We start from the raw sequence: 224,844 nt of genomic DNA, 5'->3' as shown, positions 1-224,844 counted from the left end.
TTCGATCTTGCCAAGGCGAGCGATGATGATGTCATGGCGGCATGGGCTGGACTTGGATATTACTCGCGGGCGCGCAATCTGGTGAAGTGTGCGCGGGTGGTTGCGGAACGCGGCGGTTTTCCAGAAACCGAAGCCGATCTGCTCAAGCTGCCGGGGCTGGGGGCCTACACGGCCGCTGCCATTTCCAGCATCGCCTTTGGCCACAGGGCCGTCGTGGTCGATGCCAATGTCGAACGAGTGGTCTCCCGTTTGTTCAACATTGATGAACCTCTCCCCGGTGCTCGCAAAGCCATTCGTGCGCAGGCTGAAACAATCACGCCCCAGTCTCGGGCCGGTGACTTTGCGCAGAGCATGATGGATCTGGGCTCGCAAATTTGCACCAGCAAAGTGCCCCGCTGCTTGCTGTGTCCTGTGTCGAATGTTTGTGAGGGGCGGTCAACTGGCGAGCCCGAGCGCCTACCCGTCAAACCGCCGAAGAAGGCAAAACCCGAACGCCGAGGAGCCGCTTTTTGGATCGAGCGTGAGGGATCAGTTTGGCTCGTCAAACGCCCTGGCACAGGCATGCTGGGCGGGATGCGCGGTCTGCCTGATGATGGCTGGAGCGCGCGCAGCGATGGATCGGGGGAAGCACCGCTACAAGGCGATGCAACAAGTCTGGGAGCAGTGCGGCACACTTTCACTCATGCGCATCTGACGCTGGAATTGCATGCGATTGAAGGAGCGGCCCCTCCGCAGGGTGAGGGTGAATGGTGGCCTCTCGACACGCTCGAAGAAGCGGGGCTTCCGACCCTATTCGCCAAGGCCGCGCGGCTGGCGCTGGCGCGAGATTAGATAAAGCCGCCGCCCAGCATCAGTCGCACTGCGGCGATCAGAAAGACGACGATACAGAAATTGCGACCCCCATCGCTTGATGACAGAGCGCCGAATATGATCCCGACCACGATCAAAGGCATCGCAAGCCAATTGCCCCATCCCAGAAACGGAATGGTCGCAGGGATAACGATGACGAGGCTGATCAGCCCGAAGACATAAGCGAGTAAGTTTCCCATGTGTGTTATGTGGGTACTACACTTAATTTAGTCAAGCCCCACTTCACCCAGTCTCACTTAACAACGTAATTGACGGTTCAGTTTTGCTCCCCCAAGAGATGTGCAAACGCAAGCCGTTATCATTCCGGAGAGACACCTTTGGCCTATCGCAATTTCGCAAATCCTGAACTTTCCCGCCGCTCCCTGTTTCGTGGCGGTGCCTATGCCGCCGCTGGTGCAACGCTTGCGACCTTGCCTTTTGGGCGCGAATTGCTTGCTCACAGTGTTGATGAAAGCTGGCCTAATGTCGCGGCATTGGCGAAGAAGTACATCGATGAGCGCAAAGTCGCTCAGATGTATCTCACCTTTGGTTGGGGCCAAGAGGATCATGCGCACCACGTGGGCGGGGGCACTCTGGCGTTGAACTCTGACGTAGAGGTTGATGAGAACTCGCTCTACCGCATCTATTCCATGACCAAGCCGGTGACCGGCATGGCGGCGATGATCCTGATCGACGAAGGCGTGATGGGCCTTGACCAGCCGATCCATGAGTTCTTGCCAGCATATAAAGATATGATGGTGCAGGTCGAGTATGATGGCGCGATCACCGAAGACAATCTTGAGCCGGCCAAGTCGCATATCACCGTGCGGCACCTGCTGACGCATACAGCGGGGATCGGTTATGGAATCATCCAGCAAGGGCCAATCGTCCAAGCGTATAATGAGGCAGGAATCATCGCCGGACGCGTCTCGCGCCTGCCCATTCCCGGCATCTTCCAAGGTGCACCGGTTGGTAGCCTCGAAGCCTTTGCCGATGGCTTGGCTCAGTTCCCACTGGTGCTTCAGCCGGGCACCAAATTTAGCTATTCAATGAGCCTCGATCTACTTGGCCGGGTTATCGAAGTGGCAGCGGGTCAGCCGTTTGATCAGTTCCTGAAAGAGCGCATCTTCGATCCTTGCGGCATGGACAGCACCTACTTCCAAGTGCCGTCCGCCGATGTGGGTCGACTGACAGACAATTACGGCATTTTGAACGGCAATGCGTTCCCAATCGATCCAGCGGCAACATCGATCTATCTCGATGAGGCTCCCTTCCCAACCGGAGGGGCAGGGCTGGTTTCTTCGCCCAAGGACTATGATCGCTTCCTTCGCATGCTGCTTGGCTACGGAAAGCTGGGCGAAACCCGTGTGATGAGCGATGCAGCCGTGCGCAAGGGCGTCTCGAACCTCTTCCCCGAAGGCACCGATCTTGCCGGCACCTGGATGGAAGGTCAGGGACACGGCGCTGGTGGACGTTCTGTTAACGGCACATTTGGTTGGGGCGGGGCAGCCGGCACGCTGGCAGCAGTCGACTACAATCTGGGATTGCGAGCGTGCCTGTTCACGCAATATATGCCCACCGATGCTTATCCCATTCGAGACGAGTACCTTGCCGCGCTTGAGGCTGACACAGCAGCGATGCGCGCCAAGAAGGCCGCTTAATGGCTGGATCATTGCCGATCGCCTTTTCGGGCTCGCCGCTCGACCGAGCGGACAACATTCGCGCTGACCGCGATGCGCTTGGCGCGCTGATGAATTGGAAGGCAAAATTCCTTCTGCTCGACCAGTTGATGCCGCTGCTCGATGATGCGGGGCGCCTCTCTTGGGGTACTTTGGCCGATGCACCAGAAGACGCTGAGCTGGTGTTCCTCGGGCTTGATCGCAGCGATGGTGGGGAAAAGGCGTGCTTTGCTGCTGTCCCTGCTGAAGGCGATGCTGCGCCGCGCATGGCGAACCCTCGGCTTTGGGCTCTCATGTCGAACCTCGATCCGGGGGATCTCGCGCTTTACGGCGGAGCGAGGAGCCTTATCGATTGGCACGCGCGTCACCGACATTGTGCACAGTGCGGCGCGCCCACGAAGATCGCTAAGGGCGGCTGGCAGAGAAACTGCGACAGTTGCGGGGCCCAGCATTTCCCTCGCACTGATCCTGTCACGATCATGCTCGCCGAATTTGAGGGCAAGCTCATGCTCGGACGTGGTCTTGGATGGCCCGAGGGGCGCTTTTCCGCTCTGGCGGGCTTTGTCGAGCCGGGAGAGACAATCGAAGAGGCCGTAGCACGAGAAGTCTTTGAGGAATCGGGCGTGCGGGTGCGCGATGTTGAGTATGTCGCCAGCCAGCCGTGGCCTTTCCCAAGTCAGCTGATGATCGCTTGTCATTCTTACGCCGATGACGATGCGCTGGTGATCGACGAGACCGAAATGGCCGAGATCAACTGGTACACAAGAGAAGAGGTAGCCAGCGCGCTTAAAGGCGAAGGTCCTTTCGTTGCGCCTCCACCGCATGCGATTGCGAATAATTTAATGCAATGGTGGCTGGAGAAAGAGGCATGAGTGCAGAGCGGTTGACGATCGATATCTACTCAGATGTGATGTGCCCATGGTGCGCGATTGGCTACGGGCAATTGCAGCAGGCCTTGGGGCAGCTTGAGGGCGAGGTCGAAGCCGAAATCCGTTGGCGTCCGTTCGAATTAAACCCCGACATGCCGCATGAGGGCGAAGAGCAAGAAGCGCATCTCCAGCGTAAATATGGCCGATCTGCCGAAGAAGGCGCGAAGGTGCGCGGGCAGATGAAGTCGATTGCAGAAGGAGCCGGGGTAACGCTCACTTACGAAGGTGATGAAGACCCTGCACCGCCTGCGATGATGTGGAACACCCGCGATTGTCACAAGCTTTTGGGGTTGGCTCTAGAACAGATGGGGCCTGAGGTGCAGACGCAGCTTAAGCTTGCCCTATTCAAGGCGCATTTCAATGAGCGCAAAGATCTGTCGGACTACGAGGTGCTGCTCGATATTGCGGCTAGTGTTGGCGTGCACCGCGAAGCTGCTAAAGCCGCGCTGGATGACACAGATTTAGAGGCCCGCGTTATCGCTGAAGAGCGCCAAGCCTGGGACCACAATATCTCCGGCGTGCCCGCCATGATCATCAATCAGAAATTCATGGTGCCCGGCGCGCAGGGGCCAGAGACCTATGTTAATGTGCTAAGGCGAGTGGTCGAAAAGAGCAGGGCCTGACGGGCTCTAGGCAAGGGGCGCATGAGCGAATTCAACCCGAAAACGGCGGTGATCACTGGCGGAGCCAGCGGCATCGGGCTCGGGCTTGCGCGCGGATTGGTGGCCAGCGGGCTCAAGGTGCTGATCGCGGACTTGCCCGGCGAAAAGCTCGATGCGCTGAGCGCGGAAGATTTCGCGACCCAGCCCTGCGACGTTTCTGATCTTACGCAGGTTGAGGCTCTGGCCGATACGGCTTTCTCAACCTTCGGGACTGTTGATCTTCTCTTCAACAATGCCGGTGTAAACGGGCCAAGAGGAAGGCTTTGGGAAGTCGATCCTACTGAAGCGCGTGCGCATTTCGACATCAACTATTGGGGCGTGTGGAACGGTTGCCGCGCCTTTGCACCGCGCATGATCGAACAAGGGAGCCCGAGCGCAATCTACAACACGGGAAGCGAGAACAGCTTCTTTTGCGCGGTTCCTCAGACAGCGGCGTATATCAGCGCAAAGCACAGCGTTCTCGGCCTCACAGAGAGCTTTCGCGAAGATCTGCCTGAGCACGTTCGTGCAGGCACGATCATTCCCGGCTGGGTGTTCACCGGGATAGGCTCCGAAAAGCTGATGCGCCACGGAATGCCGGTCGAAGACTATATCGACATCATCCTGCCCCAGATCATGGCGCGCCGCCGCTTTGTGGTAAGCCACGGCTACAATGAGGTTCGGATTGCGGAACGAACGGACGAGCTAAGCGCTAGTTATTCCAAACACGCCCTTCCGCCTGAGGAAGATGCGAAATACGATGTGCGCCTGACCATCGCTAAGATGATGCAGGGTTAGGCCGGATAAGAAAAACAGGGGTTTGCTATGGGGAAAAGTCTGATTGTGGTGGTGGTTGTCACTGCCGTTGCTTTGGCGTTTTCGTGGTTTGCTGGGTCGGGTAGCGTGCCGCTCTTCGGGCTCTCAGCCATGTTTGTAACGGGGCTTTGGGCGCTTGGCCTTAACTGGCTTGCCTTTATCCCATCCGCTGCCGCGCAGAGCGACAAATTCTACGATAGCGTCGGCGCGCTGACCTATCTGACAGTGACCGCGCTGGCTATCTATGCCGCGGTCCAGGCCCACGGAGGGCTCGACATTCGCTCCATGGTTGTTGCCGGCATGGTGGCGATCTGGTGCCTTCGCCTTGGCACCTTCCTTTATCGCCGTATTCATGCTGCGGGTGGGGCGGACAGCCGGTTTGAAAAGATCCGCGTGAACCCACCGCGTTTTCTTGTCGCGTGGACGCTGCAAGGGCTGTGGGTGATCCTGACGGCCTCCGCTGCAATCGCGATTATCACCGCTGATGCCCGCGCGCCGATCGGACTCTTCTTCTTTGCGGGCAGCGCGATCTGGCTGCTTGGCTTTGTGTTTGAAAGCGTGGCTGATGCACAGAAACAGGCCTATCGCAGTGACCCAGCCAACAAGGGCAAGTTCATCAATGTGGGCCTGTGGCGCTGGTGTCGCCATCCCAATTATTTTGGTGAAATCACGCTGTGGTTCGGCATTCTCGTAATTGCGGTGCCAATCTTGTCAGGCCTCTCGTGGTTAGTCGTCATCTCGCCGATCTTTGTCTTCCTCCTGCTCACACGGATCAGCGGGATCAATCTGCAAGATGCACAGGCAAAAGAGCGCTGGGGCGATGATCCTGAGTACCAGGCCTATCGCAAGGCCACACCGGCCCTGTTCCCAAAGCCGCCATCAAGGGGATAGGCCAAAGAGGTGCGCGACGATGCCTCGCACATTAGACACTTTGACAAAACAAAGCACTGCGATACACCCCTGCAAAGGGGATCGAGTTTAATCAAGGAGAGCCTTATGGCCCGCATGTCAGTTCCCTCTTTCTTCGCCGCTGCTTCTGCCTTTGCATTGCTTGCTGCCTGCAGTGGCGGAGCGGAAAACGGTGCCGAAGACTCAGCGGCAGACACGCCTGCTGAAATTGAGCAGCGTCAAGATAACTTCAAAGCGATTGGTGACAGCTTTAAGGCGATCCGCGAGCAGCTTGAAACGGATGCGCCCGACTTTGCGGTGATCACTCCGGCAGCTGCCGACATCAATGAGCGGCTGCAACGCCTGCCCGACCTCTTCCCTGACGGCACCAGCGTGGAAGCGGGATACGACACAGAAGCTCTCGCGACGATTTGGGAAGACCCGGAGGGCTTTGCAGAGGCGATTGAAAACGGTGTCGCGGCAAGCGCTGACATGATGGCAGCGGCCGCCACTGGTGATCCCGAAGCAGTTGGCGGGCAGGTTGGCAATCTGGGCCTTAATGGCTGTAAGGCCTGTCACGAAAAATATCGCGTCGATGACGAGTGATCAGGTAGAACCAAGCCTGGTCCAAGAGCCTATCGCAAAGACGCATTCGGTCAGGATCTGGGATTGGCCGGTGCGCCTAACGCATTGGTCATTCGCTCTGCTTTTGCCTGCCATGTGGGTGACTGCGGATAGCTCGCAATGGGGCTGGCACATGCGGCTTGGCCATGTGCTGTTGGCACTCATCATCTTCCGCATTTTGTGGGGGCTCATTGGCACTGATACCGCACGCTTTTCGAGCTTCGTTAAGGGGCCGGGTGCTCTCCTTAAATATTTGCGCGGAGGGTATCCGCATAAACAGCACAAGGGTCACACCCCTTTGGGCGCGTTGGCAGTGCTAGCGCTTTTGGGCCTGACGCTTGCCCAAGTGAGCATGGGCCTTTTTGCAGGCGATCCCTTTGACGGCGCGACCGGACCATTGAACTCGCTTGTGGGCGTGGGAACAGCCGATTTCCTCACCGACACGCATGAATGGTTCTATTGGGTCGTCTTCGGCATGGTCGGCCTGCACATCACCGCAGTCGGGTTATACGGGGCGTTTCAAGCACAGAACCTGATCGGGCCAATGGTTGGCGGTACGGGCGAGAAGGCACTGAGCGTTGCAGACAACTCGCCTGCGCCGTGGAGCAGGGCGCTTGGTGCGCTGGCGGTGTCGGCGGGATTGGCGTTCTGGGTGTATTTGGGGGTGCCGAGGCCAATTTAGGCCCCCATACGCCTCCTTCTAATGTTCAAACTAAAGGTCAGAGCGACGGGAAACAAAAGTGCAAATCCAATAGCGATCCATGAGTTTCTGACATAAGCTTCCCCGAGCTCATGCAGGATCGCTGGGCCGACATACGGATCATTGAACTCTGAATAGATTCCGAAGGCCAAAAGAGCCGAAAACGGAAGCGTCGCAAGGCCAAACCGGGGCCACTTGATTTCGAGTGCAAGCGCAGCAATGCAAAGAGCAGCGGGCCAAATCCAAGGATCAACCCGATGATCAACAATCAGCATTTTATCTGAAACTTCGGCCTGAGCCGGGCTCACAAGCACGAGGACTGCAAGTAAAGCCATCGGCCCAATGCAGCGCATCAAATCAACCCCAAGCGTTCAAGCTTACCCGCCAGTTTCCCCGGCAGCGCATCGCCAATATCCTCGCCCTCATCCAGGTCGCGCGGGGGATCGCCCTTCAGATAACGCCAACCTTGGTGGGCGCGTTTGGGGCGGGGCTCTACGCGAACCAGCTCTGGCTTCATTTCGATCAGCCAGCGCCCATCATCGGTTTGCGAAAAGCCGATGATTTCAGAGCGCGCAACGATGGAATGCTGGTGGATCCAATACAGCGAGCCGCCAATACACTGTTCCCATTTGGTTGGGCGGTATTTGGTTGTGAGGTAGGGCGCACGCGTGCCGCCTCGATACCAGCTTTCCAACTCGGCATAGCTTTGCGCGCCGTAAGCGATTTTCGTCAGGTGTAGGGGCATGGGACCAATTTAAGAGGTTTTCGGTCGATTGCGAGCAGCCACCCTAAGCAATCCACGATACTTTCTTGTGTTCCATCTCAGCGTTTACAACGGCGCAAGCCCGGCTGCGACTGCCAGCCCGAGGAAGGCGAAAAAACCCATCGAATCAGTAATCATGGTGACAAAGACGGATGATGCGACCGCCGGGTCTTGCCCCATACGTTCGAAACCCACTGGAACCAGCACGCCCGCCAGGCCGGAAACCGCGATATTGATAACCATGGCAAGCGCAATCACCACGCCCATTTCCGGGCCGAATAATATGCCAGCGGCAATGCCGATCAATACGGCGACCGTCCCTCCGTTGAGGAGCGCAACGCGCAATTCTCGCCAGACAATGCGCCATGTATTGGCACGGGTCAGCTGATTGGTGGCAATCGCGCGCACGGCCACTGCCATGGTTTGCGTGCCCGCGTTTCCGCCAATACTCGCGACAATCGGCATCAGCACCGCGAGCGCCACCAGCTTCTCAATTGCTGCACCAAAGAAAGCGATGATGGCCGAGGCCACCACAGCCGTCCCCAAATTGGCGACCAACCAGCGTACGCGGCTGGAATAAGCCTCCTTGATTGGCTCGTTGATGTCGCCATCGCCAGCACCAGAAAGCAAGAGCGCGTCTTCGCCTGCCTCTTCAGATATGATGTGCACGATGTCATCGACGGTGATCTGGCCCACTAAACGTCCGCTTTCGTCGGTCACGGCGGCGGAGATCAGCGCGTATTTCTGGAACATTAGTGCGACCTCTTCCTGATCAGTCGTCACCGGAATGAGCGTCTGGTCGCGCTTCATCACGTCAGTCAGCGCGATGCTGCGCGGTGTCGTCAAAATCCAGTTGAGTGCACACGTGCCGACTGGATGGTGAGAGGCATCGACCACGAAAACTTCCCAGAAATCGTGCTCCAGATCACCTTCCTCGCGTAAGTAATCAATCAGGTCACCGACCGTCATATGCTCGGGCACCGCCATAAAGTGGCGGTTCATCAGGCGCCCGGCGGTTTCCTCCGGATAGGACAGCGCGCTTTCAACCGCGGCCTGCGTTTCAGGCTCCAGTTCGGCGATGATCGCTTTTTGATCATCCTCGTCAAGGTCTTCGAGCAACTGGACCGCATCATCGGTTTCGAGCTGCTCTGTGATGGTGGCAACGTCTTCTGGCGCGAGAGCTTCCATCATGAGTTCGCGGACGTGATCGTTAAGCTCTGCGACCACTTCCGGTGTCATCAAATCGGTGATGGCAGCAGCAAATGTCTCACGGTCGCCTTCATCGATGAGTTCGACAAGGTCGGCGATGTCGGCGGGGTGAAGCGGTTCGACCAGGTCGTAGACTGCATTGGAGTCACTGCGCTCCAACGCATCGCGGACCGAACTCACAAAAGACCGCTTTAGCCGGTTTTCTTCATCGTGGCGCTCATCATCGATCCGGTCATCGGGGCGCACGACGTCTTCTGCCTCGATTGGCAGGGCTTCGTCATCAAGAGCGCGTTGATCTACCATGGGTTTGAGGGTCTAGGGTCCGCGCCTCCAAAAGCAAGCAAACCGTTGCGAGTAGTGGGTGACAGCTAGTGGGTGACAGGCGCGCGGAAGTCATTATATCACCGGCCAAACATTCAGGAGATATTGGATTATGGCCGACACACTCACTTTCACGCTCGACACTGGCGATGGCGAAGGCAAGGACGTTGTTATCAAGCTGCGTCCGGACTTGGCACCCGGCCATGTCGAGCGCATCACTGAGCTTGCCAGCGAAGGCTTTTACGATGGAGTGGTGTTCCACCGCGTGATCGACGGCTTTATGGCGCAAGGTGGAGACCCTACCGGCACCGGCATGGGTGGCAGTGAAAAGCCCGACCTCAAGGCGGAGTTCAACTCAGAGCCCCACGTCGAAGGGGTTTGTTCGATGGCGCGTTCACAAATGCCCGACAGCGCTAACTCACAATTCTTCATCTGCATTGACGATGCAGGTTTCCTCGATGGCCAATACACCGTCTGGGGCAAGGTCGAGAGTGGCATGGAGCACGTCCACGCCCTGCCCAAGGGTGAGCCACCCGCAAGCCCCGGCAAGATTGTGAAGGCGACCGTGGGTTGATCTTGGCTCTAGCGATTGAGGTAGCCAGCTTGCTCCTGATTGGAGCTTTGGGTTTTGGCCTAAGGGCTTTAGCAAGAACGATGCTGCCGGATCGGAAAGTGACCCGCTTCGTGATTGTTGCTGGTTTACCATGGATCGCTATTGCCAGCTACTTCCTCTACTGGTTTTGCGGCGAAGATTTCACTGATCCGCTGGTTTGGGCGGCAAGCGGTTTTTTGATGATCGCGGTCTTCTTGAATGCTCTTCCATATTGGGCCGGTTATCTCTTGGAGTGGGTTTGGCGTGTCCTAATTAGGAAACGCCAAGCATCCTTCTGAACGCCCCATAACCATGAAATCGCAATTCCTTTTCGGGATCTATCGGGCAAAAGACCTTCGGCAGTTAGATTGTTGTTTGCGGTGGCAAGCGTCGCGTCGTTGGTTTTGTGGAGTCCTACGGTGAGACTCGTCTCTGTGCCTCTTTGGAATGGCGACGTGATGCGGAGCGCACAAATGCGTTTTGCTGCATTGATCCTAGCTCTAGCCGTAAACCGAAGGCCGTTCGTGCTGAGCCTGTCGAGGCCCAGCTGCCTCAAAACGCGTCCTTCGACAAGCTCAGGACGAACCGGGTTGCGGGCGTGGTGGCTGAGCCTATTGCTCATCACCCTCTCGGCCTGCGCCACAATACCCGATATCTCCCAATCGCGCTCACCCTGTCGGATGGAGCCGGGTGGGTGGTGCTCCTTTGTGCGCGAGGCTGCAGTCGAAGCCTATCCGTATGCCATCGCTTCGCTGCAAGCCTATGATGGAGATAGTGATCTCTACACTGACACGGCTCCGATCCTGCAGCGCGTCAAGCGCTTGCCCATCTCAAAAGACGATATGGATAAAGGCTTTGGCTACGCCATATTTGAGCAGATCGCTCAGAATGATGTGCCTGACCAAGAAGACCCGCAAGTTGTCGCGCGTATCCTCGCCTTTCGAGGGACCGACTTCGACGGGTTCACGGACATCTTCTACGGCACACTGCGCAATGACCAGATCGACCTTGCAGTGGAGGCATTCGCTTCGGAAAGCGGGCGGTTTGATGACGATGTGCCATGGATTGTGACGGGGCATTCGCTTGGCGGGGCACTGGCAACGGAAGTCTCGATGGCCAATCCGGAAGTGCGCGCCTTTATGTTCAACACCTCGCCCTTCTACGGGGGCGATGCCATGTCGAACAATGTGCGGCGCACCGTCCTTAATGAGCGGGGGGAGATTCTGCGGCGCTTCGCCAAGTTCAAATCAGCCCCTGCGGCCGAGGTCTACACGATTAATTGCAGGCCGGGGGCAAGTTCGATCAAGAAGCACTCGATGCGGCGGCTCGCCGATTGCCTGACATGGATCGCAGCGTATGCGGATAAGGACGCTCTCCAAATAGTGAGAACTCAAGGCATTGAGCGGCCAAAAGTGGAGTGTAGGCGTGCGCAGTCCGGCCATCCGGGGGTGGGGCATCGCGAGATTACGCCTTGCGTTCACCAATCGCGACCTGACAAAGAGACTTCGCCTGACGAAGCTGACGATTGAAGCCATGATTGAACTGGCGCGTGGTTGAGGCTAAACGCGCGCGACCATGAAACCAACCACAGACCCCCGTGTGGCTCCTAACGAGAGCCCAAAGACCTACCGCGTCAAAAGCTTTGGCTGTCAGATGAACGTCTATGATGGCGAGCGTATGGGCGAGCTTCTGGACGAAAAAGGCCTGTCACCTGCACCGGAGGGCGAGGATGCGGACCTGGTTGTGCTCAACACCTGCCATATTCGTGAGAAGGCGGCAGAGAAGATTTATTCTGACATTGGCCGTCTGACCAAAGGAAAGACGCAGAAGAAAGCGCCGATGATTGCGGTGGCTGGCTGCGTCGCTCAGGCTGAGGGCGAAGAGATCATGACGCGCGCGCCCGCTGTCTCGATGGTCGTGGGACCGCAGGCCTATCACCGCCTGCCCGATATGCTGGATTCAGCGGTCGCGGGTGAGCGGGCGACCGACACCGACATGCCAGCGATTGCAAAGTTCGGTGCGCTTCCTGCGCGCAAAAGGCGCTCACCAACCGCGTTTCTTACCGTGCAAGAAGGGTGCGATAAATTCTGCACCTATTGTGTGGTGCCTTACACGCGCGGTGCAGAAATTTCCCGTCCATTCAGTGATTTGATTGACGAAGCGCGCAGGCTTATTGAAGCTGGCGCTCGCGAGATCACTCTGCTTGGCCAGAACGTCAACGCATGGGCAGGCGAAGATGATGCAGGGAGGCCAGTGGGGCTCGCGGGCCTCATCCGCGCGATTGCAAAGCTCGATGGGGTAGAGCGTCTTCGTTACACAACATCGCACCCCAATGACATGGAAGACGATTTGATCGCCGCGCATGGTGAGGTCGCAAAACTGATGCCGTATCTGCACTTGCCCGTGCAGTCCGGCAATGACCGTGTGCTGAAAGCGATGAACCGCGCGCATACGGCGGAAAGCTATTTGCGCCTTCTTGAGCGCTTTCGCGAGGCACGTCCTGACATCGCATTGTCGGGTGACTTTATCGTCGGCTTTCCCGGAGAGACCGAAGAGGAATTTCAGGACACGCTCGCCGTGATCGACGAGGTCCGTTATTCTCAAGCGTTCAGTTTCAAGTATTCACCGCGCCCCGGTACACCTGCGGCCACGATGGATAATCAGATCCCGCGCGACGTGATGGATGATCGTCTTGCGCGCCTTCAAGAACGCCTCAACCGCGATCAGCGTGCCTTTAACGACGCGCTAGTGGGCAAGACCTGTTCCATCCTAGTTGAGCGAAAGGGTAAGCTTCCCGGCCAATGGCTCGGTAAATCTCCCTGGCTCACCAGCGTGTGGTTTGAAGGTGCGGCCGAAATTGGCGACCTCATCGAAGTGGAGCTCGTCGATGCGGGCCCCAATTCGATTGCCGGGCGCATTCCTCAGACTGCCAACGCCACTTAAGGCGTTTGCTCTTTTTCCGCTTGCTCCATTTCAAAAGCGCGACCCGCGATATTGCTGTAATATCGGCGTGCCAATGAATTGCGCGACGTGTCGTAGAGCTTTGAAATCAAGGCGCGATCAAATGTCGTGAGTGCCATTGGTGGATCGTCATCACGGAAAAGAGTGAGGATCGTGTCCGCGGCAGGATTGGCATCAGCCGCAAGACCGCGCGAATTGCCGAATGTGCGCATCGAGGCATAGTCGGCCAGCTGCGTAAGGGTCTTGCCTGCGGCAGCGGTGAGTTCGAACAGTACAACAGAGCCGGTTATTTCGCTCGTTGAATTGCTTCTGAGACGAGAAGCCAATCGAACCGGATTATTTACGTTCGTCGGATCGTCTACGTCCTTTATATCAAAGGTCATCCTTCCAGCATTGCTCTGTAGTGGTGCACCATCAACATTTCGCACTTCATTGATAGTCCATGTGCGCACTGGATCGGCTTCGCTTAGGACATCTTGGCGCTGAAAGCTCAGAAGGTGGCGGAGCATGTCGTTGTCGTCGGTCAGCCACGTATCAGGAGGCCCTGCGCTCGGCGGAACAAAAATTACTGTCAGGTTGGGCTTGCAGTTCTTAGTGGGATTGCGACGATTGGCTCCCAGCGCTTCGGCATTTTCCGAGATCCGCTCTTCGATAACGCGCGTTTCGGCCTCTGGAAGACCAACAACCTGCGGACAGATTGCCTCAAAATAGGTGGCGACGGTGCGCCCGTCGCGCGGTTTGGTGATAAGATCGGTCACCATCTTACGCAGTTGAATGCGCCGTTCGGTCGGTGAAACGGGAACTTCACCTTCCACAATGATTTCGCCTTCGGAGCTTTGGTTCGAACCGATGGGCTGCGAACCGGTGTCAGAATTGGTCTGCGCGAGGGAACCCGCAGCACTGAACAGGGCAAACATCAAGGCAGGGATAAAGGTCTTCACGGCTTCTCCTTTCTCCGTCCGAGGCCATAGACCATCGTCCGAAAGAGCAACGCACCTAACTTTGCATGTCACTTACCATTGTTCGAAACTCTCGTCTATACTCACCTGTTCACCCTTGATCAGACGCCGGGCTGTCTCTCGGCTTGTCGCATAAGTAAGGTCCGCAGGCTTGCCTTGATAGGTCGCTGTCAAAAGAGACATATCGAGCTGCGTCAATCCTTCCATGGCCGTGTCTGTGCGACTGAATAACGTCAAAATTGACGGAATGGTCGTCTCACGGGATTCGAACTGCGGATCGATCAGTAAAAGTGTTGCATGGTCGCATAGTCGGCGACCTGTTTTGCTGTCATACCTTCAACAGCCCGCCTATCGAGCAAAGTAACCGACAAAATTATGTGATTGCGATACTTCGGTGGCAGCTTGCCCGAGTCGCGTGCATGCCCGCAGATATCGTATTGGGTTCGCGGTTCTGGTTTTGCATTCAGATTGATTTGACCGGTCGGCCTGCCATTAGGCCTGCGACATTCTACCAGCGACCAACCGATTGCTCCTTCACTTCGACTTGCAATGCGATTGATGACCGATTGTCTTGCACCGGCGAAGGCCCAGCGTTGGCTGTCGCGGGCCAGCATTAGTTCTGCTTCCGGATGGGCACTTTCTCATATCATACCGGCGTGCGCATTGCGAATGGGCGGTGGGTTTCCCCAGCCATAGCCACCACCTGAACTTGCCAAAGGAGCAAGGGAGCCTACCATTGCGACTCATGAAGGCCTCTCCTCGCAGCAGGCATGGCTCAAGTGCAAAGGACCTTATGGGACGCAAACCCACGAGTTCAATCGATCCGACAGTCGTTCCGGCTGCGATCAACTCTAACGAGAGTCAGGGTGCCGGCGGGCGGGCAAGGGCCGAACTTTCTTTCGAAAATCAGTCGCTGCTGGGCGCTCTCTTCGGTCAATTCGATGCCAATTTGGTGCAGGTCGAAAACCGCCTGAACGTCTATATCCACGCGCGCGGTGACAAGGTCTTGATCGAGGGAGCCGAGGATGCGGTGGCGCGTGCGCGCGAAACCCTGACGACCATGTATGACCGGCTGGCTCAGGGGCAGGATCTTGATGCGGGCGCGATTGAATCGCTTATCGCCATGTCGAACGAGCCGACTTTGGAAGGCATCATTAGCGGTGAGAAGGAAGAGCCGCCGATCATGATCCGCACGCGGCGCAAGACCATTGTGCCACGCTCTGCGACCCAGATCACCTATATGCGCAGCCTCTCGCGTGACGACATAATCTTTGCATTGGGTCCAGCTGGTACGGGAAAGACCTATCTCGCAGTTGCGCAAGCTGTCTCGCAATTGATGACCGGCAGCGTTCAGCGCCTGATCCTTTCCCGCCCAGCGGTTGAGGCGGGCGAGAAGCTTGGGTTCCTTCCTGGCGATATGAAGGACAAGGTCGATCCCTATCTGCGCCCGCTCTACGACGCGCTGTACGATTGCATGCCGCCCGAACAGGTCGAGCGGCGGATCGAGAGCGGCGAGATAGAGATTGCGCCGATTGCCTTTATGCGCGGACGCACACTTGCCGATGCTTTTGTGATCTTAGACGAGGCGCAAAACACCACGCGCGAACAGATGAAGATGTTCCTGACGCGCTTTGGCCAGAACAGCCGCATGGTAATTTGTGGAGACCCCAAACAGGTCGACATTCCGGGCGGTGACCGCATGTCCGGCCTTGCCGATGCGGTCGACAAGCTTGAGAATGTCGAGGGCTTCGGCACCATCCGCTTCAGCGCCGCCGATGTGGTTCGCCACCCCATCGTTGGCCGGATTGTCGAGGCCTATGAGGGAGTGGGCTAGGTCAGTTTTTCTGGGGCATGTCTGGATTTCGCCTCGCGACTTGGAACCCAAGGGTCTTTCATTGGGGGTGTGAGCGGACATTCCGCCGTGGATCTGTGAGCGTATGTTTCTGGTCGGATCTTTAGGTTGTAAGACGTTGCGGCAACTCGCTAAAGTTTCACCGTACGCCGGCATCTGTAAGCTCATTGATTTTGGTCTGGCTTTCCCGCGATCCAAGCCTGACTGCCGATCGGTAAGCATCTATTGCCTTCGCCTTCTGACCATTCGCCCGATAGCCATCTCCGAGCGAGTCCCAAACATTGGGATCATCAGGAAAAAGCTGAGAATTGAAACTGAAGATTTCCACGGCCCATTGTTTGTCCTCACGAAACTGCAAACTCAGGTACCCCAACCGATTGAGCACAGTTGGCGAGGAAATCTCGGACTCGTAATGTGAGCGCAATATTGATTTGAGCTTGGTGATCTCCGCGGGTGGCTGCTGTGCCATGAAATCGAATACGAGCTGATAAACATTCTCGATGATTGGCTCTGGCTGGAATGATGCGTTGAAGAGCATTTTCTCAATCGCCCACGTCCGTTCAACCTGTTGGCTTGTTGCATTGGTTGAGAAGATGATGACCGCTTTGTCGTCTGGCAACCAAAGAAACTCATGAAAAAAGGCGCCATTTCCACCATTATGGGTGATGATTTGGGTGTCGCGGTCTGACGTGAATATTGCCCAGCCATATCCATAATGGCTGTCGCCGCTTTCCTGTTCGGCGATATAGGATGTTGTCAGTTGCTTGGTAAGTTCGCTTGATAAAACTGTGTTGTTTTCAAGTGCGAGGTACCAAAGATACATGTCATTCTGTGTCGAATGGATGCCACCATTGCCCTTCAAGTTCCAGGAAACAGCGCCATCGCTTTTGAATCGCTCAATCATAGTCCCGCGATCAATGATGTTTCGTTGGTATGCGTGCGCCAGCACAAGGTCGTCCCAGTGAGGCAATGTGTAGCCTGTGCGTTTCATCCCGGCAGGCCCGAACAGATTGTGCGCAATGAAGCTTTCATAGTCCATGCCGGACTGCAATTCGATGATCCGTGCCAAGACGCTGTAACCAGCGTTTGAATAGCCGTACCTTTCGCCGGGCTCAAACATCAGGTCCCCGTTGAACAATTCACTAAAAAACTCATGCGTGGGAATGTGATCAAAATCACCATCACCTATTGAATGCGGGAGGCCCGATGAGTGTGTAAGCAGTTGATGTATCGTGATGTTCTTCTTGTTGTCCGGTAAGTCCGGGAAATAGTGACTGACCGGGTCGTCCACGCTGAGCTGCGATCGTTCGACAAGAAGCAGTATCGCTGTGGCCGTGAATTGCTTCGTAACTGAGCCGATTGAGATGACCGTATCGGGTGTAAAGGGTAACTCTTCCTCCTTATTGGCAAGGCCGTAACCCTCGTTCAGAACGACATTCCCATTCACGGACACCAGAATGGCTCCCGAGAAGCCATTATCCGCGCCTTCTGCAAGAAACTTGTCTATTCGCTCTGCTGGATTTGACTCTGAGGCTACCGATTGCGTCGTACATAGAGCGAGTGTGAATGCACTTGCGGCGCCAAACACATACCTTGCCATTACACATATGCAGGAGGGATGGCGGTTTGCGTAGGTCATGACTTCTGCCTCCCTTGTAGCGCAATGAAGAAGCAGCCCACACTTCCGAAAAGGAGCATAAAAGCCGGGATAATTAGGAACCGCAGAGGTGAGTGACTATTGGTTTCAGGGTGCGCTATGAGTTCGTAAAAACGCCTTCCTTGCGAGCTCGTTTCGACAAAACTCTCTCCGCGGTATTGGTCCAAATGAAGGTTGTCCTGATTGATCCGTGACAGCATTTCTGCATGGCGACCATCGTCCGGCGAGAGAATGGCATGATAAGCGGTCAAGGATTCATCTGGCTGGAGGAACCCTTCCGAACGGTACATATATTGCCGCTCCGCAGTATCTGGGACTATTGCACCTCCAAGAAGCGCACCACCAATCATCAGCCCGGTCAGCCCAGCAAGCATCCAGTTGCGATTGCTGTCCTGAGCTGTCTGGTTTTGATCTAGTATTGCGATGCGAACGGACCTCACTTCTTTCAGTTTCTGAAGCTCGTCGCCATCGATCAGACCGGCGACTTCACCTGCATCAAAACCATATGTGCTCTGCAGTTTGTCAAATATCTCTTCGCTTGGGTAAGATTTTCCCGTTTCGAGTTTGGAAAGGTAAGACTGCTCAATACCCACTTGCTGAGCGGCGACAGGCTGAGACCATCCTCTCCTGTCTCGTGTTTCCCTCAAATACTCGCCAAACCTCATTTCGAACCCCTCCTCAAGCAGCGCAAGTTTCATATGCGACAGCGACTAGTCTCGCGAAGTCGAGTTAAAACTTGAAGGTGAATATGCAGGAATAATTAATGATGCAGAGGAATATTTGTCCTTTTTGAGGGCTTATGGTCGCTCCGCGAGCTTACCGCACGCTTGCGTCAGATTGATCGTGCTTTCCTAATGCAGCATTGCTGTACTAATGTCGGTTCAATGGCCTCCTCAATCCTTCCTCAAAGCGATGTCGAAACGGGCTGCGAATGGGCAGATGGGTTTTTCGCTCTTGTACAGTGTCTCATGTGTCTCAAACTTTTCCCCAACGCGTTGTAATTACGAGAAACGTCGTGGAACTTGAGATCGATATCGAAGACTGGCCAGAAGGGGGCTGGGAGGCGCTGGCGAGGAGAGCGGCCGAAGCTGCGGGCAAGGTGGCTCCTGAACTTGCTAACGCGCGCCTTTTGACCAGTCTGCTTTTCACTTCAGATGCCGAAGTCCACACGCTCAACCGCGAATGGCGCCAGCGCGACAATCCAACCAATGTGCTGAGCTTTCCGATGTTAGCCCGGGACGAACTGCTCGAACTGACACCAGAAGGCCCGCCGCAAATGCTCGGTGACATTGCGCTCGCTTACGAGACCTGTACCCGCGAAGCGGACGAAAAGGGCGTCGCCTTAGAACACCATGCTGCACATCTCATTATCCATGGATTGCTGCATCTTGCCGGCTTTGATCACGTTCATTCTGACGAAGAAGCGCAGGCGATGGAGGCTTTGGAGATAACCGCTCTTGCAAAAATGGGTATTGCGGACCCATATGGTGACAGACTTTAAACGGAGGAAACGTCGTAAGGGCCATGCCCGATAGCAGTAGCGCCGCCGCGGGAGACGCGGAGAGTAGCAAGGGGTTGTGGCCCCTCATTAAGAAAATGGTTGGTGCCGGTGACGGCACGCGGTCCTTGCGTAAGCAACTCGAAGAGACAATCGACGAGCACGAAGGCGAAAATGGCGATCGCTCCGATCACAGCAGCGAAGACGGAACCGGCAATGGCGACCTTTCAACGGTCGAGCGCCAGATGCTGCGTAACCTGCTGCACTTCTCGGAGCACGATGCCGACGATGTAGCCGTCCCGCGCGGCGAAATTGTTGCGGTTGACGCAAGCCTTGGTTGGGACGAATTGGTCGCGCAATTTGCCGAACATGGCCATTCGCGCATGCCGGTCTACCGCCACACTTTGGATGATGTGATTGGCATGATTCACATCAAAGACGTGTTTGCCTATGTCGCCACCGGCAAGGCCCCGCCAAGTGATTGGACGGTGCTGATGCGTCAGCCCCTCTATGTCCCGCAAACGCGTGGTGCCTTGGATGTGCTTGCGGACATGCGCGCGCGCAGGGTGCACTTGGCTGTAGTGCTCGATGAGTTTTCGGGGACCGATGGCCTTATCACTATCGAAGACTTAGTCGAAGAAATCGTTGGTGAAATTGAGGATGAGCACGACGAAACGCCCGAGGAGCTGATCGTTCCAATTGGGCAGGGCATGTGGGATTGCGATGCCCGCGCAGAGCTTGAGGATGTCGCAAGTGCGGTCGATCCGCGTCTTGCAGAAGTTGAGGAAGCGGTAGACACATTGGGCGGTTTGGCCTTCGTTTTGGCGGAAGCCGTGCCCTCTGTGGGATCCATGCTGGAACATCCCAGCGGTTGGCGCATTGAAGTCACAGCGGGTGATGAAACCCATGTGAAACGCCTCCGGCTCCATGCTCCTGAGCCGAAGCCAACCGAAAGTGACTTGCAGTAATGTCACCCAAATATGGGTCTTCCGAAATTCGCTTCGCTTTTTTGCATCCCGCTTGCGTAGCCGCTCGTAGCTCCTTGCAAAGGAGCTGAATTCCATGCCGTCACGTCGTCTTCCCCCGCTTCGAGCGCTTGAAGCCTTTATGCGCACGGTCCGTTTGGGATCGGCGCGTGCAGCCGCGGAAGAGATTGGTTTGAGCCCTTCCGCGCTGTCGCGCAGGATCACCAATCTGGAAGAATTTGTCGGGAAAAAGCTTTTCACACGCGCGCGTCAATCGATGCAGCTCACCGATGAGGGACAGGCTTTCTACGAGGCGGTAAACCCGCATATGGAAGCGCTTGCCCGTGCGGTGGAAAGCCAGTCCGACAATATCGCTTTGCTGCGCCTGCGTTTGGGAGTTTTGCCCATGTTTGGCAGCCAACGCCTGTTTCCGCGCCTTGGCGAGCTGCGCAAGCGTCACCCACTGCTGCATATTGATATTGATACCGCCCCACATCTCGAAGACCGGGTTGGCGACACGCTTGACGCTGCGATCATTCTGTCTCGCGGGCCGGCCAGTGGTCTGCACGCAGTGAGGCTCGATCACAATCTCGTCCACGCTATCTGTTCGCGCTCCGCAGCGGGCGTGATTGGCGAAGTGATGAATGAAGAGATCTTGGGCAAGCAGACCTTCCTCATTCACAATGAACTGCCGGAGAGTTTTGTTGCCTGGAAGAAGGCCAACAATCTTGAAGACCTCGAACCGGCAGCAATTGATCACTATGATTCCGGCGCGCTGATGCTCGAGGCGGCAGCTCAAGGGCTCGGCATTGCGATTATGCACGATGACCACTTGCGGCGCGCGGCTGACAATCGCTTGACCAATTTGCCGGGGCCAGAGGTTCATAGCCCTTACAGCTATTGGTTTGTGTGCAAGCCCACCGCGCTCGAATCGCGCCCTGTCAGGCTGTTTCACGATTGGCTGGTTCGGGCTGACCTTTAGTCTGATTAATCGCGCCTGTAGCGAGGCGGCAACTCGGCCTTAACCGTGGAGGGAGTCCACGTCGTGGACGGTTCTGCCCTGGCTCGCCGAATACCGGATCGGTGGCACATCGTGCGCGAAGCTACGCAGCGGCTTTCCCAGCGCTTCACAAAGCGCCTCCTCGATCCGACGACGCGCTTCAACGCTGATAGCTTTGCGGCCGCGATAATCAGCTGGGCTAAACGGTTCGAGAAAGTGGATGTTCAAAGGGAAAGTACCCTTGCGTGAAAGGACTCGTTTGGCGTTGTTCAGCCCACCTTCTTCACCGATCCATCCGATCCATTCGGCCACTTGGCCGTAATCGATCAGCACGGGTTGCACCATAACACCAGGGGGAGGGGGCTCGAGCACAGAGAGCATGCTGGTCTTGAAGGGCAGGAGCGATTGCCCATCTGTAGTTGTGCCTTCGGGAAAAACAGTGACCGACCAATTGTCAGCCAATGCCTCTTTGAGCGCATTGATCTGGTCCGCCACGCTCATGCGTGCCTCACGCTTGACGAAGACGGTGCGGTTCATTCTCGCCAGCCAACCGACGACTGGCGCGCGATCAAGCTCTGCCTTGGCGACAAATGCAGTTCCGCAAGCGCCCGCAAGGCTCAGGATATCAAGCCACGAGACATGGTTGGCCATGTAAAAGACATCGCGCTTGAGATGCGTGCCGTGGACCTTAACCTTCGCGCCCGAAATCCTTGCAGCGAATCGGAGGAACCACATTGGAAAGGGGGAGCCGTACGCGAAGATACGGTAGAGATAGTGCAGGGGCACCATCAAAATGATCAAAGTGGCAAGCATAAGCGTACGGACGATGATTCTGAACCACCCTCGTAGCGAAATCGCGGTCGACTCGCCACGAGCAGCCGCTACGCGAACGCCCCATGCGCGCTCATCCCCGCGAGTTTGCGCAAGCGCGTCAGAAGCGGGGCTGGCGGCCGGATATTCAGTCATATCGTGGTGCTCTAGCTGTCGCGCGAAAGGCGAACGCCGTAAAGCTCCATCCGGTGATCGACCAAGCGATAGCCCAGCTTCTCAGCGATCTGCTTTTGCAAAGCTTCGATTTCCGGATCGACGAATTCCACCACTTTGCCGGTCTCAACATCGATCAGGTGATCGTGATGCGCCTCGGGCACTGGTTCATAGCGCGAGCGTCCGTCGCCGAAATCATGGCGATCAAGAATGCCCGCTTCCTCGAAGAGCCTGACGGTTCGATAGACTGTCGCGATCGAAATCTTGCTATCGATGGCGGATGCCCGCTCGTGCAAAAGCTCTACGTCGGGATGGTCCTCACTTTCTGAAAGGACCCGGGCGATAACGCGTCGTTGCTCCGTGATGCGCAGACCTTTTTCGGCGCACAACTGTTCGAGATCGATTTTCTGGCTCAAGCCAATACTTCCTTGAGTTTCTCGGTGCCGGGCAAGTCCGGCGTTGAACACGTCTTTCCTTACCGATGCTTGATCAAATGCTCAAGTTAGGTGCCTATTGAATCGTGTCCACAGATGAGTGGGAAATGGGCATTGTCTGCCCCCAAGGCGGCAGACAATGCTCCGTAGAGCGACCCGTCTTTCTAGATTAAGATGATTTGCGGCGGCCCCGCGAAGCCCCTGGCTTACGGCCGAGGCCGATTTTCTTAGCGAGATCGCGGCGTTTTTCCGCATAGTTTGGCGCCACCATCGGATAGTCCGAAGGTAGATTCCAGCGCTGACGATATTCCTCAGGGGTCATATCGTAATTTGTGCGCAGATACCGTTTCAGCATCTTCAGCTTCTTGCCGTCTTCCAGACAAACAATGTAATCCGGCTTGATCGAAGCACGGATTGACACCGCTGGTTCCGGCCTTTCTTCAACAGCTTCAGGCTCGTCCCCTAACACAGAAAGTGCACCGTAAACGTTTGTGATAAGCCCGGGTACAGCATCAACATCTACGTTGTTATTGCTGAGGTGGGCTGCCACGATATCGCTTGTGAGCGTTATCAACGTCTCTTTCATCTCTATTTCCAAGTCTTGCATGAGTTCCTCTTTTTTTGTCTCGGATTTTTCCGATTTCTCACGCATGGCTTACTCTTATTGAATTGGCAAGTAGGCGCACTTATACTTCGACAAAGATCGGGCAACCTGTCCAATAATTGGAAACGCTATTTGTTTATACGTCCCGCCCAAAAGTAATGGCGTCAACTCGCTCCCCGCTTGCAAGCCGGTAGTAGTTAGGGCGTTGGCCGATGGGCTTGAATCCAACTTTTTCATACAGATGGATCGCAGGGTTGCCTCTTCGCATTTCGAGGAAGATGCGTGTGGTTCCGACTTCTTGAGCCCGTTCGAAAAGGCTGTGCAGGAGACTTTCGCCAAGTCCCCGTCGGCGGAACTGAGGAGAAACTGCAATCAGGAGCAGTTCTTCTTCATCAGCGGCCTTGCGGGTCAGAACAAAGCCGGCAGACTCAAGCGTTCCATTGCGAGGCGAATTGTCCGGAATTGGCTCGCCCGATGCGTCGACAACAAGCCCGTTGGTGCTGGGCATCGCCAAGGCATCCGTGATTTGGCGCCGGCTCCAGGCCTCTCCATAAGCCGGATCGAAGGCCTCTTCCATCACTGCCATGATCCGAGCGACATGAGCGGAGCTAGGGGTCATGCCGGGCGCACGCGTTGGGATTGCGGCACAGCATCGGGCGCGCGACCATAAATGGGTGACAAATCTCGAGCCAGGCAGGCTTGTGGAAGAAGGTTTGCACGAGACGCATCGGGAAGAATGTCAAGCGTGATGAAGTCTGCTTCTTTGCGCATTTCGGCAAACTGACGCGCTCGATTTCCGGCAATTAGGCGGTGACAATCCCGCCGCGCTGCAGCTTCGGGTGTAAGCGAGGCGGCTGGTCCCTGTGGAGTCCCCGGAGAATCAAAGCTTTGCACAAACCACTCACCATGTCCGCCATTCACACAAATAGTGGTGGGTGCTGTGTCGGTCTTGGCATCTTTGCGCGCCATTGCGGCGATCAGAGCAAGTGTTGGATACCCGAGTACTTTGGCCCCCCAAGCAACCCCAAGCGCACGCGCAGCAGCAATGCCGATCCGCACTCCAGTAAAGCTCCCTGGACCAAGCGATGTCATGATTTGATCTGCACGCCCTTTACCGGGAAACGCCTCGATCATTGGGACAAGGCGTTCAGCATGGCCTCTGCCAAGTTCCCGGTGGTCCTGCGCGACGAGCTGGGCACCATCGAAAAGAGCGATGGAGCACGCCTCACTGGCTGTTTCTATAACGAGAGTGCGTCCGCTGCTTTGCATGCCAGCGCCCTGCCTCAGGGAATTACCATTCGCAAGTGCCGTAAAGACCTAGGCGGCGCGAACCTCTGTCACTTCGGGCACGTAGTGCTTCAAAAGGCTTTCGATCCCTTGCTTCAAGGTCATGGTGCTTGATGGGCAACCGGCACAAGCTCCTTGTAGAGTGAGATAAACAACGCCCTCCGAAAATCCGCGATAGGCGATGTCGCCTCCGTCACCGGCAACCGCAGGCCGAACCCGCGTTTCGAGAAGCTCGTGGATCGAGGCGATGACTTCGGCGTCTTCCTCACGGTCTTCGACCAACAGACCTATTTCTTCGCCAGGAACCGAAATACCATCAGCGCTGCCACCAACGAAGAGCGGTGCTTCAGAGACGAAGTGATCAAGCAAGATAGTCACCACTTCAGGCTTGAGCGCGCTCCAACTTGCCCCGGGTGCTGCGGTCACCGTCACAAAATCTGACCCGAAAAAGACATTCACCACCTCGCCAGTGTTGAAAACCGCCTCAGCAAGCGGGCTGGCTTCTGCAGCTTCAGGGGATGCAAATTCGCGCGTTCCGGCAGGCATAACCGTGCGGCCCGGAAGAAATTTGAGGCTAGAGGGGTTCGGTGTGGTTTCCGTCTCGATAAACATGTGGGCTAGATAGGAGTGATGCAGCCCGGCGGCAACCATATGCATTCTATCCCACCATTCACTGGTCCTTCATGCCTTGCATACCTATAGTGTTATTCATGAACTTCTTGATCCGGGCGAGCGCCGCCCTCTCCGTCGCCTTTGCCGCATTCGCCGTTTCTGTTCCCGCGAGCGCGCAGGACCCTCTGACACCTCCGGCCTCGTCCTATGATGTCCCCGCGCCGCAAGCTGTGCAGGGTGAGGATCAGACCCCCTGGCTCTATAAGGACAGCAACGTACCAGTCGACCGCGAATGGGTGTTCGGCGAGATGGCCAACGGCCTTCGCTATGCGGTGCGTCGCAATGGTGTGCCTCCGCGTCAGGTCTCGATCCGGGTGCGTGTGGACGCAGGTTCCTTGCACGAAACCGACGAAGAGCAGGGCTATGCTCACCTTCTTGAGCACCTGCTGTTCCGCGAGAGCCAGTATCTGGGAAAGGCTGAGGCGATTGCCGCATGGCAGCGTTTGGGCGCAACCTTTGGCGCGGATGCCAATGCGGAGACGAGCCCAACGCACACTGCTTACAAGCTCGACATTCCCGATATCGGTCCGGAGAAGCTGAACGAGAGTTTCAAGCTCCTTTCCGGCATGATCAAAGCGCCGGTTTTGAGCGATGAGAACGTCGCTACTGAGCTTCCAATTGTGTTGGCAGAAAAGCGCGAGCGGGGTGGGGCGGCGTTGCGCGTAAGCGATTTGACGCGCCGCACCTTCTTTGCGGGACAACGCCTCTCCACCCGCAACCCGATTGGCATCGATGAAACGCTGATCGCAGCCAATGGCACGAAGGTTCAAGCGTTTTATGACCGGTGGTATCGACCTGAGAAAACCGTGATCGTGGTTGCAGGTGACGCCGATCCTATGGTTCTGGCAGGGCTTGTCGAGCAATGGTTTGGCGATTGGCAGGGAACCGGTGAAGCCGGCGTTGCGCCCGATTTCGGCGACCCTGTGGCCCCGCAAGGTGCGGCCATTGCAAACGGCACGAATCTGCCCATCGGCGAGCTTGGCGTGGCGGTTGAACCCGATCTTCCGCGCAACCTCACCTATGCCATCATGCGGCCGTGGCGCCAGGTTCAGGACACGATTGTGTACAATGAAGGTTTGCTGCTCGATGCCTTAGCTCAAGCGATTATCAATCGTCGCTTAGAGGCGCGCGCCCGTGGCGGTGGCTCTTATCTCTATGCGCAGGTCAGTCAGGATGACGTTTCACGCTCAACCGATGCGACTTTCGTGGCGTTTGCTCCGTTAAGCGAGGACTGGGAAGCTGCCCTTGCTGATGTACGCGGCGTGATTGCCGATGCAATTGCCACCCCACCGACCCAAGAAGAGATCGACCGCGAGGCGGCTGAATTCGATGTGGCCTTTGTCAATTCGGTCGAACAAGAAGCCGTTCAAGCGGGACGCAACCTCGCCGACAACATAGTCAATGCGGTCGATATCCGCGAAACTGTCGCAAGCCCACAAGTGGTGCTCAATGTCTTTCGCGGCATGACTGCCCGAATGAATCCGGAACAGATTCACGCACGCACCAAAGCCCTGTTTAAAGGCGATGTGGTTCGATCAGTCTATGTCACACCTTCGATTGGCGAAGCGGATCAAGCAAAGCTGCAATTGGCGCTTGCGAGCGAAGTCACTGTGGATGACACCGCAAGACTCGCGGCGAAAAGCATCTCTTTCGATGAACTGCCTCCTATCGGCGAACCTGGGACGATCACTGAGCAAGGACCTCTGGGAATTCTTGATGTCGAGAAGGTCGAATTTGCCAATGGCGTGAAGGCGCTGTTGTGGTCGAACAATGCGGAGCCGGGTCGGGTGACAGTGAAGGTGCGTTTTGGCGCTGGCTACCGCGCATTTGATGAGAATAGTGCGGTCTACGCTGCGCTTGGCCAAGGTGCGCTGGTCGGATCGGGGCTTGGCGAGCTTGGTCAAAACGAGCTTGATCGTTTGGCGACGGGCCGGAAGTTGGGTTTCAATTTCGGGATCGACGATGCGGTGTTCACATTCACCGCTCAGACCCGATCGAGCGATGTTGAGGATCAACTGTATCTCTTCGCCGCAAAGCTTGGAGACCCACGCTGGGATGCTGATCCGGTGATCAGGGCCAAGGCGGCTTCTGAACTTGCTTACAACACTTTCTCAACCGGACCGGGACCAGTGCTCAACCGCGATTTGGAGTTCTTCACTTCCGATCAAGACCCGCGCTTTGCAACTCCCACGCCGGAGATGCTTAGCAATGTGACACCGGAGGGTTTCCGGGAGGTTTGGGAACCGCTTTTGGCCCAAGGGCCGATAGAAGTGCTGGTGTTCGGTGAGTTCGACCAAGCTGCGATCGTCGAAAAGCTGCGCCTGACGTTTGGCGCGTTGCCACCGCGGGCACCGATTGCTCCCGAAGTGGCCGAGCGTGTACCCTCTTTCCCCACTGCAGAAGCAGCGCCAACCGTGCTCACTCACCGTGGCGATGCGAACCAAGCGGCCGCCGCTGTCGTTTGGCCAAGTGGGGCTGGCATCGCCCGTATTCGCGAATCCCGTCAGGTCGAAATCCTCGTGCAAATTTTCAGCAACCGCTTACTCGAAGCTTTGCGGGAGCAGGCAGGGGCAAGCTATGCACCCCAAGCCTTTTCCGATTGGCCTTCGGACATCAATGGCGGTGGCAAGATTGTCGCCATTGCTCAGCTAGAGCCTGAGTTCGTGCCCATATTTTTTGCTGAGGCGCGGAAGATTGGTGCTGATCTTGCGGCCAATCCGCCCAGCGCGGATGAGATCAATCGCGTAACTGAGCCGCTTAGCCAAAGGGTACGCCGGGCTTCGACCGGCAATCAGTTCTGGCTCTTCAATCTCGAAGGCGCGAGTAGCGATCCCCTACGGATCGAATTCCTGCGGTCGCTCCTGGCGGATTATTCGCAAACAACGCCCGAGATCATGAAGTTCCTCGCAGGTCGCTACTTTGGAAACGCAAATCCGCTTCAGCTTGCCGTCATCCCTGAAGGGCAGGAGCTCGCCGAAGTGCCTGATGTGCAAGGTGTTCCGGTCGCGAGCATTCCCGCCGTTCGAGCAGCCCCGGCAGTTGGACGATAGGCGCATTATCGAGCATGCAGATCAGAGTACTCGCGAAATAAAGGTGTCCGCGACGACCGACACGCTTTACATATCGATCACACGCGCTTAGGCGCGCGCCCGCAACATATTGAACAGACGAATTATAGTCTCAAAAGAAACGAGTTGGATTGTGGCCCAGAACTGGCAACCGGAAAGCTGGAAGACCTTCGAAGCGCGGCATTTGCCTCATTATGAGGATGCTGGTGAATTGGCTCAGGCTGAAGCGACTTTGGCTGACTATCCACCGCTCGTCTTTGCCGGTGAAGCGCGTGCGCTGAAATCAGATCTTGCAGACGTTGCCAATGGCAATGCCTTCCTGTTGCAAGGCGGTGATTGCGCAGAGAGCTTTGCCGAGTTTCACCCCAACAACATCCGTGACACCTTCCGCGTACTGCTACAGATGGCGATTGTCATGACCTTCGGCAGCAAGTGCCCGGTGGTCAAAGTTGGGCGAATGGCAGGGCAGTTTGCCAAGCCGCGGTCTTCGCCTACCGAGACCAAGGGTGATGTGACTCTGCCAAGCTACCTTGGCGATAACATCAACGGGATTGAGTTTGACCCAGAACAGCGCCGCAATGATCCCGGTCGTATGGTGCGCGCTTATTCGCAAGCTGCCTCAACGCTCAACCTGCTGCGCGCCTTTGCGGGCGGTGGGTATGCAAACCTGCGCCAAGTTCACCAGTGGACTCTTGATTTCATGGGCCGCACGCCGTGGACCGAAAAATTTGCTGAGACCGCTGATCGGATCGGCGAAGCGCTCGACTTTATGGAAGCGTGCGGGGTTGATCCCAACACCGTCCCGCAATTGCAGGGCACGAGCTTCTACACCAGCCACGAAGGGCTCCTGCTCCCATACGAGCAAGCTCTGACTCGACGCGATTCCCTGACCGGCGATTGGTACGCGACCTCAGCACATATGCTGTGGATCGGCGACCGTACCCGCTTCCCGGGCAGCGCTCACGTCGAATTTGCACGCGGTATTCAAAACCCGCTGGGCATGAAATGCGGACCGTCGCTTGAACCTGATGCGCTGATAAAATTGCTCGACGAGCTGAACCCAGCGCATGAAGCGGGACGGATCACGCTGATTTCGCGCTATGGTCACGACAAGGTGCTTGACGGCCTGCCCAAGCTGGTTCGTGCGGTGAAGGCCGAAGGTCATACGGTGGTGTGGTCGTGCGATCCGATGCACGGCAATGTTATCAAATCGGACAGCGGCTACAAAACGCGGCCCTTTGATCGTATCCTTACAGAGGTGAAGGGCTTCTTCGATGTGCACCGTGCTGAAGGCACGCATCCGGGCGGTATCCATATTGAGATGACCGGTCAGGACGTGACCGAGTGTGTGGGCGGTGCCGTTGCTATCACTGATGATGCGCTGGGCGATCGTTATCACACGCACTGTGACCCGCGCCTCAATGCTGAGCAATCGCTTGAGCTGGCCTTCGCCTTGGCCGAGATGTTGAATACTGAGGCGAGCGTTTCACGCGCCGCCGACGCCGCTTAAGCGCGGCTAAGTATTCATCCCAACTCGCAGCATACCTGATGGGCTGTGTTGCGCGTCTCAGCTAAAGCTTCGGGGTCATGCCCGCAGCTGCCTTCTTCGCGCAAACCCGCTTGGCCCATGCGGCTGGGCTGGAGTTAGGGACTGGTTCCGCACAGGCGGGCGGTGAACTTCTTACAACATTCCTGAGCTCGGACTCGCTGCTTTGGGGATGTCTCGCCTTCGCACTAATGGCTCTCTTCACGGTGAGCAGAGTGTTTTTGCGGCGTCGCGAAGAGCGCAAAGTTAGTCGCACCATTCGCATTCAATCGCGCTCGCTGCACGACTTCCTCACTAGGGTCCGCGTCCAGAACGCCACTGGTGAACAAGGCGTATGGCACTACGACTTCACAAGCGGCGCGCAGCAATATTCGGATGACTTCAAGCGGCTGGTGAGCGGAGTGGAGGGCGAGATTCCACCATTCTTTGAGGTGGAAGCAATGCTGGAAAGAGCGGGTATCGACCTTGTTACCCTGGCGCGAGACCACGTTGAAGAAACCGAACCTTATGAAATTCTATTCTCGCTCAAGAAAGGCGATACTGAGCTGCGGCCAATGGTTCTCAAATCCTGCAATCTGCGCAATGGTGAAGGTGTGGTGCAGCGCATGGTCGCCGTGATCAGCGAAGCGCCAGATGACGCTTCCGGCGACCCTGCAAAGCGATAATCTGTCCCATTTTTGCAACTGCATGTTGTGTAATAAGCTTATGACTTCGCACAATTGCTGGCATATGGTTCGCTCTAGTTATCCAGCAAACAGCGCCCGAAAGTGTCACTTGTAATGTGATCGCGGGGGAGGACAGATGCCCACTACCAAACCCTCAATGCAGGATGCCTCCGATGGCCAAGACCTTCGCGGACGCTATTTGGCGACGCGGGCGTTAATGCAGTCCTTAATAGAGCCTCTCTCTGATGCGGATGCTACGGTTCAATCGATGGAAGATGCGAGCCCGGCCAAATGGCATCTCGCGCACACGACATGGTTTTGGGAGACCTTTCTGCTGCGGGACCATGCGAGGGGATATCGACTGTACAATGGACAGTGGCCTTTCCTGTTTAACTCTTATTACGAGGTGGAAGGTGCGCGCATCTCGCGGTTTTCGCGCGGAATGCTCGCGCGTCCCGGTCTCGACGAAGTGCTCGATTGGAGAAGAGCAGTCGACGCGGCGATGGAGCCGCTCTTGGAAGATCCAGCGTTAGGCGATTTGATCGCTCTTGGCATTGCGCATGAGCAGCAGCACATCGAATTGCTCCTGACCGATATCAAACACGCGCTGTTTCAGAATCCGCTCGGCCCGGCAATGTGGGATGAAAGACCATCAGCTCCGGTCGGTAATGCCGCCAGTCAACGAAGCTGGCACCAGCACCCAGGCGGGATCGCCCTGATCGGGCACGATGGAAACGGTTTTGCGTTTGACAATGAAGGCCCGCGACACCGTGTGATGCTCGAACCCTTCGGGCTTGCAGATCGCCTGATCACCAATGGGCAATGGGCCGAGTTTATCACCGATAGCGGGTATGAGACGCCGTCTCTGTGGCTTTCAGATGGGCTTACCTGGGTCCGCGAAAACGCGATCAACGCGCCGCTCTATTGGAAAGATGACGAGCATTTCACCCATAGTGGTTGGCAAAGCCGTGACCCGAATGCACCGGTCACTCATATCTCCTATTATGAGGCCGATGCTTTTGCGACATGGGCAGGCGCACGGCTTCCAACCGAATTCGAATGGGAAGCCATCGCGCGTGGTCAGGATTGTGAGGGCAGCGATACGGCACATGACCCGGGTGCAGGCAATCAGTTGGAAGGCGTCGGCGCGCTCTTGCCAACGGGCAACCAAGGCCTTTTTGGAGACTGCTGGCAATTCACTCGCTCTGCGTATTTGCCTTATCCGCGATTTGCGCCAGCCAAGGGCGCGGTAGGCGAATACAATGGCAAGTTCATGAGTGGGCAGTTTGTCCTCAAAGGCGCAAGCTGCGCCACAGTGCGCGGCCATTCGCGTGCCTCTTACCGCAACTTCTTTTACCCCCATCAGCGCTGGCAATTCACCGGGCTGCGACTTGCAAAGGACCTTTGAGAAAATGAACACCCAAGAAGGGCTTCAGCTGGTCGACCGGGATGAAAGCGGAGTGGACACCGCATTTCGCGAGGATGTGCTGAAGGGTTTGTCGCAAGAGCAAAAGGCGGTCCCGGCGCGCTGGCTCTATGATGATGCCGGATCGCAGTTGTTTGAGGATATTACTCAGCTTCCTGAATACTACCCCACTCGCGCTGAAACTGAGATCCTGAAAGCGCAATCGGCGAGTTTCGCCGAGCGTATTGAGCCGGGCTGCGCAGTGGTGGAGTTTGGCTCTGGCTCATCCGTAAAAACCCCACTGCTGCTCTCAGCGACTGACCCGGCGGCCTATGTGCCGCTCGATATCTCCGGGGATTTCCTGCGTGCCTCGGCACAGGATTTGGCGGGAAAGTTTCCGAATGTGCCTGTCTATCCGGTCGAGGCTGACTTTATGCGCCAGGTTGAATTGCCAAGCGCGGTGACGAACCTGCCCAAGCTTGGGTTCTTCCCCGGCTCCACTATCGGCAATATGGTCCCGCGCACAGCGGTCGACCTCCTTCGTTCGATGCGTGAGACATTGGGCGATGGCGCAAAACTCCTTATCGGCATGGACCTTATCAAGGATGAGGCAGTGCTTGAGGCTGCCTATGACGATGCAGCGGGGGTGACGGCCGAGTTCAACTATAACCTTGTACGCCGGATCAACCGCGAGCTTGAAGGTGATATCAGCCTTGAAAATCTCACTCACGAGGCGCGTTGGAACGATGAGTATGCGCGGGTAGAGATGCATTTGGTGGCGCAGGTTGATTTGCAGTTCACGGTTGCAGGCAAGCGCTTCTCCCTTGCCAAAGGAGCGAGCATTCACACCGAAAATAGTCACAAGTTCAATCGCCGCACGTCGAGCATGATGCTCCTTGCTGGCGGATGGGAACCGCAAGTGCGCTGGCTCGACAGCGATGAGCAATTCTCGCTTATTCTTGCCGAAGCAAAGCCCAACCGCAGCGCGCCTTGATTGCCATTGTCAGTTGAAACCAATTGGTCGCCTGCGCATTGAGCGGTGATGACAACAAATAACAGCGACATTCTTATCATCGGCGCCGGAATGGCGGGCCTTTCCTGCGCAAGCTTACTCACCCAGAAGGGGCTGAAAGTATGTGTACTTGATAAAGGCCGCGGGCCGGGAGGGCGGATGGCTGCGCGGCGAGCGGAGATCGCGGGTGAGACGGTCTCATTTGACCACGGCGCACAATACTTCACCGCGCGCGATGCAGGCTTTCGGCGGGTCGTTGCGTATTGGGAAGAGCAAGGGGTTGTCGCCCGCTGGCTTGCTGCAGGCGAAGACGCCTGGATCGGCGTTCCCGGGATGAACGGCCCCATTCGCGCCATGGGCTTGGAAACCGACGTACGCTGGGCGACGCGTGCGCTTGCGCTTTCGCGCTCGGAAGAAGGGTGGAACGTGAACGCTGGCGAGGAGAGCTTTACTGCCGAGCATGTTCTTGTCGCGGTTCCTGCTGAACAGGCTGCGGAATTGCTGAGCGATGTTGCACCCAAGCTTGCGATCTATCCCGCTGCTGTGCGCTCGGAACCGTGCTGGGCAGTGATGGCAGCCTTTGCGGAGAAGCTGGATATCGATGCTGTCTGTCTGCGAACACCCGAAGCCGCCATCACCTGGGCCGCGCGCAATTCGGCAAAGCCGGGAAGGACCGGAAAGGAATGCTGGGTGCTTCACGCCAGCCCTGATCGCAGCCGTGAGATTATCGACTTGTCAAAGGAAGAGGCAGGCACGGTCCTTTTAGCAGATTTCTTCGAGCAAATAGGTGTAGCTCCAAGGGAACCCATCCATATGGCCGCGCACCGGTGGCTCTTTGCCATGCCTGTGTCACTGAAGGGCGAGCCGGCCTATTTCGATGCCGAGTTGGGCATTGGGATCGCCGGGGATTATCTGCACAGCCCGCGCGTTGAGGGCGCGTTCGTGTCTGGCAGAGCTCTGGCAGAGTTAGTGCTGGCCGCACGCAGCTGACGCGCAACGAGTATCCGTTGCTACGCATGATCTGAGATGTAAGATAAAGTGGCTGGGGTGGCAGGGATCGAACCTGCGAATGCCGGTACCAAAAACCGGTGCCTTACCACTTGGCTACACCCCAGCAGGAGGGGGCGATATAGCGGGTCTTTCAAGGATGTGAAGAGGGTTTGATCGCTTATTGCAAACTTCTGGCTTCATCCAAGCGTCGGGCAGCCATATCGTGCTCCACTCTTTCCATCGTGGCATGGGTCAGGCGATAGAAGATCATGGCACCCGCCGCAGGCAAAAGTGCAAGTGCTGGCAGAATTGCAAAGGCGAAGTTGATGCCTGCAAGAGACTGTGCAGTCTGCTCCACCCCGGGATCAAAGCCAGTCAGCTCCAATGCGATCCCAGGAGCAAAAGCGCCAAGGCCCGTGCCCACCTTCACCCCAAAGATCGACGCGGAGACGGTCAGACCTGTCATCTGCTGACCTGACTTCCATTCTATATATTCGGCAATGTCTGTGAACATTGAGAAGGAAAGGACCATAAGGAACCCAAACCCGACACCGACCACGTATTGTGCCAAGGTTTGCGGCCAAACCGCATCAAGCGGCACGAACGAAAATGCAATTATGCCCAGCATCTTCATTATGCCGCCCGCGATAATCAAATGCGATTTCTCAACCCGGCGCTGGAGGCGTAAGCCGAGGATCACCCCGCTGATTTGTCCGATTGCGAGCGCGGTTAGGAACAATCCAAAGCGGTCAAGGAAGAGGAAAACCGGTGCTCCATCGTCGCCCGCAACATATTTGAAAAAGAAGCGCGCCGATGATGCGCGGCTGGCGATTGAGAGGACCCCAAAAATCGCCGCAATGACAACTGCGATCCACGCGGTGGTCCGAAGGAGTGTCGTGAGATCACGCTTAACAGCTGTGTTCGTAGTTACGGCTGGAATGCGCTCTTTGGTTGTGGCGAATGTGATAATGTAGATGACCACTGACAGCGCAGCAAACACGGCCATGGTCATCATTATGCCGCGCGCTTCGTCGTCACCGCCAAGCTCGCGGATCAGCGTAGTGGCCAGAACGCCCACCATAATTCCGGCAAAACCGGAGAAAAACATCCGATAAGCGGTCACATTGGCGCGCTGCTTGGTCGAAGGTGAGATCACGCCGAGAAGCCCGGAGTAAGGGACGTTGACACCGGTAAAGGCGAGCATGGTGAGGCCGTAGGTCACATAGGCCCAGACCAGCAGCCATCCGGGCGACATGTCAGGCGCGGCAAAGATCGCGAAGCCGGTTAGCCCAAAGGGCAGGGCGCCAAACAGAATGTAGGGGCGATATCGGCCCCACCTTGTTCGGGTGCGATCTGAGATAACGCCCATCACCGGATCAGTGATCGCATCGAAAACGCGTGAGAGCAGCAGCATTAGCGCCATAGCGGCGGGCGCGACTCCGCCCAGATCTACGAAGAAATATAGAAGGTAAGCGCCGAAGAAATTAAGGTAGAGGCCCGAGGGCAGATCCCCGATCCCATAACCCAGCTTTTCAACCAGACCGATGCGCTCGTTCTTTGGGTCTTGCGCCGCGTCGGCCAAGTCAGCTCCTCCTCATTCCACGTACGCTAATGGGCCGAAAGCAGACGAACTTCCAGCCCATTAGTCCGAATAAAGAGGGTGTTGGTCAGAATGTGAAGTCGAGATTCTTGCCTTCGAAGTCTGCTGGTGAGTGGCGCTCAAGCAGTTGCTGGTCTTCATCACCCCAAACCTTGTTCACAAGCCGCCCGCGTTGAACGCCCGGACGCTTGGCAATCTCACGCGCCCAGCGGCCGACGTTTTCGTATTCGTCGATCGAGAGGAAGGTCTTCGCGTCGTTGTAGATTGTGCCTGCAAAGAAGGGCGCTAGCCATGGGAAGTTCGCCATATCAGCGATCGAGTAATCGTCACCTGCCAGGTAGCGGGTTTTGCCGAGCTGCTGGTTGGCGACATCGAAAATCCGCTTGGTTTCCATCGCGTAGCGGTTGATCGGATATTCGTACTTCTCGGGCGCATAGGCGTAGAAGTGACCAAATCCGCCACCGATGAAGGGACCTGTGCCAACTTGCCAAAACAGCCAGGATAAGGTCTCCGCGCGTGCTGCTGGGTCGGTGGGAAGGAACTCACCAAATTTCTCGGCTAAATGCACCAGGATCGCGCCGCTTTCGAAAACGCGGACGTCGGTGTCACCGCTTGCGTCAACCAGTGCAGGGATTTTCGAGTTTGGATTGATGTCCACAAACCCACTTGTGAACTGCACGCCTTCACCAATGTTGATGGTGTAGGCGTCGTATTCTGCGCCCGCATGGCCCTTTTCGATCAGCTCTTCGAGCATAATCGTGACCTTCACCCCATTGGGTGTCGCGAGTGAGTAAAGCTGGAACGGATTGTCACCGCGCGGCAGTGCTTTCTCTTCGCGTGCGCCCGCGGTCGGGCGGTTGATGCTGGCAAAGCGCCCGCCACTTTCCGTGTCGGCGCTCCAGACTGTGGGCGGAGTATACGTTGGGTCGGCCATAAATTCGTGTTCCTTCCATGTAAGAAGAGAGGCGTTCCTCGGACCTTTCTTGCGAGGTATGACGTGGCGTTTTCGATCACTTGATGCAAGCGGGTTGGCCAATGCTTTCGCTGTCAGCCAAGAAAGCCAATCTTGGGCTTGCGCATGGACGATGCATGGAGCAAGGACTCGATAGTCCCCAGGAGGCCCATATGGCTGAAAACACGCACCCCTTTTACGACATGCACACTCACGGTCTCGTGCGTGTTGCAACCGCAACACCATGCCATCGCACAGCCGATGTGGCCTTCAATGTCGAAGGAATTTTGTCTGAGGCGAGGAAGGCCGCCGAGCAGAATGTGGATCTGGTAGTCTATCCCGAACTTTGCATTTCTTCCTATGCGATCGACGATCTGCTGCTGCAAAATGCCGTGCTGGATGCGAGCGAGGAAGCGATCGCGACTTTAGCAGAAGCAAGCGCCGAACTGTCGCCGGTGTTGGTTGTCGGAGCGCCCTTGCGTCGCAATTCCAAGCTTTACAATTGTGCGATTGTGATCGCCGGCGGTGAGGTGCTTGGTGTGATCCCCAAGTCTTATCTTCCCAACTACCGCGAATTTTATGAGAAGCGCTATTTCACCCATGGCCGCAATTGCCAGGATCTCTGGATCAATGTGAACGACGAGGAAGTGCCGTTTGGAACGGACCTCGTTTTCTCTGCATCGAACCTGCGCGGCTTCACCTTTGGCGTTGAGATCTGCGAAGACTTCTGGTCTCCCAACCCGCCGGGGACTTTGGCGGCTCTCGCCGGCGCTTTGATCCTGTGCAACCTCTCCGCTTCACCGATCACCATTGGACGCGCGGAAGATCGGCACATGCATTGCCGCTCCAGCTCGTCGCGTTCGATCTGCGCCTACGTCTATTCGGCCAGCGGTCACGGGGAGAGCACCACTGATCTCGCCTGGGATGGGCAGGGGGTGATCTATGAGATGGGTCAATTGATGGCGGAGAGTGTCCGCTTCGATCTCGATCCTGAGCTGTGCGTGGCGGATATCGATACTGACCGTATCTCCGGTGAGAGAATACGTAATCAGACTTTTTCTGACGCGGCCGAAGCGCATGACCGCCCAGAAGACTCATTCCGCCGAGTGGTGTTTGAACACGCCTATGCGGAAGGCGACATCGGGTTGCAGCGCCCGGTGCGCCGCTTCCCCTTCGTGCCCAACAACGTGAAATCGCTCGATGAAGATTGCTACGAGGCGTTCAACATCCAAGTGGATGCGCTCATGCGCAGGATCCAGGCGACGCAGGCGAAGAACCTTATCATCGGCATTTCGGGCGGGCTCGATTCCACGCATGCGCTGATTGTTGCCTGCAAAGCGTGTGACCGGCTCGGGCTGCCGCGCAGCACGGTGAGGGGGTACACAATGCCCGGCTTTGGTACGTCAGACGATACCAAGTCCAATGCGTGGAAGTTGATGGAAGCCTTCGGCATCACGGCCGAAGAGATCGACATCAAACCTGCCGCCACAAGAATGCTCGAAGATATGGGGCACCCCTTTGCGAGCGGCGAACTGCAGTATGATGTGACATTCGAGAATGTGCAGGCGGGGCTGCGTACCGATTATCTCTTCCGCCTCGCGGGGCAGCATTCGGGTTTTGTCGTGGGAACCGGTGACTTATCGGAGCTCGCGCTTGGTTGGTGCACCTATGGCGTTGGTGACCATATGAGTCACTATGGCGTCAATTCAGGCATACCCAAAACTCTAGTTCGTTACCTCATCCGCTGGACAGCCGAGACTCAGCAATTCAGCACCGAATGTGGTGAGGTGCTGATGAGCGTCTATGAGACAGTGATCTCGCCCGAATTGGTGCCAGCCGGAGTGGATGGAGCGATCCAAGACACTGAAGCGCATATCGGACCATATGAGCTTCATGACTTCTTCCTCCATCATTGCATCCGGTTTGGCCAGCGACCCGGCAAGATCGCTTTCCTTGCCTGGCATGCGTGGCGCGATGCGTCGGCGGGTGAGTGGCCAGCTGGTTTTCCCGAACATCGCAAGCGTGAGTACGACCTTGGCGAGATTGCCAAATGGCTCGAGTACTTTCTGAAACGCTTTTTTGCTTTCTCACAATTCAAGCGCAGCGCAATGCCGAATGGGCCTAAGGTCAGCTCGCAAGGTGCGCTGTCCCCACGTGGCGACTGGCGTGCGCCAAGCGATGCGGTAGCCGATGTGTGGCTTGCAGAATTGCGGGAAGCCCTGCCAGCGGGCACAATCGAGAAATAGCAAACACCGGGAAGCGAGAATGCCTCCCGGTGTCCGTGCGACCCTCAAAAAGGGGGGATGAGGATCGGCTTATCCGCGGTCGAGCGACAGGCGGCCTGGGCCAAAGGCAGCCACAAAGAACATTCCGCCAGCGATAGCCAAGTTCTTGAGAAAGGCTGTCACCTGGTTTTGATCGGCAAAGTCAGCGTGGAAAAAGACCGCTGCTGCAATGCTGAAAAGGCCGAGAGCGGTCGCTGCCGTGCGCGCTTTGAAGCCCACCGCCAACATCAGACCACCGATGATTTCGAGCGCAACGGTCGCGTAAAAGATAGGCCCTGCCAGGGGAAGGCCTGCACTCGCGATGTAGCCGATGGTTCCTTCGGCCGCGCCCAGCTTGTCCACGCCAGCGAGGACGAATAGGCTGGCAAGAAGAACCCTGCCGATCAGGGTCAGTGTGTCCTGCTTACCGGAGGCGATTGTCGAGCCCGAGTCTAGAGTTTGTGCGATCGTGTTCATGATGTCTCTCCTAGGTTGAAATGATGCGGTGTCTGTCAGGCCGCGATTTAGTCGGTTCCTGTGATTTCCGCGATTTTTGCGTGTGCAGCAGCGATCTTGGCCTCGCCATCGTCGCCCATGGTTCCGTCAGCGACAATGAGCTCAACGTCGTGGATTCCAAGGAAGCCGAGGAAGAATTTGAGCCATGGCGACATGAAGTCGAAGTCTGCGCCCACTGGTGTGCCGCCTGAGACAACGGTGATGTAGGCTTTTTTGCCTTCGAGCAGGCCTTTGGGGCCATCAGGTGTGTATTGGAAGGTCGTTCCGGCACGCGCTACCAGGTCGGCCCAGGCCTTTACGCTGGCTGGAACACCGAAATTGTAGATTGGGGAGCTGATAACGATCGTGTCGGCGGCTTGAAGTTCAGCGATCAACTTGTCGGCAATCGCAGCAAGTGCGCCTTGCTCAACCGTGCGTTCCCCAGAGTCGGTAAGACCGGCGTTGAAACGGTCCCAGCTTTGAAATGGGAGGTCATTAGCTGCGAGGTCACGGTGAATGACGCTTGCATCGTTCTTTGCCGATAGGCCATCGACAAGCGCATTACCAAGTGCGTTTGACACGCTTTCATCGCCGCGGATGCTGGCTGTGATGTGGAGGATGTTGGACATGGAAGTTCTCCTGATACTGAACGATTGAAAAAGGGGTGGGGCCGATCTTGGGGGAGAGGGGGGAGGGGATCGGCCCCGAGGGACAAGGTTAAGCGGCGTCGACGAGGACGACTTCGCTATCTTCGAGCGCGGTGACCGTCACGGTCTGTGTGCCGGTGATTGCCACGCCGTCGCGTGCTTTTGCCTCGACATGTTCGACCTGAATTCGGCCTTGGGCCGGTACGAGGTAGAGGTGCCGCGAAGCATCGGCGACATCGTAGGTCACGCTTTCACCAGCCTTGATTGTGGCACCCAAGACCCGTGCGTTGCTGCGAATGGGAAGGGCGTCATTGTCATTAGCGGTTCCGCTGGCGAGGGGCACGAAAGTTCCAGCACGATCATTCTTCGGGAATGGACGTGCTCCCCAGCTCGGCTCGCCTCCGCGCTCATCGGGAACGATCCAGATCTGGAAGATCTGAGTGTCGTTGTCTTCCAAATTATACTCAGAATGTTCAATTCCTGTGCCAGCGCTCATCACTTGGACATCACCGGATTCGGTGCGGCCTTCATTGCCTTGATTGTCGCGGTGCGTAATCGCGCCTTTACGGACGTAGGTGACGATTTCCATGTCGGAGTGAGGGTGAGTTGGGAAACCCTGGCCCGGCAGAATGGTGTCATCATTCCAGACCCGCAGAGAGCCCCAATTGACCCGGGCCGGATCGTGATAGCCGCCAAAGGAGAAGTGGTGATGGGCATCAAGCCAGCCGTGATTGGCGCTGCCAAGGCCTTCAAATGGGCGGAGTTCGATAATTGGATTGGTCATGGTCTTTGCTCCTTTTGTAAGCGTCGGCCTGAGGGTTCTGAGTGAGGCCTTTGCTTCGTTGAAAAGAGAGATAGCCATGCATCTGCCAACAGATAAGTGAGATAAAACTTGCCAAAATGTTCAAATTATTCGAACATTTTCGAATGAGGAGATTTCGATGAGATTGGGCGACCCAAGTCTGGATCACCTGCGTATATTTCTGGCCGTGGTGGAAGAGGGCAGCTTTGGCGGCGCGGCGCGGCGTATGAACCGCGCCGTCTCGGCAGTAAGCTATGGCATTGCCCAATTGGAGGCGCAGTTGGCGGTTTCCCTGTTTGAACGCGAGGGTTCGCGCAAGCCAGTGTTGACCAAAGCGGGCGAAGGATTGCTCGCCGAAGCGCGGCATGTGGCTGACGGCGTCGATCACCTTCTCGCAAAAACCCGCTCGCTTCACGCGGGACTCGAAAGCGAGGTTGGTTTGGTCATCGACGTCATGGTGCCAGGCGAAGCCACCGCGACGGTGCTCAGCCTGTTTCGGGAGCGCTACCCCACGGTTGCGCTGCGGCTAAGGGTCGAGGGGCTAGGCGCGGTGGCGACCTGTCTTATTGACGAAGGGGCGCAGCTTGCCATTGGCGGACCAATTGTAGGCTCTGATCCCACATTGGAGCGCCAGGCGATTGGCGAAGTGCAACTTATTCCCGTGGCGGCTCCTGACCATCCGCTCGCGGCTTCAAATATCGCCCCGGGGGAGAGCCGCAAACACTTACAGCTTGTTCTGTCCGATCGATCAACCCGCACGGAAGGGCGCGAGTTCTCGGTTCTTAGCCCGCTCACTTGGCGGCTAGGCGATTTAGGCGCGAAGCACTCGCTGCTTAAGCAGGGCCTTGGTTGGGGCAATATGCCACGCGAGATGGTAGCGGGAGATCTCGCGGATGGACGACTTGTAGAGTTGGATTTGCCAGAAAAGCCGGGCGATCATTACACGCTTTATGCTCTTTGGATGCGCGACTCGCGATTGGGTCCAGCCACGAGCTGGCTAATCGATACATTTAAGGAGGCGCTCAGCGCTTAATCGTTTCTGAGCCAGGCAAGTGCTTGAGCTTTGTCGTCGAACACTTTGAGATTTATTCCGTCGTTGATGCGCTTGTACTGCATGGTGGCGAGTTGAGAGTCGCTGATGATCGCTGTGCGCACGACCCCAAGACGGGCCGATTCTTGGACAACCACTCGAATGCCCTCTGCGATTTCGCGTGTCTGAGTTACAAACCCGGTCAGATCGCCCAAAACTCGCATCTTGATCCCTTCCGAATAGAACGGTTTCGCCTCGGCAAGCAGAGCGCGTGAAAAGTCGGCAAGAGTAGCCTCAGTCCACATACCAGATGCGGTGAAGTGGAATTCTTTCCTGACCAGGTCGGCAGTCATTGAGAATGATGGTGCGAGCGATTGCATGCCTTTGCAATAGGCATGGACTGGTAAAAAATCTGCTAAATCGAGCGATCTGTTGCCGGGGTAAAGACTATCGGCTCGTCGTCTGGTTGCCACGGCGTGAACTTCGGCATGATTTTGGCGAAGAGGTCAGATGTGAGGTGATTGTCGAGCCATGGGTGGATATGCGGCAGGTCCTGCGCATCAAACCAATCGCGCTTGTGGTTCGCAAATTGGCGGACGAAGGGGAATAGCGCGATATCGGCAAGGCTGCGGCTATCGCGAGCAAGTGAACCGTTCTCGCCAATCTTCGCATCCCATTTCTTGAGGATCGCGAGACCCGCAGCCTGATGGTCGACCTCGCCGAAGCTGGGCTCATCCTCATAACGGTTGGGGTATTTGTAGCGGTCAAGGTGGTGTTTGAACGGGCCATCGGCTTCGGCGATCAATTCCGTATTATCACCAGCGAGCCAATCTTCTGGATCGTTTTGATTGAGTGCCCAACGCATGATTGCGATGCTCTCTTCGACGACGGAGCCATCGCCAAATTCGAGCACCGGAACGGTTGCCTTAGGGCTGGCTTTGAGCAACTCTTGTGGCTTGCTCGCAAGCTTTACCTCGCGAAGCTCCACCGCAATCCCCGCAATCCAGAGCGCCATCCGCGCCCTCATCGCATAGGGGCAGCGGCGAAAGCTGTAGAGGATGGGAAGATCGGTCATTTCGCTTTGGCGGCTCGCTCTTTCTCAAGCTCGCGCTGACGTTGGCGTTCGGCATAGCGGGCGCGCTGCGCCTCGCTCTTTTCGTCATAGCAATAGGGGCACGAGACCCCTTCGGCGTAGTGGTCGTGCGCCATGTCTTCATCAGTGATCGGGCGGCGGCATGCACGGCACAGGTGATAATCACCTTCTTCAAGGCCGTGTTTGACCGTCACCCGCTCATCAAAGACAAAGCAGTCGCCATGCCACTTGCTTTCGGCCTCAGGCACGGTTTCGAGATATTTTAAGATGCCGCCTTTTAGGTGGTAGACATCCTCGACACCTTCACCGCGCAAGAAACTGGTCGATTTCTCGCAGCGAATACCGCCGGTGCAGAACATCGCGATCTTCTTCTTACCCTCAAGCAGTTCTTCGCGGTTGTCGCGGAACCATTTGGGAAATTCACGGAATGAAGTGGTCTCCGGGTCCACCGCTCCCTCGAACGTGCCCACGGCGACTTCATAGTCATTGCGCGTGTCGATCACGATGGTGTCGGGATCAGAAATAAGGGCGTTCCAATCCTCGGGCGCGACATAGCGGCCAACGCTCTGGCGCGGGTCAACGCCGGGCTCCCCCATGGTGACGATTTCGCGCTTGAGGCGCACTTTCATGCGCGCAAAGGGCGCTTCGGAGGCGTATGAGAATTTGACGTCGGTGCCCGCGCAGCCGGGGAGCGAGCGAATATGATCGACCACCGCGCCAATCGCATTGTCGCTTCCTGCGATGGTGCCGTTGATGCCCTCGTTTGCGAGCAAAAGCGTGCCCTTGGTCCCCGCCTCCTCGCAGATCGCCAGCAGGGGCTCGCGGATCGCCGCTGGGTCTTCAAACGGCGTGAAGCAGTAGAGGGCTGCGACGGTGTATTGACCACTCATGCCCTATTCCCGGATGACTGGCAGGCCGATGGCGCGACGCGCAGGCTAATACCTCGCCTTTCAAGCAATACTTGATCGTCCTTTCGGCACGAATTCAGAACGTGAGTAGAAATTTGAACGGTCCTTTGCGACCCATCGTTCAAACGGACATTCATCAATGGACGGGGGCCATCTTCAAATGGTCGCTCTCCAAAAGAGATTACTGTCGCATGTTCCAACTTGGGATCGGCGCTTTGGGATTCTGCAATCAGATAGAGACCTGCGCTACAAATGAGCGCAATTCCGCCCATCCAGACAATGAGACTACGGCTTCGCTGGAGTCTCTCCTGAAAAGTTGGAGCGAGCGGGTCCATCATCACTCAAACCCGCGTCACCCAGCCGTGTTGATCTTCAACGCGGCCATTTTGTACGCCCACCAGCTTCTCGCGCATTTTCTGGGCCATTTGGCCGATGCCGCCGGTGCCGATGGTGAACTCACCCGAAGCCGAGGCGACCGTGCCCACAGGCGTCACCACAGCAGCGGTCCCGCAAGCAAGCGTCTCTAGCAATTCACCGCTCTCCGCTTCCTCGCGCCATTGCGTGATGGAGTAGGGCTCTTCGCGCACCTCAAGGCCTTCCTCGCGCAGCATCGCGATGAGGCTATCGCGGGTGATGCCCGGAAGGATTGTGCCGGTTAGAGGCGGAGTGATGACGCTGCCATCGCGGCGGATGAAGAACAGGTTCATACCGCCGAGCTCTTCGACCCATTGCTTCTCGACCGCATCAAGAAAGACGACCTGATCACAGCCATGCTCGATTGCTTCCGCTTGAGGGACAAGAGAGGCTGCGTAATTGCCGCCGGTTTTTGCTGCACCTGTCCCACCAGGGGCTGCGCGCACGTAATCTTGGCTCACCCAGATTTTCACCGGGTTCACGCCGCCTTTGAAGTAATTTCCCGAAGACACGAGGATCACGACGAACTTGTATTGCTTGGCCGGTCGCACTCCGAGGAAAGCCTCGGATGCAAACATGAAGGGGCGTATGTAGAGCGAGCCACCCTCAACCGGCGGCATCCACTTGGCATCTGTCTCTACCGCAAGCTTCACCGCATCAAGGAACAGGTCCTCAGGGATTTCCGGCATTGCCATGCGGCGGGCACTGGCGTTGAAACGACGCGCATTTTCTTCAGGGCGAAAAAGGGCAAGGCCACCATCTACATGCCGGAATGCCTTCATCCCTTCGAAGATCTCCTGTGCGTAGTGCAGCACGCTTGCAGCTGGATCGAGCGGGATGGCTTCACGCGGACCGATCTGCGCCGAATGCCAGCCGCCTTTCGCTTCGTCATAGTCGACTGTGACCATGTGATCGGTGAACACAGTGCCAAAGCCGGGATCGGCAATCGCGGCTCCGCGGGCATCGTCAGACGTAGGCGCAGAGTGGGGAATGTGAGTGAATTTCATGCAACTGCCGATAATAGCGAGCGCGGATTAGGGCAAGGATATTGGGCCGGTTGGGTTGGCCGGTCCGAAGGGCCGCAAGAGCAATCTTGCGCCCCCTTCGGCTGGCTGACAAGTCAGCCGCAAAGGACAAACTTCGCAGGGGCAACTTGCCTTCCCGTCTAGCGAGGACGCGCCCGCGGATGCGGCTGGACGAGACAAACAATCTCCAATTGAAAAGGGCGCTTCCAAGCCCGTGGTTGGAAACGCCCTTTCATGGTCAGCGGCGGTAAGCGCCGCTCACGAAGCCTTACTCAGGTAATGAATTACCGAATATGCTCCGTGCGGAAACTTGCCGACCTCTCTACTGAACCATGAGACATCGGATCACCTCCTTTCGCGCTAGTAAGCCAAGACCCCTACCGATCACCGGGGGAGCCGAGAGCCGCGTGTGCCGCTGGCCTCAACAGCATTTGTGAATCACTCCAAAGGTGTTCGCAAGACTTGAAATATACTTTTCCCACGTCATACTCTTCGCCCGTTGCTCAGTAGCGCGACCAGTGAGCGCCCAGGGATTTCCGAGGGCGCTTTTTGATTCCAACCCTGAGGGGAGGGAGGCTGTGGACACCAAGTGCACAAGCCTGTGGATATTAATGTATAGAATCGGGAAAAAGTGTCGCCACTGCACTCGCTAGATGTCTTTTGCGGCGCTTTGGGCTCATCGCGGGCAGGCGGTCGCCCTTGCGCCTGCGCTGCAGCCCTTCAGCGACAATCCTCGATCACGCGTGTGATCTCTGCCCAGGCTGGCGGGTAGAGCGTGCTTTGACCAGATAATGCGATCGCAAAACGTCCGCGTGACAGTGCGATTGCATCAAGCAGCGGATCACTTGGAGAAAGATCGGCAGCAACTATGCCCACATCTGGCAGGCGCTGCGTTGCAGCGATGCGCTGACGTCTGGTTTCGGTTCCGATCAGCATCTCAACGGGTTCGGTCGACGGGTTGCCATAGCGTCCAATGCCTACCAGCCGTTCTTCCAGATCACACCTGACAATCGCAAGGGGGCGGGTGCTGGAAGCTGAAAATAGCGCAAAGGTTTCGTTTGGTTCTGCAACATATTCCCACGACCCAGGTGTCTGTGATTGCTCAATCCAGTCCGCGGACAATACGGGTGGCGGCGCTGGTGCCGGAGTTGGCATTGGCGCAGGAGATTGTACGGGCGGCGGCGGTGGTGCTGGCTGTGATACAGGCTCTGATACAGGCGCCGGTGCTGGATTGGCGATCGGTGCAGGAACGTCCGGGAGAGCCACACAAGCAGCAATCCCAAAGGACATTGCAAGTGCACCGACAGTGTAAAAGTAAGTTGCTTTCATGCCGCTTCAATGCGCGCTAACGCATTGCGCGTCTATGACTAAAGCGACAAAATCACCCAAATCTCGCGTGGATCAATTATTGGTAGAACGCGGCCTCGCTGAAAGCCGTACTCGCGCTCAGGCGCTCATCATGGCAGGCGTTGTGTTTGCGGGTGAGACCAAGGTGGCCAAAGCTGGCCAGCAGTTGGTTTCGGATGCCCCGCTTGAGGTGCGTGGGCGCGACCACCCTTGGGTGAGCCGGGGTGGGATCAAGCTCGCACACGCGATTGAGCACTTTGGTCTCGATGTGAGCGGTGCTGTGGCGATGGATATCGGCAGTTCCACCGGCGGTTTTACGGATGTGATGCTGCAGGGCGGGGCGGCGCATGTTTTTGCGGTGGATTCAGGCACCAACCAGCTCGCATGGAAACTTCGTCAGGACGAACGTGTGACGGTGCTTGAGCAAACGAGTGCGCGCATTCTCACTCGCGATCACATTACACAGGACTGCAATCTTGTAGTGTGCGACGCGAGCTTTATCGGGCTTGCCAAGGTGCTTGAGCGACCGCTCGAACTGGCGGCTGGCAAATGTCGTCTGGTCGCTCTGATCAAACCTCAATTCGAAGTGGAAAAGCACGAAGTTGGAAAAGGTGGTGTGGTGCGCGACGCGGCTCTGCACGAACGCGTTTGTGATGAATTTCGCGCGTGGTTAGAAGAGCTTGGCTGGCACATTGAAGGGGTTGTGCAAAGTCCTATCACTGGCCCGCAGGGCAATGTGGAGTTCTTGATTTCAGCGGTGCGCGGTTGACGCCTACTCTAGATCAAGTGAGCTCAGCTTGGTGTCGAGATCGATGGGAATCTGGCTTAAAACCTCGACACCGCTTTTCTTGTTGTAAGCATCTTCGCCGAACTCGGCTTCAAGTTCCGCGTGACGCATGTCGCGCTCTTTCAAGAGCACCGCAATCTCATCCCGATATAGCGCAACCATCGCGGTAACAAAGCGGTTGACGAGGTCGTCCTGGTTGGTGTGATCGACGTTAAAGTCTGGCAGGTGCTCAATCATCACGTCGGCCGGATAGAGGAACTCATTGGTCACAAACCGGTTCACCGTGAACCAGCTGCGTGGAATGCCATTTGTGTCAATCGACAGCGTGATCAGGTGGGTAACATGCGCACGGGCATCCTCGCCTTGCGGCGGCCACACTTTGGGCTCCAGTCCCTCGGGCAGCTGCGTGCGGTGAAGGAAAAGGTGAAAGTGCCCGTGCTCGTCCGTGTCGCGGCTGCCGGGTGCATGAACGTGATAATACCAGCGAGACTTGCAGAATTTGTCGCGCGCGTCGTTCTTTGGGTAGTGGGTCCAGAAGGTAGCGCCATCTTCGGGGACAACCCTCAGCATCAGTGGTTTTTGCTCCTGCGCCATCTCAGTGATTGTCTCAATCACCGTATGGGCAGCTTCAATCTGGGTCATCGGCTGTTTGGTCGCGGCTTCTGTCGTCATAGTCTGTCTTTCTAACGATCCGATTGGAAAGTTACAGCTACAATATCGCGGCATTCGTGGATTTGAGCGGCGTCAAATCCAGATGCAAAACGACCGGCGGCAACCTTCGTTGCCACCGGTCGAATTGTAACGCGTGGTTCGCGTTGCTTGAGCTTACGCAGCGGCGCAGCAAGCAGCGCCACAGCAGCCGCCTTCGCATGCAGCAGCACAGCAGCCAGCAGCACAGCAACCAGCAGCACAGCAGCCACCTTCGCATGCAGCAGCACAGCAGCCAGCAGCACAGCAGCCAGCAGCACAGCAAGCTACAGCTTCAACCGAAGTTTCGTCAGCTGCAGTATCTGCTTCTTCAGCAGGAGCTGAGCAAGCGGCAGTTGCGAGCGCAAGACCGCCAGAAACAGCGAGCATTGAAGCAAAGTTGGTCTTTTTCATCAAATGTTCCCCTCAAATGGGACGTGGGACCCCTAGGTGGTCTGTCCCAGTTGGTACCTGGAGCGCGAGGATAATTCCGGCCGCAGCGCCCCGAATCACGGCAAGAATGTGGCAACGCTAACACAATGTGGCGAAAGCGCGAACGGTCTTTCTCAAAAACGTCACAAAAGTTCGGCCAAGCGAGACACTTGCACGGCAGGTGTGCCTAGCGATTTGCACGAGAATGCGGCTCGTGTATCGCGGTCAACAACGGGAAAACAGGGCGAATCGCACAGCGACCAAGTCCTCAGGAGACGCGATGAACTTTCTGGCTTCCAAAGCGCAATTGCGGGCAAGTTTTGCACGCTGGTCGCTCTTTATGGTTCCGCTTATAGTCCTGCTCGGCTTTTTGGGTGGGCAGTTGGGCAGCCCTGACACGGTGTGGTTTCAAAGCCTTGCTAAGCCCGCGATTTTCCCGCCTCCCGCAGCGTTCGGCATCGTGTGGACCATTCTCTATGTAATGATCGGCCTGTCGGTTGCGCTGGTGGCGAGCGCATGGGGTGCGCATGGACGAGGTATCGCAATCATTGCCTTTGCGATCCATTTTGTAGGCAATCTGGCTTGGACCTTCGCCTTCTTCGGGATGCAAAATATGACAGCAGGGTTGGGCATCTTGATCTTTACGACGTTGACGCTGCTGGTGGTGCTTTGGCTATTCTGGCGGGTTCGGCGCCTCGCCGCGATTGTCCTTCTGCCGTATTTGGCATGGGTGGCATTTGCGAGCGTGCTGAATTGGCAGTTTCTCGTCGAGAATCCGAATGGCGGTGCGACTGGAGGTGAAGCGGGCGCCGTGGAACGGGTGGAGTTCTAGGCAAGCATTGGGCAAACCTCTTGCCCTTTGAGTGTAGCGTCGCCAAATGGTCCTTATGCAAAGCCAAAACCCATTGCTCGCCGATCTTGTGAAACTCGCAAACGGTGCCGCTGGCACCGTCGCTGGCATGTCGCGGGAGGCGCGAGAGAACGCGCGCGAACGTTTGCGCGAAACACTGGGCGGAATGGATTTTGTCAGCAGGGAAGAGTTTGATACGGTCAAGGCGATGGCGCAAAAGGCACGCGAGCAAGCCGATGCTCTCGAAGCCAAAGTGGCAGAACTCGAAGCGAAGCTTTCAGGGAAGTAATTCGACCGCAATTTGACATTGCGCGAAGGGGGCGATCCTCTAGTCTGCTGATCGAACCGCAGGCTAGAAAGAACTCCGATGATCCGCTCAACATTACTCGCAAGCGCAGTCGCCATTACGGCTGTTGCCGTTCCTTTGCAGGCACAAGAAACCTTTGGTGGAGCCAAGGGCGCTGACCTTTCAATCGAAGCGATGGAACCCGACGGATCGGATGTGAGCTCGGGCCGCGCAGGGGAGTATCCAGCGGACATTGCGCGCTATTTGCTCGCCAACGGACCCGGAAATGCGAACCTATCCCCTGACGGCGAGACCATCGCATTCTCGTGGGATGTCACGGGCCAGCCTGAGCTTTGGGTAATGCCAGCAAGTGGCGGCGTTCCCAAGCAAATCACTTATCAAACCGGGGTGCGTTCTCCGATCTGGACGCCCGATAGCAAGGGATTGTTTTATTCCGCCGATCGCGACGGAAATGAGCAACCAGGCTATTTCATGCTCTCCCCCGATGGCATGACTGAGACTGAGATATTGCCAGCCAAACGCGGCGACTTCCGCATCTTTGGTGGTTTTGCCCAAGACGGAAGTTACATCTACGCTTCGACCGCTCGCGGTGCCGGCGTATTTGATATCTACCGCGGGACAATGGGCGGGCAGTCCGAGATGATCATTGAGTCCGAGCTCGGACTTTCAGCGCGGTCGATCTCACCTGATGGCAAATATGCCGTCGTGACCGAGACGGTGGGTGAGGATGGCAATAATCTCTTTCTCCTCGACCTGATGACGCGCGAAATGAAAGAGATTTCCGAACCTCCGGTAGAGCGGCGTGCAAGCCACACTCTTGCAGGGTTCGAATGGCGCCCTGATTCAGACAGCTTCGGTTTTTCAACCAATGTGAACCGCGAATATGGTGCACTCGCCAGTTATTCTGTTGCGCGCGGCGAGTGGCGTACGGTTGAGGCGACCGATGCCGATATCGAGAATCTCGAAGTGTGCGGCGAGGGTCAGAGTGAGGTCGTCATCTACACGGAGAACCGCGACGGCTTTGATACTTTGCGCATCCGCACCGCAAGGGACGGGAGCGACCGCATTGTGCCACAGCTTCCGGAAGGCAACTATTCACTTGATTGTGAAGGGAGCACCGAACCCAAGCTTTTGGTTCGGGTCAATGGCTGGCAAACGCCCGGCGAGTTGTGGATGGTCGATCCGATTGCTGGCACCGGTGAAAAGATCTTCGCGGCAAACCTTGCGGGGCTTGATGCAAGCCGTCTGATCCGCCCGCAAGTTGTGCGTTACACCGCGCGCGATGGCGTGGAGTTGCAGGGTCTGCTTTACCTTCCAGTAGGTGCTGAAAAAGGGGAAAATGCGCCACCGGTCGTATTCTCGGTCCATGGTGGACCATCTGCCCAGTCTCAGGCGACTTTTGATGCGGTGGCACAGTATCACGTCGCGCGCGGGGTCGCGGTGTTTGAGCCCAATGTCCGTGGTTCTACTGGGCTTGGACGCACCTATTCGACCCTCGATGATCGGGAAAAGCGCCTCGATTCCGTGCGCGACCTTGTCGACTTGAAACAAGCGCTTGCGACCGATGGCCTGATCGATGGGGAGCGCGCAGCGGTTATGGGCGGCTCTTATGGCGGCTATGCCGTCAATGCTGTGCTGGCCGAGTATCCGGGAGAGTTTGTTGCCGGTGTCTCACTCTTCGGCGTCGCCGATTGGATCACAGCACTTGAGATTGCTTCACCGGCTTTGAAGGCCGCGGACAGGATCGAGTATGGCGACATCACTGAGCAGCGCTGGCGCGATTTCTACCAAGTCAATTCACCCATTCGCAAAGCCGACCAGATCACTGTGCCGGTGCTCTATTCGCACGGCGTGAAGGACCCACGCATCGACATTTACGAAACCGAAGTGATGGTGAAGACCTTGCGCTCCAACGGCGTAGAGGCGCCTTTCGTACGCATCCCCGATGAAGGACATGGCTGGCGCAAACTTTCCAACCAGCTGTTCTATTTCCGCAAACAGGCAGAGTTTTTGGAAGCACAGTTGGGTCTGGCCGAGCCCGAATGAACTTAAGTGCCCCGGCCATCCTTATCGCCAGCCGCCCGCATGGTGAGAATGCGAGCATCGGCAGGCTTTTGACTGAGGATCATGGCCTTGTTGCGGGCTATGTGCCGGGCGGGCGGGGCAAACGCATGGGGCCGGTGATGATTCCGGGCAATGCGGTCGCGGTCGAACTGCGCTCTAAATCGGACACACAATTGCCTTTCGCGCGGCTTGAGCTCGCCAAGAGCCGCGCGCCGTGGATGACCGAGCCGCTTCCAGCAGCAGCGATTGCCTGGGCTTGCGCGCTCACCGCGAGCACTCTGCCAGAGCGCAATCCCTATCCCTCGCTTTACACAGCGCTTGACGCTCTGCTTGAAGCGATTTGTTCGGCTCCCAGCGCGCGCGGTTGGCTCGCGGCGATGGTGGCCTATGAAGCAGTGCTGTTGCGCGAGCTTGGTTATGGCGGGGTCAAACCTGACCTAACTGCGCAACTCAGTAAACAATTCGAAGCTTTCCGTGGGCTTCACCGCCCTATTCGGGACTACCTTCTTGCAGGGTCGGATCGCGATGTTATGGCTGCGCGCACCGCTTTGGGTGAGCGGTTGAAGCGCATGATCGAATGAAGGGGTAGCTCCTATGAAGATAGCCGTTTTGCCCGGAGATGGGATTGGACCGGAGGTCACCGCTGAAGCGGTCAAAGTGCTCGAAGCGCTGGCGCTACCGGGGCTGATCCTGTTTGAAGGCGATGTGGGTGGTGTGGCTTGTAAGCGGCACGGGCATCCGCTTCCGCCTGAAACGCTGACGATGGCGCGCGAATGCGATGCGGTGCTATTCGGAGCGGTAGGTGATCCAGAATGCGATGGGCTTGAGCGGTCGCTGCGTCCTGAGCAAGCCATCCTTGGTCTGCGCAAAGAACTAGAGTTGTTTGCAAACCTGCGCCCGGCGAAGGTCTTTCCCGGTCTTGAGCATCTCTCACCGCTGAATTCTGAGATTGCCTCCCAGATCGACATGATGTTTGTGCGTGAACTAACAGGTGATGTCTATTTCGGTGAGAAGGGCACGCGCATGCGCAATGATGGCTTGCGCGAAGGATGGGATATGATGTCCTATTCCGAAAAAGAGGTGACCCGAATTGCGCAGGTCGCATTCCGCACAGCCCGCGGCGGGGCTGACAAGAACCGGGTGACGAGCGTCGACAAGGCCAATGTGCTCGAGACCAGCCAAGTCTGGCGCGATACGGTGATCGCAGCGGCGGGATCGCATCCAGATATCGAACTCAGCCACATGTATGTCGACAATGCTGCCATGCAGATCATCAGCAATCCGGGTGCTTTTGGCGTGATCCTGACCGGTAATCTCTTTGGTGACATCCTTTCCGATCTGGCAAGTGCCGCGGTAGGCTCGATCGGATTACTGGCCAGCGCCTCCATGGGAGAACGCGAGACCGAGCATGGCCTGTTTGGCCTGTATGAGCCGATCCATGGCAGTGCTCCCGACATCGCGGGCGAGGGCAAAGCCAACCCCATGGCAACAATCCTCTCCGCAGCCATGATGCTGCGCCACTCGTTCGGCCTTGAAGGGGAAGCGGCGCGGATTGAGAAGGCAGTCGCTGACGCTCTTGCCGATGGAGTTCATGGTGGAGATCTGGGTGGGGACTACGGCACTCAGGCGATTGGCGAGGCCGTGCGCGAGCGGCTGTAGATAGGTTCGGCGGCGATGCCCCTAGAGCTTGCGATCATACTCCCCACGCTCAATGAGAGTGGCAATCTGGTTCCGCTGATTGAGCGGATTGAAACGGCACTGGGAGAAGGCGGCTGGGAAGTCGTAATCGTCGATGATGATAGCGATGATGGGACTGCTGACGAAGCGCGCAAACTGGCGCTGAACGACGCGCGCGTTCGCGTGATCCAAAGGATTGGCAGGCGCGGGCTTGCGAGCGCTGCGATTGAGGGCATGTGCGCCACCGCAGCGCCTTTTGTGGCTGTAATGGACGCAGATCATCAGCATGATCCGGCGCTGCTTGCACAGATGCTCGAGGTTCTTAAAGCGGGTGAAGCGCATTTGTGTGTCGCGAGCCGTTTTTTGGAAGGCGCGAGCACGGCGGGCTGGAAAGATCCCGAGCGTGAGCGGCTGTCCGGCTTTGCCAATAAGGTAGCGCGGTGGATCACTGGCGTGCAGCTGACGGACCCGATGAGCGGCTATTTCATGCTCCCCACCGCGACCGCTCGAGCTTTGGCTCCCAAGCTGTCTGGGATTGGTTTCAAGATCCTGCTCGATCTACTGGCGACCTCTGATCGACTGTTAGAGGTTAAAGAGTTCCCCCTGTCATTTGTCGCGCGCCGCGAAGGCGCGAGCAAGCTCGATCGAGCGGTTCTGTTCGACTTTTTGGCAGGGCTCTATGACAAGACTTTAGGGCGAGTGATTCCCACGCGCTTTGCCCTTTTTGGTACTGTCGGCGCGCTCGGCGTAGTGGTTCATGTCGCGGTGCTTGCCGCGCTATACCTCGCTGTCGGGGAGGGGTTCGCATTCTCACATGCCATCGCGGTGCTTACTGCAATGAGTTTCAACTTCTGGCTCAACAACTGGCTGACTTACCGGGATCGGCGTCTCAAGGGTTGGGCGGAGTTTGTGCGCGGCTGGATCGGTTTTTGCGCGACTTGCGCGGTCGGCGCGCTGGCCAATGTGGCGGTGGCGGCATTGTTGGAGCAGCAGGGCGTGTTCTGGATCGCCGCTGCGCTGGCTGGTATCCTCGTTGGATCGGTGTGGAACTACGCGCTATCCAGCCGATTTGTTTGGGGGAGATTTTAGGCAGTCGTCATTGCGGCTGTTTTCGCGACTGGCCACTCACCGCCATCCATCGATCCAGGTCCAATTGCTGAAGCTCACCGGGTCAGCCAATGCAGCGGCGGTCAGGATCGGGAAAAACACCGCAAACAACACTCCGCTTCCTGCCAGCACGCCGTAGCTCAGTTTGGCCCATCCGGCCTCACGCAGATCGCTGAGCGATAGTGCCAAGGCTCCCAGCAAAAAAACGCTGGGGATCACATAGTGGTAATAGAATTGCACCGGCTTGGGTGCGATCAACCAAAACCCAAGGCTCACACCGTACCCCACCACCATCGCCAGCCGCGCCCAATCATTGCGGAAGAGCCCGACTACAAGGCACCACACCAGCGCTGGCAAACCCAATAGCATGGTGAGGGGATTGCCGATCAAAAGAACCCCGCGCTGCGCTCCATCGACCTCTTCGTAAAGATACCAGATGCCGCGCAGGTTGAGCGTCCATTGTTGCCAAGTGCTTTGATAGGTGTGCGGGCTCAGAACTTGGCTTTGCAGTTCAAGTATCTCTGCATGGAAGGCGACAATTCCTTGCTGGACCAGCGGCGAAGGCTGCAACTCAGTACCCAGCCAATATCCCGGTGCAAAGGTCAACGCATAGACCGCTAATGGTAGTGCCCCCAGCCAAAGGAAGGCTTCCAAAAGGCTGACCCCTGGTACCGGCGCGCCACGGCGGCTGAGCACCAAGCGTCGTCTTCCTGCTGAGAGACGCGCGGCAAGAAAGGTGAGCCCAAACACCATCGCCAGCGGCACGGCATTCCACTTGGAACCCAAGGACAAGCCGATCGCAATGCCCGTGAGCGCTAGTCGCCAGCGCCCAGTCTCTGGCTCGCGAATTGCAGCGGCGAATTGCCAGGCTGCCATGCTGAGAAAGCTCACCATGAAGATGTCGAGCATCGCAATGCGGGTATGGACGAGGAGGTGGAACCCGGTAACAAGCAGCCCGCCGAATGCAACCGTCGCGAAGCGGTCACAGCTTGCATGCCACATCGCGCGCATTGAGGCACCGATAGCCAACGTACCTGCCAAGAGTGACATGATCCGCCAACCAAGCGGATTGTCCCCGAACACGTGGATGCCGAACGCAATCAGGGTCTTTCCGAGTAGCGGATGCTCGCGGTTGCGATAAGCGGCCTCGCCACCCTCCCAGACGCTCAGCAAATCGCGCGCGGCTGGAAGGTAGTGAATTTCATCGAAGTAAGGGATGCCAGGGGTGGTTAGGCGGATACTTGCGAGAGCTGTGAACAAGGCAGACACAAGCAAGCACCAACCCCAAGGGTCGTTCGGATGCGCAGGAGCACCCGCCAAGACACCTTCCTCAGGGCTCAGATTTTCAGGGGGAAATGCCTCAACCATTGCAGCCGGAGACTTAGGGGAAGCCCCCGGCGACGGGCAAGAGGGTTGTTGGTCGTTATGCTACGGCGTGTGCCTTCGTGCTTGGGGTGTCAGCGCGCCTGGCGGTGTTCTCAAGCCAGAACAGGCGTGCGATCATCGCAAGCAGGCCGATGCTGGCGGTTGTTCCCACAAACAGCGCCCAAGGCACAACATTCATACCCACTTTTCGAGCACGCGGAAGGATGAAGAATAGCGCGATCAAAACTGACATGACCAGATCCCACCACACTTGAATTCCAGTGAGATTGGCGGAATGGTTGGTGAAGAACATCATCGCGCCTTCTTGCCAGAGCTGGACTACGGTGTAGCCGAAGAACAATCCGCAAAGACAGGCAGCCAGCAAAGGGTTGCCATTTGTGGGCTTGGCGATGAGGAGGTAAACGCCTGCAAGAGCGGTTGCGGCAAAAACGAGGAAGAACAGGATTTGCAGATAGTCCATTGATCATACTCCGTATATGTAGCGGTTGCTACATGACTCTTTATTCTAATGTAGCGAATGCTACAAGTCGAAAGTTATGCCCGAGACCAAAACTCAAATGTCCAAGGAAACGCTGCTGCCCAAGCTGGCCGCCCATGTGCTTGAACATGGGTTAGGTGGGGCAAGCCTTCGTCCTTTGGCCAAGGCGGCGCAGACAAGCGATCGGATGCTCCTTTACCATTTCGGCAACAAGGAGACGCTGATCCGCGAATTGCTCGCTTATATTGCCGGGGTCTATTCGGCCGCGCTTGATATGGCGCTTCGCGATACGCGGCCTTTGACCCGGCAGGAATGCTTCGACCGCGTTCTGGCGCAAGGCAAACAGCCGATGATGCAGCCATTTATGGTCTTATGGTGGGAGATTGTCGCAGGCTCCGCGCGTGGGCTGCCTGGTTATGCGGAAGCCGCAGAAGAGATGATCACAAAACAGCTTGATTGGCTGCAATCCCAAATGCCTGAAGACGATCCTGACCCGGCAGGAGGTGCGCGCTATTTGCTGACGCTGCTCGAAGGCACTCTGATGCTTGGCGTAATCGGTCACGCGGACACAGCGCGTGAAGGACTGCTTGCGAGCAACATGGCTGAGGACTAAGCGGCGCTTGATATGAAAAAGACCACTGGAATGGACCGCGCGGCGACGCGCAAATGGCGACCACAGACACAAGCGGTTCGTGGCGGCACCTGGCGCAGCGAGCATGGAGAGACGAGCGAGGCTTTGTTCCTTACCTCGGGCTACACCTATGATGATGCGCAGACGGTTGCGGATCGCTTTGCAGGCGACGCCGACGGCATGACCTATTCCCGCCTACAGAATCCGACTGTGTCGATGCTGGAGGAGCGGATTGCACTGATGGAAGGGGCCGAAGCGTGCCGCGCACAGGCCAGCGGCATGGCGGCGATGACGGCAGCGCTTTTGTGCCAAGTCTCGGCAGGTGATCATGTGGTGGCGGCGCGTGCAGCCTTTGGATCATGCCGTTGGCTGGTCGATCATCTGCTTCCGCGATTTGGGGTTGAAACAAGCGTCATCGACAGCGCCGACAATGCGCAATGGGAAGCGGCGATCCGGCCAAATACCAAGGTGTTTTTCTTCGAGAGTCCCGCGAATCCGACGCTCGATGTGGTGGATCTGCAATATGTGTGTGACCTCGCGAGGGCGCACGGCATCATCACCGTTGTCGACAATGCCTTTGCATCGCCGGTGCTCCAGCGCCCGATGGAATTTGGTGCGGATGTCGTCGCCTACAGCGCGACCAAACTGATGGACGGGCAGGGCAGGGTGCTGGCAGGTGCGGTCTGTGGCAGCGAGGAATGGATCAACGAGACGTTGCTCCCCTTCCAGCGCAACACCGGACCCAACATTTCGCCTTTCAACGCCTGGGTTGTGCACAAGGGTCTTGAGACGCTGTCGCTCCGCGCGCATCAGCAAAGTCTTAGCGCGGTGACCCTTGGCGCGTTTCTGGAGCCGCGCATTGTGGCGGCGGGCGGACATATGCGGCACCCGGGGCTTGCCAGCCACCCGCGCCATGAGCTGGCGATGGAGCAGATGGATGCAACCGGTCCGATCTTCGCTTTCGATGTGGGCACACGGGAGAGGGCGTTCCAAATCCTCAACGCGCTCGAATTGATCGATATCTCCAACAATATCGGTGATGCGCGCAGTTTGATGTGCCACCCGGCCAGCACCACTCACGCCAATATGAGCGAGGATGGACGCGCTGAGATGGGCGTTACCGAGGGACTTTTACGGATCAATGTGGGGCTGGAGGATATCCAGGACCTTACTGAAGATATTGATCAGGCGCTGACGAACGCTGGGGTCTAACCGTCCTCAACTTCTCTTCATGACGGCGGCGAATATTGGGTTCGTAAGCCAACACTACTCTTGCATGTCGGACAGTCATCGGGTTGGCGTGATGCAACAGTGTTATAAAACACTAAGGAAAATACTGCTTCGCTCCTGGAAAGCCGATGCGATCTAAACCAGTGTTCGGGCATTGGATGCATAAGCTGAGAACTTTCGCTTTTTGATCGATGCAGATTTTGGGGCAGCATATTTTGAAAAAAATCCACGCATTCTGATACAAATATACGTTTATTATTAGGCATAATGAGGTAATATAACCAATATATGGATGATACTTACATTGCGAAGATTGCGCAAGTTTTGAGATTATTTGCAATTTGGCGTGATGATATTTGGGGTGTTCGATGGTTATTCAGCCTATTGGTGCAGTGAAATTGTTGCCTGGTCTTGATTCTCGAGTAATGCGCCGCGAATTATTGGAGATTGATACCGGCAAGCCACTGCGGGGGATTGCGGAATTCAAGTATCTGAGCAAGCCTTTTGAGCCTTCTTGCGACTGTCAGAAGAAACCGCAGGGTACGTCTCGAAAGCTGCCAGCACACCCCAGGAGCGAGCTTCAAAACAATGAAATCAAGATATCAAGCGCGGCGCACGATCTCAATAATCAGCTGATGATTATTAGCGGATCGATTGAGTTAATTGCCGCAGGTGAGGATTGCCGGGATGAAACCGTCGAAGCGATCTTGAATGCGGTGGATCAAAGCAAGAAACTAACCCGACGTTTGCTTGCGCCGACAGATAAGATCGAGGCGACGGCAAAGACCTTGAATCTGACAGATCTGATTCCCGAATTGGCGGAACGCTTTCGTCTGATCGTTGATCAACGAACCGAGATAGAGTGGGAATCGGATGCTGAATTGTGGTCGATTAGAGTCGATGAAAGCCAATTGGTCGACGCGCTACTAAACCTTGTGGTGAATGCGCAAGATGCGATGTCGTCGGGCGGTAAGCTGTCTTTTGTCTCTCGCAACGTTGTTATGAGAGGAGCATCCGCATTGCTGCCTAAATACATTGAACCGGGAGCGTTCGTCCAACTCGATGTAGTGGACCATGGTGATGGGATTGAAGGGACGGACATCGCGAAAATCTTCGATCCTTACTTTACCACAAAGCCATTCGGCGAGGGCATCGGGCTGGGATTGTTTTCAGTCGCCAAGTTTGTTGAAGCGAGCGGCGGATTTGTCCGTGCGAATTCGCAAGTTGGAACGGGCACAACGATCAGCCTTTATCTGCCACGGACGAATTGAGGGCGCTTGATACGCTCTACCAATGCAAAGGAGTGCGAGTAACGAATTATGACAATCGCGTTCAATGTTGGCCCCGCTGTCGCTTTGGTAGACGACAACAGGCAGATCCGAACTTCGATTTGTCGCGGTCTGACCAAGCATGGGATGCGGTGCCATCCCTTTGCGTGCGGCGAGGATTTTCTTGAGGGCCTGTCATACCTGTCGTTTGATTGCGTATTGCTTGATCTGCGAATGCCGGATCTGGACGGAATGCAAACCTTGAGGCGAATTCCGTCTCAAAAGCGCTACATTCCAGTCATTTTCTTCACTTCATATGCCGATGTATCGATCGCAGTGGATGCCATGAAGTTAGGCGCGCGAGACTTTATCGAGAAGCCTGCTTCAATTGCCGAGATAGCAAAAACAATCGAAGGGTTTACCGTGTCATCGTCCGTTAGGAGCCGTAATGCAGATATGGCTGGCGGCGCGAGATCGCTGGTGAAGACCCTGTCTGCGCGGGAAAATGAGGTGATGATGCTCGTTTGCGAAGGCTTCCGCAGCAAGCAGATTGCAAATCGGCTTGCTCTGAGCCCAAGAACGATCGATGCCCACCGTTACAGCGCGATCAAAAAACTTGGCGTGAATGACCTTCCTAACATTGTCCGGATGTTCCAGCTTGCGGGTGCGATCTGATGGCAAGACCGCTGATCATTCTCGTGATTGATGACGACGATCGGATAGTCGACACGCTGGTCAAGATGATATCGTGCCTTGGCCATGAAGCTGTCTGCGTTGAAAGCACGCAAATGGAAGCCATGATACGGGCTGGTAGCAAACCCGATGTAATAATGACCGACGTGTTCATGCCTAAGGTCGAAGGTCTGAGCATCATTCGGATGGTACAAAATAGCGCGTTCAGAGACGTTCCCATCCTCGCTATGTCCGGAGGAGGGAAAACCCTGGGAGGTGAGCGAGACGTCTCGAACAGCTATTTTGCAAAGGCCGCAGTTGACTTTGGGGCTGCCAAGTTCCTGGCAAAGCCCTTTAGTCTCGGCCAATTGCGTGAAGCGATCACCGAGTGTCGAGCTCTCTTATCGGCTTGACCGCTCGAAATGGGAGTCCCTTCAACTCACCCTCCGTTTGCGGCAAACCGCTTGTGCCCGGTGTACCACCGGCTGTTGGACCATCGAGGACCGCTCACCGAACGGCGCAGCAACGGGCTCGACATCTCTCCAGCCCAAACCTCACTTGCCACATGCCCGCGATGACGCTAGGGGATGCGACCAAACCTCCGGGAGCGGAATTCGATACTTTGCACTTTTATTCGGAAGACTTGCTTCAGCGCACCCGGCTAAAAGCGACGAGACAATCGTGATAGTGACTTCTGTACGTTCGGGATCGCCACACTCACTGTTCAGACCGAAGTCGCCTTGCGGGAGAATTGCACTCGCCCGCAGGCACGCCACGCTCTCCCCAGATGCCAACGTTCCGATGGAGAATCTGATGTCGCAAACTGAAATCGCTCAAACTTTCTTTGACAAATACAATGCGCAGGACGTCCCAGCTATGGTGGCGATGTTCGAGCAGGAAGGCACGGTCGAATATGTCCCGTTCGATCTGAAAGGACCGGTTGAGGAAGTCGGTCCGGGCAGTTGGGGCGTTTTGATTGCCTCCTTTCCAGACCTGAGCAATTCTGTGCGGTCGATCCGAGAAGGAGGTCAGTTTGCCTTCGTCGATGTCGACATCTCCGGCACGCAAGAGCAGGAAGCGTTCGGGGTGCCCAGTCTCGGGAGGTCATACAAGGTGAGGCACTTTTTCATCTTCGAGATTAATCCCGAAGGAAAGATTAGACATCTCACCTGCTTTTGGGACAACGCACAATGGTATCGCCAGCTCGGCAAGACCGATCTTGATGACTGAGTTCGCGATGAAGGAGAATTGCATCGATGAGTAATAGAGTGCTGATAGTTCTGACATCGCATGATCAGCTTGGTGAGACGGGCGAGAAGACAGGATTCTGGCTGGAGGAGTTTGCGGCGCCATATTACGTGTTCAAGGATGCCGGCGCGCAAATCACACTCGCGTCGCCGCTGGGCGGGCAACCGCCGCTTGATCCCAAATCGAACGAGCCAGACTTTCAAACCGCAGCAACGCATCGGTTTGAAGCTGATGATGACGCCAAAGCCCAGCTGGCTGAAACCAAGCGCCTTTCTGAGGTCAATGCAAACGACTTTGACGCGGTTTTCTATCCGGGAGGCCACGGCCCGCTATGGGACCTGTTTGAGAATGAGAACTCGATCAAATTGGTCGAGGACTTTTGGGCACAGGACAAGGTCATAAGCGCCGTTTGCCATGCGTCGATTGCCTTTGCCAACGCGCGCGACAAAGATGGCGAGTACATTGTGAAGGGCCGCAATGTGACCGGGTTCACCAATTCCGAAGAAGATGCGGTTCAGCTTACCGATGTCGTTCCCGTCCTGGTGGAAGATACGCTCATTGCGAGGGGCGGAAAATACACGAAGAAGGGCGATTTCGAACCCTATGCAACACGGGATGGCAATCTGATTACCGGACAGAATCCAGCCTCTTCGGAGGCGGCAGCACAGTCTGTTCTGGATACACTTGGCTCAGGATAGAGCGGGTAAAGCAACGAAGCAGGCTGGTCTCAAAGATTAGGGAGCTGTCATTGCGAGAAAATGGCAGAGGTCACTCTCCCAAATGGCTTTGACGAGGAGAATCCTCGCCAGCTCGCGGTAGTCTCCGTTGAATCCCCGCCTTGTGCATTGCAGCATAAGCGACTAGGCGCTTCTTCACTCTCCAAGTGATGTCGCGCTCAATCCCGCGATATGAATTCAGGACACTTCATCCCATGACCACCACCCGCTCGTTCGCGGAAACGCTTCGCCATGACTGGTTGGCGCAACCGCGTGCAGACATCCTCGCTGGTATTGTCGTCGCACTGGCGTTGATCCCGGAGGCGATTGGTTTCGCTTTGATCGCAGGGGTCGATCCCAGCGTTGGTCTCTATGCAAGTGTTGCGATAGCGATGGTGATCGCCTTTACAGGCGGACGTCCCGGCATGATCTCGGCGGCCACGGCTGCTGTGGCGGTCGTCGTGATCCCCTTGGTGCGGGACTACGGCGTCGAATACCTGTTTGCGGCCACCATTTTGATGGGCGTTTTCCAGGGGATTGCGGCGCTCTTGCGACTCAATCTCCTGATGCAGTTCGTCTCGCGAAGTGTAATCACGGGGTTCGTCAACGCGCTCGCGATCTTGATATTCATGGCACAGGTGCCTCAACTTATGCCGGGCAATGAAGGCGTCGGACCTTGGACTTGGGCAATGGTGCTTGTTGGCCTTGCCGTCATTTACGGCTTTCCTCGCATCACCAAGGTTGTACCAAGCCCGTTGGTGGCGATTGTCTTGCTCACAGCCGCGACAATGTACTGGGGTCTACCGGTCAACAATGTCGCGGGCGAAGGCGAGCTTCCGAGCGGCCTGCCGACATTTGCATTGCCGGATGTCCCGCTCACCTGGGAGACTTTGCGGATCATCGCGCCGTATTCGGCAACCATGGCAGCTGTGGGCTTGCTTGAGAGCTTCCTCACAGCACAGATCGTCGACGACATGACCCACACCGACAGCGACAAGCAGCGTGAGGGGGCAGGGCAAGGCATCGCCAATATTGTTGCGGCATTCTTCGGCGGCATGGGTGGTTGCGCGATGATCGGACAGTCGGTCATAAACGTGGCCTCAGGCGGGCGAGGGCGCTTGTCGACCTTCACCGCTGGCGCGTTTCTGCTCTTCTTGTTGACTGTGCTCGGGCCGTATGTCGGGCAGGTGCCCATGCCTGCGCTGGTCGCGGTGATGATCATGGTGAGCATCGGAACCTTCAGCTGGAACTCAATCCCTAACCTTCGCCGCCATCCGTCAAGCAGCTCGATCGTCATGCTCGCTACTGTTGTGGTGGTGGTTTGGACCCATGATCTTGCCATGGGCGTGCTCGTTGGCGTGCTGCTCTCCGGCATTTTCTTCGCCAATAAGGTCAAAGGTCTGTTCACTGTCGAGCGTGTGCGTCGCCCTCATAGTGCGGTTTATGTCGTCACCGGTGAGATATTCTTTGCCAGCGTCGAGAAGTTTCAGGATTTGCTTGGGCCCGAAAGTCAATATGAGGACGCGGCTCACAATGTGGTGATCGATGTCTCCAAAGCGCATTTCTGGGATATTTCAGCGATTGGCGCGTTGGAAAAAGTGGTCGAGCGCATGCGGCGCAATGGTCGACACACGCGCGTGGTCGGCCTGAACGCTGCGAGCGCCGATCTGTTTGACAGATTTGCACTGGAGGATCGCACCGGGCTCGAACTGGGTCTTGCGCCTCACTAATTGAGTGAACGCAAACGCCAAGAGCCGAAACGCCGTGCTTTCGCACAGTGTCCCGGCTCCCAAGCACATCCGCCCTCATTGACAGCAACTGAAGGGCGTTTGGAACGACCAATTGTGGCCTTACAGCCTGTACCCCCATCGGCGGCACGCACGCCATTTTGCAATTGGTTTCTAAGGAAACTGGTAGAAACGGACTTAACGCGAATTTCACCACGTTGGTCAAAGCCGACGCGATGATTCTCATTTCGTCTGTGTTCCAGACTTGCCAAGTTGGCTCTCTCATGCGAGCGTTGATGCAATGAACCCCGGGAGAGAACAGTTATGGCCAACCGCGTTGAGCTTATTTTCGATTTTGTTAGCCCCAACGCCTACCTGATCTGGTGGCCATTGCGAGAGGTTGTTGCTCGAACCGGAGCTGAACTTGACGTGACGCCGGTGTTTCTGGGCGGCATGCACAAGCTCACTGGCAATGCTCCACCAATGATCCGTGACGCAGATGTGAAGGGCAAGCTCGAGTATTCGATGATCGAAATGCAGCGTTTTATCGCCAAGCACAGCCTCTCAAAATTCAAAATGCACCCCAAGTTCCCGTTCAATTCCATCACCTTGCAGCGGATGCTCTTGGCTGCTGAGCAAGACGGGCGTGCGGTTCAATTTGTCGAAGCCATGACCAGCAATATCTGGGAAGACGGCTTGGATGTTACTGATCCCGAAGCGCTCGGCGCAGCGGTTCAGGCGGCAGGCTTCGATGCAAGAGACCTGTTCGAGCGTAGCCAAACGCAAGAAGTCAAAGATGCTCTAGTGGCGAACACCGCCGATGCGGTTGAACGCGGGGCCTTTGGCATTCCGACCATGTATGTCGGACCCAAAGGCGAGAAGGGCGAGATGTTCTTTGGCAAAGAGCGTCTAGCGCAGATTGAAGAGGAATTGGCGAAGGGTTAAACCCTTTGGCCATGAGCGAATTTCCAACGCACCCAGATCATGTCACGCCCGAATGGCTGTGTGATGTGCTGGAAGGTACAAATGCGCTCGACGCGGGTGCGGTAACCTCGGTCGCTTGGCGGCCGATTGGGACTGGCCAAGTTGGTGACAGTGTTCGTTTCGAGCTGACCCACGAGAGTGGAGAAACCTCCACTCTTGCGGCCAAGTTTGCCGCTGAGGATTCGACCAGCCGTGGCACCGCCCAGATGATGCGCCTCTATGAAAAAGAGGTGCGTTTTTACAATGAAATTGCCCCTGATCTGGCCTGTCGCTTGCCACGAACTTTCGCCAGCGAGGTCGGCGAAGGTGGGGCGACTTGCCTCCTGTTGTTCGAAGATCTAGGCCCTGCGCGCGGCGGAAACCAGATTGCGGGCTGCGACATTGCGGATGCGCGGCATGCCATTCTTCAGGCCGCTTCGGTCCACGCGCCCAGCTGGCAGCGAGAAGAGCTGATCGGCAAGGACTGGCTCAAAACCCCCGAAGCGATCGCCGCGCAAATTGGAGGGATGTACGCCCACGCGCAGACCATCTTTGCTGAACGCTACGCTGATGTGCTTGAGCCCGGATATATGGATTTGTGCGAACAGTTTGCTCCTCATTTCGATGCCTTGAGCGCGCATTCAAAGCCGCCCCAATGTCTTGTTCATGGCGACTTTCGGCTCGACAATATGTTGTTTGATGTAAAGGGCGGGGCAGAGCCCATCGCCATTCTTGACTGGCAAACAGTGACCAGCGGCAAGGCGATGACGGATATCGGCTATTTCCTTGGCACCGGTATCGGAAATGATCTTCGCCGAGCACACGAGGACGAGCTTCTTGAGCTGTATCTCAGCGCCATGGCTGCACGCGGTGTGTTACTGACCCGCGATGACATCTGGGACGACTATCGGATCGGTGCGCTGAGCGGTCTTGCGACCAGTGTTTTTAGCGCTGCATTTGTCGAACGCACCGATCGAGGCGATGCTAATTTTCTGTCCATGGTACGAGGAGCTTGCGGGCTCGCGCTGGATCATGGCTCGGTTGAAGCTCTTAGGGAGGCCAGCGGCCAATGACACTTTCTCATGGTGATGACTTTCCGATCCACCAAACGCCGGACCCCATCGCCTTTGCGGGCACGGATCGCAATTTCTATGATCGCTATTTCTTCAATGGCTATGCACCCGATGGTGGCGGCTTTTTTGCGCTCGCCTTCGGCGTGTATCCGCATCTCGATGTGGCCGATGCGCATTTCAGCTTTATCCGCGACGGCAAGCAGTATTGCCTCCATGCCTCATGCGAACTTGGTATGGAGCGTATGTCGCTTGAGGTCGGCCCGATCAGCATTGAGGTGATCGAACCGCTCCAGCGCCTGCGTGTTTGCATTGCGGAGACTGATGGCATTTCAGGTGAGTTCGAATTCACAGGCCGCTCTTTTCCGATCGAAGAGCCGCGCTTTGTCCGCCGCATCGGCCCGCGAGCCTTCATGGACTACACGCGAATGACTCAGAATGGGCACTACACCGGTTGGATTTCCTGCGATGGTGTACGCGAGGAGATGGCGCAAGGCACCATGGGAACACGCGACCGCAGCTGGGGTATTCGCCCCGTAGGTGCCCGCGATATGCAGCCCAACCCGGGGCAGGAGGCGCTACAATTTTTCTGGCAATGGACGCCGATCAACCTCGAAGATGCGTCGCTCTTTTTCCACATCAACGCGGATGCGCATGGCAATGCGTGGAACACGCGGGCGGCTTTTGCGCCCGATGGCGTGGGCGCGAGCGGCATTTTCGAAGGCGGAGCGACGCTCTCCAGCGAGACTCAGGAAGGCAGCCGCTGGCCAGCTAGCGGTACGCTATCCGGGATAACCGCTCTAGGCGCACCGCAAGAGCTGAGCCTAGTCGCAATCGAACGTTTTCAAATGAAGGGCCTGGGCTACACTCATCCGGTGTGGGGGCATGGCCTTCATCACGGCCCGCTTAAGGTCGAGCGCGAGGATTTTGACTTAAGCGCTATCGACCCGGTGCAACTCGACAACCGCCATGTCCAGATGATCTGCCGCATCGAGAATACAGGCGGTACTGCCAAGGGTGTTGGTGTGTTCGAGCAGCTGATCCTTGGGCCTTACACGCCTTTGGAGATCGAGGGGATCTAGTCGCCGCCAAGTTCTTTCAAAGCTTGCCTGGCGGATTCTGCCGTTGGGTCCAAGGCCAGAGCACGTTCATAGCTTTCGATCGAAGCCTGCGTATTTCCAGCGGCGCGGTATCCTTCGCCTAGGCTATCATGAAGGTTCGCCGATTCTGGGTAGAGCTGCACTGCCCACTTGAAGATCACAACGGCATCATCAGCTTTTTCTTGCCGCAGGTACTTATATCCAAGGCGATTGAGGGTCCTCTCACGTGTATCATATTCGGATAGCTCTTCACCGAAGCTGTCAATGGCCTTCTCGAGCGCCTCCAATCCACCGGAGAAAGCAATAGGAGACAGGTATTCATCGAGCTGGCGCTTGACCTGTGGCACACCACCATTGTTCAGCATGATCATCAAATTGCGGCCCATTTCGATCACGGCGGAACCGTTGTTGGTGTTGTTCAAGACAATCACCGCATCGCGGTTTTCCTCGGATCGGATGTAGAAGCTTTGATAGCCGGGAATACTCCCTGTGTGGTGTGCAACGCTCAATGTGCGATCATTGCCAAGCGGCCATTCCTCAACGCCCCAGCCAAAACCATAAGGAAAGCCGGTTTTCTTTGTGTGCATCAACGCGCGAGCATCAGCAGAAAGGAAGCTGGGATTGTAGAGAGCGCTGTCGAACCGGAAAATATCGTGAGCGTTGGAGTAGATGCCTGCCGCGGAGAAGAAGACGCTCGCATCAACCTTTAACGGCTGGATTAGGCTCCCGTCTGGCCCTCTGGCATAGCCTTGCGCGAGGCGTGGAAGCACGGAGTCTTCCGAATACACACCGCTGTATCTCATATTGGCTGGCGCAAACAAATGCTCTTTTAGGTTGGCGGCATAGGATTGACCTGTCGCTGCTTCCACAATCAGGCCAAGCAGGATGAATCCCGCATTGTTGTACCGCCACTTCGAACCCGGTTCTTCGATGAGTTCGGGCTTGATCCATTCGGATGCAAATTGTGCCGGCTCAAATGTCAGGCGCGCGGTTGTGTGATACCACGGGTCATTGAAGTTATTTGGCACATCTTTGAGCCCGGATGTGTGGCTTAGCAATTGTGCGACTGTAACCCGGGCCGCGCCGGTGTCTGCGTAGAGTTCAGGAAGATACAGACCGAGCGTTCCGTCAAGCGACACCGCGCCTTGCTCAACCAATTTCATTACCAAAGTCGCAAGGAAGGGTTTGCTCAGTGATCCGATGCGATAGCGCGCATCGACAGTATTCTTGACCCCCCACTCGAGGTCAGCCTCACCGTAGGCCTCCTCCAAGATAACCTCGCCCTGCCGCGCTATAAGGACAGTCCCGCTGAAATCTCGCTTCTCGACATATTGCTCGACAACGGCGCGAAGCTCTTCTTGCGAAGGTTGGGCGAAGGCGGGACTGAGAAACAAGGCAGCGAGAGCCAACCCAAAGACAACGATGTGCGAGTGGAAAATCTTCAAAGTGGGCCTTTCAACTACGAGTGTAGTCGTTGGTATCTGGAGAAATATAGGCGGTCAAGTAGGTCCAGGGTTCAGCTCTTATAATCCTGATTTGCATGACAATTTCATCCTGCATGAAACTGCGCGAAAAATCGTGTGAAACAAGTAGGGCAGTTCATCGTTAGTTACCCAAAACTGGGCTCTTGCGAGCAATCATCAAATCGTTACCTTAGGGACAATATGAAAGAACTCTTCCAACACGCTGCAACCACTGACGGCATCACCGTGCGGGTCGCGGTCAATTTCTTGCCTGAACAGTCTCATCCTGAGGCGGGTAAGTGGTTTTGGGTCTATCATATCCGCATCGAAAACGGCTCGCACGAAGAGGTGAAGCTTCTCACCCGCCATTGGCGCATCACCGATGCACGTGGTATGGTGAACCATGTCGATGGAGAAGGTGTTGTAGGGGAGCAGCCGCTTCTCTCGCCGGGCGAAAGCCATGATTACGTTTCCGGCTGTCCGCTGACGACGATGCATGGCTCGATGGAAGGCTTTTACACTTTCGCAAAGCCCGATGGCGCGTCGATGGAAGTGCGCATCCCATTCTTCCCACTCGCCGCGCCTGAGACGGCTGACGGGCGTTAAGCGCCTGACTACTAAGGCTCTGGATGGGCGCGGCTTTGTGGCGCGTACGCATCTGTGATCTTGCAGTGAGCCGATTGGCGACCTAAGTCGCTTTTTGTGAAACGCACGCATCTCCCCCTAAACGCCCTGCGCGTTTACGACGCCGCCGCAAGGCATTTGTCTTTCACACGGGCAGCCGATGAGCTTGCGGTTACACCGGCAGCGGTGGGTCAGCAGATTCGTGCCCTAGAGGATCACCTTGGGGTCGTGCTTTTTCGTCGTACTTCCAAAGGCTTGGAGCTGACGCCTGAGGGTGAGGCCGGGCTAGATCCCTTACGTGAGGGTTTCTTGCAGTTCGAGGAAAGCGTCGCGGCGATGCAGGCTGGTCAATCGAGTGACCGTTATACAATTGCCGCTCCGCGCGAATTTTACGCCTCCTGGCTTGCTCCGCGGATTGCTCCGTTTCAGGCGCAGACACCGGGGGTGCAATATATCCTTGCGCCCGATGAAGCGTCCGACTTTACCGAGGCCAATCTCGACATTGCGATCCGCTTTATTGCCGGGCCGGGAGAGCTCGAAGGCGTGCAGCTCGCGCCTGCATTGCAAGTGGCTGTTGCTGCGCCCGGTGCGCGCGATGCCTGGATCGATTGGCCTGAGGCGGGTCTGCCCGAAGGTGTCAAAGCCTGCGTCAAGACGGCGAGCGCTGGTCAGGCGATGAGCTCTGCGCTGGCCGGCATGGGACGAACGGTCCTTCCGCTTGCTTTGGTTGAGCGTGCGCTGGCGGATGGACGGTTGGAAAAGCTTGACGAGCCGGTCGAAGCCAAGCGTGCATATTGGTTGGTCGCCCCGGTGCCGCAATGGCGGAGCAAGAAGGTCAAGGCGCTGGTCAAGTTCCTGACCGATGGTTGAGGTTCCCACGCTGACAACGGAGCGTTTCACCATGCGTTCGCTCAGGCGCGGGGACGAGACGGCAATGTTCCCCACCATGGCGGATGAGCAGCAGAGCTTGTATCTCACCCGCCCCAAGTTTGAGAGCGAAGAGGAGCTTTGGGGCTGGTTCGCGGCGCCCGATTGGCCGGGCCGCACATGGATCGCGATGGATGCAAGTGGGGAGGTCGCGGGCCGTTTCGTCGCAGGGCCAGGGCATGGCGGCGATGACACCCACGGTCCGGTGTTCGAGATCGGCTATATCGTGGTGATGCACCGCCAGGGAGAGGGCATCGCACGGGAATGCTCCGAAGCCCTTATCGCTCACCTCTGGACCGAGGGCGCACGCAAAATCACCGCCGAAGTCGACACTCGCAACACGCCCTCCGTCCGCCTTCTCGAAAGCCTCGGCTTCACCAGAGAGGCGCATTTCCGCGAACATGACGCGACCCATATCGGTATGTGTGATGTTTACTGGTACGGCAAATTGCGCTCTGAATAAGGCCGGAGTCGGCTTGGGTTAGGGGATCACACAAAGCCATGCTCGCGAGAATCCGGACCCAATTGTACGTGGCACGGCAGGTGTTTTACCGCACATGGCTGAGGCGTGTGTGGGGGATGACGATTGGCGAGGGCGTGCGCATCTCTCGCAAGGCCAATCTCGATTACACCCACCCCAAGGGCGTGCACATTGGCGAATACACCATCGTAACCCCCGGCGTGCACATCTTCACCCACGACTTTGTAAGACGCGTCCATGTCAGCACATATATCGGCTCCAACTGCTTTCTGGGAGCGGGCTCCATCATCCTGCCCGGAGTGACTATTGGAGACCACTGCGTGATCGCCGCAGGTAGCGTGGTCACAGCCGACGTGCCCTCGCGCAGCGTCGTCGGTGGCAACCCGGCCAAGGTGCTCAAGAGCAATATCAAGACCGGTCCCTATGGCATTATGGGCAACCTCCAGCCGCACGAATTGGCGGTGTTTGAGGATGATGCGCAAAGCTGACGCGCGTTCTAATCCTGCGCTCTAATCCCCGGATGCCGGATCAGGCTCTCGCCCTAACTCTTCCAAAACCTCACGCCGTATAGCGTCATAAACGGGATGCCCCGGCTCAAGGTTGCTGACATCGACCCATTCGGCGCGGCGATAGCTTAGGACATAGGCGAGCAGGGAGTTTGCCCGCAGGTCATAAAGCCCTTGTGCGAGCACCCGCTCAATCGCGCAGTGCTCCAGCCTTTCGACGCCCCATTGCAGGGCCTCCTCCCACGCTGCGTTGAATTCTTCGGCACCGGGACGCTGCCGCAATTTGTAGATCGCCTCCATGCTTTTGCCGATGTGTTTTGCAGCGGCGGTCACGATGCCAGTTGCGGCAAGATGCGCAATAAATTCGCGCTGAAGATCGGGCGTGATGGAGTTGCGGCGCAGTTGCTTGTGGGGGACGGGCTTGAATTGCAGCAGCGGGTCGTCCTCATCGGGCGGAGGCCCTTCATAAGCAACCGCGCTGGTCGCTTGGCGAGCAGTGGCGCGAAGGTTGATAAGGTCGGAGATGCGGCGGTCCTTTGGCGGTGAGCAAGGACTGGGGGATATTGCAGATTATTGGTGTGTAGGAAAACGGGGAGTGAGTCCTTGTTTCATGCTTGCCCATCCGGGCGAGGGTGGGCTTCGCCCGTCTTCGACTCCCTCGCTAGACGGCCTGCGCTACGCTCCGGCCCCGCTGCGGGCGGCCTTGCAGGTGGCCTACGGCCGTCTGCGCCTTTGGCTACGACTCCGCCCTCGCGGCGCCGCGCGCCGTTAGAGTGCTACTTAGTTTCCCTACCGCCTGCGGGGACTCGAAGAGGGCTTGCTTGCAAGCCAGCGGTTAGGGGTGGGTGAGGCAAACCCGGCGCGCGCGTTTAAGAACCACATCGACCTTGAGAAGGCCCACCCCGCTGCGACTAGCAAGCAAGCTTGCAAGTCTCACTGCCCCTCCCGCAAGCGGGAGGGGAGATCAGCGCTTCCCGGGAGGTTAGCGTAAGCTCGGTCGGCGTTAGCCGACCGCAAGCGCGACTGCGCGTCGCCGCTTATGCGGCGTAGCCAAGAGGCGCGGATGCGACGCGCCCGGCGCTTGAGGGCGAAAACAAACTAAGGACTGGGGGATATTGCAGATTATTGGTGTGTAGGAAAACAACCTAATCCATCGTCTCGACCTGAGAGGCATCTTGTCCGCAATTGCAGCCATAGAGATGCTAGTCCCCCGGGACATTCATCATCCACCCCTGCGCGCTGAAATGCGCGAGCACCGCCTTGGCTGGCATGCGTTGTTTTTGCGCTAATCAAGCATCTGGCGGATTGTCCCACTGCGCCATGTCCCAAGTGTGCGCGCCCTCAAGGGTCAGGAACGAAACACCTGCCCCTTTGCTGCCCGAGACCGTAAAGCCTGCTAAGCCTTGAGAATCGAAATAGAGCTGTGCACCGAACCCAGCGATAATCTCCATCTGAATGTCCATGACAAAGTTGGCGCCAACAAGAGCCTCCACAGGGCGCCAGAAGTACCCGAATGTTAGACTTGCCCCGCCTCCGATTGTCAGCCCCGCGCCTCCACCCAAGGATGCGGATGCCATCGAGTGGTTTCCGTCGGTAGAAATGAAGAGCCCTACTCCCCAAGTGATGGCACCGATGAAAGACACCGAATAGGAATTGCCGACATAAAGATAACTGCAGCCGAAATTATTGGCGCTTTCCATACCTGTGGCGATTTCCGTGTTGGTACGCACCACATGACTGAGACGGTGTTGTAAGGCTGTTGATGGCCCAGAATACCATCCCAGATCGTCTATAGAGCTGCGCAATTCGGCATCGGCTTGTGTCGCCAACGAGTGGGCAGAGCGCAAAGACGCTTTGTACTCTTCTTCGAACTCCGTTTGGTTAAAGCCTGGCGGCGCGCTCCGCTTACGCCCGTTCGGTATCCAATCGAACAGGGCAACGATATGTTCGGGCGTGGAAACTGGTCCAGATCCGCTGGCGGGCCAGGATACAAACTGGTCATCAGAAAACGCGTAGTAGGTCGCGTTTGGCGTACCAGGCTGGTCGAGCCACATGGCATCTACCTTTGCCCAACTCGCAGGTGCTTTGCCCGTAAATGGGGCAGGGGTGACAGCAGAAACACTCCAGCCACTGCCGCTCCATTCGATCGTCACAGATAAACTGCCTTGAACGAAGCAGGTTCGGCCATTTTCCAAGAAGGCGAAATCTACGCCGTTGATGCTCTGGGTAATGTCTGAAAGATTGCCTTTTTCCGCGAACTGCAGATTGGTGTCACCGCTAGGGTTAGGCGTGAAGATCACAAATTGATCGGAGAAGAAAGCAATGACGCGGCCATCGGGCAGGTCACTGATTGCGGTCATGTCTCCGAGCATATTTGGCGTGCCGGATCGCGCGAGAAGGTCGCTTACGAACCAAGGTGGCGCACCTTTAGACAATTGCGTGAGCGATGAGCACTGGAACACCAACCCACCTGCGAACACAGCAAGTGACGAAGCATCCGCAGAAGGCCACCAAGCTTGGGTGATACCCGTCATACCTTTCTTGTGCTCGTCAGAACGGCTCCATCGCAAAATCTCTGTCGTATCTCTCACGCCAATTGGTGAGCCCTTTGCGTCAACAGCGATGCTGACGAGAACGATCTCGTCCAGCGTGATCCATGAGGTGCCGTTCCAATATTGGGGGTGTCCTGCGGCGTCGAGTATCCAGACTGCACCGTTTGCGCCGATCGCAATGTCAGAGGCGGTTCCCTCCACAGTAACCCAACTGGAGCCAGGAAATGATGTGCCTTCCCTGCGCATAATGGTGTTGGAACTGGTTATGATCCAAGGGAGGCCATCTTCTCCTACAGCAATCTTTTTCGCACCGGTGATTTCGATGCCAGGAGGGACCGGCCAATCGCCGCTTCCACCCGGAAGATTCTCCCAGTAATGCGGGACCCCGTCACCACCAATTGTCCAAACATGCCCGCCTGCGCCAATTGCAATATCGGTGCCACCACCGGGCATCGTCTCCCAGCTTTCTCCCGGAATGCCGTCGCCCGTGCGGCGGAAGATCGTCCCTTCAGTATTGATGGCCCAAGCGAGACCATTTGGCTCTACAGCGATGCTGATAAGATTGACGAGACTGGTTTCGGGCGGCACCGGCCAATCGCCGCTGCCATCAGGAAGATTCTCCCAGTAATGCGGTTTTCCTTCGCCGCCGACAATCCAGATTGCGTCTTCATCATTGATCGCGATGCTTGATCCGCCACCTGGAAGTACTTTCCATTGGCCTTCGCCCGGTCCCTCAAAATTCATTATTTCTTCCCCCAAGTAATTGTCGCTTGTAATTTATAACAGCTCTGAGCATTTTTACCAACAGGCGATAGTTAGTGTGGGAAGCGCCGACTTTGCTTCTATTTAATATTTCTGGTTTTCAATAACTCGGGGCCGGGCTTGCATTTTGATTGTCGGTCTCAGCGCAATGCGTCCAATGGTATGGTGTGGAAATTGGCTAGGTGCCAGCGAACTTTCATCACTGGTGTGTGAATTGCCTTGACCCTTTGTTAGCCCCCCGCTAATGGCGCGCTCGTTCGGGTGAGGCTCGTCTCGAGTCCGCGCCCTTTACAGAGCTGAACATTGGCAGCCCAAATTACCTGAATGGGTAATGCGGCTGGCAAAGTAATCCGGGGCTTTTGGCTTTTGGGTGGAGTGTTTCAGGCTTGTGGCAAGACCATTCCCTGGCTGAAGGTTCATCCTTTGACAAGCTCAGGACGAACGGTTCTCTTGCACAGTCCTTTTTCTCTTCATCGAATTCCAACAGCGCCAATTTAGGTGAAGAGTACATATGCCAACTATCAACCAGCTGGTCCGCAAGGGCCGCACTCCGCAGAAGGCCAAGTCTAAGGTCCCTGCTATGGAGCAGAACCCGCAGAAGCGCGGCGTTTGCACACGCGTCTATACGACGACCCCTAAAAAGCCGAACTCCGCTTTGCGTAAAGTGGCCAAGGTTCGCCTCACCAACAGCCGTGAGGTCATCTCTTACATTCCGGGCGAAGGCCACAACCTGCAAGAGCACTCTGTTGTGCTGATCCGCGGTGGCCGTGTTCGCGACCTTCCCGGCGTTCGTTACCACGTCCTTCGCGGCGTTCTCGATACGCAAGGGGTCAAGGACCGCAAGCAATCCCGCTCGAAGTACGGCGCCAAGCGTCCGAAATAATTGAGGCGCTGTGACGGGCCTCTCCCTCGCCCTTCTACCATACCGGTACAATTCCGGGTGGAAGGGCGGGGGAGAGGGCCGGCGCAGCAAGGACGTTCACGGATGTGAGCGGCCACTCCAAAGGAGTTTTAAACATGTCACGTCGTCGTAGGCCCGAAAAGCGGGTTATTCTTCCCGATCCCAAGTTTGGTGATCAGGTTCTGTCGAAGTTCATGAACAACCTTATGCTCGACGGTAAGAAAGCCGTTGCAGAAGGCATTGTGTATTCGGCTCTTGATGCGGTTGAGGCGAAGGCCAAGACCGATCCGGTTCAGCTGTTCCATGATGCATTGGGCAATGTGAAGCCACAGGTTGAAGTTCGCTCACGCCGTGTGGGTGGTGCTACCTATCAGGTTCCTGTTGAGGTTCGTGATGAGCGTGCACAGGCACTTGCCATTCGTTGGTTGATTGGTGCGGCGCGTTCGCGTCCAGAGACCACCATGAGCGCACGTCTTTCAGGCGAGCTGATGGATGCAGCGAACAACCGCGGTAATGCTGTGAAGAAGCGTGAAGACACGCACCGCATGGCAGACGCCAACCGCGCATTCTCGCACTACCGCTGGTAAGATGTATGTGGACAGCTCTGGGGTCCGTCTTGGGGTTGTCACATTCGTAACTATATGGGGCGCTGACCGCATAAACGGCGGCTCCCACATTATTTAAGGAATTTGCAAATGGCCCGCGAATATCCGCTGGAGCGCTATCGCAACATCGGCATCATGGCGCACATCGATGCTGGTAAAACCACCACGACTGAGCGTATTCTGTATTACACCGGGAAATCCTACAAAATCGGCGAAGTGCACGATGGTGCAGCGACGATGGACTGGATGGAGCAGGAGCAAGAGCGTGGAATTACAATCACTTCCGCGGCTACAACCTGTTTCTGGAATCCAGAAGATCCAAGCATGGATCCAAAAGGTGATCCAAAAGCGCTGCGTCAAACGCCAGAGCACCGCATCAACATCATCGACACTCCAGGCCACGTTGATTTCACAATTGAAGTTGAGCGTTCGCTTCGCGTGCTCGACGGCGCGGTTGCATGTTTTGACGGCGTTGCTGGCGTTGAACCTCAGTCAGAAACCGTATGGCGTCAGGCGGACAAGTATAAAGTGCCAAGAATGTGCTTTATCAATAAGTTAGATCGCACAGGCGCAGACTTTAAGTACTGCGTGAACTCAATCATCGAGCGCCTTGGTGCAACTCCTGCGGTTCTCTATCTCCCAATCGGCATCGAAAGCAGTCTCACCGGTCTTGTTGACCTCGTGAACCAGCGTTCGATCACCTGGAAGAACGAAGACCTGGGCGCTGAGTACGTTTACGGCGATATCCCTGCGGATATGGCTGGCGAAGCGGCTGAATACCGTGAGAAGCTGATCGAGCTTGCTGTTGAGCAAGACGACGATGTGATGGAAGCATACCTTGAAGGTGAAGAGCCTGATGCGGCGACGCTTAAGGGTCTTATCCGTAAGGGTACGCTCAACCAAAGCTTCGTTCCTGTGCTTTGCGGTTCTGCGTTTAAGAACAAAGGCGTTCAGCCGCTGCTTGACGCGGTTGTCGACTACATGCCGAGCCCGCTCGACGTGGACGCGATTAAAGGTGTTAAGCCTGACAGCGATGAAGAAGATTCACGTGCTTCTGACGATGCAGTGCCATTCGCGGCTCTCGCATTTAAGGTCATGAACGATCCGTTCGTGGGCTCGCTTACCTTTACTCGCATCTACTCTGGTGAACTCACCAAGGGCACCGTCTTGAACTCTGTGAAGGGCAAGAAGGAAAAGATCGGCCGCATCCTCGAAATGCACTCTAATGACCGTAAGGACATTGAAGAGGCGTTTGCTGGCGATATCGTGGCATTGGCAGGTATGAAGGCGACCACCACCGGTGACACGCTTTGTGATCCAGCCAATCCGATCATTCTTGAGCGGATGGAATTCCCAGATCCCGTGATCGAACTGTCGGTTGAACCTAAGACGAAAGCTGACCAAGAGAAGATGGGTGTTGCCCTCAACCGCTTGGCTGCTGAAGATCCCTCATTCCGCGTGACGACTGACCACGAAAGCGGTCAGACTATCATCAAAGGCATGGGCGAGCTTCACCTCGACATTCTCGTCGACCGGATGAAGCGTGAGTTCAAGGTTGAAGCAAACGTTGGTGCGCCTCAGGTGGCATACCGCGAATCGCTGGGCCGTGAGATCAACGTTGACTACACTCACAAGAAGCAATCGGGTGGTACGGGTCAGTTTGCCCGCGCCAAAGCGACCTTCACACCGGGTGAGCGCGGTCAGGGCATCGTCTTTGAAGACTCCATCAAAGGCGGTAACATTCCGAAGGAATACATCCCGAGCCTCGAAAAAGGTATCCGTGAGCAAGCTGATAGCGGTTATCTCATCGGCTTCCCGATCATCGACTTCACAATCCACCTCACGGATGGTGCCTTCCACGACGTCGACTCGTCCACCGTGGCGTTTGAAATCTGCGGTAAGGGTGCAATGCGCGAAGCGGCTGAACGTGGCGGTATCAAGCTGCTTGAGCCTGTCATGAAGGTTGAAGTTGTCACTCCTGAGGACTACCTCGGCGATGTAATCGGCGATCTCAACAGCCGTCGTGGTCAAATCCAAGGCACAGACAGCCGAGGTAACGCCCAAGCTGTTGAAGCTATGGTCCCACTGGCCAACATGTTTGGTTACGTGAACGAGCTTCGCTCATTCACACAGGGCCGTGCACAATACTCCATGCAGTTCTCGCACTACGACGAAGTGCCTGCGAGCGTTGCTCAGGACGTTAAGGAGAAGCTTGCTTAAGCGAGCAACACAATCTATGGGCGGCGCCACATTGATGCGGGCGCCGCTTTCTCCCCGCTAAATTCAAATTCAGTAAGAAGGTTATAAGAGACATGGCGAAGGAAAAGTTTGAGCGTAATAAGCCGCACGTAAACGTCGGCACCATCGGTCACGTTGACCACGGTAAAACCACTCTGACCGCGGCAATCACCAAGGTTCAGGGCGCTGCTGTTGACTTCGGTAACATCGACAAGGCTCCTGAAGAGCGCGAGCGCGGCATCACCATCTCAACCGCACACGTTGAGTATGAAACTGACGCACGTCACTACGCGCACGTCGACTGCCCTGGGCACGCTGACTATGTGAAAAACATGATCACCGGTGCTGCTCAGATGGACGGCGCTATCCTCGTTGTGAACGCAGCTGACGGACCTATGCCACAAACTCGTGAGCACATCCTGCTTGCGCGTCAGGTCGGCGTTCCACAGCTTGTTGTGTACATGAACAAGGTCGATCAGGTCGATGACGAAGAAATCCTCGAGCTGGTTGAGCTCGAAGTTCGTGAACTCCTCAGCGAGTACGGCTTTGACGGCGACGATATTCCAATCGTCAAAGGTTCAGCTCTTGCTGCTCTTGAGGGTCGTGATCCTGAAATCGGCGAAAACTCGATCAAGGAACTGATGGAAGCAGTAGACACCTACATTCCACAGCCCGACCGTCCGGTTGACAAAGACTTCCTCATGCCGATCGAAGACGTGTTCTCGATTTCTGGTCGCGGTACGGTTGTTACCGGCCGTGTTGAGACCGGCGTTGTGAACGTTGGCGACGAAGTTGAAATCGTTGGCATCAAGGACACCACCAAGACGACCGTTACCGGCGTTGAAATGTTCCGTAAGCTTCTCGACAGCGGTGAAGCTGGCGATAACATCGGCGCTCTCATCCGTGGCGTTGGCCGTGAAGACGTTGAACGTGGCCAGGTTCTTTGTAAGCCTGGTTCGGTTAGCCCGCACACCGAGTTCTCTGCAGAAGTTTACGTCCTTTCGAAGGACGAGGGTGGCCGTCACACGCCATTCTTCGCGAACTATCGTCCGCAGTTCTACTTCCGCACCACCGATGTAACCGGCGAAGTGATCCTCCCAGAGGGCACCGAGATGGTTATGCCTGGCGACAACGTGACCATCGGCGTTAAGCTGATCGCACCGATCGCTATGGACGAAGGTCTCCGCTTCGCTATCCGTGAAGGTGGCCGTACCGTTGGTTCAGGCGTTGTGGCGAAGATCACCGCCTAATTCGGCGATCTATGTTAAGGAATTCGGGCCTGTCTCTCAAAAGAGAGGCAGCCCCATTCTTTTCGGGGATTTGTTTTGCGTCCTACGTTCTATGTCGACTTCAACGAGATGCTTGAGGCTGATTTGGTTCTTTTGTCAGCAACAGATTCCAAGGCCACTCGCGATGAGGTGGACACCCCGCTTCGCGAAGGCATGGAAATTTCGATCTACATGGATGACCTAGACGAACGAGGACAGCCTGATGATCTGATTGCCTCGGGCGTCGTTGAACGAAATCTCGCGAAAGGTTGGGCAGAGCATGTGAAGTGGTGTTGCCGGATTGATGGCAACGGAATTCGGAATCAATCAGACCTCTAGTAACGAGCGCTCTTCGAGCTAGAACTAGGGCGAACAAAATTCCTGTCGGTTCGGGGTTGCCAGAATCCTACTCCCCCGATATATGCGCGCCATCTCCAACGGTGACTCGTTGCCGTTGAAACGAAATTCATGGGGCCTCCCATTCCGGACCATCCAGACTTCTGATGGAGCGGGGCAGGGCGGGCCTTTTACTTTTTGGGAGCGGGTTTCCCCCGGAGCGCGTTCCTTGGCTCTTTCGCATTGGTAGTAGGTAATGGAAGCACAGAATATCCGTATTCGCCTTAAGGCGTTCGACCACCGCGTTCTCGACCAGGCAACTGGCGAAATCGCAGACACAGCTCGTCGTACCGGTGCTCTTATTCGCGGCCCCATTCCTATGCCAACGCGCATTGAGAAATTCACTGTGAACCGCGGACCGCACATCGACAAAAAGTCGCGTGAGCAGTTCGAAGTTCGCACATACAAACGTCTGCTCGATATCGTGCAGCCGAACGCCCAGACAGTTGACGCGCTGATGAAGCTCGACCTTGCTGCTGGCGTGAATGTTGAGATCAAACTCGCTTAAGAGGCGATCTCACCGCCCATCGGTAAGGCGTTAAAGTGACCGAGAATTTGGCCCTCCATTGGGCCTGCTGAAGGAAACTTCGGCAAGACATATGGATACCGCCGGTTGTTACCGGGCTGAGTCCTCCGTCTCGCCAAACCACTCCAATAGGGGAGGGGCGGCATCAGCCCAGACGGGGCTCAGATACAAAATTGGGTTGGCATGCACCTTGGGGATGGTCCTCTGGGTGCCTCTGTAAGGAGTAAAGACGATGCGCACTGGCGTGATCGCGAAAAAGGTTGGGATGACCCGCCTCTTCCAGGAGGATGGACAGCACGTACCCGTGACTGTGCTTTCGCTGGAAGATTGTCAGGTCGTTTCCCACCGCACTCAAGACACGGACGGCTATTATGCAGTTCAGCTTGGTGCAGGCGAAGCAAAACAAAAGAACGTAAACAAGCCGCAGCGCGAGCATTTCGCGAAAGCCGGCGTTGGTCTCAAAGCCCGCATGGCTGAGTTCCGCGTGGAAGGCGAAGACGGTCTCGTACCTGTCGGCGCGCTTATCAGTGCAGAGCACTTTGTGAGCGGCCAAAAGGTCGACATCACCGGGCACACCCAAGGTAAGGGTTTTGCAGGTGCGATGAAGCGCTGGGGTTTCGGCGGTCTTCGCGCAACCCACGGTGTTTCGATCTCTCACCGTTCACACGGTTCAACCGGTAACCGTCAGGATCCGGGCCGTGTGTTTAAGGGTAAGAAGATGGCTGGTCACATGGGTGACCGTCAGCGCACGCAGCAGAACCTCGAAGTGGTTCGCACCGACGCTGATCGTGGCCTTCTCTTCATCAAGGGTTCGGTCCCTGGTTCTAAGAATGGCTGGCTGCTCGTTCGTGATGCTGTGAAGCTGAAGCACTCTGACGACCTCCCGTTCCCGGGCGCTGTTGTCGAGGCGGCTGCTCCGGTTGTCGAAGAAGTCGCACCTGCTCCAGAAGCTGAGGCGCCTGTCGCCGATGCTCCTGCAGCTGACGAAAACAAGGAGGGCTAAGCCATGAAGGTGAAGGTCCAAAAAATCGACGGGAAAGCCTCGGGCGATATCGAACTCAATGATGATGTGTTCGGTGTAGAGCCCCGCGCTGACATTCTGCACCGCGTTGTCACCTGGCAGCTCGAAAATCGCCGTGGCACAGCGCGTCCAACGCGTGAGCGTTCGGATGTGGCTCGCACTGGCGCCAAGTTCGGCCGCCAAAAAGGCTCGGGCGGCGCTCGTCACGGTGACCGTGGTGCTCCGATCTTTATCGGTGGTGGTAAGGCTCACGGTGCACGCAAGCGTGACTTCAATCAGTCGCTCAACAAGAAAGTTCGCGCGCTTGGTCTGAAGATGGCTCTTTCAACCAAAGCCAAAGACGGTCTCGTTGTCGTTGACAGTCTGGCTCTGAAGGACGCCAAGACACAGGCCCTCAAGGGTCACCTCGACAAGCACGGCTTTGCTGGCAAGGTCCTCGTGATTGACGGTGAGGCAGTGGATGCTGGTTTTGCTCAGGCTGCTGGCAATCTCAAGGGTGTCAATGTGATGCCTGCCGCTGGCGCGAACGTCTACGACATTCTCAACCACGACACGCTGGTCCTGACCAAGGACGCTGTCGCTAAGCTGGAGGCGCGTTTCAATGGCTAAGAAAGACGCAATTGACGCGCGGCACTATGGCGTGATCGTTGCTCCTCACATCACTGAGAAGTCGACAATGGCTTCTGAGGCGAATGCCGTGGTGTTTAAGGTGGCGAATGACGCGACCAAGCCGCAGATCAAGGAGGCGGTGGAAGCCATCTATTCGACGAAAGTCGTATCGGTGAACACCATCCTGACCAAAGGCAAAACCAAGCGCTGGAAGGGCAAGCCCTACAAGCGTTCCGATTTCAAGAAAGCAGTGGTTCGTCTCGCCGAAGGTGAAATGATCGATATCACTGAGCAGGTCGGCTAATGGCACTTAAGAATTACAACCCAACCAGCCCGGCGCGCCGTGGTCTTATTCTGGTTGACAAAACTGGTCTCCACAAAGGTGGTCCAGTTAAGTCTCTCAGCGAAGGCAAGCGCAAGACCGGTGGCCGCAACAACAAAGGCCATGTGACATCACGCGGTATCGCTGGTGGTCACAAGCAGAAGTATCGCATCATCGACTTCAAGCGTCGCAAGTGGGATATGGCAGCAACTGTGGAGCGTATCGAATACGATCCTAACCGCACCGCCTTCATCGCGCTTCTGAAGTACGAAGACGGCACGCTCGCTTACATCATCGCTCCACAACGCCTCGCCGTTGGTGATAGCGTAATTGCTGGCGAAAAGGTCGACACTAAGCCTGGCAACGCCATGCTTCTGGGCCAAATGCCAGTTGGTACCATCTGCCACAATGTGGAGATGAAGCCAGGCAAGGGTGGTCAAATTGCTCGCTCTGCCGGTGCTTATGTCCAGATCGTTGGTCGTGACCGCGGCATGGTAATCGTTCGCCTGAACTCAGGTGAGCAGCGTTACCTTCGCAGCGATTGCATGGGCACGGTTGGCGCGGTTTCGAACCCTGACAACCAGAACCAGAACTTCGGCAAAGCTGGCCGCACCCGTTGGAAGGGCCGTCGCCCTCTCACACGTGGTGTTGCGAAGAACCCTGTTGATCACCCCCACGGTGGTGGTGAAGGCCGGACATCCGGTGGTCGTCACCCAGTGACACCATGGGGCAAGCCGACCAAGGGTGCACGCACTCGTAAGAATAAGCAGACGGACAAGATGATTATCCGTTCGCGTCACGCCAAGAAGAAGAGGTAAGACACGATGGCACGTTCCGTCTGGAAAGGTCCGTTTGTCGAGCTCAGCCTGCTGAAAAAAGCAGAAACAGCACAGGACGCTGGAAACTCGAAGCCGATCAAAACCTGGTCGCGTCGTTCGACAATTCTCCCGCAGTTCGTTGGGCTCACATTCAACGTCTATAACGGTCACAAGTTTATTCCTGTGGCCGTTTCGGAAGAAATGGTTGGTCACAAGCTCGGTGAATTTGCGCCTACGCGCAGCTTCCCCGGTCACGCGGCTGACAAGAAGGGCAAGCGATAATGGGTAAGGCAAAGTCTCCCCGGCGCGTAGCTGACAATGAGGCGCTCGCAGTAGGCACGCAAATTCGCGGGTCTGCGCAAAAGCTAAACCTCGTTGCAGAGCTCATTCGCGGCAAGAAGGTTGAGGAAGCTCTGAACATCCTCAGCTTTTCGAAGAAGGCAATGGCACGCGACGCTAGCAAAGTGCTCGCTTCGGCTGTTGCCAATGCTGAAAACAACCACGATCTCGACGTCGACGCGCTTGTCGTTGCTGAGGCTAGTGTTGGTAAATCGATCACGATGAAGCGTTTCCATACGCGCGGTCGTGGTAAGTCTACCCGCATTCTCAAGCCATTCAGCAAGCTGCGCATCGTTGTTCGCGAACAGGAAGAGGCATAAACCATGGGTCAGAAGAGTAATCCAATTGGTCTGCGTCTTCAGATCAACCGCACTTGGGATAGCCGCTGGTACGCCGAAGGGCGTGACTATGCTGGGCTTCTCAAAGAAGACATCACGATCCGTAAGTACATCATGAAGAACCTGCCTCAGGCAGCGATCTCCAAAGTTGTGATTGAGCGTCCAGCGAAGCTTTGCCGCGTTTCAATCTATGCGGCTCGTCCCGGTGTGATCATCGGCAAGAAGGGCGCAGATATCGAAAAGCTGCGCGCTAAGTTGTCCTCGATGACTTCGAGCGAAGTGAAGCTGAACATTGTTGAGATCCGCAAGCCGGAAATCGACGCTAAGCTTGTCGCTCAAGGCATTGCGGACCAGCTTATTCGTCGTGTGGCTTTCCGCCGTGCGATGAAACGTGCGATGCAATCCGCGATGCGTTTGGGTGCTGAAGGTATCAAGATCGTTTGCGGTGGCCGTCTTGGCGGTGCTGAAATCGCCCGCGTTGAGCAGTATCGCGAAGGCCGAGTACCGCTCCACACTCTGCGTGCGAACATTGACTATGCTGAAACCGAGGCGCTTACCGCCTACGGCATCATTGGCATCAAGGTTTGGGTCTTCAAAGGAGAAATTCTTGGTCATGATCCAACCGCGCAGGATCGTCTCATGATGGAAGCGCAAACTTCCGGCGTGCGTCCGGCTCGTTGAGGTAACTGAAAATGCTGCAACCAAAGAAAACCAAATACCGCAAGGCCTTCAAAGGCAAGATCAAAGGCGACGCCAAGGGCGGAACGACTTTGAACTTCGGTTCGTATGGCTTGAAGGCTTTGGAGCCTGAGCGGATCACTGCGCGTCAGATCGAAGCGGCTCGCCGTGCGATCACCCGTGCGATGAAGCGTCAAGGTCGCCTCTGGATCCGCGTATTCCCAGATGTTCCGGTTTCGAAGAAACCTGCTGAAGTTCGTCAGGGTAAGGGTAAGGGCTCAGTTGAATACTGGGCAGCCCGCGTGAAACCAGGCCGCATCATGTTCGAACTTGATGGCGTGCCAGGCCCCGTTGCTGCGCTCGCTTTCGAGCGTGCTGCGATGAAACTGCCGATCAAGACGAAGGTTGTTGCCCGTCTGGGTGACACCTCGCACCTGGGAGGTGACAAGTAATGGCTTCCACAGAAGATCTCCGCGCCAAGACCGATGATCAGCTTTCGGCTGAACTGACTGAGCTTAAGCGTGAGCAGTATAACCTGCGTTTCCAAGCGGCTACTAACCAGCTTGAGAAGCCTTCTCGCATCAAAGAAGTGCGCCGCACGATCGCTCAGATCAAAACGCTCCAAGGTGAGCGTGCAGTGGCCGCGAAAGCATAGGAGCAAAAGACAATGCCAAAGCGTATTCTTACCGGTACTGTCAGCTCTGACAAAACCGACAAGACCGTGACCGTTCTGGTTGAGCGTAAGGTGAAGCACCCCCTCTATGGGAAGATCATCCGTCGCTCAAAGAAGTATCACGCGCATGACGAAACCAATGAGTACACCATTGGTGACATCGTGCGGATTGAAGAGACCAAGCCGATCTCCAAAACCAAGACATGGGTTGTGAAAGACCGTGTTGTGGCCGGCGGAGTTCAAGCGGTTGAAGCTGATCTCGATGTCGAGGCAGCTGGACAGTAATTTGACGTAGGAACTGCCAGGCCCCGGTTGGTATCGGGTGACTTGGCAAGCCAAGAGAAGGAAACGGATCCATGATCCAGATGCAATCCAATCTCGACGTCGCGGACAATAGCGGCGCTAAGCGCGTCCAGTGCATTAAAGTACTGGGCGGCTCTAAGCGCCGGTTTGCCTCCGTTGGCGACGTGATCGTGGTCTCGGTTAAAGAGGCCCAGCCGCGCGCAAAGGTGAAAAAGGGCGACGTACATCGCGCCGTCATCGTGCGCACCCGCAAAGACGTTCGTCGCAAAGACGGCAGCGTGATCCGCTTCGACAGCAACGCTGCTGTTCTGGTCAACAAGAGCGAAGAGCCTATTGGCACTCGTATCTTTGGCCCAGTGGTTCGTGAACTTCGTGGCCGCGGCTTTATGAAGATCATTTCACTTGCTCCGGAGGTGCTCTAAAATGGGTGCTGCAAAGATCAAAAAGGGCGACGAAGTCGTCGTACTGTCGGGCAAGGACAAGGGCCGCAAAGGCACTGTCCAGTCAGTCTCACCAAAAGATGGCAAAGTTGTCGTTGAAGGTGTGAACGTGGCTACCCGCCACCGCAAGCCAAGCCAAGTGAACCCGCAAGGTGGTATCGACCGTTTCCCGGCACCGATGGACATCTCGAAGGTTGCTGTGGCTGATCCAAAGGATGGCTCACCCACCCGCGTCCGTTTCGAAGAGAAGGACGGCAAGAAGGTGCGTGTTGCCGTGAAGAGTGGGGAGGCCATCGATGGCTGAGTACACACCACGCCTTAAGTCCAAATATGAGGACGAAATCGTCAAGGCGATGACCGAGAAGTTCGGGTACACCAACCGTCTTCAGGTCCCGTCAATCGAGAAAATCACGCTCAATATGGGTGTTGGCGAGGCAAGCCAGGATAAGAAAAAGATCCAGACGGCTGCTGAAGAAATGGCTCTGATCGCTGGTCAAAAGCCGGTTATCACCCGCGCGAAGAAGTCTATCGCTCAGTTCAAGCTGCGCGACGGCATGCCAATCGGTTGTAAGGTAAACCTTCGCCGTGCCCGCATGTATGAATTCCTCGATCGTCTCGTGACCATCGCGATGCCTCGTATTCGTGACTTTCGTGGTCTCAACCCCAAGTCGTTTGACGGCCGTGGCAACTACGCCATGGGCATCAAAGAGCAGATCATCTTTCCAGAGATCTCATACGATAAGATCGACAAGGTCCGGGGCATGGACATCATCGTGACCACCACCGCTAAGACCGACGAAGAAGCTCGCGAGCTTCTGCGTCTCTTCGGCTTCCCGTTTGAGGGCCAAGCCGAGGAACAGCAAGAGGCTGCGTAAGCGCTCCTCATGACAAAGACACTTTAGAAAGAGAGCTTAAGTCCAATGGCGAAACTGAGTTCGATCAATAAGAACGAGAAGCGTAAGGCACTCGTCAAGAAGTATGCAGCGAAGTACGAGAAGCTGAAGGCTATTGCGAATGACGAGAGCCTTGATGAAGGTGAGCGCCTTATGGCTCGCCTGAAAATGGCTGAGATTCCCCGCAACGGGAATCCAACTCGCGTGCGCAATCGCTGCGCCACCACCGGCCGTCCACGCGGCTATTATCGCAAGTTCGGTATCAACCGTATTGAGCTTCGTAATCTCGGCAACCGGGGCATGATCCCGGGTCTGACCAAGTCGAGCTGGTGAGGAATTAACAGATGGCTATGACCGATCCACTGGGTGATATGCTCACCCGCATCCGCAACGGCCAGCGTGCGAAGAAGGACAGCGTTGTCTCTCCTGCTTCCAAGCTGCGTGCGAACGTTCTCGAAGTGCTTACCCGTGAAGGCTACATCCGTGGCTATTCCGATGATGCTTCGGGCAAGCACCCACAGCTGCGCATTGAGCTGAAGTATTTCGAAGGCGAGCCTGCGATTAAGCACGTTGCTCGCGTATCCAAGCCGGGCCGTCGCGTCTATTCGGGTTCGCAGGAACTTCCGACTGTTCGCAATGGCCTTGGCATCACCATCGTCTCGACCCCGCGCGGTGTCCTTTCGGACAACGAAGCCCGCGAAAACAAGGTCGGCGGCGAAGTGCTTGCGGAGGTCTTCTGATGAGCCGCATTGGTAAAAAGGCTGTAGCAATCCCTGGCGGGGTTACGGCCACAATCGATAATGGCACACTCACCGTGAAGGGCCCGAAGGGGTCGCTTTCGATGGGTATGTCTGACCTGATCAGCTATAAAGTTGAAGACGGTGAGATCGCTGTAAATCCGGCGAACGACAGCAAGCAAGCACGCGCCTTCTGGGGCATGCAACGCACGCTGGTCTCGAACCTGGTTGAAGGCGTAACCGACGGTTTCTCCAAAACTCTGGAGATTTCCGGTGTTGGTTACCGTGCGAAGGCACAAGGTAAGACATTGAAGCTTGAACTTGGTTTCAGCCACGATGTCGACCTTGCTGTCCCAGAAGGTCTTGAAGTCAAGACGCCCGATCAGACCACTGTCGAGGTTTCCGGCATCGACAAACAGGCCGTTGGTCAGTTTGCTGCTGAAATCCGCAAGTGGCGCAAGCCTGAGCCTTACAAGGGTAAGGGTATCAAGTATCGCGGCGAGTATGTCTTCCGCAAGGAAGGGAAGAAGAAGTAAGATGGCAAAACTATCTCTCTTTGAACGTCGTCGTCGCCGTGTGCGTACCGCTCTGCGGGCTCGCTCTGGTGGCAAGCCGCGTCTCTCCGTGCACCGCACAGGTCGCCACATCTACGCACAGGTTATCGATGATGCCGCGGGTAAAACCGTTGCAGCCGCTTCGACCCTTGGTGCGAAGACATCAGGCGCCAATGTCGATGCCGCTACCCAAGTGGGTAAGGATATCGCAGCAGCAGCCAAGAAGGCTGGCATTACCACTGTCGTGTTCGATCGCGGCGGGTTCCTGTTTCATGGCCGCGTGAAAGCGCTGGCCGATGCCGCTCGTGAAGGCGGGCTGGAGTTCTAACGATGGCTGACGAAAACAAGACACCAGAAACTGAAGGCGCTCCGGCCGAAGCAACTGCGGCTCCAGAAGCGGCACCTGCAGAAGCAGCTCCTGCTGCTGAAGCGGCGCCTGTGGCAGAGGCATCTACAGCTGAGGCAGCCCCGGCGGCTCCTGCTGAAGGGCAGCCCCAAGAACAACGCGGCCGTGGTGGTCGTGGTCGCGGTGGAAACCGTGATGGCGGCGGTCGTGGCCGTGGTCGTGGCCGTGGTCGCGACAACAAGCGCGAAGAAGAAGATGATGGCATCATCGAGAAGCTCGTCCACATCAACCGTGTCTCTAAGACGGTTAAAGGTGGTAAGCGCTTTGGTTTTGCAGCTCTCGTAGTGGTTGGCGATGGTCAGGGCCGTGTCGGCTTTGGTCACGGCAAAGCCCGCGAAGTGCCAGAGGCGATCACAAAGGCAACGGCCGCTGCTCGCAAGAAGATGATCCGCGTTCCTTTGAAAGAAGGTCGCACGCTGCACCACGACGGCAATGGCCGTTTCGGCGCTGGCAAGGTCACCGTTCGTACAGCGCCTCCGGGTACCGGTATCATCGCCGGTGGTCCGATGCGTGCTGTGTTTGAGAGCCTTGGCGTTGCTGACGTTGTGACCAAATCGGTCGGTACGTCGAACCCATACAACATGATCCGCGCAACTTTCGCAGCGCTTAGCGACCAGACTTCGCCGAAGTCAGTTGCTCAGCGTCGCGGTAAGAAAGTTGCCGACCTTTTGGGTCGTGGCGGTGCCAGCGAAGCAGAAGCAGCTGTCGAAGCTGCTGCAATTGCGGAGTAATCCATAATGGCTACCATCAAAATCAAGCAGATCGGTTCGCCGATCCGTCGCCCAGAGAGCCAGCGCAAGATCCTTATCGGTCTTGGCCTCAACAAGATGCACAAAGTCGTGACACGTCAGGACACCCCTGAAGTTCGCGGCGCGATCGCCAAGATCCCGCATCTGGTGACTGTTGTCGACTAAGTTTTAGTCTACACTGACATTCAAGACGGGCCCGTCATGCGATTGCCGCATGGCGGGCCCGCTTGCGTTTAGAGGGCAGGGCGCTAGTCTCAGGTGGTCGCTGTTTGAGCGACTGAGGGACTGAAAATTTGAAGCTTTCTAGGGTCTTGGGGACGCTTGCCTGTGCGCCATTGAGCATTAGCCTTGTGGGCTGTGTGAGCACAGGCGCGCCCAAGACTTCGGCTCAGGTGGTGGAGGACCTTCAGCGCGAGGCAAGGGCCATCGCGATGGGGCGGGGCTATGACGGCTCGCAGGTTTTCAATGGCGGCTCGCTCGCGGAACGCGAGACCGGCACACTTCGCTTCACCCTCAAGGGCAGCGAGCGCTATATTGCCATTGGTTTGTGCGATGAGCAGTGCAAGGACATTGACCTTGGCGTGTTCGACAAGGATGGCTTCGAGATTGGTAGCGACACGATGGAAGATGCGATCCCGATTACCGAGCTTAATCCCGAGAAAGATGGCATCGCTATCTTTCGCCTCAAGATGATCCGCTGTGATTTGCAACCGTGCCGGTATGGTGTGGGGGTTTACGGGGAGTAGGCAGGCGAGCGGTGGTTTCTGGACCGCCGCATTGTGGCTTCTTCCGAGTGGACTGCACACATTTTCTTTCCATGGCCTGTGGCTCGCAATTTTTGGCTCGGTGATTTGCTCATTTGGTGGTACCGCACTTTCGCTGACGTCGAAATTTGCGACGGACTTCGAATTTTTGACGACCGCCGATGGTTTTTAGGAGCCCCGGCGCAGAAGACGACGACTTCCTTTCATCTAACGATTTGACGCACGACCGCAGGGCATGTCGCCTTGCGGCAACTCTCAAGTGTTCTTGAAAGGAACCGATATGAGCAAGACTGGAACCGTAAAGTTCTTCAACACCGACAAAGGCTATGGCTTTATCCAGCCTGACGACGGTTCAAACGACAGCTTCGTGCACATTAGCGCTGTACAAGCCGCTGGCATGCAGACGCTCGATAAAGAGCAACGCCTCAACTATGAAGTTGAAACCGGCAAAAACGGCAAAGAAAGCGCCGTGAACCTGTCGGCTGCTGACTAAGCTACGATACGAAATTCTCCCGTGCCCCATTTGAACTGCGGCGCGGGAGAATTACCAACCCCTCCTACCCAAACCAAGATTGCGAGGCATGTCATGGCCGCGACATTTGAGTTTTATGATGCAAGAGCCAATGAAGCTGCAGCCGCGGCCAAAGAGGCCACGCTCGACAATGTGAGGGAGCGTAACCTTCGCGCCGAAAAGACGTGGCGAGCGCTTGCCAACCAGTCGCGCAAAGCTGCGCATGACCGCGAAAAACTAGAGCGCGAGAAAGCCGCCCGCCGCGAGGCTGAAGCGCAGGCCGAAGCTGGCGAGGGTTGAGGGCCAAGTAGCACGCGGCGGCGATCTCTTGCTTCGAGATGGCTCAGTTTGATATCGAGCCGCGCCGATATGTGGTGGGGGTTTATCGGCAGTAAGCGCTGGAGCAGTGGTTATGTGACCTGTTTTTTTGTGAACTCTATCGACGCTAACTGGCCTGTCGCTTGATTTGAAGCTGGGCTCTGAGGTGGTGATCATAAGCACTGAATTGAGACAGTTCGCTGTGTGATCCAACCGAATTGCAGAGTAAGGCAATGAAGAATAAAAACTCCAGCCGGGGCGCACTTTCATGCAGTCAAATCAAGACAAGCTTCAAAAAATGATACCGTTTCAAGCTACTGTGGATGGTGGCTTGCAAAGGACTTATGGGCAAATCTACTCTAGGACTCGCAATTGCATTAGTCATGCTGACCAGGAAGTTAGAGAAGCTGTTCAAAGTGAATTAGATCACACAGTTCAGGGACTTATGGTGGTACACCTTTTCGCGATATGGGAGCATCATGTCGATTGGAATACAGTAAACGAACTTATAGAGAAACCTGATCGGATGCGTCTCAACGCCTTTAGGCATATACGAAATTCTGCCGCGCATGGTGTGCATTTGGCAAGAGCAGTCCGTTATTCAGATGAGTTTGAAGCGACCATGCAAAGCAGCAAGCCGATCGCGGACGTAGTCTATACTTCACAGAGTATTGACCTTAGCCAATCACATGCTGGACTAGATTGTAGGATGGAAATGGTCGGCTTGATGAATAGAATGATTATGGCCCTTGGCAGCAAGGTAGCCAATCACAACTAAGAATTGCGTACGCCCACCCCATTCCCCCTTGCACCCGCTCTCACACTCCGCTAATGGCCCGCCTTCCAAATAGCGCGTTGCCCCATGGTGGGGCCGTACTGAAAGCGAAAGCGAGTGCAACGATGAAACTCAACGACATCCGTGACAATGATGGTGCCCGCAAGGGACGTATGCGTGTGGGCCGTGGTATCGGTTCTGGCAAAGGCAAAACTGCTGCACGCGGTCAAAAGGGTCAAAAATCCCGTTCTGGTGTGGCGATCAAAGGCTTTGGCGGTGGTCAGATGCCGCTTCACATGCGTCTGCCAAAGCGTGGCTTCAACAACCCGTTTGGCAAAGATCACGCAGAAGTGAACATTGGCATGGTTCAGAAATGGATCGATGCCAAGAAAATCGACGCCAAAAAAGACATCACCGAAGAAGTCCTTCGTGAAACCGGTCTTGCCCGCGGTGGCAAAGACGGTGTGCGTCTCCTCGGCAAGGGCGAAATCAAAGCGAAAGCCAAGTTCGTCGTGACTGGCGCCACAAAAGGCGCGATTGCAGCGGTCGAAAAAGCTGGCGGCAGCGTCGAAGTAACCGCTCCTGCCAAGGCGAAAGCCGACGCAGAATAATTGCTATTCGTCGTCCTAAGGCCGCACCTAAAAGCCTTGGGATGACGAAAAGTACACCGCAGGGTTCGACAAGTCGCCCAGTGGTTCCTATCTAGGCCCTCACACTCGGATATGTCCGAGGGACATCCATAGGATCGACACCAAAAATGGCTTCACGCGCCGATAATATCGCCAGCAATTTGAACCTCGGCAATTTTGCTCAGGCGACCGAATTGCGCCAACGCATCTGGTTCACCATCGGTGCGCTGATTGTGTTCCGTTTCTTGAGCTTTGTACCTCTGCCCGGGATCAACCCGCTTGCGCTCGATCAGCTTGCTCAACAGAACCAGGGCACGATCCTCGACATGTTCAACATGTTCACCGGCGGCGCATTGGCCAATATGAGCCTGATTGCACTCGGTGTGATGCCTTACATTACGGCCTCGATCGTGGTGCAGATGGCATCGGCGCTTCACCCGACCTTGGCGGCATTGAAGAAAGAGGGCGCGACCGGGCGACAGAAGCTGAATCAGTATACCCGTTACGGCACGGTCTTCCTGTGCGCGATCCAAGGGTATTTTTTGGCGACGGGCCTTGAAAGCTATGCGGGCCAACAGGGCATCCAAGCGGTGGTTGAGCCGGGTTATATGTTCCGCATTGGCGCCGTGATCAGCCTTGTCGGCGGCACCATGTTCCTTTTGTGGCTGGGTGAGCAGATCACCTCGCGCGGAATTGGTAACGGCGTTTCCCTGATCATTATGGCGGGCATTGTGGCGCAGTTCCCTGTGTTCGCCATGAACATGTTTGAGGGCGGCCGTACAGGCTCGATTGCGCCAGGCATCATCATCGCGTTTATCGTGATGGTCATTGGCCTCATCTTACTCATCTCATGGGTTGAGCGGGCTCAGCGCCGTCTCCTCATTCAATATCCAAAACGTGCAACCCAGCGCGGCATGATGCAAGCAGATCGCTCTCACATGCCATTGAAGCTCAATACGGCCGGCGTTATCCCGCCGATCTTCGCAAGTTCGCTGCTATTGCTTCCGCTGACCATCAGCTCGTTTGCAGGACAGTCGCTAGACACCACATCTACGTCAGGCAGTCTGATACAGTCGACGCTCCAGTATCTTCAACATGGACAGCCGCTCTACATGACGCTGTATGCGATTGGGATCATCTTCTTCTGCTTCTTCTACACTGCCGTGGTCTTCGACCCGGAAGAGCATGCTGAGAACCTCAAGAAGAATGGCGGCTTTATCCCAGGTATCCGTCCGGGCAAGCGCACGGCAGAATATCTTGAATATGTTCTCACCCGTATCACGGTTGTGGGTGCAGCCTATCTGACTTTCGTCTGCGTGGTGCCGGAGTATATGATTGCGCAAACAGGCATTCCGCTGTTCCTCGGCGGGACGAGCCTGCTGATTGTGGTCAATGTGACGGTCGATACGATCAGTCAGGTCCAATCGCATCTCTTGGCGCACCAATATGGTGACCTCATCAAAAAGGCTAAGTTGAAAGGCCGCATGCGTTAGAGCAATGCGGTCTTGCGACGTTACATCACAGCGCTTCCGTTAGTAGCGGGCGCGAGAGCAAGGGACGGTTTGTGAACATCATTCTTCTTGGTCCTCCAGGTGCAGGAAAAGGCACGCAGAGTGCGGGACTTGTTGAACGCCATGGCATGAAGCAGTTGTCCACCGGCGATATGCTTCGCGCAGCGGTCAAGGCGCAGACCCCCGTCGGACTGGAGGCGAAGGCTGTAATGGACCGCGGTGAGCTGGTTTCGGACGAAATCGTCTCCAACCTGATTGACGAAAATCTCGCTACCATGCCGGTTGAGCAGGGGGCTATCTTCGATGGCTATCCACGCACAGCCGCTCAAGGTGAGCAACTTGATGCGCTTCTCGCCAAGCATGGTCGCAAGCTTGACCACGTGATCGAGCTGGGCGTTGATATTGATGCTCTGGTTGAGCGGATCACCGGTCGGTTCTCCTGCGCCAATTGCGGCGCGCTTTACCACGATACGGCGAATCCGCCATCGAAAGAGGGCGTGTGCGACAATTGCGGATCGACCGAATTCAAGCGTCGTCCGGACGACAATGAAGAGACCGTGCGCACCCGAAACAAAGAATACGCAGAGAAAACTGCGCCGATCCTTCCGGGTTATGAAGCTCGTGGTATCGTCAAGCGGGTTGACGGCATGGCCGATATCAATGCCGTGGCTAAGGACATTGACGCGATCCTTGCCGTGTAAATCCCAGCATATCCCGCAAGTGGGGTTTTCAGCGCGGCTGCGATCTCTTAACCCTAGGCACTTCGGGAGGAGATTGGAATTGCACCGTATCAACCGATTTGTCATGGCGACAGCGGGCGCAGCTATGGCTGCGAGCGCATCGCCAGCCTTGGCCGAAGTCGCCGAGGCAAACGAAGATCATTTCATCACTAGAAGTGAAGCAGTGGTCGAAGCGAACGCCAAGGAGACTTGGCTCGCGTTGATTAGCCCTGCGGGTTGGTGGTCGAGTGAACACACATGGTCTGCGGATTCTGCCAACTTGAAACTCACCCCGCAAGCAGGCGGATGTTTCTGCGAGACCATTCCCGAGGTCGACGAACCTGGCCGCATCACGCTTGAAGGCAGCGTTGAGCATATGCGGGTGATCCAGGCCTATCCGGAAGTTGCGCTTCGTATGTCCGGCGCTTTGGGGCCGCTTCAAAGCGAGCCGGTGTCTGGCGTTCTTACCATTGCTCTGAGCGACGCGGAGGAAGGCGAAGATGGCTCTGCACGCACACGGATTGTGTGGGAGTATAATGTTGGTGGGAAGATGCGTTATCCGATCCCAGACATCTCGAGAGCGGTCGATGGCGTGATGACGTTGCAGCTGACGCGGCTTGCGGAGCTTCTTGGGATCGTCGAACCAATTGCTGCTGGTGATGAAAGCTCAGATGAGTCAGCTGAAGGCACCGAAGATGAAGCGTTGAGTGCCGAGGCGGAGGGTGGGACTGATCAACCGGCCGAGGTCATCGAAAACGAGGCGAGGCAAAGCATCGACGAAGTTTTTGAGGACTTGAACGGTTCGTAAGCTTCGATGGATTGCCTACCGGATCCTGGCGCTCAGTCGCAACTCGAAATTGGGTGACCCCACTCCCGTTTCCGCGCTCATCACGCCGGTCGGGCGGATACGGATAAATCTAACATTGGGATCAGTGCCATCGCCGCTATCGCTTGGCACGTAGGTGAAATTGCTTCCATCGGTCGAGAATGAGTAACAGTCATCGGTGGCGCTAAAGCTCGCAAAAACGCAGGTGACGTTGGTTGCAGGTGAGCCATCGCTAAACTCAATCGGGCCAGATCCTGCACTACCAAAATCGGCCAGGACAAGCGCCATACGGCCTGGCAATTCCTCTGTTACGAACACCGTTCCTTCGGCGGGAGGGGCATTGCCCGAATTGAGCACTGTGATGAGATATGTGACCGTAGCGCCCGGTATGTAGAAATCCGTTCCATCCGCGTCGATTGCGCCGGTGTTGACCTTTGTGACTTCCAAGTCAGCCCTTAAGTTGGCGTGAAAGCTTTGAGAAAAGGCTATGACCGCTGCGCTTTCTGCATCTCCGGCCGCAATTGAACGTTCGGTGTCTTGGTCACGGTCTTCATCCACCCGCAAGCCGATATTGACTGAATTGATGGAACAATATCGCAACCAGCCACCATCATTGTTTCTGCGGGTGACCTTCTTAGCAATCACCACCGGATTGACCGCGGCTGTGAGGCCATGGCCAGCATTGACGCATCCATTGTCCCAGCCTCGGATATTCAACCCGCTTGTGCAAGTGCTCCAATTGATGTTTGTACCAGCAAGATTCGGGAAACTGCCATTGAGCCCGCTTTGAATGACAATCCATCCGACACGCTCGATTGTCGGAAAGGGGCCGCTATTTGCTTGGCTACGCTCAATTGCGAGCTCAAAACCTCCGATTGAAGGGTTTTGAACAATGGATGTGATGTGCGGGCGTGAACTTTGACTGGCGACATTCCTGGTTTCGCTGTTGGCGGTCTGGAGTTGGTGGAGAACGATTGGCGTGCCCAGCATGGGGGCAGCAAAGTTGACACTGCGCCAACTGGCAACCCCGCCAGAAAATCCGCTTCCAAACTGAACATTGTTCAAGTCCACAAAACCGGCTTCGATGATCGTCCCATCCGTAAGCAAATGGCGGCCAGGCTCCACCGCGATATATTGCGTATCCTGTACAACGTGCCGCCCGTCCCAATTGTCAGGCTCAAGGATAAGCTCATCAAAGCCGGTCGTGGTCACATTGGTGATCCGGATCGAGGCGGAATTGTTGCCGGCTGAATTGGCAATGGCGATGACAATGGGGACTTGATCGAAGGGTTCTTGGAACGCGACGAAATCAGGCGTGATATTTGAACCAAAAGTATCATGCGCTACAAAAGTTCCAGCTTCAACGCGTCCTGCTTGAGCAGGAAGTGTTAAGCAGAAAAGTGACGCAAACAAAGGAAGCATCAATGCTGCGCATCGAACTATCTTTTGCAGAGCGGTGTATGGAACGAATTCGTTCATAAGGCCGATATAGTCTAAACTCGTTTCAATAATTCAAATGAAAATCAGCCACAACTCCGGAGTGTTTTGTAATTTAATGAAAAATATGAGAAAATGACATTCTCTCAGTAAAATTTGTCCACATCTCCAAAGTATGTTGTTGTAATTTTTGCTCTCGGTCAAATCTCTCCATCATTTCAACAAACGGCCGCACAATCAGTTCATTGCTTTTGTCAGTTGACGTAGGCTTGGAATCACCCTAATCGCGCCACTCACTCGATAGAGTCGAATCCAGTCCGGCAAGGAGCCCGTCTCGTGTGGCGCTCTAATCCGGGCTTTTCCCGTTTGAGGCTGGGTTGGAGTTTGTCAGAGTGTTTTAGCGTCGAGATAGGGGCGGTGTCTTATCACCCAAACCCCTGTGGAGCATGGAGAATTAAGTGGCTCGTATTGCCGGGGTAAACATCCCCACAAACAAGCGTGTAATCATCGCGCTGACCTATATTCACGGGATTGGCCGCACAACGGCCGTCCAAATCGCTGACAAGCTTGGCATTCCGCACTCAGCTCGCGTGCAAGACCTCACTGATGAGGAAGTTCTTCGCATTCGTGAGGCGATTGATGCTGATCATACGGTGGAAGGCGACCTTCGTCGCAACACCGCGATGAACATCAAGCGTCTAATGGACCTGCGTTCTTACCGTGGCCTTCGCCATCGTAATGGGCTTCCCGTTCGCGGACAGCGCACTCACACCAATGCCCGCACCCGCAAGGGTAAGGCGAAGCCGATTGCAGGCAAGAAGAAGTAAGCCTTTTGGGCGCTTGGCGTCCAAAGCATCTTCTGACGAGTTAAAGGAATATACGAAATGGCACGCGAACCCGGAAAAGTCAGGAAGCGCGACAGAAAGAACATCACCAGTGGTGTTGCTCACATCAACGCGAGCTTCAACAACACCATGATCACCATCACCGATGCACAGGGCAATGCTATAAGCTGGTCCTCTGCTGGCATGATGGGCTTCAAAGGCAGCCGTAAGTCAACTCCATATGCGGCCCAGGTTGCAGCGGATGATGCAGGCAAGAAGGCTGCTGAACACGGCGTGCGCACGCTGGAAGTTGAAGTTAAGGGCCCAGGCTCTGGCCGTGAGAGCGCTCTGCGCGGTCTCGCTGCGGTTGGCTTCAACATCACTTCCATCCGCGATGTGACGCCGATCCCGCACAACGGTGTGCGTCCTTCGAAACGGCGCCGGGTCTAATCCGACGCTGATCCGTTTGTGGAGGTTGGGCTGTGCCAAACGCGACCTAGCCTCACCAACGGGTCCAACGATGCTGACGAGCGCTTTGGGCCCGAACTTTAAAATCGAACCCGCTAACGTAAGCGAATTAGGGGAAATCCATGTCCGTCAATATGAAGAACTGGCAGGAACTGAAGAAACCCAACGCTCTCGAAATCAAAGAAGGTGGCGATAAGCAGCGCAAAACCACTTTCGTCGCCGAACCGCTTGAGCGCGGCTTTGGTCTGACATTGGGCAATGCACTGCGCCGTGTCCTTCTTTCGTCGCTCCAAGGGGCGGCGATCACCTCGATCAAGATTGAGAACGTACTGCACGAATTCTCGTCGCTCGCAGGTGTGCGTGAAGATATCACCGATATCGTTCTCAACGTGAAGCAGATTGCTCTCAAGATGGAAGGCGAGGGACCAAAGCGTCTGCAGCTTTCTGTAACGGGCCCTGCCGAAGTGAAAGCCGGCGATATTGCTGTCACTGGCGACATTGAAGTGATGAACAAGGACCTCGTTCTGTGTCACCTCGACGAAGGCGCGACTCTCAACATGGAGCTCACCGCTGACGTAGGCAAAGGCTATGCGCCGGCTGTTGCAAACCGCCCAGCAGACGCGCCGATTGGCCTTATACCTGTGGACTCGTTGTACTCGCCTGTTCGTCAGGTGAGCTACAAAGTTGAGAACGCTCGTGTTGGCCAAGAGCTCGACTACGATAAGCTGAGCCTTACCGTTGAAACTGACGGCACAGTGACACCAGAAGACGCCGTGGCTTATGCCGCGCGCATTCTTCAGGACCAACTGACTCTGTTCGTTCACTTCGAGGATGGCATTCCGCAACCACAGTCAGCGATGATTGGCCAAGCAGCGACCCCGCAAGAGGACGACGCGAACCAACTCAACCGTTACCTGCTCAAGAAAGTCGACGAGCTCGAGCTTTCAGTGCGTTCGGCAAACTGTCTCAAGAACGACAACATCATCTACATCGGCGATCTGGTTCAAAAGACCGAAGCCGAAATGCTCCGCACCCCGAACTTTGGCCGCAAATCTTTGAACGAGATCAAAGAAGTGCTTTCAAGCATGGGTCTGCGTCTGGGCATGGACATCCCCGGATGGCCGCCGGAAAACATCGAAGAAATGGCTAAGAAGCTCGAGCAAGAGCTTCTTGGCTAGTCTTTGGGCTAATCCAGGTATCGGCGGCGCGCCTTCCAACTTGGAAAAGCGCCGCCTGCTTTGGGCTACCTGATACGGGCCCTTAACGAACAAAGGAAATACAATGCGTCACGGAATTTCACAGCGTAAGCTTTCGCGTAAGTCGGGCCACCGTAAGGCTCTTTTCCGCAATATGTCGGCAAACCTCATCAAGCATGAGCAGATTGTTACGACCCGCGCCAAGGCGAAGGAGCTTCGTCCTTACATTGAAAAGCTCATCACACTTGCAAAGCACGGCGGCCTTTCAAACCGTCGCCTTGCGATGAGCCGCCTTCAGGACGAAACGCAATTGAAAAAACTCTTCGACGTTTTGGCTGAGCGCTACAAAGACCGCGATGGCGGCTACACCCGCGTTATCAAAGCAGGTCCGCGCGCCAGTGACGCGGCTGAAATGGCGGTGATCGAATTCGTCGACCGCGACGAAGACGCCCGCGGCGTGGATTCTGGTCCCGATATGAGCCAGGTTGATGAATACGCCAATTCCGAAGCTGCTGCTTAAGCGCTTCGTAGATCAGATAGGTGGGGGCCGGTGGATCGATCCACCGGCCCTTTTTCATTTGGTTGGATTACTTCCCTAGTTTTGCAAAGATTACACTTGTAGTCGATCGTCTGGTCTGTATCTATGTCGGATCGGGAGGCGATTGATGCAACTAGGCAAGAAGACACTTTTGGCAGTATTGGCTGGCGCGATCGCTGCCTGTGCGCCCACACTTTCGGAAGACTCGCAGCAGAGCCCGACTAACTTCGAGCGATCCATGGCGACGTCTGCCGCTGAGCTCTTGGCGGATGGATCAGCAATAGCGATTGCCCGCTCGGTCAGCACAGGCGAGATCAGTGCGGAGGCCATGGCAACTCAGGTCGTGCGAAGAATCCAAGAGCTCGACAGATCCGGCCCGTCTTACCGTGCAGTCCTTGCAATCAATCCAAACCTTATGGCCGAGGCACGTTTGCTGGATGAGCAGATCAAGGCTGGATCAAAAACTGGTCTGCTGCTCGGAGTTCCTGTGCTGATCAAGGACAATATCGATGTCCGGGGCATGCCGACGACAGCCGGATCGCTTGCTCTGGCTCGTAACATGAGAATCGAGGATTCTCCCGTTGTTGCCCGGCTCAGAGCCGCAGGGGCGTTGATAATTGGCAAAGCCAACATGAGCGAGTGGGCCAACTTCCGTGGGAGACGTGCGCCAGCCGGGTGGAGCGCCGTAGGCGGGCAAACCCTCAATGCAATTGACGAGGAGCGGAGCCCCTGCGGCTCATCTTCTGGGTCGGCAGTGGCTGTCGCAACCGGGATTGTTCCGATTGCGATTGGCACAGAAACCAATGGATCGATCATTTGTCCTGCTGCGGCAAACGGCGTGGTAGGTGCAAAGCCTGCGGTCGGATCGGTGCCGACAGAGGGAGTTGTACCGCTCGCGCCTAGTTTCGATGCAGTTGGGGCAATTGGAAGGCGCGCTTCCGATGTGCGTCTGGTGCTCGCAGTGATTGGTGATGACAGTGGTGATCAACTCAATGTGCCCCCACCACGTGCACGCCTTGAAGGACTTAGGATTGGAGCTTTCCGTTGGGCCGAAGGTGATGATGTTGAAATATCCAGCAATTTCAACAGGTTTTTGGAAGCGCTGAAGGCTGCTGGCGCGTCGATGGTCGAAATTGAAGAATTTGACCCGTCTCCAAACCTTTGGCGCGACGGTATGCCGGTTATGGAATGGGAGTTTAAGTCATCAATCACTTCGTATTTGGAAGGGGCTCGATTGAGCGGCGGGCCAAAGACCCTGGCGGAGCTTATTGAGTTCAATCTCGCTAATGCTGACATTGAACTCAGCATATTCGGTCAGGAGATATTCTTGTCGGCGTTAGAACGACCGGACGCCTCCGATCGCGAAACTGCTGCAATGCGCGATGCTCTTTTCAAAGCTGCACGTGAAGATGGTATAGACGCGTTGTTGAGCTCAAACTCCGTGGAGCTGATTGTCATGCCATCTGGCCCCCCTCCACGATTTCGAGATCCCGAAAGGAACCAAAGGCCCCGTGGTCGCCCCATTGGAGCTGGCTGGCTTCCCTCATTGGCGGGATATCCCCATATGACAATTCCAATGGGAATGGCAGATGGAATGCCGGTAGGGCTTAGCCTCTTCACCGCTCCCGCAAGTCAGGACCAGATGTTAGATGTTGGGATCGTACTCCAGAGAAACATCAATACTGCTCAAGCTCAGAATAACGCTTTGAAAGCCGACCGATCCGAGAGAGCGGAAATTGAAATTCGCGAGTGAACAAGAAGCCAGACTCATTAGCTTGAGTTTGACTATAAAGCTGAGCGTGGCACACAGCGACGTATGATACGCATGAAAATCATCTTCGCCACAGCTGCGCTCACCCTCTCCATATCGGCCACCACGAGCGTTTCTGCTCAAAGCGCCCAAGAACGCCTCGACGCGCGCTATGACCGCGCGCTTGCAGCAGGGTATAAGGCGCTGTTTCTCTGCAGTGCCACGGCCAATGCAGAGTTGAACGGTGCGACGCGCACTCCCGAAGGCATCCATCAGTGGGAACTGAGCGGCATTCAGGAGCCGCTCAACGAAATCATCCGAGATTTGCCCTATGAGATCGTGCGTTCCAATCCAGAACGTTTGCGCACCATCGTAGCGCGCATTGCTGCGCGGGATGGAGTGTCGGTTGAAGAGAAGTTGGCGGAATTCGACCCGGCGTTCATTGCAACTGATGCAAGCAGGCTACGCTATGTCAAAGTTGAATGGGCCGAAGATATGGAACCGCGCATAGCTAACCATCACTGGGGCAATGGCTGTGTGTTGATGCCAATCGGCTGGAAGGTTGCGACGATGGATCCCGGAATGGATGTCCCTCCCACACAACCCTATGTGCAACCGCTTAGTCCAATCGAAGAACCGTCCATGCCAAGCCTTGAGGCTGGATCGGCTGCATTTGATGGCAAGACCTACGGGGAAGGTTCTCGCACAACCGCTGTATTGGTCATGCACGAAAACCAATCCATGTTTGAGCGCTACGCTGACGGGTTCGGGCCAAGCACGCCTCAGCGCACGTGGTCGGTTGCCAAAAGCTTGGCTGCCACGCTTGTTGGCTATGTGTTGCGTCAGTGTCCTGAATGCGCAAACGAACCGGGGGCAATCACGACAATTTCTTCTGACCAGGAGCAGTTGGCAGAGCAGGGCTGGCCACAGTTGGACAGAGGGTTAGTTCTGCCATGGACACCGTCCGCCGTTGAGCCCCGTCGCGAAATTACGGTTGACCATTTCTTGCGCATGGCCTCCGGACGTTACTCGGACACAGCCGGCAATCGCACCGACCCGCTTTATTGGGGAGGGACAACTGTAGCAGAGCGAGCTGCCAATTGGCCGATCGTCCACAAACCCGGGACAGTATATCGCTATTCAAACAATGATACGCTGATGGCGATCTGGGCATTTCGTGACTGGCTTGAGGAAAACCCTCCGCAGCAATTCTTCGAATTGGTTGGAATGCGGCACACCGTGGCCGAGAGTGACTGGCAAGGCAATTACGTCCTGTCGAGCCAAGCGTGGACCACTTCGCGTGATTTGGCCAAGCTTGGCCAGCTTTATCTGAATGATGGCGTACTGCCAGATGGAACTCGCGTGCTGCCAGAGGGTTGGGCAAAGTACGTCTCCGACCCAAGCGGCCCGCAGCCTGCTGGCACGCAGTGGGGTTATGGCGCGGGATGGTGGACCTTCCGGCGTCCTGAAGGGAACGCCTTTGAGGGTATCCCTGACGATGCCTTCGCTGCACGCGGTAACCGAGGGCAATACGTCGTAGTTGTCCCCTCTCGCAATGTCGTGATTGTGCGCAGGGGTGAAGACATGGTTGGAACGCGTTTCGACATCGCTGCCTTTACTCGCGATGTGCTGGCGGCGCTGGACGAGTAGACTTCGGCAAAGGATACCGTTGTTCATATAAGTCGGTGTTTATCTGAACAACGCCTGCAAGGGTTGCTCAGAATCATCTCAGATTTGTTCATCTAAAAGGGCTGAACAGTGAACGGGAATGGTCCCCACCACTGAAAACCCGAGGATGAACCCCAATGACCAAACTGACCCAAAAGATCACTAAGGGCACGCTCGGGACTGTCGCGGCTGGCGCGATGGCCCTGGCGTCCGCAACTCCAGCTATGGCGGGTGATCGCCACCGTGACCGCGGTGTTGACGCCGGCGACGTAATCGCAGGGGCTGTTATTATTGGCGGTATCGCCGCACTTGCCGGAGCCTTTGATGGCAAGAAAGATCGTCGTTACCGCGATGGGCATTACAATGATCGGCGCTATCACGGCACCAATTACAACAACAACCGCCACTACAACAACGGACGCGCCTATAACCGAGGCGGAGGCCAGCGAGCCATTGAGCGCTGCATCCGCGTGGCTGAACGCCAGGCTCGCCGTTTTGGAGGCTATCGCTTTGCTGATGTGACGCAAATTCGCGACGTTGAACGCACACGCTATGGCTTCCGCGTGAAGGGCCGCATCCAGGTCGAGGGCCTTCAAGGCCGAGGCTATGGTAACCAAGGTTTCGATCGAGGCCGCTTCACCTGCTATTTTGAGCGGGGCAACCGCCCACAGATCGACTTCCGCGGCATCCGCGGTCTTTGATCCGGCTCTGAATTAGCACAAAACTCTTCCCCACCGGGCGGTTCAGGCTTGCGTAAGCCTGGGCCGCCTACCTATTATGGCCATATGGGGCGTTTGGTGGGTGCCCTTTCCGAATGACAAAAACAGGAGGGAGCATATGGCTCACCAATCACGGATCGCAGGCTACGCTGGCATTATTGCCGCGGCGTCTCTCGCGTTTACCCCGGCACAAGCTCAAGCTGCCGAAACCGCACCTCACGGTACGGCCGGTTACGCGACTGGCTTCTTGGCGCAAAGCACCGCATTGAACTCACCGAACGGTTCCGCTTTTCCCATTGCCTTGCCGGGCTCTGACAACGTTCAAGAATGGCGGCGTGGTTGGCGCCGAGGCTGGCGTGGCCGCCGTTACCGCGGTCGCCGGGGCATTCGTGGTGGTGACATTCTTGCCGGGGCACTGGTGATCGGTGGCATTGCTGCCATCGCAAGCGCCGCCAACAATAACCGTCGCCGTGATCGCGAAGTCGTTGTGGTTGATCGCCGCGTGCGCGACCGCGACTATGATTACCGCCCAGAGAACCGCCGCAACACGCGTCGTTCAACGACCGGCGGCTCTGGCATCGACAATGCTGTTTCGATGTGCCTCAATGAGATTGAGCAAGACATCCGTGTCGACAGCGTCGATGGCGCAAGCCGCGTCGGCAGTGGGTGGATCGTGACTGGATCGCTCTTCGATGGATCAGGCTTCTCATGCCAGATCGACAATTCGGGTCAGATCTCTGGAGTTGACTATGGTCGCGGCGGCGGCACGTCATCGCTTGATAGCACTCAAACATTTGCTCGTGCCGAGGGCCAATGGTCGGATGACCGTTATGCCAACGCGCGTGCTGATGTTGGTGGTGGCACCCGGCCTGATCTTGTGATTGATCCGAATGATGAGCGGCTGCCTGCCTATCCGGGCGGCCCGCTACCTGGCGAGGAATCGCCTGAGTGATCCTTGGTGTCAGCTATGAGAGAGGGCTCTTGCTTTCTCCCATAGCTTGACCCCCCATAGCTAGGTAGGCCCAATTCAAAATGGATGGCGGCGGCGCGCATGGCAAAGCCTGCGAGGAAGGCCGCTATCCAGATCACCCAATTGTTGATGGCCAGAGCGCCTGCGAATTGCATTGCGATGACGGTGATCGCGGCGCTTAAGGCTGCTGCTGTGACATAAAGCTCTGGGCGAATAATGATCGACGGCCGTCCGGCGACTACATCGCGGATCACCCCACCAACACAGCCCGTAATCACTCCCATCAGCGCGGCTGGAAGGGGCGGAATGCCATAGGCGAGCGCCTTGGCGCTTCCAAGCACAGCATAGGCGGCTAATCCCAGAGCATCCGCATAGTCGAGCAATTTCCCATCCCACCAACGTACCGGGGTAAACCACACGATCAACGCGGTCATAAGGCACACGGTTGAGGCCCAGGGGTCTTGCATCCAAAAAACCGGCGCATCGATCAGCAGATCGCGCACAGTTCCCCCACCAACGCCCGTGACCAATGCGAAGAAGCCCATGGTGACAAAGGTCTGCCGCTCACGCGCAGCAACAAGCGCGCCTGAAAGCGCGAACACCGCAATCCCGGCTATGTCCAGCCAGTCGAGGATTGGGGTGAGAACTGTCTCGTTCATGACGAGGCTGTTTTCGCGCGTGTCTTGCGGCGGCGGAACATCAGAATGCAGCCCATAATTGCTCCGAGGAGCGACAGCGCTGCAAAACCAATCAGGATCGGGTGACTGGTGTCCTCGCGCTCTGAGAGGTCCATGATGTGCAAACCCCACATAAAATCGAACCAGCGCCACCATCGCGTGCGCACCGCTTCGACCTCGCCTGTATCGCGCCCGATGTAGACATTGGTGCCGTCTTCCAGAGAGACTTGCCAAACGGGGCGGGGGCGGCGGAAATCGAAGGGCACTTCTTCGGCTTCAAAGAAACGTACCGATGTCACGTCATTGCCGCCTAAAATTCGCTGCGCCGCAATTGCGCGCGCACCTTCGGCATCGACTGGTGGGATGGCCTCCCCGGTCGCATAGTCAACCCGCGTGGTAACTCCATCGGTCGTCGTAAGAATAGCAATTGCGCGCCCTTCTTGCATCGTCAGTCGCATATCCTTGAGCTGGGCATCCTCGGTCGCGAGAGCGCTGTCTTCGATTACCAGCGGAGCTTCGGCAACAGATATGCGCAAATGCTCGCCGCGCACTTCTTCGATAGGTTTGATCACCATGAACAGCCCGCTTGCGAGCCACATAACGATAGGCACGCCGACCAGCCAGCCTAGCCAGATGTGCCATTTGACAAGGAGCTGCATTGCATTTTGTTGAGCCATAGGCAGCGCCCATGGCGAAGGCCGATCAACTGTGCAAGATATTCCCAATCGCACGGGCAGCCTCAATGCAATCGAGATCGCTCATAAGCGGCCCCATGACCTGCATCCCGCACGGAAGCTCCGCGCCTTCATAGGTTCCCGAACCAATCGGGAGGACCGTCGAGGGCAAGCACGGGAAGGTCGCGATGCCCGACCAGGCAAGACCATTGGCACCCGGCACATCCGCGCCATTGATACGCATCGGCTGATCGAAGGCGCGCTTGTCGCTATGAGGGATCGCCGACACAGGGGCAGGGGGCGCAAGGACAAAGTCATAGGTCTCGAACAGTGCCGCCCATTGCGCTTGATTGGCGGCCTGCGCATCGAGCAGGTCGAACCAGTCGGTCGCGCTTGCTTGTGATCCATTGGGCGAAGGTGCCCCGCGCGCCATCGCCACATTGAGCATGAGCATATAGTCTGCCTGCTGCTTCGCGAGATCTGGGATGAGATCACTTGTCCTGTCGACTGATACGCCGGCCTTGATCAGCGCCTCAATCGCCGCCTGGGTTGGTTCGGCCACAGAAGCATCAACCGGCGCTCCGGGATACTCCGTGATCGCCAGGATGCGGCAATCCCTCAGCGGTTTACCCGAGCTGGCGAGAGGGTACTGTCCTGCCACTTGCATCATTATGCCGAGATCATCTGCATTTCGCGCAAACGGCCCTGCCACCGAAAGAACGCCATCATAGGCCGCGACAAAGTCCTTTCGGCGCGCCATTTGAGGATGCACATGGCCACGCTTGGAGATGAGGCCCCAGGTCGGCTTATGCGCCCAAACCCCGCAGAAATGGGCGGGCACGCGGACCGATCCGCCAATATCGGTACCAAACTCAATCGGCACCATTCCAGAGGCGACCGCCGCCGCGCTTCCACCAGAGGAGCCGCCGGGTGATCGGTCTGTGTTGTGAGGATTGTTGGTCCGTCCATAGACTGGATTGAAGCTCTGCCAATCGGTGAGGTCGACCGGCACATTAGTCTTGCCCAGGATCACCGCGCCCGCCGCTTTGAGCCGGCGAACCAGTTCGCTGTCGCTGGTGGCCACATAGCTGGTGAGCCGCTTGTGTCCCCAACAGCTTTGCAGTCCTGCGACGTCAAAGCTCTCTTTGACCGTCATCGGCACACCGAAAAGCGGCTGGTCAGCGGAAGGGCCACTTGCATCCATGGCCTTGGCGGTTTCTGCTGCGCGCTCAAAATCCGGAACAGCAAGCGCGTCAATCTCAGCATCGAGATGCTCGATCCGCGCGATCGCAGCGTCCACTGCCTCAGCAACTGATAGCCGCCCTTCGCGGATCGCTACCGCCGTTTCCAGAGCGCCGGGTTTGTTGGTCAGTCGCGGATAGGCCATTTGTCTCGCTCCCCTAGGCCTTCACTCCTATGCGAGGCTCGGGACAAGAGCAATCCACCGCGGAGGACTACTCCTGCGAACCGATTTCTTCGCCGCGCGCGAGAGTCATCAATTGCTCACCAAGCTTAAAGGCAGACCCGCCATTGAGGTTTGCCAAAACCACGACCGTTGCATTCTCGTCAGGGTCGTAGCCGAGAAACGCATTGAACCCTTCGATTCCCCCGCCGTGCCAATAGGCTTTGCCGTCCTCATCGTCCTCGATCAGGATGCCGAGGCCATAGGTATCGGTGCCGCGCGCAGGAAACGGTGTAGGCGTGACATATTGCGCAAGACTCTCAGCCGATAGCACCGCTCCACCGAACACGCCGCGCTGCCATTTGAGCAGGTCACCTGTGGTTGAATAGAGCGCACCAGCGCCCGCCGGGATCGCCATATTCACATATTCGGCGTTGATCACGCCGTTGCTAGATGGCGAGTATCCTGCGGCCCGATTGGGCAAAATAGCATGGCTCCGGTCAATTCCGGTATCCTCCATACCCAGCGGGCTGAACAGGTTCGCTTGGACGAACGCGTTGTAATCCTTGCCGCTCACCTTTTCGACAACGCGCGACAGCAGAACGTATCCCGAATTGGAGTATTTCCACTGCGATCCGGGCTCAAACTCTAGTGGCAAGCCAGTGAAGCGCGCAATCAACTCATCCTGAGTGGTGGGAAGGAACTTGAATGTACCGAAGTCGTCGAGTGAGGTCACACTGGGTACGCCAGACGTGTGTTGCAGCAAGTGACGCAGCGTCACGCCCTCCCATGCGGCTGGTGCGTTTTCGAGATGCTGGCCAACGGGATCGTCGAGCGTCAGCTTACCTCGCTCTTGCAGCAGAAGGATCGCGACCGCCGTGAATTGCTTGGTCACAGACCCAATTCTGAACTTGGTTGAGGATGTGTTTGCTATGTTCCATTCGAGATCCGCCGAGCCCCATGCCTTGTCGACGAGAATCTCTCCATCCTTGGCAACCAGCACGGCCCCCATAAACGCGCCGGAATCCGCCTCCGCTTCGACGATCTGTTCCATGCTAGCGGTATCTTGAGCGTGAGCCGGGAATTGGCTTACCATTAGGGCAAGCGGTGAGAAAGCGAGTGCAAGTTGGCGAGATCGAAGCATGATGTTGGCCTTATAGTGTGTTGGATATATAATACACAAATACACCGAGACGAACTTTGCGCAAGATGTTTTTAGAGGAGCGTCAAAGCGATGACAGAAACCGATCTTCTGCTGCGTAGTCGAACAGGTCCCATGGATAGGCCGCGAGCTGTGGGAAGGCGGCGCGCCAGTCAGCGGGGGGATTTCGGCGGAACCATTTGATCTGAGCGCTCAGCGAATGGCCACCATACCTCGCTCCAAACCCAGACGCATCACCCTGTCCATTCTCGAGCGCGCAGCTTTTGTTGCTTGAGATTCTGAACGACCTCGGAACGGACCACGGCGTTCTGCCCACAGAGCCTATTGGAGCGCCTTCGAACAGTTTGAGTTCCACTTGAGCCTCGCATAGTTCGGCAATTTCACGACCGATTTGGGCGACGCTTTCGTGTGCGTCACTGGCAAGGTTATACACGCCGCCCCACGCAAAATTGTCTGCTTCGATGCAGAATTTGGCGATGTCCTGAGTGTCTGTAGTGTCAAACTGACTTCGGCCTGCAAACGCGAGAGGAATTTTCGTGCGGCCATCCAAAATCCGTTTCACAAACCACCACTCGCGCGGGTGTTTCCCATGAGGACCATAAATTGCGCACGGACGGATCACCGTGGCTCGGTCTCCAAACAGATCGAGCGCTCTGTTCTCCATTCGAACTTTGCGCGTTGAATATGTTTGGGGGCCAGGGGGAACGGTCGATTGCTCCTCATCAACGGGGGCGTCGAATTCCGGAAAGCCATTTACGGCTGCCTCATCGAGCGTTCGGCCTTGATCGTCACAATATACGCTCGCCGATGAGATCGTAATCAATCGCCCGACCGCGTCAGGATCGTAACGCACAATATCATCTTCATCGAATGCGATCGTGTCGATAACGAGATCGGCCTTCGGTGCTCGATCTTGGCCGGTAGTGTACTCGATGAAGCGCTCACCCGGCCGAAGCTGCCAAGCTGGCTTGGATCGTGAGCAGATACTTACGTCCCAATCATGGAACGCAAATTCATAGCCAGCAGCATAGCCGATCTGGCCCGCTCCGATGATTGCGACTGAACGGGCCAATTCAACGTCTCCAGCTTACATATGGATCGGCTTGCCCTGAACTGCCATGGCCGCTTCCTTGAAGGCTTCGGCGTGGGTGGGGTGCGCGTGACAGGTGTAGGCGATGTCTTCCGACGTTGCGCCAAATTCCATCGCTTGGGCTGCCTGTGCGATCATGGTGCCAGCAAGGCTGTTGATCATCCATACGCCCAGAACGCGGTCGGTCTCTGCATCAGCAATAACCTTCACAAAACCATCGGTGTCGCGGTTTGCCTTGGCGCGACTGTTCGCCATCATCGGGAACTTGCCGACCTTGACGGCCTTTTTGTCGCCGCCAGCTGCTTCGATAGCTTGCTCTTGGCTAAGGCCGACGCCCGCGATTTCCGGTGTGGTGTAGACGACGCTTGGGATCACATCGTGGTTCACAATGCCGGTTTCGCCAGCGATGTTTTCAGCGACTGCTACGCCTTCATCCTCGGCCTTGTGGGCAAGCATCGGGCCGGGGGCTACGTCACCGATTGCCCATACGCTGTCGACGCCGGTGCGGAAATCGTGGTTGATCTCTATCTGACCGCGATTGTTGACCTTTAGCCCTGCCTTGTCGAGCGCGAGCCCTTCGGTGTTAGGACGGCGACCAATCGCAACCAGAACATGGCTGGCATCGATTGTCTGCTCATCACCCCCTTCGGATTTCTCGACAGTGAGAGCGACCTTCTTGCCTTTTACAGTGGCCCCAGTGACCTTATGGCCGAGCATCATTTCCATGCCCTGCTTCTTGAAGATCTTGTTCGATTCCTTGCGCACTTCCTCATCCATGCCGGGGAGGATCTGCGGCAGGAATTCCACCACGGTGACCTTCGCGCCAAGACGACGCCATACGCTGCCAAGCTCAAGGCCAATCACGCCGCCGCCGATGACGACTAGGTGTTCTGGCACTTCGGAAAGCTCGAGCGCGCCTGTGCTGTCAACGATGCGTCCACCTGCGTTGTCGACTTCGACACCGGGGAGGGGAGTGACCGAAGAGCCGGTAGCGATCACGATGTCTTTTGCGGTGACGGTTTCGTCGCCCACTTTGACCGTATGCGCGTCTTCGAAAGAGCCAAGGCCCTTGAGCCACGTCACCTTGTTCTTCTTGAACAGAAACTCGATGCCGCCGGTGAGCTCGCCTACGGCTTTGGTCTTTTCGCCCATCATTTTCGACAGGTCGAAGGTTGCCTTGGCATCAATGCCCCACGTCGCGAAGTGACCACCCTCTGCTTCTTCGAAGAGTTCGGAAGCGTGAAGCAGAGCTTTGGAAGGTATACAGCCGACATTGAGGCATGTGCCGCCCAGTGTTTCGCGGCTTTCCACACAGGCCGTTTTAAGGCCCAATTGCGCGGCGCGAATGGCGGCGACATAGCCACCGGGGCCGGCGCCAATAACAAGACAGTCGTAATCGTATTCAGCCATTCTCAGCTCCGTGATCCCTGGTCAAAAAGTAGGATCTGCATTCCTTATTTCAATTCGGGCGCTTGCCGATCAAAGATCAATCAGCATCCGGGTCGGGTCTTCGATCGCTTCCTTGATGATCTTGAGCGCGGTCACAGCCTCGCGGCCGTCGATCAGACGGTGATCGTAGCTAAGGGCGATGTACATCATCGGGCGTATTTCCACCTGACCGTTGATCGCAACCGGGCGGTCCTCAATGCGGTGAAGGCCCAGCACTGCCGACTGCGGTGGGTTGATAATTGGGGTCGACATCAGTGAGCCGAACACACCGCCGTTGGAGATGGTGAAGGTGCCGCCGGTCATATCCGCCATGGTAAGTGTGCCGTCTTTTGCGCGCTTGCCAAAGTCGGCGATGTCTTTCTCGATCCGGGCAAAGCCTTTGTCCTGACAATCGCGGATCACCGGGACCACAAGGCCATTGGGAGCCGAGACAGCAACCGAGATATCGACATAGTCGTGATAGACGATTTCATCGCCCTCGATATAGGCGTTGACGCTCGGCACGTCTTTCAATGCAAGACAGGCAGCTTTTGCGAAAAAGCCCATGAAGCCGAGGCGAATGTCGTGCTTTTTAGCGAAGAGGTCTTTGTATTTGGTGCGCGCTTCGATCACCGCGCTCATGTCCACATCGTTGAAGGTGGTGAGAAGCGCTGCCTCTTCCTGAGCGCCTTTGAGGCGCTTGGCGATGGTCTGGCGCATGCGGGTCATTTTGACGCGCTCTTCGCGGCGTTCGCCCGTGCTGGCTGGAGCAGGTGCGGGTGACGCAACTGGTGCCGGGGGCGGATCGCTTTTGGCCTTCGCTGCGGCGATCACGTCCTCTTTGGTCAGGCGACCGTCTTTGCCAGTGCCCTTGATTGTGCTGGGGTCAACCCCGTGTTCCAGTACGGCGCGGCGCACGGCTGGTGAAAGCGTCTGTGCGGCACCCGTATCGGCTGGCGCGCTGGCTGCTGGGCTCTCTGCCTTCGCAGCCGAGGCAGGAGTACTAGCGCTCGCGCCTTCTTCAATAACCGCAATAACCGCGCCCACTTCAACGGTGTCGCCTTCGGCGGCGCGGTGCTCGCTCAGAATGCCGGCAACGGTTGAGGGCACATCAACCGCGACTTTGTCGGTCTCAAGCGAACAGATTGGTTCATCCACGGCAACCGCGTCGCCGGGCTGTTTGAGCCATTCACCGATGGAGCCTTCCGTGACCGATTCACCAAGGACCGGGACTGTGATTTCAGTGGCCATTGTTCGTATTCCCTAAATGCAAATGTGCAAAATTATTCAGTAAGACCAAGCGCTTCGGCGACGAGCTGCGCTTGTTGTTCGGCGTGGCGTTTGGCAAGACCCGTCGCAGGCGAGGCGGAGGCATCGCGTCCGACGTAGAAGGGCCGCATGCCAAAGTGGCCGCCCAGTTCGAGCGATTTTTCAATGTGACTTTCGACAAAGAACCACGCGCCGTTGTTCTTGGGCTCTTCCTGACACCAGATGACCTCTTTGAGGTTCTTCATGCGGCTAAAGCGCAGACCCAAAGGATCGCCGGGGAAGGGGTAAAGCTGTTCGATACGGATGATCGAAATGTCGTCAATGCCTTCTGCATCGCGCTTTTCAATCAAGTCATAGGCGACCTTGCCCGAACACAGGACAACGCGCTTGATCTTCTCATCGGCTGGCGTGTTCGTTTCCATCGCGGGGTCAGATTTGATCCGCTTGAACTGCCAATCGCCTTGGAATTCCTCGCGCGGAGATTTTGCCATGGGGTGACGCAGAAGCGATTTGGGCGTCATGATGACCAATGGCTTGCGGAAGGAACGCAGCATCTGGCGGCGTAGGACGTGGAAGTAGTTCGCCGGCGTGGTGATGTTACAGACCTGGATGTTGTCCGACGCGCACAGCTGAAGGAAACGCTCCAGTCGCGCAGAAGAGTGCTCCGGACCCTGACCCTCATAGCCGTGAGGCAAAAGCATCACGAGACCGTTGGCGCGCAGCCATTTGGCTTCGCCAGCAGCAATGTATTGGTCGATCATGATCTGCGCGCCATTGGCAAAGTCGCCAAATTGCGCTTCCCAAAGCACAAGGCTCTTGGGGTCAGCCATCGCGAACCCGTATTCAAACCCAAGCACGCCGTATTCGGAAAGCGTGCTGTCATAGACCTCAAACTTGCCGTGGGGCAGGGTGGTCAGCGGGATGTATTTGTCTTCGGTTTTTTGATCGACCCACACCGCATGACGCTGTGAGAATGTGCCGCGTCCGGAGTCTTGACCAGACAGGCGGACGTTGTAGCCTTCCATCAAGAGGCTACCGAAGGCGAGCGCCTCTGCGGTGGCCCAATCGAAACCATCCCCGCTTTCAAACATCTCTGATTTTGCCTTAAGCACGCGGCCCAAGGTTTTGTGAATATTCACATCTTCGGGAACCTCGGTTAGCGTGCGGCCAAGCGCTTCGAACGCTTTGGGTTCAATCGCAGTATCAACATTGCGGCGCGCCGTTTCGTCATCGACCGGCTTGTTAAGGCCAGCCCAGCGCCCACCAAACCAGTCCGCCTCATTTGCGGAATAGCTTTTGGCTGCCTCGAATTCTTCCTCGAGAAGAGCGGTGAACTCACCTGCAACCTTTTCGCGGTGACCTTCGTCGATCACACCTTCGGCAATCAGGCGCTCTTCGTACACTCGGCTCACCTTGGGGTGGGTTTTGATCACGTCATACATCAGCGGCTGAGTGAACTTAGGCTCATCACCTTCATTGTGGCCAAAGCGGCGGTAGCACCACATGTCGATAACCACATCGCGGTGGAATTTCTGACGGTATTCAATCGCCAGCTTACAAGCGAAGGTCACCGCTTCGGGATCATCGCCGTTTACGTGGAGGATCGGTGCCATCACGCCCTTTGCAACGTCGCTTGGATAAGGCGAGTTGCGTGCGAAGCGGGGACTTGTGGTAAAACCAATCTGATTGTTGATGATAAAGTGAATGCAACCGCCAGTGTCGTAGCCGTTGACGCCCGACAGGCTGAGGCTCTCCCACACGACGCCTTGGCCAGCGAAGGCTGCATCGCCGTGGATCAGCACGGGAAGCACCTGATCTTTGGTCGCAAGGTTATCGCGGATCGCTTGCTGTGCGCGACTTTTCCCAAGAACAACCGGGTTTACCGTCTCAAGGTGTGAGGGGTTGGGGGTGAGCGACATGTGCACGCTGATCCCGTCAAATTCGCGGTCGGTGCTGGTGCCGAGGTGATATTTCACATCGCCCGAACCGCCCACGTCTTCGGGGTTTGCTGTTCCGCCGGAGAATTCGTGGAAGATGACCTTGTAGGGCTTAGCCATCACATTGGCGAGCACGTTCAAGCGGCCCCTGTGCGCCATCCCATAGATGATCTCACGCACGCCAGCGCTGCCGCCATGTTTGATAACGGCCTCAAGCGCCGGGATCATCGATTCACCGCCGTCTAGGCCAAAGCGCTTGGTTCCAACATATTTCTTGCCGAGGAATTCCTCATAGCCTTCGCCGCGAAGGACGGCGGCCAGGATTGCTTTCTTACCCTCGGGTGTAAACTGGATGGTGTCGCCGGGGCTTTCGAACTTGTCTTGCAGAAAGCGCCGTTCTTCGGTGTCGGCGATATGCATATATTCCAGGCCAACATTGCCGCAATAAACCTCGCGCAGGCGGCGATAGAGCGCGCCCACAGTCGTCCATTCCATGCCCAGAACGCCGCCAACATAGACTTCCTCGTTTTCCTTTCCTTCAAGCTCGTGAAAGGCAAGGGTGAGGTCAGCCGGGGGCCCCTGTTTCTTTGAAATGCCCAGCGGATCAAGATCAGCAGCCCGATGCCCGCGCACACGGTACAGTCGCACAAGGGTCATTGCCTTGTTGGAAAGATCGGATGCGTGGCGCAGTGCTTCTTCGTCCAATGGCTTGCCAGCCGCTTTGGACGCAGATTTCACCGCCTTTTCAACCTCCACACGCATTTGCGTGGGGTCCATGGCGGCATTGAGGTCAGCGCCTGCATCGGCGACTTCGGCCATCCACTTGGGATTGCCCCAGGATGGACCCGGTTGCGGGCCTTCCTGATCGGTCATGTCAGGGATGAAGCTGGCGGTTTCTTTGTTCATATCTCTGAGTCCCAGCGAAGGCTGGGACCTCCCTCGATTTGGCGCATCGTCAAAAGAGAGAACTGGAAAGATCGCCCCAGCCGGGGTTTTTCTCTTCGATCCGCTTTACTTTCCATGCGCGCTTCCAAGCTTTCATTCTTCTCTCAGCGATCCTTGCCGCGTGGACATCATCATGTCGCTCAAACCAGACCAATGTCTGGCAATTGTATGTCTTCGCAAACCCCGAAACGGCTCCGGAGCGATGCTGTTCGAGGCGCCGTGAAAGGTCGTTTGTGACGCCGATATAGAGGACCCCGTCTTTCCTGTTGGTCAGGATGTAAACGAAGCCTTCTCCCAATCCTTCTGGCCCTCTTTGTGCGTCCCAGCGAAGGCTGGGACCTCTCTAAACTTGGCTCATGGCCGATGGAGGTCCCAGCCTTCGCTAGGACACACCAGATCGATCAGGCCATTTCCTTGAGCATGGCGTCGAGCGTCGTGCCCAGCTCTGATGGTGATGGGCTGACGCGGATGCCCGCATCTTCCATGGCTGCGATCTTGTCGTCCGCACCGCCTTTGCCGCCGGACACAATCGCGCCAGCGTGACCCATGCGGCGGCCCGGAGGCGCTGTGCGGCCTGCGATAAAGCCAACGGTGGGCTTGGAACGACCCTTGGCCGCTTCTTGCTTCAAGAATTCAGCGGCTTCTTCTTCGGCAGACCCGCCAATTTCGCCGATCATGATCATCGACTTGGTTTCAGGGTCATCGAGGTAAAGGTCGAGCACATCAATAAAGTTGGTGCCGTTTACAGGGTCACCGCCAATACCAACAGCCGTCGTCTGGCCAAGGCCCACGGCCGTTGTCTGGTGCACGGCTTCATAGGTTAGCGTGCCAGAGCGTGAGACCACGCCAACGCTGCCCTTCTTAAAGATGGAGCCCGGCATAATGCCGATCTTGCACTCATCAGGGGTCAGAACGCCAGGGCAGTTCGGGCCGATGAGGCGCGATTTGGAGCCGGTGAGAGCAGCCTTGGCGCGCACCATGTCGAGCACAGGAATGCCTTCAGTGATGCAGATGATCAGCTCAACTTCCGCCTCAATCGCCTCGCAAATCGCGTCGGCTGCAAAGGGAGGGGGGACGTAGATGCAAGAAGCAGTCGCACCGGTCGCAGCTTTCGCTTCGCGCACGGTGTTAAACTGCGGCACGCCGATATGTGTCGAGCCCCCTTTACCGGGAGTAACACCTGCAACCATTTGGGTGCCGTAATCGAGCGCCTGCTGGGTGTGGAAGGTGCCGGTGTTGCCGGTCATCCCTTGGGTGATGACCTTGGTGTCTTTGTTAATCAGAATGCTCATTCGCTATCCTCATACGTCATACCGGCGAAGGCCGGTATCCAGTGAAACAGGGCACCGTCCTTGCCATACTGGACCCCGGCCTGCGCCGGGGTGACGGAACCAATTCAACTACAAACCAATTCGAACAAATCGTCCCAATTGGGGTTCTTCTCTTCAATCACGCGCAACTTCCAAGCGCGCTTCCATTCCTTCATTTGCTTCTCGCGAGTGATTGCCGCTTCAATGGTGTCGTGTTGTTCAAACCAGACAAGCATCTTACAGCCATATTTCTTCGTGAAGCCTTCAACCTTTCCTTCGCGGTGTTCCCAAGCGCGTTTTGGTAAGTCGCTGGTTACACCAATGTAAATCGTCCCATTCCTGCGGCTTGCCATGATGTAGACAAAGCCGCCTCTTTCCATCTCAATCGTCATTCCGGCGAAGGCCGGAACCCAGTCCTAAGCTCGCAACTGGACCCCCGCCTTCGCCGGGGTGACGGGTGTCTTCGTTAAACAAGAGGCATCCCTTCAGGACCAACTATCACATACGCACCTGCAGCCCAGCCAACCACAGCGACTGCGAAGACGGCAAGAATCTTAAGCCTCTCCCAACGACTGAGTTTTTTTGTTGAAAACGCGCTGTAGAGCAAGACGAGACCCCCGATGAACACCGCCAAAAAGAAGAAAACAAGAAGCCCAGCCCATCCCAAAGCCCCAACCGCAAAGCCAAAGCATAGAGCGGTAATGCATACGGAGATATTCCGGAAAGCAGGCCAGGTCACGCTCACGCCAGCGAGCTATCCAGACCCTTACACGCCTCAAGCAGCTCTTCGACTGCGTCGGTTGAGACTTTGAGGTTGGCTTTCTCTTCGTCGCTAAGCTCGATTTCGACCACTTCCTCGGTGCCGCCTGCGCCGATCACTGTTGGAACGCCGACATACATGCCGTCCACGCCGTATTTGCCTTCAACAAAGCTTGCACAGGGCAGGATGCGTTTTTGGTCGCCGATGTATGCTTCGGCCATCGCAATCGCTGATGTAGCCGGTGCGTAGTAAGCCGAACCGTTGCCAAGGAGGCCAACGATCTCGCCGCCGCCTTTGCGGGTGCGGTCTACGATTTCGTCGATGCGGGTCTCGGAGACGCCTTTGATCTTTGCGTAATCGTCCACCGGAATGCCGTTGATCGTGGTGTAACTCTTCACCGGAACCATGGTGTCGCCGTGGCCGCCAAGAACGAAGGCGTTGACGTCTTTGACGCTGCAATCGAACTCCCAAGCAAGGAAGGTCGCGAAGCGCGCGCTGTCGAGAACGCCTGCCATGCCGACAACCTTGTTGTGCGGAAGGCCAGAGAACTCACGCAAAGCCCAAACCATCGCGTCCAGCGGGTTGGTGATGCAGATGACGAAGGCGTCGGGGCAGTTGTTCTTAATGCCTTCGCCAACGGCCTTCATCACAGAGAGGTTGATGCCCAGAAGGTCATCGCGGCTCATGCCGGGCTTACGGGGAACGCCAGCGGTAACGATCACTACGTCTGCTCCAGCGATATCAGCGTAATCATTGGTGCCAGTGATTTTGGCATCAAACCCCTCAACCGGGCCGCATTGTGACAGGTCGAGCGCCTTACCCTGAGGCATGCCTTCCGCGATATCGAACAGGACGATATCGCCAAGTTCTTTCTTTGCAGCGAGGTGGGCGAGCGTGCCGCCAATCATACCAGAGCCAATGAGTGCGATCTTCTTGCGGGCCATAGAGGGGGTGATCCTTCCCTTGAGATTTCGGGACGAGGAGAGGCTTGCAGGCCTTGACCTGGCGCGTTCGTCCCAATGCGCCAGTGCCCGCATTCACAGCGGCCTAAGCCTCGCATTAACCGAATGCAACCGCGAAAGACGCCCAACTGGCAACTATCTTTGCAAATAGTTTGCAAGTGCAATAAGTAGACTAAGGGTAAGGTTTACCCAGCGTCAATCTGATTTGACAGTTGAGAGGTTAGGCCGAGGCGCGGCGAGGAGTGTTGTCGCGCTCTTGCGCAATCAGCATGGCTGCCAAATAGTCGGGCACGGCACGGCTGAAGTGATAGCCCTGGCCCAGATTGCACCCGGCATTGCGCACGGCAGTGACTTGCTCGGCAGTCTCAAGCCCTTCTGCGACAATGTCCATACCCAGTGTGGTGCCCATTTTGGCAACCGCCTGGATGATCGCCTCGCTCTTCTTGCCAACCTCGGCACCGGAAACAAAGCTGCGGTCGACCTTGATCTTTGAGAAGGGAAATTTGTTAATGTATCCGAGCGAAGAATAGCCCGTGCCAAAATCATCGAGCGCAAATCGCACGCCAAGCTCAGACAGCTCTTCGATGAAGGCGGAAGTTGAGTGATTGTCTTCGATAAAGAGGCTCTCAGTCACCTCCAACTCAAGCCGATGCGGTGGAAGGCCGGCCTCGCGCAGCGCGTTCTTGATACCAAGCGCGGCCCCCGGCGCACGGATCTGCAACGGTGAAAGGTTTACCGCAACAGTGACATCGTCAGGCCACGTCGCCGCGATCCGTGCCGCTTGCACCGTGATCCAATTGCCGAGTGTCACGATAACGCCCGTTTCTTCTGCGACTGGTATAAATTCGTTTGGCCGAAGCTCACCTTTTTCCGGATGGAACCAGCGTACCAGCGCCTCAAAAGTCTTGATCCGACTGGTCTCGAGATCGACGATGGGTTGGAAGAATATTGAAAGCTCGTCGCGCTGGATCGCGGTGCGGAGCTCCGCTTCAATCTCACGCCGACGAACAAGGTCGCGGCTCATCGAGGGATCGTAGAAGCACGTTTGTGAACGCCCGCCAACTTTGGCGTGATAAAGCGCCAGATCAGCGCGCTGCATAAGCTGATCAGCGTCAATGGCGCTATCAGGAATAAGCGCGACACCCAGAGACGCGCGTATCTCCAGGAGCTCTCCATCGACGCGCATTGGGCACATGATCTCGCAGTGGATCTCGCTGGCGATCAGCTCTGCGTGTTTGACATCATCGACCGGGCAAAACACGATAAATTCGTCGCCGCCGAAGCGCGCGACAGTGCTGCCATCAGGAGATACCTCAACCAATCGTTCGGCCACACCCTTGAGAACCTTGTCACCAACTGGGTGGCCCAAAAGGTCATTCACTTCCTTAAAGCGATCAAGGTCGATCCAGATCAGAGCAAGGCGGGCATCCTCCTCCGCCGAGGCCAACTCTTCTGACACGGCATGGTTGAGACCAGCGCGGTTGGCGAGTCCCGTGACAACGTCGGTGCGAGCAAGGGTTTGCATCTCGTCAGCGAGATCAGCATTGGCGTTGGCCGACGCGATTGAGTCTCGAAGCACACTGAAAATCTTGCGCGTGATCATCGATTGCGCAGGGATCAACAATAGGATCGTGATGCTCAGCGCGACGAGCCCAACTTTCATTGTCAGGAAACTAACGAGGGCAATTGGCAGGCAAGAAAACGCCAGTTGACCGATCGCAATGGTAGGCCGTCCGGCGTTACGCGCTGAAACGCCGATACCGTATCCGAGCGCATTGGCGACCATCAGAACCTGGACCTGCGAAGAGCTGTCGATGAGGATTGTGTAGGCAGCCATCGTGCCAAGTGCCAGAGCAAAACTGAAGGCACCGATTTCATACGCCAACTCGAGCATGGCAGTCGAATTGCCATCAGAGTCAGCCGAAAGTCTCAGTGCAGCAACAACTCTTATCGTCGCGATGATTGCGAGCACTGCGGCAGCGATCCACAGCCCGGACAAATCCGCAATCCACGCCGCCACGCTTGCCGCGCCGACGGTTGCAACCGCGCCAGTCACAAGGCTCGCCGGACTGGAGTACAATGTGTGGACTAGGGTTCGGCGAACCCTTTGGTCAACCGCGTCCTCCATACTACGGCCCGGCAGAAGATGTCTCGGCTTAAAAATGAACTTTGTCCTGCTGCTACCAACACGGTGCCATAAGGAAAAGAAATCACAGAAGGGTTAACGCGACACCTCAGCGTCGCGGCGTAGGTACACTTCTAAGCGAGTTTTCAGCGATTGAAGAAAGCCATTACTAGGAAGTGCGGCCAAAAAGCCCATGCCTAAGCGCCTTGTTTTCCAAGAAGCGCATGTGGGTCGATCCCTTCGGAACGCCAGGTTTCAAGTGCTTGCAGATAAATCTTGGGTTCTGGGATGCTTAGTTTGCGCCGCACGTCTTCGATCGGGAGTGGCAGCAATTCGCGAATGGAATGTTCCACGATACGCTGAGTCAAACGTCCGTCGCGTCGCGCTTGTAGAAACGCACGAAGCACCGGGGCTTTCGTCTTAAGCTTCGCCATCATTAGCAGCGTGCCTAGCCAACCAAGGAACAAGTGTCCTGGGCTTGGGCGTTGATCGAACAGAAATGCCAGGAGACACTGTTCACCTAGAGTGTCGCGTCCGTAGCCAGTCAGCACGTGAAGGATATCATGAGTGTCGCGCAGACGGTTGTTGTACCACTCCACGCCATCTTCAAGCTTCACGAGATCTTTTCTGTAGACATTGGCCTCTTCGATAAGACCAGCAGCCGTCAGCCCTTCGGTTTCCATGAAATTGCAATAGACATCTGCGAAGCTGCCTCTCGGCATCTGCCTCAAAGTGGCATGATCGTCGAGAATGTCTGGCAGATAAGGCTCTGACTGATAGATATCTCGGCCCCGATCAGTGGCGAGAAACGCAGCCGCTTGTTCCCCGACGCCGCGCCACGGCAATGCATCAAGCACGCCAAACAGCTCGTCGGTTCTGTCCTTATCTTTCACAAGTATCTTCAGATGCTTCCACGCTTTGGGGAAGTCGAATTTGGGGCGGCGGCGGTCAGGATGAATTATCGGAAGGAGTTCGACGCCCTCGCTGGTTTGCCGGGCAATCGTATCCGGCCCCAAGGTTCCGCCTTCGTCCCCGCCGGCATCGCGCAACAGGAAAGATGACGAACCTACGTCTCGTAGCGCCTCGCGAGCGCCCAACTTCTCCGCTTTTACACTCTGAGCCATACCCCAGATGCTGGGACAGGGTTAAGAAATTGTCAACCGGCATTAACCATTTGTAAACTATATATCCCATTTGCAATCACGGGATTTAAAATTCATTAAAATCAATGCATTAATTGCTATAATGCCTGGCTATTCTGGCCCGAAACACTTGCAGCCAAACGCCGATCCAGCGTCCGGGTGATGTCAACCCACCAGTCATAGGTTGGTCGGTCGCCGTCAAAGAATGCCTTCTCAGCCTGGGCTCTGGCCACTTGGGCTGCGCCAAGTCCGTGAGTTGCAAAGTGGCGAAGCGCCGCGCGCAGAACTTGCTCATTCTGCTGAGAACGCTCGGTGAAGTCCGCATTATCATTGGCGACCTGGGCTCTCGCTCGTGAGAGAAGTCTTTTGGCACCAAGTGAGCAAACCGACGTGAGGTTTGAGGGTTTTGCAGCGGCAAAATGGATTGACATAGAGCGACTTTGTCCAATCTCGTCTTGCCCCGTCGCAGATCCCGCAATGCCACGTGGGCTGCGCGAACCGGATAGGGTGGGGGACTGTTTATTCCGATCCCATTAGTGGCAATGCACCTAAGGCTTAGTTTGGAGCTAAGGTTGAGAGAGCATTAACCTTGAGGCCCGCACTCGACATGATTGCGCGCGAACGGGTCAGCGCGGTTCGCTGCCTTGCTCGACCGACTGCTCAGAAACGTCTTTTGCGCGGCGCTGCTCGTCTTCTTGCAGAGCCTCGCGAGCGGCATCGCTTTTCCATTGGCCTGCCCGCGCATAATCTTCGCGGACTTGCCCGGCACCGATTGTGCTCTGATCGACAAGGACTGAACCGGGTCCAGTGAGAGATGCAGAGGGAGTCCCAGCTTGTCCGGGAGTCATCGGCCCAATCGCATCACGATTTGTGGTCGGTGGCAATCCTGCAATGGCGCCTTGCGCGTTGGGGGTGCTGGCCGTGTCGATCTGAGTCTCGAATAGTGGAGCTGCTAATACACGCTCGCGCACGCCGGGTTCTACCCCGGCATAGCTTTGCGTGAACGCATCCTTTCGTCCGCCTGCGCCGCGATTGCGATAGAATCGATGCGCGCCAATCGTGCCGACATGATCGAGGCTCGAGGCCCAGTATGGGTTCACCCAGAGCGTGTGATAATGCGTGGCATGGCCAATCGGCTCATACACACTGCCAGCGAGCGCCTCACTCGCAAGATTTTGCGCTTTTTGCCATGTGCCACCGCTTGCAGTGCGTCTTAGGCTGCCGTCGCACGTGAAGGTGAACTGACACCCGGTGCTGCGGTTCGATCCCTGATAGACAACGCCGCACACGCTGTTTGGCCAATTGGCGTGGGCGACCCGGTTCAAAACCACCTGCGCAACCGCGCGTTGCCCCGCTTCGCTTTCGCTGGCCGCCTCGTACCAAATGGCCTGAGCCAAACAGCTTTGTGCGCGCGAATGACTGGTTCCCGCCATGCTGAAGAAGGGGCTCGCGCCGGGCCCTGCATCGATCAGAGCACCCACTTCGCGTCCTGCCTCGCCAATTCCTGGCGTAAGAGCATCTGCGGTGGGCAGCGCGATCAGAGCATTTGAAGGCGGCTCAGCGAGGAAGAAGAATGCGGAACCGGGAAAACTCATCCCTGGACGCTCAAACGGCATAGCGGGGTTGCGCTCAAGCTCAGCTTTGAGCCGTTCGCGCACCATTTCCGCCTCGGTCGGCGCACCGCCCGGCAATTGCCCAAAATCAGAAGGCGCAGCCATCGCTGGCACGGCTATGACTGCCAAAAGTGCAGCTATGCGGCGCTTGAGCGACCAGCCCTTAACGCTCGGCTGTGTGCTGGTCGCATTGACCGTCTCTGTCGTTTGCGTCCTATCGCGGAGCTTGGCCCCAGCGCTAGCGTCGCCAAGATAGATCACCTTAGGGGGTGACTTGAAAAGGGGCCTGTGGCCGAAAGAGAAGCGATTGCGTGTCATGGCGCGCGTCTGCGCGTATCGGGACAAGGGTTGGATGACGAGCGGCTAGCGGGGCTGTGTCCCGAATGCGCACATCTTGGGGAAGACCCTTAACGGTGAAGTGGGTCGACGGATAGCAGTCGCGAAGTGATTGGGGGGCGAGGCGCAGAGCATATAGAGAATGCCGGTACTAAGCAGCCGGAGTGGTTTGAGGGATGTGGAAAATGCCGGGCCGGTGAATCACGCTTTGAAGGTAAGATAAGGGCGCCGGGTGCAGCGACGAACCTTCTTACGAGCGATGACACACCAGCCCGGAGCGGCGGGTTAGGAGCGCCGCATCTCAATAACCTTTATCTGCTCTGCGCCTCGACGTTGCGACCCGAAGGGCGCCTGGCAAGAGAGTGCTAAAGAGGCCCTTTACATTCACCATTTTGTATAAAGCCGACACTTCATATTTTCTGTAGGCCCTCTAAAGGTAGAAAAACAATTTTTTTTCAGTGCTTTAAGTGATTTTTGCCGTGTTAACTATAGTGAGGATTAGGTGCCACGCAGGGCCCCGATAGGCCAGTTAAAGGGCTGTAATTGGGTGTTAGAGAGGGTTTTGGAGAGTTGAGTCGAGCCTCTAAAAGAGCTCAGGGTATGAAGCTATTCAAAAGCGCTATGTGGGCAAAGCCGGGCTAGGGCAGCCACATCACAGTGCGGTGCGTAACACAGATGGAATCACGCTCAATTTATGGACTTGCCATCAACTGACACGCTGACGATAGGAACGCCATGGCAGTCAAACTTGCATCACAAGCCGACGTAGAGGACTGGTTGGAAACTAGGCCGAGAGAATGGTCTTTGGCGATTGCTGAGCGAGCAAGTCTTCGTATTTTCCCTTTGTTTTTTGCTGACGATAACCACGATAGGGCGGATTATAAGAAGAAGGTCCTTGCTATCCTGCGGGCACTAGCAACGACCTCTGCCGCTGCTAAATTTGGACCCAACAAGGAAATCGCGGGAGCTGCTTACTCAGCTAGTCTGGGTGTCCTCTTTGGCGGCAACGCTGCTGCTCAAGCCTCTTTCGCTGCTGCGTACGCTGTGTACGCCTTTTTCCCCTCCAGCTCACATAACTATGATCTTTCGAACAAAATCGCTTCCGCAGGGAGTGCCGGAATAACATCCGGGACGAGTGTGGTGCAAGCGTCTGCTCATGCTGTTGCTGCTGCTTCAGGGTTAGATCCAGCCTCTTGGCATACGGCCGAAGCGGATTGTAAGGCGCTGGACTTGGGTACTTCAACCGATGAATTGGCAGAGGCTCATTTATGGGCTGATTGTCCGGCATGGTGGAATGATTTGTGGGACGCTGCACGTCGTTGGCTTTCTAGCTCGAACGAAGGCTTCGAAATCTGGCGTGAGTGGTACTACGGTCGCCTTGAAGGTCTGTCCCACGCTTTTGCTGATTTCGATGATGCTGCTGACGAAGCATTCTACCGCTGGATCGTCGAGCAAGACGACGAATGGTGGTCTCGCGAACCCGCCGAAGTGAATGCGGAAATCAAGGCGTTCGTCGATACCCTTCGTAAACCCAAAGACTCCTCTGACACCCGGGTCGATTTTTTCATCAGCTATGCTGGCGAAGACGAAGCCGCCGCGCGCGATATTGCTGCTGTGCTTGATGATCTCGGCAAGAGCTACCTCGTTCAGTATCGCGATTTTCCGCAGAGCAATTTCGTCAACATGATGAACGAAGCGATGGAACGCGCTGATCGGCTGATCCCGGTGTATTCGCGCAGCTACGTTGCTTCTGACTTTTGCAAGGCAGAATGGAACCACTACTTCAAAATCGATCCATCTGGCGCTGAACGCCGCATCGTCGGGTTCAAGCTGGATGGAGCGGATCTCACGCCGCTTATGGATCAGTTTGTCTATGAAAGACTTGCCGGAACCCCGCGGGATGATTGGCCCGAAGTCATCCGAAAATGGGTGGATTGGGAGCCACTCAATCTCACCAGAGCGAATGTTGCGAAGACGACCACCACCATCCTCGACCCCGGTGTGGAGAAAACCAAGGGCGACAAACTCCACAGCTCACCGGCGGTTGAACGCAATACTCCTGAGATCCCGGCACAGCTCGCGAACGCGATGGCCAGCTTGCGCATGATGTTGGCGCTGGTGAAGCATTCTCAGCGAAACATGAGCGTCATGATGCAGGGGGCATTGGAGCTCTATCTGTTTTACCTGGATGAGGGCGGCGATCAGCCAAGCTGGGATGGGCTTGATCGCTATGTCGCGGTTCTGGCCGAAGGCTCACTGTCCATGTCTGGGGCCGAACTTCGCGAGGAGAAGAAGGCGATCGAGCAGTTTATCGCCGCTCACAAGAAGTGCCTCGATGCGCGCAAGCAGGCTCCTTATCGTGAGCGCGAGCTTTCCCATGTCCCGCTCACCCATGCTACGTCGGAAGCGATTGACGAGTTTATTGATAGCCTCAAGGACCTAAGAGAGACGGCTTATGCGCAAGACGAAAGCACTCAAGAGTATGACCGTCAGGCCCAAAACCTGATCAGGCAAGGGCGCGACTTTGTGTTTGAAGCGGGTGCGCTGGATGCTGAGGATAGGCCGGACACAGCGCGCAAACGTTTCCTCCGATATGTCGGGGGATTTGCTATCAAGACGCTCACAGTCTTGGGCTCCATTGCTTCGATCCGATCTTCGCCTGAGGGACAGAAGTTGCTCGCGGTTGCAGAGGAGCTCGTCGAGAAATTCTACGAGATGGTGGGGCTATAGGTTTTTAGACCACTTCACCGATCCCTCAGGAAGCCTGCTTCCAGTTGGTCGTGGTTTTCGTAGTGGTCTCCGTCACCGTTGAGCTTGGGGTCTCAGTCGTAATTGCTTCGGGCGTTGAACTTTGCTCCGCCTGTTCCTCCTTTGTCAGGTCCAGGCATGCCTGAGATGGGGCGAAGTCTGGCAGCCAAACAACCAGCAAGCCGAGGATGATTAAGATCACCGTTGCAGGAGCCTTCGCAAGAGAATTGACCACGCCCGGGAGCGCTTTCACAATCTCACCCACACCGGGCAGAGAGTGAGTGCGCGGCCTAGATTCGAGCATGGCCCGGGTCTTACTGGTGGTTGCAATCGCCCAGATCGCGGCTAGGCCCTGAATCAGCAACAACCCGACAGCGATGGCGATAGCAATCGCGCCCAGTGAATCTAGATGATCGAAGAACTCAACACGGTTCTTGAGAAACTGCGCGCATTGCGCGAGCATTTCGCTTTCGGGATTGTCACTCATGGTTTCTCACCTCCGTGATGTGAGGAGCAGACTATCAAATTGAGTAGAGAAGTCCTGTGATTGCGGTCACACTTGAGAAAATCGGAGGCCCGCAGTTGTGGGGCCTCCCTGTTTGCCAAGCGATCAGTTCAAGAATAGACCTGTGAATGGAACTCCTATAAAAAGTCCGACTGAAAAGTCATCGTCCTTGGTCCCATACAGAAGGCGAAGTCCGGCATCCAAGCCACCGTCGTCGCTCCGCTGAAAGTAGATTGGTGTGTCAAATAGCCATTCGTTATCGTCAACGTTGTAACTCACTTCGGGTGCCATCGCGAGCTGTGGCCGCCCAATCCTGTCGCGGAGGAGAACGAGCCTCGCTTCGCCTTTGAGAACTAGACTATCGCTGCGAACTGGAAGCATGTCAGGACCTGTGAGGCATTCTTGATCGGTAGGTGACGTCGAGCGACAAAACTCGACATCATCCTGAGCTTCAAAAGATCTCACAAAAGCAGCGGAAAGCCGTCCCGAAACATTCCCACTACCAGAGATGATTCCTGCATAGCCCTCCAGTTCGAATCCGACGCGATCAACAGAGTCAAGTTGAAACCCTGGCCGGTCAAGAAGTTCGAACTCCTCAAAACCAGACGAAGCCGAAACCCCGAATAGCCTGATAGACTTGCTTGTGTAGAAGCTCGCGAACTCCTGCTTGCTAAGAGCCCCCTGTGCATATCGATCTATAAGGTCACCTTGGTTTCGGATCGGACCATCTGCAGTGATTCTGCAAGCATTCTTGCTGTCGGCCCAGAACGCATTTTCGTTGTCACCCAATTGGCTATCAACATGCTCAGAGAGATCATTGGTTCCCGCCAGACGACGATTGGTTTGTATATCTGCCAGTTCGGCGCGAAAGATACGCTTGATTGTTGCAACGGCATCCTGATCTGCCAGTGATGCGATCGGCCTCCGGTTGTCCAGCCATTCTTGTGAAACTTCGACCAGGCATTGTCCCACGAACCTTGCAAGATAATCATATCGCTGTCTGCCAGTAATGTCTTTTCCGGATCGATGCACCAAATCCAGTGTGACTTGGGCATCATTCCCGATGTTGGTGAAATTGATGAAGGGGTTATCGCCATTGTTGGCGTTGAACGGGATGGTTGCCTTGAGCGAGATGTCCGTACGACTGAATGACACCGTGCCTTTGTCGGCACTCGTACGCTCATAATCAACATCCCCCGTACCCAATGTGAGCGCGAACTCGCCTGCGACTGTGTCATCGATAGAAGATATCTGAAATGATGTCCCTATTTCGCTTTCGTCCGCATCATTTGCAGTGGGACGTGAAATGGGTCCACCGTTAGTCACAGCCAAGCGGTCAGATCGCGAAACAGATGGGCCTTGAGCCTCGACATCTTGCGCCACCGCGGCGACAGGAGAGAGGAAGACTAGCGAGCCAATTACGCAAGCGGACAGTGTCGTTGTGTGAGTCATCTGATTTCCCCTCAGCACACCGAGAAACTGCGATCTATCGTTGCAGTCGGCTTGTTTGAGATCTCCCCATGCACCTCATAGGGTGATGACGGACAGTTGGTTACGATTGTCATGCTTGCCGTCATGTCGCGTGCAGCCGGGCCGAATTTCATCTCACACAGGTAGTCGCCTACAGGGAGCCTAAATGGTTTTGGGTTTGCCGCATCGCCTTTCTCGACAACATCAAAATTTGAGTCAAAAATAAGCCAGTATAGTATCGGCGCGTCGGTCTTAATCGACAATTGCACATTCGGCTCACCTTCAAGAGCCAATCCAAGCGACTTTCTCATCTTACATCCCCTGTTGAAGTTACTAGACCCGGCTAGCTCAGTCTCTCACTCACCACCCGTGACCCACGTCACGCGTTGTAAAATTCTCCGAAGACCTCACTCGAACTCGGAACCTTGCAAGCCACCCGCCCGTTGAAACCCAGCACCAGATGCTCCATTTGATCATCACGCTTCATCTGTATGTGGAGCACCATTTCAGTCGCCCTTGACCAATGCGAACATTTCCGGAACAAACGCGCCCATGTCTCTAACGAAAATTTCAGTCCGTGGTGCGCGCGAGCACAATCTTAAAGGCGTCGATATTGATCTGCCGCGCGATGCGCTGATCGTGGTCACAGGGCTGTCGGGCTCGGGCAAATCCAGTCTCGCATTTGATACTATCTATGCCGAGGGGCAACGGCGCTATGTCGAGAGCCTTTCTGCCTATGCGCGCCAGTTCCTGGAGATGATGCAAAAGCCCGATGTCGAGCATATCGACGGGCTCTCGCCAGCGATCTCGATTGAGCAAAAGACGACCAGCCGCAATCCGCGCTCAACCGTTGCGACGGTGACTGAAATTTACGACTACATGCGGCTTTTGTGGGCGAGGGTGGGCGTGCCTTACTCGCCTGCGACGGGTAAGCCGATTTCGGCGCAATCTGTCTCGCAAATGGTCGACCGGGTGATGGAATTGCCCGAGGGGACACGCGCCTACCTGCTCGCGCCCGTGGTGCGGGGCCGCAAGGGCGAATATCGCAAGGAAATGGCCGAGTGGCAGAAGGCGGGCTTTACCCGTGTTCGGATCGATGGCGAGCTTTACCCGATCGAAGAAGCGCCTGCGCTCGACAAGAAATTCAAGCACGACATTGAGGTTGTGGTCGATCGGATCGCGGTGAAGGACGGACTTCAAACGCGGCTTGCGGACTCGTTTGAGACGGCTCTGAAACTGGCCGAGGGGCTGGCGTATTTCGACCTTGCTGATGGCGTTGTGCCGGGGCGCGAGGATGAGGATACATCGGGCGGCGCGATGAAGGGGGTGGGGATCCCTGCCAACCGCATCGTCTTCTCGGAGAAATTCGCCTGCCCCGTCAGCGGTTTCACCATTGAAGAGATCGAACCGCGGCTGTTCTCGTTCAACTCACCCCAGGGCGCGTGCCCGACTTGCGACGGCATCGGCGAAAAGCAGCTGTTCGATCCGCAGCTCGTCATCCCGAACGAAGGGCTGACCCTAAAACAAGGGGCGGTGGCTCCATGGGCGAAGTCGAACCCGCCATCGCCTTATTATATGCAGGTTCTAACCAGCCTTGCGAAAGCCTATGACTTCGACATCAACACGCCTTGGCGTGACCTCGAGCCCGATCAGCAGCTTATCATTCTGCACGGAACCGGCGGCATGCCGGTGGCGCTGACGTTTAAGGATGGGCGCAAGGAATACACCGTCAACAAGGCGTTTGAGGGCGTGGTGGGTAACCTTAACCGCCGCCTGGTGCAGACCGAGAGCGCGTGGATGCAGGAGGAGCTGTCCAAGTTCCAGACCTCTCAGCCTTGCGAGGCATGCGGTGGCAAGCGCCTCAATGAAAAGTCGCTCGCGGTGAAGATCCCGTCCGGCGCCAAAAAAGAGGGGGACGGCCCCACAGATATCGCAGAGCCTGTGAAGATGAGCGTGTCTGATGCCAAGGCGTGGTTCCTCGACCTCGACAACCACCTCACCGACCAGCAGCGCCAGATCGCGACGCCGATCCTCAAAGAGATCAACGAGCGGCTGGGCTTCCTCGACAATGTCGGGCTCGATTATCTGAACTTGGACCGCACCAGCGGGACTCTGTCCGGGGGCGAGAGCCAGCGCATTCGCCTCGCCTCGCAAATCGGCAGCGGGCTTTCGGGCGTGCTCTATGTGCTGGATGAACCCTCCATCGGCCTCCACCAACGCGACAATGACCGGCTCTTGGAAACGCTCAAGCGCCTGCGTGATCTGGGCAATACGGTGATTGTGGTAGAACATGACGAGGACGCCATCCGCCAAGCTGACCATATCGTCGACCTTGGCCCCGGCGCGGGCGTGCGCGGCGGCGAAGTGGTGGCGCAGGGCACGCTTAAGCAGATCATGAAGTCGAAGAAGTCGCTCACCGCGGATTATCTGACTGGGCGGCGTGAGATCGCGGTTCCGGCAGAGCGGCGCAAGGGCAATGGGTTGTCGATCACCGTCCACGGGGCAGAGGCAAACAACCTTCGCAATGTCACCGCCAGCATCCCGCTTGGCACGTTTACCTGCATCACCGGTGTGTCGGGCTCGGGCAAGTCGTCCTTCACCATCGATACGCTCTACGCAGCGGCTGCGCGGACCCTTAACGGCGCGCGCATTATTGCTGGCAAGCACGAGAAGGTGGAGGGTCTTGAGAACTGCGACAAGGTGATCGAGATCGACCAATCGCCCATCGGCCGCACCCCGCGCTCCAACCCCGCGACCTACACCGGCGCCTTCACCCAGATCCGCGACTGGTTCGCAGGCCTGCCCGAAAGCCAAGCGCGCGGGTACAAACCGGGCCGTTTCTCCTTCAACGTGAAGGGCGGCCGCTGCGAGGCGTGCCAGGGCGACGGCGTGCGCAAGATCGAAATGCACTTCCTCCCCGACGTTTACGTCACCTGCGAGGAATGCGGCGGAAAGCGTTACAATCGTGAGACTTTGGAGGTGAATTTCAAAGGCCTCTCCATCGCCGATGTGCTCGATATGACGGTTGAGGATGCGGCCGAATTCTTCAAAGCCGTCCCCCCCATCCGCGACAAGATGGCGATGCTGTGCGAGGTGGGGCTGGGCTACGTAAAGGTCGGCCAACAGGCGACCACGCTATCAGGCGGAGAGGCGCAGCGGGTAAAACTCGCCAAGGAACTCGCGAAGCGTTCGACGGGTCAGACGCTCTATATCCTAGACGAGCCCACCACGGGCCTTCACTTCGAGGACGTGCGCAAGCTCCTAGAGGTCCTCCACCGCTTGGTCGAGCAGGGCAATTCGGTGGTGGTGATCGAGCACAACTTGGACGTCATCAAGACGGCGGACCATATTCTGGACTTGGGGCCGGATGGCGGCGTGCGCGGCGGTGAGCTTGTGGCCGCTGGCGCGCCGGAAGTGGTGGCTGAGGTCGAGCGGAGCTTTACGGGCGCGTATTTGCGGCCGATGTTGGAGAGAGCGCGGGAGGCTGCGGAGTAGAGCCTTCCGCAGTATCAAGGCCTTTGGACCCTTTACACGGCCAAGCGGCGAGCTTCTTCGAGGTCTATCTTCGCTTTGTATCCGTGTTGCTGGAGCATGTGGAGGAGATTACTGCCACTAAGTAGTGAGAGCGGTTTATCACTGGCAAACTGGTATGCATCCGGCCCGTAATCAGCTGTCGTGACTATTATCCCTTTGTTCGCGCCCTCGTTCATGACTGTGCCGTACAAGTCTCTGATGGCTGAAACCCCGACTGTTCGAGTGTACCGCTTTGCTTGGATCACAATTTTGCCGCCGCTAATTGGGTCAGGATCGAATGCAATTGCGTCCACCCCGCCGTCTCTGCTTGCTTTGGTAACCTTCACCTCGCCCCCACGTCGGGCAAACTCCTTCTCGAATAGTTCACGGATCAGATGTTCAAAATCCTCCCACGACATCGCCGCGAGGTTCTCGTCTTCGGGAAGCATTTCGATCACGTCCTTACCTTCCACAAAGCGTTTGTCGGATTTGTCTAGCTTCATGATAGGTGGAACCGCTGCGTACGAGGCCATTGTTGCTGCAGACACGCCTTTTAGGCTTTTGAAACATGCCTTTGGGTCAACGCTACCAAGGTTGAGAGGCAAAAAGTCCTCACGCTTCACCAATACAGACATTATGCAGCTTTCTGATTGCTGACCTGTCGCTGGATCCACAAACTCGACTGTTCCATTGAACAGAATGCTGTCCAAATTCTTGGCTTCGTCGGCTTCGAACAGTTCATGAAGGGTACGAAGTGCGATCTGGTAGCAAGCATCATCGTATATGGTTTTACATTCCCTTTGAGAGATAGAGGTCTCTTTGAGTTCTCCAGTAGATTTAACAAATCGAACCGTCTTCACGTTGGGCACTGCATCGATTGTCGGTAGCTTGAATTCGATAAGAAGAGTTTTCTTTTCCGTCTTATAATCAAGCTCATAATACTTCTCGATCAAGTCGAAGTAGTTTGAAGAATCCAGCACCATGCTTGCGTGCTCCAGAACAGATTCCTCGCGTCCTTCTTCGACACCTGCTTTCAATGCATCGACCGCTGAATTGCCTGCTGCTTGTTCACGTTGGAATTCGAGCTCAAGCCGATCTTGTTCGGCTTCGAAATTCTCGCGCCTCTCGTTCCATCGTGATGTTTGAGATTTATGTTCGTCTTCTCTCTTTTCCTTGTAGGTTTGCCACTGCGCCAGCGATTGAGCATGCTGATCCTCGGCTTGCTCCTGGATTGCTGACGCTTTCCCGAGAATCCTCTGAAAGAACGTAATCTTCGGCTCCTCGAAGACTGGTTCAGGTGTCATGGACAGCCTTGGCATTGGCTCATTATATTTGTCTTTGACAAAAGTGGCAGTGCTCTTGAGTGCTTCCCAATCAACTCGGTCGTCAACATCCAAAGTATGTTCCAAGAAAGTCGCAAATTTCCGGCGTTTTTCATGCTCTTCAATCTCAAGATCGCTGGCCGTTTCAGCACCTGCCTGAGCCTCTTGTTTAAGCAAAAGTGCTGCGTACTTCGCGTCCCATGTGTCCATCAAAGCATCAATCTTGTTTTGTAATACGAACAAGTCTGGCGCACTGACAACTTTATGGAGATTCAACGATTTATGCCTGAAGTCGATGGAGTATCGAAGGATACGGTCACCTCTCGCGCTCCACTTCTCATCTAAAAATCCAGCGTCAATTTGGTCTAGGTTTTTCGATTGGATATGAACGCTTGCCATGTGATCCCCTAATAAGACATGCGAAATTGAGTGACACAATTAGTAAAAGCTGTCTGAAATACTTCAAGAGAAGCTTTGGCTTTGTCTAGAGCCGGCGCCCACCCCGCTGCGAATAACGCTCGCCTAGCGGCTCGCGAAGTCTCGCTCCCCTCCCGCAGGCCCCCTGCTTTCGCAGGGGCAGGTATCGGGGGTGGGGGTGGGCTTGGCTTCGTGGGCGTCCTTCGGGCTCGCGCGCGTCCTTCGGAGTCGAAGACGGCCAAAGGCCACCGGCTCAGGACGAACGGGTTGGGGCCTCGGGTCAATCAAAATAGACCTCGTCATCCCGGCGCCAGTGATCTTTGGGGCCGGGATCCAGCTTCTTTCTCGTTCAGTGCTTTGTGGCTCTGGACCCCGGCCTTCGCCGGGGTGACGGTTTGGGGCTGGGGTCTAGGGCGGCTGGGAACTGCGCTCGCGACTCCAGATCCCAGATCAAGTCTGGGATGACGGTTAGGGCTAGCTATTTGGTGCGTCCTCACCCTGCCGTTTGGGCATACTTGCGCGCCACCAGCCACTGCCACACCACGAACACCGGCATGCACAGCTCTAGGATCATGCCGTAGTACATATTGCCCTCGGGCATGCCGAATTGCTGGGCGGAAATGACCCGGCCCACGCCTCCGAGGAACAGGCCCAAGGCCACCGCGCGGAAGGGCCAGGTGACTTGCTCGATCCGGGGGATCATCCACCACAAGAGCAGGGCGAGCGAGAAGTACACACCGCTTTGAAAGCGGAACTGGCTGTCGATCGCGATGGTGATATCCTCGACTGGCATAAAACGCTCGGCGCCGATGATCATATTGGTCAATCCGAAGATCAACGGGGCTAGGCTGAGCACAGCCATGACGACTTGAAGGGCGCGACGCATTTAGGTTTCTCCAATAAGATTGTTTTTTGCAACCTAATATGATGCATGGGCTGATGTCAAGCGGGTGGAGTTGGGGGTGGGCGAGGCAATGCATTAGTTTCCTACCATTTTCCTACTCCGCGTTTTCCGCGTAACTGGGAGGGCTCCCCGTTCTCTATTCCCGAAACCGGAGCCGCCGCATGTCCAACTCCTCACAAATTGTTTCGCAAAAACCCTCAACCCGCGCCTTCCCCCGCGCGCGTCAGGCCGAATTCTTGAGAGTGCTGGCGCAGTGGGGCAATGTTCGGGCGGCGGCAAAGGCGGTGGGGGTTTCCCGTGCGACTGCCTATCGCTTGCGGCGTGAATGCCTGCTGTTCGCCGAGCTGTGGGACGCGGCGCTCCTTTGCGCCAAGCCGCAGGTGGAGGAGGTGTTGGCCGACCGCGCGCTCAACGGGACGCAGGAGGTGGTGTTCTACCACGGAGAGGAAGTTGCGACCCGCACGCGCTATGACAGCCGCCTGTTGCTGGCGCATTTGGGGAGGCTCGATAAGCTTTCGACCCATCGCCCAACGGTTGAGGCGACCTATGGCTTTGACTTGCAGCTGGAAGAGCTTGAAAAAGCGCCGGAAAACGGGCTGATCCAGGCGGAATAGGCACGCATTTCGGGAGGAGGGGTTTTTTGCTCTTGGACAGTGTCTCAAGTGTCTCAAACTTTTTTCGCCCAATGGGTTCGTAAGGGGCGATGGGCTCTCCACCAATCGTGGGCCCATTGGAGCAATTAACTGAAATTCAGGGCTTTAGAGGCACGCTGGCGCACTTCTGACCGAGGGGACGGATTATGAACGGGTATTGGGGCGCGATTGGGCTGGTTGTGTTGGGCGTGGTTGGGGTGATGGCCTCGTCCGGTCCCTCAGCGGTCTACAAGAGCGAAGGCGAATATGTCGCGCAGTGCACGACAGGCATCTCCAACGCGGTGCCACGCTCAGAGGCGATCGCGGGCTGCAAATGCGTCTATCGTAATGCGCTTCCTGTGGTCGAAGCGCGGGGGGACAGCGAAATGACCGACAAGGAGGCAGACCTCTACTATGACAAGTGTCTCGCCCCGGTGGTCGCAAGAATGGAAGCGGAAGCCGCCTGGAACGCGGAGGCAAGCGACGCGTCATCCTCAACCGATGGTGGATGGGGAGGCGACGCCGGAGGTTCGTCAGACTGGAACTATTGATGGAGAGGAGCTCGATCAGCGCTCTTGCCTAGCGGGCGACGACGTCGAGCTTCACCGTGGCATGGCCGCTCGCGACCATGCCGATCCGCTCCGCAGCCGCGCGTGACAGGTCAATGGTGCGCCCTCTGATAAAAGGACCACGGTCGTTGATGCGAACCGTGACAGAGCGACCATTGCGGGGATTGGTGACCCGGACGCGTGTTCCAAAAGGCAGCGTCTTGTGGGCGGCTGTCATGGCATTCATGTCAAACCGCTCACCATTGGCGGTTCGACGGCCGTGGAAGCGTCGACCGTAGTAAGAGGCAATGCCGGTGCCGAGGCCGCGTTCGATTGTCTCCTGCTCGCGCGGTGGCTCAAAACTGCCGAGATCCACTGCGGTATCCGGAAGGGCAAGGTCGATATCGGCGATGCGAGAGTCCAGTGGAGTGACAACCCCGGCAAACTGGGATGCAAATGCTGTGGTCTCACCTTGGGCAGGCGAGGTGGTTGGCGCTTCTCTGAATTGTGCGGCGAGGTCCGTAGTTTGAGCATGAGATGCGGCGAGAGGGATCGCGAAAAGGCCGCTCATGAGCGCGACGCGTTGAGCATATCGCCCAGCGGTTCGATTGCGAGTTGGTACTCGCATGAGTTTAGCTTGCGCTCCCATTACGTTCGTAGACATACACGTATCCGCGCCCGCTGGCCAATTGCAGCGGTAACCGCTCATCTTTTGGAAGCTCCGATCTGGCGCAAATTGAATTCGGGAGGTTGGAAAGCATGGGTGAAAAGAAGCGACGTGTTGAAACTCGGGTCCCTCGAGTCTCACGTCCCAAAATGCAAATGGGGCCGGCATTGCTGCCGACCCCACTCTCACCTGCGCGTGGGCGCTTCGTTCCTAGCAATTGGTCCGGACGAACCTTTCCATCTGCCTTCTTCGCTGCGCACTTGGCAACCGGTGTCTAACCCGCGTCCAGCTGCTTCATTCAGGGTCCACCCTTGCAGGCTTTCCTTGTCCGTCGCCGCTTTGCTTCGCGGTTCGTCACCGGTGCTCGCGCCGGCATCCAACTTTGCCTCGCGTCGCTGGCTTTGCTTCATTCGGGCCAAAACCCTCATTCCACTCGTCCGGCTGCTTGGCATAGCCGAGACCGCAATTCTGGGGTTGGCAAGTCGAACACTGCTGAGCATTTGCCCGAGGGCTCGTTCCCATCAGCTATTACCAGCCATTACTGCGGCCTTGAACGGTTGCTTTGCTTCGCACTTCTCTCAAACGATCCGTCTTGCCTTCGACCTGAGTCTTGTACATTCCGTCTCTCGAGTAGCGCGTGGACAGCAGCCACCGTATCTTTGTTTTGAGAAACACTCTTTTGAAATCAGTCCCTTGCGGTTCTTCTTTCGAAGTTTTTCTCGTCCCGAAGACAAGTAGAAATTGCGCCCCGATCCGCATTTTCGCAAGGCTGACAAGTGCGACTTATCCACTTTCCCCCAGATCACTTGTGGAGGGCGGTGGACAACTCAACGTTTCATCGCATTTGGACACTATCGCTAGGTACCATTGGTCCTGGCGCAAAGTGCGACCTGATCTTTTCGCAAATTCCGCCTTTTGCAATATTACCTGTCTGAGAAATACGCTAGTGCCGACTCGATCCAGCTTTTCCGAGTCGGTGCTCAGCGAATCGCCTACCTTACCGGTCGCGCTGGGCGAGCAGCTTCAAACGCAGTGCGTTGAGCTTGATGAAGCCTTCCGCATCGTGCTGATCATAAGCGCCTGCATCGTCTTCAAAGGTCACATGTGCTTCAGAATAGAGCGAATGAGGGCTCTTGCGTCCGACAACGCTTGCGAGGCCCTTGTAGAGCCTGAGACGCACTGTGCCGGTCACTTTTTCTTGCGAGAGGTCGATCGCCGCCTGAAGCATCTCCCGCTCGGGTGCAAACCAGAAACCATTGTAGATAAGCTCGGCATACTTTGGCATCAGCTCATCCTTGAGATGGGCTGCCCCCCGATCGAGGGTGATCTGCTCAATCCCTCGGTGCGCGACCGCGTAAATCTCACCGCCGGGGGTTTCGTACATGCCGCGCGATTTCATGCCCACAAAGCGGTTTTCGACCAAATCCAGGCGACCAATGCCATGCTTACGACCAAGCTCATTGAGAGAAGTCAGGAGTGTGGCTGGGCTCATCGTCTCATCATTCAGCGACACGCCGTCGCCGCGTTCAAAACCGATCTCGATATACTCTGGTTTATCGGGCGCATTCTCCGGGTGATCGGTGCGCGAATAGACATAGTCCGGTGTCTCTTCCCACGGATCCTCCAAAACCTTGCCCTCGGACGAGGTGTGCAGGAGGTTCGCATCGGTGGAGAAGGGCGCTTCGCCGCGCTTGTCTTTGGGCACGGCAATCTGATGTGCTTCTGCCCATGCGATAAGAGCTGAGCGGCTAGTCAGATCCCATTCGCGCCACGGGGCGATCACTTGGATGCTTGGGTCAAGCGCATAGGCCGAGAGCTCAAAACGCACTTGGTCATTTCCTTTGCCCGTCGCTCCGTGAGCAATCGCATCGGCGCCGGTTTCATGCGCGATTTCGACCAGACGCTTGGAAATCAGCGGACGCGCAATCGAGGTGCCGAGCAGATAATCGCCTTCATACCGCGCATTTGCGCGCATCATGGGGAAGACAAAATCGCGCACGAATTCCTCGCGCAGGTCTTCGATAAAGATGTGCTCGTCCGGAATACCCATAGCGCGAGCCTTATCGCGCGCAGGCTCGATTTCTTCGCCTTGGCCAAGGTCCGCGGTGAAGGTCACGACCTCAAGGCCTCGTTCCACGCTCAACCACTTTGCGATGACGGAGGTGTCGAGACCGCCAGAATAGGCAAGAATAACGCGTTTAATATCCGACATGAGGCAGGCCCTTATTCATGCAATTTCAAGAGGACGCGCCTAGGCATGCCAGGCACTCAATTCACAGTTGCGATGCCCCTTAAACTTGTAAGGGTGCGTCAGGCCACCAATATTTTCTGCCAAGAGGGATAGGAGAGACGTTAGTGTTCGCCATGTGGAACAAAGCGCGGGAGCTCGCCGAGAAAACGCCGCCTGAGCGCAATCGTTGGGTCGACTTTCTACGGGCGATCTCGATCATGGCCGTTGTGTTCGGCCACTGGCTGATGGCCGGGCTCTATGTCGATGAGGCTGGAGCTCTCCAACGCGGCGATTTGATTGAAACCTCGCAATGGACGCATTGGCTCACTTGGGCCTTCCAAGTCATGCCAGTGTTCTTCTTGGTCGGCGGTTATTCCAATGCGGTGAGCTGGGATGGGACGTTGCGGAAGGCTCAGCCCGGACAGACCGGTGTCTACCGAGACTGGCTGGCGAGCCGGGTGCAGCGGCTGATCGCTCCGACTTTCCCCGTCTTGCTCGTCTGGGCGGTGATCGCGGTTGTTCTCACCCAAGTTGGCTTTGACCGAGCGCAGATTCGTATGGCGACCGAAGCGGCTCTGATCCCAGTCTGGTTTCTCGCGGTCTATCTGTTGGTGACGGCTTGCACGCCGCTTATGCGGAACGCGGGGACCCGATGGGGTTGGGCAAGTTTTGCGTTCTTCATCCCACTAACCGCTTTGGTGGACTGGCTCAGGTTTGAGCACGCTGTGCCCTACATCAGCTTCACCAACTTCCTGTGGGTGTTCCTTGCGATCCACCAACTGGGCTTTGCTTGGCGTGATGGGAAGTTCGACAATCGAGTGTTCGCGCTTGGGTGGTTTGTGATTGGTCTTGGCGTGCTGCTCTCAGTTACTGTCTATGGCTTTTACCCAGTTTCAATGGTCTCCGCGCCCGACGGGTTTTCAAACTCGCTCCCACCGACCTTTGCGCTGTTGGCCCTTGGAATTGTGCAGGTTGGAATTGTGCTCGCGTTGGAGCCATTGGGCCGGAGGATGCTCGACAATGTCCGCATCTGGACCGTGACAGTGCTGATGAACGGTATGATCATGACCGTATTCCTGTGGCATCTCACGGCTTTTGTGTTGGTTATGACTTTTGTTTGGATCGCGCTTGGTGGAGTGGGGCTCGACAGCGTCCCCGGCACGGGAGAATGGTGGGCGACGCGGCCTCTATGGCTCGCGATCTATGTCCTCGCGCTCCTGCCTATGATCGGAGTGTTCGCGAAACATGAGCGCAGCTTTGGACCGATCCGAGGTGGGCGCACTGTGCCCAAGGCGCGCGCGGTGGCGGGTGTGGTCCTGATTTGCATTGGCCTTGGCTGCACCGCTGGCATCACCATTGCGAGCCCAGAGGGGATAACGGGCCTTCGCATATGGGTCGTGGCCGCACCGTTTGTCGGCGCGGCGCTGCTCGGCTTTGGACCGGTCTATGAATTCATCGCGCGCAGACGGGAGAAGGCAGCCTGAGGGCGACTACTTGCTCAGCAGCCGCTTTTCCGTCTCGCCAATGTAGTCGCGCGTCAGCGGGAGCGCGTGGCGGTCGCGTGAATACTGAATCTGAAAGTTGCACATGCCTCCGTACTCAAACACCGTTGCTGCGCCAGAGAGATAGAAGGTCCACATGTTGAAAAACCGCTGATCATACATCTCGATGATCGCGTCGCGGTGCTTCATACAGTTCGCGTACCACTGCCGAATGGTCTTGGCATAGTGAACCCGCAGGATCTCAATATCGGTGGCCATTAAACGATACTTTTCGCTCGCCGCCATCGTCTCCGAAAGCGCGGGTATATAGCCACCGGGGAAGATGTATTTACGGGTGAAGGCATCGGTCATGCCAGGTGACCCCATGCGGCCGATGGTGTGGAGCAGCATGGTACCATCATCGGTAAGCAGATTGGCGCAGGAGAGGAAGAAGGTCTCAAACTGGGCCTTGCCGACATGTTCGAACATACCGACCGATACGATGCGGTCGAACTTGCGACCTGCTTCTGCAAAGTCACGATAGTCGACGAGTTCGATCGAGACCTTATCGGCGACACCAGCTTTCTCCACTCGCTCGCGTGCCAAGGCTGCCTGTTCTTCTGAAAGCGTAATGCCGGTCACATGGATATCATGGTGCTTCGCAAGGAAGATCGCCATGCCGCCCCAGCCACAGCCGATATCAAGCACTGTGTTGCCCGGCCGAAGCGCCAGCTTTGCTGCAATGTGTGCCAGCTTGGCGGTCTGCGCTTCACCCAAGGTCATGTCATCGCCCCCCTGATCCTTGGGCCAGTATGCACAAGAATACTGCCAATGCTCTTCATCCAGCATCAGCGCATAGAGGTCGTTACCAATGTCATAGTGATGGGCGACATTGTCCTTAGAACCAATCGCATTGTTGACCTGCTCAAAGGCAAAAGTTGCTCGATTGACGAGCTTCCTGGTGAATTTCGGAGGGGAGATATTCCCCCCCTTTTCCCATTTGTTGTTGGCGCGAAGCAGCGTGACCAGCCCCATCACATCGCCTTCTTCGATGATTAGCCGGCCATCCATAAATGCTTCTGCAGCCCCAAGTCGCGGGTCCATAATGATGTCGCGCGGAACCTTGCTGTCAGCGAGACGCACGACGATCTCTGGAAACGCTTCTTCCTCCTGGCCGTAAACGCTTGAACTGCCATCGGCGAAGACCACGCCAAGACGGCCTTTCTTCACACCCTTTTGCAGGAAGGTATTCAGTAGTTTCTTGCTCATGCGTCCTCTTTCGGCTGCCAAAGAGCCTCGATTGTCGTGCAACGATGTGAATTGGGGCGCAAGCCGTGTCGGATCAGTGACCCGCAGCCTGCGACGGGTGCGTCATTCGGCCGCCTCTTTAAGAGCGGGATCAAACCGCCAGCTTGGAATGTCTGCAATTTCGCGAAGGCGCGCGCTTTCATGCATCATATAGTCGCGCGTCATGGGGATCGCGTTGCGGTCCTTCACATATTGCAACTGCCAATTGACCATCCCGCCATTGCGGAAAGACTGCTCAGCCCCGGCAAGATAGAATAACCACATGCGATAGAAGACCTCGTCATACATCTCTGTGATCTCCTCACGATGCATGACGGTGCGGTTGTACCATTCCTCAAGCGTATGGCTGTAATGGAAACGCATGGCTTCGACATCCATCACCTGCCAGCCAAACTTCTCACTCTGCGTGACAAGCTCGGACAGGGCGGGGATATATCCGCCGGGGAAGATGTATTTGCGCGTCCACGCGTCAGTCCGGCCCGGAGGACCTGCGCGCCCGCAGCAATGCGAGATCATCACGCCGTCATCTTTGAGAAGCTTGTTCGTGTGTTCAAAAAACTGCGGGTAGTGAATCGCGCCCACATGCTCGAGCAAACCCACGCTCGAAATACGATCAAACTGACCTTCGACATCGCGGTAATCGAGCAGCTCAAACTTGACCTTGTCAGCAACGCCTGCCGCCTCAGCGCGCTCGTTACAGAACTTGATCTGATCGGGCGCAAGAGCAACGCCGAGCACTTCAACACCGTACATCTCGTGCAGGTAGAGACCAAATCCGCCCCAGCCACACCCGATGTCGAGCACGCGCATACCCTCGGCCTTGCCGGGCTCGAGATAAAGCTTGGAAGCCAGGTGCGCCTTTTTGTCCATCTGCGCCTGCTCGAGCGAGGTCTGCGTCGGGTCCTCCTCTCGGTAATAGGCCATGGTGTATTGGCGATCTTCATCGAGGAAGCGCTCGTACAGCTCGCGCGTCAGATTGTAGGTGTGCTCGGCGTTCTTGCGGGCAGACGCCTTCAGATTGATCCCATCGACAGCTGAGGCGACCTTTTCGGCGGCCTTCTTGAGCAGACCTTGCTCTTGAATAGCACTGTCACCGATGCGCTTGGAATTGGCCGTCACAAATAGCAGCAGATCGCGAATATCGTGCGGCTCTTCGACCACAAGCCAGCCCCACATGAACGCTTCGCCAGCGCCCATTTGTGGATAGCGCGCAATGTGATTGGCGGCTTTCTTATGCGTCAGGCGGATTTTGAGCGGGGCCTCACCGCTCGCCTCATTGCCGTAGTCATAGGTCTTTCCGTTGTGATCGGTAACGCTCAGCCGGCCTTCGCGGATGACTTTGCCAAGAAATTTGTCGAGCAGCCACATATTTTAAGTGCGTCCCTTCTGAGGTTTCGAGATGACCGTTTGGCGTGCCATGTGATAGCGTGTCAATCATAGATCCTGAGATGCATGGGGAGGGAATGCGATGTCGGAAAACAAGACCAAGCCAACACAGGTGTCAGTCGAGGATTTTATTGAGGCTGTGGAACCCGCCGCCAAGCGTGAAGATGCCAAAGTGCTCGACGCCCTTTTTCGCAAAGTGACAGGTGAAGAACCGCAGATGTGGGGTCCGTCGATTATCGGCTATGGCAGCTATCACTACAAATATGAAAGCGGGCGTGAGGGTGATATGTGTCGTTCGGGTTTTTCTCCCCGCAAGGCCAAACATTCGCTCTATTTGATGGGTGGATATTGCGACGACATCACCGCCAAAAAGCGTGAGGCATTCTTAAAGCGGCTTGGCAAGCATAAGACGGGTGCATCGTGCCTTTACGTTAACAAGCTCGCCGATATTGACCTTCAGGTGCTGGAGGAGATGATCGCGACCGATTGGGAGACCATGAACCGGATCTATCCCGAATAGATTGAGGGCGGCGGTCTTCCTTATTCACCTTCTCGCGCCAGATAGATCACATCGCGCGGTTGGGAGAGCAGATGCTGACCGCTATCGATGAAGAGGGTTGAACCGCTTTTGAGCGCTCCCGTGCTAAGGAACAGGGCAGCGTCAACAATCTCTTCCACCCTTGTCTTGCGCCCAAGCAAGTTCATGCGGTGCGAAGTTTCGGTCTCACCCTCAGTCTGGTCGTGGCTTGCCAAAATGGCGCCCGGTGCGATGCCGTAGATGCGGGCCTTTTCGCCTGCTTCCATCGCGAACATATCAATTGTCGCGGCGAGCGCGTGTTTCGACATAGTGTAGCTAAAGAAGTCGGGATTGGGGTTCTCGACCTTCATATCGGTGACTTGGATCGCACACAGGGGCTCCTCTCCTATGGCGTGAGCGAGAAAGGCCTGAGCCATCAATGCCGGTGTCAGCGCATTGACCTGCATAGCCTGCCTGTTTTTCCCCGGGTCGATTTGCGCAGCATTGTCATACTGAAAAACCGAGGCTGAATTCACTAGGCAGCGAAAGCTTGGCAAGCGCTTGGTCAGATCCTCGATCAATCGCTTGGCTGCTTGATTATCGCTCAAATCGCAAGAAACTACCTCAGCAGACGGAAGCGAGTGAGCGAGTGCATCTGCCTCTTCATGTGAGGTGAGGTGGTGGATCACCACATGCCAACCTGCACCAGCAAAGCCCTTAGCGATCTCGGCACCAATGCGCGTTGCGCTTCCAGTGATCAGGACGGCTGGCTTAATCATTTCTTCCATGGAGCAGAATTTTCCCATCTTGCCTAGCGGTGGCGACTTGCACAGATGAATTCAGCTAATGTGGAATAGGACAGCGAAGATGCCAACCTGCGATCTTGTCGATGTATTTTGTGACGGTCCACTTTCGGGCAATCCACTGGGAGTGGTCCATGGCGGCGATAATCTGACGACCGAGGAGATGCAGGCGCTCACAAACTGGCTTGGCTTTTCCGAGACGACTTTCCTGTTTCCACCCAGCGATCCGGATGCAGATTACCGAGTGCGGATCTTTTATCCTGGTGGCGAATTGCCCTTTGCGGGTCATCCGACCTTGGGTTCGTGCCATTCATGGCTTGCCGCTGGCGGAATGCCGGCGAGCGAGGACAAAGTGGTGCAGGAATGCGGCATTGGGCTGGTTGAGATTCGTCAGGATGGCGACACGCTCGCATTTAGAGCACCCGAACTTCTCACGTATGAACCTCTCACCGATCAGGAACGTGCCGCTGCGATTGCATTTACAGGGATTGATGAAGGCGCGCTGGTTGAGGCGGTCCATGTTGTTAATGGTCCCAAGTGGCAATTGCTTCGGCTCAAGACCGCTGGGGATGTCCTGGCGGCACAGCCGACCTCCAAGGCACCACTCGGCACCGATATTGGGCTTGCTGGACCATATGAAACTGGGTTTGAGCGTGACTGGGAATTGCGTGCTTTCTTTGCCGATTCCCACGAGCGCTTCTCTGAAGACCCTGTGACTGGCAGCTTCAATGCCGGTGTTGCCATCCATTTGTTCAAACAAGGATTGGTGAAAGGTTTCTATGTGGCCGGACAAGGCCGCAAGATCGGAGCAAATGGCTTGGTCATGTGCGCGCAGGACGAAAGCGGCGCTGTCTGGATTGGCGGCAAAAGTAAGATCGTAAGTAAGCAGGGGGCACTCGATTGAGCGAGCGCCCCCTGAATTGCCTACCTAGTCTGATGTGGCCGGATCAACGGCAGCGAACGTCGCCGCGATCAAGTTCCCGGCCAATCACGGCGCCCAACGCTCCGCCAAGAAGGGTACCCACTGTCCGATCTCCCCGCGTGTCAATCGTGCGGCCCAGGAGAGCGCCTACACCTGCTCCAATCACCAGGCCGGTGGTGCCATTGTCGCGCTTGCAATAATAGCGGCCATCGCGACCTCTCCAGATCTGATTACGATGACGAATGCGGCGCGGCTCCCGATAACGTCCGCGGCGGTCATAGATGCGGTCGTCATAATGACCACGCCCGCGTCGATAATGGCGATCATCATCGTCGTCGAATTGTACAAGCATGTTCATATCTAACATCGGGGAGGGCGCGATCGGGCCTGCGATATCGGAGATCGGCGCAAACTCGGCAGCCTGCGCAGGGGCGCTCAATGCTGCAAGTGATCCGGTGGCGGCAATCAAAGCAACGGTCTTCATGGGCAATTCCTTTCCTAGCCCCCTCATGGGCGTGGAAACAGAATTCGTTCAGTTTGAAGCAACCTCAGGTGAACAGCTCGTTGGACTTTGTGTCAGAGAGACGAAGTGATGGATTGGAGGGATGTGTTGATTGTAAGGGACGTGTCCGGAGGTCTGCTCAGTCAAGCCTCGATGCGGCGCGGGCGCGCTCTTTGACGGAAAGGCCTTCCAGGGCGGCAAGCTCGAAATAGTCTTCGGATGTGCCCTTTCCGGCGTGGAGGGCGAATGACGTGCGCGCAATGGTCCAAGTTTCATGGCCCGTTTCGACCCGCTCCAGAACATCGCCTGCTGTGGCCTCGCCAACCTCCAGCACGCGGAAATACCAGCCACAACGCGCGGTCTTGACGATTTTCGCGACCATGCCCTTAGAGTTGCAGTGCTGGGAAAATCGATGCTCGATCTTCCAACAGGGTTTGCGCGGCTGGCTTACTTCCAAGAGGGCAGTGCCTATCTGGAATCGATCCCCAATATGGACATCATTCTCGGTCAGATCATTAACGGCAAGGTTTGATCCAAACGCGCCGGGTTCGTTGAGCAGGCCAATATCGCCGATCTGCTCACGCCAGAAGTGATGATGAGCCAAAGGATAGAGGTGCACAGCCATATCCGGACCGCCGTGGTTTTTCCGGTCAGCTTGTTCATCGGGTGCAAGTCCATCTTCGAGGAACTGCACCAAGCCTTTTCGAGGACGTTTCACAAAGGCGCTGAGCTCTGCGCCGTTGAACGGGCGGGTTGTCCCTGTGCAGATCGCTTCGAGTGTGCGTTTCATTCGGAAAATCAAGCCTTCCTAACCGTGAGCGCGATCCAATCGCGCTGTGTTCCATCGCTGCCTTTGCCAGCGAAGATGTTCTTATCAACGCATGCAAACCCTGCTGCGCTATAGGTTTCCAGCAACCAATCGGGCGAGGGAAAATTGTGCAATCGGCCCAACAAGTCGCGGCCTTCCCTATCGCCCAGTTTGAAGCTCGCGTAGTGATAGCCCCCCGGCTTAAGTGCACGGTGAATGCGGTTAAGGACATCCGGAAGTTGAGCGCGGGGGCAATGCAAAAGGCAGGCGTGGGCCCAAACCGCATCATATTCGGCCTCAGTTTCCAGCTCATCGAATTGCATAAGTCTAGCGCCCACGCCGTGACGCTCGTTGGCTTTTTTTACCATCGCCGGAATCCCGTCGGTCGCATCAAGGTCAAAGCCGCGCTCTAGGATGCGGGCGGAATCGCGGCCAGGCCCGCATCCCAACTCCAATATGCGTCCACCGGTATCGAGCTGGTCCAGAAAGCCGTCCAAATGACGGCTTGGTCCGGCTGCTGAATTGAGCGAAAAGAAAGGCGCTCCGGACTGGTAGAAGTCATAAGTGGCAGGATCGATTGTGCGGCTCACGCTTCTCTCTCCATTCGAAAGAGCTCTGCGTTTATCTGCCCAATGCGAATTGCACAAAGTAAAAGCCCGGCGCTTTGCAGCGCCGGGCTTCGTTGCGATGGCAGGGTCTTTAGCCGTCCAGGTGGAAGGCTTTATCCTTCTTCTTTTCGACAAGCTTGCCTTTGCCATCGTGATGATCGTGGTGGCCATGCTTGGCATGATCATCGTGGTGGAGTTTCTTATCATGATGGAACTTGTCCCGGTGAAGGGAGTGGCGATTGTGATGCACGCGATCATCATGGTGGAATTTGTCATGGTGGTGGAAGCGTTTCACATCGTGCTTAAAGTGTTTTTTGCTTCCGATGAAACCACGGTGGCGCGAAAATCCGCGATGTCTGCCGAACCCGCCGCGTCTGCTACCACGAAAACCACGACGGAAGCCGCGCCGACCACGGAAGTTTTCGGCATTTTCAACAATTGGAGTTGAACTATCGACGAATACATTGGTAGAAGCTGAATATGATTGTGGTGCTGGTGTAGCATCTACTGCGGCTATAGCTGGAGTTCCAAATACTACGGCTGCAGAAGCGGCGATAAGTAGTAAAGTTTTTTTCATGACAAATCCTCTTGTGTTGGTTTCTTCATTAACGTCACGATGAGGAGTTCGCCAAGAGGATGGAGAGTGTTACAAAAGTGAGTTGCAAAAAACGCAATGAGTGTTCGTTTGCCACGCTCTGAGGTGCAGAATTCTCGCTAAACCTCGGCATTCACAAGAGTTTGGCCGGTAGCGGGCCGGTTTCATTGCTTCAAATTCTCAGCAAAAAAGGCGAGCGTCGCAGGCCAGATAACACGCTGCGCAGCGGTATCAGCAGCCGCGCGTTGGTCGCTCGGAGCACCAGTTCCGGAAAGCGCGTGACCCGCATCAGTGAAGACAAGACTTACTGTGGGAAGGCCAGCTTCCGCCCGACGCTCGGCAATATTTTGCGCCATCTCACCTGAATTCCAAGCCAGATCGGCATCACCGCCCGCGACCAGCACTGGTTCATCTATGGCCTCTACTGCGATCCGCGCAGCGACCGCCTGCTCAGGATTGGTAGTGCGCCCCTTGTCATGCGGCAGGCGAAGGCGTGGACGGCCATTGGGGCCCGTCGGGTTGGTAAACTCTTCAGTCATGCCTTGATATTGCACGAAGGGAAGAGCCTCACCTCTCCAGCTGAAAGAGCTTGGGCGTGATCCGTCAGCTGTCCCCCATCCTTCCCACACCACATCGGTGGGAACGATGGCGGCAATGGCAGCGAAGCCTTCGATCTTCGAGCCGGCAAGCAGCGCGTACTCGGCCCCTTTAGAGATGCCATAAATGCCGATACTGTCGGCGCGGATGTCGCCGCGCGCAGAGAGCCAGACCTTTGCGACCTCGGCCGAATCTACGGGAATTTCTGCAACCGCCCGGGGGAGGCCGGGGAGTTGCGGCGGCTGATCGCCCCAAGCGGGTGAGTAGTAGGGTAGGCCAAGTACCGCGTATCCCTCGGCAAGGAATTGCGGTGCTTTTCGGCGCGCGCTGCTGTCTCCGCCTTCACTGCCACCCAGAACGATGATGGCAGGGAAAGGGCCATCGCCCTCTGGCTTCATGAAAAAGGCACCTCGCAGATCTTTGCCGACCGCGATTTCAGCAATTACCGGAGTGTCGGTTTCCTCCGCGGCCACAGGTGCGAGACATGTGAGACTGAGGACAATTGGCAGTCATGGCAATCTCTCCAAATCAGTCCCGCTCAGTGAAACTATGCGGCGAGGCCTTGATTGGATGAGCTATGCTTGCTGAGCGGCTGCGGCTTCCCGGTCCCTTTCGGCGCGGCTCTTCTTTTCAGCCGCCGTTTTCAATTGACCGCACGCTGCATCAATATCGCGTCCCCGTGGTGTCCTCACCGGCGCGCTAATGCCGCCTTCGAACACGATGTCCGAAAACGCTTTAATCCGTTCGGGAGTTGAACACTCATACTCGGCGCCCGGCCACGGATTAAACGGGATGAGATTGACTTTCGCGGGTAGATTGAACTCTTTGAGTAGACGGACCAGTTCGCGCGCGTCCTCATCACTATCATTCTTGTCCTTGAGCATCACATATTCAAACGTGATGCGCCGCGCGTTGGAGGCTCCAGGATAATCGGCGCACGCCTGAAGCAGATCCTCAATCCCGTATTTCTTATTGAGCGGTACAATCTCGTCGCGCACATCCTTGGTCACAGCGTGCAGCGAGACCGCGAGATTGACCCCGATCTCTTCACCACAGCGCTCCATCGCCGGAATAACGCCGCTGGTGGAAAGCGTGATGCGCCGCTTTGACAGCGCAAGCCCATCGCCGTCCATCACCAGCTTCAATGCATCGCGCACATGGTCAAAATTGTAGAGCGGTTCGCCCATGCCCATCATCACAATATTGGTGAGAAGGCGACCATCAGCGGTGTAGTGGCCTGCATCCTCGGCATCGTCGAGCCCGTCCATTACCCCCTTGGGCCATTCAGCCAGAGCATCGCGAGCCAGCATCACCTGACTCACAATCTCACCCGGAGTAAGGTTGCGCACCAGACGCATGGTGCCCGTGTGGCAGAATGTGCAGTTGAGCGTACAACCCACTTGGCTCGAGACGCACAAAGTTCCCCGGTCTGCATCAGGAATAAAGACCATCTCAAAATCGTGGCCGTCATCGGTTTGGAGCAGCCATTTGCGCGTGCCGTCGGAGCTGTGCTGCGCCTCAACCACGTTGGGCCGACCAATCACAAAGCGTTCCGCGAGCCACGGCCGCATGGTCTTGGCGATATCGGTCATCGCCTCAAAGTCGGTAACACCGCGGTGATAGAGCCAGTGAAACACTTGCTTGGACCGCAGCTTGGCCTGGCGCGCGTCGAGGCCTGCCTCAGCAAAGAGCTCGCGGATGCGAGGGCGGGGCAGACCAATTAGGTCAATACGACCATCCTCGCGCGGCGTGATGTCACGCGCAACGGGAACCGGGTCTACTTGCCCGGGTATCGTCATGAGGGTCGTATCTGCCATGGTCGGTCGGGCATATAGGACTGCACGCGTGGTTTGTCAGCCTCTACTTGCGCATCCTACAACTGCTGCATCCATGGCGGTGGCAGCTCCAGACAGGCTATAGCGATCTGAAAAGCGAGCGCCATTGCTGCCGCGTGCACTTACGGTCATTCTGGTCGCTGAACGCATGGCCGCGACAATGGCAGCATCCATAGTGTTGTCCGCTGCCCAGGCATTGCGGCCATTGATCACCAGATCAAATCTCTGATCGCCGATATTGAGTGTGGCAGAGACTTCCTCCCCAACATCACGCGAGAGGTGGATGTGGAGTTGTCCTCGAACCCCCGTGTCTGGCCATGTGGCAACACTCGCAAAGGGGTCTGTGTCAGAGCTTCGCGTTGGTTTGGCAATCGCATAGCAGCGCGATGGATTGTCATCACGAAATGCCGCCCAATCGGAATAAACTCCAAGGCTGTCACGCGCTGATGCAGGGGCGGAAAGGGCCAGCAACCCCAAGATAAGAAGCGCGCGATTAGTCATATCTAACCGCCATCACTTCCCATTCTTTTAGGCCCCCGGGAAGCTTCACGATACGGCAATCCCCAATTGAAGCACCTTTGAGAGCCTTCGCGATGGGGGAGGACCAGCCTATACGCCCTTCGCTTGCATTCTGTTCGTCATCACCGACGACTTGGACCGCCATTCGCTCATCGTTCTCATCGGCGAGCTCAACCGTCGCCCCGAAAAAGACGCGTGTCTTATCCGGTTGGTCAGCAGGATTGACTACGCGGCATCTCTTCATTCGACGCGAGAGATAGCCAAGCTCTCGGTCAATCTCACGCATGCGCTTGCGACCATAGAGATAGTCACCATTCTCGCTGCGGTCGCCATTGCCAGCCGCCCAGCTGACGATCTCAACGATCTCTGGGCGCTCTTTCCCAAGCAAATGATCATAACGCGCTTTGAGCGCCGCCATCCCTTGCGGGGTGATCGGTGGACCCTGCGGCGCAGACATTAGGGAAGGAAGGTGTCGACCGTGCGAAGTCGCCCGGCTTGCTGCGGATACATATGCGAATAGCTCACCGCATTGCCGATCACGCGCATCACATAATAGCGTGTCTCGAAATTGGCGGGGATTTTCTCGATCCACTCAACCCAATCGATTGAGCCATTGCGTGGGTCTCCGTTGAGTCGGATCCACTGTCTCACCCGCCCTGGGCCGGCGTTGTAAGAGGCAATCGCAAGCGGATAGGCTCCGCCATAAAGGTCCATGCGACGGGCGAAGTGCGCATCACCCAGAGTAATATTGTAGAGCGGGTCTTCAGTAAGGTTCGCGCTCAAATACTGGATACCAAGGATACCCGCTTCCTCGCGTGCTGTGCTGCGCAAAAGCTGCATCATGCCGATCGCGTTGGCATGGCTGCGCCGAGTTCGGTCAAACTCGCTCTCCTGCCGGGCGATGGCGTGGACCATGGTCCAATCGTTGACGCGTGGCGTCGGCACAACCGGGAAACCTGCCCGCTCGACACCTTGAATGCCGCTTGCGCCCGCTTCCATGCCGAGAACGACGGCCATTTCCGGAAGGCCTACTTGCGCTGCAAGCTGGCTAAGCATGGCGACGTCTTCCGGAGTTTGAGCGCTGGCACCGATGGCCTGGAAGAAACGCCGCTCGGTCTGCCATCTGACGCGATTGCTGGCTATGGACCGAATTGCTTTTACAAGCGGGCGCTCTTCAAATTCAGCGCGGGCATTCGGATCAATCTGGACTTGAGGGATTTCCGCGAAATTGGGCATGGCGCGGCCCAGCGCACCGATTGCCAATTGGCCATAATAATAGTGCGGATATTGCGCCGCTTTCTCAAAGTAACGCTGAGCATCCTCGGTGAGCCCGGCTTGGCGTGCAGCTCGGCCTGCCCAGAAATAGCCTTTAGATTTGGTCAGAGGCGTGCGCGCGGCATCGCCATATCGCAGAAACAGCGGAGCTGCGGATGCGCCATCACGAAGACGCCAAAGTGCATTTGTTCCTCCCATCCACATCAAATCGGTATACCGATCACGCAGACGAAAGGAGCCTTTGGAAATGTCGGTTCCCGGCTCGAAAAGATCGTCAATCTTGCTCGCGATGCGAACAGTGTCAGAGGCGTTCGCCGCTTTGGCGGCCGTCAACATGACGCCGACAAGTCCCTCGGGATCGAAAGCGGGCGATCCAAATTTCGGGCGGCTTTCCAGCAGATTGATAGCGCTTCCGGTCTCACTGCGTGCCAGGAAATATCGCGCGAGGTTGTACGTATACCCTGCATCGCTCAGTGCATTAGTTGGTGTCGCAAGCCCGGCTGCCTGCGGTGTCGATCCCCGGATCAAGGCAAGGCGTGCTAAAGCCATTTCGCGCTTGCTTGAAGAAACGTTGACCATTTGCCGCTCTGCAGCTTCGGCATCGCCTTGCCAAAGCAACGCGTCCATCCGTGCCGCGTGATCCTCAGCTGTGAAGCGGGAACCAAAGAGGCCAATCAAATAGGCTTCAGTTGGTCCGGACATAGTCCCGCCGCGCCAAGCTTCGCGCGCAACATTGAATGCATCGGCACGCTGTGCTCCGGCAAGCGTGAGGGCATAGCGTGCGCGACCAGCATTGGTCAGCGGTGGGTGGGCATCAAAGAAACTCAGAATATCGGAGCGTGATGGAGCCTCTTCATCAAGACGTTCCTCAGCCTTGATGCGAATAACCTCCATCCTCGGAAAGTCAGGATAGGCGAGCGCGAAGCCTGCGTAGTTTGAGAAAGTGTATTCGCCATCGCCTTGCAAGCGTTCCCATCGGGTAATGGCTGCGCCCGCAAATTGCGGTTGGCCTGCGACCATATTTCCGCGTTGATTGGCGGCGCTCATCTGGGCGGAAGACGGTGTCGAAAGCGCTCCAATCGAGCAAGCGGCAACAGCTGCCAAGGCACCGACTATAGCAGGGGGTAATGTAAGCAAATTTCTGACCATGCTGGACATAATGCCGATGGGCTCCTTAGTAGGCGCTGAACGAGAAGGTGGTTGACGCCCCTTCAACCAATTTCACATTTATTGTTCAATACAGGAAGATTACAATGTTCAGCGGCTCCATTCCCGCTCTAGCGACTCCTTTTCGCGACGGATCGTTTGACGAAAGCGCCTTTCGCAAACTTGTTGATTGGCAAATCGAAAACGGGAGCTCTGCATTGGTCCCGTGCGGGACGACGGGTGAGGCATCCACTCTCTCAAATGCAGAACACCATCGGGTTATTGAGGTTTGCATCGAACAGGCTGCGGGGCGGGTGCCCGTGATTGCCGGTTGTGGATCAAATGATACGCGCAACGCAGCCTTGCATATGAATTTTGCCAAAAAGGCAGGCGCAGCGGCCGGGCTTTGTGTCGCCCCGTATTACAACCGGCCAGGTCAGGGGGGACTGATGGCGCATTTCGGCTATCTCGCGGAAACCTGCGATCTGCCAATTGTGCTCTACAATGTACCTTCGCGCACGGTTACTGACCTTGAGGATGAGACGGTTGTGGCGCTCGTCAATAAGTATCCAGACCAAATCGTCGCGATCAAAGATGCGAGTGGAGACCTTAGCCGAGTTGCGGATCACCGGATGGGCATTGGCCGTGAGTTTTGTCAGTTGTCAGGCAATGATGAGCTTTGGCTCCCACACAATGCCGCCGGGGGAAGAGGCGCGATATCAGTCACTGCCAATGTCGCACCGGCCTTGTGTGCGGAGTTTCAAGAGGCGATCAACAACAATGAGTTGAAGCGCGCGCGTGAACTCAATGATCGGCTGTTCCCGCTGCACTATGCGATGTTCTCTGATGCTTCTCCTGCGCCGGTAAAGTACGCGCTGAGCCGGGTGCAGGAGTGGTTTTCGCCCAGCGTTCGTTTGCCGATCGTCGAAGCATCAGCGGAATCGCGCAAGGCAGTCGATGCCGCACTCGAACATGCGGGTTTGGTGTAAGAGATAGTCATGGCACGGCCCAAACCTGAGACTTTCGATAAAGTGAAAACTGTCGCGGAAAATCGCCGCGCGCGGTACGATTATCACATTGAGGACAAATTTGAGGCCGGCCTTGCTCTGCAAGGGACCGAGGTGAAGGCACTGCGCGCAGGGCAGGCAACGATCGCAGAAAGCTATGCCGAGGTCCGGGATGGGGAGGTCTGGTTGGTGAACGCCAATATCCCCGAATACAGCCATGGCAACCGCCTCAACCATGAACCCAAACGGCCTCGCAAGCTGCTGCTCAATGGGCGTGAGATCAATAAGCTGTTCGGTGCGGTCGAGCGGAAAGGCATGACGCTGGTTCCGTTGTCCATCTATTTCAACCGCACGGGACGAGCGAAGGTGGAGCTGGCGCTGGCAAAAGGCAAACAGGCCCATGACAAGAGGGCTAGCATCAAGGATCGCGATTGGAAGCGCGACAAAGCGCGCCTTATGCGAGAGGGATCCTAGCCCAAACGTGATCGGCTGATTCCCAAAAACGCGGTAATTTTATCATTAATCCAGTTCACCCATTGGTCAGACAATGGGTGCTACCCATATGCCAACGATGATGGTGTGCTTTCCTCTTTGCAGTTTGAGTTTCGACGTGCCATTGGGCGCACAAGAAAGGCAGGCTGTTTAGTGGGCTCGCATCCGCAATCTTCTCCTGGTTTCCTGCCGAACCCATGGGCATGGGTTACGCACCGTCTTGGCCGATCGATGCCTAGCCGTGAGGAGATGGCTAAGAATAAATATCTCGCTCCCATCGCACACCGTTTTCTCAATCCAGAGCTATGGCGCTTTACTCGGCGTTCAGTCCCTCGGGGAGTAGCACTGGGCCTATTTGCGGCATTCATTATTCCTGTCGGACAAATCTTTCTTGCTGCATTTTTGGCATTGCCCGCGCGTGCCAATGTCCCGCTTGCTGCTGCCGTGACTTTTGTAACCAATCCATTCACGATCGCCTTTTGGGCGGTCGTCGCAAACCGGGTCGGCAACTTTATTCTGCGCATCGATCAAGCCGCCGCTGACATGGTGATGTCTCAGGCCAACAACACTTGGTGGGTGTATATCGTCGATGCCTTTCAGGTGGCAGGAGTCACGGTTGTCGGCTTTTTTGTGCTTGCCGTGATGACCTCCGCAGTAGGCTATCTCGCGGCCAGCTGGATCTGGCGCTTCATTGTGGGACGAAAGGTTGCACGCAAGCGGGCAAAACGCTCGAATCAGTAGGGGTGAACCCTCGACCCTGACCGATTGCCGATTTAGTATTCGCAGGCCTTGTGCGTGAAAGATGACTCGCCTGAGTCATGTGATCGTGCGCGCTAAGGCGAATACAATCTTGATCGGGAAAAGCGTGATCGGTAATTCAGCAGAAACTGGCGGTGACATCGAACTGTCTACCAATATACCTGCGGCGAAGCCGGGCTCATTGCTGCTCGTCGGTGTCGCTGCAGCTTTGGTGCTGAGCGCGGTGCTATTGTTTGCGGCCACCTCTGATGGCCTGATCACCGGTGTCTATGCGGGCGGGCTCGTGGTGCTCCTGATGGGCGCACTCGCGGCTGAACGATTCAGTTCCAAACCCGCGACCACCGAAGTCGCCTCGCATGATTGGTCAGTTACTGTGGCGGCAATCGAGACGAGCGACGAAGGCGCCGGTGAAGCGATTGCCATTACTGATCGTGCCAATCGCTTGGTCTGCGCCAACCAAGCCTTCATCCAGGCCTTTGGTACCGAAAGCCCGCCTCCATTGCTCGATGTTGAGCGGCCAGCCTTAGCTGCTCTAAACAAGGTAGCTCGCAGCGCGTGGCGCGATGGCGAAGGCGAGATCGATGAGATGGACGACAGCGATCTGCGCCAATGGGGCGTTCGCGCCACGCGGGCCGGGCGCGGAGATGACCATCTGATTTGGCGCTTTGAGCGCAAGATTGTCGCTTCGCCCAGCGATGCAGCTCAGGTGGATCTGACGGGCGCTTTCGGGGGCGTTCTGAGCCGAGCTGGCATCGAAGCGGTGATTACCGGCCCCGATGGAACCATCCGAAGCGTTGGTGCGGGTTTTGCCGAAAGGGCAGTCGGCGACAGGGCAGCAACATTGGTCGGGCAACCGCTTGTCTCTTTTCTGCGTGCCGATGAGCGTGAACGCATCTTTTTTGCGCGAGAGGGGCGCGGCGGGACACCGCAAACATTGATCGACGTGCCACTGTCGGAGCCCGGCCTTGCTGGCGCTCCACCTTCGCCAGAAGACGGCGCCACTCTTATGCTGTTGGTCGATAGCGGCGTCGGCATTGGCAGCGGTTGGGATGGTTCTGCACAGGCTGGCGTTGCTCAGCTCGAGGCTCTGCTTGCGCAATTGCCGCTTGGGCTTGCGATGACGGACCGCGATGGCCGTTTCCTGTTTGGCAATGAGGCTTTTCTGCGCTCGGTTGGCAAGAGAGAGGGAGAGCTTCCTGCATTTCCAACCGATCTTGTAGTCCGCGAAGACAAGGGGGCGCTTTCTGATGCGGTGCGTCGTCATGGGCGTGGTCCTGCTTCTCGGGGCGATATGGCGGTTCGCCTGAGTTCGCAGCCCGAAGAGCCTGTCTCAATGGGGCTTGCAGGGGTCAGGGGGCTTGGTGAAGCAGCAGTTCTTCTCAGCCTCGCGGACAGTTCTGAAGAAACCCAGCTTAAACGCCAGGTTGCCCAAGCGACCAAGATGCAGGCCGTCGGCCAGTTGGCTGGCGGGGTTGCGCATGACTTCAACAATGTTCTCACCGCGATCATCGGCACATGTGATCTCATGTTGCTACGGCACACGCCGGGTGACAGTGATTACGACGACATCCAGCAAATCCGCGCAAACTCGAACCGCGCTGCGTCTTTGACCCGCCAATTGCTGGCCTTTTCACGCCAACAAACCCTTCGGCCCGAGATTTTGCAATTGCCCGACGTGATCAGCGAAGTGGGCCCCCTGATCAAACGTCTGCTGGGCGAGAAGATCGATTACCTTATCCAGCACGACCGTAATCTTGGCCCAGTGCGCGCTGATCCGCAGCAGCTTGAGCAGGTCATCATGAATCTCGCGGTGAATGCCCGCGACGCGATCAATATGAATGGCGCGCATGGGCGCATGCGCAAAGAATCCGCGCAGGGCCGCATCTCTCTTCTTACTCGTAGCGTCAAATCGCACGAGGTGGTGAAGTTTGGTTCAGAGATTTTACCAGCTGCCGATTACACCGTGCTGATTGTGCAAGATAACGGCGGCGGTATTCCTGCTAAAGTCCTACCCAAGCTGTTTGAGCCTTTCTTCACGACGAAGGAACAGGGCAAGGGTACGGGACTGGGCCTTTCAACTGTCTATGGGATCATAAAGCAATCGGGCGGCTTCATCTTCGCTGACAATGTGATGAATGCCTCAGGCCGCCCAATGGGCGCGCGTTTTACCATCTATCTCCCTGTCCATGCGGGCGAAACACCGCAGCGCCGCAAGGTGGCAGTGCCTGAGGCCTCATCTGACTGGTCCGCCGGTGGCAAAGTGTTGTTGGTCGAAGATGAGGATATGGTGCGCGCGGTGGCAGAACGGGCATTGGCACGCGCTGGATATCAAATCACGGCTTGTAGTGATGGGGAAGACGGCCTTGAGGCGATCAGCAAGGACAGCGATTTCGATATCGTTGTCAGTGACGTTGTGATGCCAGGTATGGACGGACCCGCCATGGTCCGTGCAATCCGGGAGATGCATCCGCACATTCCCGTTCTGTTTATGTCGGGCTATGCCGAGGAGGCTTTGCGCAAGGACATCGACATACCCAACATGCACTTCCTTCCCAAGCCTTTCAGTGTCGCGGCAATCAGCGACAAAGTGGCTATGGTGATGCAAGAGGCGAAGGCCGCGCAGGACGCTTAAAGAGCGAACTTCAAGAAATTTTTGTTCCCCCCTTGTTCCATGAGAACAAATAGGATACATACTCTCCAACAGAGGGTGGCAATCAGGCTTTCCCAGAAGGCCGGTTAAAAGTGCTTAATCGGACCTATGCAAGCGAAGGAGTGCATGCGATGGCTACGCAACTTAAGCTGGTAAACAAGGAAAAAGACGTGGACCGTCAAAAAGCGCTCGACGCTGCTCTTCAACAGATTGATCGTGCCTTTGGTAAGGGCTCGGCGATGAAGCTGGGCTCTAAAGAGGCGATGCAGGTTGAGTCGATTTCAACTGGCTCGCTCGGGCTTGATATTGCGCTTGGTATTGGGGGGCTTCCCAAAGGCCGCGTGATCGAGGTTTATGGCCCGGAAAGCTCTGGTAAGACGACGCTCGCTTTGCATGCCATTGCAGAAGCGCAAAAGGCAGGCGGCACAGCGGCGTTTGTTGATGCTGAGCATGCCCTGGATCCCGTCTACGCCAAAGCTTTGGGCGTGGACATCGACGAGCTGATTGTTTCACAGCCTGACACGGGTGAGCAAGCGCTTGAGATTACCGATACGCTTGTTCGTTCAAACGCGATTGATATTTTGGTTGTTGACTCAGTTGCCGCGCTTGTGCCGCGCGCAGAGATTGAAGGGGAGATGGGCGACAGCCACGTTGGCCTTCAGGCGCGCCTTATGTCGCAATCGCTGCGTAAGCTGACCGGTTCAATCAACCGCTCGAAGTGTATGGTGATCTTCATCAACCAGCTGCGCATGAAGATCGGTGTTATGTACGGCAACCCAGAGACAACGACGGGCGGTAACGCGCTCAAGTTCTACGCCTCGGTCCGTCTTGACATTCGTCGCACCGGCCAGATCAAGGATCGCGACGAAGTGATTGGTAACTCGACCCGCGTCAAAGTGGTGAAGAATAAGGTTGCCCCGCCGTTCAAGCAGGTTGAGTTTGACATTATGTATGGGGAGGGCATCTCTAAAATCGGCGAGATACTCGATCTTGGTGTTAAGGCCGGTATCGTTGAGAAGTCAGGCAGCTGGTATTCGTATGACAGCGTGCGGATCGGCCAAGGCCGTGAGAATGCCAAGGTCTATCTCAAAGAGAACCCAGAAGTTTGCGACAAATTGGAAGCCGCCATTCGCGGTAAAACCGATGAGGTCGCCGAGGAGATGATGGCCGGTCCGGACGCGGACTGACCAATCAACTCCTTAAGCGGGCGTCCCTGAGTGAATGGGGCAAACCAAGCGCGAGAGTTTGGCCTCTTGCCGCCCGGAGAAACGGAACACCGGCACAAAGTCACTTCCGCTCAATCGAGGGAAGTGAACTTTGCGCCGGTTTTTCGTATCGATGCCCTTCGCAACCGCCCTCATAGCAACTTTTGAGTGTGCCATGGTGCAACATGGTTAGCCTGATCGAAAAGCCTGTTATAGCTTTCGCTTGTCGCTGCAAAGAGCATGGCTTAACTGCACGCCGTAACAATCAAATGGCTTGGCAATAGGCATGACTTCGACAAACGATATCCGGCGTTCCTTCCTCGATTTCTTCACCGCTGAAGGACATGTCGCTGTGCCCAGCGCGCCGTTGGTCCCTTACAACGATCCCACACTGATGTTCGTCAACGCCGGCATGGTGCCATTCAAAAACGTCTTTACCGGGCTCGAAACGCCCCCAGGGCCATGCGCCACCTCCTCGCAGAAATGTGTGCGCGCTGGCGGCAAGCACAATGATCTCGATAATGTTGGCTATACTGCACGCCACCACACATTCTTCGAGATGCTCGGCAACTTTTCGTTCGGCGACTACTTCAAGGAACAGGCAATTCATAACGCCTGGAATTTGTTGACCCGCGAATGGGGTATTCCGGCTGAAAAACTGCTTGTGACGGTCTATCACACAGACGATGAAGCTTTCGATCTTTGGCGCAAGATCGCCGGTCTTGCAGAAGATCGCATCATTCGCATCGCTACCAACGACAATTTCTGGTCGATGGGTGAGACTGGGCCATGTGGGCCGTGTTCGGAGATTTTCTACGACCATGGAGCACATATCCCTGGCGGTCCCCCCGGAAGCCCAGACGAAGATGGCGACCGGTTTATTGAAATCTGGAACCTTGTTTTCATGCAGTTCGACCAACAAGCGGACGGCACAAGGATCAATCTCCCAAGCCCCTCCATCGATACCGGTATGGGTCTCGAGCGGATCGCTGCCGTTATGCAGGGTGTCCATGACAATTACGACACCGATACCTTCAAAGCCCTGATTGCTGCTTCGGAAGGTCTGACCGGAGTGGCTGCAACGGGTGACAGCACCGCCTCCCACCGCGTGATCGCAGACCATTTGCGCTCAACTTCCTTCCTGATGGCCGATGGTGTGCTGCCTTCTAATGAAGGGCGCGGCTATGTTCTGCGGCGGATTATGCGCCGCGCGATGCGCCATGCCCATTTGCTCGGTGCTAGCGAGCCTTTGATGCATCGGCTTGTGCCATCCCTCGTCACAGAAATGGGGCAAGCGTACCCTGAGCTCTCCCGTGGGCAGGCTTTGATCGAAGAAGTGCTGCTTCGCGAGGAAACCCAGTTCCGCAAAACGCTGGATAAGGGGCTCAAGCTCCTTGACGAAGCAACAGGTGATATGAGTGAGGGCGGCGAACTCGATGGTGAGACGGCCTTCAAGCTCTACGACACTTATGGCTTCCCCTATGACCTTACTGAGGACGCGCTGCGGGCTCGCGGAATTGCGGTTGACCGTAGTGGATTTGATCAAGCGATGGCGCGTCAGAAAGAAGCTGCGCGTGCGGCGTGGAAAGGCTCAGGCGAGGCGGCTTCAGAGGAAATCTGGTATGATATTGCGGAGCGCGAAGGCGCTAGCGAATTCACTGGCTACACCGCCACATCGGGCGAGGGCAGCGTGGTCGCCATCGTAAAAGACGGAGCAGAAGTGCGAAACGCCTCTGCTGGTGACGATGTGGTGATCCTTACCAATCAAACCCCCTTTTATGGCGAAAGCGGTGGCCAGACGGGCGACACCGGGACAATCGGCACGCCTGCAGGATTTGCTGCTAAGGTCAAAGACACCAGCAAGCCACTTGGTCGCCTTCATGCCCACCATGCTTCGGTGAGCGCCGGAGAGGTAAAGATCGGTGACAATGTGCAGTTGGATGTGGATGTGACCCGTCGCAATCAGGTGCGCGCGAACCACTCCGCAACGCACCTCGTTCATGCTGCGTTGCGAGGTCAGCTTGGCGATCATGTGACGCAAAAAGGCTCACTGGTCGCTGATGATCGTCTGCGGTTCGACTTCTCTCATCCGAAAGCGCTTTCGAGTGAGGACATCGCTGCAATCGAGACTGAAGTGAACGCCGAGATCCTTGCCAATGAGGAAGTTGGCACACGGTTGATGAGCCCCGACGATGCTGTCCAAGCGGGCGCATTGGCACTGTTTGGTGAGAAGTACGGTGACGAAGTCCGCGTTTTGTCTATGGGGCGCAAAGGCGGTTCTGGGCGCAGCTACTCGGTCGAACTGTGCGGCGGTACCCATGTGAAAGCGACCGGCGACATTGGCCTTTTCCGGATCATTTCCGAAAGCGCCGTTTCCTCTGGAGTTAGGCGGATCGAAGCCCTGACGGGTGATGCGGCACGCAATTGGTTGGTGGCACGCGAAGAAGCCTTGAAATCCGCGGCAAACGTCATCCGGTCAACCCCTGAGGATGTGCCGGGCCGGATTACTGCTCTTATGGAAGAGCGCAAGCGGCTTGAGAAAGAGCTCTCTGAGGCCAAGAAAGCTCTTGCGCTTGGCGGTGGCGGCGCAAGCGGCGAAGCGTCCGGCTCAACCGATGAAGATATCGGTGGTGTCGCCTTTAGCGGCCAAGTACTCGAAGGCCTTAACCCTAAAGAGCTTCGCCCCTTGTTGGACGAGACCAAGAAGCGTCTGGGGAGCGGCGTTGCCGCAATTGTTGCGGTGAATGAAGGTAAAGCAAGCATTGCCGCGGCCGTCACTGATGATCTCACGGACCGGTTTAGCGCGGTCGATCTTGTGCGAACGGGCGTTGCAACGCTTGGCGGCAAAGGCGGCGGTGGTCGGCCCGATATGGCGCAGGGCGGCGGGCCGGATGGATCGAAAGCGAGTGCCGCGATTGAGGCAGTCAAGGGAATATTGAGCCAATAACTCTCTTGAATACTCTCTTAAGTGAGGGGATTCGCAATCAAGAAAGAGCTTTGCTTCGCTGTTCCCACATCGTTCCAGGTTACCTCTAGCGAGAGTGCGAGCGAACGCTCACCCATCTAAAGTCGATGGGCGCAGCTTTGGAGGTGACTTTAATCCGCCATCGATCTCGAGCTTTTCTCGGTACTCATCGCGTTTCTCATGGATTGAGGCGATTACTGGGCCCATCGCAACTCCGATGTCTACCAACACGGCCTCAGACAATTGTAGCGAGCTTTCCAGCGTTTCGGGCACGGCGTGGCTGGCTCCTGCTCGGTAAAGCTGTGCCGCGTGATCGGTATCGCGAGCGCGCGAAACTATCAGTAGCTTTGGATATTCGCGGCGCAGTTTGCTGACCAGCCTTTTGGCAAGAACCGGTTCATCCATGGTGAGCACAATTGAAGGAGCGGTCTCTATCCCTAGCCGGGAAAGCGAATCGCCGCGTGCCGCATCGCCAAATGTCGCGCGGTATCCGTTTCGCTTCGCATCAGCGATGAGGTCTGGATCGGAATCGAGGATCACGTAGTGCTGATCATGGGTGCAGAGCATGTCTGCTATCAACCGCCCGACCCGACCTCCGCCAATGATGATGGTGCGCGGCTCATCTTTGTCATCATCGGGTAGTTCAGGCGTAACTTCAATTCGTCGGGCGATGACGCGCCCAAGTCGGGCAAGAAGCGGCGTAATGGTGAGTCCAAGAGCTGTTACGATCTGCCAGAATTGGGCGGTCTCAGTGTCGATCACTAGAGCGCTGGTCGCTGCTGCGAGGACGATAAGAGTGGTTTCGGAAGGGCTCGCCATGAGGACGCCGGTTTCGGCGGCCGTGCTGCGCCTTGCTCCCATCATGCGCAAAAGTGTGCTCGTGATTATTGCTTTGAAGACGAGAACACCGATCACGGCGACGAGGATTTCCCAGACATTGGACCAGATTTCCATCACGTTGACCGACATGCCAATGGTGATCAGGAATACGCCCAGAGCGAGGCCCTTAAAGGGTTCCATGATCGTTTCGACCTCGCCGTGATACTCGGTCTCTGCAATCAGAAGCCCAGCAATCAATGCGCCGACGATCGGCGATAGGCCAGTTGCAGAAGTCGCTAGGCTGGCTCCAATCACCACGAGCATGGTGGCGGCGAGAAAGAGCTCAGGGCTTTTGGTGCGGGCAGCCTGACTGAATAAGCGGGGCAAAGCAAATCGTCCGACCACCAGCAATGCTAGGATGACGAGGCCGCCATAGATCAGCGTATTCGTCATCCCCTCAACGCCGTCGGCGGCGGCATTGGGGGCGAGAGCACCTAGGATAAAGATGATCGGCACAATCATGATGTCTTCGAACAAGAGCATGGAGAGTGCCGCGCGCCCGACGGGGCTTCTTGTGCCTGAAATCGGCAGCACAATGGCGGTGGACGAGAAAGCAAGTGCGAAGCCAAGGGCAAGCGCAGCGGTTGAATCCATGCCCGAATACTGGCCAAAGAAGGCTGCGGAAATGCTTCCGATGATCAGAAGCTCTAGGCTGCCGAGGCCAAAGACAAGCTTTCTCAGCTGCCACAACCGGTTGAAGGACAATTCCAACCCGATCGCAAAGAGCAAGAGAATTATTCCAAAGTCGGCAAAGGGCGTTAATCGTTCCGGCTCGGATATGGTTATATATTGAAGCCAAGGGACTTTATCGACCATCGTGCCAAGGCCAAATGGCCCAACAAGCACCCCGATCAGGATAAACCCGATGATGGGCGTAATCCTGAATCGCGCGAACACGGGAATGACGATGCCGGCTGATCCAAGGATTACCAGGGCATCTTGCATCACTGGAGAGAGGGTGAGTTCGCCTGCCATTCCCGGTCTCTATCCTGCGCCTAGGAACAAGTCACTTGGCAAAAATAGCCTATGCTGGGAATCGTTCGCGTTCGTTCAAATTCCTCGCCTGATCGAAAGAGTGTAGGGGTGAACCTAACCTTCTTCAAACAGCGCATCGACCGATCCACCATTGGCCTTCAGAATCGCTTCCACACGCTTGCGCCCTTCGAAGTAGATTAGTGCTGGGTGGTCTTCATTGTCGTCTTTCAGCCGAGCAACCTGCGCTTCGGTCAGAGTGCTCTCACCCGCAACATAGTCGCAGTAGCCTTCGACTTTCCAAGTGGGAAAACGTGTCGAGGCCAATCGCCCGTAGTTCCGGCGGATCAATTCATGTGCGAACTCATGTGCCAGCAACCCGCCAAGCTCGCGCTCGCCTCCAAGCTCTCGACCATTGCGGATCACGCCGGAGTTAGGATCGGTGCGATTGACAATGACCGCTGGAGAAAGTGGGCGCGTGATTGCGAAAGCGCTGCTGGAGATGTTCGCGACATATTTCCAGCGCCAGCCGCCGTCTGTAATGAAAACCCAGCGCTGCTCATTGGCTTCCGCAAGAGGGGAAGTTCTGAGGCGTTCCTGAGTATGCTCTACCGTCAAGGAGAGCATATCCGGGTCGAGCTCTTCTTCAGACCAAACAGTGCCGATTGGCGTCTCAGTCTTGTGCGGAAATGCAAGCAGCTGTGGGGCAAGAAGGGGCGATGCCAAAAGCAGGAGCACGGCGCCGAGCGCCATGCCCCACTTGCCACCGCCCAATTTCCAGATCAGGCCCAGTTCTTCATCTCTGTTTCGAGGTTCTGCACGATCGCTTCGAAGAACTGCTCAGTGGTGAGCCAGTTTTGCGATGGGCCAATGAGCAGCGCCAAGTCTTTGGTCATCTGACCTTTCTCGACAGTCTCAATACAGACACGCTCAAGCGTTTCGGCAAACTTGACCACATCAGGTGTCTCGTCGAACTTGCCGCGATACATAAGGCCGCGGGTCCAAGCGAAAATCGAAGCGATCGGGTTTGTCGATGTCGCTTTGCCTTGCTCGTGTTGACGGAAGTGGCGGGTAACGGTGCCGTGTGCAGCTTCTGCTTCGATTGTCTTGCCATCAGGGGTCATCAGGACTGACGTCATCAGGCCAAGCGAGCCAAAGCCTTGTGCGACGGTGTCTGACTGAACGTCGCCGTCATAGTTCTTACAAGCCCAAACGAACTTGCCTGACCATTTCAGAGCCGATGCGACCATGTCGTCGATGAGACGGTGTTCATACGTGATGCCGGCTTCCGCGAACTTCTCTTTGAACTCGTTCTCAAACACTTCTTCGAACAGGTCTTTGAAGCGGCCGTCATAGGCTTTCATGATCGTGTTCTTGGTCGAGAGGTACACTGGCCATTTGCGGTCTAGACCGTAGTTCATCGAAGCACGCGCAAAGGCGCGGATAGAGTCGTCGAGATTGTACATCGCCATCGCAATGCCTGAGCTTTCAAACTCGAACACCTCAAGATCGAGATTCGTGCCGTCTTCGCCTTCGTAAACGAGGCGCAGTTTGCCCGGGCCTGGGATCAGCGTGTCTGTCGCGCGATACTGGTCACCAAAGGCGTGGCGGCCAACCACAATCGGATTTGTCCAACCTGGCACCAGACGAGGCACGTTATCGATTACGATCGGTTCACGGAAGACAACACCACCAAGGATGTTGCGGATCGTGCCGTTGGGTGAACGCCACATCTTTTTAAGGTCGAACTCTTCAACGCGCGCCTCGTCAGGCGTGATAGTCGCGCATTTGACGCCAACGCCGTGCTCCTTGATCGCATTGGCAGCATCGACGGTGATCTGATCGTCGGTTTCGTCGCGTTTCTCGATGGAGAGGTCGTAATACTTCAAATCGACATCGAGATAAGGCAGGATCAGCCGTTCGCGGATCCATTGCCAGATGATTTTGGTCATTTCATCGCCGTCGAGTTCGACGACCGGGTTTAGAACCTTAATTTTTTGCATGGCGAGCGCCTGCTCCTTCCGTTCAGAGGAAAGTCATAAAACGTGAGTGTTAGGATGCGTGATCCCATCCATTGTCCCGGGCTTTAGCAGAGGAGTGGCGTTGCGCAAGTCGGTCGGTAAACCCGACGCGATATAGTGCTAAAAACCGCTTCCAGGCTTGCTCAGATAGGCATCTTCTTGTGGTGTGGAGCCCCGTTTCAGAATCGCATTCCTGTGAGGGAACCGACCAAAACGGGCGATTACATCGCGGTGAGCGTGCGCGTATCGGCTGAATTCCTCATTACCCAGTGTGTCAATCAGTTCCACCGCTGTGTTCTGATCATCTAGGTTTTCACTGTGCTCGAATGGTAGGTAAACAAAGACCCGGTACTCTCGGCCGATCTCTTTATCCCAGCCTCTTTCGACCATCGCGTGCGCAATCGCGAGGGCGAGTTCGTCCGTTGCAAAACTGCGTGGGTCGCCCCTGAACAAGTTGCGAGACATCTGGTCGAACAAGATGACCGCGGCAAGCGACTGTCTGGGCGAACCGAGGAATTTGTCAAAACGTTGATGTGCGAGTTGTTGACGCAATGGGCCAAAGCGTTGCTCAATATCGGCATCGAGCGCCTCGTTCTTAGCAAACCAATCTTTCGCCTCCAGTTCATTAAACCAGAAGTTCAAGACCCGCTCGGACCAGTCGCGATATCGAGAAATTGTCATGCAAAATGTCTAGTTCACAGGGCTTCAATACGCAAAAAGGCGCCGCATTTGCGACGCCTTTTGAATGGTGATGGTGGGCGTACCAAGATTTGAACTTGGGACCCCTACGATGTCAACATAGTGCTCTACCCCTGAGCTATACGCCCGCACCATCATCATGCCCGCACGCTTTGCTGTACAGGAAGCGGCGCGTTAGCGAAGCTGACTAGCGAGTGCAAGCGATTCGCAGGGGCGCACACCAAGTTTTTTGCTAGATTTGTGCTTCGCGCTGTTCTTCAAACACCCGTTCAACTTCGAGAACGAGATCACGCAGGTGGAACGGCTTGGACAGAACCTTTGCATGGGGTTGTTCACGACTAGCGCGCAGGCTTACCGCAGCAAACCCGGTGATGAACATGACCTTTGTCCTCGGGCTCAATTCAGCGCAACGCTGTGCAAGCTCAATTCCGTCCATTTCGGGCATAACAATGTCCGACAGCAGCAGATCAAACTGCTCCTTTTCGAGCAAAGGGACAGCCTCTGTCCCACGATCAACGCTGGTCACATCAAAGCCAGCTTTGGTGAGCGCGCGCTCAAGATAGGCACGCATTGCTTCTTCATCTTCGGCGAGAAGGATTCGCGGGGAGGGCGGTGTAGTCATGGGTGTTGTCATACAGGCAATCGCTTAAGAAATCTTTTGCCTTGTGAAGCACTAAAATGCGCTGGAACGGGATTGTAAGAAGATTTACGAAGGAGATCAGAGATTTGAAGGTGACTCTTGCTGCGAACTTTGGTGAAGAACGCCGAATTCGTTCGGGCATGTGTACGTCGTTTGTCGTTCAGTCCTCGCATTGGACGATTCTGCCTTTGACTTGCAACATCAAAGCGGGCAGCAAAGGTACTTCATGCCTGAACACTCGCCTGCCATGCGATATTCCAATGCTGTGCTGCCTTCGCGCGGCCAACCAGGCCGTGTGCAAGGGGACTTGGTCACCACCAAGGGCGGTTCGATTGCCGGGGAGGAGGAAGCCGATGGTACGGGCGCGGCATTTGTTCATGTTGCACCGCGCCATATGCCACTTCCCGTCCTCATTGCTGTACCTCACGCCGGGCGTGCCTATCCTTCTGAAACCCTCGCGCACATGCGGGACCCGCGCCACAGCCAACTGCGTTTGGAAGATAGGTGCATTGATGTCGTTGGAGTGGAGGTCGCTCGGGCCACGGGAACAGGACTATTGGTCGCGCATGCGCCGCGGGCTATTCTTGATCTCAATCGGTCAGCGGACGATATTGACTGGGGCATGATTGCGAAGCCCAAAGGGTTTGACAAGGATGCCTTTTTGGGAGGTTTTTCGGGACCAGTCTCTGCATCTGGGTCTGGCAATGCCCGCGCTCGCAGCGGTCTAGGGCTTGTGCCCCGCAGGTTGCCAGGATTCGGAGAGATTTGGCGTTCAAAGATCTCCTTTGGCGAGGTTGAACGGCGAGTTGAGCAGATTCATCGTCCTTATCACGAGTTTTTGGAGCGTGAGCTTGAGCGGATTCGGGATGCTTGGGGCGCAGCACTCCTTATCGATTTGCATTCGATGCCTCCGCTGCGTCGACGTGCTGGCGAAGAAAAGGCTCCGCGCATTGTGTTGGGCGATCGCTACGGTGTGTCTTGCGACAATGTGCTAGCAAGCAATGCGTTTCGTTACCTTGAGAGTAATGGCTGCGCGACGGCCCATAACCGCCCTTATTCAGGGGGTTACGTGCTCGACCGTCATGCACGACGAAGCAAAGGCATTCATGGTATTCAAATTGAGGTGTGCAGGACGACTTATCTTGACACCGCTTTTTCCGAGACGACGAAGAATGCGACCGTGCTTGCCAATCTGCTGGCGGGTCTTGTCCGCGTCCTCGGGGCCGAAACCGCAGGCCTAGGCTCGGGCGGACAGATACGTCAAGCCGCTGAGTAGAGCAGCGATCTGTTTGCAGATGTATCGAATCGAAGGGCAGGGCTGCCTTCCGAACATAATGACAAAAAGAAGCCACCTCGCACGAAAGGGGGAAGCACGAGGTGGCCAGGTTCAGGGAGGATCGCGCTAAAGCAAAGCGCGCTCCGAAGCGGCTCATGAGGGGGTAACCGCTTCGAACCTCTAAATAATCACTGGTGCTTCTGCTTTCAAGATACGAGCCGTCTTAATCGCATCGAATCTGGAAGCAATTCTCACATAGATTGAAACAGTTAGGGGGCGACTACCTAGCCGCCCCCTAAGAGGTTTTTCGTATGTTTTGGCTCTCGCAAGCCAAGGCGTAACCTCAGGAGGCAGCCTCAGGCATTGGCACCTTTCCCTGTGCGCTCTGACGCTCAAATACCATGCGCATCAGGTTCATTGAGAACAAGTGTGCGTGGATCAACATTAGCATTCCGCTCTTGTTGAGCTCTTCCACTTTCTCTGTGGGGAGTTCGCGCAGTTTTTTTTCATCGACCATGCGGAAGCCGCGATACACGAAAGGCTTGTCTGGCATATCGTTGCGGGTGATGGCGATCTCGCCATCCATCATCAGGTCCAGTTCGTTGAGCTGATCAAGGAATGCTTTGGTACGTTGACCTGAAGTTTCAAACCGACGACAGAACTCGAGCACATCGTCAGTGTACTGCGTTGGGACAACATCACCTGCCTTGATTGTTGGAAGTGCGGCAGCTGCGTCAGCTTGGCCCGCATTCTGCAATTCTGTACGCTTTGCTTCGCGAGCAGTAACATCGTTATCGGCAGCAACGACAAACAAGGTCTGACCTTCTTTGTCTTTACCAACCACACCAGCCTCGGGATCGAAGCATAGTGACATCTCTTCGCTGTTTGCCTGAAGCTTAGCGAGGATGAAGGGGTAGCGACGAATGTAAGCTGGGACATAAACGCCCGCTTCCAACTTACCATTATCGTCAATGAAGGTATTCACGCCTTCGTTAAGACCCATCAGAGCGATCGGCAGCGGCGTGTCGTTCGCGGTAAAGACGATCGGGTAGTTGCGTTGTGCATCGACAAACTCGTCCACTGTCAGAGGGATGGCATGGGTGTTTGCGAGGAATGACGCGTCTTCGAAATTGGCCACTTTCCAATCCGCATGATCACGGCTGTTTAGAGGCATCAAGTCTTTGTAGAAAAGCGGAAGTTGTGGCTGCGGCGCGGTGGCCATGGAAGTTCTCCTAGAACCGAATTGAAAGTTGTCCCAAGGCGACCTGCATGGATTTCGCGCAGTCTCCGCCCATGAATTGCATGGCCCTTTAGGCGCTCGTGCACTCAGGTGCAAGCGGTGTAGAGTCTAACACTTGTGGTTAGGCACAAGCTTGCCCGGATTTAGCAAACTTTGCGGATCGAGTGCCTGTTTGATGCTTCTCATAATTAGAAGAGCTGTAGGGTCGGCAAGTCGCCCCAATTCGTCGACTTTCATTTGGCCAATACCGTGTTCGGCGCTGATCGATCCTCCCCATTCGGTGACCAGATCATAGACCCGCGCGCTAACGTCTTTGCCTTGAGCCTCTTCCCATTCACCCGGCACCGCTCCCTTTGGAGCCAAGATATGAAAGTGCACATTGCCATCGCCGAGATGGCCAAAAGCTACTGCCCGTGTGCCGGCGAACTGCGCCTCGATAGCCGGCGAAGCTGCGAGGATAAATTCTGGCATTTTTTCGACCGGAACAGAAATGTCGTGCTGCATGGCGGGACCCAGCGCACGTTCGGCGGCTGAAATAGAATCGCGCAGGGTCCAGAAATCTTCGGCCTGTCTTTCATTTGAGGCAATCACTGCATCGCTCAACAGGCCATCCTCCGCCGCTTCGCCAAGCGCCAGTTCAAGCTTTTCACACAAAGCCGCATCGTCGCTATCGATAGCGACGCATTCGATTAGCGCATTCCACGAGTGCTGGCCTCCCAACGGTGAGCGCGCGTGAGGTAGGTGGGATAAAACACTGGCGAGGCAGTGGTCGGGCATCACTTCAAAGCCTTCCAACGTGTCTCCAAGCGCGCTGTCCATTCGGTGCAACAGCGACCGGGCATCGATGATCGATCCAAGGCCCACCCACGCTGTGGCACGGGCGCGCGGAGCTGGTAGTAGACGCAACGTGGCAGCTGTCACGATGCCCAAAGTTCCTTCAGAACCGATCAAGAGCTGCTTGAGATCGAACCCGCGATTGTCTTTCTTCAAAGCAGTGAGCGCGCTGAAGATGCTTCCATCGGCGAGCACCGCCTCAATTCCCAAAACTTGCGCACGCATCGTCCCATGGCGCAGTACCTGGGTTCCACCCGCATTGGTCGAAATCAGCCCTCCGACCGTCGCCGAACCCTTTCCACCGAGGGTGAGGGGAAAACGCAAGTCCGCAGCTGCGGCAGCGTCATGGAAAGTCTGGAGAATGACACCTGCTTCGCAAACCGCCTGTCCAGCACCTGCATCAAGTTCGCGAATTGCGTTCATTCGTCGCAGAGACAGCAGGATTGATGAGCCGCTCGCATCAGGAGTTGCGCCACCGGCCATTCCGCTGTTCCCGCCCTGGGGAACAATGGGAACAGAGCGCTTCGCGCAAAGTTTGACGAGTTCGGCAACTTCCTGGGTTGAACTTGGAGATGCAAGGCCAAGCGCTGCGCCTGAATAACGCCCACGCCAGTCGGTTAGCCACGGCTCCAGATCATCGGCAATGGTGGTCCAGCCTTTGGGGCCTAGCAGTTCGGCAGCTTCTGACGCGAAAGTCTTTGATTGAGTTGTGAGCTCTGTCATTGTTGCGCCTATGCCACAATCTGCCGCGAAAGCACTAGTGCTTTGCCAGCTCCAGGCAGGGAGGTTAAGCCAGCGTTCAATCACCAGTGCTAGGCCAAACCCTTCTATCGCGAAGGGCCGGGTGGGGCTCGCGTGAGAAATGCCGTTTGGAGGGATAAAGGGCATCCATGGCTAGCCTGTATGCATTTGCTGCGTCGTTGACGCTGTTCTTGCCATTCTTGGCGTCGGAGGATGGTGAGCGTGAGGTGCCTGCGCCCGTTGCTCAATGCACATCGCCTGATCTCACATCAACTCCGCATGTTGAGGCACCACGCAAGGGCGAGACTCCCAAAGCACAAATTCCCTCTCAACTGGGCGCCACCAACGCCTTGGACGCTTTTTACCGGTCAAGTACCGCCAATCAGGTCCGCATTGAGCAGCGCGTAACCATTCGCATTACGCCCTACCGACAGAGCAACCGGAATAGTCTTCTGGCTCAACTTCCTCGCCGTGGTGTTAGTCAGACTTTTGAAGAACGCCCAATGAACAGTTGCGTGCCTGTCGCAGGGATTGCGGGGGTTCAAACCGGCACGGGCAATCGCTTACTCCTATTCTTGCGAGATCAGCGCATCATCAGCCTAAATCTGGAGCGCGGCTGTGAGGCACGCGATTTCTATTCGGGCTTTTATGTCGAGCGCAATGAGGACGGGCGGCTCTGTGTCAAGCGCGATCTTTTACAATCTCGCAGTGGCGCAAAGTGTGAAGTTGAGCGGATGCGCCGTCTCGTACAGGTGGACGACTGACCTCTTGGTTCGGCGTGTTTGGGGCGCCTGCACACTCAACAGCACAATCCCGTAAGCGGGCAATTTCTTGACTCTGAGCGCCATTTTGGCCAAGCGAGCCGCATCTTTATGAGAGGCTAACGCACATCGTGCAGTTTGCCTTACATGAATTGAGTTTTCTCGCTTACTCTTATCCGGACAATCGCAACCTTATGACATTTGCCGATCTCGGCCTCTCTCCTGAATTGCTTCAAGCGGTTGAAACCGCTGGCTACACCGAGCCTACCGCTATTCAAGCCGAGGCGATCCCTGCCGTATTGATGATGAAAGACCTCATCGGGATTGCGCAAACGGGAACGGGCAAAACCGCGAGTTTCGTGTTGCCGATGATCGATGTGATGGCTGCCGGGCGCAGGCGTGCCTTGATGCCGCGCTCGTTGATCCTTGAGCCAACGCGGGAGCTCGCCGCGCAGGTTGCGGAGAATTTTGAGAAGTACGGCAAAAATCATGATCTGAAGATGGCGCTGCTCATCGGCGGCGTGCAGATGGGCGATCAGATCAAGGCGCTTGACGAAGGCGTTGACGTATTGATTGCGACACCGGGCCGGATGATGGACCTGTTTGAGCGGGGCAAAATCCTGCTTTCGGGCTGTGAGCTTCTGGTGATCGACGAAGCGGACCGAATGCTCGATATGGGCTTTATCCCAGACATTGAGTTTATTTGCGACAAGCTACCTGAAACGCGCCAAACCATGCTGTTTTCAGCAACAATGCCAGCCCCGATCGAGAAGCTTGCGAAGAAGTTTCTGAGCAGCCCTAAGCGAATCGAGACGGCGCGCGCGGCGACCACAAACAAGGATATCACTACGTTCAAAGTTCCAGTGCATGCACGCAAGAAACGCGAAACGCTGCGCTGGCTTTTGCAGAACGACCATGTTGAGACCGCAATTATCTTTGCCAACCGCAAGACAACCGTTCGAGAGCTCAACAAGAGCCTTCAGAGACACGGTTTTGCATCGGGTGAGATCCACGGCGACATGGACCAAAACTCGCGACTCAAAGAGCTTGAGCGGTTTAAGTCGGGCGATGTGAATATTCTGGTTGCTAGCGACGTTGCTGCACGTGGGCTTGACATAAAGGGTGTCTCCCACGTCTTCAATTTCGACACACCTTGGCATCCGGATGACTACGTTCACCGCATTGGCCGCACCGGGCGGGCAGGGGCGAAGGGCCGCGCCTTTACGCTGGTGTCCGATGAAGACGCCGAAGCCATCGAAAATGTTGAGAAGCTAACCGGCAATCCGGTGAAGGTCTTTGGCAAGGAAGATGTGCGCGTTGAGCTTGCCGCGCGCGACGCCGAGCCAGAAGCCGAGGAGCGCGAAGAACGGCCCAAAAAAGAGGCCAAGAAGGCATCGCGCAAGCCTCGCGAGGAAAAAAGACCGCCCGATGAGGCTGCGGATGAAAAGAAACGAAAACCCCGCAAAGCTCGCGAGCGCCAAGAAGACAGTGAGCCGGTACCTGCCGGCGAGTGGAATGGCCCCAAGCCTGGTTTCCTTGATGTAGGGTTTGGCGAATAGACCTTAGACTGATTGGTTCTCGGCGATGTTTCCCAGCAAAACAGCCCTGGAACGCAAAGCCGATGGCTGGGTTCACACGGCTGGATTTGCTTTCCTCGTTCCCGCTAGTGCCCTTCTTGTGCACAAGGCCATGCAGCAGAGCGATCCACTGCTTCTGACGGCGGTCATTGGCTATGCCTTGGCGGCATTGTTTTCGCTCGGTGTCTCATTCGCCTATCACTTGCTGCCACGACACGATTTGAGAGCAGTGCTACGCCGATGGGATCATGCCGCAATCTATATTGTCATCGCTGGCGTATTCGGGCCGCTGCTCGTGGTGTGCGGTACGCCGACTGCATTTGGGATCCTAGGCCTTCTGTGGTTCTTTGCGATTGTCGGCCTGGGTTTTAAGCTTTCGGGAGCCAATCCGGATTCGCCATGGTCGCTCGTCTCTTATCTAGGGATGGGCTGGTTTGGCCTGTTCGCACTGCCCGATTTTTGGGCTGGGCTGCCTGGCGTGTGTGTGGCGCTATTGGGGGCAGGGGGCGTCTTCTACACCATTGGAACGCTGTTTTATCGACGCAAGGAAATGGCCTACCGTTATCCTATCTGGCACACATTTGGGACTTGCGGAGGATTGTGCTTTTTTGCCACAATCTGGGTTGCGGTGGGAGCCTAGCTTCCGAGCTTATGGCACTGCAAACACGTGGGCGACCATGCGGTTGCCTTCGAATACCGCGCGGTCTTCGATGTTGATACCGTCTTCCACGAACACAAAATCAAACACACCATCCTTGTTGCTGTCTGAATGGAGCATCACGAGGAACATGGTGCCCGGCTCTGGCGCGGGGTTGAGGGTGATTGAGACATCTTTGTTCGTGCCGCTTTCGACAAAGCTATAGCCCGCAACCCAATCGCCATTGGGCTTTCCATCGATGAAGGGGTGCAAGACCAGCCAGCCATCGTCCTCGATATGCACTTCGTTAAAGGTGATCTTTGCGCCATCGCCGCGCCTGACCGCGGTGCCGCCCGATGTGATGCGCTGTTCGGTATATGTCGAGTCGACTGAGCGGGTAAGCCCCTCAACCATGATCCAGTTTTTTTCACCATTACCAAGCGTAATTGCCGACGCGTCCTGCGCAAATGCTGTTGTGGCCAGTGACAATGCTAGTGCCAATCCGATTGTTTTGCGCATGTGTATTGACCTCTCTTTGCTACAGTATTGCAGGAGTCTCACTGGTGGGGAAGAAGGCGTGTTTAGCCAACCACGCTCACAAAACTGTCGATCACCCGCTTTTCACCAGCGTCTTCGAACTGGATGGTGAGCTTGTTGCCCTCTTGATCGATAACGCAGCCGATCCCGAATTTCTTGTGCTCGACCATGGCTCCGATCGCGATATCGGAGCGCGGCTGGGCGGCAAAGCTGGCTGATGAACGGCCAGGTTCTGCGAGGCGCTGCGGCTTGGTTTCGTATCCGGTTGAGACTGCGCGCTGCCACCCGGGGCCCCGGTTCTGAGCGCGGGCCGGGTTTTGCTGAGCGACATGGGCGAAGGGGTCCTCACTCTCGCTCCAGTTCGCACGCCACAATGAAGCGCCGCCGCTCATCGTAGTCTCTTGCTCAGTGAATTCCTGGGGCAGTTCCTCGATGAAACGCGACGGGATCGAGCTGATCCATTGCCCGTAAATACGGCGGTTGGCGGCGTGCATGATAATGCATTTGCGGCGCGCTCTGGTAATCGCGACGTATGCGAGGCGGCGTTCTTCTTCGAGGCTTGCAAGGCCCCCTTCGTCGATCGCTCGCTGTGAGGGGAAGACACCTTCTTCCCAGCCGACGCAGAATACGTGATCAAACTCCAGACCTTTGGCGGCGTGGATGGTCATAATGGTGACGGTCTCTTCCTCGTCGCTACGATCATTGTCCATGACGAGGCTGACATGTTCAAGGAAGTCGCCGAGCGTTTCATACTCCTCCATCGCGCGCGCCAATTCGGAGAGGTTTTCGGCACGTGCTGCGCTCTCTGCCGAGCGGTCCTTGGAAAGCATGTCGTTATAGCTGCTCTCGTCTAGGACAAGGCGCAGGAGGTCAGCAGGTGACATGACTTCCGCCGCCTCACGCCATGCCAAGAATTGCCGCATGAGTGAGCCGATAGTGTTCGCTGCGCGTTTCGGTAACTCATCGCTATCTGCCAGTTGCAACGATGCCGCAGCAAGCGGCAGACCCACTCGACGCGCGTGCAAGTGCATCTTTTCAAGCGTCTTTGAGCCAAGCCCGCGTTTGGGTTGGTTGTAAATCCGCTCAAACGCGAGATCATCTTGTGGCTGTGCAATCACGCGCAAATAGGCGAGGGCATCGCGGATTTCCGCCCGCTCATAGAAGCGAAAACCGCCAATAATCCGGTAATTGATACCCACTTGGATAAAGCGGTCTTCAAATTCGCGGGTCTGGTATTGCGCGCGCACCAATATGGCGACTTGGTCAAGCGGTGCGCCCTCGCGTTCTAAACGTTCAATCTCCTCTGAGACCCGCCGCGCTTCTTCTGGCGCGTCCCACACGCCGATCACTTTGACCTTGTCGCCGCCATTTGCCTGTGTCCAAAGGGTCTTGTCGTGCCTTTCAGAATTGGCGCGGATCAGGCCCGACGCTGCGCCCAAGATCTGTGGCGTCGAGCGATAATTCTGCTCCAACCGCACCACATGTGTGCCCGGAAAGTCTTTTTCAAACCGCAGGATATTGGCAACTTCTGCCCCGCGCCAAGAGTATATCGATTGGTCATCATCGCCGACAACGCAGATGTTCTTGTGCGCCTGCGCCAGCAATCGGAGCCAGAGATACTGAACCGCGTTGGTGTCTTGATACTCATCGACCATGATATATCTGAAACGGCTCTGATATTCGGCAAGCACATCGGTGTGCTTCCGGAAAATATTCAGCATATGCAGCATCAAATCGCCAAAATCACAGGCGTTCAACGCCTTGAGGCGATCTTGATAGGCGCCATACATCTGCGCGCCTTTGCCATTGGCATAAGCTTCATTTTCGCCTGCATCGAGGTCAGCCGGATTAAGCCCTCGGTTCTTCCAACGGTCGATACAACCCGCCAATTGCCGCGCAGGCCAGCGTTTCTCATCCAGCTCGTGATCGTTGATGAGTTGCTTCAACAGTCGCAGCTGATCATCGGTGTCGATGATGGTATAGTTGCTTTGAAGCCCGGCCAATTCCGCGTGACGGCGCAACATCTTGGCGCAGATTGAGTGGAAGGTGCCCAGCCAAGGTAGGCCTTCTCCCGGAGCGCCCAGATGGGTGGCCACCCGCTCACGCATTTCACGCGCGGCTTTGTTGGTGAATGTCACGCACAAGATCTGGCTTGGCCAAGCGCGGCGTGTCGCTACCAAATGCGCCATCCTTGCCGTAAGCGCGGCCGTCTTTCCCGTGCCCGCACCAGCGAGCATCAAAACGGGGCCTTCCGTCGCCAACACAGCCTCACGCTGCGGCGCGTTAAGCATGGCAGCATAAGGTGGAATATCGGCTTCAGGCGGACCTGAGGGTGCGATTGAAGGCAGATCGTGGCTCATGAACTCGGCTGGAACAATTACAGAACAAATTCGAAGGGTGCAAGGTCGCATATCAGGCTCTCGAGTGCACCTCTTCGTAGGCTTCCGTCCCCGATTATTCGCTCTGTCCGGTTTGTAGAACAGCTTTCGTTGTTCCGTGTCATCGGCGCGATCTGGGAGGCGCAGGCCCCTTCGCAAAGCCGCAATTCCCTGCCATCTCACGCTTGTTCGGTGTGGAGGGAACAGGCGCTCCGGACGCACATTGCAATGTTCGTCATCGCTTGGGTTTGTTCAATAATGGAGTAACCCATGCGAGTATCTCATCTCTATCTATTCGGTGTCGCGGTCGCGACTTTAGGAATGGTGGCGGCTGCCCCCATAGCGGCAAGCACGCAAGATGCACCGTCTGCATCGCCGCCAACGGCGCCGCAGCTTTCAGAAAAGCAGCAGGCCGAAGTCTCTGGCTGGCCCTCAGAGCAACAGGCTCAGTACGAACTTTGGCCTGCAGAGACCCAAGCCTATTACTGGGAGCTATCAAAACCGCGTCAGTCCCTGTTTTGGCAGTTGCCGGACGAGGACAAGATTGCCTTGACGGCAATGACTGGCCCGGAACGCGACGCTGCCTGGCAACAGCTTGAAAGCCGTGCTGCTTCCTCTCCCCGCTAGGCACGAGACCAGCTTACCCAAGGCTGGCTAGCAAAGGGCGGGAACGGCGCCCTATCAGTCCGGCGCCGGGGTGGGGGCGGGCTCGCGTACAAGCAGCGTGAGCCTGCCCTTGCCAACCTTTCTCGAGGCTTCAATCTGGAGGCCCTTGATGTCAGGTTCTTCGTCAAAAGCCGTTTCGAGCGCGATCCACGTCGCATCATCAATCCAGTCAAGGCGCAGAAGTCGGTCAAGGGCCACTTCGCCAGCGCCCGTGCGGTAAGGCGGGTCGAGCATGATTAGATCGTAAGTTTCGCGCGCGACCCTGAGACCCATGACCGAGCCTGCTTCCACAGTGCTTGATGCTCGGGCATCGAGCGCAGATATGTTGGCGCGGATCGCATCGAGGGCGGGACGTTCCTGTTCCACGAAAAGGCAATGCGCAGCGCCCCTTGAGAGTGCTTCCAATCCCAATGCACCTGAGCCCGCGAAGAGATCCGCGACGCGCAGGTCATCAAAGCTGCCGAGGCGACTGGTGAGCATCGAAAACAGCGTCTCGCGCATGCGATCTGCAGTGGGCCTTGTGGAATCGCCCTTGGGTGCAGTGAGCTTTCGCCCGCGCCATTCGCCAGCGATAATCCGCATTAGTCTTGCTTCCTCTTTGAACCACCTTTGAGGGAGCTTACAAAGCGATCAAGGTCGCCTTTCTTAATGCGGGCTGCTTGTCCTCGCGGGAGATCGCCCAGAGCAAAAGGCCCATAACCCACCCGGATCAATCGGTTTACTTCAAGCCCGAGATATTCGAGCACCCGGCGCACCTCGCGGTTTTTGCCTTCGGTGATGGTCATTTCGATCCAGTGGTTCTTGTGGCCCTTTCCACCGGACCCACGTTCAAGATTGGCGTCGATTGAGCCATAACGCATGCCTTCGATCTCGACACCTTCGCTCAAGGCCTCAAGCTGATCTTGATGAATTTCGCCAAAGGCGCGCGCGCGGTAAGTGCGCGGAATCTCGCTTGAAGGGAGCTCCATGGTGCGCTTGAGGCCACCATCGTTTGTGAGCAACAACAACCCTTCAGTGTTAAAATCCAGCCTTCCGACGGGCATGACCCGCGGCGTGCCTTTGGGAAGGGCATTGATGAGCGCCGAATAGATCGTCGCGCGGCCTGCTGGGTCTCTTTCGGCGGTGATCAGACCTGAGGGTTTGTGAAAGGCATAAAGTTGAGAGGGCTCGGGCGGGCCGACTGGTTTTCCGTCAACGCTCACCCCTCTAAGGGACGTGAGGAAGGTTGCAGGTGTTTCAACCGACTTTCCATCCAGCGTGATGCGCTTATCAGCAATCATACGCTCAATCTCGCGGCGCGAGGCAACCCCTGCGCGCGCGAGAAGTTTGGCGATACGGTCGCCCTCGGGGCGATCATCAGATTTCTTTGGGTTGGTGGGCATGGGGTGCCCTTTAGGCGCTCAAGTGCTCCTGCACAATCGCATCAAAGCGCGCAATGCCGCTTTCGAGTGTGCCCATGGTAAGCTCGGTGATTGCTCCGCTTTCCAGACCTTGCTGGCCAAGCTCTGCTGCGCGGAAATCTTCATTGGCGAAAACACCACCGTCGAGAAGCTTCCAACTGCGTTCCCAGTGGTCCAGTGCCTTCTCGGTTTTGGGCTCCTCAGGAATGAGCATGAAATCCTCAACAATGGTGTGATTGTGAGCCTGCGGCATCAGAACCATGATGTTCACGTAATCGGGGCTCGGTACGACGATGGTGCCCGGGAACAGCTGATAGGCAAAGGTAATCACCCTACGCATTGCGGCCATATCGTTGAGGTCCACATTCTCCATTTCCTCGAGGCGTCCCACTGCTGAACGAAGGTGCGGGCCGACCATATCGCCGCTGGTTATGCCGTCTTTGAAGAAGGGGCCGATGGTGTTCGCGTGGAGGCGGGTGACATGATAGCTCTCAAGGAACGCATCCATGATGAGCTTCCAATTGCCCTTTACCTGATGGGTCTTGCGGCGGAAGAGGTGGAGATCGCCCATTCCAAAGGCATCGAAGTCGGTGCTGATCGCTTTGGCATGGGAGAAGTCGGCGCCCTCTACTGACGCGAACCAAATCATGCCGCCGGTTTCAAGTGAGGGCAGCTCGACAAGGCTATGTTCGCTCTTGTCCAAACCGGGAAAGGTTTCTGGGCGTGGCAGGGCAAGGAGCTTTCCGTCAAGCTTGTAAGTCCAAGCGTGATAGGGGCACACCATGCGCTTGGCGCATTGCACATCCTTGCCCTCAACCAGCCGAGTGCCGCGGTGTCGGCACACGTTAAGGAAGACGTGCGCGACACCCTCGCTGTCGCGGGTGATGAGCAGCGGGCGGCCCGTGTCATCATGCGGCACCACCATGCCGGGTTCGGGGAGCAAGGCGGACGGCGCGAGCACCTGCGGAAGCTTGTCGAACAGCGCCGCTTTCTCTTTCGCAAAGTGATCGGGGGAGGTGTAGCGGCCTGCAGGGACAGTTCCAATCGTGTCCACCGGGCGCTGCGCTTCACCATCGCGAATGCTCTCAGCAAGCGCGAGCTGGCCAGCGGTTGGCTCTAAACTTGGAAATTCTCTGGGCAAATCTTGCGTTGTGGCCCGGTTCATCACGTTATCCCTATTTCACTTGTCCAGCTTTTGTCCCACACTCGCGCCCAAATTACAAAGGATGTGCTTACCCGTGACCACCGCCGAAGCGACCGCCGACGAAAGCGCAAAGCCTAAGAAACCCGGCATTGGCGAGGTTATCCGCGCGCTGAGGAATAAGAAGTCGGCCTATATGGCGCTGTTCGGCTTTACGAGCGGTCTGCCTTTCGCGCTGTTTCTGGGTACGCTTTACGCGTGGCTGTCCGAGGCAGAAGTCGATTTGGAGACAATGGGCGTCTTCTCGTTGATTGGCCTTGCATACGCCTTCCAATTCATCTGGTCGCCATTGGTGGATAAGGTGAACATTCCTGGTCTTCGCAAACTGGGCAAGCGCAAACAATGGATTGCGCCGATGCAGCTGAGCCTCGGCATTATCCTTGTGACGCTCAGTCTGCTTGAGCCCAAGACGCAGCTCGGCTGGTTCTCGCTGCTTGCCGGGATCGGCGCGCTCGCCAGCGCGACACAGGACATTGCAATCAACGCCTGGCGGATTGATGTCGCGGACGAGGAAGCGACCCTCGATATGCTCTCGACTATCTATCAGATGGGCTTTCGGTTGGCCTCACTGTTTGGCGGGGCATTGGGCCTGATAATCGCCGCGCGCATTGGGTGGCCAGAAACCTATATGATCTTTGGCGCGAGCGTGCTGTTGATCGGCTTTGCAGGGCTGTTCGCACCGGACAGCGACCGCGATAGGGTCAAAACTGCAAGCACCAGCGAGGAGGAAATCGAGGAGCTTTATGCCGTTGGCGAGGTGCGCCCGGGTGTGCGTAGGCATTACCTTTGGGTAGTGGTCGGCCTTTGGGTCTGGGCGCTGACGATCCTCGGCATCTTCATGGTCCGCGCGCTTGGCGGCTATGTGCCGATGATGGGGGTTTTCGACCTGGGACTGTTTGTGCTCGATCCCAATTACCTGCTCGGCATGTTTTCCTTAAATGAAAGCGGGCGACCTGATCCGACCGAGTTCACTGCCAAGATGGGCCCGTTGATCATCGCGGCAACTATCATCCTGCCAGCAGCGATTGCGGGAATGCTCCATGGCCGCAAGACAAACGGTAGGGACTTGATTGCCCCCGGCGAAGTTGCTCAACGCGCGTCCGGAGCCGTCGACCACCTTTACCGCGCATTGCTGGCGCCGTTGGTGGAGTTTGTCGGGCGGATCGGTTGGTCGCTTGTTTTGATCTTAGCGCTCGTTCTCACCTACCGGATTTGCGATGCGATCTGGGGGACCTTTGCCTATCCGTTCTATCTGGGCGAGCTCAATTACACCAATGATGAGGTGGCTTTCGCCTCCAAATTCTTTGGCGTTGGCGCAATTATCGCAGGGCTCGCCTTGGGCGGTTATATGCTCACCGTCTTGGGGCGGATGCTGACGCTGACTTTGGGTGCGCTTCTCGCAGCGCTCACCAATCTGCTCTACGCTGATATGGCCGTGGGCGGGGCGAATATGCAGGTGGCTAGCGACATTGTGGGCTTCACTTGGCTGATCAGCACATTTGCACCATTTGGCTCCGACGCTCTGCCGCGCCTGACCTTCACCATCATGTTTGAGAACTTGGCGATCGGTATCGCGGGTGCAGCCTATATCGCGTGGCTCTCTTCCATTGTGTCAAAGAAATATGCCGCCGTGCAATATGCTCTACTCTCCTCGCTCACTCTGCTTGTTGGCACTCTGGGACGCGGAGCCTTGGGTGAAATGATCGAAGAGCAGGGCTACTTTGATGTCTTCGTGCTTACGACATTGATCGGGCTGGTCGCGGTGGTTCTGTGTCTCGCTGAATGGTACAGGCAGTCGCGCATGGGGACCGATGATGTTGAAGCTAAGGCACAGCCAGCTGAATAATAACAGCCCAAGCTCCGTTCGCACTGAGCCTGTCGAAGGGCGCGCGTTCGCGGTTCATCCTTCGACAGGCTCAGGACGAACGGGGAAAAGCGAAAGTGTGGAGCGGCGTAAAACCCTACCTTGAGAAAGAGGCGCTTGCTGCGTTCTTTGTCGGGGTCTCCTCGGGCTTCCCCTATGCGATGATCGGGGCGACGCTGACCACAAGGCTTGCCCAAGACGGGATCGACAAAGCAACCGTCACAGCCTTCACGCTCGCCTTCCTTGTCTACAATTTCAAAGTGTTCTGGGCATGGGTGGTCGACGGCGTTCGCCTGCCCATCCTTGGCCGAATGGGACAGCGCGTCTCGTGGATGCTTCTTTCTGGCGTGTTGGTCATTGCGAGCGTTGTGAACCTCGCGCTGGTTGAGCCTCAGCAGAGCCTCACCGCAACCATCATCGCCGCCGTGCTTGTGGGCGTGGCGGGCGCGACCTTTGACATTGTGATCGACGCCTACCGGATTGAGACCTTGCGCCCCGATCAACTTGGCACCGGTTCGGGGATGAGCCAGTACGGCTGGCGAATTGGCGCGGCAGGGGCGGGGGCGCTCGCGCTGGTTGTGGCGGCGCGTTACGGCTGGTCAGCGGGCTATATGGCCTGCGCTCTGTTCGCGCTTCCCGCCATGCTCACCGCGCTCATCATGGGGGAGCCCGCAAGACGCACCGTCACCATTGCGAAGAGTGGCGTTTCCGACGTGTGGCAATCCATCGCGGGGCCATTCGCTGAGTTTCTGGGGAGGCACGGCGCATGGTTGGTGCTCGCCTTTATCCTTGTTCACAAGATCGGCGACACGCTCGCAAACCTTACCTTCCGCCTTCTGTTCGACGACCTTGGTTTCACCAATGACGAGATCGCGCTTTACGATGTGGGGCTGGGCTTTTGGGCCTATATGATCGGAATATTCCTCGGCGGGGTTTTGTACTCAAAATTGGGCCTAAAACGCTCGGTGATGATCGCGCTGATCCTGATGGCGGTGTCCAATGTGAGCTTTGCGGGGCTTGCCGTGGTCGGGGATTCCAATTGGGCCATGGCAGGCGCGATTGGGTTTGAAAACTTTGCCAGCGGGTATGGTGGCGTGGTGGTCGTCGCCTATTTCTCAGCACTGTGTGATCTGCGTTTCACCGCCGCGCAATATGCTCTGATTTCAGCCGGAGCGAGTGTGATGGGCCGCTTGCTCACAGGCACCACGGCAGGCGGACTAATCGAGGGGATTGGCTATGTGAACTTCTACCTGCTCACCACCGTGCTTGCCCTACCAGGAATAGCGCTGTTCTGGTGGATGAGCCGCAGTGGCCTAGTCGACGAAGCGATGGGGAGTGCAGGCACTCAAAACTGAGGCCCGTTCGTGCTGAGCTTGTCGAAGCACGCGTTCACGCGGTTTATCCTTCGGAGTCGAAGACGGCCAAAGGCCACCGGCTCAGGACGAAAGGTGGTTTTCAATCGGGGATCTCGTCATTCAACCGCAGCGCTTCACCCGCGAGATAGAGCGAGCCTGCGATCAGGATGGGCGAGCCATCCGAAGGCACATTCAAGAGCGCGTCTTCAAGGTCATCGCGCGCAATGGCATCTTCGCCAAATGCGCTCGCCGGGTGGCTGTCGTGGCCTGGCACGGGCACCACCTGAAGCGTGCGCACCTTTTCCCCTAAGGGGTTGAGCAGCGCCCTCGGGTTCTTGTTGTCCAACATGCCTAAGATCAGGTGCAATTGGCGCTCTTCGAACAGCCTTGCAATCGCTTCGCCAGCGCTGAGGTTATGCCCACCATCGAGCCAAATTGTGTGCTCAGGTGCGAGTGAAGTAAGGAGGCCGTCCGACAGCTTCTGCATCCGAGCGGGCCATGATGCGCTCCCAAGCCCCTCCTTGATATCTGCATAGGACACGCCAATGTCTCTCTGCGAACGCAGCATTGCGATTGCTAGCCCTGCATTCGTAAGTTGGTGAATGCCCGGCATCTGCGGCTGGGGGAGCCACCATGGGCCGTCAGCTTGGCTCTCGTCTCTATAGTAGAAGTTGTTATCTGTCGGGCTACAATCCCACCCTTCTCCCATCTCTTGCAGGAGTGCTTTCCTTCGCTCTGACACCTCGCGGATGGCAGCGCGCTCTGCAATTGAATAGGCGCTTCCCATCGTCACCAGCGGCACGCCCTTTTTCGCAATCCCCGCCTTCTCAAACGCAATCCTTGCCATTGGCTCTGTTGGCACGCCTTCTTCAGGCGCCAGCAGGAACTGTTCATGATCAATTCCCAGCGCAGCAATCCCGCAGGCCGCGAGCGCCTCTGGTTCCAGCACATTGGTTGCATCGAGACGCCCGCCTACGCCCACTTCAACAACGCAGGCGTCTGCAGGTGAGCGGCTAAAGGCCAGAAACGCGGCGGCGATGGTGACTTCGAAGAAGCTGGGGGCTAAGTCCTCGCCACCCTGTTCACTGGCATCCAGAACCTCTTTGAGAAGCTCAGCCAGAGGCTCATCATCGATCAGCTTACCCGCCAGCCGTATCCGCTCATTATAGCGCACGAGGTGGGGTGAGGTGGTGACATGCACACGGTTGCCATCGGCCTCCAGCATGGCGCGCAGAAAAGCGCACACAGAGCCTTTGCCATTGGTGCCTGCGACATGGAACACCGGCGGCAGTTTGCGGTGCGGATTGCCAAGCCGCTCCATTAAAGCTCGGATGGTCTGCAACCCCAAGCGGCCTTGCGGCACGCTCAATTTCGCCATGCGGTCGAGCTGCGCAGTCACTCGCGGATCATCCGACCGCCCGAAATCAATCATCGTGTTTAGGCAGCTTCATCTGCCGGCTGAAGGAAGTCGAGGACAGTCGCCAAACGCTCTTTCAGCTCTTTGCGCGGTACGATCATATCGACCATGCCGTGCTTGCTGTAATACTCGCTCGTCTGGAAATCGTCGGGCAGCTTTTGACGAATGGTTTCTTCGATAACCCGGCGGCCCGTGAAAGCGAGTGTCGCTCCTGGTTCGGCAATATGGATATCGCCTAGCATAGCGTAGGCAGCCATCACCCCGCCCGATGTCGGGTCTGTCAGGAGTACAATGTAAGGAAGGCCAGCAGCTTTGAGTCGCCGGGTCATAATGGTCGCTCTTGGCATCTGCATAAGGCCCAAAATGCCCTCTTGCATCCGCGCACCTCCAGAAGCAGTCACCACGATGAAGGCGCATTTCCGGTCGAGCGCTTTTTGTGCGCCTTGGCAAAATGCTTCGCCCACGGCCATGCCCATCGAGCCGCCCATAAAGGAGAAATCCTGCACACCCACAACGGCTGCCTTACCGTTAATCGTGCCCGATCCTGTCACGAACGCATCGGCATGCGGGCTTTTTGCGCGCGCGGCTTTCAAACGGTCGGTGTATTTCTTCGAATCTTTGAATTTCAGCGGGTCTTCGGTCACTTCCGGAATAGGAAGCAGCTCAAACCCTTCGTCGAGCAGCAAGCTAAGGCGCGTATCGGCATTGATCCGCCCATGGTGCCCGCATTTTGGGCAGACGTGGAGGTTTTCCTCATAGTCGGAAACAAACAGCATTTCCTGACAATTGGGGCATTTGATCCAAAGGTCTTTTTCGGTGCTCGATTTCTCGGCGCCAAAGCCCAAAGAATTGCGAACGCGGTTTAACCAGCTCATTTTCTTGACCCCTTACGCCGCTTTAATGGCTTCAACCATGGCAGCGGTAAGCTCTTGTAGCTTTGCCGGAGCCTTTGCGCCATGTTCGCCTACCAAGTCAACAAAGGCTGACCCTACGACAACGCCGTCTGCATGGGCGGCAATGGCGGCGGCTTGCGCCGGTTCGCGCACGCCAAAGCCGACAGCGACGGGAATATCGGTGGCCGCTTTGAGCGCTGCGACAGCCTCTTCGATGGAGCCAGCTGCGGCTTGTTGTAGACCGGTGACCCCGGCGACGGAGACGTAATAGAGAAAGCCGCTCGATCCTTCGAGCACTTGCGGCAGGCGCTTTGCATCGGTGGTCGGGGTGGCGAGGCGAATGGGCGAAATGCCTGCATCGCGAAGGGCTGGACCCAACGCATCGTCCTCTTCAGGCGGAATATCGACGCAGATGACACCGTCCACACCTGCGCCTTTGGCGGCATTGGCGAACCATTCAGGCCCCCGTCGGATCATCGGGTTGGCATATCCCATAAGGACCAGCGGCACATCAGGGTGCCTTTCACGGAACTCATAGGCATATTGCAGGACATCGGCGGTGGTGGTGCCTTTGCCAAGCGAGCGCAGGTTCGCAGCTTGAATAGCAGGCCCATCGGCCATCGGATCGGTGAAGGGCATCCCCAACTCAATCACATCAGCGCCACCTTCGACGAGCGCGTCAAGATTGGCAGCGGTGTCGCCATCACCAGCAGTGATGAAGGCGACGAAAGCGGCATGGGGTTTGCTAAAAGCGTTTTGGAGGCGGGTCATGACAAAGCCCCCTCACCTTTAGGGGAGGGGGTTGGGGGAGGGGGCGAGGCTCGCAATTCAGCCACAGCTCCAGAAAGCCGGGTCAAAACGCCCTCTATATTGTCCATCACCTCAAGGTTCGAAAATCTGATCACCGTGTATCCCTGATCTTCCAGATATTGTGTTCGTGCCGCGTCATAGTCATCTGGGCCCGCATGTGTCTCGCCATCAATTTCAATCACCAACTTGGGAGTGTTTGAGGCAAAGTCTGCGATATACTTCCCGATCACCTTTTGCCTGCGAAATTTGATGCCTTGAAACCGCTCTGCTCTCAACTGATGCCACATCCGCTTCTCCGGTTCCGGCATGACCTTGCGCATTGCTTTGGCGTGGGCCGTGAGGCGAAGGTCGCGCATTACCCCTCTCCCAACCCTCTCCCCTGAAGGTGAGAGGGCTCAATCACATCTCCACCCCAAGCTTTTCAGCCACGGTGAAAATGTCCTTATCGCCCCTACCACACAGGTTCATGCAGATGATCTCATCCTCGCGCATCATTGGCGCGCGTTTGGAGACGGCGGTGAGGGCGTGGGACGGCTCCAGCGCTGGGATAATCCCTTCGGTGCGGCAGAGCAGTTGGAAGCCTTCCAAAGCCTCATCATCGGTGACGGCGGTGTATTCCACGCGGCCTGTCTCTTTGAGCCACGCGTGTTCGGGACCAATGCCGGGGTAGTCCAGGCCAGCTGAGATCGAATAGCCTTCGCTTATTTGCCCATCTTCGTCCTGCAACAGATAAGTCTTGTTGCCATGCAGGATTCCCGGACTGCCTCCCAGAAGGCTGGCATTGTGCTCCGAACCTTCAAGGCCCTTTCCGGCAGCCTCAACGCCGAGCATTCTCACGTCTGCATCGTCCAAGAACGGGTGGAACAGGCCGAGCGCATTGGAGCCCCCGCCAATGCATGCGATCAGCAGGTCGGGGAGCTTGCCAGCCCGTGCCAGCATTTGAGCACGCGCTTCCTTACCGATCACGCATTGAAAATCGCGCACCAGTTCAGGGTAGGGGTGCGGGCCTGCAGCGGTGCCGATGATGTAGAATGTGTCGTGCACATTGGCGACCCAATCGCGCAGCGCGTCGTTCATCGCATCCTTAAGCGTCCCGCGTCCGCTTGTAACCGGGACGACTTCGGCACCGAGCAGTTTCATCCGGAACACGTTGGGCGATTGCCGCGCAACATCCTCAGCGCCCATATAGACTACACAGGGCAGACCAAAACGCGCGCAAACGGTCGCAGTGGCAACCCCGTGCTGGCCCGCGCCGGTTTCCGCGATAATGCGGGTCTTGCCCATGCGTTTGGCGAGCAGGATCTGCCCGATGCAATTGTTGATCTTGTGCGCGCCGGTGTGGTTGAGCTCGTCGCGCTTGAACCACACTTGCGCACCCATTCCGGGCTTCGCGTCCTTGCGCAATTCCTCGGTCAGCCGCTCTGCATGATAGAGTGGTGAGGGGCGCCCGACATAATGCTCGAGCAGATCGTCGAACTCAGCCTGAAATGCGGGATCTTCCTGCGCCGCGCGATATTCGCGCTCCAGGTCTAAGATCAGCGGCATCAGCGTTTCGGCGACATAGCGCCCGCCAAAATCGCCGAAATGGCCCCGGTCGTCAGGCTGGTTGCGGAAGGAGTTAGGAGAGGTCTCGTTCATTTGAGCGTGCTTTACATGAGGGGGGATCAAGCTTCGCGAGCCGCTTTACAGAACGCCGCAATCTTGTCCACGTCCTTGATGCCGGGTGCTGCTTCCGTTCCCGAACACACATCGACCAATGGTGTCCGGGTCAGGCGGATCGCTTCTGCGACATTGTCCGCATTCAATCCGCCTGCAAGACCCCACGGGAGACCGACGTCGAGGCCCTTGAGCAGATTCCAGTCGAATCGTAGGCCCATTCCACCTGGCAGAGCGCCGGGCGGTGTCTTGGCATCGAACAGGATGAAATCAGCCGTGTCGGCATAAGCTTCTGCACGAAGGATGTCCTCGCGGCTTGCCACCGCTATTGCTTTCCACGCCCGCACCCCGAGCAATTCACGGATTTGACCGACACGCTCCGGGCTTTCAGAGCCTTGGAGCTGCACCGCATCGAGGGAAGCGTGAGCCGCCAGTTCACAAAGAAAGTCATCGTTCGGATTCACCATCAGGCCAACTCGCTGGATCCGATCCTCTGCCAACGCAGTGAGGCGCGAAGCTTCGGATATAGTGAGGTTGCGCGGGCTGGATTGGTGAAAGATGAAGCCGCCGAAATCGGCCTTTGCTTCGATCACCGCTTCCAGAGCGCGGTCTTCGCGAATCCCGCAAATCTTGATCTGTACCGCCATTCCGTGGACCTAAAGCGTCGCCTCAATTGCGCGGGCGGCTGCAACTGGGTCATCTGCGCGGCTGATCGGGCGGCCGATCACGAGGACACTAGCGCCGTCATCGCGGGCCTTGCGCGGGGTAACGACGCGTTTCTGATCGCCTGCACCGGAGCCTGGGGGGCGAAGGCCTGGAACGACGAAATAGCCGTCTTTCCATTGCTTGCGCACTTTACCTACTTCTTGGCCAGAGCAAACAATGCCATCGAGGCCCGAGGCATGGGCCAGCTCTGCGAGCCTCATTACCTGATCCTCTGCGCTTCTGCCAACGCCAGTTGAGGCGAGATCGGATGCATCCATGCTGGTCAGTGTGGTGACTGCCACGACCTTGCAGCCTTCTGCGGCGGCGGCCTTCGCATCCTCCATCATCGCTTGCCCGCCACTTGCATGGATCGTCACGATCTTTGGTTCGTAAACGTGGATCGCCATCATGGCGGATGCGACAGTGTTGGGTATGTCGTGAAACTTAAGATCGAGGAAGATCGGCAGACCCAAATGCGCAATCTCGTGGACGCCGTGCCCACCGTGGGCGCAGAAGAACTCAAGGCCCAGCTTTACGCCGCCAATATGTGCTTTGACTTTGTTGATGAGAGCTTTGGCAGGCTCGATCTGAGGAACGTCGAGTGCTAGAAATACGGGATTGCTCATGCAGCATTACCTGGCGCAGCATCGTCCACTGGTCCAAGTCGGTCATTCGGCTTAGCCTCAGACTTTTCCCCACTCTTATCCTCAAGCTTCTCCACACCTGATTGAACGGCAGGCATGTCACTTTGGCGGGCCATCGCGGCGGATTTGATAGAGTTTTCAAGGCTGCGAATGCGGCGATCTTGGCCCCATTTGACGCTGCGATGGTACAGCCACATCGGTACAAGGCCCAAGAGAAAAGCGAGGATCACCAGCGCAGGTACTTTTGTCTCCACCAGGAAGCCATCCCACAGGGTGATTTCAACCGGCGTCCAATTAAGGAATGAAAAAAGCATGATCGCGCAGGCGAGCATGACCCACAATATGGTTCGCACTATCTGCATGGGTTCTTGTGATCCCTTCTGATCGTTCCTGTTTGCCAAGCCGCAAATCTAGGGGTTTTGGCGCTCAAGTCCAGCTTGCGCAATTTACCCAAAGACCCGTGCAAAGATCGTATCGACATGCTTGAAGTGGTATTCGAGGTCGAATTTCTCTTCGAGCTGCTTGTCAGACAGCGCGGCGGTGACTTCTTCATCGCCTTTGAGCAGTTCAAGCAAGGAGACGGTTCCGTTCGACTCCCACACCTTCATCGCATTGCGTTGAACAAGGCGATAGGCGTCTTCGCGGCTCACGCCCGCTTGCGTTAGTGCGAGCAAGACACGCTGTGAATGCACAAGGCCGCCCATACTATCCATGTTGGCTTGCATCCGCTCCGGGTAGACTAGCAGCTTGTCGACAACGCCGGTTAGGCGGGCGAGAGCAAAGTCCAGTGTGATAGTCGCATCGGGCCCAATGAAACGCTCAACGGATGAGTGCGAGATATCCCGCTCATGCCACAGCGCCACATTCTCCAATGCGGGAAGGGCGTAGGAGCGGATCATGCGCGCCTGACCGGTCAAATTCTCGGTGAGGATTGGGTTGCGCTTATGCGGCATTGCGCTGGAGCCTTTTTGGCCCGGCGAGAAGTATTCTTCAGCCTCAAGCACTTCTGTGCGCTGCAAATGGCGAACTTCCACCGCAAGACGTTCAATTGATCCTGCGATTACGGCGAGCGTAGAGAAATACATTGCGTGCCGGTCACGCGGGATCACCTGTGTGCTGATCGGCTCGGGGGTGAGGCCGAGTTTCTCAGCGACATAGGCTTCAACTTCAGGGTCGATGTTGGCGAAGGTCCCTACCGCACCCGACACCGCACAGGTCGCGATTTCCGCTCGTGCTGCGATCAGGCGATCTTTGCAGCGGTCAAATTCGGCATAGGCTTGTGCAAGCTTCAAACCAAAGGTCACAGGCTCGGCGTGAATACCGTGGCTGCGGCCAATGGTGGGAGTGAATTTGTGCTCCTCGGCGCGGGTCTTGATCGCGGCGAGGAGCGCGTCGAGGTCTTCCAGCAGAATGTCGGTTGCGCGTGCCAATTGCACCGCAAGCGTAGTGTCGAGCACGTCCGAAGAGGTCATGCCTTGGTGCATGAAGCGCGCTTCACCGGTGTAGCCTGCCGCATCGACCTGCTCAGCCACCCAAGTGAGGAATGCGATCACGTCGTGCTTGGTCACTGCCTCAATCGCGTCGATCGCTTCAACATCGATCACTGGATTGGTCGCCCACCAGTCCCATAAGGCCTTACCAGCGCTTTCAGGTACGACTCCCATTTCACCCAGCTTTTGAGTCGCATGTGCTTCGATTTCGAACCAGATGCGAAACTTGGCTTCGGGCTCCCAAAGAGCGGTCATGGCAGGTCGGGCGTAACGGGGGACCATTGGAAAAGGTGTCCTTTGCGTGTCAGGAATATGTGCACCGCGCGGCTATGCGGACACACGCGGCTTGGCAAGAGCGAATGCGGCGCTATCACCTTACTGCGTTCTTGTAACCGGAGAACCTAAATCCGCGAAAGCAAGGGCAGGAGGACATTTATTGATGACGAGCGAAAGCAGCCTAAGCGGTTCGCCCAGTTCCGGTCTTGGGCCCGGCGAGCGGCTTCAGGAAGAGCGCTACCCACCCTTTCTGCGGGTAACGTTCAGGCGATGGACCAAATGGTATCTCGAGGGAACAGAGTCGTTCTGGCCCTTCAGTGATCTCGTCATTCGCTTTTTTATCGGTATGTGGTTCCTGCGCTCTGGCCTCGTAAAGGCAGCCGACTGGGACACAGCCGTGCTGCTAGCGACGGTGGAGTACCCTGTTAGCTGGATGAGCCCAGTCAATGCGGCCGCGACCGGGCTTGCGATCGAGCTGATCGGGCCTGTTCTCTTGATTGCAGGGCTTATGACACGCCCCGCGGCGCTCGCCATGGCAACCCTCACTATTGTTAGCCAGGCGGTCTATATCCCCACGACTACCAATTTGATCGTTAGCGCGATGCTGATCTGGTATGTGTTCCATGGGCCGGCCGCGTTCTCATTGGATCGGATTCTGTCCTCCGGGTTCAAGGCCTCTGCTCTTCCTTTGGCACGCCCTACGGTCATCGCTTGGGATTGGTCGCGCGAGTATCTGGCGCCGATTGTCATGGCAGTATTGCGCATTTGGATGGGTGTGACGTTGCTCACCTATGCTGAGGTGATTGAGCCGCCTGTTGCGGTCATGACATGGTTGCCCGTCACAATCTTTTCGGGCTTTCCCGGATGGCTGGCTCTCGTTTCTGCCGGATTTTTTTTCACCGGGTTCGGCGCGGTAATTGTCTCCTATGGCCTGTTCTTCTTGATAGCGGCCTTCATGTTTGCTGGCGTGCATCCCAATGTGACATTTTTCCCCTTCCTTTTCCTCGCGATCTACGAGGCTAAAGGTGCAGGTGTCTTCTCAGCAGATCGCGGCATCCTTGCTTGGTTGGAGAAGAACATCTTGTTCGACCGAGACTATTCCGAAATCCCCGAACGTTGGCCGCATGTTGTGGTGGTGGGGGCAGGGTTTGGCGGGCTTGCAGCAGTGGCGAGGCTCAAGCGCCTGCCGGTGCGTATCACCCTGATCGACAAGCGCAATTATCACCTGTTCCAGCCACTGCTTTATCAAATTGCGACCGCAACACTGAATCCGGCGGACATCGCTGCTCCCATCCGTTCGCTTTTCAGAGGCGATGGCAATGTGCGTGTGCTGAAGAGTGAAGTGACTGGTATTGATCCCGATGCGAATACGCTGACCTATGGAAATGGTGAGCAGCTCAGTTACGATCGGCTCGTCCTCGCAACTGGTGCAACGCACAGCTATTTCGGGCGTGATGAATGGGGTCCCTATGCGCCTGGCCTCAAAACCATTGAAGACGGCGTTGCGGTACGCGCATCGATCCTCAACGCCTTTGAGGAGGCCGAGGCATCGGGTGACGAAGCCCGGATTAAGCGATTGCTTACCTTTGTGATTGTTGGTGCAGGGCCGACAGGGGTGGAGCTCGCTGGTGCTATCGCTGAACTTGCTAAGGTTAGTGTTGAGCGTGAGTTTCGAACCATTGATCCTGCGTCCGCTCGGGTGATTCTTGTTCAATCAGGTGACCGAATTCTCCCAGCGTTTCCTGAAAAACTTTCACAGGAGGCCGCCAACTCGCTTGAGAAGCTGGGCGTTGAGATTCGCACGGATAGCCGTGTCACCGAAATCGCCGAAACGCACGTGCAGATCGGAGAAGAGACAAAGCTCGAGACCGAGACTGTGCTTTGGGCGGCCGGTGTGGCTGCTTCCCCTGCTGCCAAGTGGCTCAATGCCAAGGCCGACCAAGCAGGACGCGCGCAGGTCAACGATTTTATGCGTGTCATTGGCAGCGATGGTGGGGCGTTCCAGAATATCTTCGCCATTGGCGACACAGCGGGAAGCAATGCTTGGGAAGGCAATCCGGTACCCGGTCTGGCTCCTGCGGCCAAGCAGGCAGGTGCTTACGTCAGCCGGGTGATAGAGGCTGAGCTTTTAAACAAGGAATGCCCCGGTCCCTTTGCTTACAAGCACCAGGGAAGCTTGGCGACGATTGGTCGCAAATCAGCTGTCGCCGATTTTGGCATGTTCAAGATGTCTGGTGCGCTTGCGTGGTGGCTCTGGGGCCTCGTCCATGTTGGCTTCCTCACTGGCGCACGCAACCGAGTGACGGTTGTGGTAAACTGGGCGTGGAGCTTCTTCGCCAAGCATTCTGGAGTGAGGCTGATTACGGAGAAAGAAGGCTCATAGGGCTATTCTCTTAGATTAAGCCCTTGGCACGCAAGCTAACATGGCCTTCTCGCCCGACAATTACGTGATAGTGCAGAGTTACGCCTAGAAGCCTCCCTGCCTCGGCGATTTTCTGAGTGATCTGAATATCGGCGCGGCTTGGCTCCGGGCTTCCCGATGGGTGATTGTGGACGAGAATGAGCGCTGACGCGCCCACGTCCATCGCTCGCCGGATCACCTCGCGAGGATGGATAGCCGCTTCGTCGATCGAGCCGTCTCCAACATGATGATCGTCAATCAGTCGGTTCTTGGTGTCGAGATAGAGCACCCGGACTCGTTCTACGGTTAAATGGGCCATATCGATTGCAAGATAGTCGATCAGTGCCTGCCAGCTGCTCAGAATTGGTTTCTCGATAACCTCGCTTCTAGCCATGCGTCTCGCCGCAAGCGCAACGCTTTTGAGTGCCGCTGCACTCGTCTTGCCAACGCCCTTCGTTCGCTGGAGCGCGGCGGGGTCCGCGTTGAGCACGGCTGAAAGCGATCCGAACTGGGCGAGCAGTGCTTTGGCAATGGGCTTTGTGTCGCCCTGTTTGATGGCGGCAAAGAGCAAGTACTCAAGCACTTCATAGTCAGCGAGCGCCTCCGCTCCGCCTTTAAGGAGCCGCTCGCGCAGCCGTTCGCGATGACCTGCACCGGCGTGTTTGCCAGAATCGGAAAAGGGCGGATCTTTAGGAGGCGCTGAACTGCCTTCTGCGCCTTCGCCAAAGTCAAATGCGTCATTAAACCGGGGCAATCTAACGCCTCGCCGCTGTTTTACCTGGGTGCATCATTGCCTTTGCGGACAAGACGCGCAAGTGATGTCATTGATGTCTCAGGTAAAGCCCGAACAGGATCTGCCCGATTTGGAAGGGAAAAGGCGACTTAGGCTGTGGCCCGAGCGTTGGCGCTGGCGGATCAGCATCGTACTGGCCCTCCTGATAGTTCTGACCGCGACTGTTGCCTGGACGACCAGAGAACGTATCGCTGGCAGTCTTATAGATGATGCGCTGACCCAGAGCGGCCTTGAAGCCTCCTATGAGATAGAGTCGATTGGCACCCGGCAGCAAGTGATCACCAACCTTGAGATTGGCGATCCCTCCCTGCCAGATTTAACTGCTGAGCGGGTGACGCTCGATATCACCTATACCTACGGGCCGCCGGAGATTAGCAAAGTAGAACTGGTGCGACCCAGACTGTTTGGCAAATTTGCCGATGGAGTGATCACTTTCGGAAGCCTGGATTCCTTGTTGTTTTCTGAAAGCGAAGAACCCGCCGGTTTGCCTTCGCTGAATGTAAAGGTGGTCGATGGCAGAGCGCGGATCGCTAGCGACTATGGTGTGGTCGGTGCAAAAATAGATGGCGAAGGCAGGCTCGACGATGGTTTTGCAGGCACGATTGCCGCGACCGCTCCGGGAATTGGCGTGGAGGGATGCCGGGCGCAGTCCGCGACGGTATATGGCGATCTGACCAGTTCGAGTGGTCGGCTCAGCTTAGATGGCCCTGTGCGTCTCCGAGAGGTCGACTGTGAAGGCAATCGGATCGCTCTAGCTGACATCGGAGCTCTCCTAACTCTAGCAGACGATTTTGGCTCGGTAGAGGGCGACCTTGCTCTGACCTCCTCGGATATCGCCAATCCACAGGCGACACTCGCCAAGCTTGGTGGAACCGCAGACTTCGCCTGGAGCTTTGATGGCGAACTAAGCCTGCGCCACGACCTTGAAGGTGAAGGACTGTCAAACGATCTTGTGGGAGCTGCCCGAGTTGGTGCTGACGGCACGCTAAGAAGCCGTGAGGGATTTGCCCGCAATGAGTGGGCAGCAAGGGTGTCCGGCGAAGGCATCGATGGAAGCCGATTGATGACAGCCGAAGCGATTCTCGACGCGCGGTCTGAGAGTGAGGGAACATTCCTCGCATCATTGCTCGGCAAGTTGCAGACCGGGTTAGAGAGCGGCATCAATAACAGCAGCTTCGCTGGCGACATATCGGTGCGAGCCAACGGCAAAAGCGTCCGACTTGTTGTCCCAGAGGCTCGGCTACGAAGCAGCGGCGGCGAAACGCTTATCGCTTTGTCCCGGCTGAGTTATAACAACGCAGGTGAAGACCAACCCGAGCGGCTCGCTGGCAACATCCTCACTGGTGGCGAGGGTCTTCCACGGATCAATGCGCGGTTTCAGGGAGGTGGGTCCGGTGAGGTAGCCATGCGAATGACAATGGCGGAGTATCGATTGGGTAACGATATGATCACGTTGCCGAGATTGGAGGGCCGGCGAGACGCGGGCGGCCGCATTCGCTTTACTGGCATTGTTCAAGCCGAAGGGGCGATACCAGGCGGTACTGTGCGCGGGCTTGAATTGCCACTCGAAGGGCGATGGTCACCGGCGTCGGGCCTTGCATTTGGCACCCGCTGTCTCAACGCAAAGATTGAGGGTCTGAATGCCTACAACTTCTCGTTAGGCCCGGAAACTATTGTGTTGTGCCCTATCCGCGGCACTTCGCTTGTGAGCTACCGCGACAGTCTCAGTGTTTCGGCACAACTGGGCGATATGTCTGTTGATGCCATGCAGGGTGAGAACCCCGTCCGCGTCTCTCTCTCAGGTGCCACGCTGCGGTATCCGAGCAATTTCAGCATACAAGGGTTGGAGGCGATGGTGGGTGCTCAAGACAGCGCTCTCCGGATTGCGACAGAAACGCTTGAGGGTACATTTATGGATGGCCTAAGTGGGCGCTTCACGGGCGGGAACGCAGCGCTCGATGCTGTGCCGCTTGATCTGTCTGACCTTGCGGGTGGGTGGAGCTTTGCAGACGATGTGCTCGAGGTGAGCGATGGAACACTCACCCTGACCGATCGCGTTGCTGCAAACGAGGGTGCGGAGGCGCGTTTCGAGCCGCTCGAAGGTCGCGGGATCTCCCTCAGTTTGAGAGATGGATCCATTCGAGCCAGGGCAGCTTTGTATAATCCGATGTCTGGTCGAAGGGTTACAAACATCGTGATCCGGCACGATCTTGCGTCAGGTAGAGGCCGCGCGGGCATTGGCGTGCCCGGTATCCGTTTTGATGAAGGGCTTCAGCCTGATGATCTAACCCCCCTTACAGTAGGTCTGATCGCTTTTGCTGATGGTGAGATTAAGGGGCGAGGGAGAGTTGAATGGCAAGGTGATGAAATCACAAGCCAGGGCAGCTTTTCGACCGAAGGTTTTGACTTTGCTGCAGCTTTCGGCCCGGTACGCGGAGTTAAGGGAACAATTGAGTTTACCGATCTCTTGAGCCTCACTACCGCGCCTGCACAAGTTGCCAGCATCGCGTCGGTCAATCCGGGGGTTGAGGCGCTGGAGGGCAGGGTGGTTTACTCCATCACCAACGGTACTTTGATTTCTCTCAATGACGCACGCTGGCCATTTATGGGCGGAGAGTTGATCTTGAGACCCGTAGAGCTCGACTATGGCAGCGGGCAGGGGCAGAGCTATATTTTTGAGATTGTTGCCTTGGACGCAGCCACTTTTGTGGCACAAACGGAACTCGCCAATATCGGCGCGACGGGTGAGTTCGATGGAACGATACCCATCGTCTTTGATGCGCAGGGGAATGGAACGATCCAAGGCGGTCTTCTCATCTCTCGTCCGCCCGGCGGCAATGTCTCTTACGTCGGGGAACTCACCTATGAGGATTTGGGAGCCATGGGCAACTTCGCTTTCCAGACGCTGCGTTCGCTCGATTACAATCAGATGAGCATTGGATTGAACGGTAATCTTGCCGGTGAGATCGTCACAAACTTCAACATTGACGGCGTGCGGCAGGGTGAGGGTGCCAGCCAGAATCTGTTGACGCGCCAACTGGCTAAACTCCCGATCCGGTTCAAGGTTAATGTGCGCTCCGAAAACTTCTACACGCTGGCAACCATTGTACGGGGCATCTTCGATCCAACCGTATTTGCCTCGGCTGCAGAAGTGGAAAGATTTGTGGGCGAGAATATCGGTGCGCTCGAAGCAAGACGCACAAACGAAGAAGGGGCAGACACTGTCTCTGAGCCTGCTCCTGCACCTGTTACAAATTCTGACGAATTGCAGCGTCGCAATGAACCACCCGTTCAACCTCCAGAAAGCGAAAACATGCCATGAGAGAGCTGAATTTGACCCAGCATTGCGCCGCTGCCAGATACAAAAACCACCTAGGCGAGGGGCGCAAAATGGATTGGAATAGACTTTGGGCTTTGCTCGGCAGCATGGCTTTCTTGGGGACGAGCGGCTGCATAAATGTCGCCGCCCCGGAAGAGCCGATTGTGATAGAGCTCAATGTGAATATCGAAGCGCGCCTTCTGGTCGAACTGGCCGAGGATGCGAGCAACACTATTGATGAGAATGCCGATATCTTTTGATTGGCAATCTTTTCGGGCGACGAACGCCGGGAGGAAACAACGATGAACACTTTGAAAAAGCGAGGGCTTGGGCGAAAGCTGGCCCTTGGCGCTTTGACGGCTACCGCCACCGCGGCCCTGCTGACGTCTCCGGCAAGCGCTCAGCGCGATCCTGCTTATGCGGCAGCGCGGGCCAATGGCACTGTTGGTGAGCAGATCGATGGCTATCTCGGCATCGTGGGCGAAGCGACACCGGCGCTGCGCGATATGGTCAACGATATCAATATCAAGCGACGCGCCGTGTACACGCAGCGCGCGCAAACAAATCAGGCAACGCTTGAGGCCTACGCCACCACGGCTGGCTGTCAGGCGATTATGCGCACAGTTCCAGGTGAGAGATACCAAGCGCCCGACGGCACGTGGAAGACGCGGACGTCTGCACCGCCTGAGCGCCTTTCAATCTGCCCCTGAATTGGCGCGCATTTCGGCATTGAATGCGGAAAGCATCGCAGTGCACCATTGACTCCAGAATCGCCCTCTTCTAGGGGGCAGGCGCCCTTGGCGGGGACCTTTGTTTGCTTAGCGCTTTGCCCCCCTTTAAGGAGGCCCTTAAGGAAGCTGGCATGAGCGACGAAAAACCCGCCCAAGAACCCATCGTTGAAGATGCGCGAATTGATGCGCTCGAGGCGCGGCTTAAGGCCGCGAAAGAGCGCGAAGAGGAACGCACTGAACCGAAAGTCAAAGGGGCTGATGCGAACTATCGCAGCGGCAACCGAGTGCTGGCGGATCTGATCGGTGGGATCCTTGGAGGTTTTGTGATCGGGTGGGCGGTTGACGCCCTTTTCGACACGACGCCATGGGGTCTGTTGGTTGGGCTTTTCCTTGGGATAGGCGTTGCCTTCAGGAACATTATCGTCGCGGCAAACAAGGCCTCTGGTGACCCCGAATAGGGCTCACTTCAACAGAGGCCGCGTTTTTATAGGTATTAGGGACACAATCGATCGTGGCAGCCGACGCAGGCAAAGTCGATCCGATGAAGCAATTCCAGGTTGAGCCGCTTTTTGGCTCTGAATCCTGGGAGATTGCTGGTTATGGCATCGCATTCACCAATTCAGCGGTTTGGATGGCAATCACCGTCGCCCTGCTTTGGGCATTCGTGTTCGGCGGTATGAAGCGCGAACTGGTGCCCGGCCGTTGGCAGATGGCGGTTGAGACCTTCACCGGCTTTATCGACGATATGCTTGAGGCGAATGTCGGTAAGGAAGGGCGCAAGTACCTCCCTTACATCTTCAGCCTGTTCATGTTCATTCTGTTCGCAAACCTTCTTGGTTTGGTACCCGTTGGGATTATCCCTGGCGTTCACGCGTTCACCTTCACCAGTCACTTCACCGTCACCGGTGTGCTAGCGATTCTGAGCTTTTCAATTGTGCTCATCGTTGGCTTCTGGAAGCACGGCTTCAAATTCTTCTCGCTGTTCGTGCCGCACGGCACGCCCATTTGGCTCTTGTGGCTGATCCCAGTGATCGAACTGATTTCGTTCATGGTCCGCCCATTCAGCCTCGCGCTGCGTCTCTTCGTTGCGATGATGGCAGGCCACGTTCTTCTCAAGGTGCTCTCGAGCTTTGTAATCGACAGCATCAACGGCGGAGCGGTCTTTGGCGCGTTCATTGGCGTCCCAAGCCTCATTCTGATGGTCGCCATCAGCGCTCTCGAAATTCTGGTCGCAGGCATTCAGGCATACGTCTTTGCCCTGCTGACCTCGCTCTACATCAACGATGCAGAGCACCTTCACTGATTTTCTGATTTTTCCGTTCTAACTAATCTGATTTTTAAGGAGTTTTTCAAATGGAACCTGAAGCAGCCAAGCTCATCGGCGCAGGTCTTGCAGCAATCGGTGCCGGCCTTGCCGCTACCGGTGTGGGTAACGTGTTCGGTTCGTTCCTTGAGAGCGCACTTCGCAACCCAGGCGCTGCAGACGGCCAACAAGGTCGTTTGTTCATCGGCTTCGCCGCTGCCGAACTTCTCGGCCTGCTGGCGTTCGTCGTTGCGATGATCCTGATCTTCGTCGCCTAATCCTACATGGTGGAGTGGGTCGGTTCGGCATTTTGTTGAATCGCCCGCTCCGCACGTATTTCATCAACTAACGTTGGCGAAGGCTCGCTAAATGCCTCAGATAGATCAACTAGCCGAAATCTGGTCGAGCCAGGTCTTCTGGACCTTGGTGTTCTTCGGCATCACCTTTTTCGTGATCGGCAGGGGCATGGTCCCCAAAGTCATGGAAACCGTCGGCATGCGTGACAAGCAGATTTCAGATGATCTTGCTGCTGCGCAAGCCGCTCGTGATGCGGCGGACGCCCAAGAAGAGGCATGGCGTGAGCGTGAAAACGCGAACCGGGCCAAGGCGCAAGGCTTGATTGCCGAAGCCAAAGCGAGTGCGGCGGCTGCTTCTGAGAAGAAGCTTGCGGCAGCTCAAAAGCGGCTCGACACCAAACTTGCCAAAGCCGAGGCAGATATCGAAGCGGCGCGCACCAGCGCGATGGCTGAGATTGAAGACGTGGCTCTTGAGGCAACGCAGGACATTGTGTCTCGCCTTGCTGGTACAAAGGTCGACAAACGTTCAGCGCGTTCGGCCGTGAAGAAGGCTCTAGCCAATGGCTAATCTACCTCTCCTTCTCGTGGCCGATGGCCCTTCTGCGCTTGGCGTGGATTCTTATCAGTGGGTATCGATTGCGATGCTTGTCCTGATCGGTGTCTTCGTGTGGAAGAAGGTTCCTGGTCTGATCACCGGCGGGCTCGACAACAAAATCGCTGAGATTAAGAGCCAGCTCGATGAAGCCAAAGACCTTCGCGCCGAAGCTGAGAAGTTACGCGATGAATATGCGGCCAAGATCGCTGGTGCTGCAAAAGACGCCGAAGCGATGATGGAAGGCGCTCAGCGTGAAGCCGATGCCATCCTTGAAAAAGCGCAGGCCGACAGCGAAGCCATGGTCGCTCGCCGCAAGCGTATGGCTGAAGACAAAATTGCAGCGGCTGAGCGTGATGCTGTTGCAGGTGTCCGCGCGGCAGCGGTGGATGCGGCTTCTATCGCGTCGCGTTCTCTTATCGCTGACAAGCATGGCGCTGATGCAGACAAGGCCTTGGCCGATGAGGTCATCTCCTCACTTTGAGGTTGGCGTCCGCTGGCACAGAATAGGCGGTCCACTCGGGCCGCCTTTTTCTTTGGCTAACTGCCGGGCTCAAACACCACTTTGCCCACCAGCTCTCGCGCAGCCATCGCTTCGAATCCTTCACGCCAATCTGATAGAGATAGTGTTCGGTCGATGACCGGCGTGATGTGTCCGGATTCGGCCAACTTGGCGATAGCCTCGTTGATAGACTTGCCCCGCTTGGGGAAACGGCGGGCGTACTCGCCAGCTCTTAATCCCACGACACTGAAACCCTTTATGAGCGGAATGTTGGTGGCAATCTCCGCAATCCGGCCGCTGGTGAAGCCGACAACAACAAGCTTGCCCGCAAAGCTCACGCAGCGGGTCGATTCGTCGAACACATCGCCTCCGACGGGATCGAACACGATCTCGCACAACTTACCGTCGGTTAGGTTCGCCACTTGTTCGCGAAACCGACCCCTAGCGGTGATGACTGCCTCAGGCGAGACCGCAGCAGCGATAGCTTCCCGTTTTGCCTGAACCCCCGTTGCCGCGATGACGCGTGCGCCCTTCGCTTTGGCGAGATCGCATGCAGCGAGCCCCACACCGCCGCTTGCGCCATGAACGAGCACCCATTGACCTGGCTGTAAATCGCAGAGCTCGATCAGCCCGGTATAGGCCGTCTGATAGGCAGCCCCCATTGCTGCACCCTGGGCAAAGGTAAGTCCATCAGGGAGAGCAGAGAGTCCCCTCGCAGGAATGCTGGCGATCTCCGCAAAAGCTCCGGTTTTGTTTCCGCCAATAACCATGTCGCCGGGAATAAAGCCGCTTTCCGGTTCAGCCTCGATCACCTCTCCGGCTAATTCTAGCCCGCAAGTGAAGGGGACGAGCGGTTTGAACTGATATGTGCCCTTGGTCATCAGCAGATCGGGGAAGTTGAGCGATGCGGCCTTGACGCGCACCAACACTTCCCCGGGCGCGCGATCCGGTGCGGGCCAATCGACCAGGTGTACGCCAGAGAGATCCCCTGACAGCGTTTCAACGCGCAGAGCCTGCATGGCGCTCAGTAGTTGTCCTTGGCCGCTCTCAGCGCTGCAAAGGTCTCGTGCGGCGCATTGCCGCCCCAGCGCGCTTGCATCGCCGGATTATCAGCCCGCAAGAACGGATTGGTGGCAAGCTCGCGTTTGAGGACCGTAGGCACGGTCCATTCGCCGCGCTCGCGTTTTGCATCGATCTCGGCGACGTATTCCTGAAGCTCGGTGTTGTCAGGATCGGCATGGAGCGCAAACTTCGCATTGGCCTGCGTATATTCGTGCGCACAATAAAGGACGGTGGCGGTCGATAGCCGCTTGATCCTCTCAAGGCTCCGCCAGAATTGCTCAGGCTCGCCTTCAAACATTCGACCGCAGCCAAGCGCAAAAACGCTGTCACCGACGAATGCGATGCCATCTTCGACAACATGGAACGCAATATGGCCATTAGTGTGGCCAGATACGTCGATCACTTCCGCGCGGTGTTCGCCAAGATTCACCATGTCGCCATGCTTGACCACGCGGTCGATGGGGGAGAGCTTCTCCACCTCCTTAGGGGCAAGAACCCGCGCACCAGTGGCCTCAACAATTTCGACATTTCCTCCCGCATGATCGGGATGCCAATGGGTGTTCCAGATATGCGTGATCTTCCAGCCCTTAGCCTTGGCCTGTGCGAGGTATTCTTTCGCATCGGGCGTATCAATTGCTGCCGTTTCATCGGTGACCGAATTGTGCAGCAAAAAACCGTAATTGTCGGAAAGGCAGGGGAATTGATGGACGTGAAGCATGGTTTGGGGATCCTTCTCTCAGGCCGCATTCTAATCGTGCAACCTAGAATAGGAAAGGCCCGCCTGCATCGCTGCAAGCGGGCCTTCCTGATTTGCCAGTGAGACGTACGACTTAGTCGTCTTTGCCCTTGAGCGCTTCGCCAAGGATGTCGCCAAGCGATGCACCTGAGTCGGATGAACCGAACTGTTGCACTGCTTCTTTCTCTTCGGCGATTTGACGTGCCTTGATCGAGAAGTTTGGCTTCTTGGAACGGTCAAATCCGGTGACCATCGCGTCTACCTTGCTGCCAACCTGGAAGCGGTCCGGACGTTGCTCGTCACGGTCACGACCAAGGTCGCTGCGCTTGATGAAGCCGGTTGCGCCATCGTCGCCCACTTGCACCTCGAGGCCGCCATCGCGAACTTCGAGAACGCTGACTGTGACGGTTTGGCCCTTGCGAAGCGAACCAGCTGCTGCAGCGCCTGCTTCGGTCGGTGCGCCTTTTTCAAGCTGCTTCATACCAAGGCTGATGCGTTCTTTCTCAACGTCAACGTCGAGAACGACAGCTTTGACTTCTTCGCCCTTGCGGTGAAGCGCCAGTGCATCTTCGCCCGAGATGCCCCATGCGATATCTGACATGTGGACCATGCCGTCGACGTCGCCATCGAGACCGATGAACAGGCCAAACTCGGTGGCGTTCTTGACTTCGCCAGCAACTTCGCTGCCGATCGGGTGCTTCTCGGCGAACTCTTCCCAAGGGTTGCGCTGGGCTTGCTTAAGGCCAAGCGAGATACGACGCTTGTCGCTGTCGACTTCGAGGATCATCACATCGACTTCCTGAGAAGTGCTGACAATCTTGCCCGGGTGCACGTTCTTCTTGGTCCAGCTCATTTCAGAGACGTGGACAAGACCTTCGATACCGGCTTCGAGCTCAACAAAAGCACCATATTCGGTGATGTTGGTGACGTGGCCAGACAGCTTCATGCCGATTGGGTACTTGGCTGCAACGCCATCCCATGGATCGCTTTCGAGCTGCTTCATACCAAGGCTGATACGCTGAGTGTCGGCATTGATACGTACAATCTGAACCTTCACGGTGTCGCCGATGGCGATCACTTCGCTTGGGTGGTTGACGCGCTTGTAGCTCATGTCGGTGACGTGCAGGAGGCCGTCGATGCCGCCAAGGTCAACGAATGCACCGTAATCGGTGATGTTCTTGACCACGCCTTCGATGACCTGGCCTTCAGCCAGATCGTTGATAAGCTCGCTGCGCTGTTCGGCGCGGGTCTCTTCAAGCACAGCACGGCGCGAAACAACGATGTTGCCACGCCGACGGTCCATTTTGAGGATTTGGAACGGTTGAGGCACTTCCATAAGCGGAGTGACGTCGCGCACAGGGCGGATGTCGACTTGTGAGCCAGGAAGGAACGCAACAGCGCCGTCGAGGTCGACTGTGAAGCCGCCTTTGACGCGGCCAAAGATACGGCCTTCGACACGCTTACCTTCGCCAAACTCGTTTTCGAGCTTGTCCCAAGCTGCTTCGCGGCGGGCGCGGTCGCGGCTGAGCATGGCTTCGCCGTCAGCGTTCTCTACGCGGTCAACGTAAACTTCGACTTCACCGCCTACTTCGAGGCCGTGGTCATCGTCACCGCGTGCAAATTCTTTGAGATTGACGCGGCCTTCGCTTTTGAGACCTACGTCGATTACGGCGTGACCTGCCTCGATTGCAGTGATCGTGCCCATGACGACGCGGCCTTCAAAGCCCTCTTCGCCGGCACCGCCGAGTTGTTCGTTAAGGAGCGCTTCGAAATCGTCGCGCGTTGGGTTAGGTGAGGTTGCCATAGGTTTTGGCTAATCCTTCGATTGTGTTTGCTACCGGCCACCGGTTTTTCCGGAGGTCTTTACCGCCGCCTGACGCACCATTGCGCTGGCCTTGCGGGCAAGAGGCCGACATCTGCGCGGAGCCGGATGCATACCGCACAGGTTCTTTCCACCAAAAAAAGATGTTCGGAACGGGCGCGCGCTTACCGGCAAAGGATGAGGAATGCAAGCGATTTGCGAGGGGGAGGACTGCCGGTTTGACACACTGAACCGCGTGTCTTGGATGAAATCAGCCGGGCGCCTTAACTCTTTAGATTCAAGCGATTGTGGCAAAGTTGCGCGAATTGGGTGTCAACTTTCAGCTGTTCCTCGCCTTCCGGGTAAATAGGAGCCTTGTCCATGATCGCGCGATCATGCGTCACCTCAAGCCCAGTAGGAAAGCTCTAACGCCCTTCGAGCGCCTGCTTCACCGCTTCCAACACGGTTTCAAAGGCTTGCTCGCGGTCGAAGGCAGTTGTGTCGATCACCAATGCATCGGGAGCAGCCTTCAAAGGCGCATCCTTGCGATTGATATCGCGGGCATCTCTGGCGACCACATCTTTTTCGATCTCGAACCGCGGGATTTCCTCCTCATGTTCAAGTTTTTTCTCGATCATCTCAAGCCAGCGCCGCTTTGCCCGCGACTGAACGCTCGCAGTGATGAACAGCTTCACATCGGCATCGGGAGCAATAACCGTCCCGATATCACGCCCGTCGAGCACCGCGCCGCCGGGTTGCTCGGCAAAGGCGCGTTGGCGTTTGAACAAGGCCTTGCGGACCTCTGGGTGCACCGAGACTCGGCTTGCAAGACCGCCCACCTCTTCGGTGCGCAGAATGTCATCCTCTAGAAGAGCGTCAGGGAAATCGCAGGCTGCAACTGCATCGTCTGAGCTGTCGGGATCACCATCATTGATCGCCACTTGCCGACCAACAGCGCGATAAAGGAGCCCAGTATCAAGGCACGGCACGTCCAAATGTGCTGCCAAACGCTTGGCGATTGTGCCTTTGCCTGAGGCTGTGGGACCGTCGACAGCGATGATCATAAAAAGGTGTCCTTGATTTTCTGACGCTCACGCCCGCGCGCTTCCTGCTTGCGCCAACGAAGGTGGAGCAGCCCGAACGCGGCAATAGCGACCAAGATGCTGGAACCCAAGTCAATTGCGAGCACTGCGCCATTGTTGCGAAAGAGCGAAACACCGATTGCAGTCGAGAGAAGGATTAGAGCAGCAATGATGCGACGGATTAGAGGGGTTCTGCCAAGGCTCAAGATCGTGCGGATCATTGCACCTTTGTGTCTATTCTCGTTCTTCCTCGCAAGGCTTTCGCGATCCCGAACACCGCAATCGCCGCCCAGAACCCTTCGAGCACGAGGCTTGGCCAATTGGTGTGCACGAGCAGGCTGATTGTGAGCAGGGCTGCTCCGGTAAGGTTGGTGCCGTGAAGGATAAAGGGGTTGGGCTCATCAACCCACGTCAGATAGGCATAGGCCGCGATGATGCACGCGGTGCCGACGAAGCCGATCAGGGAATATATATCGAGCGGAGTGGTCATCTCGCCGCTCCGTCCAACAAATCAATGAATGTTGGAAAACTGGTCGATATTGGTGCTGTATCGTCGATGTCTACGCCGTCTTTGCTGGCGAGGCCGGCGATAGCCATGCTCATCGCGATACGGTGGTCGAGGTGGGTTTTGACGCGGGAGTTCGAGGTGCCGCGCAATGGCTCTCCCCCGGTGCCATGGATGGTGAGGCCATCCTCTTGCTCTTCGACGCTGGCTCCGGCTGCGGTTAGCGCTGCGGCCATGACAGAGATGCGGTCGCTTTCCTTGACGCGCAGTTCTTCGAGCCCGGAGCATTTTGTGGTCCCGTCCGCAAAGGCAGCGGCGACAAAGAGCACGGGGAACTCATCGACCATGCTGGGCACAATCGCTGGGTCAACGTCGATCCCGGAAAGCGGTGCGTGACGAACCCTTAAATCCGCAACTGGTTCTCCGCCGACCTCACGCGGATCAAGCTCGTCTATTTCGGCGCCCATTTGTTTGAGCACCGTCAGGATCCCCGCGCGGGTTGGGTTGAGGCCAACGTTTTCGATCAAGAGGTCGCTGCCGGGAACAATGCTGGCGGCAACCAGGAAGAAGGCGGCGGAGGAGGGGTCTCCAGGGACCACTACGTCCATGGGCTTGAGGTCAGCCTCGCCATGGATGGAGATGACGCGTTCGCCATTCTCTTCACCTACCTCAAGTTTTGCCCCGAACCCGGTCAGCATCCGCTCCGTGTGGTCACGTGTTGCAACTGGCTCAATCACACGGGTGATTCCGGGGGTGTTGAGTCCTGCCAACAGCACTGCGCTTTTTACCTGAGCGCTCGCAACTGGAAGGCGGTAAGTGATGGGCACCGCTGGAAAGGCCCCATGAAGCATCAAGGGCAGGGTGCCCACAGACGAGGCCTCAAAACTCGCGCCCATTTGGCTGAGCGGGGTGATCACTCGGTTCATAGGGCGACCGGAGAGGCTGGCGTCACCCACGAAGGTGGCTTTCAGCTGGTGACTGGCCAGAAGTCCCATCATCAACCGGGTCGACGTACCCGAATTTCCCATATCGAGCGCTTGGGCAGGCTCAACCAAGCTCCCAAGGCCAACGCCGTGCACGACCCATGTGCCATCATCCAGACGCTCAATCTGCGCGCCCAGCTGCCGCATCGCAGCAGCGGTCGCGAGGACATCCTCGCCTTCGAGCAGGCCGGTGATGCGGCTTTCGCCCACGGCAAGCCCTGCAAACATCAGGGCGCGGTGACTGATCGACTTGTCTCCCGGCACGCGAATGCGACCGGTCAAGGGAGCGGAGGAGTTGAATGTATGTGCAGGCATAGAGGCCCGCGTCTTTGACAGCGCCATGGAGCTATGGCAAGGCGCGCGCGCTTTCGCAGGGGACATGACTTGATTCATCCGTTCCCTGCCACCAGAATATTTGCGCACAACACCCCTGCGGCCACTCGCAGGACAAGTAAGGACACTTCACCAATGCCTAAACCCGAATGGGGAACCAAGCGCACATGCCCGCAAACCGGCGAGCGCTTTTACGACCTCGGCAATGATAACCCAGTGACCAGCCCAAATGGCCACCAATGGTATCCCGAGCCCGTGCTGAAATCGAAGCAGCCAATTCCAATCGATGATCCTGAAAAGGCAAAAGCGGGAGAAGCGGATACTGATCTTGCCGATCAGGAAGATGATGAGCTCAAAGACATCGAGAACATCGATGAAGCTGAAGCATCGGCTGATAACGACGTCGATCTTGGCGGCGACGATGATCTGGGTGTGACTGCTGCCAAAGACGACGACGGCGTGGGCGACGATAGCTGAATTGGTTCGAGCTCGCTGAAGCTCGCAGCCGTGGCCGCCCGCGCCCCAAGGATCAGCCGGATAGCTGATCCGCACCTTAAATAATTCTTGCGTTTCGCAAGGGGCGGTCTTAATGGAGCGCTCCCTTGCGAATGCGGGGGTGCGGCCTTATTTTGGTAGGGCTGCGAGACACGATGAATGGGGCCTTAGCTCAGCTGGGAGAGCGCAACACTGGCAGTGTTGAGGTCAGCGGTTCGATCCCGCTAGGCTCCACCATTGATTTGTCTTTTTCGCCTAGGCGGGCTGCAAATTGCGGGTTTTCGCGCTTCCGGTGCTCACGATCCTTATGATCGCTGCGTTCGGGGTCACGAAACCCAAAATTTTCGCCTCCGCCCAGACGAAAAATACAAGCCAATGGCATTAGACTTAAAAAGCCGGTTATCTGTCGAGGATTTCCGCACGCTGGCCGACGAGGTTTCGTCCGCCGGCGTTTTTCGCGTTTATCAGGACCTGAACAGTCTTGAGAGGAGTTAAAGACGATGTTTGACAATCTGTCCGATCGCTTAGGCGGCGTCTTTGACAAGCTCAAAGGCCGCGGCGCGCTTAAAGAACAAGACGTGCGCGATGCGATGCGCGAAGTGCGTGTGGCGCTGCTTGAGGCCGATGTTGCGCTCCCCGTAGCGCGTCGGTTTATCGATGCGGTCACTGAAAAGGCGATTGGCCAAGACGTTCTCAAATCGGTCACTCCGGGCCAACAAGTTATCAAGATCGTCCATGATGAGCTGATCTCCATGCTCTCTGGCGAAGATGACGAAGTCGGTGTTGGCGAAGAGCTGAACTTCAACGCAACCCCGCCGGTTGTAATCATGATGGTCGGTCTTCAGGGATCTGGCAAAACGACCACCACGGCCAAGCTCGGCAAGCTCATCCGTGAACGCCACGGCAAGAAGGCCATGATGGCCTCGCTCGACGTGAACCGCCCGGCTGCGCAAGAACAGCTAAAGGTTCTTGGCGAACAAGTGGATGTGGCGACCCTGCCGATTGTCGAGGGTCAACAGCCGGTCGATATTGCTCGCCGGGCGATGGAATCGGCGAAGTTGCAGAACTTCGACGTTCTCCTGCTCGATACCGCCGGTCGCCTGCACGTCGATGAAGCCCTGATGGCTGAGATGAAGGCAGTGAGCCAAGTCTCCGCCCCAACCGAAGTCTTGCTTGTGGTCGACTCGCTCACTGGCCAAGACGCGGTAAATGTCGCGCAGAGCTTTAGCGGCGAAGTCCCGCTTACCGGAGTGGTGCTGACCCGGATGGACGGCGATGCGCGCGGTGGTGCTGCGCTTTCTATGCGGGCTGTCACAGGCAAGCCGATCAAGTTTGCGGGAACTGGCGAAAAACTCGACGCGATCGAGACCTTCCGCCCGGCATCGGTGGCCGATCGTATCCTTGGCATGGGCGATGTTGTCAGCCTCGTCGAAAAGGCGGCGGCGACCATCAAGGAGGAGGAAGCGGCCAAGCTCGCTGAGAATTTCGAGAAGGGCAAGTTCGATCTCAACGATCTGCGTATGCAATTGAAGCAGATGCAGAATATGGGTGGCCTTGGCATGCTCGCTGGCATGATGCCGGGCATGAAAAAGGCCAAGCAGGCGATGGCGGCGTCCAACATGGACGACAAAGTGCTGGTCCATATGGATGCCATCATCGGTTCTATGACGGCTAAGGAACGCTCCAATCCCAACCTGATGAACGCCAAACGCAAGAAGCGTGTTGCCGCGGGCTCAGGCACGGACGTTCAGACTGTGAACAAGCTCCTGAAGATGCATCAGGAGATGGGCCGCGCGATGAAGCAATTGAAGAAAATGGGCGGCCTCAAGAGCCTTGCCGCCATGTTTGGTGGGGGCGGCGGGGGCATGCCTCCTGGCATGGGTGGACCCGGTGGTGGGATGCCCGGTGGAATGCCCGGCCTTGGTGGCCCCGCAGGTGGAATGGGTGGACTTCCACCCGGGCTCCCTGGCCTTGGCGGTCCTAAGAAGAAATAGCGCAGAAATAACTCAACGAATTGATACAAACACAAACAGTTACACTCGAAAGGTAATCTACAATGGCAGTTGCAATCCGGCTTTCGCGCGGTGGTGCGAAAAAGCGTCCTTACTATCGTATCGTCGTCTCTGACTCGCGCTCACCACGCGATGGTAAGTATCTTGAGCAGATCGGCACCTACAACCCGCTCCTCGCCAAGGACAATCCTGAACGCGTAAAGTTCGACGAAGACCGTGCGCGTCACTGGCTTTCTGTGGGCGCGAAGCCTTCGGACCGTGTGCACCGCTTCTTCGATGCCGCTGGCATCCTCGAGCGTGAGGCACGCAACAACCCGAACAAAGCTGAACCTGGCGAGAAAGCCAAGGAGCGTGCTGAAGAGAAAGCCGAAAAGCTGAAGGAAGCGGAAGAAGCAGCGAAGGAGGCCGAAGAAGCTGCAGCCGAAGCGCCAGCAGAAGAGGCAGCTACTGAGGAAGCTCCTGTCGAAGAGGCTCCTGCCGAGGAAGCTGCTGCGGAAGAAACTCCTGCTGAAGAAGCAACGGAAGAGAAGAGCGAAGGCTAATCTCTTGCTGGCCAAACCCGCTCATCCTGAGCTTGTTGAAGGATCGTCCTTTTATCCAAAAAGGAAGTACCGCCCTTCGACAGGCTCAGGGCGAACGGACCTTTGTTCATGAGCGATGAACCCATTATCCTCGCAGCCGTCACCGGCGCACACGGCGTAGCGGGTGAGGTGCGTCTGAAGCTCCTTGGTGATGGGCTCGAGGCGCTCAAGGCGCACAAGACCTTTAACCAAGGAGCGCTCACCCTCAAAAAGGTGCGCTCTGACAATAAGGGCGGGGCGATTGCGCGTTTCGCCGAAGTTCAGGGGCGCGGCCAGGCTGAAAAGTTGCGCGGAACCACGCTCAGCGTCCCGCGCGAGGAGCTTCCTGAGCTTGACGGCGACGAGTATTATCACGCCGATCTCATTGGCTTGGCTGCGCAAACGGACACAGGACGACCCGTTGGCAGCGTCACCGGGGTCCAGAATTTTGGTGCCACGGATATCATTGAAATCACGCTAGAGCCGGTCCCGCCTAAAGGCATGAAGACCATTATGGTCCCCATGACCAAGCAGGCGGTGATTGAATGGGACAGCGTGAGACTTGTCATTTCTCAGGATTTCGCCGACCAATAGCGCATGAGCGCCCGGAAACTTCCTCCGCGATCTGCGACCACGACTGAGCTTTGGGACCGCCTTTCTGACTACACCATTGGCCCAGGAGGTGCCTCACTGCCCTTTGAGGCGCGACTCGCGCGCGAAAACCGCTGGTCCTCGCCATTCACCGAGCGCGTGATCCAAGAATACAAGCGCTTTTGCTACCTCGCTTGCACGGCGGGACACGAAGTCACCCCATCAGACGCGGTGGATCAGGTGTGGCACCTGCATCTCACCTATAGCCGCGATTATTGGGGGGAATTTTGCCCGAATGTGCTCGGTGCAGATCTCCACCACGGGCCGACAGCAGGCGGTCAGGTTGAGCGCACCCGCTACTATGAACAATATGCTGAGACCTTCAGATCGTATGAGGAGGCCTTTGGCGAACCACCACCAGCCGACATCTGGCCGGGAGCAAAGCGGCGATTTGGTGTTGATCCACAGGGACTTCGCGTAAATCCAAATGATGTTATGATCCTCGATCGGCGGGTAGCCATCATGGGTGCAGCGGGCTGGATTGCGCTAGGCATTGCAATCGCAGTTTTGATTGGAGTTATCTTCTGATGGAAATTTTCTCTTCCTACTCTGGCCCGGATTTTCTGATTTTCTACGCAGTAATGTTGGCAACTTGTGTCGCTGCGGGCCTTTGGATCCCCGCCAATCTCCGTCCGTTGGGCAAGCGCAGCGATGTTGAAGATGTGGAAGAAGTTGCCGTCCTTGCGGGTGGCTTAGACAGGTTGAATGTCGCCGTGCTTGCGACGCTTTTCGCAAAAAGGGCACTAAATTCTGGAGACAAGCGCAAACTTTTTGTCACCCGCAGTGAAGCTGGAGAGGGCGATGCCGAGCTTACCGTCTTGCGCAAAGTGGGCCAATTCTCATCTTGGGAAGCCAAGAAAGCGTTGAGCGATCAGGCTGAGCGGGTTGAGGCTCGGCTGATCCGGCAAGGGCTGATGATGGACAAGTCGGAGCGCATGCGGTTGCGGTTCCTTGCGACTTTACCATACGCCTTGTTGTTCCTGATCGGGCTCTATCGCCAACAGGCGGGCGATGCACTGGGCGAGCCGACCGGCATTCTGATTATGATGTTGGTCATAACTCTCGTTTTTGGCCTGATCCGCTTTGCCACCGGCAATTCGCGCACCATTGCTGGCCAGGAAATCATAAGGACGCTGGAGGAAAATGGCAGTCGCTTGAAGCGTGCGCCGCAGGAGAACGAAGTGGGCTATGCGGTTGCCATATTTGGTACTGGAGTGTTGGTTGGCACGCCATGGGAGGCTGTTCATGCTGCTCGTAACTCTGGATCAGATGGGGGTGGTGGCTGCGGAGGAGACGAGGGATCCAGTGACGGTGGCGGGAGCGGCTGCGGCGGCGGTGGTTGTGGTGGTTGCGGAGGCTGAATTCGCGCCCTAAGGGGCACAAATGCTGACCGGTTCAATAAGTATCGCTTTTATCGTTACCCTATTGGGCTTTATGTCCTTGGGATCGGTGTTGCTGGCAAAATTTGTAGCTCCCAATTCATCACGTGGGGTCCGCGTTGTCTCGGCGAGTGCCTGCGCGGTGCTAGCTCTGCTTGTACCAGTCGTGCTTATGGGGCTCGCGGAAGGGGGCACCATAACAGAACTTGGTTTGGGCGCTGGACTTGGCGGTCTGTTCTTGAGTGTTCTGATCTGCTGGCCCGTATCGCACTTTGCCACTAAGCGACTGGATCGTATGACCAAATTTGATTCAGAGATTTTTTCATGACCCAATTGCCTGTCGCCATTTGCCAAGCCGCGCCGATTCCGTTGGACTTCAACGGAGGGATTGAGAAAGCCACCCATCTTTCGCGTGAGGCGATTGGGGGCGGGGCGCGCTTTGTGGCCTTTGGAGAGACGTTTCTAGGAGGCTATCCGTTGTGGCTGGATGAGGCTCCGGGTGCGGCGCTTTGGGACCATCCAGGCACTCGAGCTTGCCACCAAATCATGCTTGATAATGCTATTGTGCCCGGTGATGAGCGTCTGCTGCCATTGCAGGAGCTGTGCGACGAAAGCGGCGCTTGTATCTCAATCGGTGCGCATGAGCGGGTTCGCTCGAGCCTTTACAACAACCAATTGCTCTTCCGTCCCGGATTGCCGCCACTCGATCACCGCAAGCTGGTGCCCACGCATGGCGAGCGGCTGATCTGGATGCGGGGCGATGGCTCGACGCTCGGCGTGCACGAGGCCGAATGGGGCCGGGTGGGGAACCTCATCTGTTGGGAGCACTGGATGCCGCTCGCCCGCGCGGCGATGCACAATCTGGGTGAAAGCGTGCACTGCGCATCATGGCCGACCGTGCGCGAGGAATATGCGCTGGCCTCACGGCACTATGCGATGGAGGGGCGCTGCTTTGTGCTTGCGGCGGGGCTGGTGCAGACAAAGGCGGACTTGTTCGAGGGGCTGGAGAATGTCGGCGGCTCGGCCGAGGCCAAGGAGCTATTTGACGCCATCGAGAGCGATGTGCTCAACCGCGGAGGCTCAATGATCGTAGCACCGGATGCGCGGGTGGTCGCGCAAGCGGGCGAGGGTGAGGAAATCCTTCGCGCGGAGTTAGACCTTTCAGAGATCGGGCAGAACCTGGCAAGCCTCGACACCGATGGCCACTACTCGCGGCCTGACGTTTTCGAACTCAGCGTCGATACGCGGGCGAAGGATGGAGTGAATTGGGGGTGACCAGAACGGCTGTTCTTTCGGATATTCATGGCAATCTGAGTGCACTTGAAGCGGTGATCGCCGATGCGGAGCAACGGGGATGCATTGAGTTTGTGAACTTGGGCGACATACTGTCTGGGCCGCTTTGGCCATCAGAGACTGCCAATCTACTAATGCCTTTGAATTGGCCGACTATTGCGGGAAATCATGAGAGGCAGGTTTTGACCGATCCCGATGATAGGATTGGTCTTTCTGACAAATTTACCCGCAGCGCCTGTTCATCTTATCAGCTGGCTTGGTTGGCTGCGCTACCTTCGGAGCTAGCGATCGGAAATTTCTTGTGTACGCATGCAAGGCCCGGAAACGATCATGAGTATCTTCTTGAATCTGTCGATACTGAAGGCCTTCGCGATGCTACCGATCAAGAGGTGAAAGAACGTCTAAAAGGTGTAGATCATGAGCTTGTGCTTCACGGCCATTCTCATTTGCCGAAGGTGCGTAGGCTGTCTGATGGCCGCGTCCTTGCTAACCCTGGCAGTGTCGGTCTGCCAGCTTACGACGATAATCGGCCATTTGAGCATGTTGTCGAAACAGGTAGCCCGAAAGCTCGCTATTTGATTCTGGATAAAGGCGAGATCGAGTTGCTCTCCGTAGACTATGATTTCGAGTGCGCGGCCCGACGGGCGGAAAGCAACGGTGCGAACGATTGGGCTGGTTTCCTGAGGACTGGCAAAGCTAGATGACCTTCGCCGCCACTATTCTTACGCTCTATCCGGAGATGTTCCCCGGACCGCTCGGCACCTCGCTTGCGGGCAAGGCGCTTGAGCGGGGGGATTGGTCTTGCGCAACTGTCAATCCGCGTGACTTTGCCACCGACAAGCATCGCACCGTCGATGACACGCCTGCAGGGGGCGGGGCGGGGATGGTGCTCAAGGCCGATGTGATGGCGGCGGCTTTGGATTCCATTCATCCACCCAAATCCGCTCATGCTGAGCTTGTCGAAGCATCGTCCTTTACTTCCTCTGACGGTGCAGAAGGGAAGAGCGGTCGTTCGACAAGCTCAGGACGAGCGGTTCTCGGAACTGCGCCCATCCTCGCCATGACCCCGCGCGGCAAACCGATCACGCAGGAGCGTATTCGGGAGATCGCGGGCGGTCCTGGCGTCACTATCCTGTGTGGACGTTTTGAAGGGTTTGACGAACGCCTGTTCGAGGCTCGACCGCAAATCGAAGAAGTGTGCCTCGCCGACATCGTCCTCTCAGGCGGAGAGACAGCAGCGATCACCATACTTGATGCTTGCATTCGGCTGCTTCCCGGCGTAATGGGCGCGGCTTCTAGTGGGGCTGAAGAGTCGTTTGAGGACGGCTTGCTTGAGTACCCGCAATACACCCGACCCCAAACATGGGAAGGGCGCATGATCCCCGAAGTGCTGCGATCTGGGGATCATGCGAAGGTGGATGCTTGGCGTAAAGCTCAGGCCGAGGCTGATACTAGGTTACGCAGGCCGGACCTTTGGGAGCGTTATGAGGACGCTCGGGACCAGTCTGCCTCTGGCGCGCGGCGAAAAGATAAGGATACGGACCAGTGAACCTGATCCAGCAAATCGAAGCCGAAGAAATCGGCAAGGTTGAAAAAGAAATTCCAAACTTCCGCGCAGGCGACACCGTTCGTGTCGGCGTGAAGGTTAAAGAAGGCAACCGTGAGCGTGTGCAGAACTTTGAAGGCGTTGTGATTGCGCGTTCAAACCGCGGCATGGGTTCAAACTTCACCGTGCGCAAAATGAGCTTTGGCGAAGGCGTGGAGCGTGTGTTCCCGCTCTACTCACCAATCCTCGACAGCATCACTGTTGTGCGCCGCGGCGTTGTGCGCCGTGCGAAGCTTTATTATCTGCGTGGCCGCACCGGTAAGCGTGCGCGTATCGCGGAACGCCGGGAAAATGCTCCTAAGAAGTAAGAGCGTTACTCCAACGAGTTTTAGGAAGGGCGGCCTGTCATGGGCTGCCCTTTTTCGTTTGTGCCTTTGCAATTCAATCGATTTTTCGTCATTGCGAGCAACCAACAGGTTGCGCGGCAATCCAGGGTCCGATGCTGGATTGCTTCGCTTCGCTCGCAATGACGAGGAAACTTCTGAATGCGCCTATTTCTTGCCGCTGCCACCGCCGCACTTCTCTCGACAACAGTTATGGCCCAGACCGAAATGACCGATACTCCCGAGCTCACTTTTGAGCGCGTTTTCGCCTCGCCTTCGCTGAATGGATCATCCCCGCGTGCAGTTAAGTTTTCGCCTGACGGGCGTTACCTGACGCTTCTGCGGAACCGGGCCGAAGACGCGTCGCGCTATGATTTGTGGGGCTTTGACCTTGAGACCCGTGAATGGCGGATGCTTGTCGATAGCGAGGAAGTGGGTTCGGGGCGCGAGCTTTCCGAAGACGAAAAGATGCAGCGCGAGCGTGAGCGTGTGGGGAGCCTAAAGGGCATCATCACCTACCAGTGGGCGAGCGATGCCTCTGGCGTGCTGGTGCCGATCGATGGCGATCTCTATTTCGCCCGGCTTGATGGCGATGTGACCCGCCTCACCGATACCGAAGAGAGCGAACTCAATCCGAAGCTGTCACCAAAGGCCGGCTTCGTCTCCTTCATTCGTGACCGTCAGCTGTGGGTGGGCGCGGTTGGTGCCGATGCTTCGCCGATAACCCCTAAGGAGGATGACACCATCCGTTGGGGCGAGGCTGAATTTGTCGCGCAAGAAGAGATGAGCCGCCTCACCGGTTACTGGTGGAACGGCAACGATACGCGGCTCGCAGTCCAGCGCACTGATGAAAGCCCCGTGGGTATCGTTACCAGGGCAGCAATTGGCGCAACGGGCACTAAGGTTTTCGATCAGCGCTATCCTGTGGCAGGCTCTGACAACGCGATTGTTGAGCTTTTTGTGATGGATCCCGATGGCGGGAACCGCGTGAAGGTCGATCTGGGCGCAGAGACTGACATTTACATCGCGCGGGTCAATTGGGGCCCCGATGGCATGCTCTATGTCCAACGTCAGAACCGCGAGCAGACTGTGCTTGATGTCTTACGTGTCGACCCGGCGACCGGCGAAAGTTCGATCGCAATTACCGAGAAGGCAGCACAAGAAGACTATTGGATAAACTTGTCTGACAACTATCGCTTCCTGAAAGACGGTAGCCTCTTGTGGTGGTCCGAAAGTGACGGTTATGGCCACTTCTATCGCATCGGTTTTGACGGACAGGGGAAAAGCAATTCTGCGATCCAGCTGACCTCTGGTTCCTCACCAACAACATCGTTGGTCGGCGTAAACGAAGCAAAGGGCGAGTTCTTCTATCAAGCGACCACAGACGTGCTGACGCAGCAAATATATCGTGCCAAGCTGGATGGATCAGGCGATCCCGTGTTGCTCACTGATTTGGATTACACCAACACCGCCAGCATGGACCCGACCGGTTCGCTTATGCTGATAAGCCGTTCTGCACCCGATCAGCCGACGCAAAGCTATCTTGCAGGTGATCTGGGACAGCGCCTCACCTGGGTTGAAGAGAACGCGCTTGGCGAGGATCACCCTTATACGCCGTTCCTTCTGAGCCACACCATGCCTGAATACGGCACGATCCCTGCTGAAGACGGCACTGAGCTCCACTACATGATGCTCAAGCCCGATATGGAGCCGGGCAAGAAGTATCCGGTGTTCTACTATCACTACTCAGGTCCGGGTCCGCAGATCGTGGACAAGGGCTGGGGCGGGGCGCTCGCACAGGCTGTGGTCGATAAAGGCTATATCTATTTTGCGCTCGACAATCGCGGCACCGCCAACCGCGGCGTTGAGTTTGAGCAGCCTATATACCGCGCAATGGGCGGGGTTGAAGTGGTTGATCAAAAGACCGGCGCTGACTTCTTGAAGACCCTCGACTATGTCGATGGCGACAAGATCGCGCTCTATGGCTGGTCTTACGGCGGCTATATGACGTTAAAACAGCTTCAGGCCGATCCAGGGCTCTACGCCGCGGGCATTTCTGGCGCGCCAGTTACCAAGTGGGAACTTTACGACACCCACTATACCGAGCGCTTTATGGGCGACCCACGCGAAGTGCCTGAGGCCTATGAGAAAGCGAGCGCTATCCCAGATGCGACTAAGATCAGCGATCCGCTGCTCCTCATCCACGGCATGGCGGATGACAATGTGGTGTTTGAAAACTCATCCGAGCTCATCAGCGTTCTGCAAGAGAACAATGTGCCCTTCGAGATGATGCTTTATCCCGGCTACACGCACCGTGTGTCTGGTGAGCAGATCAGCCCGCATATGTGGAATTCAATCTTCCGCTTCCTTGAGGCGCATGGCGTGACGCCGCCGGAGTAGAAAGCGTCATCCCGAACTCGTTTCGGGATAACCCTCTAACCTTGGTGCTATGCCGCTGTTATCCTGAAACGAGTTCAGGATGACGGTTAGGGTGTGTTGAGCCACTCCAGCACCTTAGCCGCCACCTCATCTGGCGCTTCGACCTGGGGATAGTGGCCTATCGTTGGCAACAGATGGTGCCGCGCACTAGGCACCACTTCGCGCCATTTGTCATAGGCGTGCTTACCTGAGACCGGGTCGACCGCGCCGTTGATCAGACCGATTTTGCTCTCAGCGCCCACCAGAGCCGCTTCCCAGCGATCCTTATGCGTGCGTCGATCCGCGATGTAGTGCAGCAGCTTGTGCATGATGCGGTTGCCCGAATTGTACGCGATAAACTCCCAGAACTGATCAAGCTCCTGTGCGGGCGGCTTGGTGTCTGGGCCGAAAACTTGAGAGAAACTGCTCCCAAACCGCTCTCGGTTCATCAGCAGACCCAGCACAAAGCCAATGGGTGATACGCCGATCTTCTGCATGGTCACGGGGCGGTGCTGATTGGGGAAGATGCCGCCATTCAGAAACACCATTTTTCCAAGGCCTTGCGCCCCTGATCCGTCCTGTTGGCGCGCAAGCAATTCTTGACCCACCGAGACCCCGTAGTCATGAACAAATGCGTCAAACTCGCTGACGCCAAGATGGGTCAACAACGCTTCTTGCAAATCTACTTGCCGATGGATCGAATAACCGCTCTTGGGCTTATCAGAGAGCCCAAAGCCGAGCATATCGCACGCGATCAAATAATGATCTGCGCCTAGCTGATCCCACACGCTGGTCCAGTCCCACGCACAGGTTGGGTAGCCATGCACCAGCAATAAAGGACGCGCAGACGTATTCTCTCCTGTCCAATAGGCAATCTGGTGCCCCTGAAAGTCGAAATATCGTGCCTTATGGTGCCAGTTTTGTGTATCGACCTGCATGAAGTCTCCCTATTGGGGCCAAGCTAGCCGGCGAGACGTTCGGCGCAACCCAAATTGACGTGAAGGAATGCGAGAATGGGCTACCGTGTAGCAGTCGTCGGTGCGACCGGAAATGTAGGCCGCGAAGTCATGCAAATCATGGCCGAGCGCGAATTTCCTGCTGATGAAATCGCCGCTGTTGCAAGCAGCCGCAGCCACGGGACCGAGGTCGAGTATGGCGACACGGGCAAGATGCTTAAATGTCGGAATATTGAGCATTTTGATTGGTCAGGCTGGGATATTGCGCTGTTCGCTGCTGGCTCTGGCCCAGCAAAGGAATATGCGCCAAAGGCAGCGGCAGCTGGCTGCGTGGTGATCGACAATTCCTCGCTTTACCGCATGGACCCGGATGTGCCTCTGATTGTGCCTGAGGTGAACCCGGACGCGATTGACGAATATTCCAAGAAAAACATCATCGCGAACCCCAATTGTTCGACCGCACAGCTTGTGGTGGCACTGAAGCCGCTTCACGATGCAGCGACGATTAAGCGCGTTGTGGTCTCGACCTATCAGTCTGTCTCAGGCGCAGGCAAAGCGGGCATGGATGAGCTCTTCGAACAATCCCGCGCGATCTTTGTCGGCGACCCTGTTGAGCCTGCGAAGTTCACCAAGCAAATCGCTTTTAACGTCATCCCCCACATTGATGTTTTTCTCGACGATGGTTTCACCAAAGAAGAATGGAAGATGACGGTTGAGACCAAGAAGATCCTCGACCCGAAAATCAAGCTTACAGCGACCTGCGTGCGGGTCCCTGTGTTCGTCGGCCACTCCGAGGCCGTGAACATCGAGTTCGAGAAGGAGCTCTCAGCCGAGCAGGCCCAAGAGATTCTGCGCGAGGCACCCGGAATTATGCTGATCGATAAGCGCGAAGACGAGGGCTATGTGACGCCCGTAGAAAGCGCCGGCGACAGCGCGACCTACATCAGTCGTGTGCGCGAAGATGCAACGGTCGAGAATGGCCTTGCGCTATGGTGTGTTTCTGACAACCTTCGCAAAGGTGCGGCTCTGAACGCTGTCCAGATCGCAGAGCTTCTCGGACGGCGTCACCTTAAGAAGGGCTGATGATCATGCGTTCTCTCTCGGTTTGCCTGCTCTCAGTTGCACTAGTGTCTTGCGATAGCGGCCAAGTGCCTTCGCCTGCGGACCGCATGGCAGGCGATGTGCCCGTTGATATCGTTGATGAAGGCCTAGTTGCGCTTCATGGCGAGGGGCTCGTTGCGGGCGCTGAAAGCTTCTATTTCGCTGCGGGCCGCAATGAGGTTGAAGCCGCGCTTGCCAGTGTTCTTGGCGAACCGGTTAGCCGTAACGAAATTGACGAATGCGGGGCAGGGGCCATGGCGATGACCAGCTATTCAAGCGAGCTTACGGTCAATTTCCAAGGTGGTTCTTTGGTCGGATGGAACATCGGAACCGCGCCCGAAGATGAAGCGAGCAACATTCAAATCGACGCCGATGTTGCCATTGGGATGCCGGCAGCGAAGCTGGCGGACACAGCTGGATACTCACCGATTGAAGGCAGCACTTTGGGTGAGGAGTTTGCTCTTAGCAACGCGATGGGCGGCTTTGTCGATAAAGGCACTGTCTCCATGCTCTATGCCGGAACCCAGTGTTTTTTCCGATAGCGGTGTTTTTTCCGGTGAAGCGCGTTAAGCTGTCGGAATGACAATAAAAGCAGACCTCTATTTCAGCTTCCGCTCGCCCTATTCCTATCTGGCTATTGGCCGGTATGCGGATATGGCGCGTGACTATGATCTCGATATCACTTTGCGCACGGTTTTGCCGATTGCGGTGCGTGATCCCGATATCCTCTTCACCGGCAATCCCGCAGCACCGCGCTATATCGTGATGGATTGCATGCGGGCTGCGCAGTTCCTGAATATCCCTTTGAGCTGGCCGCGCCCCGATCCAATTGTGCAAGACCTAAGCACGCGTGAGATTGCCAAGGATCAGCCCTATATTTTCCGGATTTGTCGATTGGGACAGGCGGCAACACGCCGAGGCAAAGGCCTTGAGTTTGCCGCTGAAGTGGCGCCGATCATCTGGGACGGTTCGACCGAGAACTGGCACGAAGGCGATCATCTGGCGCAGGCCGCAGCACGCGCTGGGCTCGATTTTGGAGAGCTTGAGGCGGAAGCCGCAAACGATTTAGACGCGCTTGATGTAGAAATCGAAGGCAACACCAATGCGCTTCATGAAGCGGGTCATTGGGGCGTGCCGACGCTTGTGGTCGATGGCGAGCCTTTCTTTGGCCAAGACCGCGTAGACATGGCCAAATGGCGGATGGAGCAAAAGGGATTGGCCAAGCGGTGAGTTTTGTCGGCGGCTGTCAGTGCGGCGCTGTGCGCTACCGCATCACTGCGGAGCGATTGACCTCTTATGCTTGCCATTGCCGTGAGTGTCAGATGCAAGCAGCCAGTGCTTTTGGCATCTCGGTGCCGGTGATGAAGACAAACCTTGAGATTGAAGGCGAGACCGCGGTCTGGCGGCGGCCGACCGATAGCGGCTCGCATACCAACTGCCATTTTTGTCCTCGCTGTGGCAGTCGTCTCTACCACGCTGGCGACAATCGGCCGTTCATGGTGACGATCAAAGGTGGCTCGCTCGATGAATCGCAAACGCTTGATCCGATTGCGCATATCTGGACCAAGAGCAAACAGGACTGGGTCTTGTTGCCCGAGGATGTGCCGCAATGGGATACACAGCCGGCCACTCAAGAGGAATGGATGAAATTGCTTTCATGGTCGAATTAAACAGCTCTCGTTTTGCCAGCTTTGACGGCGCAAACTTGGCGGTCACCGTGGTGGGCGAAGGTAGGCCGTTGGTGCTGGTCCATGGGCTTTTTTCATCAGCGGAGATGAATTGGATCAAGTTTGGCCATACCGCGAAACTCGTGGAGGCAGGATTTCAAGTCATAATGCCGCACCTGCGCGCGCATGGGGCAAGTACTAAGTCTCACCATGCGGGCGATTACCCAGTTGGAGTATTAACCAAGGATCTTGCGGCGCTGGTCGAGCATTTTGACCTCAGCGACTATGACCTTGGCGGGTTTTCGCTCGGTGCGCGCACCTCTGCGAAGGGCGTGATCGACGGTCTCACCCCGCGGCGTTTGGCGCTTTGCGGGATGGGATTGCAGGGGCTATCGGGATGGAAGAACCGCTCATCCTTTTTCATCGATGCAATCGACCGCTTTGATGAAATTAAGCGCGGCGACCGGGCCTTCATGGCTAAGTCATTCATGAAAACCATGGGCATTGATCGCGAGGCGGCGAGACTCCTGCTGGGAGCAGTGGATGACGTCGCGAATGCTGATCTGGCAAAGATCACAATGCCCACAGCGCTGATTTGCGGCAATAAAGACCAAGACAACGGCTCGGCCAAGGATCTGGCAATGGCGCTTCCCGATGGTCGATACCGCGAGATACCCGGGACCCATATGAGTAGCGTTGCAGATGGCGCATTTGGAAATGCATTGGTCGAGTTTTTCGCTGACTAGATTACGGCAAGAGGGGTGAGGGAATGCACGAAAAGATCAGCATCAGGACATGGCTTATCAGCCTTGCCGTCTTCGTATTTGTGATTTTCTTGTCCTCAAGAATAACCCAAGGCGATGTGACTTTCGATATTTTGGCGCACCAAGCGGCAGGCACAGCCGATCGGGTTAACGAGATTCAGACCCAATGGCGCGAGGCCGGAGTGCAGAATTCTGCGATCGTGGCCATGATTGGCGATCTTGCATGGATATGGATTTACGCTTTTGGCAGTTTTCTGGCTGGTCGTGAGTTTGCGACCAAGCGCGAAGGAGTGCTCCGCGTGATTGGCCTCTTCATATGCGTTGCCGGTGTTGTGTTTGGCATCACCGATTACACCGAGACGATCTCGCAATTCATCCAATTGCTGCAAGACACTGGAAGCGACACTCTCGCCGGTATCGCAGCCTTCATGCAGCCGATCAAAGTCACAGCCTTTTTGGTGGCATTCTTTGGGGTGATTATAGCGGTTGTGATGGATCGCTTTGTTGGGCGATCTACCCCAAGCGGCTAGAAGGCGCCGACTTACCGGAAAGGCGGCTCGTTAAATGCCCTCAATTTGCGTGAGTGCAAACGGTCACCTTCATCGCGAAGATGCTTACACGCCTCAAGGCCGATCTGGAGGTGGGCCGCAATCGCCTCTTCGTAGAACTTGTTCGCTTGCCCCGGCAGTTTGATCTCACCGTGTAGCGGCTTGTCAGACACACACAGAAGCGTTCCATAAGGTACGCGGAAGCGATATCCTTGTGCGGCAATCGTGGCGCTTTCCATCTCAACGGCAATCGCGCGGCTCTGTGAGAAACGCTTGGCAGAGCTTGAGTAGTGCAGCTCCCAATTGCGGTCATCGGTGGTGACCACAGTGCCTGTGCGCATACGTTGCTTGATATTCGCGCCTTGCACCCCTGAGACCGATTCTGCGGCACCCGCTAGAGCAAGTTGAACCTCGGCGATGGGCGGGATTGGCACTTCGGGAGGAAGCACGCCGTCGAGCACATGGTCATCGCGCAAGTAAGCGTGGGCGAGCACAAAATCGCCAATCTTCTGGCTTGAACGAACGCCTCCGCAGTGACCGATCATCATCCATGCATGAGGCCTAAGGACCGCTAGGTGGTCGCAAATAGTCTTGGCGTTCGACGGGCCGACGCCAATGTTGACGAGGGTGATACCTTTGCCGTCTTCGCGGATGAGGTGATACGCTGGCATTTGGTGCTTTCGCCAAGCGGTATCATTCAATTGGGCCTGCGCGTTGTCGGTGCTTTCTTCGATATGGAGACCGGCGGCGCCTTTCAGCGCGACATATTTGTTTTCGCCAATCTGCTGCGCTCCCCAATTGACGAATTCATCGACATAGCGGTGATAGTTGGTGAACAGGATAAAGTCCTGAAAGTCTTCAACATTGGTCCCGGTGTAGTGCGCAAGCCGAGCAAGCGAGTAATCAGTGCGCAGGCCGTCGAATAGCGACAGCGGCATATCGGCATTCTCGTCAAATTCGATCCCATCAGCCAGCTCATCGCCAATCAAGGACAGGTCGGTCGAAGGGAAAAATTGTGCGATATCCTGCGGGGCAATGCCTTGCATCGCCGCGCCTGCTTCACCATCCAACACATAAGGGAACGGGATTTCTTGGCGCGACCGGCTTACGGTTACGTCGATTTCATATTCTGCGGCGATCAACCCAAGTTGCTCTTCAAGATAGGCCGCAAACAGATCAGGCCGTGTGATGGTCGTTGTATATGTTCCCTGGATTTCCAGCCGGCCGAAAGCACGGCTGCGGTCTTGGGGATCACCCACTCCTGAATAATGCAATGTCAGCTGAGGATAGGCGTAGCTCCCGTCATGGCGCTTACGCTCGGGCGGAATGGCGCCTGTCTTGCCAAAGGCGATGACATCATCGCGCAGAGCTTGGATGGCGTCGTTGTAGTGCTGCTGCAATTGTTCAAGGATAGCGGGGATTGGGGTCATATAGTTTTTCCTGTTGTTGTTTTGGTTTCATCTAGGCCGTTTGAGGGTCTTTTACAAAAAGGGCGCGAAAGTCTTGTGACTCTCGCGCCCTTTTGAATGGCTCTTATGGGGAGCAGGCCAATCAGCCCTCGCTCTCCTCACCGGCTTCCGCTTCGCCTTCGTCGGC

At 56.5% G+C, this 224,844-nt stretch carries 234 protein-coding genes, 3 tRNA genes and 1 pseudogene (2 of these 238 cut by a window edge); 138 read left to right on the top strand and 100 right to left on the bottom strand.

Going from position 1 to position 224,844, the window contains the following annotated elements:
• A protein-coding gene (locus tag Q0778_RS04140) for an A/G-specific adenine glycosylase (RefSeq protein WP_298334232.1) crosses the window boundary here: on the top strand, positions 1–831 show its 3' portion. 207 nt of this gene lie to the left of the window's left edge; only the last 831 of its 1,038 coding nucleotides appear in the window; its start codon lies off the left edge, out of view; it ends in the stop codon at positions 829–831.
• On the opposite strand, the gene Q0778_RS04135 is transcribed toward Q0778_RS04140, so the two are convergent.
• Positions 828–1,049: a hypothetical protein gene (locus Q0778_RS04135; protein WP_298304037.1), complete on the bottom strand. Its 222-nt coding sequence runs from the start codon at positions 1,047–1,049 to the stop codon at positions 828–830. The two genes, Q0778_RS04140 and Q0778_RS04135, sit on opposite strands and share 4 nt — an antisense overlap.
• 138 nt (positions 1,050–1,187) lie before the next feature.
• Here Q0778_RS04135 and Q0778_RS04130 point away from each other — a divergent pair, with 138 nt between their 5' ends.
• The 7 genes from Q0778_RS04130 to Q0778_RS04100 all read left to right on the top strand — a co-directional run bounded on the left by Q0778_RS04130 (position 1,188) and on the right by Q0778_RS04100 (position 7,108).
• Positions 1,188–2,510 carry a serine hydrolase domain-containing protein gene (locus tag Q0778_RS04130; RefSeq protein ID WP_298334230.1) on the top strand — a complete coding sequence of 441 codons (1,323 nt, stop codon included), beginning with the start codon at positions 1,188–1,190 and terminating at the stop codon, positions 2,508–2,510.
• Positions 2,510–3,400: an NAD(+) diphosphatase gene (gene nudC / locus Q0778_RS04125; RefSeq protein ID WP_298334228.1), complete on the top strand. Its 891-nt coding sequence runs from the start codon at positions 2,510–2,512 to the stop codon at positions 3,398–3,400. The genes Q0778_RS04130 and nudC overlap by 1 nt, the downstream gene beginning before the upstream one ends.
• Positions 3,397–4,080, top strand: coding sequence for a DsbA family oxidoreductase (locus tag Q0778_RS04120; RefSeq protein ID WP_298304042.1), 684 nt, complete (start codon positions 3,397–3,399; stop codon positions 4,078–4,080). Before nudC ends, Q0778_RS04120 begins: the two co-directional genes overlap by 4 nt.
• A gap of 21 nt (positions 4,081–4,101) precedes the next feature.
• Complete coding sequence (locus Q0778_RS04115) at positions 4,102–4,896, top strand: SDR family NAD(P)-dependent oxidoreductase (protein WP_298334226.1); 795 nt, start codon at positions 4,102–4,104, stop codon at positions 4,894–4,896.
• A gap of 27 nt (positions 4,897–4,923) precedes the next feature.
• Entirely contained in the window at positions 4,924–5,805 is an 882-nt protein-coding gene (locus Q0778_RS04110; protein WP_298334224.1) for a DUF1295 domain-containing protein, read from the top strand.
• A 105-nt stretch (positions 5,806–5,910) separates the two neighbouring features.
• Positions 5,911–6,408 carry a cytochrome c gene (locus Q0778_RS04105; RefSeq protein WP_298334222.1) on the top strand — a complete coding sequence of 166 codons (498 nt, stop codon included), beginning with the start codon at positions 5,911–5,913 and terminating at the stop codon, positions 6,406–6,408.
• Positions 6,398–7,108 (top strand): cytochrome b/b6 domain-containing protein, encoded by a 711-nt coding sequence (locus Q0778_RS04100; protein ID WP_298334220.1) that lies wholly within the window; start codon positions 6,398–6,400, stop codon positions 7,106–7,108. The genes Q0778_RS04105 and Q0778_RS04100 overlap by 11 nt, the downstream gene beginning before the upstream one ends.
• Here Q0778_RS04100 and Q0778_RS04095 read toward each other — a convergent pair.
• The 3 genes from Q0778_RS04095 to mgtE form a co-directional block, all read right to left on the bottom strand.
• The gene (locus Q0778_RS04095; RefSeq protein ID WP_298334218.1) at positions 7,105–7,461 is read right to left on the bottom strand and encodes a hypothetical protein; all 357 of its coding nucleotides are present in this window, start codon (positions 7,459–7,461) and stop codon (positions 7,105–7,107) included. The genes Q0778_RS04100 and Q0778_RS04095 overlap by 4 nt on opposite strands.
• A gap of 17 nt (positions 7,462–7,478) precedes the next feature.
• A complete protein-coding gene (locus Q0778_RS04090) occupies positions 7,479–7,871 on the bottom strand; it encodes a DUF1489 domain-containing protein (protein WP_298304052.1) in 393 nt (130 codons plus the stop codon).
• An 84-nt stretch (positions 7,872–7,955) separates the two neighbouring features.
• The gene (mgtE, locus tag Q0778_RS04085) at positions 7,956–9,401 is read right to left on the bottom strand and encodes a magnesium transporter (protein WP_298334216.1); all 1,446 of its coding nucleotides are present in this window, start codon (positions 9,399–9,401) and stop codon (positions 7,956–7,958) included.
• Positions 9,402–9,531: 130 nt separating this feature from the next.
• On the opposite strand from mgtE, the gene Q0778_RS04080 reads away from it, so the two are divergent.
• From Q0778_RS04080 to miaB, 4 genes are all read left to right on the top strand, one after another.
• Positions 9,532–9,993 carry a peptidylprolyl isomerase gene (locus Q0778_RS04080; protein ID WP_298334214.1) on the top strand — a complete coding sequence of 154 codons (462 nt, stop codon included), beginning with the start codon at positions 9,532–9,534 and terminating at the stop codon, positions 9,991–9,993.
• 2 nt (positions 9,994–9,995) lie between these two features.
• Positions 9,996–10,310 (top strand): hypothetical protein, encoded by a 315-nt coding sequence (locus tag Q0778_RS04075; protein ID WP_298334212.1) that lies wholly within the window; start codon positions 9,996–9,998, stop codon positions 10,308–10,310.
• Positions 10,311–10,430: 120 nt separating this feature from the next.
• Positions 10,431–11,540 (top strand): hypothetical protein, encoded by a 1,110-nt coding sequence (locus Q0778_RS04070; protein ID WP_298334210.1) that lies wholly within the window; start codon positions 10,431–10,433, stop codon positions 11,538–11,540.
• A gap of 46 nt (positions 11,541–11,586) precedes the next feature.
• Positions 11,587–12,954, top strand: coding sequence for a tRNA (N6-isopentenyl adenosine(37)-C2)-methylthiotransferase MiaB (gene miaB / locus Q0778_RS04065; RefSeq protein WP_298304065.1), 1,368 nt, complete (start codon positions 11,587–11,589; stop codon positions 12,952–12,954).
• On the opposite strand, the gene Q0778_RS04060 is transcribed toward miaB, so the two are convergent.
• Together Q0778_RS04060 and Q0778_RS04055 are read right to left on the bottom strand one after the other, a co-directional pair.
• Positions 12,951–13,913, bottom strand: a complete 963-nt coding sequence (locus Q0778_RS04060; RefSeq protein ID WP_298334208.1) for a hypothetical protein — start codon at positions 13,911–13,913, stop codon at positions 12,951–12,953. The two genes, miaB and Q0778_RS04060, sit on opposite strands and share 4 nt — an antisense overlap.
• Positions 13,914–13,985: 72 nt before the next feature.
• Positions 13,986–14,114 (bottom strand): hypothetical protein, encoded by a 129-nt coding sequence (locus Q0778_RS04055; RefSeq protein ID WP_298334206.1) that lies wholly within the window; start codon positions 14,112–14,114, stop codon positions 13,986–13,988.
• Positions 14,115–14,350: 236 nt separating this feature from the next.
• Between Q0778_RS04055 and Q0778_RS04050 the strand changes: the two genes are divergently transcribed.
• Both Q0778_RS04050 and Q0778_RS04045 read left to right on the top strand, forming a co-directional pair.
• Entirely contained in the window at positions 14,351–14,548 is a 198-nt protein-coding gene (locus Q0778_RS04050; RefSeq protein WP_298334204.1) for a hypothetical protein, read from the top strand.
• Positions 14,549–14,724: 176 nt separating this feature from the next.
• Complete coding sequence (locus Q0778_RS04045) at positions 14,725–15,765, top strand: PhoH family protein (RefSeq protein WP_298334868.1); 1,041 nt, start codon at positions 14,725–14,727, stop codon at positions 15,763–15,765.
• A gap of 157 nt (positions 15,766–15,922) precedes the next feature.
• On the opposite strand, the gene Q0778_RS04040 is transcribed toward Q0778_RS04045, so the two are convergent.
• A complete protein-coding gene (locus Q0778_RS04040; protein WP_298334202.1) occupies positions 15,923–17,422 on the bottom strand; it encodes a serine hydrolase domain-containing protein in 1,500 nt (499 codons plus the stop codon).
• Positions 17,419–18,138: a helix-turn-helix transcriptional regulator gene (locus tag Q0778_RS04035; protein WP_298334200.1), complete on the bottom strand. Its 720-nt coding sequence runs from the start codon at positions 18,136–18,138 to the stop codon at positions 17,419–17,421. The genes Q0778_RS04040 and Q0778_RS04035 overlap by 4 nt, the downstream gene beginning before the upstream one ends.
• Before the next feature lie 317 nt (positions 18,139–18,455).
• Between Q0778_RS04035 and ybeY the strand changes: the two genes are divergently transcribed.
• The 3 genes from ybeY to Q0778_RS04020 all read left to right on the top strand — a co-directional run bounded on the left by ybeY (position 18,456) and on the right by Q0778_RS04020 (position 20,885).
• Positions 18,456–18,941, top strand: coding sequence for an rRNA maturation RNase YbeY (ybeY, locus tag Q0778_RS04030; RefSeq protein WP_298304077.1), 486 nt, complete (start codon positions 18,456–18,458; stop codon positions 18,939–18,941).
• 23 nt (positions 18,942–18,964) lie between these two features.
• The gene (locus tag Q0778_RS04025) at positions 18,965–19,906 is read left to right on the top strand and encodes a hemolysin family protein (protein WP_298304080.1); all 942 of its coding nucleotides are present in this window, start codon (positions 18,965–18,967) and stop codon (positions 19,904–19,906) included.
• A gap of 94 nt (positions 19,907–20,000) precedes the next feature.
• The gene (locus Q0778_RS04020; RefSeq protein ID WP_298304082.1) at positions 20,001–20,885 is read left to right on the top strand and encodes a LysR substrate-binding domain-containing protein; all 885 of its coding nucleotides are present in this window, start codon (positions 20,001–20,003) and stop codon (positions 20,883–20,885) included.
• A gap of 39 nt (positions 20,886–20,924) precedes the next feature.
• Here the strand turns inward: Q0778_RS04020 and Q0778_RS04015 are convergent, their stop codons facing one another.
• The 6 genes from Q0778_RS04015 to Q0778_RS03990 all read right to left on the bottom strand — a co-directional run bounded on the left by Q0778_RS04015 (position 20,925) and on the right by Q0778_RS03990 (position 24,824).
• Positions 20,925–21,869 (bottom strand): lysophospholipid acyltransferase family protein, encoded by a 945-nt coding sequence (locus Q0778_RS04015; RefSeq protein WP_298334199.1) that lies wholly within the window; start codon positions 21,867–21,869, stop codon positions 20,925–20,927.
• Between the two features lie 11 nt (positions 21,870–21,880).
• Entirely contained in the window at positions 21,881–22,303 is a 423-nt protein-coding gene (locus Q0778_RS04010; RefSeq protein ID WP_298304086.1) for a Fur family transcriptional regulator, read from the bottom strand.
• Positions 22,304–22,490: 187 nt separating this feature from the next.
• Positions 22,491–22,928, bottom strand: a complete 438-nt coding sequence (locus Q0778_RS04005) for a MucR family transcriptional regulator (protein WP_298305515.1) — start codon at positions 22,926–22,928, stop codon at positions 22,491–22,493.
• Positions 22,929–23,061: 133 nt separating this feature from the next.
• Positions 23,062–23,544, bottom strand: coding sequence for a GNAT family N-acetyltransferase (locus tag Q0778_RS04000; RefSeq protein ID WP_298304089.1), 483 nt, complete (start codon positions 23,542–23,544; stop codon positions 23,062–23,064).
• Entirely contained in the window at positions 23,541–24,194 is a 654-nt protein-coding gene (gene tsaB / locus Q0778_RS03995; protein WP_298334196.1) for a tRNA (adenosine(37)-N6)-threonylcarbamoyltransferase complex dimerization subunit type 1 TsaB, read from the bottom strand. Before tsaB ends, Q0778_RS04000 begins: the two co-directional genes overlap by 4 nt.
• Positions 24,195–24,242: 48 nt before the next feature.
• On the bottom strand, positions 24,243–24,824 hold the full coding sequence (locus tag Q0778_RS03990; RefSeq protein ID WP_298305518.1) for a NifU family protein: 582 nt from the start codon (positions 24,822–24,824) through the stop codon (positions 24,243–24,245).
• 98 nt (positions 24,825–24,922) lie between these two features.
• Here Q0778_RS03990 and Q0778_RS03985 point away from each other — a divergent pair, with 98 nt between their 5' ends.
• The 6 genes from Q0778_RS03985 (at position 24,923) to Q0778_RS03960 (ending at position 33,570) form a co-directional block, all read left to right on the top strand.
• Positions 24,923–27,934 (top strand): M16 family metallopeptidase, encoded by a 3,012-nt coding sequence (locus Q0778_RS03985; RefSeq protein ID WP_298334195.1) that lies wholly within the window; start codon positions 24,923–24,925, stop codon positions 27,932–27,934.
• Positions 27,935–28,085: 151 nt separating this feature from the next.
• Positions 28,086–29,462 (top strand): class II 3-deoxy-7-phosphoheptulonate synthase, encoded by a 1,377-nt coding sequence (locus tag Q0778_RS03980; RefSeq protein ID WP_298334193.1) that lies wholly within the window; start codon positions 28,086–28,088, stop codon positions 29,460–29,462.
• A gap of 77 nt (positions 29,463–29,539) precedes the next feature.
• Positions 29,540–30,163, top strand: coding sequence for a hypothetical protein (locus tag Q0778_RS03975; protein ID WP_298334190.1), 624 nt, complete (start codon positions 29,540–29,542; stop codon positions 30,161–30,163).
• A 136-nt stretch (positions 30,164–30,299) separates the two neighbouring features.
• Entirely contained in the window at positions 30,300–31,571 is a 1,272-nt protein-coding gene (gene egtB, locus Q0778_RS03970; RefSeq protein WP_298334188.1) for an ergothioneine biosynthesis protein EgtB, read from the top strand.
• A 4-nt stretch (positions 31,572–31,575) separates the two neighbouring features.
• Positions 31,576–32,562, top strand: coding sequence for an L-histidine N(alpha)-methyltransferase (gene egtD, locus Q0778_RS03965; protein ID WP_298334186.1), 987 nt, complete (start codon positions 31,576–31,578; stop codon positions 32,560–32,562).
• 48 nt (positions 32,563–32,610) lie between these two features.
• Positions 32,611–33,570: an FAD-dependent oxidoreductase gene (locus Q0778_RS03960; protein WP_298334184.1), complete on the top strand. Its 960-nt coding sequence runs from the start codon at positions 32,611–32,613 to the stop codon at positions 33,568–33,570.
• A gap of 49 nt (positions 33,571–33,619) precedes the next feature.
• On the opposite strand, the gene Q0778_RS03955 is transcribed toward Q0778_RS03960, so the two are convergent.
• The 3 genes from Q0778_RS03955 to yghU form a co-directional block, all read right to left on the bottom strand.
• A tRNA-Gln gene (locus Q0778_RS03955) sits at positions 33,620–33,694 on the bottom strand.
• A gap of 54 nt (positions 33,695–33,748) precedes the next feature.
• The gene (locus tag Q0778_RS03950; RefSeq protein WP_298334182.1) at positions 33,749–35,152 is read right to left on the bottom strand and encodes a glycoside-pentoside-hexuronide (GPH):cation symporter; all 1,404 of its coding nucleotides are present in this window, start codon (positions 35,150–35,152) and stop codon (positions 33,749–33,751) included.
• Between the two features lie 85 nt (positions 35,153–35,237).
• The gene (yghU, locus tag Q0778_RS03945; RefSeq protein ID WP_298334179.1) at positions 35,238–36,104 is read right to left on the bottom strand and encodes a glutathione-dependent disulfide-bond oxidoreductase; all 867 of its coding nucleotides are present in this window, start codon (positions 36,102–36,104) and stop codon (positions 35,238–35,240) included.
• A 191-nt stretch (positions 36,105–36,295) separates the two neighbouring features.
• Here yghU and Q0778_RS03940 point away from each other — a divergent pair, with 191 nt between their 5' ends.
• On the top strand, positions 36,296–38,368 hold the full coding sequence (locus Q0778_RS03940) for an NAD(+) synthase (RefSeq protein WP_298334177.1): 2,073 nt from the start codon (positions 36,296–36,298) through the stop codon (positions 38,366–38,368).
• Positions 38,369–38,437: 69 nt separating this feature from the next.
• Here the strand turns inward: Q0778_RS03940 and Q0778_RS03935 are convergent, their stop codons facing one another.
• The 3 genes from Q0778_RS03935 to Q0778_RS03925 all read right to left on the bottom strand — a co-directional run bounded on the left by Q0778_RS03935 (position 38,438) and on the right by Q0778_RS03925 (position 40,300).
• Entirely contained in the window at positions 38,438–38,863 is a 426-nt protein-coding gene (locus tag Q0778_RS03935; protein WP_298334175.1) for a DoxX family protein, read from the bottom strand.
• A gap of 47 nt (positions 38,864–38,910) precedes the next feature.
• Positions 38,911–39,510 (bottom strand): NAD(P)H-dependent oxidoreductase, encoded by a 600-nt coding sequence (locus Q0778_RS03930; RefSeq protein WP_298334174.1) that lies wholly within the window; start codon positions 39,508–39,510, stop codon positions 38,911–38,913.
• Between the two features lie 88 nt (positions 39,511–39,598).
• Positions 39,599–40,300 (bottom strand): pirin family protein, encoded by a 702-nt coding sequence (locus Q0778_RS03925; protein ID WP_298305521.1) that lies wholly within the window; start codon positions 40,298–40,300, stop codon positions 39,599–39,601.
• A 169-nt stretch (positions 40,301–40,469) separates the two neighbouring features.
• Here Q0778_RS03925 and Q0778_RS03920 point away from each other — a divergent pair, with 169 nt between their 5' ends.
• Positions 40,470–41,363, top strand: coding sequence for a LysR family transcriptional regulator (locus tag Q0778_RS03920; RefSeq protein ID WP_298334173.1), 894 nt, complete (start codon positions 40,470–40,472; stop codon positions 41,361–41,363).
• Here Q0778_RS03920 and Q0778_RS03915 read toward each other — a convergent pair.
• The 5 genes from Q0778_RS03915 to Q0778_RS03895 form a co-directional block, all read right to left on the bottom strand.
• On the bottom strand, positions 41,360–41,713 hold the full coding sequence (locus Q0778_RS03915; protein WP_298334171.1) for an STAS/SEC14 domain-containing protein: 354 nt from the start codon (positions 41,711–41,713) through the stop codon (positions 41,360–41,362). The two genes, Q0778_RS03920 and Q0778_RS03915, sit on opposite strands and share 4 nt — an antisense overlap.
• A gap of 62 nt (positions 41,714–41,775) precedes the next feature.
• The gene (locus Q0778_RS03910) at positions 41,776–42,435 is read right to left on the bottom strand and encodes a glutathione S-transferase (RefSeq protein ID WP_298334169.1); all 660 of its coding nucleotides are present in this window, start codon (positions 42,433–42,435) and stop codon (positions 41,776–41,778) included.
• Positions 42,432–43,343: a rhodanese-related sulfurtransferase gene (locus tag Q0778_RS03905; RefSeq protein ID WP_298334166.1), complete on the bottom strand. Its 912-nt coding sequence runs from the start codon at positions 43,341–43,343 to the stop codon at positions 42,432–42,434. The genes Q0778_RS03910 and Q0778_RS03905 overlap by 4 nt, the downstream gene beginning before the upstream one ends.
• A gap of 359 nt (positions 43,344–43,702) precedes the next feature.
• Complete coding sequence (locus Q0778_RS03900) at positions 43,703–44,782, bottom strand: branched-chain amino acid aminotransferase (RefSeq protein WP_298334164.1); 1,080 nt, start codon at positions 44,780–44,782, stop codon at positions 43,703–43,705.
• A 738-nt stretch (positions 44,783–45,520) separates the two neighbouring features.
• Positions 45,521–46,129 carry a hypothetical protein gene (locus tag Q0778_RS03895; protein WP_298304130.1) on the bottom strand — a complete coding sequence of 203 codons (609 nt, stop codon included), beginning with the start codon at positions 46,127–46,129 and terminating at the stop codon, positions 45,521–45,523.
• Between the two features lie 34 nt (positions 46,130–46,163).
• Between Q0778_RS03895 and Q0778_RS03890 the strand changes: the two genes are divergently transcribed.
• Entirely contained in the window at positions 46,164–46,916 is a 753-nt protein-coding gene (locus Q0778_RS03890) for a TlyA family RNA methyltransferase (protein ID WP_298334162.1), read from the top strand.
• 3 nt (positions 46,917–46,919) lie between these two features.
• Here the strand turns inward: Q0778_RS03890 and Q0778_RS03885 are convergent, their stop codons facing one another.
• Together Q0778_RS03885 and Q0778_RS03880 are read right to left on the bottom strand one after the other, a co-directional pair.
• The gene (locus Q0778_RS03885) at positions 46,920–47,606 is read right to left on the bottom strand and encodes a hypothetical protein (protein WP_298334159.1); all 687 of its coding nucleotides are present in this window, start codon (positions 47,604–47,606) and stop codon (positions 46,920–46,922) included.
• Between the two features lie 11 nt (positions 47,607–47,617).
• The gene (locus tag Q0778_RS03880) at positions 47,618–47,902 is read right to left on the bottom strand and encodes a hypothetical protein (protein ID WP_298334156.1); all 285 of its coding nucleotides are present in this window, start codon (positions 47,900–47,902) and stop codon (positions 47,618–47,620) included.
• A gap of 431 nt (positions 47,903–48,333) precedes the next feature.
• On the opposite strand from Q0778_RS03880, the gene Q0778_RS03875 reads away from it, so the two are divergent.
• The 6 genes from Q0778_RS03875 to Q0778_RS03850 all read left to right on the top strand — a co-directional run bounded on the left by Q0778_RS03875 (position 48,334) and on the right by Q0778_RS03850 (position 54,040).
• Positions 48,334–48,885, top strand: coding sequence for a TspO/MBR family protein (locus Q0778_RS03875; protein ID WP_298334153.1), 552 nt, complete (start codon positions 48,334–48,336; stop codon positions 48,883–48,885).
• A gap of 55 nt (positions 48,886–48,940) precedes the next feature.
• Positions 48,941–49,192, top strand: coding sequence for an accessory factor UbiK family protein (locus tag Q0778_RS03870; RefSeq protein ID WP_298334151.1), 252 nt, complete (start codon positions 48,941–48,943; stop codon positions 49,190–49,192).
• A gap of 78 nt (positions 49,193–49,270) precedes the next feature.
• A complete protein-coding gene (locus Q0778_RS03865; protein WP_298334148.1) occupies positions 49,271–51,256 on the top strand; it encodes an alpha/beta fold hydrolase in 1,986 nt (661 codons plus the stop codon).
• Positions 51,253–51,855: a recombination protein O N-terminal domain-containing protein gene (locus Q0778_RS03860; protein WP_298334145.1), complete on the top strand. Its 603-nt coding sequence runs from the start codon at positions 51,253–51,255 to the stop codon at positions 51,853–51,855. Before Q0778_RS03865 ends, Q0778_RS03860 begins: the two co-directional genes overlap by 4 nt.
• Positions 51,856–51,868: 13 nt before the next feature.
• Positions 51,869–52,933: a 3-isopropylmalate dehydrogenase gene (leuB, locus tag Q0778_RS03855; RefSeq protein WP_298334142.1), complete on the top strand. Its 1,065-nt coding sequence runs from the start codon at positions 51,869–51,871 to the stop codon at positions 52,931–52,933.
• Between the two features lie 15 nt (positions 52,934–52,948).
• Positions 52,949–54,040, top strand: a complete 1,092-nt coding sequence (locus Q0778_RS03850) for a glycosyltransferase family 2 protein (protein WP_298334139.1) — start codon at positions 52,949–52,951, stop codon at positions 54,038–54,040.
• A gap of 36 nt (positions 54,041–54,076) precedes the next feature.
• Here the strand turns inward: Q0778_RS03850 and Q0778_RS03845 are convergent, their stop codons facing one another.
• Together Q0778_RS03845 and Q0778_RS03840 are read right to left on the bottom strand one after the other, a co-directional pair.
• Positions 54,077–55,426 carry a glycosyltransferase family 39 protein gene (locus Q0778_RS03845; RefSeq protein ID WP_298304149.1) on the bottom strand — a complete coding sequence of 450 codons (1,350 nt, stop codon included), beginning with the start codon at positions 55,424–55,426 and terminating at the stop codon, positions 54,077–54,079.
• Positions 55,427–55,481: 55 nt separating this feature from the next.
• Positions 55,482–55,904, bottom strand: a complete 423-nt coding sequence (locus Q0778_RS03840; RefSeq protein WP_298334136.1) for a hypothetical protein — start codon at positions 55,902–55,904, stop codon at positions 55,482–55,484.
• Between the two features lie 97 nt (positions 55,905–56,001).
• Between Q0778_RS03840 and Q0778_RS03835 the strand changes: the two genes are divergently transcribed.
• From Q0778_RS03835 to Q0778_RS03785, 11 genes are all read left to right on the top strand, one after another.
• Complete coding sequence (locus tag Q0778_RS03835) at positions 56,002–56,535, top strand: TetR/AcrR family transcriptional regulator (RefSeq protein ID WP_298334133.1); 534 nt, start codon at positions 56,002–56,004, stop codon at positions 56,533–56,535.
• 12 nt (positions 56,536–56,547) lie between these two features.
• Entirely contained in the window at positions 56,548–57,765 is a 1,218-nt protein-coding gene (locus tag Q0778_RS03830) for an aminotransferase class I/II-fold pyridoxal phosphate-dependent enzyme (RefSeq protein WP_298334130.1), read from the top strand.
• 386 nt (positions 57,766–58,151) lie between these two features.
• Complete coding sequence (locus tag Q0778_RS03825) at positions 58,152–59,054, top strand: ATP-binding protein (protein ID WP_298334127.1); 903 nt, start codon at positions 58,152–58,154, stop codon at positions 59,052–59,054.
• Between the two features lie 48 nt (positions 59,055–59,102).
• Complete coding sequence (locus Q0778_RS03820; protein ID WP_298334124.1) at positions 59,103–59,726, top strand: response regulator; 624 nt, start codon at positions 59,103–59,105, stop codon at positions 59,724–59,726.
• Positions 59,726–60,136 carry a response regulator gene (locus Q0778_RS03815; RefSeq protein WP_298334121.1) on the top strand — a complete coding sequence of 137 codons (411 nt, stop codon included), beginning with the start codon at positions 59,726–59,728 and terminating at the stop codon, positions 60,134–60,136. Before Q0778_RS03820 ends, Q0778_RS03815 begins: the two co-directional genes overlap by 1 nt.
• A 400-nt stretch (positions 60,137–60,536) precedes the next feature.
• Positions 60,537–60,953 carry an ester cyclase gene (locus Q0778_RS03810; protein WP_298334118.1) on the top strand — a complete coding sequence of 139 codons (417 nt, stop codon included), beginning with the start codon at positions 60,537–60,539 and terminating at the stop codon, positions 60,951–60,953.
• A 26-nt stretch (positions 60,954–60,979) separates the two neighbouring features.
• On the top strand, positions 60,980–61,669 hold the full coding sequence (locus tag Q0778_RS03805) for a type 1 glutamine amidotransferase domain-containing protein (protein WP_298334115.1): 690 nt from the start codon (positions 60,980–60,982) through the stop codon (positions 61,667–61,669).
• A gap of 233 nt (positions 61,670–61,902) precedes the next feature.
• A complete protein-coding gene (locus tag Q0778_RS03800; protein ID WP_298334112.1) occupies positions 61,903–63,417 on the top strand; it encodes a SulP family inorganic anion transporter in 1,515 nt (504 codons plus the stop codon).
• A gap of 321 nt (positions 63,418–63,738) precedes the next feature.
• The gene (locus tag Q0778_RS03795) at positions 63,739–64,359 is read left to right on the top strand and encodes a 2-hydroxychromene-2-carboxylate isomerase (RefSeq protein WP_298334109.1); all 621 of its coding nucleotides are present in this window, start codon (positions 63,739–63,741) and stop codon (positions 64,357–64,359) included.
• Between the two features lie 11 nt (positions 64,360–64,370).
• Entirely contained in the window at positions 64,371–65,450 is a 1,080-nt protein-coding gene (locus Q0778_RS03790) for a phosphotransferase (protein WP_298334106.1), read from the top strand.
• Entirely contained in the window at positions 65,447–66,529 is a 1,083-nt protein-coding gene (locus Q0778_RS03785) for a hypothetical protein (protein WP_298304171.1), read from the top strand. The genes Q0778_RS03790 and Q0778_RS03785 overlap by 4 nt, the downstream gene beginning before the upstream one ends.
• On the opposite strand, the gene Q0778_RS03780 is transcribed toward Q0778_RS03785, so the two are convergent.
• Entirely contained in the window at positions 66,526–67,941 is a 1,416-nt protein-coding gene (locus Q0778_RS03780; RefSeq protein ID WP_298334103.1) for a beta-lactamase family protein, read from the bottom strand. The genes Q0778_RS03785 and Q0778_RS03780 overlap by 4 nt on opposite strands.
• Before the next feature lie 270 nt (positions 67,942–68,211).
• On the opposite strand from Q0778_RS03780, the gene apaG reads away from it, so the two are divergent.
• From apaG to Q0778_RS03760, 4 genes are all read left to right on the top strand, one after another.
• Complete coding sequence (apaG, locus tag Q0778_RS03775; protein WP_298304175.1) at positions 68,212–68,616, top strand: Co2+/Mg2+ efflux protein ApaG; 405 nt, start codon at positions 68,212–68,214, stop codon at positions 68,614–68,616.
• A gap of 96 nt (positions 68,617–68,712) precedes the next feature.
• On the top strand, positions 68,713–69,504 hold the full coding sequence (locus Q0778_RS03770) for a LysR family transcriptional regulator (RefSeq protein ID WP_298304177.1): 792 nt from the start codon (positions 68,713–68,715) through the stop codon (positions 69,502–69,504).
• Positions 69,497–70,024 carry a GNAT family protein gene (locus Q0778_RS03765; RefSeq protein WP_298334100.1) on the top strand — a complete coding sequence of 176 codons (528 nt, stop codon included), beginning with the start codon at positions 69,497–69,499 and terminating at the stop codon, positions 70,022–70,024. The genes Q0778_RS03770 and Q0778_RS03765 overlap by 8 nt, the downstream gene beginning before the upstream one ends.
• A gap of 38 nt (positions 70,025–70,062) precedes the next feature.
• Positions 70,063–70,530 carry an acyltransferase gene (locus tag Q0778_RS03760; RefSeq protein WP_298334097.1) on the top strand — a complete coding sequence of 156 codons (468 nt, stop codon included), beginning with the start codon at positions 70,063–70,065 and terminating at the stop codon, positions 70,528–70,530.
• Between the two features lie 21 nt (positions 70,531–70,551).
• On the opposite strand, the gene Q0778_RS03755 is transcribed toward Q0778_RS03760, so the two are convergent.
• On the bottom strand, positions 70,552–70,881 hold the full coding sequence (locus Q0778_RS03755; RefSeq protein ID WP_298334095.1) for a hypothetical protein: 330 nt from the start codon (positions 70,879–70,881) through the stop codon (positions 70,552–70,554).
• Between the two features lie 18 nt (positions 70,882–70,899).
• Here Q0778_RS03755 and Q0778_RS03750 point away from each other — a divergent pair, with 18 nt between their 5' ends.
• Positions 70,900–71,094 (top strand): hypothetical protein, encoded by a 195-nt coding sequence (locus Q0778_RS03750; RefSeq protein ID WP_298334092.1) that lies wholly within the window; start codon positions 70,900–70,902, stop codon positions 71,092–71,094.
• Between the two features lie 743 nt (positions 71,095–71,837).
• Here Q0778_RS03750 and Q0778_RS03745 read toward each other — a convergent pair.
• Positions 71,838–73,844 (bottom strand): tectonin domain-containing protein, encoded by a 2,007-nt coding sequence (locus Q0778_RS03745; protein WP_298334089.1) that lies wholly within the window; start codon positions 73,842–73,844, stop codon positions 71,838–71,840.
• A 529-nt stretch (positions 73,845–74,373) separates the two neighbouring features.
• Between Q0778_RS03745 and rpsL the strand changes: the two genes are divergently transcribed.
• The 33 genes from rpsL (at position 74,374) to Q0778_RS03580 (ending at position 94,711) form a co-directional block, all read left to right on the top strand.
• The gene (gene rpsL / locus Q0778_RS03740) at positions 74,374–74,745 is read left to right on the top strand and encodes a 30S ribosomal protein S12 (RefSeq protein ID WP_034954477.1); all 372 of its coding nucleotides are present in this window, start codon (positions 74,374–74,376) and stop codon (positions 74,743–74,745) included.
• A gap of 134 nt (positions 74,746–74,879) precedes the next feature.
• Positions 74,880–75,350 (top strand): 30S ribosomal protein S7, encoded by a 471-nt coding sequence (gene rpsG / locus Q0778_RS03735; RefSeq protein ID WP_298304191.1) that lies wholly within the window; start codon positions 74,880–74,882, stop codon positions 75,348–75,350.
• A 108-nt stretch (positions 75,351–75,458) separates the two neighbouring features.
• Complete coding sequence (gene fusA, locus Q0778_RS03730; RefSeq protein WP_298334086.1) at positions 75,459–77,588, top strand: elongation factor G; 2,130 nt, start codon at positions 75,459–75,461, stop codon at positions 77,586–77,588.
• 92 nt (positions 77,589–77,680) lie between these two features.
• On the top strand, positions 77,681–78,856 hold the full coding sequence (tuf, locus tag Q0778_RS03725) for an elongation factor Tu (RefSeq protein ID WP_298304195.1): 1,176 nt from the start codon (positions 77,681–77,683) through the stop codon (positions 78,854–78,856).
• Between the two features lie 108 nt (positions 78,857–78,964).
• Positions 78,965–79,213 (top strand): hypothetical protein, encoded by a 249-nt coding sequence (locus Q0778_RS03720; protein WP_298334084.1) that lies wholly within the window; start codon positions 78,965–78,967, stop codon positions 79,211–79,213.
• 253 nt (positions 79,214–79,466) lie between these two features.
• Positions 79,467–79,778, top strand: coding sequence for a 30S ribosomal protein S10 (rpsJ, locus tag Q0778_RS03715; RefSeq protein ID WP_006831877.1), 312 nt, complete (start codon positions 79,467–79,469; stop codon positions 79,776–79,778).
• Between the two features lie 250 nt (positions 79,779–80,028).
• Positions 80,029–80,799: a 50S ribosomal protein L3 gene (gene rplC, locus Q0778_RS03710; protein ID WP_298334081.1), complete on the top strand. Its 771-nt coding sequence runs from the start codon at positions 80,029–80,031 to the stop codon at positions 80,797–80,799.
• 3 nt (positions 80,800–80,802) lie between these two features.
• A complete protein-coding gene (gene rplD, locus Q0778_RS03705) occupies positions 80,803–81,426 on the top strand; it encodes a 50S ribosomal protein L4 (RefSeq protein ID WP_298304205.1) in 624 nt (207 codons plus the stop codon).
• Positions 81,419–81,730, top strand: a complete 312-nt coding sequence (locus Q0778_RS03700) for a 50S ribosomal protein L23 (protein ID WP_298334076.1) — start codon at positions 81,419–81,421, stop codon at positions 81,728–81,730. Before rplD ends, Q0778_RS03700 begins: the two co-directional genes overlap by 8 nt.
• Positions 81,730–82,566 carry a 50S ribosomal protein L2 gene (gene rplB, locus Q0778_RS03695; protein ID WP_247270080.1) on the top strand — a complete coding sequence of 279 codons (837 nt, stop codon included), beginning with the start codon at positions 81,730–81,732 and terminating at the stop codon, positions 82,564–82,566. The genes Q0778_RS03700 and rplB overlap by 1 nt, the downstream gene beginning before the upstream one ends.
• A gap of 6 nt (positions 82,567–82,572) precedes the next feature.
• Positions 82,573–82,848 carry a 30S ribosomal protein S19 gene (gene rpsS / locus Q0778_RS03690; protein WP_298304213.1) on the top strand — a complete coding sequence of 92 codons (276 nt, stop codon included), beginning with the start codon at positions 82,573–82,575 and terminating at the stop codon, positions 82,846–82,848.
• A complete protein-coding gene (gene rplV / locus Q0778_RS03685; protein ID WP_034958163.1) occupies positions 82,848–83,225 on the top strand; it encodes a 50S ribosomal protein L22 in 378 nt (125 codons plus the stop codon). Before rpsS ends, rplV begins: the two co-directional genes overlap by 1 nt.
• A gap of 3 nt (positions 83,226–83,228) precedes the next feature.
• The gene (gene rpsC, locus Q0778_RS03680) at positions 83,229–83,924 is read left to right on the top strand and encodes a 30S ribosomal protein S3 (RefSeq protein WP_298304217.1); all 696 of its coding nucleotides are present in this window, start codon (positions 83,229–83,231) and stop codon (positions 83,922–83,924) included.
• A gap of 11 nt (positions 83,925–83,935) precedes the next feature.
• Positions 83,936–84,373 (top strand): 50S ribosomal protein L16, encoded by a 438-nt coding sequence (gene rplP, locus Q0778_RS03675; RefSeq protein WP_298304219.1) that lies wholly within the window; start codon positions 83,936–83,938, stop codon positions 84,371–84,373.
• Complete coding sequence (rpmC, locus tag Q0778_RS03670; protein WP_298334068.1) at positions 84,373–84,576, top strand: 50S ribosomal protein L29; 204 nt, start codon at positions 84,373–84,375, stop codon at positions 84,574–84,576. Before rplP ends, rpmC begins: the two co-directional genes overlap by 1 nt.
• Positions 84,577–84,588: 12 nt before the next feature.
• Positions 84,589–84,879, top strand: a complete 291-nt coding sequence (gene rpsQ / locus Q0778_RS03665) for a 30S ribosomal protein S17 (RefSeq protein WP_298304224.1) — start codon at positions 84,589–84,591, stop codon at positions 84,877–84,879.
• Positions 84,880–84,950: 71 nt separating this feature from the next.
• The gene (gene rplN / locus Q0778_RS03660; RefSeq protein ID WP_298304226.1) at positions 84,951–85,319 is read left to right on the top strand and encodes a 50S ribosomal protein L14; all 369 of its coding nucleotides are present in this window, start codon (positions 84,951–84,953) and stop codon (positions 85,317–85,319) included.
• Between the two features lies 1 nt (position 85,320).
• Positions 85,321–85,641: a 50S ribosomal protein L24 gene (rplX, locus tag Q0778_RS03655; RefSeq protein WP_298304228.1), complete on the top strand. Its 321-nt coding sequence runs from the start codon at positions 85,321–85,323 to the stop codon at positions 85,639–85,641.
• On the top strand, positions 85,634–86,212 hold the full coding sequence (gene rplE / locus Q0778_RS03650; RefSeq protein ID WP_298304231.1) for a 50S ribosomal protein L5: 579 nt from the start codon (positions 85,634–85,636) through the stop codon (positions 86,210–86,212). Before rplX ends, rplE begins: the two co-directional genes overlap by 8 nt.
• Positions 86,213–86,257: 45 nt before the next feature.
• Entirely contained in the window at positions 86,258–86,563 is a 306-nt protein-coding gene (rpsN, locus tag Q0778_RS03645) for a 30S ribosomal protein S14 (RefSeq protein WP_298304233.1), read from the top strand.
• Between the two features lie 11 nt (positions 86,564–86,574).
• On the top strand, positions 86,575–86,970 hold the full coding sequence (gene rpsH / locus Q0778_RS03640; protein WP_298304235.1) for a 30S ribosomal protein S8: 396 nt from the start codon (positions 86,575–86,577) through the stop codon (positions 86,968–86,970).
• Positions 86,970–87,503 (top strand): 50S ribosomal protein L6, encoded by a 534-nt coding sequence (gene rplF / locus Q0778_RS03635; protein WP_298304237.1) that lies wholly within the window; start codon positions 86,970–86,972, stop codon positions 87,501–87,503. The genes rpsH and rplF overlap by 1 nt, the downstream gene beginning before the upstream one ends.
• 1 nt (position 87,504) lies before the next feature.
• Positions 87,505–87,849, top strand: a complete 345-nt coding sequence (rplR, locus tag Q0778_RS03630) for a 50S ribosomal protein L18 (protein WP_298304240.1) — start codon at positions 87,505–87,507, stop codon at positions 87,847–87,849.
• 2 nt (positions 87,850–87,851) lie between these two features.
• On the top strand, positions 87,852–88,658 hold the full coding sequence (rpsE, locus tag Q0778_RS03625; RefSeq protein WP_298304242.1) for a 30S ribosomal protein S5: 807 nt from the start codon (positions 87,852–87,854) through the stop codon (positions 88,656–88,658).
• Positions 88,659–88,664: 6 nt separating this feature from the next.
• Positions 88,665–88,841: a 50S ribosomal protein L30 gene (gene rpmD / locus Q0778_RS03620; protein ID WP_298304244.1), complete on the top strand. Its 177-nt coding sequence runs from the start codon at positions 88,665–88,667 to the stop codon at positions 88,839–88,841.
• Positions 88,842–89,011: 170 nt separating this feature from the next.
• Positions 89,012–89,422 carry a hypothetical protein gene (locus Q0778_RS03615; RefSeq protein WP_298334065.1) on the top strand — a complete coding sequence of 137 codons (411 nt, stop codon included), beginning with the start codon at positions 89,012–89,014 and terminating at the stop codon, positions 89,420–89,422.
• Between the two features lie 298 nt (positions 89,423–89,720).
• On the top strand, positions 89,721–89,933 hold the full coding sequence (locus tag Q0778_RS03610; RefSeq protein WP_298304248.1) for a cold-shock protein: 213 nt from the start codon (positions 89,721–89,723) through the stop codon (positions 89,931–89,933).
• 93 nt (positions 89,934–90,026) lie between these two features.
• Positions 90,027–90,251 carry a hypothetical protein gene (locus Q0778_RS03605; protein WP_298334063.1) on the top strand — a complete coding sequence of 75 codons (225 nt, stop codon included), beginning with the start codon at positions 90,027–90,029 and terminating at the stop codon, positions 90,249–90,251.
• A 286-nt stretch (positions 90,252–90,537) separates the two neighbouring features.
• Entirely contained in the window at positions 90,538–91,047 is a 510-nt protein-coding gene (locus Q0778_RS03600) for a hypothetical protein (protein ID WP_298334060.1), read from the top strand.
• Positions 91,048–91,169: 122 nt separating this feature from the next.
• On the top strand, positions 91,170–91,655 hold the full coding sequence (gene rplO / locus Q0778_RS03595) for a 50S ribosomal protein L15 (RefSeq protein WP_298334057.1): 486 nt from the start codon (positions 91,170–91,172) through the stop codon (positions 91,653–91,655).
• 146 nt (positions 91,656–91,801) lie between these two features.
• Entirely contained in the window at positions 91,802–93,166 is a 1,365-nt protein-coding gene (gene secY, locus Q0778_RS03590) for a preprotein translocase subunit SecY (RefSeq protein WP_298334054.1), read from the top strand.
• A 71-nt stretch (positions 93,167–93,237) separates the two neighbouring features.
• Positions 93,238–93,885: an adenylate kinase gene (locus Q0778_RS03585; RefSeq protein WP_298334052.1), complete on the top strand. Its 648-nt coding sequence runs from the start codon at positions 93,238–93,240 to the stop codon at positions 93,883–93,885.
• A 79-nt stretch (positions 93,886–93,964) separates the two neighbouring features.
• The gene (locus Q0778_RS03580) at positions 93,965–94,711 is read left to right on the top strand and encodes an SRPBCC family protein (RefSeq protein ID WP_298334049.1); all 747 of its coding nucleotides are present in this window, start codon (positions 93,965–93,967) and stop codon (positions 94,709–94,711) included.
• A gap of 15 nt (positions 94,712–94,726) precedes the next feature.
• Here Q0778_RS03580 and Q0778_RS03575 read toward each other — a convergent pair whose 3' ends face one another.
• Positions 94,727–96,208, bottom strand: coding sequence for an H-type lectin domain-containing protein (locus Q0778_RS03575; protein ID WP_298334046.1), 1,482 nt, complete (start codon positions 96,206–96,208; stop codon positions 94,727–94,729).
• A 416-nt stretch (positions 96,209–96,624) separates the two neighbouring features.
• Between Q0778_RS03575 and rpsM the strand changes: the two genes are divergently transcribed.
• From rpsM to Q0778_RS03535, 8 genes are all read left to right on the top strand, one after another.
• Positions 96,625–96,993 carry a 30S ribosomal protein S13 gene (gene rpsM / locus Q0778_RS03570; protein WP_298304266.1) on the top strand — a complete coding sequence of 123 codons (369 nt, stop codon included), beginning with the start codon at positions 96,625–96,627 and terminating at the stop codon, positions 96,991–96,993.
• Positions 96,994–97,050: 57 nt separating this feature from the next.
• Complete coding sequence (rpsK, locus tag Q0778_RS03565) at positions 97,051–97,440, top strand: 30S ribosomal protein S11 (RefSeq protein WP_298304268.1); 390 nt, start codon at positions 97,051–97,053, stop codon at positions 97,438–97,440.
• 140 nt (positions 97,441–97,580) lie between these two features.
• A complete protein-coding gene (locus tag Q0778_RS03560) occupies positions 97,581–98,636 on the top strand; it encodes a DNA-directed RNA polymerase subunit alpha (protein ID WP_298304270.1) in 1,056 nt (351 codons plus the stop codon).
• 103 nt (positions 98,637–98,739) lie between these two features.
• The gene (gene rplQ / locus Q0778_RS03555; protein ID WP_298304273.1) at positions 98,740–99,174 is read left to right on the top strand and encodes a 50S ribosomal protein L17; all 435 of its coding nucleotides are present in this window, start codon (positions 98,740–98,742) and stop codon (positions 99,172–99,174) included.
• A gap of 145 nt (positions 99,175–99,319) precedes the next feature.
• The gene (locus Q0778_RS03550) at positions 99,320–100,945 is read left to right on the top strand and encodes an amidase family protein (RefSeq protein ID WP_298334043.1); all 1,626 of its coding nucleotides are present in this window, start codon (positions 99,320–99,322) and stop codon (positions 100,943–100,945) included.
• A gap of 63 nt (positions 100,946–101,008) precedes the next feature.
• Positions 101,009–102,592, top strand: a complete 1,584-nt coding sequence (locus Q0778_RS03545; protein WP_298334041.1) for a serine hydrolase — start codon at positions 101,009–101,011, stop codon at positions 102,590–102,592.
• 155 nt (positions 102,593–102,747) lie between these two features.
• Positions 102,748–103,311: a hypothetical protein gene (locus Q0778_RS03540; protein WP_298304280.1), complete on the top strand. Its 564-nt coding sequence runs from the start codon at positions 102,748–102,750 to the stop codon at positions 103,309–103,311.
• Between the two features lie 136 nt (positions 103,312–103,447).
• A complete protein-coding gene (locus tag Q0778_RS03535) occupies positions 103,448–104,281 on the top strand; it encodes a hypothetical protein (RefSeq protein WP_298304283.1) in 834 nt (277 codons plus the stop codon).
• On the opposite strand, the gene Q0778_RS03530 is transcribed toward Q0778_RS03535, so the two are convergent.
• The 16 genes from Q0778_RS03530 to Q0778_RS03455 all read right to left on the bottom strand — a co-directional run bounded on the left by Q0778_RS03530 (position 104,239) and on the right by Q0778_RS03455 (position 123,113).
• Positions 104,239–104,958 (bottom strand): trimeric intracellular cation channel family protein, encoded by a 720-nt coding sequence (locus tag Q0778_RS03530; protein WP_298304285.1) that lies wholly within the window; start codon positions 104,956–104,958, stop codon positions 104,239–104,241. The genes Q0778_RS03535 and Q0778_RS03530 overlap by 43 nt on opposite strands.
• A complete protein-coding gene (locus Q0778_RS03525; RefSeq protein WP_298334039.1) occupies positions 104,955–105,653 on the bottom strand; it encodes a PepSY domain-containing protein in 699 nt (232 codons plus the stop codon). Before Q0778_RS03525 ends, Q0778_RS03530 begins: the two co-directional genes overlap by 4 nt.
• A gap of 25 nt (positions 105,654–105,678) precedes the next feature.
• Entirely contained in the window at positions 105,679–107,037 is a 1,359-nt protein-coding gene (locus Q0778_RS03520) for an amidase family protein (protein WP_298334035.1), read from the bottom strand.
• Positions 107,038–107,104: 67 nt separating this feature from the next.
• Positions 107,105–108,148 (bottom strand): serine hydrolase domain-containing protein, encoded by a 1,044-nt coding sequence (locus Q0778_RS03515; RefSeq protein WP_298334033.1) that lies wholly within the window; start codon positions 108,146–108,148, stop codon positions 107,105–107,107.
• 130 nt (positions 108,149–108,278) lie between these two features.
• Positions 108,279–109,286 (bottom strand): hypothetical protein, encoded by a 1,008-nt coding sequence (locus Q0778_RS03510; RefSeq protein WP_298304294.1) that lies wholly within the window; start codon positions 109,284–109,286, stop codon positions 108,279–108,281.
• 15 nt (positions 109,287–109,301) lie between these two features.
• A complete protein-coding gene (lpdA, locus tag Q0778_RS03505) occupies positions 109,302–110,714 on the bottom strand; it encodes a dihydrolipoyl dehydrogenase (protein WP_298334031.1) in 1,413 nt (470 codons plus the stop codon).
• A 69-nt stretch (positions 110,715–110,783) separates the two neighbouring features.
• Positions 110,784–111,983 carry a 2-oxoglutarate dehydrogenase complex dihydrolipoyllysine-residue succinyltransferase gene (odhB, locus tag Q0778_RS03500; RefSeq protein WP_298334029.1) on the bottom strand — a complete coding sequence of 400 codons (1,200 nt, stop codon included), beginning with the start codon at positions 111,981–111,983 and terminating at the stop codon, positions 110,784–110,786.
• Between the two features lie 32 nt (positions 111,984–112,015).
• Complete coding sequence (locus Q0778_RS03495; RefSeq protein WP_298334027.1) at positions 112,016–114,844, bottom strand: 2-oxoglutarate dehydrogenase E1 component; 2,829 nt, start codon at positions 114,842–114,844, stop codon at positions 112,016–112,018.
• Positions 114,845–114,893: 49 nt separating this feature from the next.
• Positions 114,894–115,181 carry a GIY-YIG nuclease family protein gene (locus Q0778_RS03490; RefSeq protein WP_298334024.1) on the bottom strand — a complete coding sequence of 96 codons (288 nt, stop codon included), beginning with the start codon at positions 115,179–115,181 and terminating at the stop codon, positions 114,894–114,896.
• Between the two features lie 103 nt (positions 115,182–115,284).
• Entirely contained in the window at positions 115,285–116,175 is an 891-nt protein-coding gene (gene sucD / locus Q0778_RS03485) for a succinate--CoA ligase subunit alpha (RefSeq protein WP_298334022.1), read from the bottom strand.
• A gap of 104 nt (positions 116,176–116,279) precedes the next feature.
• Positions 116,280–116,573, bottom strand: coding sequence for a GIY-YIG nuclease family protein (locus Q0778_RS03480; protein ID WP_298334866.1), 294 nt, complete (start codon positions 116,571–116,573; stop codon positions 116,280–116,282).
• A 361-nt stretch (positions 116,574–116,934) separates the two neighbouring features.
• Positions 116,935–117,897, bottom strand: coding sequence for a malate dehydrogenase (mdh, locus tag Q0778_RS03475; RefSeq protein WP_298334020.1), 963 nt, complete (start codon positions 117,895–117,897; stop codon positions 116,935–116,937).
• A gap of 238 nt (positions 117,898–118,135) precedes the next feature.
• Positions 118,136–119,995 carry an EAL domain-containing protein gene (locus Q0778_RS03470; RefSeq protein ID WP_298334018.1) on the bottom strand — a complete coding sequence of 620 codons (1,860 nt, stop codon included), beginning with the start codon at positions 119,993–119,995 and terminating at the stop codon, positions 118,136–118,138.
• Positions 119,996–120,237: 242 nt separating this feature from the next.
• Positions 120,238–121,164, bottom strand: coding sequence for a Coq4 family protein (locus Q0778_RS03465; RefSeq protein ID WP_298334016.1), 927 nt, complete (start codon positions 121,162–121,164; stop codon positions 120,238–120,240).
• Between the two features lie 116 nt (positions 121,165–121,280).
• Positions 121,281–121,613, bottom strand: coding sequence for a hypothetical protein (locus Q0778_RS03460; RefSeq protein ID WP_298334014.1), 333 nt, complete (start codon positions 121,611–121,613; stop codon positions 121,281–121,283).
• A 195-nt stretch (positions 121,614–121,808) separates the two neighbouring features.
• A complete protein-coding gene (locus Q0778_RS03455; protein ID WP_298334012.1) occupies positions 121,809–123,113 on the bottom strand; it encodes a cell wall hydrolase in 1,305 nt (434 codons plus the stop codon).
• 753 nt (positions 123,114–123,866) lie between these two features.
• On the opposite strand from Q0778_RS03455, the gene Q0778_RS03450 reads away from it, so the two are divergent.
• On the top strand, positions 123,867–125,861 hold the full coding sequence (locus Q0778_RS03450; protein WP_298334011.1) for a toll/interleukin-1 receptor domain-containing protein: 1,995 nt from the start codon (positions 123,867–123,869) through the stop codon (positions 125,859–125,861).
• Positions 125,862–125,886: 25 nt separating this feature from the next.
• Here the strand turns inward: Q0778_RS03450 and Q0778_RS03445 are convergent, their stop codons facing one another.
• The 3 genes from Q0778_RS03445 to Q0778_RS03435 form a co-directional block, all read right to left on the bottom strand.
• Positions 125,887–126,366, bottom strand: coding sequence for a hypothetical protein (locus tag Q0778_RS03445; RefSeq protein ID WP_298304325.1), 480 nt, complete (start codon positions 126,364–126,366; stop codon positions 125,887–125,889).
• A gap of 123 nt (positions 126,367–126,489) precedes the next feature.
• Entirely contained in the window at positions 126,490–127,836 is a 1,347-nt protein-coding gene (locus Q0778_RS03440) for a hypothetical protein (protein WP_298334009.1), read from the bottom strand.
• A gap of 11 nt (positions 127,837–127,847) precedes the next feature.
• Positions 127,848–128,165 carry a hypothetical protein gene (locus Q0778_RS03435; RefSeq protein ID WP_298334007.1) on the bottom strand — a complete coding sequence of 106 codons (318 nt, stop codon included), beginning with the start codon at positions 128,163–128,165 and terminating at the stop codon, positions 127,848–127,850.
• Between the two features lie 241 nt (positions 128,166–128,406).
• Between Q0778_RS03435 and uvrA the strand changes: the two genes are divergently transcribed.
• Entirely contained in the window at positions 128,407–131,349 is a 2,943-nt protein-coding gene (gene uvrA, locus Q0778_RS03430) for an excinuclease ABC subunit UvrA (RefSeq protein WP_298334005.1), read from the top strand.
• A gap of 32 nt (positions 131,350–131,381) precedes the next feature.
• On the opposite strand, the gene Q0778_RS03425 is transcribed toward uvrA, so the two are convergent.
• Positions 131,382–133,088 carry a restriction endonuclease gene (locus tag Q0778_RS03425; protein ID WP_298334002.1) on the bottom strand — a complete coding sequence of 569 codons (1,707 nt, stop codon included), beginning with the start codon at positions 133,086–133,088 and terminating at the stop codon, positions 131,382–131,384.
• A gap of 511 nt (positions 133,089–133,599) precedes the next feature.
• A complete protein-coding gene (locus Q0778_RS03420; protein ID WP_298334000.1) occupies positions 133,600–133,992 on the bottom strand; it encodes a DUF4345 domain-containing protein in 393 nt (130 codons plus the stop codon).
• Between the two features lie 179 nt (positions 133,993–134,171).
• Between Q0778_RS03420 and Q0778_RS03415 the strand changes: the two genes are divergently transcribed.
• Entirely contained in the window at positions 134,172–134,624 is a 453-nt protein-coding gene (locus Q0778_RS03415) for a hypothetical protein (protein WP_298333997.1), read from the top strand.
• Positions 134,625–134,809: 185 nt separating this feature from the next.
• Entirely contained in the window at positions 134,810–135,193 is a 384-nt protein-coding gene (locus tag Q0778_RS03410; protein ID WP_298333995.1) for a hypothetical protein, read from the top strand.
• A 28-nt stretch (positions 135,194–135,221) separates the two neighbouring features.
• Here Q0778_RS03410 and Q0778_RS03405 read toward each other — a convergent pair whose 3' ends face one another.
• Both Q0778_RS03405 and Q0778_RS03400 read right to left on the bottom strand, forming a co-directional pair.
• The gene (locus Q0778_RS03405) at positions 135,222–135,761 is read right to left on the bottom strand and encodes a septal ring lytic transglycosylase RlpA family protein (protein ID WP_298333992.1); all 540 of its coding nucleotides are present in this window, start codon (positions 135,759–135,761) and stop codon (positions 135,222–135,224) included.
• 1,093 nt (positions 135,762–136,854) lie between these two features.
• Positions 136,855–138,069, bottom strand: coding sequence for an argininosuccinate synthase (locus tag Q0778_RS03400; protein WP_298333990.1), 1,215 nt, complete (start codon positions 138,067–138,069; stop codon positions 136,855–136,857).
• 152 nt (positions 138,070–138,221) lie between these two features.
• On the opposite strand from Q0778_RS03400, the gene Q0778_RS03395 reads away from it, so the two are divergent.
• Entirely contained in the window at positions 138,222–139,571 is a 1,350-nt protein-coding gene (locus Q0778_RS03395) for an acyltransferase (protein WP_298304348.1), read from the top strand.
• A gap of 6 nt (positions 139,572–139,577) precedes the next feature.
• On the opposite strand, the gene Q0778_RS03390 is transcribed toward Q0778_RS03395, so the two are convergent.
• Both Q0778_RS03390 and Q0778_RS03385 read right to left on the bottom strand, forming a co-directional pair.
• Complete coding sequence (locus Q0778_RS03390; protein WP_298333988.1) at positions 139,578–140,837, bottom strand: cyclopropane-fatty-acyl-phospholipid synthase family protein; 1,260 nt, start codon at positions 140,835–140,837, stop codon at positions 139,578–139,580.
• 102 nt (positions 140,838–140,939) lie between these two features.
• Positions 140,940–142,244, bottom strand: a complete 1,305-nt coding sequence (locus Q0778_RS03385; protein ID WP_298333987.1) for a cyclopropane-fatty-acyl-phospholipid synthase family protein — start codon at positions 142,242–142,244, stop codon at positions 140,940–140,942.
• Between the two features lie 100 nt (positions 142,245–142,344).
• Here Q0778_RS03385 and Q0778_RS03380 point away from each other — a divergent pair, with 100 nt between their 5' ends.
• Positions 142,345–142,782: a DUF1801 domain-containing protein gene (locus Q0778_RS03380; RefSeq protein WP_298304354.1), complete on the top strand. Its 438-nt coding sequence runs from the start codon at positions 142,345–142,347 to the stop codon at positions 142,780–142,782.
• A 20-nt stretch (positions 142,783–142,802) separates the two neighbouring features.
• On the opposite strand, the gene Q0778_RS03375 is transcribed toward Q0778_RS03380, so the two are convergent.
• Positions 142,803–143,558 (bottom strand): SDR family oxidoreductase, encoded by a 756-nt coding sequence (locus tag Q0778_RS03375; RefSeq protein ID WP_298334864.1) that lies wholly within the window; start codon positions 143,556–143,558, stop codon positions 142,803–142,805.
• 67 nt (positions 143,559–143,625) lie between these two features.
• Between Q0778_RS03375 and Q0778_RS03370 the strand changes: the two genes are divergently transcribed.
• On the top strand, positions 143,626–144,486 hold the full coding sequence (locus Q0778_RS03370) for a PhzF family phenazine biosynthesis protein (RefSeq protein ID WP_298333985.1): 861 nt from the start codon (positions 143,626–143,628) through the stop codon (positions 144,484–144,486).
• Between the two features lie 43 nt (positions 144,487–144,529).
• Here Q0778_RS03370 and Q0778_RS03365 read toward each other — a convergent pair whose 3' ends face one another.
• The 3 genes from Q0778_RS03365 to Q0778_RS03355 all read right to left on the bottom strand — a co-directional run bounded on the left by Q0778_RS03365 (position 144,530) and on the right by Q0778_RS03355 (position 146,404).
• The gene (locus Q0778_RS03365) at positions 144,530–144,988 is read right to left on the bottom strand and encodes a glycine zipper 2TM domain-containing protein (RefSeq protein ID WP_298333983.1); all 459 of its coding nucleotides are present in this window, start codon (positions 144,986–144,988) and stop codon (positions 144,530–144,532) included.
• A 157-nt stretch (positions 144,989–145,145) separates the two neighbouring features.
• A complete protein-coding gene (locus tag Q0778_RS03360) occupies positions 145,146–145,796 on the bottom strand; it encodes an MOSC domain-containing protein (RefSeq protein WP_298304361.1) in 651 nt (216 codons plus the stop codon).
• An 8-nt stretch (positions 145,797–145,804) separates the two neighbouring features.
• Positions 145,805–146,404: a class I SAM-dependent methyltransferase gene (locus tag Q0778_RS03355; protein WP_298333981.1), complete on the bottom strand. Its 600-nt coding sequence runs from the start codon at positions 146,402–146,404 to the stop codon at positions 145,805–145,807.
• On the opposite strand from Q0778_RS03355, the gene Q0778_RS03350 reads away from it, so the two are divergent.
• Positions 146,394–146,870, top strand: a complete 477-nt coding sequence (locus Q0778_RS03350) for a hypothetical protein (protein ID WP_298333979.1) — start codon at positions 146,394–146,396, stop codon at positions 146,868–146,870. The genes Q0778_RS03355 and Q0778_RS03350 overlap by 11 nt on opposite strands.
• Positions 146,871–147,181: 311 nt before the next feature.
• On the opposite strand, the gene Q0778_RS03345 is transcribed toward Q0778_RS03350, so the two are convergent.
• From Q0778_RS03345 to Q0778_RS03325, 5 genes are all read right to left on the bottom strand, one after another.
• Positions 147,182–148,087, bottom strand: coding sequence for an acyl-CoA thioester hydrolase/BAAT C-terminal domain-containing protein (locus Q0778_RS03345; RefSeq protein ID WP_298333977.1), 906 nt, complete (start codon positions 148,085–148,087; stop codon positions 147,182–147,184).
• A gap of 102 nt (positions 148,088–148,189) precedes the next feature.
• Positions 148,190–149,431: a 23S rRNA (adenine(2503)-C(2))-methyltransferase RlmN gene (gene rlmN / locus Q0778_RS03340; RefSeq protein ID WP_298333976.1), complete on the bottom strand. Its 1,242-nt coding sequence runs from the start codon at positions 149,429–149,431 to the stop codon at positions 148,190–148,192.
• 36 nt (positions 149,432–149,467) lie between these two features.
• Positions 149,468–149,950, bottom strand: coding sequence for an invasion associated locus B family protein (locus tag Q0778_RS03335; RefSeq protein WP_298333974.1), 483 nt, complete (start codon positions 149,948–149,950; stop codon positions 149,468–149,470).
• Entirely contained in the window at positions 149,943–150,425 is a 483-nt protein-coding gene (locus tag Q0778_RS03330) for a GreA/GreB family elongation factor (protein ID WP_298333972.1), read from the bottom strand. The genes Q0778_RS03335 and Q0778_RS03330 overlap by 8 nt, the downstream gene beginning before the upstream one ends.
• A complete protein-coding gene (locus Q0778_RS03325) occupies positions 150,425–152,401 on the bottom strand; it encodes a lytic transglycosylase domain-containing protein (RefSeq protein ID WP_298333970.1) in 1,977 nt (658 codons plus the stop codon). Before Q0778_RS03325 ends, Q0778_RS03330 begins: the two co-directional genes overlap by 1 nt.
• Positions 152,402–152,496: 95 nt before the next feature.
• On the opposite strand from Q0778_RS03325, the gene dapA reads away from it, so the two are divergent.
• The 6 genes from dapA to alaS all read left to right on the top strand — a co-directional run bounded on the left by dapA (position 152,497) and on the right by alaS (position 161,449).
• Positions 152,497–153,378, top strand: coding sequence for a 4-hydroxy-tetrahydrodipicolinate synthase (gene dapA, locus Q0778_RS03320; protein ID WP_298333968.1), 882 nt, complete (start codon positions 152,497–152,499; stop codon positions 153,376–153,378).
• Positions 153,379–153,387: 9 nt separating this feature from the next.
• Positions 153,388–153,870, top strand: a complete 483-nt coding sequence (smpB, locus tag Q0778_RS03315; RefSeq protein ID WP_298304382.1) for an SsrA-binding protein SmpB — start codon at positions 153,388–153,390, stop codon at positions 153,868–153,870.
• A gap of 267 nt (positions 153,871–154,137) precedes the next feature.
• A complete protein-coding gene (locus Q0778_RS03310) occupies positions 154,138–154,629 on the top strand; it encodes a DUF2062 domain-containing protein (protein ID WP_298333967.1) in 492 nt (163 codons plus the stop codon).
• Between the two features lie 61 nt (positions 154,630–154,690).
• Positions 154,691–157,279 (top strand): response regulator, encoded by a 2,589-nt coding sequence (locus tag Q0778_RS03305; RefSeq protein ID WP_298333965.1) that lies wholly within the window; start codon positions 154,691–154,693, stop codon positions 157,277–157,279.
• A 149-nt stretch (positions 157,280–157,428) separates the two neighbouring features.
• On the top strand, positions 157,429–158,484 hold the full coding sequence (recA, locus tag Q0778_RS03300) for a recombinase RecA (protein WP_298304388.1): 1,056 nt from the start codon (positions 157,429–157,431) through the stop codon (positions 158,482–158,484).
• Between the two features lie 304 nt (positions 158,485–158,788).
• Positions 158,789–161,449, top strand: a complete 2,661-nt coding sequence (alaS, locus tag Q0778_RS03295; RefSeq protein WP_298333963.1) for an alanine--tRNA ligase — start codon at positions 158,789–158,791, stop codon at positions 161,447–161,449.
• Between the two features lie 108 nt (positions 161,450–161,557).
• On the opposite strand, the gene Q0778_RS03290 is transcribed toward alaS, so the two are convergent.
• From Q0778_RS03290 to cpdR, 6 genes are all read right to left on the bottom strand, one after another.
• A complete protein-coding gene (locus tag Q0778_RS03290; RefSeq protein WP_298304392.1) occupies positions 161,558–163,321 on the bottom strand; it encodes a cation:proton antiporter in 1,764 nt (587 codons plus the stop codon).
• 114 nt (positions 163,322–163,435) lie between these two features.
• On the bottom strand, positions 163,436–164,071 hold the full coding sequence (locus tag Q0778_RS03285) for a hypothetical protein (RefSeq protein WP_298333961.1): 636 nt from the start codon (positions 164,069–164,071) through the stop codon (positions 163,436–163,438).
• A gap of 29 nt (positions 164,072–164,100) precedes the next feature.
• On the bottom strand, positions 164,101–165,321 hold the full coding sequence (locus tag Q0778_RS03280; protein WP_298304397.1) for an NADP-dependent isocitrate dehydrogenase: 1,221 nt from the start codon (positions 165,319–165,321) through the stop codon (positions 164,101–164,103).
• A gap of 138 nt (positions 165,322–165,459) precedes the next feature.
• A complete protein-coding gene (locus tag Q0778_RS03275) occupies positions 165,460–166,020 on the bottom strand; it encodes a DUF924 family protein (protein ID WP_298304399.1) in 561 nt (186 codons plus the stop codon).
• 71 nt (positions 166,021–166,091) lie between these two features.
• Positions 166,092–166,166, bottom strand: a tRNA-Val gene (locus Q0778_RS03270).
• 104 nt (positions 166,167–166,270) lie between these two features.
• Positions 166,271–166,660, bottom strand: coding sequence for a cell cycle two-component system response regulator CpdR (gene cpdR / locus Q0778_RS03265; RefSeq protein ID WP_298305532.1), 390 nt, complete (start codon positions 166,658–166,660; stop codon positions 166,271–166,273).
• 244 nt (positions 166,661–166,904) lie between these two features.
• Between cpdR and Q0778_RS03260 the strand changes: the two genes are divergently transcribed.
• A complete protein-coding gene (locus tag Q0778_RS03260) occupies positions 166,905–167,954 on the top strand; it encodes an N-formylglutamate amidohydrolase (protein WP_298333959.1) in 1,050 nt (349 codons plus the stop codon).
• Between the two features lie 343 nt (positions 167,955–168,297).
• Here the strand turns inward: Q0778_RS03260 and Q0778_RS03255 are convergent, their stop codons facing one another.
• Together Q0778_RS03255 and Q0778_RS03250 are read right to left on the bottom strand one after the other, a co-directional pair.
• The gene (locus Q0778_RS03255) at positions 168,298–169,176 is read right to left on the bottom strand and encodes a SapC family protein (protein WP_298333957.1); all 879 of its coding nucleotides are present in this window, start codon (positions 169,174–169,176) and stop codon (positions 168,298–168,300) included.
• A gap of 126 nt (positions 169,177–169,302) precedes the next feature.
• Entirely contained in the window at positions 169,303–170,751 is a 1,449-nt protein-coding gene (locus Q0778_RS03250) for an FAD-binding oxidoreductase (RefSeq protein WP_298333955.1), read from the bottom strand.
• A 167-nt stretch (positions 170,752–170,918) separates the two neighbouring features.
• Between Q0778_RS03250 and Q0778_RS03245 the strand changes: the two genes are divergently transcribed.
• From Q0778_RS03245 to Q0778_RS03235, 3 genes are all read left to right on the top strand, one after another.
• Complete coding sequence (locus tag Q0778_RS03245; protein WP_298333953.1) at positions 170,919–171,533, top strand: hypothetical protein; 615 nt, start codon at positions 170,919–170,921, stop codon at positions 171,531–171,533.
• A 191-nt stretch (positions 171,534–171,724) separates the two neighbouring features.
• Positions 171,725–173,089, top strand: coding sequence for a DEAD/DEAH box helicase (locus Q0778_RS03240; protein ID WP_298333951.1), 1,365 nt, complete (start codon positions 171,725–171,727; stop codon positions 173,087–173,089).
• Between the two features lie 25 nt (positions 173,090–173,114).
• Positions 173,115–173,747, top strand: a complete 633-nt coding sequence (locus Q0778_RS03235; protein WP_298333949.1) for a hemolysin III family protein — start codon at positions 173,115–173,117, stop codon at positions 173,745–173,747.
• Positions 173,748–173,756: 9 nt separating this feature from the next.
• Here Q0778_RS03235 and Q0778_RS03230 read toward each other — a convergent pair whose 3' ends face one another.
• Both Q0778_RS03230 and Q0778_RS03225 read right to left on the bottom strand, forming a co-directional pair.
• A complete protein-coding gene (locus Q0778_RS03230; RefSeq protein WP_298333947.1) occupies positions 173,757–174,263 on the bottom strand; it encodes a hypothetical protein in 507 nt (168 codons plus the stop codon).
• A gap of 62 nt (positions 174,264–174,325) precedes the next feature.
• Positions 174,326–176,641: a UvrD-helicase domain-containing protein gene (locus Q0778_RS03225; protein WP_298333945.1), complete on the bottom strand. Its 2,316-nt coding sequence runs from the start codon at positions 176,639–176,641 to the stop codon at positions 174,326–174,328.
• 288 nt (positions 176,642–176,929) lie between these two features.
• Between Q0778_RS03225 and Q0778_RS03220 the strand changes: the two genes are divergently transcribed.
• Entirely contained in the window at positions 176,930–177,286 is a 357-nt protein-coding gene (locus Q0778_RS03220; protein WP_298304420.1) for a hypothetical protein, read from the top strand.
• A gap of 54 nt (positions 177,287–177,340) precedes the next feature.
• On the opposite strand, the gene rsmD is transcribed toward Q0778_RS03220, so the two are convergent.
• From rsmD to Q0778_RS03205, 3 genes are read right to left on the bottom strand one after another with little or no spacing between them, the layout of a single operon-like run.
• Complete coding sequence (gene rsmD, locus Q0778_RS03215) at positions 177,341–177,907, bottom strand: 16S rRNA (guanine(966)-N(2))-methyltransferase RsmD (protein ID WP_298304422.1); 567 nt, start codon at positions 177,905–177,907, stop codon at positions 177,341–177,343.
• Complete coding sequence (locus Q0778_RS03210) at positions 177,907–178,707, bottom strand: pseudouridine synthase (protein ID WP_298304424.1); 801 nt, start codon at positions 178,705–178,707, stop codon at positions 177,907–177,909. Before Q0778_RS03210 ends, rsmD begins: the two co-directional genes overlap by 1 nt.
• A 10-nt stretch (positions 178,708–178,717) precedes the next feature.
• Positions 178,718–179,890, bottom strand: a complete 1,173-nt coding sequence (locus Q0778_RS03205; RefSeq protein WP_298333943.1) for an aromatic ring-hydroxylating dioxygenase subunit alpha — start codon at positions 179,888–179,890, stop codon at positions 178,718–178,720.
• A gap of 73 nt (positions 179,891–179,963) precedes the next feature.
• Between Q0778_RS03205 and Q0778_RS03200 the strand changes: the two genes are divergently transcribed.
• A complete protein-coding gene (locus tag Q0778_RS03200; protein ID WP_298304428.1) occupies positions 179,964–181,772 on the top strand; it encodes an MFS transporter in 1,809 nt (602 codons plus the stop codon).
• Between the two features lie 95 nt (positions 181,773–181,867).
• Positions 181,868–183,145 (top strand): MFS transporter, encoded by a 1,278-nt coding sequence (locus Q0778_RS03195; protein WP_298333941.1) that lies wholly within the window; start codon positions 181,868–181,870, stop codon positions 183,143–183,145.
• 100 nt (positions 183,146–183,245) lie between these two features.
• Here Q0778_RS03195 and Q0778_RS03190 read toward each other — a convergent pair whose 3' ends face one another.
• The 9 genes from Q0778_RS03190 to purB all read right to left on the bottom strand — a co-directional run bounded on the left by Q0778_RS03190 (position 183,246) and on the right by purB (position 191,042).
• A complete protein-coding gene (locus Q0778_RS03190; protein ID WP_298333939.1) occupies positions 183,246–184,577 on the bottom strand; it encodes a folylpolyglutamate synthase/dihydrofolate synthase family protein in 1,332 nt (443 codons plus the stop codon).
• A gap of 5 nt (positions 184,578–184,582) precedes the next feature.
• Positions 184,583–185,437 (bottom strand): acetyl-CoA carboxylase, carboxyltransferase subunit beta, encoded by an 855-nt coding sequence (accD, locus tag Q0778_RS03185; protein ID WP_298333937.1) that lies wholly within the window; start codon positions 185,435–185,437, stop codon positions 184,583–184,585.
• A 12-nt stretch (positions 185,438–185,449) separates the two neighbouring features.
• The gene (gene trpA, locus Q0778_RS03180; RefSeq protein WP_298333936.1) at positions 185,450–186,226 is read right to left on the bottom strand and encodes a tryptophan synthase subunit alpha; all 777 of its coding nucleotides are present in this window, start codon (positions 186,224–186,226) and stop codon (positions 185,450–185,452) included.
• Complete coding sequence (locus tag Q0778_RS03175; protein WP_298333934.1) at positions 186,223–186,621, bottom strand: DUF559 domain-containing protein; 399 nt, start codon at positions 186,619–186,621, stop codon at positions 186,223–186,225. Before Q0778_RS03175 ends, trpA begins: the two co-directional genes overlap by 4 nt.
• Before the next feature lie 43 nt (positions 186,622–186,664).
• Positions 186,665–187,903, bottom strand: coding sequence for a tryptophan synthase subunit beta (gene trpB / locus Q0778_RS03170; protein WP_298304441.1), 1,239 nt, complete (start codon positions 187,901–187,903; stop codon positions 186,665–186,667).
• Positions 187,904–187,929: 26 nt separating this feature from the next.
• Positions 187,930–188,568 (bottom strand): phosphoribosylanthranilate isomerase, encoded by a 639-nt coding sequence (locus tag Q0778_RS03165; protein WP_298333932.1) that lies wholly within the window; start codon positions 188,566–188,568, stop codon positions 187,930–187,932.
• A gap of 9 nt (positions 188,569–188,577) precedes the next feature.
• Positions 188,578–189,252 (bottom strand): orotidine-5'-phosphate decarboxylase, encoded by a 675-nt coding sequence (gene pyrF, locus Q0778_RS03160; protein WP_298304444.1) that lies wholly within the window; start codon positions 189,250–189,252, stop codon positions 188,578–188,580.
• Entirely contained in the window at positions 189,249–189,632 is a 384-nt protein-coding gene (locus Q0778_RS03155; RefSeq protein ID WP_298304446.1) for a hypothetical protein, read from the bottom strand. Before Q0778_RS03155 ends, pyrF begins: the two co-directional genes overlap by 4 nt.
• Positions 189,633–189,716: 84 nt before the next feature.
• Positions 189,717–191,042 carry an adenylosuccinate lyase gene (gene purB, locus Q0778_RS03150; protein ID WP_298333931.1) on the bottom strand — a complete coding sequence of 442 codons (1,326 nt, stop codon included), beginning with the start codon at positions 191,040–191,042 and terminating at the stop codon, positions 189,717–189,719.
• A gap of 157 nt (positions 191,043–191,199) precedes the next feature.
• Here purB and Q0778_RS03145 point away from each other — a divergent pair, with 157 nt between their 5' ends.
• Positions 191,200–193,419 (top strand): FAD-dependent oxidoreductase, encoded by a 2,220-nt coding sequence (locus Q0778_RS03145; RefSeq protein ID WP_298333930.1) that lies wholly within the window; start codon positions 191,200–191,202, stop codon positions 193,417–193,419.
• A 10-nt stretch (positions 193,420–193,429) separates the two neighbouring features.
• Here the strand turns inward: Q0778_RS03145 and radC are convergent, their stop codons facing one another.
• Entirely contained in the window at positions 193,430–194,191 is a 762-nt protein-coding gene (gene radC, locus Q0778_RS03140) for a DNA repair protein RadC (RefSeq protein WP_298333929.1), read from the bottom strand.
• Between the two features lie 73 nt (positions 194,192–194,264).
• On the opposite strand from radC, the gene Q0778_RS03135 reads away from it, so the two are divergent.
• The 8 genes from Q0778_RS03135 to Q0778_RS03100 all read left to right on the top strand — a co-directional run bounded on the left by Q0778_RS03135 (position 194,265) and on the right by Q0778_RS03100 (position 200,955).
• On the top strand, positions 194,265–197,552 hold the full coding sequence (locus Q0778_RS03135; protein WP_298333927.1) for a YdbH domain-containing protein: 3,288 nt from the start codon (positions 194,265–194,267) through the stop codon (positions 197,550–197,552).
• A 68-nt stretch (positions 197,553–197,620) separates the two neighbouring features.
• Positions 197,621–197,809, top strand: coding sequence for a YnbE family lipoprotein (locus tag Q0778_RS03130; protein WP_298304458.1), 189 nt, complete (start codon positions 197,621–197,623; stop codon positions 197,807–197,809).
• A gap of 42 nt (positions 197,810–197,851) precedes the next feature.
• Complete coding sequence (locus tag Q0778_RS03125; protein WP_298304460.1) at positions 197,852–198,259, top strand: YdbL family protein; 408 nt, start codon at positions 197,852–197,854, stop codon at positions 198,257–198,259.
• A gap of 152 nt (positions 198,260–198,411) precedes the next feature.
• Complete coding sequence (locus Q0778_RS03120) at positions 198,412–198,738, top strand: AtpZ/AtpI family protein (RefSeq protein ID WP_298304463.1); 327 nt, start codon at positions 198,412–198,414, stop codon at positions 198,736–198,738.
• A 53-nt stretch (positions 198,739–198,791) separates the two neighbouring features.
• Positions 198,792–199,583 carry a F0F1 ATP synthase subunit A gene (locus Q0778_RS03115; RefSeq protein WP_298304466.1) on the top strand — a complete coding sequence of 264 codons (792 nt, stop codon included), beginning with the start codon at positions 198,792–198,794 and terminating at the stop codon, positions 199,581–199,583.
• A 50-nt stretch (positions 199,584–199,633) separates the two neighbouring features.
• Positions 199,634–199,861, top strand: coding sequence for a F0F1 ATP synthase subunit C (locus Q0778_RS03110; protein WP_212450741.1), 228 nt, complete (start codon positions 199,634–199,636; stop codon positions 199,859–199,861).
• Positions 199,862–199,952: 91 nt separating this feature from the next.
• Positions 199,953–200,447 (top strand): ATPase, encoded by a 495-nt coding sequence (locus Q0778_RS03105; RefSeq protein WP_298333925.1) that lies wholly within the window; start codon positions 199,953–199,955, stop codon positions 200,445–200,447.
• Positions 200,440–200,955 carry a hypothetical protein gene (locus Q0778_RS03100; RefSeq protein WP_298333923.1) on the top strand — a complete coding sequence of 172 codons (516 nt, stop codon included), beginning with the start codon at positions 200,440–200,442 and terminating at the stop codon, positions 200,953–200,955. The genes Q0778_RS03105 and Q0778_RS03100 overlap by 8 nt, the downstream gene beginning before the upstream one ends.
• A 56-nt stretch (positions 200,956–201,011) precedes the next feature.
• Here the strand turns inward: Q0778_RS03100 and Q0778_RS03095 are convergent, their stop codons facing one another.
• From Q0778_RS03095 to aroA, 7 genes are all read right to left on the bottom strand, one after another.
• On the bottom strand, positions 201,012–201,992 hold the full coding sequence (locus Q0778_RS03095; protein ID WP_298333921.1) for an NADPH:quinone oxidoreductase family protein: 981 nt from the start codon (positions 201,990–201,992) through the stop codon (positions 201,012–201,014).
• A gap of 5 nt (positions 201,993–201,997) precedes the next feature.
• Positions 201,998–202,753, bottom strand: coding sequence for a hydroxyacylglutathione hydrolase (gloB, locus tag Q0778_RS03090; protein WP_298333919.1), 756 nt, complete (start codon positions 202,751–202,753; stop codon positions 201,998–202,000).
• Positions 202,754–202,865: 112 nt separating this feature from the next.
• The gene (rpsA, locus tag Q0778_RS03085; protein WP_298304488.1) at positions 202,866–204,575 is read right to left on the bottom strand and encodes a 30S ribosomal protein S1; all 1,710 of its coding nucleotides are present in this window, start codon (positions 204,573–204,575) and stop codon (positions 202,866–202,868) included.
• A 422-nt stretch (positions 204,576–204,997) separates the two neighbouring features.
• The gene (gene cmk / locus Q0778_RS03080; RefSeq protein WP_298333917.1) at positions 204,998–205,636 is read right to left on the bottom strand and encodes a (d)CMP kinase; all 639 of its coding nucleotides are present in this window, start codon (positions 205,634–205,636) and stop codon (positions 204,998–205,000) included.
• Positions 205,633–205,875: a hypothetical protein gene (locus Q0778_RS03075; RefSeq protein ID WP_298304493.1), complete on the bottom strand. Its 243-nt coding sequence runs from the start codon at positions 205,873–205,875 to the stop codon at positions 205,633–205,635. Before Q0778_RS03075 ends, cmk begins: the two co-directional genes overlap by 4 nt.
• Positions 205,872–206,144 (bottom strand): permease, encoded by a 273-nt coding sequence (locus Q0778_RS03070; RefSeq protein WP_298304496.1) that lies wholly within the window; start codon positions 206,142–206,144, stop codon positions 205,872–205,874. Before Q0778_RS03070 ends, Q0778_RS03075 begins: the two co-directional genes overlap by 4 nt.
• Positions 206,141–207,484 carry a 3-phosphoshikimate 1-carboxyvinyltransferase gene (gene aroA / locus Q0778_RS03065; RefSeq protein ID WP_298333915.1) on the bottom strand — a complete coding sequence of 448 codons (1,344 nt, stop codon included), beginning with the start codon at positions 207,482–207,484 and terminating at the stop codon, positions 206,141–206,143. Before aroA ends, Q0778_RS03070 begins: the two co-directional genes overlap by 4 nt.
• Positions 207,485–207,610: 126 nt before the next feature.
• Between aroA and Q0778_RS03060 the strand changes: the two genes are divergently transcribed.
• The 13 genes from Q0778_RS03060 to Q0778_RS03000 all read left to right on the top strand — a co-directional run bounded on the left by Q0778_RS03060 (position 207,611) and on the right by Q0778_RS03000 (position 218,194).
• Complete coding sequence (locus Q0778_RS03060) at positions 207,611–207,952, top strand: TIGR02300 family protein (RefSeq protein WP_298304505.1); 342 nt, start codon at positions 207,611–207,613, stop codon at positions 207,950–207,952.
• 179 nt (positions 207,953–208,131) lie between these two features.
• Positions 208,132–208,207 (top strand) — tRNA-Ala (locus Q0778_RS03055).
• A gap of 263 nt (positions 208,208–208,470) precedes the next feature.
• Entirely contained in the window at positions 208,471–209,964 is a 1,494-nt protein-coding gene (ffh, locus tag Q0778_RS03050; protein ID WP_298333913.1) for a signal recognition particle protein, read from the top strand.
• A gap of 62 nt (positions 209,965–210,026) precedes the next feature.
• Positions 210,027–210,524, top strand: a complete 498-nt coding sequence (gene rpsP / locus Q0778_RS03045) for a 30S ribosomal protein S16 (RefSeq protein WP_298333911.1) — start codon at positions 210,027–210,029, stop codon at positions 210,522–210,524.
• 108 nt (positions 210,525–210,632) lie between these two features.
• Positions 210,633–211,136, top strand: a complete 504-nt coding sequence (rimM, locus tag Q0778_RS03040; protein ID WP_298304517.1) for a ribosome maturation factor RimM — start codon at positions 210,633–210,635, stop codon at positions 211,134–211,136.
• A 3-nt stretch (positions 211,137–211,139) separates the two neighbouring features.
• Positions 211,140–211,721: a hypothetical protein gene (locus Q0778_RS03035; protein ID WP_298304522.1), complete on the top strand. Its 582-nt coding sequence runs from the start codon at positions 211,140–211,142 to the stop codon at positions 211,719–211,721.
• On the top strand, positions 211,721–212,554 hold the full coding sequence (locus Q0778_RS03030; protein ID WP_298333909.1) for a TIGR04222 domain-containing membrane protein: 834 nt from the start codon (positions 211,721–211,723) through the stop codon (positions 212,552–212,554). The genes Q0778_RS03035 and Q0778_RS03030 overlap by 1 nt, the downstream gene beginning before the upstream one ends.
• A 22-nt stretch (positions 212,555–212,576) precedes the next feature.
• Positions 212,577–212,900, top strand: a complete 324-nt coding sequence (locus Q0778_RS03025; RefSeq protein ID WP_298333907.1) for a hypothetical protein — start codon at positions 212,577–212,579, stop codon at positions 212,898–212,900.
• The gene (locus tag Q0778_RS03020) at positions 212,897–213,847 is read left to right on the top strand and encodes a carbon-nitrogen hydrolase family protein (RefSeq protein WP_298333905.1); all 951 of its coding nucleotides are present in this window, start codon (positions 212,897–212,899) and stop codon (positions 213,845–213,847) included. The genes Q0778_RS03025 and Q0778_RS03020 overlap by 4 nt, the downstream gene beginning before the upstream one ends.
• Positions 213,844–214,569, top strand: a complete 726-nt coding sequence (locus Q0778_RS03015; RefSeq protein WP_298333904.1) for a metallophosphoesterase family protein — start codon at positions 213,844–213,846, stop codon at positions 214,567–214,569. The genes Q0778_RS03020 and Q0778_RS03015 overlap by 4 nt, the downstream gene beginning before the upstream one ends.
• Positions 214,566–215,414: a tRNA (guanosine(37)-N1)-methyltransferase TrmD gene (gene trmD, locus Q0778_RS03010; RefSeq protein ID WP_298333902.1), complete on the top strand. Its 849-nt coding sequence runs from the start codon at positions 214,566–214,568 to the stop codon at positions 215,412–215,414. The genes Q0778_RS03015 and trmD overlap by 4 nt, the downstream gene beginning before the upstream one ends.
• A complete protein-coding gene (gene rplS / locus Q0778_RS03005; protein WP_298304535.1) occupies positions 215,411–215,779 on the top strand; it encodes a 50S ribosomal protein L19 in 369 nt (122 codons plus the stop codon). The genes trmD and rplS overlap by 4 nt, the downstream gene beginning before the upstream one ends.
• Before the next feature lie 177 nt (positions 215,780–215,956).
• On the top strand, positions 215,957–218,194 hold the full coding sequence (locus Q0778_RS03000) for a S9 family peptidase (RefSeq protein WP_298333900.1): 2,238 nt from the start codon (positions 215,957–215,959) through the stop codon (positions 218,192–218,194).
• Between the two features lie 86 nt (positions 218,195–218,280).
• Here Q0778_RS03000 and Q0778_RS02995 read toward each other — a convergent pair whose 3' ends face one another.
• Entirely contained in the window at positions 218,281–219,150 is an 870-nt protein-coding gene (locus Q0778_RS02995) for an alpha/beta hydrolase (protein WP_298304541.1), read from the bottom strand.
• A 75-nt stretch (positions 219,151–219,225) separates the two neighbouring features.
• Here Q0778_RS02995 and Q0778_RS02990 point away from each other — a divergent pair, with 75 nt between their 5' ends.
• The 6 genes from Q0778_RS02990 to Q0778_RS02965 are packed head-to-tail and all read left to right on the top strand — an operon-like array spanning position 219,226 to position 223,230.
• On the top strand, positions 219,226–220,251 hold the full coding sequence (locus Q0778_RS02990) for an aspartate-semialdehyde dehydrogenase (RefSeq protein ID WP_298304544.1): 1,026 nt from the start codon (positions 219,226–219,228) through the stop codon (positions 220,249–220,251).
• A 5-nt stretch (positions 220,252–220,256) separates the two neighbouring features.
• Positions 220,257–220,811 (top strand): aspartate-semialdehyde dehydrogenase, encoded by a 555-nt coding sequence (locus Q0778_RS02985; protein WP_298333898.1) that lies wholly within the window; start codon positions 220,257–220,259, stop codon positions 220,809–220,811.
• Positions 220,812–220,848: 37 nt separating this feature from the next.
• A complete protein-coding gene (locus tag Q0778_RS02980; protein ID WP_298304550.1) occupies positions 220,849–221,499 on the top strand; it encodes a DsbA family protein in 651 nt (216 codons plus the stop codon).
• A complete protein-coding gene (locus tag Q0778_RS02975; protein WP_298304556.1) occupies positions 221,463–221,939 on the top strand; it encodes a GFA family protein in 477 nt (158 codons plus the stop codon). The genes Q0778_RS02980 and Q0778_RS02975 overlap by 37 nt, the downstream gene beginning before the upstream one ends.
• Positions 221,909–222,682 (top strand): alpha/beta fold hydrolase, encoded by a 774-nt coding sequence (locus Q0778_RS02970; protein WP_298333896.1) that lies wholly within the window; start codon positions 221,909–221,911, stop codon positions 222,680–222,682. Before Q0778_RS02975 ends, Q0778_RS02970 begins: the two co-directional genes overlap by 31 nt.
• Positions 222,683–222,705: 23 nt before the next feature.
• Positions 222,706–223,230 carry a hypothetical protein gene (locus Q0778_RS02965; RefSeq protein ID WP_298333894.1) on the top strand — a complete coding sequence of 175 codons (525 nt, stop codon included), beginning with the start codon at positions 222,706–222,708 and terminating at the stop codon, positions 223,228–223,230.
• Positions 223,231–223,241: 11 nt separating this feature from the next.
• Here Q0778_RS02965 and Q0778_RS02960 read toward each other — a convergent pair.
• Positions 223,242–224,684, bottom strand: a pseudogene (locus Q0778_RS02960) (AMP nucleosidase); the annotation flags it as partial.
• 115 nt (positions 224,685–224,799) lie between these two features.
• Positions 224,800–224,844, bottom strand: the 3' end of a protein-coding gene (gene rplI, locus Q0778_RS02955) for a 50S ribosomal protein L9 (RefSeq protein WP_298304564.1). The gene runs 621 nt beyond the window's last position; only the last 45 of its 666 coding nucleotides appear in the window; its start codon lies beyond the right edge, outside the window; it ends in the stop codon at positions 224,800–224,802.

This window comes from uncultured Erythrobacter sp., assembly GCF_947502395.1.
In the GTDB taxonomy this organism is placed as follows: domain Bacteria; phylum Pseudomonadota; class Alphaproteobacteria; order Sphingomonadales; family Sphingomonadaceae; genus Erythrobacter.
Note: the sequence above shows the minus strand (reverse complement) of the source record. Positions and strands in the feature narration are given on the sequence as shown.

Bases quoted from the DNA above. Each gene is read 5' to 3' on its own strand.
- Q0778_RS04135 (WP_298304037.1), bottom strand. From the start codon at position 1,049: ATGGGAAACTTACTCGCTTATGTCTTCGGGCTGATCAGCCTCGTCATC.
- nudC (WP_298334228.1), top strand. From the start codon at position 2,510: ATGGCTGGATCATTGCCGATCGCCTTTTCGGGCTCGCCGCTCGACCGA.
- Q0778_RS04120 (WP_298304042.1), top strand. From the start codon at position 3,397: ATGAGTGCAGAGCGGTTGACGATCGATATCTACTCAGATGTGATGTGC.
- Q0778_RS04115 (WP_298334226.1), top strand. From the start codon at position 4,102: ATGAGCGAATTCAACCCGAAAACGGCGGTGATCACTGGCGGAGCCAGC.
- Q0778_RS04110 (WP_298334224.1), top strand. From the start codon at position 4,924: ATGGGGAAAAGTCTGATTGTGGTGGTGGTTGTCACTGCCGTTGCTTTG.
- Q0778_RS04105 (WP_298334222.1), top strand. From the start codon at position 5,911: ATGGCCCGCATGTCAGTTCCCTCTTTCTTCGCCGCTGCTTCTGCCTTT.
- Q0778_RS04100 (WP_298334220.1), top strand. From the start codon at position 6,398: ATGACGAGTGATCAGGTAGAACCAAGCCTGGTCCAAGAGCCTATCGCA.
- Q0778_RS04095 (WP_298334218.1), bottom strand. From the start codon at position 7,461: ATGGCTTTACTTGCAGTCCTCGTGCTTGTGAGCCCGGCTCAGGCCGAA.
- Q0778_RS04090 (WP_298304052.1), bottom strand. From the start codon at position 7,871: ATGCCCCTACACCTGACGAAAATCGCTTACGGCGCGCAAAGCTATGCC.
- mgtE (WP_298334216.1), bottom strand. From the start codon at position 9,401: ATGGTAGATCAACGCGCTCTTGATGACGAAGCCCTGCCAATCGAGGCA.
- Q0778_RS04080 (WP_298334214.1), top strand. From the start codon at position 9,532: ATGGCCGACACACTCACTTTCACGCTCGACACTGGCGATGGCGAAGGC.
- miaB (WP_298304065.1), top strand. From the start codon at position 11,587: ATGAAACCAACCACAGACCCCCGTGTGGCTCCTAACGAGAGCCCAAAG.
- Q0778_RS04055 (WP_298334206.1), bottom strand. From the start codon at position 14,114: ATGTCTCTTTTGACAGCGACCTATCAAGGCAAGCCTGCGGACCTTACT.
- Q0778_RS04050 (WP_298334204.1), top strand. From the start codon at position 14,351: ATGCCCGCAGATATCGTATTGGGTTCGCGGTTCTGGTTTTGCATTCAG.
- Q0778_RS04045 (WP_298334868.1), top strand. From the start codon at position 14,725: ATGGGACGCAAACCCACGAGTTCAATCGATCCGACAGTCGTTCCGGCT.
- Q0778_RS04040 (WP_298334202.1), bottom strand. From the start codon at position 17,422: ATGACCTACGCAAACCGCCATCCCTCCTGCATATGTGTAATGGCAAGG.
- Q0778_RS04035 (WP_298334200.1), bottom strand. From the start codon at position 18,138: ATGAAACTTGCGCTGCTTGAGGAGGGGTTCGAAATGAGGTTTGGCGAG.
- Q0778_RS04025 (WP_298304080.1), top strand. From the start codon at position 18,965: ATGCCCGATAGCAGTAGCGCCGCCGCGGGAGACGCGGAGAGTAGCAAG.
- Q0778_RS04020 (WP_298304082.1), top strand. From the start codon at position 20,001: ATGCCGTCACGTCGTCTTCCCCCGCTTCGAGCGCTTGAAGCCTTTATG.
- Q0778_RS04015 (WP_298334199.1), bottom strand. From the start codon at position 21,869: ATGACTGAATATCCGGCCGCCAGCCCCGCTTCTGACGCGCTTGCGCAA.
- Q0778_RS04005 (WP_298305515.1), bottom strand. From the start codon at position 22,928: ATGCAAGACTTGGAAATAGAGATGAAAGAGACGTTGATAACGCTCACA.
- Q0778_RS04000 (WP_298304089.1), bottom strand. From the start codon at position 23,544: ATGACCCCTAGCTCCGCTCATGTCGCTCGGATCATGGCAGTGATGGAA.
- tsaB (WP_298334196.1), bottom strand. From the start codon at position 24,194: ATGCAAAGCAGCGGACGCACTCTCGTTATAGAAACAGCCAGTGAGGCG.
- Q0778_RS03990 (WP_298305518.1), bottom strand. From the start codon at position 24,824: ATGTTTATCGAGACGGAAACCACACCGAACCCCTCTAGCCTCAAATTT.
- Q0778_RS03985 (WP_298334195.1), top strand. From the start codon at position 24,923: ATGAACTTCTTGATCCGGGCGAGCGCCGCCCTCTCCGTCGCCTTTGCC.
- Q0778_RS03975 (WP_298334190.1), top strand. From the start codon at position 29,540: ATGCCCGCAGCTGCCTTCTTCGCGCAAACCCGCTTGGCCCATGCGGCT.
- egtB (WP_298334188.1), top strand. From the start codon at position 30,300: ATGCCCACTACCAAACCCTCAATGCAGGATGCCTCCGATGGCCAAGAC.
- egtD (WP_298334186.1), top strand. From the start codon at position 31,576: ATGAACACCCAAGAAGGGCTTCAGCTGGTCGACCGGGATGAAAGCGGA.
- Q0778_RS03960 (WP_298334184.1), top strand. From the start codon at position 32,611: ATGACAACAAATAACAGCGACATTCTTATCATCGGCGCCGGAATGGCG.
- yghU (WP_298334179.1), bottom strand. From the start codon at position 36,104: ATGGCCGACCCAACGTATACTCCGCCCACAGTCTGGAGCGCCGACACG.
- Q0778_RS03940 (WP_298334177.1), top strand. From the start codon at position 36,296: ATGGCTGAAAACACGCACCCCTTTTACGACATGCACACTCACGGTCTC.
- Q0778_RS03935 (WP_298334175.1), bottom strand. From the start codon at position 38,863: ATGAACACGATCGCACAAACTCTAGACTCGGGCTCGACAATCGCCTCC.
- Q0778_RS03930 (WP_298334174.1), bottom strand. From the start codon at position 39,510: ATGTCCAACATCCTCCACATCACAGCCAGCATCCGCGGCGATGAAAGC.
- Q0778_RS03920 (WP_298334173.1), top strand. From the start codon at position 40,470: ATGAGATTGGGCGACCCAAGTCTGGATCACCTGCGTATATTTCTGGCC.
- Q0778_RS03915 (WP_298334171.1), bottom strand. From the start codon at position 41,713: ATGACTGCCGACCTGGTCAGGAAAGAATTCCACTTCACCGCATCTGGT.
- Q0778_RS03910 (WP_298334169.1), bottom strand. From the start codon at position 42,435: ATGACCGATCTTCCCATCCTCTACAGCTTTCGCCGCTGCCCCTATGCG.
- Q0778_RS03905 (WP_298334166.1), bottom strand. From the start codon at position 43,343: ATGAGTGGTCAATACACCGTCGCAGCCCTCTACTGCTTCACGCCGTTT.
- Q0778_RS03900 (WP_298334164.1), bottom strand. From the start codon at position 44,782: ATGAAATTCACTCACATTCCCCACTCTGCGCCTACGTCTGACGATGCC.
- Q0778_RS03895 (WP_298304130.1), bottom strand. From the start codon at position 46,129: ATGAAAGCAACTTACTTTTACACTGTCGGTGCACTTGCAATGTCCTTT.
- Q0778_RS03890 (WP_298334162.1), top strand. From the start codon at position 46,164: ATGACTAAAGCGACAAAATCACCCAAATCTCGCGTGGATCAATTATTG.
- Q0778_RS03885 (WP_298334159.1), bottom strand. From the start codon at position 47,606: ATGACGACAGAAGCCGCGACCAAACAGCCGATGACCCAGATTGAAGCT.
- Q0778_RS03875 (WP_298334153.1), top strand. From the start codon at position 48,334: ATGAACTTTCTGGCTTCCAAAGCGCAATTGCGGGCAAGTTTTGCACGC.
- Q0778_RS03870 (WP_298334151.1), top strand. From the start codon at position 48,941: ATGCAAAGCCAAAACCCATTGCTCGCCGATCTTGTGAAACTCGCAAAC.
- Q0778_RS03865 (WP_298334148.1), top strand. From the start codon at position 49,271: ATGATCCGCTCAACATTACTCGCAAGCGCAGTCGCCATTACGGCTGTT.
- Q0778_RS03860 (WP_298334145.1), top strand. From the start codon at position 51,253: ATGAACTTAAGTGCCCCGGCCATCCTTATCGCCAGCCGCCCGCATGGT.
- leuB (WP_298334142.1), top strand. From the start codon at position 51,869: ATGAAGATAGCCGTTTTGCCCGGAGATGGGATTGGACCGGAGGTCACC.
- Q0778_RS03850 (WP_298334139.1), top strand. From the start codon at position 52,949: ATGCCCCTAGAGCTTGCGATCATACTCCCCACGCTCAATGAGAGTGGC.
- Q0778_RS03845 (WP_298304149.1), bottom strand. From the start codon at position 55,426: ATGGTTGAGGCATTTCCCCCTGAAAATCTGAGCCCTGAGGAAGGTGTC.
- Q0778_RS03840 (WP_298334136.1), bottom strand. From the start codon at position 55,904: ATGGACTATCTGCAAATCCTGTTCTTCCTCGTTTTTGCCGCAACCGCT.
- Q0778_RS03835 (WP_298334133.1), top strand. From the start codon at position 56,002: ATGTCCAAGGAAACGCTGCTGCCCAAGCTGGCCGCCCATGTGCTTGAA.
- Q0778_RS03830 (WP_298334130.1), top strand. From the start codon at position 56,548: ATGAAAAAGACCACTGGAATGGACCGCGCGGCGACGCGCAAATGGCGA.
- Q0778_RS03825 (WP_298334127.1), top strand. From the start codon at position 58,152: ATGGTTATTCAGCCTATTGGTGCAGTGAAATTGTTGCCTGGTCTTGAT.
- Q0778_RS03820 (WP_298334124.1), top strand. From the start codon at position 59,103: ATGACAATCGCGTTCAATGTTGGCCCCGCTGTCGCTTTGGTAGACGAC.
- Q0778_RS03815 (WP_298334121.1), top strand. From the start codon at position 59,726: ATGGCAAGACCGCTGATCATTCTCGTGATTGATGACGACGATCGGATA.
- Q0778_RS03810 (WP_298334118.1), top strand. From the start codon at position 60,537: ATGTCGCAAACTGAAATCGCTCAAACTTTCTTTGACAAATACAATGCG.
- Q0778_RS03805 (WP_298334115.1), top strand. From the start codon at position 60,980: ATGAGTAATAGAGTGCTGATAGTTCTGACATCGCATGATCAGCTTGGT.
- Q0778_RS03800 (WP_298334112.1), top strand. From the start codon at position 61,903: ATGACCACCACCCGCTCGTTCGCGGAAACGCTTCGCCATGACTGGTTG.
- Q0778_RS03795 (WP_298334109.1), top strand. From the start codon at position 63,739: ATGGCCAACCGCGTTGAGCTTATTTTCGATTTTGTTAGCCCCAACGCC.
- Q0778_RS03790 (WP_298334106.1), top strand. From the start codon at position 64,371: ATGAGCGAATTTCCAACGCACCCAGATCATGTCACGCCCGAATGGCTG.
- Q0778_RS03785 (WP_298304171.1), top strand. From the start codon at position 65,447: ATGACACTTTCTCATGGTGATGACTTTCCGATCCACCAAACGCCGGAC.
- apaG (WP_298304175.1), top strand. From the start codon at position 68,212: ATGAAAGAACTCTTCCAACACGCTGCAACCACTGACGGCATCACCGTG.
- Q0778_RS03765 (WP_298334100.1), top strand. From the start codon at position 69,497: ATGGTTGAGGTTCCCACGCTGACAACGGAGCGTTTCACCATGCGTTCG.
- Q0778_RS03760 (WP_298334097.1), top strand. From the start codon at position 70,063: ATGCTCGCGAGAATCCGGACCCAATTGTACGTGGCACGGCAGGTGTTT.
- Q0778_RS03750 (WP_298334092.1), top strand. From the start codon at position 70,900: ATGCGCAATAAATTCGCGCTGAAGATCGGGCGTGATGGAGTTGCGGCG.
- Q0778_RS03745 (WP_298334089.1), bottom strand. From the start codon at position 73,844: ATGAATTTTGAGGGACCGGGCGAAGGCCAATGGAAAGTACTTCCAGGT.
- rpsL (WP_034954477.1), top strand. From the start codon at position 74,374: ATGCCAACTATCAACCAGCTGGTCCGCAAGGGCCGCACTCCGCAGAAG.
- rpsG (WP_298304191.1), top strand. From the start codon at position 74,880: ATGTCACGTCGTCGTAGGCCCGAAAAGCGGGTTATTCTTCCCGATCCC.
- fusA (WP_298334086.1), top strand. From the start codon at position 75,459: ATGGCCCGCGAATATCCGCTGGAGCGCTATCGCAACATCGGCATCATG.
- tuf (WP_298304195.1), top strand. From the start codon at position 77,681: ATGGCGAAGGAAAAGTTTGAGCGTAATAAGCCGCACGTAAACGTCGGC.
- Q0778_RS03720 (WP_298334084.1), top strand. From the start codon at position 78,965: ATGCTTGAGGCTGATTTGGTTCTTTTGTCAGCAACAGATTCCAAGGCC.
- rpsJ (WP_006831877.1), top strand. From the start codon at position 79,467: ATGGAAGCACAGAATATCCGTATTCGCCTTAAGGCGTTCGACCACCGC.
- rplC (WP_298334081.1), top strand. From the start codon at position 80,029: ATGCGCACTGGCGTGATCGCGAAAAAGGTTGGGATGACCCGCCTCTTC.
- rplD (WP_298304205.1), top strand. From the start codon at position 80,803: ATGAAGGTGAAGGTCCAAAAAATCGACGGGAAAGCCTCGGGCGATATC.
- Q0778_RS03700 (WP_298334076.1), top strand. From the start codon at position 81,419: ATGGCTAAGAAAGACGCAATTGACGCGCGGCACTATGGCGTGATCGTT.
- rplB (WP_247270080.1), top strand. From the start codon at position 81,730: ATGGCACTTAAGAATTACAACCCAACCAGCCCGGCGCGCCGTGGTCTT.
- rpsS (WP_298304213.1), top strand. From the start codon at position 82,573: ATGGCACGTTCCGTCTGGAAAGGTCCGTTTGTCGAGCTCAGCCTGCTG.
- rplV (WP_034958163.1), top strand. From the start codon at position 82,848: ATGGGTAAGGCAAAGTCTCCCCGGCGCGTAGCTGACAATGAGGCGCTC.
- rpsC (WP_298304217.1), top strand. From the start codon at position 83,229: ATGGGTCAGAAGAGTAATCCAATTGGTCTGCGTCTTCAGATCAACCGC.
- rplP (WP_298304219.1), top strand. From the start codon at position 83,936: ATGCTGCAACCAAAGAAAACCAAATACCGCAAGGCCTTCAAAGGCAAG.
- rpmC (WP_298334068.1), top strand. From the start codon at position 84,373: ATGGCTTCCACAGAAGATCTCCGCGCCAAGACCGATGATCAGCTTTCG.
- rpsQ (WP_298304224.1), top strand. From the start codon at position 84,589: ATGCCAAAGCGTATTCTTACCGGTACTGTCAGCTCTGACAAAACCGAC.
- rplN (WP_298304226.1), top strand. From the start codon at position 84,951: ATGATCCAGATGCAATCCAATCTCGACGTCGCGGACAATAGCGGCGCT.
- rplX (WP_298304228.1), top strand. From the start codon at position 85,321: ATGGGTGCTGCAAAGATCAAAAAGGGCGACGAAGTCGTCGTACTGTCG.
- rplE (WP_298304231.1), top strand. From the start codon at position 85,634: ATGGCTGAGTACACACCACGCCTTAAGTCCAAATATGAGGACGAAATC.
- rpsN (WP_298304233.1), top strand. From the start codon at position 86,258: ATGGCGAAACTGAGTTCGATCAATAAGAACGAGAAGCGTAAGGCACTC.
- rpsH (WP_298304235.1), top strand. From the start codon at position 86,575: ATGGCTATGACCGATCCACTGGGTGATATGCTCACCCGCATCCGCAAC.
- rplF (WP_298304237.1), top strand. From the start codon at position 86,970: ATGAGCCGCATTGGTAAAAAGGCTGTAGCAATCCCTGGCGGGGTTACG.
- rplR (WP_298304240.1), top strand. From the start codon at position 87,505: ATGGCAAAACTATCTCTCTTTGAACGTCGTCGTCGCCGTGTGCGTACC.
- rpsE (WP_298304242.1), top strand. From the start codon at position 87,852: ATGGCTGACGAAAACAAGACACCAGAAACTGAAGGCGCTCCGGCCGAA.
- rpmD (WP_298304244.1), top strand. From the start codon at position 88,665: ATGGCTACCATCAAAATCAAGCAGATCGGTTCGCCGATCCGTCGCCCA.
- Q0778_RS03610 (WP_298304248.1), top strand. From the start codon at position 89,721: ATGAGCAAGACTGGAACCGTAAAGTTCTTCAACACCGACAAAGGCTAT.
- Q0778_RS03605 (WP_298334063.1), top strand. From the start codon at position 90,027: ATGGCCGCGACATTTGAGTTTTATGATGCAAGAGCCAATGAAGCTGCA.
- Q0778_RS03600 (WP_298334060.1), top strand. From the start codon at position 90,538: ATGCAGTCAAATCAAGACAAGCTTCAAAAAATGATACCGTTTCAAGCT.
- rplO (WP_298334057.1), top strand. From the start codon at position 91,170: ATGAAACTCAACGACATCCGTGACAATGATGGTGCCCGCAAGGGACGT.
- secY (WP_298334054.1), top strand. From the start codon at position 91,802: ATGGCTTCACGCGCCGATAATATCGCCAGCAATTTGAACCTCGGCAAT.
- Q0778_RS03575 (WP_298334046.1), bottom strand. From the start codon at position 96,208: ATGAACGAATTCGTTCCATACACCGCTCTGCAAAAGATAGTTCGATGC.
- rpsK (WP_298304268.1), top strand. From the start codon at position 97,051: ATGGCACGCGAACCCGGAAAAGTCAGGAAGCGCGACAGAAAGAACATC.
- Q0778_RS03560 (WP_298304270.1), top strand. From the start codon at position 97,581: ATGTCCGTCAATATGAAGAACTGGCAGGAACTGAAGAAACCCAACGCT.
- rplQ (WP_298304273.1), top strand. From the start codon at position 98,740: ATGCGTCACGGAATTTCACAGCGTAAGCTTTCGCGTAAGTCGGGCCAC.
- Q0778_RS03550 (WP_298334043.1), top strand. From the start codon at position 99,320: ATGCAACTAGGCAAGAAGACACTTTTGGCAGTATTGGCTGGCGCGATC.
- Q0778_RS03545 (WP_298334041.1), top strand. From the start codon at position 101,009: ATGATACGCATGAAAATCATCTTCGCCACAGCTGCGCTCACCCTCTCC.
- Q0778_RS03540 (WP_298304280.1), top strand. From the start codon at position 102,748: ATGACCAAACTGACCCAAAAGATCACTAAGGGCACGCTCGGGACTGTC.
- Q0778_RS03535 (WP_298304283.1), top strand. From the start codon at position 103,448: ATGGCTCACCAATCACGGATCGCAGGCTACGCTGGCATTATTGCCGCG.
- Q0778_RS03530 (WP_298304285.1), bottom strand. From the start codon at position 104,958: ATGAACGAGACAGTTCTCACCCCAATCCTCGACTGGCTGGACATAGCC.
- Q0778_RS03525 (WP_298334039.1), bottom strand. From the start codon at position 105,653: ATGGCTCAACAAAATGCAATGCAGCTCCTTGTCAAATGGCACATCTGG.
- Q0778_RS03520 (WP_298334035.1), bottom strand. From the start codon at position 107,037: ATGGCCTATCCGCGACTGACCAACAAACCCGGCGCTCTGGAAACGGCG.
- Q0778_RS03515 (WP_298334033.1), bottom strand. From the start codon at position 108,148: ATGGTAAGCCAATTCCCGGCTCACGCTCAAGATACCGCTAGCATGGAA.
- lpdA (WP_298334031.1), bottom strand. From the start codon at position 110,714: ATGGCTGAATACGATTACGACTGTCTTGTTATTGGCGCCGGCCCCGGT.
- odhB (WP_298334029.1), bottom strand. From the start codon at position 111,983: ATGGCCACTGAAATCACAGTCCCGGTCCTTGGTGAATCGGTCACGGAA.
- Q0778_RS03495 (WP_298334027.1), bottom strand. From the start codon at position 114,844: ATGAACAAAGAAACCGCCAGCTTCATCCCTGACATGACCGATCAGGAA.
- sucD (WP_298334022.1), bottom strand. From the start codon at position 116,175: ATGAGCATTCTGATTAACAAAGACACCAAGGTCATCACCCAAGGGATG.
- Q0778_RS03480 (WP_298334866.1), bottom strand. From the start codon at position 116,573: ATGGAAAGAGGCGGCTTTGTCTACATCATGGCAAGCCGCAGGAATGGG.
- mdh (WP_298334020.1), bottom strand. From the start codon at position 117,897: ATGGCCCGCAAGAAGATCGCACTCATTGGCTCTGGTATGATTGGCGGC.
- Q0778_RS03465 (WP_298334016.1), bottom strand. From the start codon at position 121,164: ATGGCTCAGAGTGTAAAAGCGGAGAAGTTGGGCGCTCGCGAGGCGCTA.
- Q0778_RS03460 (WP_298334014.1), bottom strand. From the start codon at position 121,613: ATGTCAATCCATTTTGCCGCTGCAAAACCCTCAAACCTCACGTCGGTT.
- Q0778_RS03455 (WP_298334012.1), bottom strand. From the start codon at position 123,113: ATGACACGCAATCGCTTCTCTTTCGGCCACAGGCCCCTTTTCAAGTCA.
- Q0778_RS03450 (WP_298334011.1), top strand. From the start codon at position 123,867: ATGGCAGTCAAACTTGCATCACAAGCCGACGTAGAGGACTGGTTGGAA.
- Q0778_RS03445 (WP_298304325.1), bottom strand. From the start codon at position 126,366: ATGAGTGACAATCCCGAAAGCGAAATGCTCGCGCAATGCGCGCAGTTT.
- Q0778_RS03440 (WP_298334009.1), bottom strand. From the start codon at position 127,836: ATGACTCACACAACGACACTGTCCGCTTGCGTAATTGGCTCGCTAGTC.
- Q0778_RS03435 (WP_298334007.1), bottom strand. From the start codon at position 128,165: ATGAGAAAGTCGCTTGGATTGGCTCTTGAAGGTGAGCCGAATGTGCAA.
- uvrA (WP_298334005.1), top strand. From the start codon at position 128,407: ATGTCTCTAACGAAAATTTCAGTCCGTGGTGCGCGCGAGCACAATCTT.
- Q0778_RS03425 (WP_298334002.1), bottom strand. From the start codon at position 133,088: ATGGCAAGCGTTCATATCCAATCGAAAAACCTAGACCAAATTGACGCT.
- Q0778_RS03420 (WP_298334000.1), bottom strand. From the start codon at position 133,992: ATGCGTCGCGCCCTTCAAGTCGTCATGGCTGTGCTCAGCCTAGCCCCG.
- Q0778_RS03415 (WP_298333997.1), top strand. From the start codon at position 134,172: ATGTCCAACTCCTCACAAATTGTTTCGCAAAAACCCTCAACCCGCGCC.
- Q0778_RS03410 (WP_298333995.1), top strand. From the start codon at position 134,810: ATGAACGGGTATTGGGGCGCGATTGGGCTGGTTGTGTTGGGCGTGGTT.
- Q0778_RS03405 (WP_298333992.1), bottom strand. From the start codon at position 135,761: ATGAGCGGCCTTTTCGCGATCCCTCTCGCCGCATCTCATGCTCAAACT.
- Q0778_RS03400 (WP_298333990.1), bottom strand. From the start codon at position 138,069: ATGTCGGATATTAAACGCGTTATTCTTGCCTATTCTGGCGGTCTCGAC.
- Q0778_RS03395 (WP_298304348.1), top strand. From the start codon at position 138,222: ATGTGGAACAAAGCGCGGGAGCTCGCCGAGAAAACGCCGCCTGAGCGC.
- Q0778_RS03390 (WP_298333988.1), bottom strand. From the start codon at position 140,837: ATGAGCAAGAAACTACTGAATACCTTCCTGCAAAAGGGTGTGAAGAAA.
- Q0778_RS03385 (WP_298333987.1), bottom strand. From the start codon at position 142,244: ATGTGGCTGCTCGACAAATTTCTTGGCAAAGTCATCCGCGAAGGCCGG.
- Q0778_RS03380 (WP_298304354.1), top strand. From the start codon at position 142,345: ATGTCGGAAAACAAGACCAAGCCAACACAGGTGTCAGTCGAGGATTTT.
- Q0778_RS03375 (WP_298334864.1), bottom strand. From the start codon at position 143,558: ATGATTAAGCCAGCCGTCCTGATCACTGGAAGCGCAACGCGCATTGGT.
- Q0778_RS03370 (WP_298333985.1), top strand. From the start codon at position 143,626: ATGTGGAATAGGACAGCGAAGATGCCAACCTGCGATCTTGTCGATGTA.
- Q0778_RS03365 (WP_298333983.1), bottom strand. From the start codon at position 144,988: ATGAAGACCGTTGCTTTGATTGCCGCCACCGGATCACTTGCAGCATTG.
- Q0778_RS03360 (WP_298304361.1), bottom strand. From the start codon at position 145,796: ATGAAACGCACACTCGAAGCGATCTGCACAGGGACAACCCGCCCGTTC.
- rlmN (WP_298333976.1), bottom strand. From the start codon at position 149,431: ATGGCAGATACGACCCTCATGACGATACCCGGGCAAGTAGACCCGGTT.
- Q0778_RS03335 (WP_298333974.1), bottom strand. From the start codon at position 149,950: ATGACTAATCGCGCGCTTCTTATCTTGGGGTTGCTGGCCCTTTCCGCC.
- Q0778_RS03330 (WP_298333972.1), bottom strand. From the start codon at position 150,425: ATGTCTGCGCCGCAGGGTCCACCGATCACCCCGCAAGGGATGGCGGCG.
- Q0778_RS03325 (WP_298333970.1), bottom strand. From the start codon at position 152,401: ATGTCCAGCATGGTCAGAAATTTGCTTACATTACCCCCTGCTATAGTC.
- dapA (WP_298333968.1), top strand. From the start codon at position 152,497: ATGTTCAGCGGCTCCATTCCCGCTCTAGCGACTCCTTTTCGCGACGGA.
- smpB (WP_298304382.1), top strand. From the start codon at position 153,388: ATGGCACGGCCCAAACCTGAGACTTTCGATAAAGTGAAAACTGTCGCG.
- Q0778_RS03310 (WP_298333967.1), top strand. From the start codon at position 154,138: ATGGCTAAGAATAAATATCTCGCTCCCATCGCACACCGTTTTCTCAAT.
- Q0778_RS03305 (WP_298333965.1), top strand. From the start codon at position 154,691: ATGACTCGCCTGAGTCATGTGATCGTGCGCGCTAAGGCGAATACAATC.
- recA (WP_298304388.1), top strand. From the start codon at position 157,429: ATGGCTACGCAACTTAAGCTGGTAAACAAGGAAAAAGACGTGGACCGT.
- alaS (WP_298333963.1), top strand. From the start codon at position 158,789: ATGACTTCGACAAACGATATCCGGCGTTCCTTCCTCGATTTCTTCACC.
- Q0778_RS03290 (WP_298304392.1), bottom strand. From the start codon at position 163,321: ATGGCAGGCGAACTCACCCTCTCTCCAGTGATGCAAGATGCCCTGGTA.
- Q0778_RS03285 (WP_298333961.1), bottom strand. From the start codon at position 164,071: ATGGCGCTCGGCGCCGTGCTCCTGCTTTTGGCATCGCCCCTTCTTGCC.
- Q0778_RS03280 (WP_298304397.1), bottom strand. From the start codon at position 165,321: ATGCAAAAAATTAAGGTTCTAAACCCGGTCGTCGAACTCGACGGCGAT.
- Q0778_RS03275 (WP_298304399.1), bottom strand. From the start codon at position 166,020: ATGACAATTTCTCGATATCGCGACTGGTCCGAGCGGGTCTTGAACTTC.
- cpdR (WP_298305532.1), bottom strand. From the start codon at position 166,660: ATGACTACACCGCCCTCCCCGCGAATCCTTCTCGCCGAAGATGAAGAA.
- Q0778_RS03260 (WP_298333959.1), top strand. From the start codon at position 166,905: ATGCCTGAACACTCGCCTGCCATGCGATATTCCAATGCTGTGCTGCCT.
- Q0778_RS03255 (WP_298333957.1), bottom strand. From the start codon at position 169,176: ATGGCCACCGCGCCGCAGCCACAACTTCCGCTTTTCTACAAAGACTTG.
- Q0778_RS03250 (WP_298333955.1), bottom strand. From the start codon at position 170,751: ATGACAGAGCTCACAACTCAATCAAAGACTTTCGCGTCAGAAGCTGCC.
- Q0778_RS03245 (WP_298333953.1), top strand. From the start codon at position 170,919: ATGGCTAGCCTGTATGCATTTGCTGCGTCGTTGACGCTGTTCTTGCCA.
- Q0778_RS03240 (WP_298333951.1), top strand. From the start codon at position 171,725: ATGACATTTGCCGATCTCGGCCTCTCTCCTGAATTGCTTCAAGCGGTT.
- Q0778_RS03235 (WP_298333949.1), top strand. From the start codon at position 173,115: ATGTTTCCCAGCAAAACAGCCCTGGAACGCAAAGCCGATGGCTGGGTT.
- Q0778_RS03230 (WP_298333947.1), bottom strand. From the start codon at position 174,263: ATGCGCAAAACAATCGGATTGGCACTAGCATTGTCACTGGCCACAACA.
- Q0778_RS03225 (WP_298333945.1), bottom strand. From the start codon at position 176,641: ATGAGCCACGATCTGCCTTCAATCGCACCCTCAGGTCCGCCTGAAGCC.
- Q0778_RS03220 (WP_298304420.1), top strand. From the start codon at position 176,930: ATGCGAGTATCTCATCTCTATCTATTCGGTGTCGCGGTCGCGACTTTA.
- rsmD (WP_298304422.1), bottom strand. From the start codon at position 177,907: ATGCGGATTATCGCTGGCGAATGGCGCGGGCGAAAGCTCACTGCACCC.
- Q0778_RS03210 (WP_298304424.1), bottom strand. From the start codon at position 178,707: ATGCCCACCAACCCAAAGAAATCTGATGATCGCCCCGAGGGCGACCGT.
- Q0778_RS03205 (WP_298333943.1), bottom strand. From the start codon at position 179,890: ATGAACCGGGCCACAACGCAAGATTTGCCCAGAGAATTTCCAAGTTTA.
- Q0778_RS03190 (WP_298333939.1), bottom strand. From the start codon at position 184,577: ATGATTGATTTCGGGCGGTCGGATGATCCGCGAGTGACTGCGCAGCTC.
- accD (WP_298333937.1), bottom strand. From the start codon at position 185,437: ATGAGCTGGTTAAACCGCGTTCGCAATTCTTTGGGCTTTGGCGCCGAG.
- trpA (WP_298333936.1), bottom strand. From the start codon at position 186,226: ATGACCCGCCTCCAAAACGCTTTTAGCAAACCCCATGCCGCTTTCGTC.
- Q0778_RS03175 (WP_298333934.1), bottom strand. From the start codon at position 186,621: ATGCGCGACCTTCGCCTCACGGCCCACGCCAAAGCAATGCGCAAGGTC.
- trpB (WP_298304441.1), bottom strand. From the start codon at position 187,903: ATGAACGAGACCTCTCCTAACTCCTTCCGCAACCAGCCTGACGACCGG.
- Q0778_RS03165 (WP_298333932.1), bottom strand. From the start codon at position 188,568: ATGGCGGTACAGATCAAGATTTGCGGGATTCGCGAAGACCGCGCTCTG.
- pyrF (WP_298304444.1), bottom strand. From the start codon at position 189,252: ATGAGCAATCCCGTATTTCTAGCACTCGACGTTCCTCAGATCGAGCCT.
- Q0778_RS03155 (WP_298304446.1), bottom strand. From the start codon at position 189,632: ATGCAGATAGTGCGAACCATATTGTGGGTCATGCTCGCCTGCGCGATC.
- purB (WP_298333931.1), bottom strand. From the start codon at position 191,042: ATGGTCCCCCGTTACGCCCGACCTGCCATGACCGCTCTTTGGGAGCCC.
- Q0778_RS03145 (WP_298333930.1), top strand. From the start codon at position 191,200: ATGACGAGCGAAAGCAGCCTAAGCGGTTCGCCCAGTTCCGGTCTTGGG.
- Q0778_RS03135 (WP_298333927.1), top strand. From the start codon at position 194,265: ATGTCTCAGGTAAAGCCCGAACAGGATCTGCCCGATTTGGAAGGGAAA.
- Q0778_RS03130 (WP_298304458.1), top strand. From the start codon at position 197,621: ATGGATTGGAATAGACTTTGGGCTTTGCTCGGCAGCATGGCTTTCTTG.
- Q0778_RS03125 (WP_298304460.1), top strand. From the start codon at position 197,852: ATGAACACTTTGAAAAAGCGAGGGCTTGGGCGAAAGCTGGCCCTTGGC.
- Q0778_RS03120 (WP_298304463.1), top strand. From the start codon at position 198,412: ATGAGCGACGAAAAACCCGCCCAAGAACCCATCGTTGAAGATGCGCGA.
- Q0778_RS03110 (WP_212450741.1), top strand. From the start codon at position 199,634: ATGGAACCTGAAGCAGCCAAGCTCATCGGCGCAGGTCTTGCAGCAATC.
- Q0778_RS03105 (WP_298333925.1), top strand. From the start codon at position 199,953: ATGCCTCAGATAGATCAACTAGCCGAAATCTGGTCGAGCCAGGTCTTC.
- Q0778_RS03100 (WP_298333923.1), top strand. From the start codon at position 200,440: ATGGCTAATCTACCTCTCCTTCTCGTGGCCGATGGCCCTTCTGCGCTT.
- Q0778_RS03095 (WP_298333921.1), bottom strand. From the start codon at position 201,992: ATGCAGGCTCTGCGCGTTGAAACGCTGTCAGGGGATCTCTCTGGCGTA.
- gloB (WP_298333919.1), bottom strand. From the start codon at position 202,753: ATGCTTCACGTCCATCAATTCCCCTGCCTTTCCGACAATTACGGTTTT.
- rpsA (WP_298304488.1), bottom strand. From the start codon at position 204,575: ATGGCAACCTCACCTAACCCAACGCGCGACGATTTCGAAGCGCTCCTT.
- cmk (WP_298333917.1), bottom strand. From the start codon at position 205,636: ATGATCATCGCTGTCGACGGTCCCACAGCCTCAGGCAAAGGCACAATC.
- Q0778_RS03075 (WP_298304493.1), bottom strand. From the start codon at position 205,875: ATGATCCGCACGATCTTGAGCCTTGGCAGAACCCCTCTAATCCGTCGC.
- Q0778_RS03070 (WP_298304496.1), bottom strand. From the start codon at position 206,144: ATGACCACTCCGCTCGATATATATTCCCTGATCGGCTTCGTCGGCACC.
- aroA (WP_298333915.1), bottom strand. From the start codon at position 207,484: ATGGCGCTGTCAAAGACGCGGGCCTCTATGCCTGCACATACATTCAAC.
- Q0778_RS03060 (WP_298304505.1), top strand. From the start codon at position 207,611: ATGCCTAAACCCGAATGGGGAACCAAGCGCACATGCCCGCAAACCGGC.
- ffh (WP_298333913.1), top strand. From the start codon at position 208,471: ATGTTTGACAATCTGTCCGATCGCTTAGGCGGCGTCTTTGACAAGCTC.
- rpsP (WP_298333911.1), top strand. From the start codon at position 210,027: ATGGCAGTTGCAATCCGGCTTTCGCGCGGTGGTGCGAAAAAGCGTCCT.
- rimM (WP_298304517.1), top strand. From the start codon at position 210,633: ATGAGCGATGAACCCATTATCCTCGCAGCCGTCACCGGCGCACACGGC.
- Q0778_RS03035 (WP_298304522.1), top strand. From the start codon at position 211,140: ATGAGCGCCCGGAAACTTCCTCCGCGATCTGCGACCACGACTGAGCTT.
- Q0778_RS03030 (WP_298333909.1), top strand. From the start codon at position 211,721: ATGGAAATTTTCTCTTCCTACTCTGGCCCGGATTTTCTGATTTTCTAC.
- Q0778_RS03025 (WP_298333907.1), top strand. From the start codon at position 212,577: ATGCTGACCGGTTCAATAAGTATCGCTTTTATCGTTACCCTATTGGGC.
- Q0778_RS03020 (WP_298333905.1), top strand. From the start codon at position 212,897: ATGACCCAATTGCCTGTCGCCATTTGCCAAGCCGCGCCGATTCCGTTG.
- trmD (WP_298333902.1), top strand. From the start codon at position 214,566: ATGACCTTCGCCGCCACTATTCTTACGCTCTATCCGGAGATGTTCCCC.
- Q0778_RS03000 (WP_298333900.1), top strand. From the start codon at position 215,957: ATGCGCCTATTTCTTGCCGCTGCCACCGCCGCACTTCTCTCGACAACA.
- Q0778_RS02995 (WP_298304541.1), bottom strand. From the start codon at position 219,150: ATGCAGGTCGATACACAAAACTGGCACCATAAGGCACGATATTTCGAC.
- Q0778_RS02990 (WP_298304544.1), top strand. From the start codon at position 219,226: ATGGGCTACCGTGTAGCAGTCGTCGGTGCGACCGGAAATGTAGGCCGC.
- Q0778_RS02985 (WP_298333898.1), top strand. From the start codon at position 220,257: ATGCGTTCTCTCTCGGTTTGCCTGCTCTCAGTTGCACTAGTGTCTTGC.
- Q0778_RS02980 (WP_298304550.1), top strand. From the start codon at position 220,849: ATGACAATAAAAGCAGACCTCTATTTCAGCTTCCGCTCGCCCTATTCC.
- Q0778_RS02975 (WP_298304556.1), top strand. From the start codon at position 221,463: ATGGCGGATGGAGCAAAAGGGATTGGCCAAGCGGTGAGTTTTGTCGGC.
- Q0778_RS02970 (WP_298333896.1), top strand. From the start codon at position 221,909: ATGGATGAAATTGCTTTCATGGTCGAATTAAACAGCTCTCGTTTTGCC.
- Q0778_RS02965 (WP_298333894.1), top strand. From the start codon at position 222,706: ATGCACGAAAAGATCAGCATCAGGACATGGCTTATCAGCCTTGCCGTC.